The sequence below is a fragment of the Massilia sp. BKSP1R2A-1 genome, from assembly GCF_050586525.1.
Taxonomy (GTDB): Bacteria; Pseudomonadota; Gammaproteobacteria; order Burkholderiales; family Burkholderiaceae_D; genus Telluria.
Genome location: NZ_JBOBRE010000004.1, coordinates 113,758 through 339,578, shown reverse-complemented (window position 1 = coordinate 339,578; position 225,821 = coordinate 113,758). Strand labels below are relative to the sequence as shown.

At 65.0% G+C, this 225,821-nt stretch carries 210 protein-coding genes and 1 tRNA gene (2 of these 211 only partly in view); 124 read left to right on the top strand and 87 right to left on the bottom strand.

Annotated features, from left to right (window positions below; genetic code table 11):
- On the bottom strand, positions 1-239 hold the 5' end (the start) of the coding sequence (locus ACQ7JA_RS08975; RefSeq protein WP_430896731.1) for a recombinase family protein. Its footprint begins 1,294 nt before the window's first position; only the first 239 of its 1,533 coding nucleotides appear in the window; it begins with the start codon at positions 237-239; its stop codon lies beyond the left edge, outside the window.
- A 161-nt stretch (positions 240-400) separates the two neighbouring features.
- On the opposite strand from ACQ7JA_RS08975, the gene ACQ7JA_RS08970 reads away from it, so the two are divergent.
- A complete protein-coding gene (locus ACQ7JA_RS08970) occupies positions 401-739 on the top strand; it encodes an SLATT domain-containing protein (RefSeq protein WP_430896729.1) in 339 nt (112 codons plus the stop codon).
- An 813-nt stretch (positions 740-1,552) separates the two neighbouring features.
- Here ACQ7JA_RS08970 and ACQ7JA_RS08965 read toward each other — a convergent pair.
- From ACQ7JA_RS08965 to ACQ7JA_RS08945, 5 genes are all read right to left on the bottom strand, one after another.
- The gene (locus ACQ7JA_RS08965; protein WP_430896837.1) at positions 1,553-3,496 is read right to left on the bottom strand and encodes an alkaline phosphatase family protein; all 1,944 of its coding nucleotides are present in this window, start codon (positions 3,494-3,496) and stop codon (positions 1,553-1,555) included.
- A 120-nt stretch (positions 3,497-3,616) separates the two neighbouring features.
- On the bottom strand, positions 3,617-3,961 hold the full coding sequence (locus ACQ7JA_RS08960; protein WP_430896727.1) for a tetratricopeptide repeat protein: 345 nt from the start codon (positions 3,959-3,961) through the stop codon (positions 3,617-3,619).
- 20 nt (positions 3,962-3,981) lie between these two features.
- Positions 3,982-6,801 (bottom strand): M16 family metallopeptidase, encoded by a 2,820-nt coding sequence (locus ACQ7JA_RS08955; RefSeq protein WP_430896725.1) that lies wholly within the window; start codon positions 6,799-6,801, stop codon positions 3,982-3,984.
- Between the two features lie 34 nt (positions 6,802-6,835).
- On the bottom strand, positions 6,836-7,741 hold the full coding sequence (locus ACQ7JA_RS08950; RefSeq protein ID WP_430896723.1) for a metallophosphoesterase family protein: 906 nt from the start codon (positions 7,739-7,741) through the stop codon (positions 6,836-6,838).
- Between the two features lie 2 nt (positions 7,742-7,743).
- Positions 7,744-8,226 carry a CinA family protein gene (locus ACQ7JA_RS08945; protein ID WP_430896721.1) on the bottom strand — a complete coding sequence of 161 codons (483 nt, stop codon included), beginning with the start codon at positions 8,224-8,226 and terminating at the stop codon, positions 7,744-7,746.
- A 417-nt stretch (positions 8,227-8,643) separates the two neighbouring features.
- Between ACQ7JA_RS08945 and ACQ7JA_RS08940 the strand changes: the two genes are divergently transcribed.
- Together ACQ7JA_RS08940 and ACQ7JA_RS08935 are read left to right on the top strand one after the other, a co-directional pair.
- Complete coding sequence (locus tag ACQ7JA_RS08940) at positions 8,644-10,707, top strand: ATP-binding protein (RefSeq protein WP_430896719.1); 2,064 nt, start codon at positions 8,644-8,646, stop codon at positions 10,705-10,707.
- Entirely contained in the window at positions 10,704-13,322 is a 2,619-nt protein-coding gene (locus ACQ7JA_RS08935; protein ID WP_430896717.1) for an EAL domain-containing protein, read from the top strand. The genes ACQ7JA_RS08940 and ACQ7JA_RS08935 overlap by 4 nt, the downstream gene beginning before the upstream one ends.
- 8 nt (positions 13,323-13,330) lie before the next feature.
- On the opposite strand, the gene thiL is transcribed toward ACQ7JA_RS08935, so the two are convergent.
- Positions 13,331-14,293 carry a thiamine-phosphate kinase gene (gene thiL, locus ACQ7JA_RS08930; RefSeq protein WP_430896715.1) on the bottom strand — a complete coding sequence of 321 codons (963 nt, stop codon included), beginning with the start codon at positions 14,291-14,293 and terminating at the stop codon, positions 13,331-13,333.
- A 162-nt stretch (positions 14,294-14,455) separates the two neighbouring features.
- On the opposite strand from thiL, the gene ACQ7JA_RS08925 reads away from it, so the two are divergent.
- The 5 genes from ACQ7JA_RS08925 to ACQ7JA_RS08905 all read left to right on the top strand — a co-directional run bounded on the left by ACQ7JA_RS08925 (position 14,456) and on the right by ACQ7JA_RS08905 (position 21,358).
- A complete protein-coding gene (locus ACQ7JA_RS08925) occupies positions 14,456-16,768 on the top strand; it encodes an NADP-dependent malic enzyme (protein ID WP_430896713.1) in 2,313 nt (770 codons plus the stop codon).
- A gap of 286 nt (positions 16,769-17,054) precedes the next feature.
- Positions 17,055-18,098 (top strand): GDP-mannose 4,6-dehydratase, encoded by a 1,044-nt coding sequence (gmd, locus tag ACQ7JA_RS08920; protein WP_430896711.1) that lies wholly within the window; start codon positions 17,055-17,057, stop codon positions 18,096-18,098.
- Positions 18,099-18,101: 3 nt separating this feature from the next.
- Positions 18,102-19,043: a GDP-mannose 4,6-dehydratase gene (locus tag ACQ7JA_RS08915; protein ID WP_430896709.1), complete on the top strand. Its 942-nt coding sequence runs from the start codon at positions 18,102-18,104 to the stop codon at positions 19,041-19,043.
- Between the two features lie 35 nt (positions 19,044-19,078).
- Positions 19,079-20,179, top strand: coding sequence for a glycosyltransferase family 4 protein (locus tag ACQ7JA_RS08910; protein WP_430896707.1), 1,101 nt, complete (start codon positions 19,079-19,081; stop codon positions 20,177-20,179).
- A gap of 9 nt (positions 20,180-20,188) precedes the next feature.
- Positions 20,189-21,358: a glycosyltransferase family 4 protein gene (locus ACQ7JA_RS08905; protein ID WP_430896705.1), complete on the top strand. Its 1,170-nt coding sequence runs from the start codon at positions 20,189-20,191 to the stop codon at positions 21,356-21,358.
- A 31-nt stretch (positions 21,359-21,389) separates the two neighbouring features.
- Here ACQ7JA_RS08905 and ACQ7JA_RS08900 read toward each other — a convergent pair whose 3' ends face one another.
- Positions 21,390-22,382: a response regulator gene (locus ACQ7JA_RS08900; protein WP_430896703.1), complete on the bottom strand. Its 993-nt coding sequence runs from the start codon at positions 22,380-22,382 to the stop codon at positions 21,390-21,392.
- Between the two features lie 19 nt (positions 22,383-22,401).
- Entirely contained in the window at positions 22,402-25,722 is a 3,321-nt protein-coding gene (locus tag ACQ7JA_RS08895) for an MHYT domain-containing protein (RefSeq protein ID WP_430896701.1), read from the bottom strand.
- Between the two features lie 218 nt (positions 25,723-25,940).
- Here ACQ7JA_RS08895 and ACQ7JA_RS08890 point away from each other — a divergent pair, with 218 nt between their 5' ends.
- Positions 25,941-26,738, top strand: coding sequence for a substrate-binding periplasmic protein (locus tag ACQ7JA_RS08890; RefSeq protein WP_430896699.1), 798 nt, complete (start codon positions 25,941-25,943; stop codon positions 26,736-26,738).
- A 50-nt stretch (positions 26,739-26,788) separates the two neighbouring features.
- On the opposite strand, the gene ACQ7JA_RS08885 is transcribed toward ACQ7JA_RS08890, so the two are convergent.
- The 3 genes from ACQ7JA_RS08885 to ACQ7JA_RS08875 all read right to left on the bottom strand — a co-directional run bounded on the left by ACQ7JA_RS08885 (position 26,789) and on the right by ACQ7JA_RS08875 (position 30,951).
- Entirely contained in the window at positions 26,789-29,209 is a 2,421-nt protein-coding gene (locus ACQ7JA_RS08885) for a hypothetical protein (RefSeq protein WP_430896697.1), read from the bottom strand.
- Positions 29,210-29,880: 671 nt separating this feature from the next.
- Positions 29,881-30,324 carry a hypothetical protein gene (locus ACQ7JA_RS08880; protein WP_430896695.1) on the bottom strand — a complete coding sequence of 148 codons (444 nt, stop codon included), beginning with the start codon at positions 30,322-30,324 and terminating at the stop codon, positions 29,881-29,883.
- Positions 30,325-30,453: 129 nt separating this feature from the next.
- Positions 30,454-30,951: an ankyrin repeat domain-containing protein gene (locus ACQ7JA_RS08875; protein ID WP_430896693.1), complete on the bottom strand. Its 498-nt coding sequence runs from the start codon at positions 30,949-30,951 to the stop codon at positions 30,454-30,456.
- Between the two features lie 392 nt (positions 30,952-31,343).
- Between ACQ7JA_RS08875 and ACQ7JA_RS08870 the strand changes: the two genes are divergently transcribed.
- Complete coding sequence (locus tag ACQ7JA_RS08870; RefSeq protein WP_430896691.1) at positions 31,344-31,973, top strand: hypothetical protein; 630 nt, start codon at positions 31,344-31,346, stop codon at positions 31,971-31,973.
- A gap of 298 nt (positions 31,974-32,271) precedes the next feature.
- On the opposite strand, the gene ACQ7JA_RS08865 is transcribed toward ACQ7JA_RS08870, so the two are convergent.
- From ACQ7JA_RS08865 to ACQ7JA_RS08805, 13 genes are all read right to left on the bottom strand, one after another.
- Positions 32,272-32,526, bottom strand: a complete 255-nt coding sequence (locus ACQ7JA_RS08865) for a hypothetical protein (RefSeq protein ID WP_430896689.1) — start codon at positions 32,524-32,526, stop codon at positions 32,272-32,274.
- 256 nt (positions 32,527-32,782) lie between these two features.
- Entirely contained in the window at positions 32,783-33,034 is a 252-nt protein-coding gene (locus ACQ7JA_RS08860; protein WP_430896687.1) for a hypothetical protein, read from the bottom strand.
- Positions 33,031-33,285 (bottom strand): hypothetical protein, encoded by a 255-nt coding sequence (locus ACQ7JA_RS08855; RefSeq protein WP_430896685.1) that lies wholly within the window; start codon positions 33,283-33,285, stop codon positions 33,031-33,033. Before ACQ7JA_RS08855 ends, ACQ7JA_RS08860 begins: the two co-directional genes overlap by 4 nt.
- Before the next feature lie 184 nt (positions 33,286-33,469).
- Positions 33,470-35,230, bottom strand: coding sequence for a DNA cytosine methyltransferase (locus tag ACQ7JA_RS08850; protein ID WP_430896683.1), 1,761 nt, complete (start codon positions 35,228-35,230; stop codon positions 33,470-33,472).
- A gap of 3 nt (positions 35,231-35,233) precedes the next feature.
- Complete coding sequence (locus tag ACQ7JA_RS08845; protein ID WP_430896681.1) at positions 35,234-35,644, bottom strand: hypothetical protein; 411 nt, start codon at positions 35,642-35,644, stop codon at positions 35,234-35,236.
- 14 nt (positions 35,645-35,658) lie between these two features.
- A complete protein-coding gene (locus ACQ7JA_RS08840) occupies positions 35,659-36,546 on the bottom strand; it encodes a DUF2303 family protein (RefSeq protein ID WP_430896679.1) in 888 nt (295 codons plus the stop codon).
- Complete coding sequence (locus tag ACQ7JA_RS08835) at positions 36,543-36,893, bottom strand: hypothetical protein (protein ID WP_430896677.1); 351 nt, start codon at positions 36,891-36,893, stop codon at positions 36,543-36,545. The genes ACQ7JA_RS08840 and ACQ7JA_RS08835 overlap by 4 nt, the downstream gene beginning before the upstream one ends.
- Positions 36,890-37,087 carry a hypothetical protein gene (locus tag ACQ7JA_RS08830; protein ID WP_430896675.1) on the bottom strand — a complete coding sequence of 66 codons (198 nt, stop codon included), beginning with the start codon at positions 37,085-37,087 and terminating at the stop codon, positions 36,890-36,892. Before ACQ7JA_RS08830 ends, ACQ7JA_RS08835 begins: the two co-directional genes overlap by 4 nt.
- A gap of 10 nt (positions 37,088-37,097) precedes the next feature.
- Positions 37,098-37,949: a ParB/RepB/Spo0J family partition protein gene (locus ACQ7JA_RS08825; protein WP_430896673.1), complete on the bottom strand. Its 852-nt coding sequence runs from the start codon at positions 37,947-37,949 to the stop codon at positions 37,098-37,100.
- A gap of 20 nt (positions 37,950-37,969) precedes the next feature.
- Positions 37,970-38,155 carry a hypothetical protein gene (locus ACQ7JA_RS08820; RefSeq protein ID WP_430896671.1) on the bottom strand — a complete coding sequence of 62 codons (186 nt, stop codon included), beginning with the start codon at positions 38,153-38,155 and terminating at the stop codon, positions 37,970-37,972.
- A 101-nt stretch (positions 38,156-38,256) separates the two neighbouring features.
- The gene (locus ACQ7JA_RS08815; RefSeq protein WP_430896669.1) at positions 38,257-38,856 is read right to left on the bottom strand and encodes a hypothetical protein; all 600 of its coding nucleotides are present in this window, start codon (positions 38,854-38,856) and stop codon (positions 38,257-38,259) included.
- Between the two features lie 289 nt (positions 38,857-39,145).
- Positions 39,146-39,517 (bottom strand): hypothetical protein, encoded by a 372-nt coding sequence (locus ACQ7JA_RS08810; protein ID WP_430896667.1) that lies wholly within the window; start codon positions 39,515-39,517, stop codon positions 39,146-39,148.
- Positions 39,518-39,542: 25 nt separating this feature from the next.
- Entirely contained in the window at positions 39,543-40,340 is a 798-nt protein-coding gene (locus ACQ7JA_RS08805; protein WP_430896665.1) for an XRE family transcriptional regulator, read from the bottom strand.
- On the opposite strand from ACQ7JA_RS08805, the gene ACQ7JA_RS08800 reads away from it, so the two are divergent.
- The 31 genes from ACQ7JA_RS08800 to ACQ7JA_RS08650 all read left to right on the top strand — a co-directional run bounded on the left by ACQ7JA_RS08800 (position 40,339) and on the right by ACQ7JA_RS08650 (position 68,372).
- The gene (locus tag ACQ7JA_RS08800; protein ID WP_430896663.1) at positions 40,339-40,590 is read left to right on the top strand and encodes a helix-turn-helix domain-containing protein; all 252 of its coding nucleotides are present in this window, start codon (positions 40,339-40,341) and stop codon (positions 40,588-40,590) included. The two genes, ACQ7JA_RS08805 and ACQ7JA_RS08800, sit on opposite strands and share 2 nt — an antisense overlap.
- 174 nt (positions 40,591-40,764) lie before the next feature.
- The gene (locus tag ACQ7JA_RS08795) at positions 40,765-41,232 is read left to right on the top strand and encodes a YmfL family putative regulatory protein (RefSeq protein WP_430896835.1); all 468 of its coding nucleotides are present in this window, start codon (positions 40,765-40,767) and stop codon (positions 41,230-41,232) included.
- A complete protein-coding gene (locus ACQ7JA_RS08790) occupies positions 41,222-41,401 on the top strand; it encodes a hypothetical protein (RefSeq protein WP_430896661.1) in 180 nt (59 codons plus the stop codon). The genes ACQ7JA_RS08795 and ACQ7JA_RS08790 overlap by 11 nt, the downstream gene beginning before the upstream one ends.
- On the top strand, positions 41,388-43,838 hold the full coding sequence (locus ACQ7JA_RS08785; protein WP_430896659.1) for a DUF5906 domain-containing protein: 2,451 nt from the start codon (positions 41,388-41,390) through the stop codon (positions 43,836-43,838). Before ACQ7JA_RS08790 ends, ACQ7JA_RS08785 begins: the two co-directional genes overlap by 14 nt.
- A gap of 255 nt (positions 43,839-44,093) precedes the next feature.
- The gene (locus ACQ7JA_RS08780; protein WP_430896657.1) at positions 44,094-44,849 is read left to right on the top strand and encodes a hypothetical protein; all 756 of its coding nucleotides are present in this window, start codon (positions 44,094-44,096) and stop codon (positions 44,847-44,849) included.
- A gap of 125 nt (positions 44,850-44,974) precedes the next feature.
- The gene (locus ACQ7JA_RS08775; RefSeq protein WP_430896655.1) at positions 44,975-45,541 is read left to right on the top strand and encodes a hypothetical protein; all 567 of its coding nucleotides are present in this window, start codon (positions 44,975-44,977) and stop codon (positions 45,539-45,541) included.
- On the top strand, positions 45,541-47,538 hold the full coding sequence (locus ACQ7JA_RS08770; protein WP_430896653.1) for a phage terminase large subunit family protein: 1,998 nt from the start codon (positions 45,541-45,543) through the stop codon (positions 47,536-47,538). The genes ACQ7JA_RS08775 and ACQ7JA_RS08770 overlap by 1 nt, the downstream gene beginning before the upstream one ends.
- Positions 47,535-47,828: a Mor transcription activator family protein gene (locus ACQ7JA_RS08765; protein WP_430896651.1), complete on the top strand. Its 294-nt coding sequence runs from the start codon at positions 47,535-47,537 to the stop codon at positions 47,826-47,828. Before ACQ7JA_RS08770 ends, ACQ7JA_RS08765 begins: the two co-directional genes overlap by 4 nt.
- 50 nt (positions 47,829-47,878) lie before the next feature.
- Entirely contained in the window at positions 47,879-48,091 is a 213-nt protein-coding gene (locus ACQ7JA_RS08760) for a phage head-tail joining protein (RefSeq protein ID WP_430896649.1), read from the top strand.
- A complete protein-coding gene (locus ACQ7JA_RS08755) occupies positions 48,091-49,557 on the top strand; it encodes a phage portal protein (RefSeq protein ID WP_430896647.1) in 1,467 nt (488 codons plus the stop codon). The genes ACQ7JA_RS08760 and ACQ7JA_RS08755 overlap by 1 nt, the downstream gene beginning before the upstream one ends.
- A 17-nt stretch (positions 49,558-49,574) precedes the next feature.
- On the top strand, positions 49,575-51,335 hold the full coding sequence (locus ACQ7JA_RS08750) for a hypothetical protein (protein ID WP_430896645.1): 1,761 nt from the start codon (positions 49,575-49,577) through the stop codon (positions 51,333-51,335).
- The gene (locus ACQ7JA_RS08745) at positions 51,335-52,924 is read left to right on the top strand and encodes a sialate O-acetylesterase (RefSeq protein ID WP_430896643.1); all 1,590 of its coding nucleotides are present in this window, start codon (positions 51,335-51,337) and stop codon (positions 52,922-52,924) included. Before ACQ7JA_RS08750 ends, ACQ7JA_RS08745 begins: the two co-directional genes overlap by 1 nt.
- A 1-nt stretch (position 52,925) precedes the next feature.
- Positions 52,926-53,456, top strand: a complete 531-nt coding sequence (locus tag ACQ7JA_RS08740) for a hypothetical protein (protein ID WP_430896641.1) — start codon at positions 52,926-52,928, stop codon at positions 53,454-53,456.
- A 252-nt stretch (positions 53,457-53,708) separates the two neighbouring features.
- A complete protein-coding gene (locus tag ACQ7JA_RS08735; protein ID WP_430896639.1) occupies positions 53,709-55,787 on the top strand; it encodes a prohead protease/major capsid protein fusion protein in 2,079 nt (692 codons plus the stop codon).
- Positions 55,788-55,830: 43 nt separating this feature from the next.
- On the top strand, positions 55,831-56,163 hold the full coding sequence (locus ACQ7JA_RS08730; RefSeq protein WP_430896637.1) for a DUF2190 family protein: 333 nt from the start codon (positions 55,831-55,833) through the stop codon (positions 56,161-56,163).
- Positions 56,164-56,173: 10 nt separating this feature from the next.
- Positions 56,174-56,470, top strand: a complete 297-nt coding sequence (locus tag ACQ7JA_RS08725) for a head-tail joining protein (protein ID WP_430896635.1) — start codon at positions 56,174-56,176, stop codon at positions 56,468-56,470.
- Entirely contained in the window at positions 56,467-56,898 is a 432-nt protein-coding gene (gene gpU / locus ACQ7JA_RS08720) for a phage tail terminator protein (protein ID WP_430896633.1), read from the top strand. Before ACQ7JA_RS08725 ends, gpU begins: the two co-directional genes overlap by 4 nt.
- A gap of 1 nt (position 56,899) precedes the next feature.
- Entirely contained in the window at positions 56,900-57,088 is a 189-nt protein-coding gene (locus ACQ7JA_RS08715; protein ID WP_430896631.1) for a hypothetical protein, read from the top strand.
- 3 nt (positions 57,089-57,091) lie between these two features.
- Positions 57,092-58,054 (top strand): phage tail tube protein, encoded by a 963-nt coding sequence (locus ACQ7JA_RS08710; RefSeq protein ID WP_430896629.1) that lies wholly within the window; start codon positions 57,092-57,094, stop codon positions 58,052-58,054.
- Between the two features lie 34 nt (positions 58,055-58,088).
- Positions 58,089-58,421, top strand: coding sequence for a hypothetical protein (locus tag ACQ7JA_RS08705; RefSeq protein ID WP_430896627.1), 333 nt, complete (start codon positions 58,089-58,091; stop codon positions 58,419-58,421).
- Between the two features lie 17 nt (positions 58,422-58,438).
- A complete protein-coding gene (locus ACQ7JA_RS08700; RefSeq protein WP_430896833.1) occupies positions 58,439-58,783 on the top strand; it encodes a DUF1799 domain-containing protein in 345 nt (114 codons plus the stop codon).
- Positions 58,784-58,791: 8 nt separating this feature from the next.
- Positions 58,792-63,477 carry a hypothetical protein gene (locus ACQ7JA_RS08695; RefSeq protein WP_430896625.1) on the top strand — a complete coding sequence of 1,562 codons (4,686 nt, stop codon included), beginning with the start codon at positions 58,792-58,794 and terminating at the stop codon, positions 63,475-63,477.
- Complete coding sequence (locus ACQ7JA_RS08690; protein ID WP_430896623.1) at positions 63,474-64,388, top strand: hypothetical protein; 915 nt, start codon at positions 63,474-63,476, stop codon at positions 64,386-64,388. Before ACQ7JA_RS08695 ends, ACQ7JA_RS08690 begins: the two co-directional genes overlap by 4 nt.
- An 89-nt stretch (positions 64,389-64,477) precedes the next feature.
- Positions 64,478-65,797, top strand: coding sequence for a hypothetical protein (locus ACQ7JA_RS08685; protein ID WP_430896621.1), 1,320 nt, complete (start codon positions 64,478-64,480; stop codon positions 65,795-65,797).
- Entirely contained in the window at positions 65,797-66,273 is a 477-nt protein-coding gene (locus tag ACQ7JA_RS08680; RefSeq protein WP_430896619.1) for a hypothetical protein, read from the top strand. The genes ACQ7JA_RS08685 and ACQ7JA_RS08680 overlap by 1 nt, the downstream gene beginning before the upstream one ends.
- 141 nt (positions 66,274-66,414) lie before the next feature.
- The gene (locus ACQ7JA_RS08675) at positions 66,415-66,648 is read left to right on the top strand and encodes a holin (RefSeq protein WP_430896617.1); all 234 of its coding nucleotides are present in this window, start codon (positions 66,415-66,417) and stop codon (positions 66,646-66,648) included.
- Complete coding sequence (locus ACQ7JA_RS08670) at positions 66,645-67,145, top strand: hypothetical protein (protein ID WP_430896615.1); 501 nt, start codon at positions 66,645-66,647, stop codon at positions 67,143-67,145. Before ACQ7JA_RS08675 ends, ACQ7JA_RS08670 begins: the two co-directional genes overlap by 4 nt.
- Positions 67,142-67,267, top strand: a complete 126-nt coding sequence (locus ACQ7JA_RS08665; protein ID WP_430896613.1) for a hypothetical protein — start codon at positions 67,142-67,144, stop codon at positions 67,265-67,267. The genes ACQ7JA_RS08670 and ACQ7JA_RS08665 overlap by 4 nt, the downstream gene beginning before the upstream one ends.
- Entirely contained in the window at positions 67,264-67,683 is a 420-nt protein-coding gene (locus ACQ7JA_RS08660; protein WP_430896611.1) for a DUF1353 domain-containing protein, read from the top strand. Before ACQ7JA_RS08665 ends, ACQ7JA_RS08660 begins: the two co-directional genes overlap by 4 nt.
- A 2-nt stretch (positions 67,684-67,685) precedes the next feature.
- Positions 67,686-67,874, top strand: a complete 189-nt coding sequence (locus ACQ7JA_RS08655; protein ID WP_430896609.1) for a hypothetical protein — start codon at positions 67,686-67,688, stop codon at positions 67,872-67,874.
- A gap of 204 nt (positions 67,875-68,078) precedes the next feature.
- Positions 68,079-68,372, top strand: a complete 294-nt coding sequence (locus ACQ7JA_RS08650) for a hypothetical protein (protein WP_430896607.1) — start codon at positions 68,079-68,081, stop codon at positions 68,370-68,372.
- Positions 68,373-68,517: 145 nt separating this feature from the next.
- Here ACQ7JA_RS08650 and ACQ7JA_RS08645 read toward each other — a convergent pair whose 3' ends face one another.
- From ACQ7JA_RS08645 to hutC, 12 genes are all read right to left on the bottom strand, one after another.
- Positions 68,518-69,042: a hypothetical protein gene (locus tag ACQ7JA_RS08645; RefSeq protein WP_430896605.1), complete on the bottom strand. Its 525-nt coding sequence runs from the start codon at positions 69,040-69,042 to the stop codon at positions 68,518-68,520.
- Positions 69,043-69,960: an endonuclease/exonuclease/phosphatase family protein gene (locus tag ACQ7JA_RS08640; RefSeq protein ID WP_430896603.1), complete on the bottom strand. Its 918-nt coding sequence runs from the start codon at positions 69,958-69,960 to the stop codon at positions 69,043-69,045. It abuts the gene before it with no gap.
- 324 nt (positions 69,961-70,284) lie between these two features.
- Positions 70,285-71,097, bottom strand: a complete 813-nt coding sequence (locus ACQ7JA_RS08635) for a hypothetical protein (protein WP_430896601.1) — start codon at positions 71,095-71,097, stop codon at positions 70,285-70,287.
- Between the two features lie 59 nt (positions 71,098-71,156).
- Positions 71,157-72,095, bottom strand: a complete 939-nt coding sequence (locus ACQ7JA_RS08630) for a tyrosine-type recombinase/integrase (protein WP_430896599.1) — start codon at positions 72,093-72,095, stop codon at positions 71,157-71,159.
- A 252-nt stretch (positions 72,096-72,347) separates the two neighbouring features.
- A tRNA-Leu gene (locus tag ACQ7JA_RS08625) sits at positions 72,348-72,432 on the bottom strand.
- Between the two features lie 83 nt (positions 72,433-72,515).
- Positions 72,516-72,983, bottom strand: coding sequence for a hypothetical protein (locus ACQ7JA_RS08620; protein WP_430896597.1), 468 nt, complete (start codon positions 72,981-72,983; stop codon positions 72,516-72,518).
- A 245-nt stretch (positions 72,984-73,228) separates the two neighbouring features.
- Positions 73,229-74,953, bottom strand: a complete 1,725-nt coding sequence (locus ACQ7JA_RS08615; RefSeq protein ID WP_430896595.1) for an ArnT family glycosyltransferase — start codon at positions 74,951-74,953, stop codon at positions 73,229-73,231.
- 154 nt (positions 74,954-75,107) lie between these two features.
- Positions 75,108-75,377, bottom strand: a complete 270-nt coding sequence (locus tag ACQ7JA_RS08610; protein WP_036251257.1) for a type B 50S ribosomal protein L31 — start codon at positions 75,375-75,377, stop codon at positions 75,108-75,110.
- Positions 75,378-75,628: 251 nt separating this feature from the next.
- On the bottom strand, positions 75,629-76,891 hold the full coding sequence (rho, locus tag ACQ7JA_RS08605; RefSeq protein WP_231056347.1) for a transcription termination factor Rho: 1,263 nt from the start codon (positions 76,889-76,891) through the stop codon (positions 75,629-75,631).
- Between the two features lie 140 nt (positions 76,892-77,031).
- Positions 77,032-77,358, bottom strand: coding sequence for a thioredoxin TrxA (trxA, locus tag ACQ7JA_RS08600; protein WP_258826917.1), 327 nt, complete (start codon positions 77,356-77,358; stop codon positions 77,032-77,034).
- Between the two features lie 231 nt (positions 77,359-77,589).
- Positions 77,590-77,994, bottom strand: coding sequence for a response regulator (locus ACQ7JA_RS08595; protein ID WP_430896592.1), 405 nt, complete (start codon positions 77,992-77,994; stop codon positions 77,590-77,592).
- A gap of 130 nt (positions 77,995-78,124) precedes the next feature.
- A complete protein-coding gene (gene hutC / locus ACQ7JA_RS08590; protein ID WP_430896590.1) occupies positions 78,125-78,841 on the bottom strand; it encodes a histidine utilization repressor in 717 nt (238 codons plus the stop codon).
- A 151-nt stretch (positions 78,842-78,992) separates the two neighbouring features.
- Between hutC and ada the strand changes: the two genes are divergently transcribed.
- From ada to hutI, 9 genes are all read left to right on the top strand, one after another.
- The gene (gene ada, locus ACQ7JA_RS08585; RefSeq protein ID WP_430896588.1) at positions 78,993-80,057 is read left to right on the top strand and encodes a bifunctional DNA-binding transcriptional regulator/O6-methylguanine-DNA methyltransferase Ada; all 1,065 of its coding nucleotides are present in this window, start codon (positions 78,993-78,995) and stop codon (positions 80,055-80,057) included.
- On the top strand, positions 80,054-80,737 hold the full coding sequence (locus ACQ7JA_RS08580; protein ID WP_430896586.1) for a 2OG-Fe(II) oxygenase: 684 nt from the start codon (positions 80,054-80,056) through the stop codon (positions 80,735-80,737). The genes ada and ACQ7JA_RS08580 overlap by 4 nt, the downstream gene beginning before the upstream one ends.
- 101 nt (positions 80,738-80,838) lie before the next feature.
- Positions 80,839-82,509, top strand: coding sequence for an amidohydrolase (locus tag ACQ7JA_RS08575; protein ID WP_430896584.1), 1,671 nt, complete (start codon positions 80,839-80,841; stop codon positions 82,507-82,509).
- A gap of 213 nt (positions 82,510-82,722) precedes the next feature.
- On the top strand, positions 82,723-84,426 hold the full coding sequence (hutU, locus tag ACQ7JA_RS08570; protein ID WP_430896582.1) for a urocanate hydratase: 1,704 nt from the start codon (positions 82,723-82,725) through the stop codon (positions 84,424-84,426).
- An 11-nt stretch (positions 84,427-84,437) separates the two neighbouring features.
- Positions 84,438-85,985 carry a histidine ammonia-lyase gene (gene hutH, locus ACQ7JA_RS08565; RefSeq protein WP_430896580.1) on the top strand — a complete coding sequence of 516 codons (1,548 nt, stop codon included), beginning with the start codon at positions 84,438-84,440 and terminating at the stop codon, positions 85,983-85,985.
- A 29-nt stretch (positions 85,986-86,014) separates the two neighbouring features.
- Positions 86,015-86,803: an N-formylglutamate deformylase gene (gene hutG, locus ACQ7JA_RS08560; protein WP_430896578.1), complete on the top strand. Its 789-nt coding sequence runs from the start codon at positions 86,015-86,017 to the stop codon at positions 86,801-86,803.
- Entirely contained in the window at positions 86,800-88,167 is a 1,368-nt protein-coding gene (locus tag ACQ7JA_RS08555; RefSeq protein WP_430896576.1) for a formimidoylglutamate deiminase, read from the top strand. Before hutG ends, ACQ7JA_RS08555 begins: the two co-directional genes overlap by 4 nt.
- Positions 88,164-88,772, top strand: coding sequence for a HutD/Ves family protein (locus ACQ7JA_RS08550; protein WP_430896574.1), 609 nt, complete (start codon positions 88,164-88,166; stop codon positions 88,770-88,772). The genes ACQ7JA_RS08555 and ACQ7JA_RS08550 overlap by 4 nt, the downstream gene beginning before the upstream one ends.
- Positions 88,765-89,985, top strand: coding sequence for an imidazolonepropionase (gene hutI / locus ACQ7JA_RS08545; protein ID WP_430896572.1), 1,221 nt, complete (start codon positions 88,765-88,767; stop codon positions 89,983-89,985). The genes ACQ7JA_RS08550 and hutI overlap by 8 nt, the downstream gene beginning before the upstream one ends.
- Before the next feature lie 303 nt (positions 89,986-90,288).
- Here hutI and ACQ7JA_RS08540 read toward each other — a convergent pair whose 3' ends face one another.
- From ACQ7JA_RS08540 to ACQ7JA_RS08525, 4 genes are all read right to left on the bottom strand, one after another.
- Positions 90,289-90,777 (bottom strand): GNAT family N-acetyltransferase, encoded by a 489-nt coding sequence (locus tag ACQ7JA_RS08540; protein ID WP_430896570.1) that lies wholly within the window; start codon positions 90,775-90,777, stop codon positions 90,289-90,291.
- Complete coding sequence (locus ACQ7JA_RS08535; protein WP_430896568.1) at positions 90,774-91,712, bottom strand: DMT family transporter; 939 nt, start codon at positions 91,710-91,712, stop codon at positions 90,774-90,776. Before ACQ7JA_RS08535 ends, ACQ7JA_RS08540 begins: the two co-directional genes overlap by 4 nt.
- Before the next feature lie 136 nt (positions 91,713-91,848).
- Positions 91,849-92,295: a DUF962 domain-containing protein gene (locus ACQ7JA_RS08530; protein WP_430896566.1), complete on the bottom strand. Its 447-nt coding sequence runs from the start codon at positions 92,293-92,295 to the stop codon at positions 91,849-91,851.
- Between the two features lie 48 nt (positions 92,296-92,343).
- Positions 92,344-93,303, bottom strand: coding sequence for a LysR substrate-binding domain-containing protein (locus tag ACQ7JA_RS08525; protein WP_430896564.1), 960 nt, complete (start codon positions 93,301-93,303; stop codon positions 92,344-92,346).
- A gap of 131 nt (positions 93,304-93,434) precedes the next feature.
- Between ACQ7JA_RS08525 and ACQ7JA_RS08520 the strand changes: the two genes are divergently transcribed.
- The 7 genes from ACQ7JA_RS08520 (at position 93,435) to ACQ7JA_RS08490 (ending at position 102,840) form a co-directional block, all read left to right on the top strand.
- Complete coding sequence (locus ACQ7JA_RS08520) at positions 93,435-93,650, top strand: hypothetical protein (protein WP_430896562.1); 216 nt, start codon at positions 93,435-93,437, stop codon at positions 93,648-93,650.
- Positions 93,647-94,489, top strand: coding sequence for an alpha/beta hydrolase (locus ACQ7JA_RS08515; RefSeq protein WP_430896561.1), 843 nt, complete (start codon positions 93,647-93,649; stop codon positions 94,487-94,489). Before ACQ7JA_RS08520 ends, ACQ7JA_RS08515 begins: the two co-directional genes overlap by 4 nt.
- A 361-nt stretch (positions 94,490-94,850) precedes the next feature.
- The gene (locus tag ACQ7JA_RS08510) at positions 94,851-96,044 is read left to right on the top strand and encodes an efflux RND transporter periplasmic adaptor subunit (protein WP_430896559.1); all 1,194 of its coding nucleotides are present in this window, start codon (positions 94,851-94,853) and stop codon (positions 96,042-96,044) included.
- 4 nt (positions 96,045-96,048) lie between these two features.
- Positions 96,049-99,234 carry an efflux RND transporter permease subunit gene (locus tag ACQ7JA_RS08505; protein ID WP_430896557.1) on the top strand — a complete coding sequence of 1,062 codons (3,186 nt, stop codon included), beginning with the start codon at positions 96,049-96,051 and terminating at the stop codon, positions 99,232-99,234.
- A gap of 1 nt (position 99,235) precedes the next feature.
- Positions 99,236-100,723 (top strand): efflux transporter outer membrane subunit, encoded by a 1,488-nt coding sequence (locus ACQ7JA_RS08500; protein ID WP_430896555.1) that lies wholly within the window; start codon positions 99,236-99,238, stop codon positions 100,721-100,723.
- Between the two features lie 255 nt (positions 100,724-100,978).
- Positions 100,979-102,253: a glucan 1,4-alpha-maltotetraohydrolase domain-containing protein gene (locus tag ACQ7JA_RS08495; protein WP_430896553.1), complete on the top strand. Its 1,275-nt coding sequence runs from the start codon at positions 100,979-100,981 to the stop codon at positions 102,251-102,253.
- A gap of 50 nt (positions 102,254-102,303) precedes the next feature.
- Complete coding sequence (locus tag ACQ7JA_RS08490; protein WP_430896551.1) at positions 102,304-102,840, top strand: DNA-deoxyinosine glycosylase; 537 nt, start codon at positions 102,304-102,306, stop codon at positions 102,838-102,840.
- A gap of 4 nt (positions 102,841-102,844) precedes the next feature.
- Here ACQ7JA_RS08490 and ACQ7JA_RS08485 read toward each other — a convergent pair whose 3' ends face one another.
- The 3 genes from ACQ7JA_RS08485 to ACQ7JA_RS08475 all read right to left on the bottom strand — a co-directional run bounded on the left by ACQ7JA_RS08485 (position 102,845) and on the right by ACQ7JA_RS08475 (position 106,254).
- The gene (locus tag ACQ7JA_RS08485; RefSeq protein ID WP_430896549.1) at positions 102,845-104,071 is read right to left on the bottom strand and encodes an acyl-CoA desaturase; all 1,227 of its coding nucleotides are present in this window, start codon (positions 104,069-104,071) and stop codon (positions 102,845-102,847) included.
- A gap of 39 nt (positions 104,072-104,110) precedes the next feature.
- Positions 104,111-105,301 (bottom strand): tetratricopeptide repeat protein, encoded by a 1,191-nt coding sequence (locus ACQ7JA_RS08480; RefSeq protein WP_430896547.1) that lies wholly within the window; start codon positions 105,299-105,301, stop codon positions 104,111-104,113.
- Positions 105,302-105,396: 95 nt separating this feature from the next.
- Positions 105,397-106,254, bottom strand: a complete 858-nt coding sequence (locus ACQ7JA_RS08475) for an HDOD domain-containing protein (RefSeq protein ID WP_430896545.1) — start codon at positions 106,252-106,254, stop codon at positions 105,397-105,399.
- A 159-nt stretch (positions 106,255-106,413) separates the two neighbouring features.
- Here ACQ7JA_RS08475 and ACQ7JA_RS08470 point away from each other — a divergent pair, with 159 nt between their 5' ends.
- Positions 106,414-106,983, top strand: coding sequence for a DNA-3-methyladenine glycosylase (locus ACQ7JA_RS08470; RefSeq protein ID WP_430896543.1), 570 nt, complete (start codon positions 106,414-106,416; stop codon positions 106,981-106,983).
- An 8-nt stretch (positions 106,984-106,991) separates the two neighbouring features.
- Here the strand turns inward: ACQ7JA_RS08470 and ACQ7JA_RS08465 are convergent, their stop codons facing one another.
- A complete protein-coding gene (locus ACQ7JA_RS08465) occupies positions 106,992-108,686 on the bottom strand; it encodes a methyl-accepting chemotaxis protein (RefSeq protein WP_430896541.1) in 1,695 nt (564 codons plus the stop codon).
- A 40-nt stretch (positions 108,687-108,726) separates the two neighbouring features.
- Positions 108,727-109,182, bottom strand: coding sequence for a cache domain-containing protein (locus ACQ7JA_RS08460; protein ID WP_430896539.1), 456 nt, complete (start codon positions 109,180-109,182; stop codon positions 108,727-108,729).
- Positions 109,183-109,412: 230 nt separating this feature from the next.
- On the opposite strand from ACQ7JA_RS08460, the gene ACQ7JA_RS08455 reads away from it, so the two are divergent.
- The 4 genes from ACQ7JA_RS08455 to ACQ7JA_RS08440 all read left to right on the top strand — a co-directional run bounded on the left by ACQ7JA_RS08455 (position 109,413) and on the right by ACQ7JA_RS08440 (position 115,686).
- Complete coding sequence (locus ACQ7JA_RS08455) at positions 109,413-111,374, top strand: acyltransferase family protein (RefSeq protein ID WP_430896537.1); 1,962 nt, start codon at positions 109,413-109,415, stop codon at positions 111,372-111,374.
- Between the two features lie 208 nt (positions 111,375-111,582).
- Entirely contained in the window at positions 111,583-112,962 is a 1,380-nt protein-coding gene (locus ACQ7JA_RS08450; RefSeq protein WP_430896535.1) for a KamA family radical SAM protein, read from the top strand.
- A 25-nt stretch (positions 112,963-112,987) separates the two neighbouring features.
- The gene (locus ACQ7JA_RS08445) at positions 112,988-114,265 is read left to right on the top strand and encodes an MFS transporter (protein WP_430896533.1); all 1,278 of its coding nucleotides are present in this window, start codon (positions 112,988-112,990) and stop codon (positions 114,263-114,265) included.
- A 101-nt stretch (positions 114,266-114,366) separates the two neighbouring features.
- A complete protein-coding gene (locus tag ACQ7JA_RS08440; protein ID WP_430896531.1) occupies positions 114,367-115,686 on the top strand; it encodes a PQQ-dependent sugar dehydrogenase in 1,320 nt (439 codons plus the stop codon).
- A gap of 114 nt (positions 115,687-115,800) precedes the next feature.
- Here the strand turns inward: ACQ7JA_RS08440 and ACQ7JA_RS08435 are convergent, their stop codons facing one another.
- The 4 genes from ACQ7JA_RS08435 to ACQ7JA_RS08420 are packed head-to-tail and all read right to left on the bottom strand — an operon-like array spanning position 115,801 to position 119,976.
- Entirely contained in the window at positions 115,801-116,130 is a 330-nt protein-coding gene (locus ACQ7JA_RS08435; protein WP_430896529.1) for a hypothetical protein, read from the bottom strand.
- A 2-nt stretch (positions 116,131-116,132) separates the two neighbouring features.
- The gene (ctaD, locus tag ACQ7JA_RS08430; RefSeq protein WP_430896527.1) at positions 116,133-118,649 is read right to left on the bottom strand and encodes a cytochrome c oxidase subunit I; all 2,517 of its coding nucleotides are present in this window, start codon (positions 118,647-118,649) and stop codon (positions 116,133-116,135) included.
- Entirely contained in the window at positions 118,646-119,575 is a 930-nt protein-coding gene (locus ACQ7JA_RS08425; protein ID WP_430896525.1) for a cytochrome c oxidase subunit II, read from the bottom strand. Before ACQ7JA_RS08425 ends, ctaD begins: the two co-directional genes overlap by 4 nt.
- Positions 119,576-119,580: 5 nt before the next feature.
- Positions 119,581-119,976 (bottom strand): c-type cytochrome, encoded by a 396-nt coding sequence (locus ACQ7JA_RS08420; protein WP_430896523.1) that lies wholly within the window; start codon positions 119,974-119,976, stop codon positions 119,581-119,583.
- Positions 119,977-120,066: 90 nt separating this feature from the next.
- On the opposite strand from ACQ7JA_RS08420, the gene ACQ7JA_RS08415 reads away from it, so the two are divergent.
- From ACQ7JA_RS08415 to ACQ7JA_RS08405, 3 genes are read left to right on the top strand one after another with little or no spacing between them, the layout of a single operon-like run.
- Complete coding sequence (locus tag ACQ7JA_RS08415; protein WP_430896521.1) at positions 120,067-120,609, top strand: c-type cytochrome; 543 nt, start codon at positions 120,067-120,069, stop codon at positions 120,607-120,609.
- Positions 120,606-120,968 carry a c-type cytochrome gene (locus ACQ7JA_RS08410; RefSeq protein WP_430896519.1) on the top strand — a complete coding sequence of 121 codons (363 nt, stop codon included), beginning with the start codon at positions 120,606-120,608 and terminating at the stop codon, positions 120,966-120,968. Before ACQ7JA_RS08415 ends, ACQ7JA_RS08410 begins: the two co-directional genes overlap by 4 nt.
- Positions 120,969-121,012: 44 nt before the next feature.
- Positions 121,013-121,861, top strand: a complete 849-nt coding sequence (locus ACQ7JA_RS08405) for a fumarylacetoacetate hydrolase family protein (RefSeq protein ID WP_430896517.1) — start codon at positions 121,013-121,015, stop codon at positions 121,859-121,861.
- 4 nt (positions 121,862-121,865) lie between these two features.
- On the opposite strand, the gene ACQ7JA_RS08400 is transcribed toward ACQ7JA_RS08405, so the two are convergent.
- Positions 121,866-122,420, bottom strand: a complete 555-nt coding sequence (locus tag ACQ7JA_RS08400) for a carboxymuconolactone decarboxylase family protein (protein WP_430896515.1) — start codon at positions 122,418-122,420, stop codon at positions 121,866-121,868.
- Positions 122,421-122,543: 123 nt separating this feature from the next.
- Between ACQ7JA_RS08400 and ACQ7JA_RS08395 the strand changes: the two genes are divergently transcribed.
- Positions 122,544-123,869: an aspartate aminotransferase family protein gene (locus ACQ7JA_RS08395; protein WP_430896513.1), complete on the top strand. Its 1,326-nt coding sequence runs from the start codon at positions 122,544-122,546 to the stop codon at positions 123,867-123,869.
- Positions 123,870-123,892: 23 nt separating this feature from the next.
- Here the strand turns inward: ACQ7JA_RS08395 and ACQ7JA_RS08390 are convergent, their stop codons facing one another.
- The 3 genes from ACQ7JA_RS08390 to yjgA are packed head-to-tail and all read right to left on the bottom strand — an operon-like array spanning position 123,893 to position 125,789.
- The gene (locus ACQ7JA_RS08390) at positions 123,893-124,561 is read right to left on the bottom strand and encodes an alpha/beta hydrolase (protein ID WP_430896511.1); all 669 of its coding nucleotides are present in this window, start codon (positions 124,559-124,561) and stop codon (positions 123,893-123,895) included.
- A 12-nt stretch (positions 124,562-124,573) separates the two neighbouring features.
- Entirely contained in the window at positions 124,574-125,197 is a 624-nt protein-coding gene (gene mog / locus ACQ7JA_RS08385) for a molybdopterin adenylyltransferase (protein ID WP_430896509.1), read from the bottom strand.
- Positions 125,187-125,789: a ribosome biogenesis factor YjgA gene (gene yjgA / locus ACQ7JA_RS08380; protein ID WP_430896507.1), complete on the bottom strand. Its 603-nt coding sequence runs from the start codon at positions 125,787-125,789 to the stop codon at positions 125,187-125,189. The genes mog and yjgA overlap by 11 nt, the downstream gene beginning before the upstream one ends.
- A 107-nt stretch (positions 125,790-125,896) precedes the next feature.
- Between yjgA and pmbA the strand changes: the two genes are divergently transcribed.
- From pmbA to ACQ7JA_RS08365, 3 genes are read left to right on the top strand one after another with little or no spacing between them, the layout of a single operon-like run.
- The gene (pmbA, locus tag ACQ7JA_RS08375) at positions 125,897-127,261 is read left to right on the top strand and encodes a metalloprotease PmbA (RefSeq protein WP_430896505.1); all 1,365 of its coding nucleotides are present in this window, start codon (positions 125,897-125,899) and stop codon (positions 127,259-127,261) included.
- An 11-nt stretch (positions 127,262-127,272) separates the two neighbouring features.
- Complete coding sequence (locus ACQ7JA_RS08370; RefSeq protein ID WP_258826875.1) at positions 127,273-127,512, top strand: hypothetical protein; 240 nt, start codon at positions 127,273-127,275, stop codon at positions 127,510-127,512.
- A gap of 16 nt (positions 127,513-127,528) precedes the next feature.
- Positions 127,529-127,951, top strand: coding sequence for a DUF1801 domain-containing protein (locus ACQ7JA_RS08365; protein WP_430896503.1), 423 nt, complete (start codon positions 127,529-127,531; stop codon positions 127,949-127,951).
- Between the two features lie 9 nt (positions 127,952-127,960).
- Here the strand turns inward: ACQ7JA_RS08365 and ACQ7JA_RS08360 are convergent, their stop codons facing one another.
- The 5 genes from ACQ7JA_RS08360 to ACQ7JA_RS08340 form a co-directional block, all read right to left on the bottom strand.
- Entirely contained in the window at positions 127,961-130,018 is a 2,058-nt protein-coding gene (locus ACQ7JA_RS08360; protein ID WP_430896501.1) for a DUF4214 domain-containing protein, read from the bottom strand.
- Between the two features lie 72 nt (positions 130,019-130,090).
- Positions 130,091-131,872, bottom strand: coding sequence for a DUF4214 domain-containing protein (locus ACQ7JA_RS08355; protein ID WP_430896499.1), 1,782 nt, complete (start codon positions 131,870-131,872; stop codon positions 130,091-130,093).
- A 174-nt stretch (positions 131,873-132,046) separates the two neighbouring features.
- Positions 132,047-132,283: a hypothetical protein gene (locus ACQ7JA_RS08350; protein WP_430896497.1), complete on the bottom strand. Its 237-nt coding sequence runs from the start codon at positions 132,281-132,283 to the stop codon at positions 132,047-132,049.
- The gene (locus ACQ7JA_RS08345; protein WP_430896495.1) at positions 132,280-133,413 is read right to left on the bottom strand and encodes a M14 family metallopeptidase; all 1,134 of its coding nucleotides are present in this window, start codon (positions 133,411-133,413) and stop codon (positions 132,280-132,282) included. The genes ACQ7JA_RS08350 and ACQ7JA_RS08345 overlap by 4 nt, the downstream gene beginning before the upstream one ends.
- Positions 133,414-133,476: 63 nt before the next feature.
- Positions 133,477-134,331, bottom strand: a complete 855-nt coding sequence (locus tag ACQ7JA_RS08340) for a LysR family transcriptional regulator (RefSeq protein ID WP_430896493.1) — start codon at positions 134,329-134,331, stop codon at positions 133,477-133,479.
- Between the two features lie 101 nt (positions 134,332-134,432).
- On the opposite strand from ACQ7JA_RS08340, the gene ACQ7JA_RS08335 reads away from it, so the two are divergent.
- The gene (locus tag ACQ7JA_RS08335; RefSeq protein WP_430896491.1) at positions 134,433-135,092 is read left to right on the top strand and encodes an NAD(P)-dependent oxidoreductase; all 660 of its coding nucleotides are present in this window, start codon (positions 134,433-134,435) and stop codon (positions 135,090-135,092) included.
- On the opposite strand, the gene paaX is transcribed toward ACQ7JA_RS08335, so the two are convergent.
- The gene (paaX, locus tag ACQ7JA_RS08330) at positions 135,089-136,009 is read right to left on the bottom strand and encodes a phenylacetic acid degradation operon negative regulatory protein PaaX (protein WP_430896489.1); all 921 of its coding nucleotides are present in this window, start codon (positions 136,007-136,009) and stop codon (positions 135,089-135,091) included. The genes ACQ7JA_RS08335 and paaX overlap by 4 nt on opposite strands.
- Before the next feature lie 93 nt (positions 136,010-136,102).
- Here paaX and paaA point away from each other — a divergent pair, with 93 nt between their 5' ends.
- The 13 genes from paaA (at position 136,103) to ACQ7JA_RS08265 (ending at position 148,411) form a co-directional block, all read left to right on the top strand.
- A complete protein-coding gene (paaA, locus tag ACQ7JA_RS08325; protein ID WP_430896487.1) occupies positions 136,103-137,092 on the top strand; it encodes a 1,2-phenylacetyl-CoA epoxidase subunit PaaA in 990 nt (329 codons plus the stop codon).
- Positions 137,093-137,194: 102 nt separating this feature from the next.
- Positions 137,195-137,479 (top strand): 1,2-phenylacetyl-CoA epoxidase subunit PaaB, encoded by a 285-nt coding sequence (paaB, locus tag ACQ7JA_RS08320; RefSeq protein WP_430896485.1) that lies wholly within the window; start codon positions 137,195-137,197, stop codon positions 137,477-137,479.
- Positions 137,476-138,240 (top strand): 1,2-phenylacetyl-CoA epoxidase subunit PaaC, encoded by a 765-nt coding sequence (paaC, locus tag ACQ7JA_RS08315; RefSeq protein ID WP_430896483.1) that lies wholly within the window; start codon positions 137,476-137,478, stop codon positions 138,238-138,240. Before paaB ends, paaC begins: the two co-directional genes overlap by 4 nt.
- Complete coding sequence (paaD, locus tag ACQ7JA_RS08310) at positions 138,240-138,761, top strand: 1,2-phenylacetyl-CoA epoxidase subunit PaaD (protein WP_430896481.1); 522 nt, start codon at positions 138,240-138,242, stop codon at positions 138,759-138,761. The genes paaC and paaD overlap by 1 nt, the downstream gene beginning before the upstream one ends.
- 1 nt (position 138,762) lies before the next feature.
- A complete protein-coding gene (gene paaE, locus ACQ7JA_RS08305) occupies positions 138,763-139,839 on the top strand; it encodes a 1,2-phenylacetyl-CoA epoxidase subunit PaaE (RefSeq protein WP_430896479.1) in 1,077 nt (358 codons plus the stop codon).
- A 50-nt stretch (positions 139,840-139,889) separates the two neighbouring features.
- Entirely contained in the window at positions 139,890-140,681 is a 792-nt protein-coding gene (paaG, locus tag ACQ7JA_RS08300) for a 2-(1,2-epoxy-1,2-dihydrophenyl)acetyl-CoA isomerase PaaG (protein ID WP_430896477.1), read from the top strand.
- A gap of 4 nt (positions 140,682-140,685) precedes the next feature.
- Positions 140,686-142,224 (top strand): 3-hydroxyacyl-CoA dehydrogenase PaaH, encoded by a 1,539-nt coding sequence (gene paaH / locus ACQ7JA_RS08295; protein WP_430896475.1) that lies wholly within the window; start codon positions 140,686-140,688, stop codon positions 142,222-142,224.
- The gene (gene paaI, locus ACQ7JA_RS08290) at positions 142,217-142,648 is read left to right on the top strand and encodes a hydroxyphenylacetyl-CoA thioesterase PaaI (RefSeq protein WP_430896473.1); all 432 of its coding nucleotides are present in this window, start codon (positions 142,217-142,219) and stop codon (positions 142,646-142,648) included. The genes paaH and paaI overlap by 8 nt, the downstream gene beginning before the upstream one ends.
- 34 nt (positions 142,649-142,682) lie before the next feature.
- Positions 142,683-143,996 (top strand): phenylacetate--CoA ligase PaaK, encoded by a 1,314-nt coding sequence (gene paaK, locus ACQ7JA_RS08285; RefSeq protein WP_430896471.1) that lies wholly within the window; start codon positions 142,683-142,685, stop codon positions 143,994-143,996.
- Positions 143,997-144,011: 15 nt separating this feature from the next.
- Positions 144,012-145,229, top strand: a complete 1,218-nt coding sequence (gene pcaF / locus ACQ7JA_RS08280; protein WP_430896469.1) for a 3-oxoadipyl-CoA thiolase — start codon at positions 144,012-144,014, stop codon at positions 145,227-145,229.
- A gap of 2 nt (positions 145,230-145,231) precedes the next feature.
- Positions 145,232-145,831, top strand: coding sequence for a phenylacetic acid degradation protein PaaY (gene paaY, locus ACQ7JA_RS08275; protein ID WP_430896467.1), 600 nt, complete (start codon positions 145,232-145,234; stop codon positions 145,829-145,831).
- Between the two features lie 25 nt (positions 145,832-145,856).
- Positions 145,857-147,908, top strand: a complete 2,052-nt coding sequence (paaZ, locus tag ACQ7JA_RS08270; RefSeq protein ID WP_430896465.1) for a phenylacetic acid degradation bifunctional protein PaaZ — start codon at positions 145,857-145,859, stop codon at positions 147,906-147,908.
- Between the two features lie 38 nt (positions 147,909-147,946).
- A complete protein-coding gene (locus ACQ7JA_RS08265) occupies positions 147,947-148,411 on the top strand; it encodes a cupin domain-containing protein (protein WP_430896463.1) in 465 nt (154 codons plus the stop codon).
- A 3-nt stretch (positions 148,412-148,414) separates the two neighbouring features.
- On the opposite strand, the gene ACQ7JA_RS08260 is transcribed toward ACQ7JA_RS08265, so the two are convergent.
- Both ACQ7JA_RS08260 and ACQ7JA_RS08255 read right to left on the bottom strand, forming a co-directional pair.
- A complete protein-coding gene (locus tag ACQ7JA_RS08260) occupies positions 148,415-148,642 on the bottom strand; it encodes a hypothetical protein (protein ID WP_258826856.1) in 228 nt (75 codons plus the stop codon).
- Positions 148,643-148,838: 196 nt separating this feature from the next.
- Positions 148,839-149,555, bottom strand: coding sequence for an HAD-IA family hydrolase (locus ACQ7JA_RS08255; protein ID WP_430896460.1), 717 nt, complete (start codon positions 149,553-149,555; stop codon positions 148,839-148,841).
- Between the two features lie 287 nt (positions 149,556-149,842).
- Between ACQ7JA_RS08255 and rsgA the strand changes: the two genes are divergently transcribed.
- Positions 149,843-150,871 (top strand): ribosome small subunit-dependent GTPase A, encoded by a 1,029-nt coding sequence (rsgA, locus tag ACQ7JA_RS08250; RefSeq protein WP_430896458.1) that lies wholly within the window; start codon positions 149,843-149,845, stop codon positions 150,869-150,871.
- A gap of 35 nt (positions 150,872-150,906) precedes the next feature.
- Here rsgA and argH read toward each other — a convergent pair whose 3' ends face one another.
- Positions 150,907-152,304, bottom strand: a complete 1,398-nt coding sequence (gene argH, locus ACQ7JA_RS08245) for an argininosuccinate lyase (RefSeq protein ID WP_430896456.1) — start codon at positions 152,302-152,304, stop codon at positions 150,907-150,909.
- Between the two features lie 141 nt (positions 152,305-152,445).
- Here argH and ACQ7JA_RS08240 point away from each other — a divergent pair, with 141 nt between their 5' ends.
- The 5 genes from ACQ7JA_RS08240 to ACQ7JA_RS08220 all read left to right on the top strand — a co-directional run bounded on the left by ACQ7JA_RS08240 (position 152,446) and on the right by ACQ7JA_RS08220 (position 157,055).
- Complete coding sequence (locus ACQ7JA_RS08240) at positions 152,446-153,051, top strand: hypothetical protein (protein ID WP_430896454.1); 606 nt, start codon at positions 152,446-152,448, stop codon at positions 153,049-153,051.
- 112 nt (positions 153,052-153,163) lie between these two features.
- Positions 153,164-153,601 (top strand): GNAT family N-acetyltransferase, encoded by a 438-nt coding sequence (locus ACQ7JA_RS08235; protein WP_258826851.1) that lies wholly within the window; start codon positions 153,164-153,166, stop codon positions 153,599-153,601.
- 69 nt (positions 153,602-153,670) lie between these two features.
- Positions 153,671-154,945, top strand: coding sequence for a cyanophycinase (locus tag ACQ7JA_RS08230; protein ID WP_430896451.1), 1,275 nt, complete (start codon positions 153,671-153,673; stop codon positions 154,943-154,945).
- 61 nt (positions 154,946-155,006) lie between these two features.
- On the top strand, positions 155,007-156,422 hold the full coding sequence (locus ACQ7JA_RS08225) for a M64 family metallopeptidase (protein WP_430896449.1): 1,416 nt from the start codon (positions 155,007-155,009) through the stop codon (positions 156,420-156,422).
- A 144-nt stretch (positions 156,423-156,566) separates the two neighbouring features.
- Entirely contained in the window at positions 156,567-157,055 is a 489-nt protein-coding gene (locus ACQ7JA_RS08220; RefSeq protein WP_430896447.1) for a hypothetical protein, read from the top strand.
- A 160-nt stretch (positions 157,056-157,215) separates the two neighbouring features.
- Here ACQ7JA_RS08220 and parC read toward each other — a convergent pair whose 3' ends face one another.
- Positions 157,216-159,546 (bottom strand): DNA topoisomerase IV subunit A, encoded by a 2,331-nt coding sequence (gene parC, locus ACQ7JA_RS08215; protein WP_430896445.1) that lies wholly within the window; start codon positions 159,544-159,546, stop codon positions 157,216-157,218.
- Positions 159,547-159,577: 31 nt separating this feature from the next.
- Complete coding sequence (locus ACQ7JA_RS08210; RefSeq protein ID WP_430896443.1) at positions 159,578-161,575, bottom strand: DNA topoisomerase IV subunit B; 1,998 nt, start codon at positions 161,573-161,575, stop codon at positions 159,578-159,580.
- A 286-nt stretch (positions 161,576-161,861) separates the two neighbouring features.
- On the opposite strand from ACQ7JA_RS08210, the gene ACQ7JA_RS08205 reads away from it, so the two are divergent.
- The 3 genes from ACQ7JA_RS08205 to ACQ7JA_RS08195 all read left to right on the top strand — a co-directional run bounded on the left by ACQ7JA_RS08205 (position 161,862) and on the right by ACQ7JA_RS08195 (position 164,198).
- Complete coding sequence (locus ACQ7JA_RS08205) at positions 161,862-162,593, top strand: response regulator (RefSeq protein WP_430896441.1); 732 nt, start codon at positions 161,862-161,864, stop codon at positions 162,591-162,593.
- 141 nt (positions 162,594-162,734) lie between these two features.
- On the top strand, positions 162,735-163,736 hold the full coding sequence (locus tag ACQ7JA_RS08200; protein ID WP_430896439.1) for a gamma-glutamyl-gamma-aminobutyrate hydrolase family protein: 1,002 nt from the start codon (positions 162,735-162,737) through the stop codon (positions 163,734-163,736).
- Between the two features lie 120 nt (positions 163,737-163,856).
- A complete protein-coding gene (locus ACQ7JA_RS08195) occupies positions 163,857-164,198 on the top strand; it encodes a hypothetical protein (RefSeq protein WP_258826843.1) in 342 nt (113 codons plus the stop codon).
- Position 164,199: 1 nt separating this feature from the next.
- Here the strand turns inward: ACQ7JA_RS08195 and ACQ7JA_RS08190 are convergent, their stop codons facing one another.
- Positions 164,200-164,862 (bottom strand): ArsR/SmtB family transcription factor, encoded by a 663-nt coding sequence (locus tag ACQ7JA_RS08190; protein WP_430896436.1) that lies wholly within the window; start codon positions 164,860-164,862, stop codon positions 164,200-164,202.
- A 74-nt stretch (positions 164,863-164,936) separates the two neighbouring features.
- On the opposite strand from ACQ7JA_RS08190, the gene ACQ7JA_RS08185 reads away from it, so the two are divergent.
- Together ACQ7JA_RS08185 and ACQ7JA_RS08180 are read left to right on the top strand one after the other, a co-directional pair.
- Positions 164,937-165,269, top strand: a complete 333-nt coding sequence (locus ACQ7JA_RS08185) for an NIPSNAP family protein (protein WP_430896434.1) — start codon at positions 164,937-164,939, stop codon at positions 165,267-165,269.
- Positions 165,266-165,610, top strand: a complete 345-nt coding sequence (locus tag ACQ7JA_RS08180; RefSeq protein WP_430896432.1) for an antibiotic biosynthesis monooxygenase family protein — start codon at positions 165,266-165,268, stop codon at positions 165,608-165,610. The genes ACQ7JA_RS08185 and ACQ7JA_RS08180 overlap by 4 nt, the downstream gene beginning before the upstream one ends.
- A gap of 4 nt (positions 165,611-165,614) precedes the next feature.
- On the opposite strand, the gene ACQ7JA_RS08175 is transcribed toward ACQ7JA_RS08180, so the two are convergent.
- The 5 genes from ACQ7JA_RS08175 to ACQ7JA_RS08155 all read right to left on the bottom strand — a co-directional run bounded on the left by ACQ7JA_RS08175 (position 165,615) and on the right by ACQ7JA_RS08155 (position 170,758).
- Positions 165,615-166,751, bottom strand: a complete 1,137-nt coding sequence (locus ACQ7JA_RS08175; protein WP_430896430.1) for a YbdK family carboxylate-amine ligase — start codon at positions 166,749-166,751, stop codon at positions 165,615-165,617.
- Positions 166,741-167,943 carry a cation:proton antiporter gene (locus ACQ7JA_RS08170; RefSeq protein ID WP_430896428.1) on the bottom strand — a complete coding sequence of 401 codons (1,203 nt, stop codon included), beginning with the start codon at positions 167,941-167,943 and terminating at the stop codon, positions 166,741-166,743. The genes ACQ7JA_RS08175 and ACQ7JA_RS08170 overlap by 11 nt, the downstream gene beginning before the upstream one ends.
- Positions 167,944-168,129: 186 nt before the next feature.
- A complete protein-coding gene (locus ACQ7JA_RS08165) occupies positions 168,130-169,299 on the bottom strand; it encodes a vWA domain-containing protein (protein ID WP_430896426.1) in 1,170 nt (389 codons plus the stop codon).
- 5 nt (positions 169,300-169,304) lie between these two features.
- Positions 169,305-169,907, bottom strand: a complete 603-nt coding sequence (locus ACQ7JA_RS08160) for a GNAT family N-acetyltransferase (protein ID WP_430896424.1) — start codon at positions 169,905-169,907, stop codon at positions 169,305-169,307.
- Positions 169,904-170,758: an AAA family ATPase gene (locus ACQ7JA_RS08155; RefSeq protein WP_430896421.1), complete on the bottom strand. Its 855-nt coding sequence runs from the start codon at positions 170,756-170,758 to the stop codon at positions 169,904-169,906. The genes ACQ7JA_RS08160 and ACQ7JA_RS08155 overlap by 4 nt, the downstream gene beginning before the upstream one ends.
- A gap of 177 nt (positions 170,759-170,935) precedes the next feature.
- On the opposite strand from ACQ7JA_RS08155, the gene ACQ7JA_RS08150 reads away from it, so the two are divergent.
- The 5 genes from ACQ7JA_RS08150 to ACQ7JA_RS08130 all read left to right on the top strand — a co-directional run bounded on the left by ACQ7JA_RS08150 (position 170,936) and on the right by ACQ7JA_RS08130 (position 176,049).
- Entirely contained in the window at positions 170,936-171,274 is a 339-nt protein-coding gene (locus tag ACQ7JA_RS08150; protein WP_258826833.1) for a c-type cytochrome, read from the top strand.
- A gap of 9 nt (positions 171,275-171,283) precedes the next feature.
- On the top strand, positions 171,284-171,622 hold the full coding sequence (locus ACQ7JA_RS08145) for a c-type cytochrome (RefSeq protein WP_430896419.1): 339 nt from the start codon (positions 171,284-171,286) through the stop codon (positions 171,620-171,622).
- Between the two features lie 205 nt (positions 171,623-171,827).
- Positions 171,828-173,324, top strand: a complete 1,497-nt coding sequence (locus ACQ7JA_RS08140; protein WP_430896417.1) for a SulP family inorganic anion transporter — start codon at positions 171,828-171,830, stop codon at positions 173,322-173,324.
- 39 nt (positions 173,325-173,363) lie between these two features.
- On the top strand, positions 173,364-174,485 hold the full coding sequence (locus ACQ7JA_RS08135; RefSeq protein ID WP_430896415.1) for a helix-turn-helix domain-containing protein: 1,122 nt from the start codon (positions 173,364-173,366) through the stop codon (positions 174,483-174,485).
- An 88-nt stretch (positions 174,486-174,573) separates the two neighbouring features.
- Positions 174,574-176,049: an amidohydrolase family protein gene (locus ACQ7JA_RS08130; RefSeq protein ID WP_430896413.1), complete on the top strand. Its 1,476-nt coding sequence runs from the start codon at positions 174,574-174,576 to the stop codon at positions 176,047-176,049.
- 1 nt (position 176,050) lies between these two features.
- Here the strand turns inward: ACQ7JA_RS08130 and ACQ7JA_RS08125 are convergent, their stop codons facing one another.
- From ACQ7JA_RS08125 to ACQ7JA_RS08115, 3 genes are all read right to left on the bottom strand, one after another.
- On the bottom strand, positions 176,051-177,583 hold the full coding sequence (locus ACQ7JA_RS08125; protein ID WP_430896411.1) for an aspartyl protease family protein: 1,533 nt from the start codon (positions 177,581-177,583) through the stop codon (positions 176,051-176,053).
- Between the two features lie 96 nt (positions 177,584-177,679).
- A complete protein-coding gene (locus ACQ7JA_RS08120) occupies positions 177,680-178,108 on the bottom strand; it encodes a DUF1841 family protein (RefSeq protein ID WP_430896409.1) in 429 nt (142 codons plus the stop codon).
- A 135-nt stretch (positions 178,109-178,243) separates the two neighbouring features.
- Positions 178,244-178,891 (bottom strand): RNA pyrophosphohydrolase, encoded by a 648-nt coding sequence (locus ACQ7JA_RS08115; RefSeq protein ID WP_430896407.1) that lies wholly within the window; start codon positions 178,889-178,891, stop codon positions 178,244-178,246.
- A gap of 204 nt (positions 178,892-179,095) precedes the next feature.
- Here ACQ7JA_RS08115 and ACQ7JA_RS08110 point away from each other — a divergent pair, with 204 nt between their 5' ends.
- The 4 genes from ACQ7JA_RS08110 (at position 179,096) to ACQ7JA_RS08095 (ending at position 184,383) form a co-directional block, all read left to right on the top strand.
- Positions 179,096-180,814, top strand: coding sequence for a proline--tRNA ligase (locus ACQ7JA_RS08110; protein WP_430896405.1), 1,719 nt, complete (start codon positions 179,096-179,098; stop codon positions 180,812-180,814).
- The gene (locus ACQ7JA_RS08105) at positions 180,811-181,446 is read left to right on the top strand and encodes a lytic transglycosylase domain-containing protein (protein ID WP_430896403.1); all 636 of its coding nucleotides are present in this window, start codon (positions 180,811-180,813) and stop codon (positions 181,444-181,446) included. The genes ACQ7JA_RS08110 and ACQ7JA_RS08105 overlap by 4 nt, the downstream gene beginning before the upstream one ends.
- Positions 181,447-181,529: 83 nt before the next feature.
- Positions 181,530-183,002, top strand: a complete 1,473-nt coding sequence (locus ACQ7JA_RS08100; RefSeq protein ID WP_430896401.1) for an alkaline phosphatase — start codon at positions 181,530-181,532, stop codon at positions 183,000-183,002.
- A 10-nt stretch (positions 183,003-183,012) separates the two neighbouring features.
- Positions 183,013-184,383, top strand: a complete 1,371-nt coding sequence (locus tag ACQ7JA_RS08095) for an alkaline phosphatase (protein ID WP_430896399.1) — start codon at positions 183,013-183,015, stop codon at positions 184,381-184,383.
- Between the two features lie 184 nt (positions 184,384-184,567).
- On the opposite strand, the gene ACQ7JA_RS08090 is transcribed toward ACQ7JA_RS08095, so the two are convergent.
- A complete protein-coding gene (locus ACQ7JA_RS08090; RefSeq protein ID WP_430896397.1) occupies positions 184,568-184,960 on the bottom strand; it encodes an SWIB/MDM2 domain-containing protein in 393 nt (130 codons plus the stop codon).
- A gap of 232 nt (positions 184,961-185,192) precedes the next feature.
- Positions 185,193-186,560 (bottom strand): signal recognition particle protein, encoded by a 1,368-nt coding sequence (ffh, locus tag ACQ7JA_RS08085; RefSeq protein ID WP_430896395.1) that lies wholly within the window; start codon positions 186,558-186,560, stop codon positions 185,193-185,195.
- A 357-nt stretch (positions 186,561-186,917) separates the two neighbouring features.
- On the opposite strand from ffh, the gene ACQ7JA_RS08080 reads away from it, so the two are divergent.
- From ACQ7JA_RS08080 to ACQ7JA_RS08015, 14 genes are all read left to right on the top strand, one after another.
- The gene (locus ACQ7JA_RS08080; RefSeq protein WP_430896393.1) at positions 186,918-187,889 is read left to right on the top strand and encodes an ABC transporter substrate-binding protein; all 972 of its coding nucleotides are present in this window, start codon (positions 186,918-186,920) and stop codon (positions 187,887-187,889) included.
- Positions 187,890-187,971: 82 nt separating this feature from the next.
- Positions 187,972-188,760 carry an ABC transporter permease gene (locus ACQ7JA_RS08075; RefSeq protein WP_430896831.1) on the top strand — a complete coding sequence of 263 codons (789 nt, stop codon included), beginning with the start codon at positions 187,972-187,974 and terminating at the stop codon, positions 188,758-188,760.
- Position 188,761: 1 nt separating this feature from the next.
- A complete protein-coding gene (locus ACQ7JA_RS08070) occupies positions 188,762-189,589 on the top strand; it encodes an ABC transporter ATP-binding protein (protein ID WP_430896391.1) in 828 nt (275 codons plus the stop codon).
- 59 nt (positions 189,590-189,648) lie between these two features.
- The gene (locus ACQ7JA_RS08065) at positions 189,649-190,455 is read left to right on the top strand and encodes a cytochrome C assembly family protein (RefSeq protein ID WP_430896389.1); all 807 of its coding nucleotides are present in this window, start codon (positions 189,649-189,651) and stop codon (positions 190,453-190,455) included.
- Positions 190,452-190,700 carry a PP0621 family protein gene (locus tag ACQ7JA_RS08060; protein WP_430896388.1) on the top strand — a complete coding sequence of 83 codons (249 nt, stop codon included), beginning with the start codon at positions 190,452-190,454 and terminating at the stop codon, positions 190,698-190,700. The genes ACQ7JA_RS08065 and ACQ7JA_RS08060 overlap by 4 nt, the downstream gene beginning before the upstream one ends.
- An 8-nt stretch (positions 190,701-190,708) precedes the next feature.
- Positions 190,709-192,358 carry a sensor histidine kinase gene (locus tag ACQ7JA_RS08055; protein WP_430896386.1) on the top strand — a complete coding sequence of 550 codons (1,650 nt, stop codon included), beginning with the start codon at positions 190,709-190,711 and terminating at the stop codon, positions 192,356-192,358.
- A gap of 35 nt (positions 192,359-192,393) precedes the next feature.
- Positions 192,394-193,854: a sigma-54-dependent transcriptional regulator gene (locus ACQ7JA_RS08050; RefSeq protein WP_430896384.1), complete on the top strand. Its 1,461-nt coding sequence runs from the start codon at positions 192,394-192,396 to the stop codon at positions 193,852-193,854.
- A 535-nt stretch (positions 193,855-194,389) separates the two neighbouring features.
- Positions 194,390-197,305: a ribonucleoside-diphosphate reductase subunit alpha gene (locus ACQ7JA_RS08045; RefSeq protein WP_430896382.1), complete on the top strand. Its 2,916-nt coding sequence runs from the start codon at positions 194,390-194,392 to the stop codon at positions 197,303-197,305.
- 125 nt (positions 197,306-197,430) lie between these two features.
- Positions 197,431-198,540, top strand: a complete 1,110-nt coding sequence (locus tag ACQ7JA_RS08040) for a ribonucleotide-diphosphate reductase subunit beta (protein ID WP_430896380.1) — start codon at positions 197,431-197,433, stop codon at positions 198,538-198,540.
- A gap of 133 nt (positions 198,541-198,673) precedes the next feature.
- Positions 198,674-199,219, top strand: coding sequence for a DUF4256 domain-containing protein (locus ACQ7JA_RS08035; RefSeq protein WP_430896378.1), 546 nt, complete (start codon positions 198,674-198,676; stop codon positions 199,217-199,219).
- Positions 199,220-199,291: 72 nt separating this feature from the next.
- Positions 199,292-200,149: an NADP-dependent oxidoreductase gene (locus tag ACQ7JA_RS08030; protein WP_430896376.1), complete on the top strand. Its 858-nt coding sequence runs from the start codon at positions 199,292-199,294 to the stop codon at positions 200,147-200,149.
- 66 nt (positions 200,150-200,215) lie between these two features.
- Positions 200,216-201,553: a glycoside hydrolase family 5 protein gene (locus ACQ7JA_RS08025; protein ID WP_430896374.1), complete on the top strand. Its 1,338-nt coding sequence runs from the start codon at positions 200,216-200,218 to the stop codon at positions 201,551-201,553.
- Between the two features lie 57 nt (positions 201,554-201,610).
- Complete coding sequence (locus ACQ7JA_RS08020; protein WP_430896372.1) at positions 201,611-203,314, top strand: PQQ-dependent sugar dehydrogenase; 1,704 nt, start codon at positions 201,611-201,613, stop codon at positions 203,312-203,314.
- Positions 203,315-203,426: 112 nt separating this feature from the next.
- The gene (locus ACQ7JA_RS08015) at positions 203,427-204,206 is read left to right on the top strand and encodes a hypothetical protein (protein WP_430896370.1); all 780 of its coding nucleotides are present in this window, start codon (positions 203,427-203,429) and stop codon (positions 204,204-204,206) included.
- Between the two features lies 1 nt (position 204,207).
- On the opposite strand, the gene ACQ7JA_RS08010 is transcribed toward ACQ7JA_RS08015, so the two are convergent.
- A complete protein-coding gene (locus ACQ7JA_RS08010; protein WP_430896368.1) occupies positions 204,208-204,855 on the bottom strand; it encodes an outer membrane protein in 648 nt (215 codons plus the stop codon).
- 10 nt (positions 204,856-204,865) lie between these two features.
- Complete coding sequence (locus ACQ7JA_RS08005) at positions 204,866-210,334, bottom strand: beta strand repeat-containing protein (RefSeq protein ID WP_430896366.1); 5,469 nt, start codon at positions 210,332-210,334, stop codon at positions 204,866-204,868.
- A gap of 279 nt (positions 210,335-210,613) precedes the next feature.
- Between ACQ7JA_RS08005 and ACQ7JA_RS08000 the strand changes: the two genes are divergently transcribed.
- A complete protein-coding gene (locus ACQ7JA_RS08000) occupies positions 210,614-212,272 on the top strand; it encodes a glycosyltransferase family 4 protein (protein WP_430896364.1) in 1,659 nt (552 codons plus the stop codon).
- Positions 212,273-212,379: 107 nt separating this feature from the next.
- On the opposite strand, the gene ACQ7JA_RS07995 is transcribed toward ACQ7JA_RS08000, so the two are convergent.
- Positions 212,380-212,811 (bottom strand): DoxX family protein, encoded by a 432-nt coding sequence (locus ACQ7JA_RS07995; RefSeq protein ID WP_430896362.1) that lies wholly within the window; start codon positions 212,809-212,811, stop codon positions 212,380-212,382.
- A 131-nt stretch (positions 212,812-212,942) separates the two neighbouring features.
- Here ACQ7JA_RS07995 and ACQ7JA_RS07990 point away from each other — a divergent pair, with 131 nt between their 5' ends.
- From ACQ7JA_RS07990 to ACQ7JA_RS07980, 3 genes are all read left to right on the top strand, one after another.
- Positions 212,943-213,833, top strand: a complete 891-nt coding sequence (locus tag ACQ7JA_RS07990) for a LysR family transcriptional regulator (RefSeq protein ID WP_430896360.1) — start codon at positions 212,943-212,945, stop codon at positions 213,831-213,833.
- A gap of 523 nt (positions 213,834-214,356) precedes the next feature.
- Positions 214,357-215,634 carry a transcriptional regulator gene (locus tag ACQ7JA_RS07985; protein WP_430896358.1) on the top strand — a complete coding sequence of 426 codons (1,278 nt, stop codon included), beginning with the start codon at positions 214,357-214,359 and terminating at the stop codon, positions 215,632-215,634.
- Positions 215,635-215,733: 99 nt separating this feature from the next.
- Positions 215,734-216,261 carry a YggT family protein gene (locus tag ACQ7JA_RS07980; RefSeq protein ID WP_430896356.1) on the top strand — a complete coding sequence of 176 codons (528 nt, stop codon included), beginning with the start codon at positions 215,734-215,736 and terminating at the stop codon, positions 216,259-216,261.
- Positions 216,262-216,320: 59 nt separating this feature from the next.
- Here the strand turns inward: ACQ7JA_RS07980 and ACQ7JA_RS07975 are convergent, their stop codons facing one another.
- The 8 genes from ACQ7JA_RS07975 to ACQ7JA_RS07940 form a co-directional block, all read right to left on the bottom strand.
- Positions 216,321-217,262: a carbohydrate kinase family protein gene (locus ACQ7JA_RS07975; RefSeq protein WP_430896354.1), complete on the bottom strand. Its 942-nt coding sequence runs from the start codon at positions 217,260-217,262 to the stop codon at positions 216,321-216,323.
- A gap of 27 nt (positions 217,263-217,289) precedes the next feature.
- Positions 217,290-218,588 carry a DUF3426 domain-containing protein gene (locus ACQ7JA_RS07970; RefSeq protein WP_430896352.1) on the bottom strand — a complete coding sequence of 433 codons (1,299 nt, stop codon included), beginning with the start codon at positions 218,586-218,588 and terminating at the stop codon, positions 217,290-217,292.
- A 3-nt stretch (positions 218,589-218,591) separates the two neighbouring features.
- The gene (prmA, locus tag ACQ7JA_RS07965; protein WP_430896350.1) at positions 218,592-219,548 is read right to left on the bottom strand and encodes a 50S ribosomal protein L11 methyltransferase; all 957 of its coding nucleotides are present in this window, start codon (positions 219,546-219,548) and stop codon (positions 218,592-218,594) included.
- On the bottom strand, positions 219,545-220,945 hold the full coding sequence (gene accC, locus ACQ7JA_RS07960) for an acetyl-CoA carboxylase biotin carboxylase subunit (protein ID WP_430896348.1): 1,401 nt from the start codon (positions 220,943-220,945) through the stop codon (positions 219,545-219,547). The genes prmA and accC overlap by 4 nt, the downstream gene beginning before the upstream one ends.
- Before the next feature lie 106 nt (positions 220,946-221,051).
- On the bottom strand, positions 221,052-221,525 hold the full coding sequence (gene accB, locus ACQ7JA_RS07955; protein WP_430896346.1) for an acetyl-CoA carboxylase biotin carboxyl carrier protein: 474 nt from the start codon (positions 221,523-221,525) through the stop codon (positions 221,052-221,054).
- A 90-nt stretch (positions 221,526-221,615) separates the two neighbouring features.
- Positions 221,616-222,053 (bottom strand): type II 3-dehydroquinate dehydratase, encoded by a 438-nt coding sequence (gene aroQ / locus ACQ7JA_RS07950; protein ID WP_430896344.1) that lies wholly within the window; start codon positions 222,051-222,053, stop codon positions 221,616-221,618.
- A 163-nt stretch (positions 222,054-222,216) separates the two neighbouring features.
- On the bottom strand, positions 222,217-222,771 hold the full coding sequence (locus ACQ7JA_RS07945) for a redoxin family protein (RefSeq protein ID WP_430896342.1): 555 nt from the start codon (positions 222,769-222,771) through the stop codon (positions 222,217-222,219).
- Positions 222,768-223,400, bottom strand: coding sequence for a hypothetical protein (locus tag ACQ7JA_RS07940; protein ID WP_430896829.1), 633 nt, complete (start codon positions 223,398-223,400; stop codon positions 222,768-222,770). Before ACQ7JA_RS07940 ends, ACQ7JA_RS07945 begins: the two co-directional genes overlap by 4 nt.
- A gap of 88 nt (positions 223,401-223,488) precedes the next feature.
- Here ACQ7JA_RS07940 and mpl point away from each other — a divergent pair, with 88 nt between their 5' ends.
- The 3 genes in view from mpl to ACQ7JA_RS07925 are tightly spaced (each overlapping or abutting the next) and all read left to right on the top strand, a layout consistent with a single transcriptional unit that may run on beyond the window.
- Positions 223,489-224,856, top strand: coding sequence for a UDP-N-acetylmuramate:L-alanyl-gamma-D-glutamyl-meso-diaminopimelate ligase (mpl, locus tag ACQ7JA_RS07935; RefSeq protein WP_430896340.1), 1,368 nt, complete (start codon positions 223,489-223,491; stop codon positions 224,854-224,856).
- Positions 224,853-225,428 carry a YqiA/YcfP family alpha/beta fold hydrolase gene (locus ACQ7JA_RS07930; protein WP_430896338.1) on the top strand — a complete coding sequence of 192 codons (576 nt, stop codon included), beginning with the start codon at positions 224,853-224,855 and terminating at the stop codon, positions 225,426-225,428. The genes mpl and ACQ7JA_RS07930 overlap by 4 nt, the downstream gene beginning before the upstream one ends.
- Positions 225,425-225,821: the 5' portion of a chorismate--pyruvate lyase family protein gene (locus tag ACQ7JA_RS07925; RefSeq protein ID WP_430896335.1), read on the top strand. The gene runs 185 nt beyond the window's last position; 397 of the gene's 582 nt are visible here — the first part of the coding sequence; the start codon lies at positions 225,425-225,427; its stop codon lies beyond the right edge, outside the window. The genes ACQ7JA_RS07930 and ACQ7JA_RS07925 overlap by 4 nt, the downstream gene beginning before the upstream one ends.

Below are 225,821 nucleotides of genomic sequence, written 5' to 3'. Positions count from 1 at the left end.
ATATAGCTGAAATCTGGCTTTGCTGACTGAACGTCTTTCATCAGCGACGTTAGGCCGGGCCGCCGCCTGATATCCAGGCCGCTCTTGCCGTCATCGACATACTCCCGAATGAGAGTCAGATTGCATGCAGCCGCGTACTCCCGGATCTTCGCGCGTTGGTGATCAGTCGAGTAGTCCTGGCTCTCGGTAGACATCCGCACATACATCACCGCCCGGTGTGGGTTGTGCTGCTGAACCATGGACGCCTCCGTCATAGGTAACTCAGGGCCAATCTTACGGGGAAATCTATCCGTAGATTAGCATTGCTACCGCGTAGGTGATGGATGTTTGCGGACTGTAGAGACCGCTATCGATCACTGTGTGTTGGACTAACGTTCATCGGTCTGCATGAGATAGCCCTTTGAATCAACGGTCATCTTCGTTATGGTTTGGCGGTTTAATTCTTCTAAACTTGCTGGCGTTGGGGTTTGCCGCAGCAAAGATCGCTCACCCGACCGTTAACTATTGGCCGACAGATATTCTCGTGACCGCTGCGGCTTCCGTAATGGCGTGGATACAGACGAAACGCTTTCAAGAGCTAGCTGCCTCCTACACGCTTACGGCGCACGAGATCGGGTTGCTGCGGATAGCTTTGCCAAATCCCCCAACGACTGACAAGTTTTCAAAGTACGTAGGCGATGCTGAGAATGCGTTCTCGCGAGAGCACACGCAGTGGCAGGCCAGACGGGACGTTGACTAGTGATGCAAGCTGGATTCACCGTAGTGCAGATGGTGATTGGCATTTTGACTGTAAGGAGCGTTTTCGGTCGGATCCGGCCCTTCGTGACAGTCTGCCATTTTCGGACTTGGTGACCTGATATGCTGAGCTTAAGGGCCGAGTTCGGCCAGGAGGGGACCTACGTCAGCTGTGTCGACCTTACTCAACACTATGGTCAGAGTGAATCGTCATCAATACCGGCGGCAGTACCTAAACAAGAACTGAACCGCCGACAAGGCCAGAGAGTGGCGCAGTTTGCGTTAAACCTTATTGTTGCAAATAAAGATCTTCTGCCTATCGGACTAGCGTTTTTATGCTCGGTGAACTGCCGAGGGTGGGAGAAGTGGTAAGGAAACCTTGATTTCATCCAAGAGTATATTATTGGTGAGGAAGCCAAAATGCCTCTTAGAGTCATCTGTCCAAGATTTTATAGTGCTGCCCCTAGCTTGCTCTCCTCGCTAAGTCTTTGTTTTTGTTAGGGCGATATTCAAGACTTTATTCGGACGTAACACCCGCTTTCTGCGGGGTGCCTGCGCGATCCGGCGGAATTCAGGCGCAAAAATCGGCGTTCCGATGATGGCCTGGATCTGGATACTTCGTGACCCCACTTTCCGATAGGAGATGCGATGTGTGCTGCTGGTGAATGCATGTTCTGTCGCTACAGACTGACCCGTACAGCGGATGTCGAGACGGGCGGCACGGCTCAGGGAACGGGAACGGAAGAACGGGACGCACAAGGGCTGCCACCTGAGCGCAACACGGCCAGATCATGGGCCACCGAGCGTCGGCCCGAGCTCAGTTCTTGCTGACAGGCTGCTCGGAAGCCGCCGCTGGCGATGCTTCCTGCTCCGGCGCCAGGAAGCGCGTCGATGCCCGCCCGTCGGCGTTGTGCTGCACGATGCGCGTCGGCCGTCCTTGTGCGTCCAGCCACACCTGGCCGATGCCGGCGCCGTTCCACACCCGCTCGCCGTGCTGGCGCGCGTCCGGCAGGTGCGGCGTGAGGGCGAGATCGCGGCGCTGGGTGAACCAGTTCAGCGGCGAGCGCGGCGAATACAGCCAGCGGTTGAGGCGGTCGAGCCAGTCGAGCAGGCGGCGCGGGAATTCGTTCTTGATGCCGCTGCTGGTGATCTGCCAGACATGTTGCGGCCGATCCGACTCGCGCACCTCGACGTCGTAGGCGAAGGAGTAGTGTACGTCGCCCGACAGCACCACATAGTTGCCCGGGGTGCGCGAGTGGCGGAAGATATTGAGCATGCTGCTGGCCGCGCCGCGATGCGCCATCCAGTTCTCGGCGTCCACGGTCAGGGCATGGCCCGCGAAGGTGGCGACCCTTTGCACCACTTCGATCAGCTTGACCCCGAACATGGGCGTCGGCGAGACGATGACGGCGGCCGTTTCGTCCAGCAGCTCGTGCTGCAGTTCGGTCAGGGACTCCCAGTCCATCAGGCCGGAGGGATGGCCGGGCCGGCGCCGGTTGCGCCAGCGCCGGGTGCGGATATCGAGCACGATGATGGTGGGCCTGGTCCGTACGACGAACTCCCACTGGTGGAATGACAGCAGGCGCTTGACCAGCGCGTCCTGCACGGGCGCGTCCAGCCGGCCATCCTCGCCGGCGGTGGAGACGAGCAGCGCCATCTCGTCCAGCACCTCACCGAAGACCTCCGGGCGGTTGCCCCAGCCCTGGCACAGCATGTAGGCGATCAGCGCATTGCCCACGATGCGGCGCGCGAAGGGGTGCTCGTAGACCGTGGTTTCCCACATGGCCGACAGGTTCCAGTCGTCGGTGATGTCGTGGTCGTCGAAGATCATCAGGGTCTGCACGTGCGCGAGCAGCCGGCCCGCCTGCGGCAGATCTCTGCAAAAGCCCGCCAGGGCCTCCGACTCGCGCCGCCAGCGCTGTGCATGCCTGGGCTCCAGCGAAGGCGGCGGCGCATCCGCCACCAGCCGCCATGGTATGGGCGACCAGACCAGCAGGTACATGGCCATCACCTCGGCCAGCGTCACCAGGTGGTTGTGCGCATTGGCCGTGGTGAAGATCGGCTTCTCGCTGCCGCCGAAGAAGCGGTCGCGCAGCGCATCGTTGGACCTGGTCGCCGGCAGCAGCTCTTCGCGCCGGTAGTAGCTGGCCCGGTGACGGTACAGCGCCTCGCTGTCGGCGACCACCGCGCCTTCCAGGCATTCGGCGTAGAGGCCGAGGCGCCGGATCAGCGCGTGGATCGCCGCCAGCATCGGGCCGGCCACATCGTCGGCATACACCTGGTCGCCGCACATCATGAGCATGGCGGGCCGCTCCTCGGCCCGTTCGAGATGTTCGGCCAACAGGGCGTCGGCGCGCGCCAGGCCGTCAGGCGAGGGATGATGCGGCTTGCGGCAGGAACCGAACAGGATATTGTCGCTGCGGCTGCGCAGCACCAGGTTCGGCCGCGCCGCGCCCTCGTGCAGCAAATGCGGCGCCCAGTGCGCGATGCCGGCTTCGCTGCCGTCGTCTTGCGCGAGGAGCAGGTCGTACTCGATGATCGTGTCTTGCGGGAGCGGTTCGGGAAGGGCGACGTCGATCAGGTGCACGCAGGCGTGGCGGCCGACGCGCATCACACGGCAGCGGCTGGCGTCCAGGGGCAAGCGCCGGGGCGCGCCTGTCCTGGGCGCCAGCACGAGAGTCAGGTCGAGCGGCGCGCTGCCGACCAGCCATAGCACCAGGCGGCCCGGTTCGAGGCGGCGCAGGACGGGGCCGGCAAGCACGGGAGGCAGGCCATCGGGAACAGGAGGCTGGGTCAATCGGACACGGTGCTGGTTTGATGAACAAACCAGTGTAGCAGACCGGCCGAGTACGCGAACGCTCGACCGCGCGACCACCAGCGGTCAGGATGGTGTTGATCGAGCAGGCAGGTCGAGTTTCTCGATCCTGCGCAAGAAGACCTGGGCCATTTTCACCGTCTGGCTGTCTTTTCGTTCCGATGCAACCAGCACCGCCTTGGCCAGGTTTCTTTCCGCATCATCGAAGCGGCCATGCTCGTACTGGGCCCGTCCCAGCCAGAACCAGGAACTCGAATGCATCGGATCGAATACGACAGCTTGTTCGAGGTGCGCGATGGCCTGGTCGTACTGCTGCATCTCCGCATAAGCCTTGCCCAGGCCGAAGCGCAGCAGCAGGTTGTCGCTGCCTGCCTCGAGCATGTTTTCCAAGCGCTGAACCAGCGAATTCATCCTGTTTCTCCTGGCAGGCCCTAGGGCGTCCGGCGGGGTAGCTGCCCGTCGCTATCGCGCACCTCCGCCGTCCCCAGCCCGAGCGGCTGCAATTGCGGAAGGATGCGCTTCCTGTCGCCGACCGCGACCACCTTCATCTGCTGCGGATCGAGGTACTTGCGCGCCACGTCCTGCACCTGGCCGGCCGTGACAGCGCGCAGCTGTGCCGGCAGGCCTTTGTAGTAGTCGAGCGGCAGGCCGTAGACGAACAGCTCCGCCAGGCTGGCGCCGACGTCGGCATTGGTCTCGAACTGTCCCGGCAGCGACAGCAGCAGGGCGTCGCGCGCCGCCGACAGTTCGGCGGCCGGCAGCGGCGCCTCGCGCATGCCCTCGACCTCCTTGATGATCTCGCGCACCGAGGCGCCCGTATGCGCGCGCTCGACGGTGCTGTCGATGAGGAAGGGGCCGGGCGTGCGGTCGAAGCGGAAACCCGAGTAGATGCCGTAGGTGTAGCCCTTGGTCTCGCGCAGGTTGTTGTTCAGGCGGCTGGAGAACATGCCGCCCAGGGCGCCGTTCATCACCTGCAGGGCCGCGAAGTCCGGCGTCGTGCGCGCCACGCCGGGCCCGATCACGCGCAGCGCCGTCTGGCCGGCGCCCGGCTGGTCGACCACGACCAGGCGCGCGCGGCTTCCCTCCGGGCCGCCGGGTTCGCCGCTTGGTGCATCGGCAGTCTGCCAGGCGCCGAAGCGCGATTCCACCAATGTCTTCAATTCTCCGCGCGTGATCGCTCCCGACACCACTAGCGCCGCATTCGTGGGCACGTAATGGCGGCGCCAGAAGTTCACCAGGTCCTCGCGCGTCACGCTGCGGATCGCCGGCTCGGTGCCCAGCTGGCCGTAGCCCTTCGGATGGCGGCCGCCCCAGAAGGCGCCGGCGGCGGCCACCGCAGCCACGGCTTCCGGATCGTCGCGCTGCTGGATCAGGTCATTCACGCGGCTGGCGCGCTGGCGCTCGACTTCGGCGGTCGGGAAGGCCGGGTGCAGGACGACGTCGGCCAGGATGTCGAGGGCGGGCGCGAAGCTGGCGCGCAGGGCCAGCAGCGAGACCGAGGAGGCATCGACGCCGCTGCCGGTGTCGAGGAAGGCGCCGAGCTGCGCGATTTCGTCGGCGATCTGCGGCGCGCTGCGGGTGGCCGTGCCTTCTTCCAGCATCTGGGCCGTGAAGCCGGCCAGGCCCGGCAGGCTGGCCGGATTGGCGGCGTTGCCGCTTCTAACGAGCAGCTGGGCCGATACGAGGGGCAGGGCGGGATTGTGGTGGTGCAGCACCGTGAGGCCGTTGGCGAGCCTGAAGGTCTCGCCCTGCGGCAGCGTGAAGCCAGGTGCCGGTCCGGGTTTCGGGGCCTTGGCGCGCCAGGGCTCGGGGGTGTTGATGCCCTGGACCGCCTTGCCGGCGGCCTTGCTGGCCCGGGGCGCGCGTGGACGCGGCGGATCGATGACAACGGGGCTGCCCGGCAGGCCGGTGACGACCGCACGCGAGGCCTTGGCGAGATAGGCGCGCACCACGCGCTGCACGTCCTGCGGAGTCACGCGGCGTAGCTGCTCGATGTCCTTGCTCAGATAGCCCGGGTCGCCCGTGTACTGGTTGTAGTGGTTCAGCTGGTCGGCGAGGCCGTCGCCGCCCAGTTTTTCGATGGAGCTCAGGAGCGCCGTCTCGAGGCTGTTGCGGGCCCGCTCGACTTCGCGCTGGGATGGGCCGTGCTCGCGCAATTCGGCCAGCTCGGCGTCGATCGCCGCTTCCAGGGTGCGCGCATCGACGCCATTTCGCGCAATGACGTCGATCACAAACGTGGAGGTGATGCCGTAGGAGTTCTGGGCCGCGTCGACCTCCTGCGCGATCTGGCGCTCGTAGACCAGTTTTTTATACAACCGGCTCGACTTGCCGCCGCCGAGGATCTCGGCCGCCACCGCCAGCTCGATGTCGCCCGGCTGGTAGGCCGGCGGGGTGAGCCAGCCCATATAGATGCGCGGCAGCTCGACCCGGTCGTGCACCACGACCCGGCGCTCGGCCGTGATCGGCGGCGTCGTCACGCTGGGCCGCGCTACCGGCTCGCTGCGGCGCAGGCCGCCGAAATAGCGCTCCACCAGGGCGCGCGTCCTGGCCTTGTCGATGTCGCCGGCGATCACGATGCTGGCGTTATTGGGGCCGTAGTAGCGCGCGAAGAACTGACGCACGTCCTCCAGCTTCGCCGCCTGGATGTCGGCGTGCGAACCGATGATCGGGGAATAGTAGGGGTGGTCCTTGGGGAACATCGCATGGGCCAGCGCCTCCTCCACCACGCCATAGGGCTCGCCCTCGACGGTCTGGCGGCGCTCGTTGCGCACCACGTCCTGCTGGTTGGTCAGTGCCTTCTGGTCGAGCACGTCGAGCAGGTAGCCCATGCGGTCGGCATGCACCCACAGGGCGAGTTCCAGCTGGTTCGAGGGCACCGTGTCGTAGTAATTGGTGCGGTCGTAGTCGGTGCTGCCGTTGCTGTCGGTGGCGCCGGCGCCTTCCAGCAGCTGGTCGGCCAGGCCGCGCGGGATGTGGCGGGTGGCCGAGAACATCATGTGCTCGAACAGGTGGGCGAAGCCGCGCAGGCCGGGGGCCTCGTTGGCCGGGCCGACGTGGTACCAGATGTTGACCGCCACGATGGGCAGGCGCCGGTCTTCGACCAGGATCAGCTGCAGGCCGTTCGGCAGGGTGGTCTTTTCGAAAGCCACGGTGGGCAGCGGGGTCTGGGCGGGCGTATCGGCGGATGGGAAGGATGCGAGCATGAACAGGGACAGCAGGATGAATGGCTTGAGCAGCGAGAAGGTCCTCATGGCGTGCTCCGGTCGCTAGTATAACGGGCGTGGCTCAATGACAGGCCTGGCGGCCGCGGTCAAGCGTGCTGCCCGCGGGTACCCGGCCGGGATGCGCAGGCAGGAAGCGCCACTCGTAGGCGTCCGCCAGCAGGCGCAGCTCCAGCACGCCGTCGAGGTTCGCTTCGCGCACCTCGCTGTTGGGCTGGAAGAAAATGAAGGGCGTGGCGTAGGCACCACCGGTGCCGACCACGAACTGGCGCACCCCGCGCTCAAGGTCGATGCGGCCGTCGGCATCCTGGCGGGCGAAGCGTTCGTAGTCATGGTCGTGGCCCGACAGGACCAGCTCGGCGCCGGCCGCATGCAGCAGTTCGAAGGCGTCGCGCATGCGGCCCGGCGGCGGGTGGCCGCCCGAGCTGTACAGCGGGTGGTGCCAGAAGGCTAAGGTGCATGCGGCGGGATCCCTGGCCAGCTCGGTGCGCAGCCAGGCGATCTGCGCCGCGTGGGCCGCGCCCTTCAGGTTGCTGTCAAGCGAGATCACATGCCAGCTGCCGAGCCGCAGGCTGTAGTAGCCACGGCCGGCGCGCTCGCCGAAGTAGGCGAAATACGGTTTCGCACCGGGCGTGGCGTATTCGTGGTTGCCGGGCGTGGGCCAGGTGCGGTCGCGAAAGCGTCCCCAGGTCGGGGCGTAGCATTTTTCGAACTCACCGGCCGCACCGCGCGGGTAGGTGTGATCGCCCAGGCTCAGCACCGCCGACTGCGGATCGGCGCGCAGCAGCGGCTCGACCAGGGCGGCGGTGGCGGCCGCGCCGGACCAGCGCGGGTCGGGATGCTTGCAGCGCGCGATGTCGCCGGCGGCGTAGACGGTATAGGTCTCGGCCGCGGCAGCCGGCAAGGAGGCGCCTGCCGCGAACAGCAGCGCCGCCAGTACGCGCCGGCGAGGGCGCGCGATTGCCCCCATGTCTACTCGATGAAGCGCAACAGCCCCTGCAGCGCGTGCGCCACGGCCTGGTCGCGCACCGCCTGGCGGTCGCCCTGGAAGACCAGGCGCTCGGTGAAAGTCGTGTCGCCGCGCGCCCAGCCGAAGCAGACCGTACCCACCGGCTTGCCCGGCACCGCACCGGTCGGTCCGGCGATGCCGGTGGTCGAGACCGCGACGTCGGCCGTGCTATTGGCGAGCGCGCCCTCGGCCATGCGGCCGGCGACTTCCTCGCTGACCGAACCGAATTGCGCGATCAGCGCGGCCGGCACGTCCAGCAGCTCGGTCTTGGAATTGTTGGAATAGGTGACGAAGCCGCAGTCGAACCAGGCGGTGGAGCCGGCGATGTCGGTGATGGCTTGGGACACGCCGCCGCCGGTGCAGGATTCGGCGGTGGCCAGGACCAGGCGCTTGGCCTCGAGCGCCCGGCCCGCTTTGCTGGCAAGATCGAAAATATCGTTGGTCACGAGAGGCTCCTAAGGAATACAGTCCAGGCCGATGAAAGGATCGAGGATAATGCGCGAAACGGCGTCACTCCTTGATGCAACGCGGTATGCGAGCGCGCAATTCATTCTAGCGCGCTCCGCACCCATCCGGCACATCGCGACGCCATTAATTACGCACAGTGCGCCTACCCATATTGCATATCGTATTGACGCGCGCGACAGGGTAAATTGTGAAAGGTTCCGTGCGACATGACACTTTACGGTAGGCTATGCTGGAGTTGCCCGCCGTCCAACTGGCGGAGCTCCCATTTTCCGTTTTTTGCAGGGCCCAAGAATGCCGCCAGAACGATTTGCGCGTGACCGGATGGGGCTGGCGCAACCGTGCGGCACGGGGGCGCCTGGACGCCTTGCCGGCCACCGCGCCCCGCCGGAGGCCGCATGACGCCGCCGCGCTCGATCCGCAGCAAGCTGGTGTCGGTGGTGATGGCGACCACGCTCGCCGCGCTGCTGGTGTCGATCGCCGTCATCGTCGTCTACGACCTGCGCAGCTACCAGCGCACCCTGCTCAACGACCTGTCGACCCAGGCCGAGCTGGTGGGGCACATGACCTCGGCCGCGCTTACCTTCGACGACCCGCGCCTGGCCAATGAAAACCTGGCCCTGCTGCGCACCCGCCCCTCGGTGCGCGCGGCCGCCATCTACGACGCCAACGGCGAGCTGTTCGCCTCCTACCAGGCGCGGGGCGAGGCGCGCCCCATGCCCCGGCAGCTGTCCGGCACGCCCAGGTCCGACCGCGACGACCTGGTGGTCCACCAGCGCATCGTCGAGAACGGCGAGACCCTGGGCACGGTCTACCTGCGCGCCGAGAACCAGCTGCTGGCGCGCACCCTCGACTACCTCAGCATTGCCCTGGGCGTGACCCTGCTGGCGATGGGCGTGGCCTACCTCCTGATGCGGCGCCTGGGCCGGGTGGTGACGGCGCCGATCATCGCGATCACCGAGATCGCGCGCGACGTGGTCGCCACCCGCGACTACTCGCGCCGCGCGCCGCGCATCAGCGACGACGAGGCGGGCGAGCTGGTCGACTCCTTCAACGCCATGCTGACCGAGATCGAAGGCCGCACCCGCGAGCTGGAGACCTCCAGCACCCAGACCGCGCGCGAGGCGGCCGAGCGTTCGCGCGCGCAGCAGGAAGTGATGCGCCTGAACGAGCAGCTCGAGCAGCGCGTCGACGAACGCACCCTGCAGCTGGCCCTGGCCAATGCCGAACTGGCCAATGCGATCGAGGAGGCGCGCAGCGCCAACCAGGCGAAATCCGCCTTCCTGTCTTCGATGAGCCACGAGCTGCGCACCCCGCTCAACGCCATCCTCGGCTTCGCCCAGATCCTGACGAGCGATTCGCTGCCCTCGACGCTGGAGCAGAAGAAGGAATTCGCGAACCACATATTGAAGTCCGGCCGCCACCTGCTCACCCTGATCAACGAGATCCTCGACCTGGCCAAGGTCGAATCCGGCACGGTGACCCTGTCGATGGAGCCGGTGGCGCTCGCCGACACCCTGCAGGAAACCCGCACCATGGTCGAGCCGATCGCGGCCGCCCGCGGGGTGCGCGTGCTGTATCCGGACGTGCCGGGCGCGGTGGTGCTGGCCGACCGCACGCGCCTGAAGCAGGTCCTGCTGAACCTCCTGTCGAACGCGGTGAAGTACAACCGCGAGGCCGGCGCCGTGGTGCTCAGCTGCGAGCAGGTGGGGCCGACCCGGATCCGCCTGTCGGTGCAGGACACCGGCGTGGGCCTGGATGCCGAGCAGGTGGCAAGCCTGTTCCAGCCCTTCAACCGTTTGGGACAGGAAGGCGGCCAGCAGGAGGGCACCGGCATCGGCCTGGTGGTGACCAAGCGCCTGGTCGAACTGATGGGCGGCGAGATCGGCGTCACCAGCAGCCCGGGCGTGGGCAGCGTGTTCTGGATCGAGCTCGCCACCACCGCGCCGCTGGCGCCGCACGCGCCGGAAGGCGCCGACGAGCAGCCGGAAGACGTGCAGACCCTGCCGAGCGGGGGCGGGTCACTGCTGAACCCGCACCTGATCCTCTACGTCGAGGACAACCCGGCCAACCTGCGACTGGTGGAAGAGATCGTGCGCTTCCGCCGGGACCTGCGCCTGCTGTCCGCGCCCGACGGACATATGGGCCTGTCGCTGGCGCGCGCGCACCAGCCCGAGCTCATCCTGATGGACCTGAACCTGCCGGGCATGAGCGGCATCGAGGTGCTGCGCCAGCTGCGCGCCGATCCGGTTACCAGCAACATTCCCGTTATCGCCCTCACCGCCAACGCCATGCAGCGCGACATCGAGCGCGGGCAGGCGGCGGGCTTCAACCGCTACCTGACCAAGCCGATCGACATCGACAGGTTCACCGAAGCGATCAACAGTACGCTGGCCCAGCTCCGTTCCGCGCAAGCGGCGCCGAAGCAGGATACGGGGCCGGCCGATAGGGAGGCCGAATGATTTCACTGACCGACATCCGCCGCGCGCGCATCCTCGTCGTGGACGACGAACCCGTCAACGTCCAGCTGCTCGAATACCTCCTCAAGACCACGGGGTACGAGAACGTCACGAGTACCAACGATCCGCGCCAGGTGGTGTCGCTGCACCTGAAGCTCCGCTTCGACCTGATCATCCTCGACCTGCACATGCCCGGCATGGACGGCTTCGACGTGATGGAAGCCCTGAAGCCCCTGGAAAGCGATTCCTGGCTGCCGGTGCTGGTGGTGACGGCCGAGCCGGACAAGAAGCTGGCCGCGCTGGAAGCGGGCGCGCGTGACTTCATCGGCAAGCCCTTCGACACGGTCGAGGTGATGACCCGCATCCGCAACCTGCTGGAAGTGCGCCTGCTGCACCGCGAGTCGCAGGACTACGGCGTGCAGCTCGAGCGCGAGGTGCGCGAGCGCACCGCCGAGCTGGCGCGCTTCCGCGGCGCGATGGACGCCACGCCCGATGCGATCTTCCTGATCGACACGGCCAGCATGGCGATCGTCGACGTCTCGGAAGGCGGTTGCCGCATGCTGGGCTTCTCGCGCGACGCCCTGATGCGCATCGATCCGGTGGCGCTGGGCCTGGCCACGCGCGAGCTGCTCGAGCGCCACCTGGCGGCGGCTGCGCAGGCGGGGCTGGACGGCGAGGGCAGGGCCCAGTTCGACGCCCTGCCCGGCGACATCGTGGAAACCGAGCTGCTGCGCGCCGGCGGCCAGGGCGCGGTGCCGGTGGAGATCAGCTGGAAGCTGCAGGACCTGGGCAAGAGCCGCATGCTGATCGCCGTGGTGCGCGACATCAGCGAGCGCCAGCATGCGCAGGAGCGCCTGCGCCACATGGCCAGCTACGACGCGCTCACGGGTCTCTCGAACCGCACCCTGTTCTTCCAGAACCTGCGCGATGCGATCGAGCTGGCGCGCGACAAGAACTGGCGCGTGGCGGTGCTGTGCATCACGATCGACCGCTTCAAGATCATCAACGATTCGCTCGGCACCGCGCTGGGCGACGAGCTGCTGCGCCAGTTCAGCGGACGCCTGGTGAGGGTGGCGCGGGTGCGCGACTCGGTCGGACGCCTGGGCGGGGACGAGTTCGCGCTCACGCTGACCATGCAGCGCGACCAGCAGGAGGCGGTGCACGTGGCCAACGAGGTGCGCGAGATGCTGCGCGCGCCCTTCGACTTGCACGGCCAGCAGGCCGCGCTGACGGCCAGCATCGGCATCGCCATGTACCCGGACGACGCCACCGAGCCCGGCACCCTGGTGAAGTACGCCGATACCGCGATGGTGCGCGCCAAGGAGGCCGGGCGCGACGGCTACCGCTTCTTCACGGCCGGCATGAACGTGCAGGTGCTGGCGCGCCTGGACCTCGAGCTGGCGCTGCGCGGCGCGCTGGAGGACAAGCAGTTCGTGCTGTATTACCAGCCCAAGCTGGAGCTGAACACCGGCCGGGTCTCGGGGGTGGAAGCGCTGCTGCGCTGGAACCGGCCCGGCTACGGCCTGGTGTATCCGGCCGAATTCGTGCCGGTGATGGAAGAGACGGGCCTGGTGGTGCGCGTGGGCGAATGGATCGTCGACGAGGCCTGCCGCCAGATCGCGGCCTGGAATGCGGATGGGGTGCGCGACCTGCGGGTGGCGGTGAACGTGTCGAGCCGCCAGTTCGTCGAGGGCGACCTGGAAAGCGTGATCCGCGCGGCGCTGGAGAAGCACGGGGTGGAGCCGGGCCTGCTGGAGCTGGAACTCACCGAGAGCGCGCTGATGTCGAATGCCGGGCACACCATCGAGGTGCTGGAGCGCCTGAAGGAACTCGGCATCCGCATCGCGATCGACGACTTCGGCACCGGGTATTCATCGCTCGCCTACCTGAAGCGCTTCCCGATCGACAAGCTCAAGATCGACATCGCTTTCGTGCGCGACATCGTGACCAATCCGGACGACGCGGCCATCGCGCTTGCCATCATCAGCATGGCGCACAGCCTGCACATGCAGGTGATCGCGGAAGGCGTGGAGACCCGCGCCCAGATGGCCTACCTGCGGCGCCACCGCTGCGACGAGATCCAGGGCTTCCACTTCTCGCGCGCGCTGCCCGCCGAGGAAGTGGCGCGGCTGGTCCATGAAAACCGCGAACAGCCCGACCAGCCGCCCGCCCAGGACGACAAGGTGCAGACCCTGCTCATCGTCGACGACGACGTCAACGTGCTCACGGCCCTGCACCGCCTGTTCAGGCGCGACAACTACCGCGTGCTGACGGCGTCTTCGCCGGCCGAGGGTTTCGAACTGCTGGCCCTGTACCGGGTGCAGGTGATCGTCTGCGACCAGCGCATGCCGGTCATGAGCGGCACCGAATTCCTCAGCAAGGTCAAGGAGATGTATCCGGAGACGATCCGCATCATCCTGTCGGGCTATACGGGCGTGGAGACGGTGCTCGATTCGATCAACCGCGGGGCGATCTACCGCTTCTACACGAAACCCTGGCACGACCAGCAGCTGAGGGAGAACATCCGGCTGGCGTTCCGGCATTACTGGCTCACGTATGGGCCGTATGACGACCGCAAGGCGCCGCGGGACGAAGAGGATAAATCGAGCGTCGCCTGAACGCCCGTTCAACTAAAGTGGTCCCACCCGCTCAGCTTCATGTCGAGCGGCGCCCCCTGCGCATCGACGAAACGCAAGCCAGCTTGCCCCTCAATGCGCCCCACGCGGGTCACCGCCGTCCCGCTGGCCCGTCCCGCCTCCAGCACGGCCTCGCGGTTCGCCACCGGCGCCGTGAAGCACAACTCATAATCGTCCCCACCCGCCAGGGTGAACCTGCGCCGCAGCGCCTGTTCCTGCCGCGCCAGCACAGGCCCCGCCGGCAGGGCATCCACGTCCAGCGTCGCCCCGACACGCGACGCCGCCAGGATATGCCCGAGATCGCCCACCAGCCCATCGGAGATATCGAGCGCCGCCCGGGCGATCGGATGCGCCGCCAGCGCGAGGCCCAGCGCCACGCGCGGCGTCGGCATGTGCATGCGCTCGGCCGCGAGCGCGTGATCCTCCTCAGGCAGCGCCAGCTCCTTCCAGTACCCCGCCAGGGCCAGGCGCGCATCGCCCAAGGTCCCCGAAATCCAGATGTCGTCCCCGGCCCGCGCCGCGTCGCGCCGCAGCGCATGACCCGGCGCCAGCTCGCCGAACACGGTGATGCAGATAGTGAGCGGCCCCTTGGTCGTGTCGCCGCCGATCAGTTCGCAGTCGTGCGCATCGGCCAATGCAAACAGGCCGCGCGAAAAGCCGCCCAGCCAGACGGGATCGGCGGCGGGCAGGGCGAGGGCCAGCGTGAAGCCGAGCGGACGCGCGCCCATGGCGGCCAGGTCCGACAGGTTCACGGCCAGGCTTTTATGGCCCAGCATGAAGGGGTCGGCGCCCTTGAAGAAATGGCGGTCCTCGACCAGCATGTCGGAGGAGATGGCCAGCTGGCGGCCTGGTGTGGGCGTGAGCAGGGCGCAGTCGTCGCCGATGCCGAGGTCGGCGCGGCGCGGGCGCTCGCGCTTGAAGTACTGCTTGATGAGGTCGAATTCGGAAAGCATGGGGCGGATTGTACCGATTTATCAGCAATGCTTATGGATGAGCTTGACTTATTGGCAAGTCTTATGCATCAAAATGCTTCTTGTTGAAAATACGTAGTCTTTGTCAACTGCCAGTCTGATAAAATTGGAGGTTCCCCTCTAGTTTCAGGAAGGCTGCCCGGCATGGACTCGTCATCGGACAAGAAAGAAGAATTGCGTCAACAACTGCGTGCAGCGGCACTCGAATACCATCAGATTCCCCGCCCCGGCAAGATCAGCGTCACGCCCACCAAGGGCCTGCTGAACCAGCGCGACCTGGCCCTGGCCTATTCGCCGGGCGTCGCCGCGCCCTGCGAGGAAATCGTCAAGGATCCGGCCAACTCGTATAAATACACCGCGCGCGGCAACCTGGTCGCCGTGATCTCGAACGGCACCGCCGTCCTTGGCCTGGGCAATATCGGCCCGCTGGCTTCCAAGCCGGTCATGGAAGGCAAGGGCGTGCTGTTCAAGAAGTTCGCCGCGATCGACGTGTTCGACATCGAGATCAACGAAAACGACCCCGACAAGCTGGTCGACATCATCGCCTCGCTCGAGCCGACCTTCGGCGGCATCAACCTGGAAGACATCAAGGCGCCCGAGTGCTTCTACATCGAGCGTAAACTCCGCGAGCGGATGAAGATCCCGGTCTTCCACGACGACCAGCACGGCACCGCCATCATCGTTGGCGCGGCCATCCTGAACGGCCTGAAGGTTGTGGGCAAGGACATCAAGAACTGCAAGCTGGTGGTCTCCGGCGCCGGCGCGGCCGCGCTGGCCTGCCTCGACCTGATCGTCGACCTCGGCTTCCCGATCGAGAACATCTTCGTGACCGACCTGGCCGGCGTGGTCTACAAGGGCCGCACGGAACTCATGGACCCGGACAAGGAACGCTTCGCGCAAGAGACCGAGCACCGCTCGCTGCGCGAGGTGATCCCGGGCGCCGACATCTTCCTCGGCCTCTCGGCAGGCGGCGTGCTGAAGCAGGACATGGTTGCCCAGATGGCGCCGAACCCGCTGATCCTGGCCCTGGCCAATCCGAACCCGGAAATCCTGCCGGAAGACGTCAAGGCCGTGCGCAGCGACGCCATCATCGCCACCGGCCGTTCGGACTACCCGAACCAGGTCAACAACGTCCTGTGCTTCCCCTATATGTTCCGTGGCGCCCTGGACTGCGGCGCGACCACCATCACCCGCGAAATGGAAATCGCGGTGGTGCATGCGATCGCCGACCTGGCCCACGCCGAGCAGTCGGACATCGTGGCCTCGGCCTATGGCATCGCCAACCTGTCCTTCGGCCCGGAATACCTGATTCCGATGCCGTTCGATCCGCGCCTCCTGACCCACATCGCCCCGGCGGTGGCCAAGGCGGCCCAGGACGGCGGCGTCGCCACCCGTCCGATCGCCGACCTCGCGGCCTATGCCGAGAGCCTGCAGCAGTTCGTCTACCGCAGCGGCACCTTCATGAAGCCGCTGTTCTCGGTCGCCAAGCAGGCGCCGATGGAAGCCAAGCGCATCGTCTACGCCGAGGGCGAGGACGAGCGCGTGCTGCGCGCGGTGCAGGTGGTGGTCGACGAGAAGCTGGCCCGTCCGATCCTGGTCGGCCGCCCGGCCGTGCTGGAAAAACGCATCGAGAAATTCGGCCTGCGCCTGAAGCTGGGCCAGCACGTGGACGTGATCAACCCGGACTTCGACGAGCGCTACCGCGACTACTGGCAGGCCTACTACGAGCTGGGCATGCGCAAGGGCGTGACCATCGACATGGCCAAGCTCGAGATGCGCCGCCGCCACACCCTGATCGGCGCCATGATGGTCAAGAAGGGCGATGCCGACGGCCTGATCTGCGGCACCTACGGCACCACCCAGATGCACCTGCACTACATCGACCAGGTGCTGGGCAAGCGCGAGGGCAGCAATGTCTACGCGGCGATGAACTTCCTGATCACCCAGGACCGCCAGCTGGCCATCGTCGACACCCACGTCAACGAGAACCCCACGGCATGCGAACTGGCGGAAATCACCGTCATGGCGGCCGAGGAGATGGAGCGCTTCGGCATCCAGCCGCGCGCGGCCCTGCTGTCGCACTCGAACTTCGGCACCTACAACACCGCCTCGGCCCAGAAGATGCGCGCGGTCCTGCCGCTGGTGCAACAGGCCAAGCCTGGCCTGGAAATCGACGGCGAGATGCATGGCGACACCGCGATCGAAGCCAAGGTGCGCATGAAGATCATGCCGAACTCGGCCCTGACCGGCGACGCCAACCTGCTGGTGATGCCGAATATCGACGCCGCCAACATCTCCTACAACCTGGTCAAGAGCGCCGCCGGCAACGGCATCGCGATCGGCCCGGTCCTGCTCGGCTGCGCCCGTCCGGTGCACATCCTGACCCCGTCCTCGACGGTGCGCCGCATCGTCAATATGACCGCCCTCTGCGTGGTCGACGCCGTCTCGCAACGCTAATTTGTAACGGGTGGTCGATATTCGTCGGCCACCCATTGCGTTGCATCAAACGAACATGTCATCGTTTGTTCATCATTCGTCGCCATTTGTCTTCGCACAAATACAACGGTAACAAACCGTAAGCGGGCGACGTACCCCAGCCGTTTCGGGGCATAATGTCCGTATAAGTGTTGCATTAATTGCAGCTATTCCTATCGTGCAAGGGGATGCCTACTTCCTCTCTGTTACAATCCGGGCTTTGCTGTGTCTGGCGGCCTGCGAGACCATCTTCTAGAAATCCAAGAATATGCAAACATCCAAAAGAGCCTTGATCACTGGCATTACCGGCCAGGATGGCGCCTATCTCGCGCAAATCCTCCTGGAAAAGGGTTACCACGTGACCGGCACTTTCCGTCGTTCCAGCTCGGTGAATTTCTGGCGTATCGAAGAGCTCGGCATCCAGGCCCACCCGAATCTGAACCTGGTCGAATACGACCTGACCGACCTGTCCTCCAGCATCCGCCTGATCGACAGTTCCAAGCCGGACGAGGTGTACAACCTGGCGGCGCAGAGCTTCGTCGGCGTCTCCTTCGAGCAGCCGGTCACCACCGCCTCGATCACCGGCCTGGGCGCCGTCAACCTGCTGGAAGCCATCCGCATCGTCAATCCGAAGATCCGCTTCTACCAGGCGTCCACTTCGGAAATGTTCGGCAAGGTGCAGGCCATCCCCCAGGTCGAAGAGACGCCTTTCTACCCGCGCAGCCCCTATGGCGTGGCCAAGCTGTACGCGCACTGGATGACCGTCAATTACCGCGAGTCCTACGGCATCTTCGGTTCCTCGGGCATCCTGTTCAACCACGAGTCGCCGCTGCGCGGCCGCGAGTTCGTCACCCGCAAGATCACCGACTCGGTCGCCAAGATCGTGCTGAACAAGCTCGACGTGCTCGAACTGGGCAACCTCGACGCCAAGCGCGACTGGGGCTTTGCCAAGGAATACGTGGAAGGCATGTGGCGCATCCTGCAGGCCGACGAGCCCGACACCTTCGTGCTGGCCACCAACCGCACCGAGACCGTGCGCGACTTCGTCTCCATGGCCTTCAAGGGCGCCGGCATCACCGTCGAATTCACTGGTGAAGGCGAGAACGAAGTCGGCCACTGCGCCCGTACCGGCAAGGCGCTGGTGCGCGTGTCGCCGAAGTTCTACCGCCCGGCCGAAGTCGACCTGCTCATCGGCGACCCGGCCAAGGCCAAGCGCGTGCTCGGCTGGGAGCCGAAGACCACGCTGGAAGAGCTGTGCCAGATGATGGTCGACGCCGACCTGCGTCGCAACGAAATCGGGTTCTCGTTCTAAATCATGGAACGCGTCGCGACTGACGACATCCCGGCCTTCATCGGCGGGAGGGAAGGCGAGGGGCGCCGCGCGCTCATCACGGGTTTGCGCGGCTTTACCGGCCGCTATTTGGCGCAGGAGCTGACCAACGCCGGCTACCGCGTCATCGGCACCGTGATGCCGGGCGAGGAAACCGGGCCGGACATCCATCCGGTCGACCTGCTCGACCGCGATGCGGTGCAGCGCATGGTCGACGAGGTGCAGCCCGATGTCGTCGCCCACCTGGCCGGCATCGCCTTCGTGGCCCACACGAACGCCGAACTGATCTACCGCGTGAACGTGGTCGGCACGCGCAACCTGCTGGAAGCGCTGGCGGGTGGCCGGCACCGCCCCACCAGTGTGCTGCTGGCCTCGTCCGCCAATATTTACGGCAACGCCAGCGTGCCCGTCATCGACGAGAACGTGCCGGCGGCGCCCGCCAACGACTACGCCGTTTCCAAGCTGGCCATGGAATACATGGCGCGCCTGTGGATGGACAAGCTGCCGATCACCATCGCGCGCCCGTTCAACTACACCGGCATCGGCCAGGCCGAGAATTTCCTGCTGCCGAAGATCGTCTCCCACTTCCGCCGCAACGAAAAACGCATCGAGCTGGGCAATCTCGCCATCGCGCGCGATTTCTCCGACGTGCGCATGGTGGCGCGCGCCTACCGGCGCCTGCTGGCCGTGGCGCCGGGCGGCGAAGCCTTCAACGTCTGTTCGGGCAGCTCGCACTCGCTGGCCAACCTGATCGACATGATGAGCGAGATCGCCGGCTACCACATCGACGTGCAGGTGAACCCCGCTTTCGTGCGCGCCAACGACGTGCTCACGCTTTCGGGCAGCAACAGCAAGCTGACCGCCGTGATCGGCCAACTCGACCCGACGCCGCTGTCCGAGACGCTGCGCTGGATGTACCTGGCGTGAAGTCCGGCGGTCTTACCGTCGGACTCGGAACGACCATGATCGAACCGGGCCTGACCAAGGGCCGCCTCGATGGCATCGGGGTCTATACCCGTGCCCTGCTGCGCCACCTGCCGCGTGCAGGCTGCAGCGTTGCCCCTTATTCCTGGCCGCGTCCCCGCACGAACGGGGAGGGCATCAGCATCGGGAAGGCGCTGCCGCGATCCTTCGAAACCGCCTCCCTGGTCGACCTGCTGACACCGGGCGCGCATCGCGTGCACATGCCCGCGGATATTTTCCACGCCACCGACTACCGCATCGTGCGCATGGATTGCCCTGTGGTGGCGACCCTGCACGACGCCCTGCCCATCAAGTATCCCGAGTGGTGCAGCCCGCGCCTGCGCCGGACCAAGAACTGGCTCCAGCGCAAGGCCATCGCCAAGGCCGACCACGTGATCGCCGTCTCGCACTTCGCCACCACCGAACTGGTGGAATACTTTGGCGTCGATCCGCGCCGGATATCCGTGGTGCCGAACGGCGTCGACGAGGAATGGCTCGCGCCAGCCGATCCACAGGCGGTCGAAGCGGCGCTCGCGCGCTATAAACTACGTCCGGGCTATTTCCTCACCGTTGGCACCCTGCAGCCGCGCAAGAACGTCGAGCGCCTGCTCGATGCCTGGCTCAGCTTGCCCAAGGCCTTGCGCGAAGAGCGCGGCCTGGTCGTGGTCGGCGGGCCCGGCTGGCGCTGCGAGGAACTTCTTGCGCGCCTGGCCGCCGCCCGCGACGGCGGCGAGAACGTCGTGTGGCTGGACAAGGTTCTTGAGTCACAAGATCTGCGTCTTCTCTACGCCGGCGCCGGCGTCTTCGTCTTTCCTTCCCTGTACGAGGGTTTCGGCATCCCGGTGCTGGAGGCCTTTGCCGCGCGCATTCCCGTGGTGGCCTCGAACGCCAGCTCCCTGCCCGAGGTGACGGGGGGAGCCGCGCTCGAAGTCGATCCCCTCGATACCGGCGCCCTCGCCGAGGCCATGCGCACCCTGGCCGACAACGCTCAAGAGCGCAGCCGCTGCGTCGCCGCCGGCCGGGCCCGCGCCGAACAACTGACCTGGCAGGACACCGCACGGCAAACCGCCGACGTGTACCGCGCCGTCCTTTCGCAGTAAGCTTCCAACATGCGTGTCCTTCATTTCTACAAGACCTACTATCCGGACTCGGTGGGCGGCATCGAACAGGTGATCCGCCAGCTGTGCGTCGGCACGACGCGCCTGGGCGTGAGCAATACCGTGCTGTCGCTGTCGCGCCAGAAAGACCTGGCCCCGATCCAGTTCGACGGCCACACCGTGGTCCGCATGCCCCTGAATTTCGAGATCGCCTCGAACGCCTGCTCGGTCCAGGCCCTGGGCGCGCTGTCGCGCATGGCGCAAGAAGCCGACGTGGTGCACTACCACTTCCCCTGGCCCTTCATGGACCTGGCGCACTTCATGGCGCGCGTGGACAAGCCGACCGTGGTCAGCTACCACTCCGACATCGTGCGCCAGAAGCGCTGGCTGCGGCTCTACCAGCCGCTCAAGCACCGCTTCCTGGCAAGCGTCGACAGCATCGTCGCGGCCTCGCCCAACTACCTGGCATCGAGCACGGTGCTGGCGCGTTACCCCGACAAGACCCGTGTCATCACCTACGGCCTGGACAAGTCGACCTACCCGACCGTGGAACCCTGCCGCCTGACGCACTGGCGCGAGCGGGTGGGGCCGAAGTTCTTCCTTTTCGTTGGCGTGCTGCGCTACTACAAGGGCCTGCACATCCTGCTGGAGGCGGCCAAGGGCCTCGACTATCCGATCGTGATCGTCGGCACCGGGCCGGAAGAGATGGCGCTCAAGGAGCAGGCCGCGCGCCTGGGCCTGAAGCATGTGATGTTCACCGGGGCGCTGGAAGAAGCGGACAAGGCGGCCCTGCTCACCCTGGCCTACGCCATGGCCTTCCCCTCGCACCTGCGCTCGGAAGCCTTCGGCATCTCGCTGCTGGAAGCGGCGATGTACGGCAAGCCCATGATCTCCTGCGAGATCGGCACCGGCACCACCTATATCAATGTGGACGGCGAAACGGGGCTGGTGGTGCCGCCGTCCGATCCCCATGCCCTGCGCGGCGCGATGCGCACGCTGTGGGAGAACCCGGAAGTCGCGCGCGACATGGGCGCGCGCGCGGAGGCCCGGTATCACGAGATCTTCACCTCGGAGCAGATGGCGGCGGGGTATACGGCCTTGTACCAGGAGCTGGTGGCGAAGCGGGCGCCTTCGAGCGCCGCGAGCGGGATGGGACTGGTGGACGTGCCGCCGGCACGGTAGGGTGGTCGGCATAGCCGACCGCCCTACGACATCAGGCCTCGGCCCAGCGCTGCTGCACCGTCCGCACCGCCGGCATCTGCTCCAAGAACAGGTCGACCAGCGCCGGATCGAAATGCCGGCCCTTCTGCTCGCGCAGGAAGGTCAGCGCCTCTTCTTCCGTCCACGCCTTCTTGTACGGCCGCTTCGAGGTCAGCGCATCGAACACGTCGGCGATCGCCACGATGCGCCCCACCAGCGGAATCTCGTCGCCGCGCAGCCCGCGCGGGTAGCCGCTGCCGTCGTATTTCTCGTGGTGGGTGAGGGCGATCTGGCGCGCCAGTTCCAGCATGCCGCCATCGTGCTCGCCGATGATCTCGGCGCCGATGGTCACATGGCTCTGCATGATCTTCCATTCCTCCGGGTCGAGCGGTCCCGGTTTCTGCAGGATGCGGTCCGGGATGCCGATCTTGCCGACGTCGTGCATCGGCGCGGCGTGCAGCAGGTCGTCGGCTTCAAGCTCGCCCATGCCGGCGGCGATGCCGAGGATGCGCGAGAAGTGGCTCATGCGGATCACGTGCAGGCCGGTCTCGTTGTCCTTGTACTCGGCCGCCAGGCCCAGGCGCTGCACGATCTCCAGGCGGCTCGCGCGCAGCTCCTCGGTGCGCACCAGCGACAGGTGGGTGCGCACACGGGCGCGCACGATCGGCGGGCTGACCGGCTTGGTGATGTAGTCGACGGCGCCGGCCTCGAACCCTTCCAGCTCGTCGGCGGTGTCGGTCAGCGCGGTCACGAAGATCACGGGCGTGGCCGCCGTGTCCGGATTGGCTTTCAGCGCCGTGCAGACTTCGTAGCCGGACATCCCCGGCATCATCACGTCCAGCAGGACCAGGTCGGGGCGTTCCTGGCGCGCCAGTTCGAGCGCGCGTGCGCCGTCCTTGGCGAACAGCAGGCGGTAGTGATCCTGCAGGATCTGGCGCAGCAGTTGCAGGTTGCTGGCCTCGTCGTCGACCGCCAGGATCAGCGGGAGGTGGTTCGGTTGGGTCATACGCCTATCTCAATGAAGCTTATTCGCCCAGGGTAGCCATCACGCCTTCCAGCTGTTCCAGGGCGGAGTCGAATTCGAAGTCGCCGATCGCGCCCTGGATCTGGGCCACGCGCGGCGCAACCGGATGGCCGGCCAGCGCGGCGGCCAGGCCCGCCAGGGCGGCGTCGTCGAGGGCGCCGCGGCGCAGGGCCTGCAGCAGGACACCGCCGGCGCGGCGGGCGCGCGTCAGGTCGTAGGCCGCCTGGGCCTCATCGGGCGCAGTCGGCTGCTGCGGGCTGCCGGAGCGGATCGCCGCCAGGGCTTCGCCGAGCGCCGCAGTCGAGGCGTCCAGGGCCGTGGCCGCCGCCCGGTCGTCGGTCGGCACCGCGTTGGTGGCCTGTTCCAGTCTGGACAGCGCGTCCGACAGCTGTTCCAGGCCGACGTTGGCCGCCACGCCGCGCACCTTGTGCGCCAGCATGCGCAGCTCCTGGTGGGCGCCCCCGGCCGCGTGCAGCTTGAGGGTGGTCGCCAGGTCGCCGTACTGGCGGCCGAAATGCTCGAGCGCTTCCAGGTAGACGTCTTCCTTGTCGGCCCAGCGGTGCAGGCCGGCGCGCCGGTTCAGCACTTCGCGCGCCGGGCCCGGGAGCTCGAGCGCGTCCTTGTCGCACTGCTGGTCCAGGCCCAGCACGCGCGCGATCTCGTGCGAGAGCGTGAACCAGTCGACCGGCTTGCTGGCGAAACCATCCATGCCGACTTCCACGCTGGCACGGCGGTGTTCGGCCAGCACGCTGGCCGTCATCGCGATCACCGGGGTGCGGCGGCGGCCGGCCGAGGCCTCGATGGCGCGGATCGCGCGGGTGGCGTCCAGGCCGTCGAGCGTCGGCATCTGGAAGTCCATCAGCACCAGGTCGTAGTCGCCGCTGGTGGCCTGTTCGACCACGGCGGCGCCGTCGGAGACGGCGGTCAGGGCATGGCCGCGGCGGCTCATCAGGAGCTGCAGCAGTTCCAGGTTCTGCGGCACGTCGTCGGCGGCCAGCACCTTCAGGGGCGGCAGCACGGCGGCGCTGCGCACGCGCGGGGCCTGCTGGACGAAGCGCGCCAGCACCAGCGGCAGGCGCACGTGGAAGGTGGTGCCCTTGCCGAGTTCGGATTCGGCCCAGATCTTCCCGCCCATCAGCTCGACCAGCTGCTTGCTGATCGTGGTGCCCAGGCCCGTGCCGCCGAAGCGGCGCGTCATCGAGGCGTCGGCCTGGGTGAAGGGATCGAAGATCGCCTGCAGGCGCTCGGGCGCGATGCCGATGCCGGTGTCGCTGACCGCGATGCACAGCTGGTCCGCTTCCGCGCCCACGCGCAGGGTCACCGTGCCCTGCTGGGTGAACTTGATGGCGTTGTCCAGCAGGTTGGTGAGCACCTGGCGCAGGCGCAGCTCGTCGCCGCGCAGGCCGGTCGGCAGCGCGGGGTCGTAGTGGATGTCGAGGTGCAGGCCCTTGGCGCGCGCATTCGCGGCCAGGGTCGAAGAGAGCTCGTCGATCAGCGACAGCAGGTTGAAGTCGTTCTGCTCCAGCTCGACCGCGCCTTTTTCGAGCTTGGCGGTGTCGAGGATCTCGTTCAGCAGGCGCAGCAGGGCGCGGCCGGCCTTGCGGATGGTGTCGAGGTGGCGCCGCTGCTCCTTGTCCAGCTCGCCGTCGAGCAGCACGTCGGTGAAGCCGAGGATCGAGTTCATCGGGGTGCGGATCTCGTGGCTCATATTGGCCACGAACGTCGCGCGCGCGGCCGCGGCCTGCTCGGCCTTGTCCTTGGCGTCGCGCAGCGCGTCTTCCATCTCGCGGCGCTCGGTGATGTCGAGGATGACGCCGTCGAGCCATTCGATCTCGCCACGGTCGTTGCGCACGCCGCTGCCGTTCTCCCACAGCCAGCGCACGCTGCCGTCGGCGTGCAGCACGCGGTATTCGACCAGGTAGGGGCGTCCTTCCTTCAGCGCGGCGTCGACCGCCTCGTCCACGCGCACGCGGTCGGCGGCGTGGATCAGGGTGCCGAAGCGGCGGCGCGCCTGGCTGCCCAGGAAGTCGGCGGGTGGATAGCCGGTCACGCGTTCGACCGCGTCACTGATGAAGACCATCGGCCAGTCGCCCTCGAGGGTGCAGCGGAAGGAGATGCCGGGGATGTTGCCGATCAGGGAGCGGAACTGGGCCTCGCTCGCGTGCAGCGCCTGCATGATGGCGCGGCGCTCGCTGATGTCGGTGATGAAGCAGACGAACAGGTCCTGCTTGTCCAGGCGCGCATGGCCGATCGCACGGCGGATCGGCACCACGCTGCCGTCCTTGCGCTTGCCCATGAGCTCACTGCTGCCCGCCATCCTGTCGGTATAGCCGTCGCGCACCAGGCCCAGCAGGCCGTCGTGCGAAGCATCGTCGCCGTCGGCGATCAGCACGGCAGCGCTCTTGCCGATGATGTCTTCGCGGCGCCAGCCGAAGATGCGCTCGGCCGCGGTATTGAATTCGGTGATGCTGCCGTCGCGTGCAATGGTGATCACGCCGTCCACCGTGGTGGTGAGCAGGGCGCGCATCCAGGCTTCGCTGGCGCGCAGGTCGAGGAACATCTGGCGGTAGCGCAGCAGGCCGTTGGCGGCCGCCACCAGGGCGGTGAAGGCCACGGTGATGACCGAGATCGCCAGCGCCAGGAAGGAGCTGTTCGAGGAGCCCGGGCCGCCCGGCTCGACATTGCCGACGAAGCGCGCGGCGGCCATGCCGGTGTAGTGCATGCCGGCGATGGCGCAGCCCATCACGATGGCGGCCAGCAGCAGGCGGCGCGATTCGGTGAGCGACTTGAAACGCGACAGGCTGAAGCGCACACCCAGCGCCACTGTGGCCAGCACCACCGCGACCACGATCGACAGCGCGAACATGGCCGGATCGTAGCGCAGCTGCAGGCTCATCTGCATGCCCGCCATGCCCGAATAGTGCATGGCGCCGATGCCGGCGCCGACCACCACGCCGCCAATCAGGAGACCCGTCAGACCCAGACGCTGGCGCGAGATCAGGCTCAGGGCCACGGCGGATGCGCCGATGCTCGGCAGCGCCGACAGGATGGTTATCCACGGGTGGTAGCTGATCGGCGTGCACAGGTTAAAGGCCAGCATGCCGATGAAGTGCATGGCCCAGACGCCGGCGCCCAGCGCCAGGCTGCCGCTGGCCAGCACCAGGGCCCGGTGCGAGCGGCTGGCCGCCGCCTGGCCGGCGATCTGCAGGCCCATCCAGGACGAGAAGATGGCGATCAGGACCGACAGCAGGACGAAACGCGGCTCGTGGACGCCGAAGGTAAGGAGCGAGGGATCGTCCGGGATTGAGAATAATTGCAACATGGGCCAGCTTTATGCGTGAAGGGCAAAAAAATGCGCCCAGGAAAGTTCTTCGCAGTATCGCACTTTCGTTTGGGAAAGTCTTGTTTGAGGCAGGAATCATGCGGGTTTCAGCCGTTTGTGTCGCGCGAGCGCCACCGTCGGTGACATGCATTATGGAAAAGATGCACGGACTGCTATGCTATTTCCAACGTCGCGAGAAACGCTGTCACGCAGGTACCATGTTGCTCAATCGATTCGCAGTTGTCCTGTTCACGCTGGCCGGCCTGGGCTCAGCCTTGCCGGCCGCCGCCGCGCTCCCCCCGGCGGGGCCACGCCTGTACCTCACCACCGAGCTGCTGGCGCCGTCGAGCATGATGGAGGGCGGGCGCGTGGTCGGTATTGCGACCGACAAGGTACGCGAAGCCATGCGCCGCGCGGGCGTGGACTACCACATCGACGTCCTGCCCTGGAAACGCGCCTACCACGCGGCGCTCACCCGTCCCGACGCCTGCGTCTACTCGACCACCCGTACGCCGGAACGCGAGGCCCTGTTCAAATGGGTAGGCCCGACCGACATCGCCCAGTGGGTACTGCTCGGCCGCGCCGACCGCAAGCTGCAGTTGCGCAGTCTCGACGATGCGCGCAGCCTGCGCATCGGCACCTATAACGGCGATGCGCGCGAAGCCTGGCTGCGCAGCCGCGGCTTCACCATCGATTCGACCTCGAACGACTGGTCCAACCTGCCCAAGCTGATGGCCGGCCGCATCGACCTGTGGGCGGCCGCCATGCGCAGCGAGAGCAGCGTGCTGGCGCGCCTGGGTTTTGAAAAGCAGGTGGTGCCGCTGCTGGTCTTCAAGGAGATCGGCGTCTACCTGGCCTGCAATCGCGCCGTCCCGGACGAGCTCGTCACGCGCCTGAACGCGTCCTTCGAAGCCATGGTGCGTGACGGCACCGGGCGCAGGATCGAACGCAGTTATGAAGGCTGGGAGCCGCCTTTGAAAAGCGGCACCGAAAGTTTAAATGTGAAAATCAAATAGGCATACGTGATCCTCAGTCATGATTAGTTACGCCGAACTGAATAGGTATATCAACTACGTTTTCGCGTATCACGACTTTGTTGTAATCGAAGTTTATCTTCAAGTTCGCTCACGCGTTTCCGAAGTTCAGCATTTTCTTTGGCTGTTTTTGTATCTAAGGCAACAGCATCAAATGCTTCTTTAATTAGATGCACAGTCTGCTCATGGTTTTTCTCTTGTAATGCCCTTCTCTCAAGTTCGTCAGTTGACAATTTTTCACCGCGTAACTTTGCATTGTGCATAAGTTTGCCGCGCACTTCATTCATTAGAACCCCACGCTTAGCCCAAGGAACGAATACCTCTTCGCTTGCATGTAGCATACGAACGAGAGTACGTTCAAATCCTGTCGTGAACCCAGTTGGTCTTTCATCAAATAGGAATGATCTCATTGCCGTAGCGCCCAAACTAACATCAGGCACCAAAGTTAGTAATTGGACAATCGTGGATATTGACGTAACGAGTTCTGGCTCAGCGGCCTCTTTGAATTGACTTTCAGCAATTGCTAATCGACGCGCTGAGCTTACCAGCAAGCATGTGGAAGTCATATCCATGTCACGAAGGTAGCGGATATGCGAAACAATTGCCGCATACAACTGGGCATCTCTTCTTGCTTTATCGCGCGCGTTTCGAAGTGAGGCTTCGGTGATCGCTGATCCTTGTTTAGACTCGAACAGATAAGAGCGCACACGTTCTTCAAGTTCGGCGAATGCAGCACTCCTCGCGGGAAGTTTCTCAATTCCATATTCAGTACTTAGTAACCGGAATACCTTTGTCCAGTCGTAGTCGCTACTGCCTAAATACTGTCCCAAATATGCGCGCCAATGCTGAGGCTTCGCCTCATTTAACGCGAGTAAATGGGCGAACGAGCGAACATATACATTCGTAATTAACTGTTGACGTTCCTCAGTGGAGCCTGGTAACCAACGTCTGACCTGTTCATAATCGTTCTGGGCAATCGAGGCATGATAGGCCGTCTCTTCTAACACTGGTTCGCCGACTAAAACTTTTCCGCCTAACTTCCGCCATCTAGTGACAATTGCGCATACAGCATCGTGGTCAGTTTCTCCTTCGCCTAATAGTGACATCGTTACATCAGTATCGAGGACCAAAGTAGTTCTACGAAGAACTTTTGCAATTGCATGACCAGCGGAGTGCTCCATACCCAGAGTACATGCAGCAACAAAGGTCATGCAAACGCGCACTAGCCATTCTGCAGCCGGACCAGTTCGCTCTAGAAAAATATCCTTTATTGCCTGTTCGATCTCTTTTTGTTGTTGTGGAGAAGAGCTTGTTTGCGCAAGGGCGTTAGCTAAATCGTCAACAAAAGAGAATGGACGTAATTCTTGTGGTTTTCGGAGTTCGCCATCCAGACCAATAATCTCACTTACCTCAAAAACGAGCGTTTCACCTCTAGAGATGAAGTATGAAACTATTCGATCTTGAAAAATATTCCAGATTTTGTTAAAGTGATCTTCCGCTAATTTACTGCCTATCGCTTTCTCAATTGATTCTCTAATAAGGCTGCGGCCATTCAGCAGCCGAGCAGGTACATCCTGTGCTTGTCGAGCGATTTCAGCGCATCCTTCCTCGGTTGCAGAGTACAAACGTCCGTCAAAATTTATTACCCTCTCGCTTAATAGCTGCCCGAGAGGCGCGACTAGTGCCTCTTTTGCCAAAGGTCGGGACAAGTGCAACCTGTCAGAGATGCGTTTTGATAGTCCCTCAACTGTTACAGCGCCTTCGTGGGTCAGTATTTCTAAGACTACAGTGCGATATATATGTTCTCGTACAGAGCTCGAATCTTCGCCTAAAGATACTAAGGCTAGCTTTAGCCCTCGCATGTCTGCACTTTGATCCTCCCCTTCCGTTAGGATCTTCAAGCAATCATCAATTTCGGGTCCATAGAATCTGTTGAGTACTTCAACCTTTGTTGCAGCTGCCTCAGCCAACTGTCGACTGCCACATACAACAATTGAAAATTTGTGATCTACTTCATTTTCTAATTGTGTAGCAATCTTGTCTCTACGATGCTCGCTTAGATCGTGACTGGAGCAAAAATAGACCTTTTTAACTCGCTTTGTAGTCAATGCAAGACGTTGAAGATCACTTAGTGCTTTCGCGTCAACGTCATCTCGCAAACTCGCGCACACATAGATTCCCTCAGCTTTTCCGAAACCTACGCCATCTCTGCCCATGTCCCAAGAGGCCGATGTGCTTAAAATCTGTGCGTCTCCTTCAAGAATGCTTACGGCTGAGCGACAGAGGCCTTCGAATCGACCATCATTCGTCTCGATGTCTAAAATTTTTGTTGTTATTGAGACAACTAAAGGGCTATCTTGAATAAAGGGCATGTTTCCTCCAAACCATTTGGAAGAAGTATATCTACCAAAAGCATTGCGCGGTGACAATTTCTTTTGTAGTGCACGAATCATATGCCCTCCGGATAATAAAAGCGGCCTGAAAGCAACTGTCGAATCGATATTTACGAAACAGTGGTTGATTGACGGCAAGTTGCAGTGTGGCTTCCCCGTTGTAACAAGAGGTGAGTGCTTGATCTAAACTTTCCCACACTATTCTAAATTTGCAGCAGTGTATTGACGAAAGCGGAAAAAGGCGAGGAAAATGCGGCGGTGTCAGTGGGGCAAAGTGTTGACTTCACTGGAAGACGCTTACGGCCACCATGTCTCCGACCAAGCCAGGATACTTATTTGCTACTGCTCACTGTAAATCTTTCCGACAGGCGATAGCAAACCGTAGAGGATGTTTATATAAGCTTGAATGCGACTGCCGCGTTGGTCCGCACTCGAAGTGCCGGGAGCATGACGAAATTTTATTGATCCACGTAGCGACATTCTATGCGTTATGGATGTCGGAAAGGTTTACAGCAGAAGGAAGAACAGCAAGGCGGAGCGCCTTTGCCGGGGTGTTTGCTAGGGGATGGTGCCTCCGGCCGGAATCCAAAACTGAGAAAAATCAAACAGTTAGGTGGTCGGTGCGTAATTCATGCGTAGCTGTGCTTGCCTTTGTAAAAGTTTCAAAGCGGTACGCGGTTGCGTTGTGTAGGTCCGCTTTCGACCCAAAGCGGACACCACTAGGTTCCGTATTATGAGAACTGGGCTGTGATCCTTGATGAAATACGGGGCTCGTTTGCAGCAATTGCGTCTACCAGTCCAAAGAGATTCGGCACCAGCCATTCTTCCAAAAGCTGCTTGCGAGTTAGGACCTTACCCAATGCTTCACTATCTCCCCAAGGAGCTTGTTCCGGTTCTAGCACTGTGTAAATCAACTGTTCTCCATCACTTCGAGCGGACACCACCGCAAGGCCCGCAACATTTGCGCCTTGCTCATCGAGTGCACAGATGCCGAGGGTAAAACGAGATTCGTGTCCCTCTGCCCAACGGTATCCGTAGTGCGCAAGTTCCTGACCTTCAGACTGCAGAACGCCTTCGCCCTCATACACTGGCCTGCCGCAGCATGGACACTGACTTGTCTCTTCTTCTGTAATCGCTGTAGTCGAAACCGGTATGTCTTCCATCAAAAGATCCATTATGGTTGTCGTAACGTCCGCTCCTGGCCGAACCCGGCCGTTCAGCTCAGCATAGCAGGTGGCCAGGGCCGAAAAGTCGCGGACTGTCACGAAGGACCGGATCCGACCCATTGCGGACGTTCGCGTGGCTCATACTTCTTGGAGCCGAGTGCGCAAGAAGTGAACGATTTTGGTCTTTCCCATCTCTAGCGCAAAGGCTGCCGCGTTCATACTTTTCATGGATTCCCCTGTGTACGCCACCGTAGTGTCAATGCCGCGCTCAACAAGCAGGCGGACAATCTCTAAACTGCCGCTATGGATTGCACTGAACAATGGATTACGCTCTGGCTCACTTATGTCCATCTGAGCCCCGAGACGGAGAAGCAGTTGGACTGCTCCCAGCCGCGCATCAGACGCTGCTTCATTAAGCGCCGTACCCCCGAGTATGCCGCCACGAGCTTGGATGTCCGCTCCTCGTTCGAGAAGCAGATTGATCATCGTCTCATCTCCAAGCCGCGCGGCAACATGCAAGAGCGGACCAAAAGGTGTCATTGCATGCACCAGCGAAGGGTCGCTGTCCAGGAAAGCTCTTAAAGCGTCGAGGTGACCATTTTTGATGGCGTCGTAAGCAGGTTTAGATTTATGCATCTGTTGTCACTTCGTTGACCTATGTCTGCTTCTGGCCGACAGCGGACCATAGCCGAGTGTAAGTCACTGTTGCAAATACAGCAACCGAGCAGTCGCGTTAGACCGAGGGTGGGCACAGTGTTGTTCTTGAGCAGACTGCTAGGTCACATCCGGCCGGAATCCAATATACAAGAAAATCAATGATTTGGCGGTGTCGTGCGTAATTTGTGCGTAACTGAAATTACAGCAGAGTTACGCTGTTTTGACATTGTCGCGAGTAATGTTGTACTGTCAGAACGTTACTTGAATCGGTACATGATATGGCTCGACGCCGCAATCCGCCTCCCACGCCTCCCACGCCTTCAACACCATCACAGCCTCAGCCCTCCACGACGTCCTGGAGGGATCACCCTTTGGCTGTGGCAGCAATCTCTGTCAGTGCAACTCTACTGATTGGCATTGCACTAGTCAAAGACATCATCGTCCCGGCTTATACTGAGCAACTGAAAAATCAACTTGCGGAGTATCCTCAAGTCAAGGAAAAGAACGAAAAACTGCAAGCTGAAATCGAGGAACTGCAGGGCAGATTGGCAACTGCAAAGAGTGAAACAGCGTTGGCTCTGACTGCAAATGCCTTCGTAAGAGGTGATCCTTATCCTGTTGGACTAAACCTCATCCGAATTGGAGATCCTGCAACAAAGATTGAGGCAACTTTTAAGGCAGAACAAATACAGAAGCAAAAGCATGGGCTGTTTTGGTCAGTCAAGACCAATCACCCTATCTTTACGCAAGTCGCGTATTATTTCGATTTGAGCTCAGGAAAGCCAACCGTACGTGCATTATTGCTGTTTGTCGATCACGAAAAGTACAAGGCCCCATACTTAAAGAATAAGCTTCTGTCGGTTTTGGGAGAACCAAAAGGACGAAACGACGAGGAGAAGTTGTTCTGGATCACAAACGATGCTTTGGTCACGGTCGACGATCAGAACTATTCGATAGATCCAGCTTCCAGATATCGGCCAAGTAAAGTGATTAAAAAATAGGTAAAGCCACCTTTCGGTGGCTTCCATCGTTTTAGCAGCTTAGTTTTTATCTTGATATTTCATCATCCACGCCCATACGTCCTTGGCCCGGTACCTAGCGTGTCCCCGCCCGCCGCTAGCGGTTGGCAGTCGAATTGCTTTCGGGAAGTCAGGCTGTGGTGCTAGACGCTCCCGCACCTGAGCTTCGCTCAGCTTCATACACGCTGCTATGGTTGCAATATCCCATATCTCATAGTCAAACGGGATTTGGGGCCGAATGCGCTCTGCGACTGCGGCTGCTAAGCGGTTAATAAGATCGTTATCGCTGGTACTCATGTTGCTGTACCTCCATTTCGCAAATGCGCGCCTCAGCGGCTTTCAGTTTCGCTATAAGGTCGCGTGTAGTGCAGACCATCGCATCGATATGGTGTCTCTTATTGCGGATCTTGCCGTCGTATTGGGCTAACTCACGCTCCCATGCGCGGGCGTACATGTCGGCGTCGGCGTTCGCCTGCTTTACGTCCTGCTCCAGCTTTGCGACGACAGCGCGTGCATGCCGCTGCTCGAGCTTCACGGCGTCCTCAAAAATGTCCCACCCAGACTTAACAACAGAACGAGCGGCAGGGCCAAGGCAAGGAAGTGAAGGTCGTGCCAAGCCGGGACTGACCTGGCTGCAGGAGGGTAGTTCATTATTGGTCATGCTGGACTACCTTTCGCACTATCTCCAGTGGTGAATCTTTTAAATGGGCATGTCGGTAAGTGCGTGGCTCCCTCGGGTTGCTTGCAGCGCACGCATAGGGCCGGCGAGCGGGTGATGTAAGACAGGCCCATCAGCCCTCTCCTGGCTTTGCGAGCGCAGCCACCTGTGCTGCATCCTGCTGGTTCGCGTCCAGGGTGAACATCGACGCTTGCGGTTGAAAGGCCCGACTGTGGTTCGGCATATCGACCAGGTTGTCGAAATGGCTGAGCAGGGCAGCGCGGTACTGACCCATCGTCTGGAAAGTCATGGCGTAGCTGTCGTTGGCGATCAGGTTGCGCAGCGCGCGTAGCATCACGTCGCTTATAGTTTCTGTGTTGATCATGCGGGTGCTCCTGGGGTAGCAGGTTTAATCTGGACTTCGCCGCTATCAATGCCTTCCTTGGCGCCGGCCAGGTACACCGTCATCGAGACCCGCCCACCGTCCTGATAGAGCGATAGCCCGTTGATGAAGCGGTTGCGGTCTTGGTAAAGCACAGGGCGGGCGCAGTGCGCGGATCTGAGTAGCAGCATTTGATGCCGGTATGCGCCCGCATCGAGGGGCGTGTCCTGGTTGCTCGGTACTGGGCCAATCATGCTGCTTCCTCGGCTGGCTGCTTGGCCGTTCGAAAGCAGGCGTTACAACCGCCTTGCTGAACCAACTGCTTCGCTGTAACGACCTTTCCGCACGGGCCCTGCTTCCGGCGCAGACTGATCGGTGGCTTAGCAGCGGTCTGCTCGCGGTAGAGCTCCGTGCTCAGGCGGCTCGGGGTCCCCCAACTCATGCTGCCCTCGCCAACAGTTGCTCGTGCTCGATGTTTACCCGGATCAGGGCAGCGGCCGGCAGCGGCGACACGCTGTTGCCGATCATGCGCACCTGGTCGCTACCGGTCAGCCGCTTCATGACGGTCTTGCCGCGCTTGTTCGTGTAGGTGTAAAGCGGGTCGAGGATGTAGTCCCGGCGAAAGCCTTGGGCGTTCGCAAGCTCGCGCGGCACCAGCATGCGCAACCCGATGTCAACCACCTCCATCAGCTCGCCGTTGATCATCACCAGTTCTGGGTGCTCGGCGTCCTTCAGGCTCGGGCAATACTCGCGCAGGAACGCGCGAACCTGCTCGCGGCGGGTGGCGGATTGGCTTGGCGGCTCCAGCGTTGTACGCATCTCTGCATGATGCTGCCCACTGGCTGTGATCGTACCCAGCGGATCATTGACAGCGGCTGCGGTGCTCGTGCCACGCAGCTTGACTAGGTTGCTGGTTACCACCGCGTGGCGGTTCTCAGTCACGATCGTGCCTAGAGGCTTCGCCACGTCCCATGTGTCGCGGTCGCCGTTGCTCTTGTTGTCGATGCCAATCAGGTGCGCGGTTATCAGCGAGCTATGGTCCGACGTCGTCACGGTCGGTAGCGGCTGCTCGACGCCGACGCCGACCACGCCCTTGTAGTGCTTCGCCAGGTAGGCGCAGGTAACGCCGACGCGGTCCTTGGTGACGATGGTCGGCATTGGCCGTTCGACCGATACGTTTTGACCACCGCTCTTGTAGTACTGAACCAGCGACGGCACCACCACGGCGCGATGGTTCTCGGTGGTTAGCGTGCCCAACGGCTGGTCGGATGGTACTGGCTTGCCTGCGTAGTGCGGTCCGCCCTGGCCGATGATGTAGGGCTGCGGCGCATCCTTTACGTAGCGCTCGAAACCCCGGCCCACTCGGCGCAGCGTTGCATCCGCGAGCGGCTTCTTGCGATCGAAGATCGAGCGGCATGGGATCGACCAGTCGATGCAGTCGGCGGCGGTCACGAACGGCAGCAACTTGCCCGACTTCACCTCGCGCGACTTCGGGTCGCCGTGGGTGGGGGCCGGCCAACGAATGGCGATGCGGTCGCGGCGCATTACCATGAAGAGCCGCTTGCGGATGGTGCCGGCGCCGTAGTCGCATGCACGCAGCACTCGCCACTCGACCTTGTAGCCGAGACCGGCGAAGATGCGCTGCATTGGGAAGTCGTCTCCCAGGACTTGGCGGATCTCCGGCACGTCAGGATGATCCGGCGCCAGGCCGGTCGTCAGCGCGGCGATGAATGCTTTGAAGGTGCGGCCCTTATGGGCCTTGATCGGACGGCCGGCGTCGTCGAGCGGACCCCAGCCCTCGAACTCCTCGACGTTCTCGAGGAACATCAGGCGCGGCGCGAGAGTCACTCCCCACTTGCACACGACCCAGGCGAGACCGCGCGTCTTTTGGTCGAGGATGTTGAAGCCTTTGGCCTTCGAGAAGTGCGTGCACGTCGGCGAGAACCAGGCCGCGCCGAGCGGGCCGTCGCCGATTGCGCGCAAGATATCGAGCAGGAACACATCCTCGCGATAGTGGCGCGTCGTAGGGTGGTTGGCAGCATGCATGGCCAGCGCCGGTCCATCGTGATTGAGAGCCAAGTCAGGATCCCTCCCGAAGGCCATGCGGATTGCTTCGCTAGCACCGCCGCCGCCAGCGAAGTTGTCGGCGATGCGTTCGTGACCGAAGCCAAGTGGTAGGGTGAAGTCGTCGCGTGGCATGTTCTACTTGTCGTTGATGAAAGGTTCGACCAGGGTGAAGAAAGCCTCAACCTCGGCCACGGCGCGCGTCAGGCGCTGCAGAGGAACTCGATGCAGGCCGGCGTCTATGTTCGCGAGCGCCTGGCGGAGCTGCTCCGCCTCCTCGGGCTCCACGGTGATGCAGCTCGACTGCTCATAGCGATCGCAGATGGAGTTCAAGATGTTCGTGCCCGGGTCAAGCAGGCCGCCGTGCATGCCGGCACGATTCAAGGCCGCAAGCATCTTCGAGAGCATGTTGTATGCGTCGATAGAAGGCCGGGCGATCAAGGATTCGCCCGCCATGCGCAGTTCGAGGGCCAGGCGATCGCGGCTCTCCGTCGCCATTGGCACGTTGGCCTTCGGCTGGAATGCGGCGCGCTGGTGGAATCGGGGCATGGCGGGCTCGCAGCTTACGGGCGGCCGAGAAGAACGGTGAAGCCGTTCTCGCGCGCCTGGTTGATGTAGGCCTGGAATGCGTCCTCGATCGCGTTCTCAGCACGGTCCAGCTCGTACCAGAACTTGAGCTTGCCACCGCCCAGCCGGTACTTGAGACGAGCGCGGACCTTGTAACCGTCGCCGTTCTTGAACAGGCGCAGGCCGATCGTGAACTCGCGTGGGATCTCGATCGAGCCGCCGGTTGCGCGCGCGTCGATGTTTTCGCTGTAGGCGAACTGGACCTGGCCGTTGTCGAGGCGCTTGTGGCTGCTGAAGTTGACCTCGGTCTTCGCCTGGAGCGTCAGGGCGACCTGCAGCAGCGTCTCGCCCGACGGCTCGACGACATCAGCGATGTTGTCTTCGAGGTGGATGGCGAAGTCTTCCTGTTCCATCGGTTTCTTGTTCAAGCTCATCCAGGTGGTGAACTCGCGGCTCAGCTCGGCCTTGAATACGGCGCGGTAATCGCGCCAGCCCGCTTCGTCATCGTCGTGGACGTGGTCGTTGAGCACGGCGGTCAGAGTGCGCGCTTCCGGATCGGCGTAGATGTAGACCTTGCCCGGCAACCCCTGGTCGGCGACGAACACGTTGAAGCTGGCGATATCGCTCAGGTGCACAGTGCCTGCCTTGCGGTTTGGTGCCGATTGGGCTTTCTCGATCAAGGCGGTCAGGTCGATGTGCTTGTGATCGGACGGAATCACCATGTGCGGGGTACCACCGACTTCCTGGGCTGCGCAAGCAGCCAGCGACAGCGCGCCGATCTGCTCGATTGCGCTCGCATCGATGTTCAGATGCTCGCCAGCAGCTTGGCTACCGATGTGGAGATGGGCAGTCGTGCCGGCCGTTTCGTTCTTGTTGTCGTTCACTGTGCGGCTTCCTTAAAAGTGGTGGGTTGCGATGGTTTCGCGTCGCGCAACTCAAGCGACTGCTGACGCGGATGGTTGCGCGAGAGGTCGTTTTCTTCGGTGAGCCAGAAGAAGTCCTCACCGCGCTCGGGTTTCGGCAGCGTGATATTGATGCTGTCGGCGATGACGATCTTGTCGACGTCCGAACCGCGGCCTGCCGGCTTTACCTTCAGCTTGAGCGTCAACTCGCCGCCCTTGCCCGTTTCCTTGACCTTTTCGAGCAAGGCGGCCAGCTGGGTGGTCAGCTCGGTGTGGGTGCGGCCGTCACGCAACTCCTGGAGGAAGATGGCGAATGCGCGCGTGCTCATGCCGCCTCCGCGTGTGACAGTTCGTTGACCGGGACGCGCCACGGCGCGCCGTCAAGGGTGCCGGCCACGCGCACCAGGGCGACCTTGGCGCCGTTGGTGATGTCCGTCTTGATCTCGTGGACGGTTCCGGTTTGCGGGCCAGCATCGCTGTCGAACTTGACGGCGCTGCCGGGACCGATGGTGTTCTGCTGCATGCTGGTCCTTTCAGGTGGTGGTGTTATAGGAAGCTGCGTTCGAGAGCAGCGTGTGCAGGTCGTCGCTGTGGGCGACCTCCTTCGGGATTGAGATGGCGAGGCTAAGCGTGCGGTGCGTATAGCCAGCGACCGCTGGGATGTCCGCCACGCGTGCGTTCGCGACGAGCCAGGCGAGGATGAATTTGTCAGCAGGCTTGCGCGGGCCGCTGGTGCGCGCGAGCGCCTTTGGCGTGACCTTCTTCTTGCCGGCCGCCTGTGCGGCCTCCAGTCCCTCCTGGATTACCGCACCGGCCTTGCTGCCGTGCTGTTTGACCATCTTGAGCGCCGCGGTACCGGAAATCAGCCCGGCGTTCACCGCCTGGTGCACGTCGCTGTTCGCCTCGGCGAGTTGGACCATGTCCTTCACGTGCTGGACGGTCTTGCCGCGGCGGTCGGCGATTTGCTTTTCGGACCAGCCGAAGCCGATCAGCTTGCGGTACTGGACGCCCAGCTGCAGCGGCGTGAGCGCCAGGCCGGAGGCGCTATTGAGCATGTGGGCGACCCTGTCGGCGTCGTTTCCGCGGAACTGGCGGCAGTCGAGGGCCTTGATCTCGAAGCCCTTCTCGATCGCATCGAGGGCCGCGGCGTGACGGTGGTGGCCGTCCACGATCAGGATGTGGCCATCGTCGACGCGCACGTCTAGCGGCGGGAAGGTCGCGCCGTTGCGCAGGGCCAGCGACATCTCGGCCACGTGGTCGGGATTCAGCGGGCGGGCATTGAAGCCTTCTTCCACCTCCAGCGCACGCGGATCGATAGCAAACTGAGTTGTCTTCGATACGGCAGGATTGCTCTTGTCTTCGGCTGCGGCCTTCAAGGAGGCCATGTGGTTTGCGTAGGGCATAGTTATTTGTCGTTGGCCTGCAGCATCTTCACGTCGATCCGCGCGCGGCGCTGCATATGCCGGCGTGCGACGGCCTCCAAAATCAATTTGAGGGCGGGGTGTTGGAGCATGTCGTCCAGTGGTTCCGCCGTTCGCAACATCGTGTGTGCGACTTCAAGGGCGGCCCGGTCTGGAGCGACGCGCTGCATGTCAGTACCAGTACATGCTGTGCTTGTAGGCCCGGCGGAGCGACTCGAACCGGGAGAGACCGGTGAAGCGGTAGTAGCGGTAGGCGCCGAAGAAAGTCATGTCAGCCTGCCACCGCGAATTCTTTTTCAGCCGCGCAGTTTCGCTCGCCAAGTGTGCTCAGGTACTGCGACACCTCGGCCGTGTCGAACTGGGCCATAAATTCTTCCTCCCGCGCCCAGATGCCGTGTTCACGCTCATAGGCCACCGAGTGATCAGGCGCCCAGCCGTCGAGGACGATCCGCGACACCACGGAAGTGATTGCGCCGTACATGTGGTAGATCGGTGGCGGTACGTGCTTGGTGAACTCGTCAGCGACCGCTTTCGACGCCACGGCGACATTCGCCAGCTTCGGCAACCAGGCGCGCAGATCCTGCGCCATCCCCGGTTCGAGTTCGAGGGTAAAACCGGTGCGCAGCGCGGGAACGAAGCGATCGACGGCGAAGCAATCGATGCGCGTGTCGCCGACCTTGATCTCGGAAGGCGTAAAGGACGGTGTTGCGTCGTTTAGCAGCGTGCACCTCCGGTCGAAGCCGGTGATGGATGGGAGTCCCAGAATGGACACGCTGATCGTTCCCTCCGCCAGCGGATGCAGCTGGAGGGCAACCTGTTGTCCTTCGAGGTAGATGCCGTTGCAGTAGCGGCTGACGGTTGGGAAGAGCATCACTGCACCTCGCTACTGGTGACGGTGATGCCGCAAGGGACATCAGCAAAGCGCTCAGCAGCGTCTTCAGCAGCCTGGACTGCGCATGCAGCGAGGGCAGGGTAGGTGTGCAGCTGGGTGCCGGTTCGGACGGATACTTGGAAGGTACGCATGGTCACTCCATCGGGTTGATGAAGTGCATTATTACATACGTATTTTAGTTGTTCAATACGTTCGTAATATTATTTTGCGTGGTCTTGCACAGCAGCCGTAGTAGCTGCATGCTGAGACCGAGGGGGGCGGTTAGCGACTACTCAATCCACTTCTCGTGGTAAGGGGCTGGCTGCTCAGGCTTCTTAGCGTTAGGACCGCAGAAGCGATCCCACTGATTTTCATCGAATCTGTCAGGTTCCATATGCAGATCTGTCCCATCGATAGCATAGAATCGGCGAAATCCTACGTAGCCGCCAAATCCATTCTTCGCGTTCATCTCCCCGCACACGGCCTCCCACTTCACCCGCACATTGCGGAACCTTACGGACTCTGGATCTTTGAGGGTGTTTGTAATGTAAGCTTGAACAGCTGAAGCTTTTGCGGCGTCCAGCTTTTTATCAGCCTTTGAAGGCACCGCAGCAGAGGCACTGGCAAGAGTGAACAAGGACAGAAGAACAAGTGAGCGCATTCTTTCTCCAACAAGTGGTACAGAACTAAACGTGATCAGTTTCACGGCGCACAACGCGTCCAATGACTATGCAATCCGAGCCCCTACAAACCCGGCGCCCGAACTTCGGAGCTGGATTATCGGAGCACAGATACCACTGACCACCTTCTCTGATCATCCTCTTTACGACAGCCTCGCCTTCATAATTCACAGCGTAGACCTCGCCGTTTACAAGTCGTGCGTCCGCCGTGTTGACAACAATGAGATCGCCCTCATAGAGGTTGGGCTCCATGCTTTCGCCCTTAACTTCAATCGCCACAAGGTGAGATGGGTTTAATCCCTTGCGTTCTAGCCACCTAGTCGGAAGTTCCCATATACCCCCGTTGCGGTGATCTAACTCCAACTGAAATCCAGTTACGCCGGCGGAGAGCTTGAAGTCGCTCACTTTACGTATTGAGGTATGTAAACGGCTGCCGTCCTCTGTTCTTCGAACGGACATTGCGCCTGGTATTTCAGCGTTCGCATCAGTTCCAGAAGAGACAGCAGCGTAAGGATCTCCCTTCCCGTCTGCGAGCCACTCTGTACTTACGCCAAGCGCTGCGGCGATCTTAGTAAGGCTGCGGGATGTCTTAGTGCGTCCTGATTCTAAGTGCGCGATGCTGCCTTGAGTTACGCCTGCTCGAGATGCGAGATCTTGCTGCGTAAATTCTGTGCCGAGATGCTCAGCTTTTTTGGCCCTGGCCCAGATCAGCCGCTCTTGAAGTGATTTCATATCACGATTGTAATTAGGAACATCATTACAAAGGTATTGAGCATCTTCAATACGTATGTAATAATGGTTCATGGACATCCAAAAAATCACTGCAGAGCTCATCGCGACTGGGTTGACCCAAGAGGCACTTGCTTCCTTGGCGAATTGTAGTCAGCCAACCATCAGCGCCTTCCTAAAGGGCAGCCGAGGGGCGCGCCCGTCGCTTGCCATCGGCAAGCGACTGCTTGAGCTTCATCACGACCGAGTGATTGCGGTAGACGGTTCCGAGCGTTCCCGCCGTAAGGACGACAAGTCGCCGGCGTCCAGCACGGAGCAGCGGTAGTACGACGATCACTGAAGAGCTCGATCTGGACCGGCGAGAAGATTTCGGTGATTTAAGTTCGGCTAAAGAATTGCTCATAGGAAATTAGTTATTGGTGGAATTGATTCGATGCAGAAATGTTATCGCGCTGATTCCGAAAGCAGTACCCAAGGAATGGAAGGACAGACCGTGGAAATGTTGACCGCCTACCAAGACATGATCAAGGTGCACGGCTGGAACGGCACCGCTGCAACGCTCGGCATGACGAAGTCGCAGCTGGAGGCCCGCGTGTACGAGGTCAAGGGGCAGGGCATGCGCGTTGACACGGCGCTGCTCATTCAAGCCTACGCCGGCACGACGCACTTTGCTCAGGCCGTAGCTGCTGCCTCGGGCGGCGTCTTCCTTGAGCTGCCGCCGACTGAGGGCGTATCTGGCGAAGAGCTGCATGCCAAATTCCACGAGCTGTACTCCGAACTTGGGGTTCTGTCGGCCACCTACACCGACGCGGTGAAGGATAACGAAATCGACGAGCGCGAACGTGCAAGCCTGGAGGACATCGGCCAGCAAATGCACAAGATCGTTGGCGAGCTGATGTCGCTGATGTTCCAGATTTACTGCCGCCAGCCGGTGGCCGCAACAGAAGTGCCAGGTCATGGCCGCTGATTCGAACGTGACACTGGACCGCGCCGTGATCGAGCATGTTCGCCGTACCTACCGTGACCGGTTTGCAGCGCCTAACAAGGTGCCAGTCGATAAGGTGCGCGTCCTGGCACACCTACGCGCCTTGCTGGCTGAACTGCAGAAGCAGGAGGGCGCCAATGGCGACGCTTGACGTGAGCGCTATTCCGCCCGAGCTGGCCGAGCGCCCACAGTGGCTGGTCTGGAAGTTCGAACCAGGTGAAAAGAAGCCGAAGAAGATGCCGTACTACGTGTCCGGCCGCCGGCGCACTGGTACGCAGGGAAGTCTGGAGGACCGGGCCGAGTTGGTTCCTCTTGAGGTAGCGCACGCCCGCTGCACGCAAGGATATTCCGGAATTGGTTTTGCGTTCCTCCCTGGTGACGGTCTCATCGGTATCGATATCGATGGCTGTATCGATGACGACGGCGTAGTCGGTTCTCGCGCGGCAGAGATTATCTCTGCCTGCGCTTCCTATACCGAATACTCGCCTTCCCGAAAAGGCGTGCACATTATCGTCAACGGCGAGACCAAAACCTTCAAGTCGAATGACATAGGGCTTGAGGTGTTCTGCGGCGCACAGTTCTTCACGTTTACAGCTTCACCTTTCCCGGGCTCCCCCGGTCACGTTGCCGCAATCGAGCCGCGTGTGCTTAACCGCCTGCAGTTGACCGTCCAGCAGGCCAAGAGCGGCTCCGCTTTCCGTGCCTCTCTGCCGTCTCCAGCCGCTACGGACGAACGTGCCAAGCTGGAGTCAGCCCTTGCCTGCATCAGCTCGGATTGCGGCTACGCCGACTGGATTCGCGTAGGCATGGGCATCTATGCTGCGCTGGGTCCAACCGGCTTGGCCGTATGGGACTATTGGTCCTCGCGCTCCTCCAAGTACGCTGGAATCAAAGACCTCGAACCGCACTGGCGATCCTTTGGAGGCGACGGTGGTATTACGTCTGCCACCGTCTACAAGATGGCGATCGATGAAGGCTGGAGGCCACCGCGGCTGCCGGGATCCTATACCGCTCCGGTACGAGCCTCCGCGCCGAGCGCGGAGGTTCCTGCCTACCTCGACGAAGTTCCGTCACCTTCCGCACCTTTTGATGTCGTCGACACGCCCGCGGTAGCGGTGCCGACCCTTGAGGTGCTGCTGTCGCACTTCAGCCTGATCTACCCTACCACCGACGTCTGGGACAGCCTGCGGAAGCAGCGCTTGAAGAAGTCGGCTTTCGCCGCCTGGGTGGGCAAGGACCTGGCAGCAACGTGGGAGAAAGATCCCAAGCGCCGCACCATCCTGCGCGACTCCCTGCCCACCCTCATCGGAGGAAAGGCCGTCGAGGGCGGCGCTGGCGGCGGCAAGCTGGGCGAGATGCTCGACAACCTGACGCTGCTGCGTGGCACCGAGACCGTCTGGGACGCGATCGGCCAGCAGGTTATGTCGCTGGGCGCCGTGCGCGCCGACTATACCGCCGAGCTGACAGGGAAGTGGCAGGAGCATGCTCAGCGCAAGACGATCGAGGCCCGCAACCTGGTATTCGATCCGACGCAAACAGCGGACCCGGTCAGCCACGTGAACATCTTCCTCGGTTGGCCGCTGTCGCCGCGGGAGAACGGCGAGTTGATCAAGCCAATCCTCGCGCTCCTTGCTTCGCTGTGCGACGCCGAGGACCGAGTGGAGGACTGCGTCGAGTGGATCCTGCGCTGGCTGGCTTATCCCCTCCAGCACCCGGGCGCCAAGATGCAGACCGCGCTGTTGATGTTCGGCGAGAAGCAGGGCACCGGCAAGTCGCTGTTCTTCCAGGACGTGATGCTGCCGATCTATGGTGACTACGGCACGGTGGCCAGTCAACACCAGTTGGACTCGACCTTCACCGCCTGGCGCAGCCGCAAGCTGTTCGTCCTGTTCGAAGAGGTCCTGTCGCGTGATGACAAGTACAGCCACAACGGCACGCTCAAGTACATGATCACCGGCAAGACGATGAGCATCAACCAGAAGAACCTGCCAGAGCGGGACGAGCGCAACCACATGAACTCGGCCTTCCTGTCGAACGAGCCGCAGCCGATCCCGATCGAGCTGGAGGACCGGCGCTTCATGGTGATCGAAGCCAGGCGGAAGCAGGACCCACAGTTCTACGCCGAGGTGCAGCGCTCGATCGCAGCCGGCGGGATCGAGGCCTTCTACCACTTCCTGCTCAACCTGCCGCTGGACGACTTCAATGAGCACACCAAGCCGCCGATGACGCTGGCGAAAGAGCGCGTGATCGAGTTCGGTCTGGCCGGCTGGATGAGCTTCCACCGGGCGTGGAAGGACGGCTACCTGGATGCGCCGTACTGCTCCTGCCTGTCGGAGGACCTCTACATCATCTACAAGCGGTGGTGCGACAAGAGCGGGGAGAAGCCGCTCACCTTGTGCAAGTTCTCAGGCCTGATCGCCAGTCGGGAGCACAAGGCCAAGAAGAGTGTGGCGGTCGAGAGCAAGCACAAGAAGACGCGGATGGTGTTCATGGTCGAGAACCCAGACCATCCGGAAGACCTGGAGGCGCAGATCGCCAAGTTTAGGAAGCTGAGCGACGTTCGTGCGGACCGGGCATTGCAGGGTTGAGCAGGGTTGGACACAAACCCTGCAAGGCTGAAACCCGCATGAACAGTGGGTTCTAGCAGCGTAGGTAGGGTTTGCAGGGTTTTACGCACATAGGTGCGAATTGCTGTGGTTCTGATGCGGGTCTTTTTTTTGACGCCCACATCAAAAACAACCCTGCATCCCTGCATACCCTGCCAAGAGTCAGTATCCATGCGGGTTACAAACTTGCAGGGTTTAGAGATTGGGCTGCAAAGCCTGCGAAATGAGGAGAGCAGTATGCGGATGAGTGTGAAGACGACCTTCCCGGCCATGGCAGACCGGATCGCCGAGCTGGGCAGGCAAGGGCCGTTCGTGGCCGCGGTTTCGCTGACCCGCACCGCCCAGGACGTCCAGGCTGCTATCAAGGACGAGATGCGCGCCTCCTTCGATCGTCCGACCGCATATGCCGTGAACGGCACGTACCTGAAGCGTGCGACGAAGACCAACCTCGAGGCGCGTGTCTGGGTCAAGGATGATCCGTTCGGCAAGGGTGTGCCTGCCGACCGCTTCCTGTCGCCGCAGATCTTCGGCGGTGGCCGCCGCCATAAGGGGGCCGAGCGCCTGCTCCAGGCCAATGGCTTGATGCCTGCCGGCTGGTTCCTGGTGCCGGCGGCGGGCGCCCAGCTGGACGCCAACGGCAACATCCGTCGCAGCCAGATCACCCAGATCCTGTCGCAGCTGAAGGTGCAGCGCGGAGCAGGCCACGAATCCCGCGCCACGGGCAGCCAGCGTTCGAACCGCACCATCGCGCGCCAGGGCGTGACCTACTTCGCACTGCCGAACGGGAACCGTGGCCTGCCGCCTGGTGTGTACCTGAAGCGCCGATTCGGCCATGGCACAGCGATCCGCCCGGTGTTCGTCTTCGTGTCGCAGGTGCAGTACCAGACCCGCCTGCGCTTCCATGAGGTCGCCGAGGCCACGGTGGCTGCTCGCTTCCCGCTGCACTTCGAGGCCGAAACGGAGAAGGCGCTGAGGAGAGCGCGCATCCGGTAGCACCCCCTCCCCCGGGTTAGGTTCTTCCCGGGGTATGGCTGGCAAGGGTAATTCAGGCCCCGTCAGCGCATTAGCCGGACCCCAAAACATTTCCTGACAAACATCCTGACAACGCACCGAAACACATGCCGAACCTGACAACCATCGCCGAGTGGGCCAAGACCGTGGGGATTTCCCGCCAGTCCGCATACGAAGCGGTGAAGCGCTGCGAGATCCCGGTCACCGATGGCAAGGTCGACCCGGACTATGCGTCGCATCTGTACGCAAAGAATACCCGCCAGCGTGCGAACGGGCACCGTCCTGACCAACTGGCAAACGGGGCGCAGCCCGGGGCGACGGCGGGTGCGGGAGGGGCGGGAGGTCCGGAGTCTCCAGCCAAGGTGCCAGGCTACGATACGAGCCGTGCGCGCAGGGAGGCGGCGGAAGCGGAGGCGGCCGAGATCAAGCTTGCCGAGATGGCCGGGAGGTTCCTGCTCAAGGCCGACGTCGAGGCCGCTATGTTCGAAGTTGCGCGCGGGCTGCGCGATGGGCTGAGCAACTGCGCGCGCCGGATCGCAGCGGAGGTTGCTTCTCTCGACAAGCCGGAAGCATGCGAGGACGTGATCGAGCGCGAGCTGCAGGCGCTGCTCCAAAGTATGGCCCATATGCTGCAGTCCGACCTGGGCGTCAACGTCGCCGAGGCGGTCGAGTGATGCGCCTTGCTCCAGCCTTCAGCGTCGTGCGCGCTGCAATCGGCCGCGGCCTGCAGCCGGATCCGAACCTTCCGGTAGACGAATGGGCCGACCAGCACATGATCATTCCGAAAAGCGGGGGAGCCAGCGAGTACGGCAAGTACCGCACCAGCCGGACGCCCCATGCGCGCCAGGTCATGCGCGCGCTGTCGCCGCACCATCCGTGCAAGCGCGTCGTGGTGATGGGTGCGTCGCAGATGCTGAAGACCCAGGTGGGTTTAAACTGGTTCGGCTCGACCGTGGCCCAGGCGCCGTCGAACTTCCTGTGGATTCTCCCGACCGGCAAGCTGGCCAAGCGCGCAAGCAAGCGGATCGACAAGACCATCGAGGCGGTGCCGGTGCTGCGCGAGCGCGTTGCGGTGCCGCGCTCGCGCGACTCGATCAACACGATGGACACCAAGGAATACACCGGTGGTGCGCTGACCATCGTCACATCGGGAGCCGCAGCCAACCTGTCCGAGCTGTCCTGCCGCTACGTCCTGTACGACGAGGTCGACCGCGCCGATGCCAACGTGGACGGTGAGGGCGATACCGTTGCCCTGGCAGAGGCGCGCCAGACCACCTATGAGCGCAACCGCAAGTCCTACTACCCCAGCTCGCCAACCGAGAAGGATGCTTCGGCGATCGAGGCGCTGTACCAGAAGGGCACGCAACAGGAGGCGCTTGCCGACTGCGTACACTGTGGTCACCCTCAAACGCTGGTCTTCGAGCGCCTGCAGGAGGACGAGGCCGCCGGCGCGATGTACCCCTGCATCGAGTGCGGCGGCTTCATGTACGAGACCGACAAGACGAAGATGTTCGAACGCGGCGCCTGGACTGAAGGCGTGGCCGGCGACGGCGAGACGATCAGCTTCACCATCAACGGTATGTTCCTGCCCTACGGCTGGTTTTCCTGGGCTGGCCTGCTGAAGGAGTACAAGGCGGCCAAGGCCAAGCTGGACGAGGGCAGCGAAGAGAAGATGATCACGTTCTACAACACGCGCCTGGCCCGCAGCTGGGAGCGTAAGAAAGAACAGACCAAGGCGAGCGAGCTGCAGGCGCGCGCCGAAGCGTACAAGCTGGGCGCGGTGCCGAAGGGCGGCTTGATCCTGACGGCCACGGTCGACACGCAGCCGGACCGCTTCGAGATGAAGGTGATCGCGTGGGGTGAGGGCCTGGAATGCTGGATCGTGGACTACCAGGTGGTGTCCGGCTCGCCGTCCGATCAGGACACGCAGGACCGGCTCGACCAGCTGCTGCTCGGCCGCTACCAGCATGTGAGCGGACGGATGCTGTCGATCGCCGCGGCCTTCATCGACTCGGGTGGCTCGAATACCCACGACGTGTACAACTTTACCCGCACCAAGCAGCACCGCCACGTCTACGCGATCAAGGGGGAGTCACGCTACGGCAAACCGATCTTGGCCACGAAACCATCGCTGGTTGACGTGAACTGGCAGGGTAAAAGTATCCCGCACGGCGCCAAGCTGTGGCTGATCGGCACCGATACGGCAAAGGACTACCTGGCGGTGCGGTACCGCCTAGTCGATGGCCCGGGCGCAATCCACTTCCCGGCGAACCTCGCGCTCGATTATTACGAGCAGCTCACCGCCGAGTACTGCGTGAGCGTGTACAAGCGGGGCAGGAAGATACGGGTCTGGGAAAAGAAGAAGAACGACCGTAACGAGGCCGGCGACCTGATGGTCTACGGCCTGGCCTGCGCCTATTACCTGGGGCTGCACAAGAAGACGGCAGCACAGTGGAAGGTGTTGCGCGACTTCGTTGACCCGGATACGCCGGACTTGTTCGAACAGCCGCCGGCTCCCGACGAAACGTCGGGCGAATCCAAGTTAGTTGAGCAGGCAGCAGAAATCACCTCAATCCCAGAAAACACCACGAGAGCCGAACAATGGCAGCCGACCACGAAGCCGTCCTTACCACCCAGTCTGCCGCGCCGGCCCGCCGGGAGACAGTGGTGAACAGCGAGGTTTTTGACAATCCCGACCTGGTTGATGCGATCTTCGCCTTCATCGAAACTGAGTTTCCTGACATGGCGTCGCGCACAGCGGTCCTAAAGGAGGAGGTGCGGCGCGAGTTCAGCGGGATCGAGATCTACATACCGCGCCGCTCGGTGGCCGAGCGTGAGCGTATCACTGCTGAGGTGCTCCGGGTGTTCGATGGAAGGAACGCCGTGGAGGTGGCCCGGCGCCTGGGGATCGGGCGCGCTACCGTGTACCGCATCATCAAGCAAGCGGGAAGCAAGAAATAACGTCTCAGTTTTCCGAGAACTGAGACAGCATCACCGCTACCCTCGGTGGCATGGCTATCTCCCAAGCAGATCTCGACGCCCTTGATGCGGCAATCGCCTCCGGTGCCACTTCGGTGGTCTTCGACGGGCGGAGCATCACCTATCAGAACACCGCGCAGATGATCGCCGCCCGGGAGCACACCGCCAAAGTGCTCAACGGCGGCATGCAGAACCGCGGCCCACGGGTCTACGGTTTTCGTTTCACGACGAACCGGGGCGATTGATGCCGAACATCCTCGATCGTATCGTCGGCTGGGTCAGTCCGCATGCTGGCATCAGCCGCCACCTCGCCCGCCGCCAGTTGGAGCGCGCATACGAGGCGGCCAGTCCACGCGACTCCTGGCGCCCGCGCCGGGCCGGCGCAAGCGCAAATGCCGACCACCAGGCGGACGCGCGTACGCTGCGAGTCAAGGCGCGCGCTTTGGTGCAGAACGTCCCGTACATCAGTGCGGCGCTCAAGGGGCTCGCCACAGCAACTGTCGGCACGGGCATCATTCCCCGTGCTACGGGCGTAGACAAGGACATCATCAACAAGCTGTTCAAGGAATGGTCCAAGGTATGCGATGCCGATGGCCGCTTCGACTACTACGGCCTGATGAGGGCCGCATACTTCGCGATGGAGCAGGACGGCGAGGTACTGGTGCGCATGCGCACCCGGCGCCCGACAGATGGCCTGCCGGTGCCGCTGCAGCTCCAGCTGCTGGAGATCGACTGGCTCGATAGCGCTCGCAGCGGGACGCACAACGGGAACGCGATCATCAACGGCATCGAGTACGACATGCTCGGCGCCGTCGCCGCCTACTACCTGTGGGACCGCCACCCGGGCGATGTCACCGTAGCGCGCGGGCGGGCCCAGAGCCAGCGGGTGCCGGCCAAGGACATCATTCACCTCTTCAACCCGGAGCGCCCGGGGCAGGGCCGCGGCTTCACTCGCCTGGCTTCGGTCATCACCCGCGTGCGCGACCTGCAGCTTTACGAGGATGCGGAGTTGTCGCGCAAGAACCTGGAAACCCGCCTATCCGTGCTGGCCAGCGGCGACCTGACCGCCATGGACAACCCGGCCGGCATGGGCGGCGATGGAGCAGGGCAAGGCAACGGAGTGCGCGACCTGGGTGAGCTGGGTGGCGGCAACATCTTCGGCATGCCTGCCGGGATGAATTTCACCGTCGTCGAGCCGAAGGCAGCACCCGGCTACGTGGAGTACGTGAAATTCCAGCTGCACATCATCGCCACCGGCATGGACGTGCCGTACGAGATGGTGACCGGGGATATGAAAGACACGAACTTCAGTAGCGCGCGCGTTCGGCTGCTGGACTTCCGTCGCGCGGTGCAGTCAATGCAGTGGCTCGTGCTCATCCCGAAGCTGCTAGTGCCGATTCACGATGCGTTCGTGGAGCACGCGTTCCTAGCAGGGAAGATCAAGGCGCGCGACAAGTCTGTCGATTTCAGTCCGCCAAAATGGGACTACGTGAATCCGGAGCAGGACGTCAAGGCCGACCTGGCCGAGATCGGTGGCGGCCTGGCGAGCATCAGCGAGAAACTCCGGCAGCGCGGCTACGACCCTGATGTCGTGTTCAACGAGCTGAAGGGCGACATCGACAAGCTGCGAGAGCTTGGCATCCTCGAAGTGTTGCTGTTCCTTCAGCGCGGCAATCTGCCAACGCAAGGGTCCGCTGAACCGAAAACTTAGTTTGAATTAAGGATCAAATGAAATTCGCCGACCTCCTCAAGCAGAACACCAGCAGCACGAGCACGGCCACGCTCACTCTGACGTCGGCTGTCGCCGGGTTCCGCACGCTTACGCAGGCAATGGCGGACAACGAGCTGGCCGTAGGAGATCGGACCACGTTCATAGTGCGCGACACCCAGGGCAATTGGGAATTCTCCCTGTTCGAGATCGTGAGCCCAGGTACATTGACGCGCATCGAAGTGCGCCGCAGTTCCAACTTCGGTGATCCCGAAATCTTTCTGGGCGGAGCAACCGTCTCCAATACGCCAGACGGCACGTGGCTGTCAGAGTTGCTCAGCGCTGCAGATACTGTTGAGGTGACCGATCTTCAGTCACTAACCAGCATCGCGGACGCCGTGCGCTTCCTGGCGCTCGATACGGCCGGAGGCCTGCGCACCGTCACCGCGGCGGTGCAAAAGGCATACAACGGTGGCAGCTCGGCGCCTGCGGACACGACCGTGCCCAGTGCGCCTACCAACCTCGCTTCGAATACGGTCACCCAGACCTCCTTCAACGTGACCTTTACGCCTGGCACCGACAACGTCGGCGTGGCGCGCAGCGAGTGGAGCCTGAACGGCACCACCTGGACGGCCATTGGTAGCGCGACGACGTTCAGCGTGACGGGGCGCACCGCGGGGACGCTATATTCCGTCCAGATTCGCACCGTTGACACCTCGGGCAACGTGTCCGCTGTGGCCACGATCAACGTCACTACTGCGCAGCCGACGAGCACCCCGGATACGCAGTCGCCAACCTGGCTTGCTGGCAGCCTCAGCACCAGCAGCGTCAACAGCAGCGGCTACGTCATGACCTGGCCGACTGCGACGGACAACGTGGGGGTCGACCATTACGAGTCGAGCATCGACGGCGGCGTAACTTGGACCGCGCACGCAGCCAACGTTACGAGTCGCACCGTCACTGGGCGCCCGGCGAGCACGACGGATGATCTGCGCGTGCGCGCGCACGACGCCGCCGGCAATATCTCGAACGTGCTGACCGCGACCGTGACCACAAGCGCCGCTCAGCCGACCACGCCAACGCTTTCGAAAGCTGGCGCCGTTCGCGCGACCGGTGCGGCGACTGGCGTCGCCAACGTTAATACCGACGTCTCGTCCGGCGAGTTGCGTATCCTCCTGAGCGCGAACGCGAGCGAGTCCGACACCACTGTCGCAGCGTCCAGCACTGCGCAACCCGTGACTGCAGCGGGTACGCAGCGCATCAATCTGGCGGGCATTGCCGGAACGACGCTCTACATGCACGTCGTACACCGCGTCAACGGTGTCAACTCGGCAGTCGTGAGCACGCCGCTCTACCAGTACGCGCCGCGCAGCAACACCGCGCCGAAGACGACCATCCTGCCGTCGACCGGAACGGCCAGTGGCAGCGATATGTACTACAGCGGTAGCGACTACTTTACCGGCACTTATTACGACATCACGCCGACGCCTCCAAGCACTCCGCTGGGTGGCTGGGACACCACCGCAACGGGTGCGGAGACGATCATTGCCGCTGCAGAAAACAACGCTGGCGGCGGTAAGAAAAACGGCTTGGCGCCACTGACCGCTGCCACCGCGCCCGCGTGGAACATGATCCAGGTCCTCCTGTGGCAGAAGCCGGCGGGCGTACGTTCGGGGCCGCTGTTCTACAAACTGAAAATCGGAGATGCACCGGCCGTTTGCCTCATGCCGAAAGACGGTAACGGCGAGTTCATCCCAGCATATATCGAGGCAACCGGCTAATGTCGATCCTGACCAGCAAAGGCAGAGCGCTACGGCTCGGCGCCAAGCTCCTGGCGCGCGCTGTGGCGAGCACCCTGCCACCGGACCCGGAAATCCCGGGCAGCGGCACGATCACCTTGGCCGAGCCGGTGAACTTCACCGTGCACCAGCACGTCAACGGCAGCAAGATCGTGACCGCAGGCGCGACGTTCACTGGCGACGTTACGCTGCTCGAGGTCCGCGCCGTGCCCATCGCTCTGGATGGCACCCTGGACGCAAGCAAGGCAACCGCCTGGACGCCGATTGCTACCGACGTCAGCGCGAAGACCGGCAGCGGCCCAGCGCAGATTCCCGAGGGCGGCTGGTACGTGTGGCAGGCCCGCGACGCGATCAAAACCGGCATCACGGCGACTGGTGCGAACCGTTGGGGCGTGGGCGAGGTCGTCCTGTGGATCGGTCAATCCAACGCCGAGAATAGCCCGGAGACCCCCGACAAGTACCCAAGTGGCGACCCGCGCGCCGTCGAATACGTGCTGGTTGGGACCGCTAAAACTAAGGTGCTGCGGCGCCTCGGCACCTACGCCGACCAGAAGCCGCCGAACACGCTGTTTTCCGGCACCGGTGGTTACGGCAGCAACTGGAGCGGCGCCGGATCACGCGGCGACGGGTATGTGTTCTTTGCCAACCTACTGTCCCAAGGGAGGAATGTCCCCGTCCTGATCATTCAGCGCGCTGTTGGCGGCACCGCCATTGAAAGCTGGCTTGCGCCAGGCGGCCACCTGCAAACCGCCATCGCTGCGGTGAATGAGGTTGGTGGGAGTTGCGGTTTGGCTATGTGGTATCAGGGCGAAGCCAATGCGGACTCCGCAACCAGCGAAGGGGCATACTTCGGCAGTCTTGGCACGCTGCACAGCCGCCTGAAAACAGCCTTTGGGCAGGACATCAAGCTCGGCGTCGTGGCCCTGGCGGCCATTTCAGACAGCCAGTACACAGACGGCACTGAAACACAGGTTCCGGCAATCCGGCGTGCGCAAATCCGCTATGCCAACGAAACGCCTGGCGCATTCCTCGCGGCCACCGGCTGCGACCTGTACACGGGCGACGCGGTGCACCTGCACAAGTCCAGCTACAGCATCAGCGGGCGACGCCACGCGAAATCTGCGCTGGCTGCCCTGGGCATTGGCAAGACCGCCGCCGGGCCTCGGATTGCGGGCGCCGCGCGCGCCGGCCTCGATGTCGACGTGACGATCGCGCACACCGGAGGTACGGCGTTGTCCGACGGCGCGGGCGGCAACGGGTCTGCGCTGGCAGGTTTCCGATTCTTCGACAACGGGGTGCCGCTGGCCTACACCTCAAGCAGCATCATCAACGCTACCACGATCCGGCTGAGGCTTGCTTCGGCACCGACCGGCGTGCTGACGATGGACTTCGCGCAAACCAACGCGCCTTTCCATGCGGACCCTACGAATTCGCGGGTCCCGGCGGTCGAGGCATCGATCGTCTACGACAACGCGTACTACCACGGCTCCAGCATCACGGCGACGTTCGCGCTGAGCACGGTCGGCTGTCCGTTGCAGCCGTGCCCGGCTATCACCATCACAGGGAGCTGACATGCTCGGATTTGCAGCAATCGGCGAGCTTGCCCTGGGCGAATTCCCGGACGAGATCGGCACGCCGCCCAAACCTGGCGGCGGGATCGACATCGCGCTGGTGGCCGCGGAGCGCATCGTCGTGTTCGAAGCTAGCCGCAGCCGGGTAGTGATCTTTGAAAGCAGTGGACTAAGAGTGAGGTTTAACCAGATGAGCGCAAAAATTCCCTACAAAGTCGGTGATCTGTGGAAGACGGACCGCGATCCCGATGAAGAGAGCTACTACGCGGCCGACATCACCGACGAGCTGGCCGCGCGCAACACCACCCCAGTCCGGGAGCAGTTGGCGATCTTGCTCGGCGGTGTTACCCAACTGTCCGAGCCCACCATTCAGACGGCGACAGTTGCGGGTGTGCAGCGCACCTTCATTGTGGTGTTCCTCGGCGGAATCGAGGGTGATCTGCCCGCCCAATGGTTCTGGACGGCGCGGGTACGCTGTGCCAACGGCGAACGATTCGACAAGACGACCCATTTCAACAGACTGGATACGTGATGATAAACATTGCCGATAACCCAGCTGTATTGCAACAGCTGGTTGAAGCAAGCAAGGTAGCAGAGGCGTCCGGCCCTGCGAGCATCGAGCGCGATCGACCGCCGGGTGAGGCGGCCGATAGCCCTGCTTATCCGGCAAAGGTGCTTGAGCTGGTTGACGGTCGATACCGTGTCGTAGGCGTCGAAAAGTAGCTTTCAAAAACTGTCTCAGTTTTCCGAGAATTGAGACAGTGCAATGCGCAGAATGGGCTGCATGACGACGCCTACTCCTGCGACCTCCCAAGTCCGTGCCGAGACCGATCCGCGCACGATGCCCATGCTCAGCCGCTCGGCTGAGCTGGTCCCCGCCACGTTCAACGATGCCGACAACACCGTCGAGGTGGTCTGGACCACTGGCGCGCGCGTCCGGCGCTACGACTGGTGGACTGAGACCAGCTACGAGGAAGAGCTGGCTGTCACGCCCGAAGCAGTCGACATGTCGCGCTTCGCCGCTGGCACTGTCCAGGTGTTCGATAACCATCGCACTTACGGCGGCATCGGCTCCATCCTCGGTGTTGCCATCCGCGGCAGCATTGAGAACGGCGAGGGCAGGGCCACCCTGCGTCTGTCCAAGCGCGCCGATATTGCCGAGATCGTCGCCGACATCAAGGCTGGCATCATCCGCGCCATCAGCGTCGGCTACAGCGTCAGCAAGTACGAGATCACCCGCACCATCGATCGCACCGACGGCGGCACCATGCCGTTGTACCGCGCCGTCGCGTGGCAGCCATACGAAATCAGCTTTGTCACCGTTCCGGCCGATGCTGACGCGAGCACGCGCAGCCAGCCGTCGAACGGTGTCCAGTGCGAATTCATCACCCGGGCGCCCGCCCATTCCGCTCCATCCAACCAGGAAGACAACATGCCAACTGCTACCCAACCGGGCGCCCAGAACACCGCGCCTATCGACGCCGCCCGCTCGGCAACCCCTCCGGCCGCGGCTCCTGCTGCGCCGGCACCTGCTGCTGCGCCAGCACCGGACGACGCTGCGGCCCGTGCCGCCACCGAAGCCGCCGCCCGCTCGGCGGAGATCACCGAACTGTGCGTCCGCCATGGTGTGACCAACCTGGCCGCTGGTCTGATCCGCAGTGGCGGTACCGTCGACCAGGCGCGCGCTGCCGTGCTGGAAGAGCTGGCCCGCAACGACGCCGCCCGCGGTGGCCACAACAACGTCGGACGTATCGTGACCGTGAGCGACCAGCAGCAGGTGCGCATGGCCGGCATCGAGGAAGCGATGATGCACCGCATCCATGCCGGTACCAAGTTGACCGACAACGGTCGTCAGTACCGCGGCATGAGCATTCTCGAAATCGGCCGTGACTTCCTGGAATCGCAGGGTGTCAACACCCGCGGCATGGATCGTATGCGCCTCGCCCACGAGATCCTCCACTACCGCTCGAGCATGCATGGCACCAGCGACTTTGCCGCGCTGTTCCAGAACGTGGCCAGCAAACGCCTGCGCGACGCGTACGCCGAGAACGCCGGCACCTACACCCAGTGGGCACGCCGTGCGCCGAACGCGCCGGACTTCAAGAACATCAGCATCGTGCAACTGTCGGGCGCCCCGGAATTGCTGCAGACCAACGAGCACGGCGAGTTCAAGTACGGCACGATGAAGGATGCCGGCGTGAACTATGCGCTGGTGACCTACGGCCGCATGGTGTCGCTGACCCGCCAAGCCATCGTGAACGACGACCTGCGTGCCTTCGAGCGCCTGGTGTCGGCATTCGGTGCAAGCTCCAGCCGCCTCGAGAATCGCCTGGTCTACAGTCAACTGACCTCGAACCCGGCCATGGGGGACGGCACCCCACTGTTCCACTCGGACCACAAGAACCTCGGCACCGGCGCCGGCTCGGCCCTGCAGTTGTCCGCCCTGAAGGCGGGCCGCACCGCGATGCGTGTCCAGAAGGGCCTGCAGAACGAAGAGCTGAACCTGTCGCCGAACTTCCTGATCGTCCCCGCCTCCCTGGAGCAGGACGCTTACCAGCTGACCAGTTCGAACTATGTTCCGGCCAAGCAGGGCGACGTGAACGAATTCCGCAGCGGCGGCCGCACTGCGGTCGAGCCGATCGTCGAGCCGATCCTCGACGGCGTGAGCGACAAGGAGTGGTACCTCGCCAGCAATAACAGCCAGATCGACACCGTCGAGTACTGCTACCTGGATGGCGCGGAAGGCCCGGTCATCGACAGCCAGAACGGCTTCGAAGTCGACGGCGTCACCTGGAAGTGCCGCCTGGACTTCGCGGCCAAGGCGGTCGACCACCGCGGCCTGTATAAGGGCGCCGGCGCGTAAGCGCTGTCGCTTCCGTCTCCACGAACGTTAGGAACCAGAGCAAATGAAAAACTATGTCCAGAAGGGCAACACGGTCAGCGTGATCGCACCGTACCTCGTGTCCAGCGGCCAGGGCGTGCTGGTCGGTGCGCTGTTCGGCGTCGCCGCCCACAATGCGGCGCAAGGCGCGTCGGTCGAGATCGTGCGCAAGGATGTGTTCGACCTGGCGGCGGTCACGGCCGACACGGCAGCCCAGGGCGCGAAGATCTACTGGGACAACACTGCCCGCAAGCTGACCACCACTGCAACCAACAACACGCTCGTCGGTTGTGTTACCGAGGCGAAGGCCAACGGCGACACCACCGCCCGCGTCCTGCTCGACGGCGTCACCCGCTAATCGGTCCGCCGTGCTTTTCGCCAAACTCGAAGCGGTTACCAACGCCTCCGTCCTGAATCACCTGGCAAACGTTCAGGTGGCGATCGGCGGCGCGGTAGTGCCGGGGATCTTCCGGAACCCTTCGAGCGTGGCCCAGCTGGGCGGCGGAGCAGCCGATACCAGCCCGACCCTGACTGTCGCGTCCAGCGCAGTCATGGCCGAGCCAGCCGACAAGACCATCGAGATTGCCGGCATCCCTTACGTGATCGGCGCCAGTTCGCCTGACGGTACTGGCCTGACCGTCCTGACCGTGGAGCGTGCGCAATGAGCACCGCATTTTCGAAAGTGGTCAGCGCTGTCATGGCGGCCCTGTCGACGAGCCCCGCCGTATGCAGGGCTATTTACCGCGCCCGCGCCACGGCGATTCCAGACCAGGACGATGAGGCCATCAGCGTGCAGTGGGACCAAGGCTTGCCCAGGGCGGGCGTCATCACTGGCGCACCGGTCGACTGGCAGACCCGGATTAGCGTCGACTGCTATGCGCGCAGCACGCGCGAGTCTGGCGACGTGGCCGTTGACCCGCTGCTCGAGAAAGTGTACGAGCGCCTGGCTGCCGATCCAACCCTCGGCGGCATGGTTGACGACCTGGTCATCGCCGGCATCGAGGCGGAGAACACGGCAGACGGCAAGAAGACGGGGTGGGTTCGCCTGACCTATGTCGCTGAGCACCGTACCGAAAATTTACTTTTGAGCTGACATGAACGCAACGAACACCCTGAACAAGCGTGCCATTCCGCCAATGCCTGGCGGCGGCTCGTGGACTTTCGACGAAGACCAGTGGGCGTGGATCCCCAATGATCCGGCTACCGCCCAAGCCCCTGTCACGGCCGCTAAGGTCGATGCAGTCAACGAACCGGCCGCCGCCTCGGCCACCCACCAGGAGTAACTCATGGCACGCAGCATCAAGAACACCATCGTCACCGCCAAGGTGGAAGCCACCGTAGGCGTGGATGCCTTGCCGACGGGCGCCGAGAACGCGGTGCTCGTATCGGACGTGAGCATCACGCCGCTGGAAGCGCAGGCTATCGGCCGCAATCTGATCCGCGGTTACTTCGGCGGCAGCGAGCAGTTGGTCGGCCCGAGCAGTGTCAAGATCTCGTACACCGTCGAACTGGCAGGTTCCGGCACTGCCGGGACTCCACCGGCCTGGGGCCAGCTGCTGCAGGGCTGCGCTGTCGCGGAAGGCGTGCTGGCGACGCCGGCCCGTGTGGAATACATGCCGGTGTCTACCGGCCTGAAGTCGCTGACCCAGTACTACTACGACGACGGCGTCCTGCACAAGGCGCTGGCGTCGATGGGTAACTGCACGCTGTCGGCCAAGGTCGGCGATCGCCCCGTGCTGCGCTTCGAATGGACTGCCTTGGATGGCGGTGTCGCCGCCGTGCCGAATGTCACGCCGACCCTGACCGCATGGAAGAAGCCGGTGGCCATGACGAAGGCCAACGTGGTCGATGTCACCTTCGGCGCGACCTACGCCGCCGGCGCGCTGACCGGCGGCACGACCTACAACAGTACCGGCCTGGAGCTCAACTTTGGCAACACGGTCAACTTCACCCCAATGCTGGGCACCGAGACCGTTGACATCACCGACCGCGAATCGACGGCCACGCTCGAGATGGAGCTTACTGCCGAACAGGAAGTCGCGCTGATGGCGGACGTCAAGGCCAATCTCACGAAGAGCGTGGCCCTGACCATCGGCACCGTCGCTGGCAACAAGATCATCGTGTTCGCGCCGGCCGCCCAGCTGACCAACCCGCGCAAGTCCGAGCTGAACGGCAAGCGCCTGATCGGCTACGACCTGCGCCTGGTCCCGGTCAACGGCAACGACGAGTGGCGCATCGTCGTCCTGTAACCCATCCACAAACTCAATTGTAAGGAACCGCCATATGACATACGTACTGAAAAAACTGAACAAGCTCCCGGTCCGCGTCAAGGGCACGCTGCCGGGCGAAGACGGCAAGCCGGTCGAGTTCGACTTCACCCTGCATTGCAAGCGCCTGTCGCAGGAAGAGATCGAAGCTGTGCAGTCCGACAAAGACGGCTCGGTCAAAGACTTCCTGCGCACCAACACGGAAGGCTGGCAGGACGTTAAGGACGAGGGCGGCGCAGCCGTGATCTTCAGCGCCGAAGGCCTGAACGAGATGTTGAGCGCCGCTGGCATGCCCATGCTGTGCTTCACCAGCTACATGAAGCAGATCGCGGCCACCGCAAAAAACTGATCAAGGCCGTGCGCCTGATGGCGCGCGGCGAGCTTCGCTTCGGCGAAGAGGCGAACAAGGCCGAGCGGCACGTCAACGAGGCGCTTGCCGCCTTCGGACTGTACGCCGTCGATGACCGGGTGCTCGATCAGGACGAGTACTGGCTGTGGCCCGAGAACGAAGAGGCATTCCACCTGTGGGTGGGCCTGCAAACCCAGTGGAATGTCGGCATGGCCGGCGCCTTCGGCCTGAACTACCCGGGCGTCGAGACGTGCATGCGCCTGCGGGACTACAGCCGGAAGAAGCGAGTCGAGCTGTTCGCGATGGTGCAGCTGATGGAACAAGCATGCCTTGAAGAGTGGGCAGAGAAACGGAAAGGCTAGGTAGGGCGATGGCTGGAACACGTGCAACTATCACTGTCGGTGTTGATGGCGCGCCAGAGAGCCGGCGCAGCATCGACAGCGTTGCGGACGCAATGCGGCGCATGAACGCGGAGTCGCTGGAGCGTGTCTCGGGCCAGCTCGGCGCCCTGAACGACCGAATCGGAAGCATCCGGTCGACTATTGGCAGCTTCATTGTTGCCGACATCGCCCTACGAGGATTCACCTCCCTCAGCGACAAGATCGGTGCGACGCTCGACAAATTCGGCGACTTGGACGACACGGCGCAGCGGACAGGGGCTAGCATTGAAAACCTGTCCCGGCTGCAGAAGGTGGCTTCAGTGTTTGGAGCGGACTTCAGCACGGTTGGCGGCGCACTGGCAAATCTGAACAAGGGCCTGTCCGGCGCAGACGATGAGTCCAACAAAGCCCGGAAGGCGTTGGCATTCCTGGGCGTCTCGGCGCGCGATAGCGCAGGCAAACTACGCGAGCCAGGCGAACTGATGATCGAGGTCGCCAAGCGGCTCCAGAACTACGAGGATGGTGCGGGCAAAGCCGCGCTTGCCAACGACCTGTTCGGAAAGTCGGGACGCGAGCTCCTTCCGTTCATGGGCGATGTATCGGAGTCCATCGACGATTTCTCCGCGACTTCTAACGAAGCTGTCGCGCAAGCTACCGCTCTGCAGGATCAGTGGGGAAAAATGCGAGAACGCTCGGATGAGCTTTTCGCCGGCATCGTGGTGTCCGGTCTGCCCGCCATGACAGATTTGGCAGATGGCATTACGGATGTAATGAAGGCACAGCAAAACCTTGTCGCCAGTGATGCATCCAGTTGGGCAGAAGACATGGCAGTAGGCGCGGCCCGCCTTATTGATGTCGTGGTGTTGATTCCGCGCATCATGTCTGCTGTCGGCAGCAGCTTCAAAGCGGTGGGCGCGGATATCGAGTATGTAGCTACCGCTGCTGTCGAGGTGGCAAAACTCAAAAACCCAGCGAACGTTGCCTTTGAATTTGCTAAGGGGAATGATCCACTTGCAAACATTAAAAAGGCACTAGGCGACCGGAATAAAGTAGTTGAAGACGCGAACGCGCAGTACGAGCGGCTTTGGAATCAGCCGGCAAATCAGTTTGAGCAGGCAGTGCTTAAGCGGCTGTCTGACCGCAAGGGCGCAGCGGAACCGCCAATGCCTCCCGGGAATGACAGACCCCTTGCGGACTATTCCACGGGAAAGGACAGCGACGGTGAGGCTGCGGAGAAGGCAGCCGAGGCCTACCGCAACCTTGTTGAGTCGATCAAGGCCAAGATTGCCCAGTCCCGCATCGAAGCAACCGTCGGCAAAGCAGCGACAGCTGCTCAGCAGGAACAGATTCGTTTGGACGAGCAAATCGCCACCGGCAAGCTGAAGCTGGGCGACCAGCAGCGCGCGGTCGTCGACGGCCTGCTGCAGGAGCTGGCGGCTACCAATGAGGTCATCGAGTCCAACAAGCGCGCTGCCGAGGGTGCGGTCGCTATGCAGAAGATTCGTCAGGAATGGCTGGACTCGAATGCCAAGGCGCTCTCCGACGCGACCGAAGAGGCAGTGCGGAACGAAGCGCTCGCAAGCACCTTCGGCATGACCAAATCCGCCATCGAGCAGATGGAGCTCGCTCGCCTCAAGGACCAGTTCGCGCAGCGCTCGTCGCTCGGGTTGACCCTGGAGGAGATCGAACACCTTGAAAAGCTGATCGCCGCGAAAGAACGCAGTGCGACGGCCCTCGTCGCAGTCGATGCCGGCGAAGCGGCCAAGAAAGCGGGCGAGGACCTGGATAAGTTCTTGGACCCGACCAAGGCCCAGACCTTCGGTGAGGCACTCAAGGGCGCATTCGGCACCGCGGGTGATTCGCTGACCCAGCTCGTCAGCAAACTCGACGCGTACAGCATCCGCCAGGCGGAGGTCGACAAGGCCCGCAAGGATGCCGCCATGAGGTTCGCGAACGATTCGAAGGGCTACGCCATGGCGTCGGAAGCGATCTCGCGCAACGAGCTGCGCAGCCGCGTCACCGCCTATGGCGACATGGCCACTGCCGCCAAGGGATTCTTCTCCGAAGGCAGCAAGGGCTACCGCACCCTGGAGACAGCCGAGAAGGCCTTCCGCGCGTACGAGCTCGCCATGGCCGCCGAGGGACTGGCCAAGAAACTGTTTTTCAAGGAAGCGGAGGTGGCGGCGCACACGACCCTGAACGCGACCAAGCTGTCCGGCGAGGCGGCCACGACCGCAGCGTCGACGGCCCTGGCCGGCACCGAGGCGAGTGCCTGGGGCATAACCGCCGTCGTCAAGGCGATCGCCTCGCTTCCGTTCCCGCTGAACCTGGCGGCCGGCGCGGCGACCATGGCCGCCGTCGTGGCGGTCGGCGCGAAGCTGGCGGGCAGTGTCGGCGGCTCGGGCATCAGCTTGTCGCAGTCTCGCCAGGAATCCCAAGGCACGGGCAGCGTCTTCGGCGATTCCGGCGCCAAGTCGGAATCCATTGCACGCTCCCTTGAGCGTGTCGAGGAAAACACCTATCAGGGCCTGGCCATCAGCATGAGCATGCTGAGCGCCCTCACGTCGATCAAGAACAACATCGGGTCTTTCTCGGCGCTCGTCGTGCGCGACACCAACATTACCGGCAAGGCCCCTGTCTCCGGTCTGGGGCAGGGCAGCGCCGAGGAATTCTGGAGCTCGGACAAGGCCAGTTTCCTGCAGGGCGGGTTGCTCGGCGTGGCTCTCGACAAGATCACCGGCGGCTGGCTGAGCAAGACCACTGGCAAGATCATGGGCGCGATCTTCGGCGGCAAAACCACGTTGGAGGACAGTGGCTTTACAGCCGACAAGACCACGCTGGGAGCCATCGCCAGCGGAGGACTGAATGCCATGAGCTACGCCGAGATCAAGAAGGATGGTGGCTGGTTCCGCAAGGACAAAACCAGCACCCAGACGAATGGCCTAGGCGAGGACGCGAACCGCCAGATCGCCAAGGTGTTGCTTTCCCTGTCCGACAGCGTGCACGAGGCCGGCCTTGCCCTCGGCCTGCCGGCCGATACCTTTACCGACAAGCTCGACGCTTTCGTGGTCGACATCGGCAAGATCAGCTTCAAGGACATGAAGGCCGACGAGATCGAGAAAACCCTGCAGGCGGTATTCTCGAAGCTGGGCGACGACATGGCCCAGTTCGCGGTCGGTGGCCTCGAGCAGTTCCAGGAGGTTGGGGAGGGCTACATGGAAACCTTGGTGCGCATTGCGCAGGGTTACCAGTCGGTTGATGTCGTCATGCAGTCGATGGGCATGACCTTCGGCATGATCGGCACCGATTCCATCGCGGCGCGGCAGCGTCTGCTCGATCTGTCCGGCGGGCTGGAAAAGTTCGTACAGAGCAGCGAGCAGTTCTTGAAGGACTTCTTCACCGAGCAGGAACAGGCCGCGGCCTTGAAATCGCGTATCCAGCCGATCCTCGGCCAGTATGGCCTGTCCGCTTCCGGCGAAGATGCTACCAAGAACTTCCGCGACTACTTGGTAAAGGTTGATCCTTCCACCGAGGCCGGAGCCAAGGCCTTCGCCGAGCTGAGCAAAATTGCCCCGGCCCTTAAGCAGATCGCCGACGCCGAGCAGTACATCTACGACGAGCGTAAGGACCTGCAGGCCCAGCTGGACGAGCTGACGATGTCCTCAGCGCAGCTGCTGGCGAAGCAGCGTGATGCTCTGGACGAGAGCAACCGGGCGCTTTTCGACCAAGTGCAGGCGGCCACCAAGGCTGCGGCCTCTCTGGACGAGCGCAAGCAGATGCAGGAGCAACTCGACGAATTGACCATGACCTCAGCCGAGCTCCTTGGCCGGCAGCGTGACGCGTTGGACGAAAGCAACCGCGCGTTGTTCGACCAGGTCCAGGTAGCGAAGAAAGCCGCGTCGGTAGCGACCGAGCGGAAAGGGCTGCAGGAACAGCTGGACGAGCTGACCATGACGGCTTCGCAGCTGCTGGCCCGCCAACGTGATGCGCTGGACGAAAGCAATCGTGCACTCTTCGACCAGGTGCAGGCAGCCAAGGCCCACAAGGATGCGACTCAGAAGGCGTCGGACGCGATCCGTGCTGCTCAGGAAGCGGCTGCGGCATCAATGAAGTCCTTCGGCGACTCGGTTGTGGCAGCCATGGACCGCGCGACGAATTCGGCAAAGAGCATGCGGGACTTCGCAAATTCCCTCCTGCTCGGCAACCTGTCCACGCTCGACGCGGACGCGAAGTACCGGGAGGCGAAGCGCCTGTTCGAAGCAGCTGATCCTTCGGACACGAGGGCAGCGGAAGCCTTCCTCCAGGCGTCCAAAGACCGCGGCGGCGACTCGTTCTACTACGAAAGAGACTTCGCGGCAGTACAGGCCAAGCTGGCGGCGGGCGCAGCAGCACTAGACGCTTACGCGGCCAGTCTGCCGGATTTCTACCGCGGTTACGTCGCCATGCTCAATTCAGCGGCCGTGGTAACGCCGGCCGCCGCGTCGCTCCAGCAGGGCAGCATGTCGAAATCGTCGGCTCAGCAGGCTGACGTATCTCGAGTAGAAGCGAAAGTTGATGCGCTTATTGAAAAGCTTGGCGGTTCGATGGAGCAGGTGGCAAGCAGCACATCGCAGCTCGCCGAACAGTTCGACCGGGCTTCGGGCGGAGGTAGCAAGCTCAGAACGGAGGCAGCATGACCGCACCAGCGTGCTTCATCTCGCCGCTGTTGATCACGGCTGCAATGATCACCAGTACTTCCGCCGTCACGAAGCTGCCGGGCGAGTCGGACTGGGTCGCCACCGGTGACTATGCCCTTGGGCAGGTCGTCTACCGGCCGTCGCTCGGGCGGCGATTCGAGAACTTGAAGCCCGGGGTCAATTCGTCGCCACCGGAAGATGCTCTCGATCGCTGGTATGACCTCGGGACCACCAGCAAGATGTCGATGTTCGATGACAGCCCGGGTACGCAATCGATTTCGCCCAACACGCTCACGCAGGTGTTCCGACCGGGGGCATTCAATGCGATGTACCTGGCTGGACTCGACGGCCAGACTCTCTCGGTGATCGTGAAGGACCAACCTGGCGGCACCATCATCTTCGAGTACCAAGGCTCGCTGGAGAAGTCCGAGGCCTCTGACTGGTGGGAGCACTTTTTCTCCCCCCTGCGGCCCCGCACTGAATTCACCGCGACTGAGATTACGCCATACGCGTCCTGCGAGGTAACCATCACTGTGGTCAATACCGGAGGCGTGGCGCGCATTGGAATCGTCTCGATTGGAGATCTCGTTTCTCTAGTCGGCATAGCCGAGAGCGGTGCCCGTGTGAAGGCACGGACTCTTTCCCGAATCGATTCGGATTCGCGCGGCAGGCCAACAAAGCAGCAAGGTCGTAATGCACGAGATCTGACGTTCACGGTCACTGTCCCGCTTGATATGGCCGAGACGATCGCTGATGCGGTTGATGAGGTCATGAATGTGTCATGCGCAGTGATGGCAACTGATATTGACTCGCTGCGTGTGGGACGTACCTTTGGCCTGATTGGCTATGACCTCACCCTGCGCTCCAACGATGCTGTTTTCAATTTCTCAGTACAAGGGACTAACGTCTAATGCCTACTACTCCACCACCCATTACGCCGGCACCGCCAGCACCAATTCGCCACGAGAAGGCCACGTTCTCGGATCGTGTCGACGACTTTGTGACCTGGCTCGTCGCTGTGGTCGCGCAGTTCGCCGCGCTCGCCTTGAATGTCTTCAACAACGCGAAGGAGGCATTCGACAGCGCTGTGGCGGCTGCCAACTGGGCCGGGCTGGCGTCGGGCAGCGCAGCTGATTCGGCAACCTCCGCAACAAACGCATATCAGTCCGTGATCGCGGCCGCAGCCGCAGCGAACGCGTCACCATGGGCCAGCGGTACGACCTACCAGCAATTCACGTGCGCGGTCAGCAAGGTCAACTTCAAGGTGTACCGAAAGACGACCAGCTCAGCCACAAACAGCGGTGGAGCGACCGATCCGGCCAACGATCCGGCGAACTGGCAAGCGACGGGCCTGACGTCTATGCCAGGCGGGAAGCGGACGTCGAATACCATGCTGAGGGTGAATGACCTTGGCTCGTACATTGAGCTCAGCGGGACCTTTACCCAGACGTTCGATTCGCCTGCGCTGCTCGGCGATGGGTGGTGCGTCTGGCTCAGGAACACGGGAACCGGGGATATCACGATCCCGTCGTCCGACGGCAGGACGAACTGGATCATGTACCCAGGGGAGGGGCGACTCTTCCAGTGCGACGGCACGGCTATTCGATCGATGGTGATCCGCAACTTCTACAAGAAGTTCACCAGCACCCAGAACTTCATCAAGCCGCCAGGCTACTCGCGGTTTGACGGCAGGCTATGGGGCGCCGGCGCAAGCGGGTCGATTAGCACGCAGCAAGCCTACATGGGCGTCGGCGGCAGCGGTGGAGCAGCGGCTCAACCCTTCTCGATGCCGGCGGCTGTGTTGGCTGATACGGAGTTGGTAACGATTGCCGCTTCAGTGCCAGGCATTTCCGCTTCCGGAGAGTCTACTGTAAGTGGAACGGCCGGCGGACAGTCATCGTTTGCCGGGTACATCGCTCTAGGAGGACAGCCAGGCACATATAGTGCCGATGGTAATGGCGAAGGCTCGGGTGGCGTTGGCGGACTCAATACTTTCGGTCTGAGTGAGTTTGCCGGCGGAAGAGGAGGTCTTGGACGAATTCTCGGTAGTACACCGGGTCAGTCGACCCTCGTTGGCGGTGCTGGAAGCGGCGGCACTGTCGGTACAGGCGGCACAGCCGCATCAGGTACCTCGAAGGTTGGCGGTTCTGCTGGCGCTTCAGTCGGTGCCTCGAGCGCAACTCTAGTGACTGCCGGAGATGGCGTTGCCCCAGGTGGAGCTGGTGGCGCTTGCCGCGTAACTCACCCAAGCGGCGGAGTGGCCTCTGGCAAATCGGGCGCCGGTGCCCGCGGTGAAATGGAAATCTGGGGAGCAATCTGATGCGCGCACATGTGATCGAAGACGGGAAGATCATCAACACCATCGAGATCGAGCGTCTCGACCTCATCCCGGGCCTGCAGTTGGTCGACGCGGACCTTGTTGGCGGGGCCATCGGCGACGACTACGATGGCGAAGCCGGCACCGCGCAGCCGCCGGCGCCGCCCGTTCCGAGCGAGGCCGAGACCATCGTCGCGTACATGGACGCCGTCCAGCAGCATATGGACGCGACAGCCCGCGCTTTCGGCTACGACGACTTGATCTCGGTCGTCACCTATGCCGAGGAGCCGGCCGTTGCCCGCTACCAGGCCGAGGGGCAAGCCTTCCGCGCCTGGCGCTCCGCATGCTGGGCAAACTGCGAGGCGATGCTGGCCGCCGTGAAGACTGGTACCCGGCCGGCGCCGACGCACGAAGAACTGATCGCCGAGCTGCCCGAGCTGGGCATCGAGTATTCCGGGCCGTTCGCCCAGGCAGCCTGACGGCTCCGCCCTACCCTTCCAGCCCGCTTTGGCGGGCTTTTTTTTACGTCTATCGAAATAGTCTCAACTTTCCTAGAAATGAGACGAGCCCAACGGGAAACTGTGGACTTCTAGGCACTCTCGATTTCCCTGAAAGGTTCCATGTCCAAGATCAGCGCGCCCGAAGCGGGCAGCTATGCGGGCGGCATCGTCTCCGTCGGTGCGTCCCTGACGCTGACCGAAATCGGCGTGCTCGTCGGTATAGCCACAGCCCTCCTGACGTTTATCCTCAACGCCTGGTACACACGCCAGAAGAACGCGCGTGAGCAGCGCCTGGCCGACCTCGATGCTCGAGAACGCGAAGTGCGCCTCGCACAGCTGGAGGCCGCCAAATGACGCCTGCTTTCCTTTTGCGCACAGCCATTATCCCTGCCATGGGCGAGCTCGCTTTATGCGGCATCCCTGACACGCCCAATGCGCGCCGGTTCGTCCTGGCGATCGCGCTGCAGGAGTCCGGTCTTCGTCATCGGCGCCAGATCGTCGCCGGCGGCGCGGAGAATGGCCAGGCCTCCTCATTCTGGCAGTTTGAAGCCGGCGGCGGCTGCCGTGGCGTGCTTGAGCACTACCTCACCGCGTCGTGCATGCGCGGCCTGTGCAAGGACTTCAACGTCGTCGTCACGCCGCAGGGTCTATGGGAAGCGATGCGCTACCAAGACGTGCTGGCCGCGATCGCCGCGCGCCTGCTCATCTACACCCTGCCGCAGAAGCTGCCAACCACAGCCGAGGAGGGCTGGGCACAGTACGTCGCCGCCTGGCGGCCAGGTAAGCCGCACCCATCCACCTGGGCAAACGCTTGGGCCACCGCAACCGAAGCCATAAAGGAGTCTGCATGAAACGCATCCTCGCCGTCGCCCTGCTCGCCACCCTCGCTGGCTGCGCCAACCTCAAGTTCGAATGGAAGGCCAGCTACAAGACGGACAACTTGGCGCAGGACCTGAAGGAAGCTGGTAAATGAAAAGCCGCTTCCTGTCCGTGCTCGTCCTGATCCACGTAAGCGACAGCCTGAAGCGTCTGGCTTACCCACTGGAGTTTGAATCGGAGAGCCTGGGCCGCGTCATCACCGTGCCGGCCGGCTTCGAGACTGACCTAGCGAGCGTGCCGCGGCTGCCGCTGGCCTACCTGCTGTTCGGTGGGGTGGGAGACGCGGCGGCGGTTGTTCATGACTACGCCTATAGCGGGAAGGAGTCGATCAGCCGGGAGCAGGCCGACACCCTCTTCCGCGAGGCCCTCGCCGCCCTGGATGACGCCAGCACTACCGGCAAGTCGGGAATCACCAAGGCTGTTGCCAGCGGCTGGTTCTCGGTGCGCCGCGCTGCCATGTGGCTGGGGGTGCGCGTCGCGGGCGCGGGCCACTACGTCGCGGCGAGCTGACGATGGAATTCCACGCTATCACCGGCAAGGGTGTCGCGCACGTGTGCGACGTTCATCGCGGTCCGGAAGACCTTTCGCCACTGCAGATGATCAGCCAACAGGAGCTGACGCGCCTGCGAGCTGCTGAGACCGAGCTGGCGGCGTTGCGCCGGGACTTGGCCGCTTTACTCCACGCCTCGCCTCTGGGTTAAGCAGCACGCGCCGGGCCAGCTCGAGCGGCAGGCCAAGGCGGAACAGCACACTGGCGCCGGCGGCTGCGCCATGGGATGTTGCCACGTTCACAGCCAGGTCCACGAGGGTTGCCGTCAGGCGATCAGTTCGAATGTGCATCGCAGCAGGGTAGCAGCACCTCGGCCGCCCGACTTGAGCCAGATCAACGCTGCTACACTCCACCCATGTTCGGAAAAGTGAAACAGCTACGGCGCGCCGGCAAGCGCCTCTCTATGCACGATATACAGCGCGCTGACTACGTCGAGGGCGAGGTACGCGTGTACGGCCTGGCCGGCGCCATAGTGGCTAGCGTTAGCAAACCAGATTCCCAGGTCGGCGATTCTCTGCTGCCGGTGCTGTACGACGCCAAGTTGGTCAGCATGCACGGCACCGGGATGCTCTTCAAGGGCGAGGAGAGGCCCCAGGGCGACGCCGGCCCAGCCTACATCCAGGAGTGGTCAGTGATGGTGGAGCGGTAGCGATCATTCCGATTTCGCCGCTCCACAAAGTTGCTGAACGCCGCATGAATACTGATGTTTAAGCGCGCTTCCGGAAGAGTTTTGTGGAGCGGAAATCGCGCGCGAGGCCGCATGGTTGATGGTTTTTCCGTGCAACTTCCCAAGCTTACGCTTTCATCTTCTGCGTCGCTTTTTTAGCGCTTGGCTGCTTTCCAGGCGTAGAAGTGATCTTGAGGTCATCTTCAGTTTCTATAATATTTTTACCAAATTTGATGAGAATATCTCTGACAACGATCCCGAACGTTGCATCGGAGGTTATTTTCACCAGTACCTGCTCAATTGCCTCACGACTAGTGCAGGTATGTGAAACGTTTTTCCAGAATATTTTTACAGGATATCCTTCATCAGCTTGGAACCACTCTGCAAACTCGTGGACAGCAGCTCGGTCATTACTTGCAGTCCAAAGCAAGCAAAGGGCTTTGTAACGATGCGGACTCAGGATCGAGGCGGACGAAGTTTTTTTCTCTGTTTGTCGTATAAAGCTTCTTATGCCAACCCCAATCATTTGATCACTAAGTGACAACATCTGCTGATTCAGATCCTCGACAACTTCATCAATCTCGATCTGTTCATTCCGCGAAATCATCGCGGAGCTCAGCCCCTTTTTCAACGATGATAAAAAGTTGGTCATTTAGATTCTCTCCAAAACAATTTTTACTGGTAGATGATCGAATTTGGATGCTTTGTTGATCACCAGATCGGTATACGGTTGATAGTTTAGTATTTCGGTCGCTGATTCGACTAGGTGCCAATCAGAATGACCTAAAAAGGCAGCGGAAACGATAATTTGATCAAATGTGTGCCACTTGGAATAGAATCCTCCGCTATAAAAATATGAGCCACATTTTGTATCAACAGTTGAGCCGTGTGAATAGTCATCCTTTCCCCCTAATTTTCTCCAGAATGGATTGTATAGCAATGAGGGATTAGTCTTAACCAAGTGTCTGTCACGCGTTGACGCCAATCCATCTGTGAGAGAAACGTCAAAGGGCTCATCGTTAAAGTCACCCATCAATACTATTAAAGAGTTCTTATGCGCGTCCTGAGTAGATGTAAGAATTTGGTTGACTGATGATCGCAATGTCTTTCCTAGCATCAGTCGATTCGGATTATATTCATCTAAATATAAGCGGCTTGGCCAGTGGGACGCAAACACGTAGAGGGGGCGAACGTCCCCATCAATTTCAAAAATAAAAAGCTGGCCGACTTTAGTTGTTCTATTGAATTCTTCAAGAACTTCTTTTTGTTGTCCAATCAGCTTTAGCTTTTTACTGTTATAGACGATACACGTGTCGAAATTTGCTCTCCCTGCTTTGACAATTCCACTTTCCACAGAGTATCCAACCCGAGCAGCTTGCTTTGTGATTGTTGCCACATCGTTTTTCGAAAGTTCGCAAAGTCCAATGATGTCAACGTTCTGGTTCGACATCAAATCATCTAAGAGGGCATAGAAAACTTTTTTGTCTGAATCGGAGATCCGCCCATCCTTCGCTCTGGGCGGTGAGAAACTTGAGTTCAACCATACGACAGAAATTGTTAGTCCTGACATCACCTGACTTCGACAAAAACTTAGTTAAAAGCAATTTTACCCGAATTGTAAGCCAAGAACAATTGGCGTAGGTTTTTGCGTAGTTTTTTGATTTCGATCGAATGTTTCATACGGAAAAGTGCTGATGCATCATGAGAGTGTGCTGGTTTGGCCCTGTGAAGCAGGTGAGGAATGCTCCACAAAGCGATATCGACCCGCATGGATGCTAGCTTTCATGTGGTCTTAAGCGTGGATTTTGTGGGGCAGAAAAGTGCCGCTAACTGGCATGGTTAAGCTATTCTCTAGACAACTTCCCAAGCTTATGGCCTGCAACGATTAAATTGGTCAGCTATTCAAATCTTTCGGATAAAAATGTTTCCGCTGAACCCATCTAAAACCTTCATGTTTTGTGATCGCTGCAATTTCAATGGGGCCACCAACTGTTTTATTTGGGCGGTCAATGGAGTATTTGACAAATCCTATTGTTGTCTCAACCAAGAAACGAGCGAGATTAACGGCGTCTTGAATTGGCATACCTGGCAAAACGAGGTGCTTGTATAACCCGGCGCTTAGTTTATCTCTTGCTGCTCTCGCCTCATCAATCGCCATACCAAAATCACGCATAGCAACACCCATGGCATCTGTTCCGAGCCCGATAATTAGTCGATCCAGTGCTTCGAATTCGCCCTCCCAGCGTATGCCCCAATCGGTTTCACTTTGGACAATTTCAGGGGCGACATTTTGTGCACTGGAGATGCGAAGGTCCCACGTTTCACTTAGTGGTCGCATTGCCGAGTAGCCGCAGATCCTCACTAGAAGGTTGGACGGATAGGATTGCAGTGAGACTTTCTCATGAACAAGGAAATCGCGTGCTTTCGCTGCAATGTCCTGAATGGTCGTTCTCGTCGGATCTAGTTTCCAGTGTTCAAATGCAGGATCTTTACCATCGAACCGGCGTCTCAAATCCTTGAATAGCGTTTCTATAGACTCGTTTCCAATTCCGCCGTCACCTGTAACCATTGCTCCTACAGGATGACCCGACCATAGATTTACGATTTTGTTAGCGTGAGAATACGTCATCCCATTTGCGTAGGAGCTGACACTATCTGCCGCCATCACAATCCCGTCATTAATCTTGACGCATACGATTACAGTCATGGGTTCCTTGCAAGAAGAAGAAGCTACACGCTGCTTCAGATAAGATCAATAGCGACTCACTAGTCAAGACGAATAGCGATCTCTTCAGCGGTTTCATTGTAGTACACCTGTAACTGCTTGAGGTCGCGATGTCCGACCATGCGTGCCAGGTCGAGCACATGGAGCTTCTTCGCCAGCCTAGTGATTGCCAAGTGTCGTGTGTCGTGGAAGGTGGCGTTAGCGATCTCGGCCCGGGTCTTAGCCTTACGGAAGAGGGTATCAAGCGATTTGGCCGTGATCCCGAATACAGTCGCGCTTTCTGTTTGCGTAGGGAGTAGCTCGAGCAGCTCCACTGCGCGCTTCGATAGCGGCACTTTCCTCTTTGTCCCGTTCTTCGTCTCGGTCAGCGTGGCAACGCGGCCAACGATGTCTCGCGGCAGAAGACCGCAGATTTCGCCGGCCCGCATCGCGGTCTCGATCGCGAACAAAAACGCGACGGCTACTCGCTGGCTGACCGTGACGGCCGGCTGCTCATTGTCGAAGTCGAAGCCCAGCGCGAGGCAGATGCGTTCGATTTCGTCATCGGTGTACAGGCGGTCGCGCGCCTCCGATTCTTTTGGGCGCCGCACATCAGTGGTTGGACTCGACGAGATCCACTTCCATTCTTTCGTTGCCACTGTAAAAATATTCGACAGTAAATTTAGCTCGCGGTTGACCGTTGAACCGCTGACCTTATCGGTATTCAATCGATGATCCCGCCACTTCCCGAGCACTTCGGACGTCGTGTCGGCAAGCTTCATCTTGCGGAAAGGCTGTCCGTTGACCTCCCACCTGCCGATCGCAGCGAGCCGGAGCTGCTCGAAGCGTTGGCCGCGCTTCGTGGCTGACACCTCTCTCTCATAGCGGTCGAAGGCATCGCCGACCGTTCGACCGGCCTGGATGCCAGTGGCCTTGCCAGAGCGGATATCGGCCTCGCGTGCCGTAGCCCAGGCGACTGCTTCGGCCTTAGTAGAAAACATTTTTGATTCTCTGATCCCCTGGATCGCTACCTGGGCACGCCAGCCAGTTGGCCGCTTTGCATATGAAGCCACGCTCTAAACTCCTGCTGAGTAGTCTCGTGCGTAATTATTGCGTAAAACGTGCGTAATGCGTGGGGAGATAAAGCGAGAAAATGCGGGAAGGTGTGGAAAGCCTTTCGGCTTGCCGCCTGTGCTAAGTCTTTGTTTTGACTTGGAAAGCGGGATAAAGCGGAGTGTTGCGTCGGGTATTCTTGGTGCCTCCGGCCGGAATCGAACCGGCACGCCTTTCGGCGCTTGATTTTGAGTCAAGTGCGTCTACCAATTCCGCCACAGAGGCCCGATAGCAGGCGCGCATCTTAGCATACCGTTTGCACAACTGACCAGTACCGTGCGGTGCAGGCCGATACTGGCCGTCGAGGTTCAGCAGGCGATGCGCTGCTGCAGCAGGCGCAGGCTGCCCACCGGGCCCTCCACCTGCAGGGCGTGCGGCGAGACTTCCACCACGATGGAGCCGTCGCGCGCGCTCAGCCAGGGGCGCGGACGGAAGTAGCTGAGGCGGTCCGGGTCCGACACGGTGCGGCGGTAGCCCAGCGAGACCAGGGCTTCGTCGAGGGTGCCGAGCATGTGGCGGGCGTCGAAGCGGGTGTTCATCTCGAAGCGGCCCGGACCCATCATGGCGGCCGGCAGCAGGGCGCCGGCCAGCGCCGGCAGCACGATGAAGGCCAGGGGGGTCTCCGGATCGATGAAATGCAGGGCGCCGATCAGCAGCGGCAGGCCGAACAGCAGGGTGATTGCCCAGGGCAGCAGCTGGCGCCAGGTACCCTGTCGGGCCAGGAAAAATGGCCGTTCACGAATTCTGACAATTTCCGAAAAGGTAACGCTTTTCATGTGGATCTCCTCGCAGCGCTGCTCGGGCGGTTGGCGTCGCATTACAAACCATGCGACCAGTTTTATTTTGAACACCAACCCGGGGGAGAGATTGACTCCGCTCAAATGCACTGCCTTGCGGGCATAGGTTCTCACATTCGGGTCGGCGAGCTGCGCACTGCTGGAAAACATGCAGGAATCGTGCCAGAAAAGCAAAAGCCGCCGGCGGTAAGGCGGGCGGCTTTTTATTGTGGAGGAGAAGCGGTTCAGGGACGGCGGAACAGGCGGAAGCGTTCGTAGCGGTCGGAGGCGCGGCGGCCTTCCCACAGCACGGTGGCTCCTCGTACCCCGTGGCGGCGCGCCTGGCGGTCGTCGCTGCTGCTGCGGTTGCGGATATCGTCCTGCAGCAGCACGTAGCGGCAGCCCTTGGCGTCCAGGGAGGCGAAGGGCAGGCGGCCGAAGTAGGCGAAGGAAGCGCGCTGGGCCGGGCCGACATTGCTGTCGATGCAGTCGGCATCGTGCGGCAGCGTCGCCGCGATCTGCTGGGCCACGCCGGCGTAGCTCTTGCTGTAGTTCAGGTCGGGCAGGAACAGGGTCATCAGGAGCACCCACAGCAGGATCAGGCCGCTCGAGGACAGCACCACCGCGCGCCACAGCACCGGCGGACGGCGCGACAGGCGCCAGTGGACCAGCATGATCCAGCCGACGCTGGTCGCGGCGGCTACCACGAAGGCGACGATGCCGACTTCCGGCTTGAAGCCCGGCACCAGCTTGAGCGCGTTCTTGGCCAGCTGGGCCGGCCAGCCGGTCAGCTTGGCGATCCAGAACAGCCAGACCAGGGCGCCGAGGATGGTCAGGACCATCACCGAGAACCAGTCGATCGCATTGATGGCGCCGCGCTTCATGGTCGGCAGGCCGAACGCGGCCATCAGCGCCAGCGGCGCCAGCATTTTGAGGAAGTCGCCGTTTTCCAGCGCCGGGTCGCACAGCAGCAGCAAGGTCAGGGCGAGGAAGAAGAACACCGGCATGACGATGTGCAGCAGGTGCTGCTGGCGGCGCCAGGCCCAGGTCGCCCACACAGCGAAGGGCCAGGCCGGCCAGAAGAACCAGACACCGATGCGGAAGAAGCCCTTGAGCGAATCCAGGGTCGGCAGGCCGACCTGGCTGGCGTTCCAGTCCAGCCAGTCGCCGACCGGCGACAGGCCGTAGGGCTGGACCAGGGCGGCCGGCACGATCCAGACCAGGGTGATAAGAAAACCGACACCGGCGGCGATGGCCATGTGGCGCAGGGTCTCGCCGGTGGCCAGCTTCAGGTAGCGGGTGCAGGCGTACAGGGCCAGCAAGAGGACAAAAGGCGGCATGACGCCGCGGGTGAGCGCCAGCGCGCCTAGCGACAGGCCGACCAGCACCGCGTTGCGGCTCGAGGCATGCTCGACGTAGCGCACCGCGCGGTAGAGGAAATAGGCGAGCAGGGCGCCCTGCAGGGTCGCGGCCAGGGTCAGGTGGCTCTGCACCAGCAGGCCCAGGCAGCCGAGATAGATCAGGACGGCGGTGTCGCCGAGGGTGCGGCCGTAGTCGTCGGGTTCCGGCTGCCCCCCGAAGGCCAGGCGCAGCGGCTGCGCCTCGGCGCGGCGGCCCAGGTGGAAGGCCGTGTACCACAGCGACATCGCGCCGGTCACGAAGATGCCGATGGTCGAAACGCGCGCGGCCAGCACGTCGCCCAGGATCCAGCCGAACAGCTTGATACAGATGGCGCCCAGCCAGAAGGCCAGCGGGCCTTCCTCGCTGGCGGCCAGGCCGGCGATGTTCGGGTACAGCCAGTCGCTGAACGAGCCATGCGCCATCGTCCACATGATGCCGAAGGGGCCGGCGTCTTCCTTCCACGGGTCGCGGCCGATCAGGCCCGGCAGGATGTACAGCATGCCCAGCGCGAGCAGGGCCCAGCGGGGCAGCGCCAGGGTGGCGGCGGCGGGAAGGCGGACGGGTTTCATCAAGTCAGCGTGGAAAGCGGAAAGAACAGTCGCGTAGTATAGCCGCGAAAAAAAAGAAGCCGGGGTGGCGGCTTCTTTTTGGAGCCGGTGAACCGGCTTCTTTCTTGGCAACTCCGGGCGCTGCGGCCCGGGGCTTGCGTGGTGCCTGGGCGAATTAGCCGTTGGCGACCGAGGTCTTCGAACCGACCGAGCCGAACTTCTGGCGGAACTTCTCGACGCGGCCAGCGGTGTCGACGATCTTGTGCTTGCCGGTGTAGAACGGGTGCGATTCAGCCGAGACTTCGATCTTCACCAGCGGGTACTCTTTACCTTCGTAGGTAGCGGTTTCGCGGGTGTTGATGGTCGAACGGGTGATGAATTTGAAATCGCACGACACGTCGTGGAACAGGACTTCGCGGTAATCCGGATGGGTATCGGTCTTCATGATTTGGTGCTTTCGATTGAGTAGGTAGCCAAACGGCACTTCGTCGGTCGACTTGCTTCTTGACCCGATTGCCGATCACTTGCCCAGGGTTGGACTGAACCGGAGATTATAGAGGGGTTTGGGGTGGGTGGCAACAGCGGTGTGCCGGCAAGATCGGGCTCCGGCCAAGGGCGCGACCCAGTTGTCATGAGCACCGCAAAACAAAAAGGCGGCCCGCAGGCCGCCCCATTCGCGCAACACGCTGCGTCGGCTTAGCCGCCGCGGCGCATCATGTCGAAGAACTCGACATTGTTCTTGGTCGCGCGCATTTTGTCGAGGATGAACTCCATCGCCTCGATCTCGTCCATCGAGTACAGCAGCTTGCGCAGGATCCAGATCTTCTGCAGCTGGTCCGGCTTGATCAGCAGCTCTTCGCGGCGGGTACCCGACTTGTTCAGGTTGATCGCCGGGTAGACGCGCTTCTCGGCCAGGCGGCGCTCGAGGTGGACTTCCATGTTGCCGGTGCCCTTGAATTCCTCGTAGATCACGTCGTCCATGCGCGAGCCGGTTTCGATCAGGGCGGTCGCGACGATGGTCAGCGAGCCGCCTTCCTCGACGTTACGCGCGGCGCCGAAGAAGCGCTTCGGGCGCTGCAGGGCGTTGGCGTCGACACCGCCGGTCAGGACCTTGCCCGACGCCGGGATCACGGTGTTGTAGGCGCGCGCCAGGCGGGTGATCGAGTCCAGCAGGATCACGACGTCCTTCTTCATCTCGACCAGGCGCTTGGCTTTTTCCAGCACCATTTCGGCGACCTGCACGTGGCGGGTAGCCGGTTCGTCAAACGTGGACGCGACCACCTCGCCGCGCACCGAACGCTGCATCTCGGTCACTTCTTCCGGACGCTCGTCGATCAGCAGGACGATCAGGGTCACGTCCGGGTGGTTCGCGGTGATCGCGTGGGCGATGTGCTGCAGCATGACCGACTTGCCCGACTTCGGCGAAGCGACCAGCAGGCCGCGCTGGCCCTTGCCGATCGGCGAGATCAGGTCGACGATGCGGCCGGTGATGTTCTCGGCGCCGTTCATGTCGCGCTCGAGGCGCAGCGGCACCTGCGGGTGCAGCGGCGTCAGGTTTTCGAACAGGATGCGGTGCTTCGAGGCTTCCGGCGATTCGCCGTTGACCTTGTCCACCTTCACCAGTGCGAAGTAGCGCTCGCCGTCCTTCGGCGTACGCACTTCGCCTTCGATCGAGTCACCCGTATGCAAGTTGAACCGGCGGATCTGCGACGGCGAGATGTAGATGTCGTCGGTCGAGGCCATGTAGCTGGCGTCCGGCGAACGCAGGAAGCCGAAGCCGTCCGGCAGCACCTCGAGGGCGCCGTCGCCGAAGATCTGTTCGCCCTGCTTCGCGCGCTTCTTCAGGATCGCGAACATCAGTTCCTGTTTGCGCAGGCGGGCTGCGTTGTCGATGTCGAGGCCGATGGCCATCTCCAGCAGCGCGGAGACGTGCATTGCCTTCAGTTCAGATAAATGCATGTTTGTGTGGGTGTCCCGTGACGGGAAAGTAAAGGTAGGGGAGGGAACGACGGGGTTGGTAAGCTGGGAAGCACCGGAGCCGGTGAGCTTCCCGACATGACGGCAGCGCGGGCGCGCTGCCGCCGCTCATGGTAACAGTATCAGATGTTGCTGTCGATAAACTGAGTCAGCTGGCCCTTGGCCATGGCGCCGACCTTCTGCGCCGCCGCGACACCGTTCTTGAACAGGATCAGGGTCGGGATGCCGCGGATACCGAATTTGGCCGGCACGGCCTGGTTCGCGTCCACGTCGACCTTGGCGATCGTCAGCTTGCCTTCGTATTCTTTTGCGACTTCTTCCAGGATCGGCGCAATCATCTTGCACGGACCGCACCACTCGGCCCAGAAGTCGACCAGGACCGGGCGCTCGGACTTGAGCACTTCGGCATCGAAGGTTGCATCGCTGATGTGTTTAATGTTTTCGCTCATAGGTTCCTCAGATGAGGTAAGGATCAAATAACGCCTGGCGGCCTGGGCCGATCCTGCGAGGTCCCGGGCACGGCTTCCGTGCTCTGCTCATCTAATAAATGAGCTGCTACACAATGGTGGAGGCACTGTGTGCAAAAAACAATATGGAAGGACGGCAAGGGGGTGTCAGGCGGGGATGTGCCGAATAATACCCCATTTTTTCAAAAAGTGTGGGGCGGTTTGTACAAAATCTCAACATTGCACCGCACGGCGCAGCTGCTCGATCGCGAGCGGCTTGCGGAAGGCCCCCGCCACCTGCAATCCGAGGGCGCGCGCCAGCTCGCTGGCCGCATTGCGCACGCCGTCTTCCATGGCCGATACGAGGATCACCCGGCCGCGGAAACCCTGGCCGGCGGCGGCCTGCAGGAATTCGATGCCGTCCATCTCGGGCATGGCCAGGTCGCAGATCAGGAGCTCGGGGGCGTGGCGCGGCAGCGCGGCCAGGGCGCGCCGCGCGTCGATCTCGGCATGCACGTCGAAGGGGCCGGAGCCATCGAGCATGTCCAGCATGTCGCGCAGCACGTCCAGCATGAAGCGGTCGTCGTCGAGCAGCAGGACGCGCCTGGCGTGCGGTGCTGGTGAGGACGGTGGCTGCATGGGAGACCCTGGTAATTGAACCGGGGGCCATTATGGCGAACTTTTCCAGTTGCGTGGAAATAATGAACACGGGTGTTGCATGCGCCACGCATGAAGTGCGCGCCGCTTGCGCTGCATCCTGTTCCGGGGCTTATACGCTGCCGGTGAAGCGCGCCAGATGGCCCGGATGCCACATGGTCGCCACCGAGGCCACCCGTCCGCCGGAGGTGGTGCGGCGGTGCAGCACCAGGCAGGGCAGGCCGGCCTTGACGCCCAGCATGGCCGCGACCTCGCCGGGGGCCGGCTGGGCTTCGATGCCGTAGGTGGCGCCCTGCAGCGGCGCGGCCGCCATCAGGTGCTCGTTCGGGGTGATGGTGGCGAAGTCCTGCGCCAGGTAGTGTGGCGCGCATGCCGGATTGACCCAGCGGTCCTCGACCTGGATCGGCACGTCGTTTTCGAAGTGCACGATGATCGAATGGAAGAGCGGGGCGCCGCTTGCCAGCTCGAACTCGGCGGCGAGTTCCTCGGTGGACGGCTCCTCGCGCAGCAGGCGCAGCTGGCTGCGGTGGGCGCGGCCGCGTGCGCGGATCTCGTCGGCGATGTTGCGGATCTCGACCAGGGTCGCCTGGTATTTCTGCGGCGCCACATAGGTGCCCGAACCCTGGCGCCTTACCAGCGCGCCCTCGGCGGTGAGCTCGCGCACGGCGCGGTTGACGGTCATGCGCGAGACCCCGAACTGGCGCACCAGCGCCTGCTCGGAGGGCACCAGGTCGCCTTCCTTCCAGCGGCCGGACGCGATCTCGCCGACCAGGTAATCCTTGATGCGCTGGAAAATGGGGGTGCTGTCTTGCGCGATCTGTTCTTCCAAACTACTCTCCGGGGACACATGCGATAGGCGGATTGCGGCAGACGGCCGCGACCCGGATTCTAGCACCGCAATTCGAAAGCAAGAGCCGGAGTGCCCCGGCGCCGGCGCGGGCATATCGTGCAGGCATCGCGACATCACCTGGACACTCACCATGAACGCCATGAGCAACATCTACGATAGCGAAGAAGCACGCTGGGCCGCGGTCCAGCGCCGCGACCGCGACGCCGACGGCCAGTTCTATTATTCGGTGCGCAGCACCGGTGTCTACTGCCGGCCCTCCTGCCCTTCGCGCGGCGCCCTGCGCGCCAACGTCGCCTTCCACGCCAGCCCCGCGGACGCCGAAGCGGCCGGCTTTCGCGCCTGCCGGCGCTGCGAACCGAACCTGCCGCCGCTGGCCGAGCGCCAGGCCGCGGCGGTGGCGCGGGCCTGCCGCCTGATCGACGAGGCCGAAGAAACCCCCAGCCTGGACAGCCTGGCAGAGGCCGTGGGCCTGAGCCGCTTCCACTTCCACCGCCTGTTCAAGGCGCACACCGGGATCACGCCCAAGGCCTACGCGGCGGCGCGCCGCACCGCGCGCCTGCAGCAGGGACTGGCGGGGGCACCGAGCGTCACCGACGCCCTCTACGACGCCGGCTTCGGTTCGAGCGGCCGCTTTTACGAAGCCAGTGCCGGTGCCCTCGGCATGCTGCCTGCGCGCTACCGCGCGGGCGGGCGGGGCGAGACCATCCGCTTCGCCGTCGCCGGCTGCTCGCTCGGCGCCATCCTGGTGGCGTCCACCGGCCAGGGCATCTGCGCCATCCTGATCGGCGACGAGCCCGAGCCGCTGGTGCACGACCTGCAGGAGCGCTTCCCGCAGGCGGAGCTGATCGGCGCCGAGCCCGAGTACGAACGGGTGGTGGCCCAGGTGGTCGGCTTCGTGGAGGCGCCGCGGATCGGCCTGGACCTGCCGCTCGACGTGCGCGGCACCGCCTTCCAGCGCCGCGTGTGGGAAGCGCTGCGCGCGATTCCGGCGGGCGTCACGGTCAGCTATGCCGAGCTGGCGGAACGCATCGGCATGCCGACCGGGGCACGCGCTGTGGCGAGCGCCTGCGCCGCCAATCCGGTGGCCGTCGCCATTCCCTGCCACCGTGTGGTGCGCACCGGCGGTGGCCTGTCCGGCTACCGCTGGGGTATCGAGCGCAAGCGCACCCTGCTCGAACGCGAGGCCGGCTCGTGATCGATGGGGACCGGGTGGGTGAAGAGCTGGACGCTTTCGGCTGCGCCGTGATTCCCGGCCTCCTCGCTGCGAAGGACTGCGAGGCTGCCGCCGCGCTGTACGAGCGCCCGGCCCTGTTTCGCAGCCGGGTCGTGATGGAACGCCACGGTTTCGGGCGCGGCGAGTACCAGTACTTCGCCTACCCGCTGCCCGCCCCGTTGGCAAGCCTGCGCACGGAGCTGTATCCGCCGCTGGCGGCGATCGCCAACCGCTGGCAGGCAGCGCTGGGGTCGGATATCCGCTTTCCCGACGCGCATGCGGACTACCTGGCGCGCTGCCACGCGGCCGGGCAGCTGCGGCCGACGCCGCTGCTGCTGCGCTACCGCGCCGGCGACTACAACTGCCTCCACCAGGACCTCTATGGGGAGCTGGTGTTCCCCCTGCAGGTGGCGGTGCTGCTGTCCCGGCCCGGCGAGGACTTCGAGGGCGGCGAATTCGTATTGACGGAGCAGCGCCCGCGCATGCAGTCGCGTGCCGAAGTGGTGCCATTGAAGCAGGGCGACGCGGTGGTCTTCCCGGTGAATCAGCGTCCGGTGCAGGGCACGCGCGGCGTCTACCGCGTCGCGATGCGCCATGGCGTCAGCCGCCTGCGCAGCGGGACCCGGCATACATTGGGGATCATCTTCCACGACGCGACCTAGCCGACAGGGGCATGCCCTATGCCCGCCCATTGAATTTCTATACACTCCGTTGTGCTGCGCCCACGAGGCGCGGGACCTCATAAAAACGGAGAATAGAAAGCATGCGCGCGCCCAAGAATCCCCTTTCGTCCCTGATCGTCCTTGCCGCCCTCGGCGTCCTGTCCCCGGCGCATGCCGACACCGTCATTACGAACGCCAACGGCTACACCCTGAACGCCAAGGGCGAGCTGCTGCAGTTCAGCGCACTCGCGTTCGACGAAAAGGGACGCATCACGGCCGTCGGCAGCAATGCCGAGGTGACGGCCAGGGCCAAGGGCGCGCGCCAGGTCGACATGCAGGGCCGCACCGTGCTGCCGGGCCTGATCGACGCGCACGGCCACGTGTTCGGCCTCGGCCAGCAGCTGACCCAGCTCGACCTGTCGGGTTCCACCTCGCTGGCTGGCGCCATCAAGTCCATCGCCGACTACGCCAGGGCCAACGCGAACCACGCCTGGATCCGCGGCCGCGGCTGGAACCAGGAGAACTGGAAGCTGGGCCGCTTCCCGACCGCCCAGGAACTCGACGCCGTGGTCTCGGACAAGCCGGTCTGGCTGGAGCGCGTCGACGGCCACGCCGGCTGGGCCAACAGCCGCACCCTGGCGCTGGCCGGCATCACCAGGTCGACCCCGGATCCGGCCGGCGGCAAGATCATGCGCGACGCGAACGGCGATGCGACCGGTGTGCTGATCGATTCGGCCCAGGAACTGGTGACCAAGGTCATGCCCGCCCAGACCGAGGCGGAAGGCCGCGTCATGCTCGACAAATCGCTGCAGGAGATTGCGCGCGTCGGCATCACCGCCGTCCATGACGCCGGCATCGGCGTGGCGGAGGACCGCCTGTATCGCGACTACGCCGACAGGAAGAAGCTGACGGCGCGCGTCTACGCCATGATCGGCGGCACCGGCGAGGACTTCGACCAGCTGGCGAAGAAGGGCCCGCTGAAGGACTACGCCGACGGCATGTACGCGCTGCGCGCCGTGAAACTGTATTCCGACGGCGCCCTGGGCAGCCGCGGCGCAGCCCTCATCAAGCCCTACAGCGACGAGCCGCATTCGCACGGCCTGCTGTTCTTCAAGACCGCGCAAATGGACGCCATGATGACCAAGGCGATGCGCAAGGGCTACCAGGTCAATGTGCACGCGATCGGCGACGCCGGCAACAAGCAGATCCTCGACATCTACCAGAAGGAACTCGGCGTCACCAAGAGTGGCGCCCAGCGCCACCGCATCGAGCATGCCCAGGTGGTGACGGCGGCCGACATCCCGCGCTTCCAGACGCTGGGCATCATCCCTTCGATGCAGCCGACCCACGCGACCTCGGACAAGAACATGGCCGAGACCCGCGTCGGACCGGAGCGCATCAAGGGCGCCTACGCCTGGCGCAGCTTCCTGCACCAGGGCTCGCGCATCGCCTGCGGTTCGGACTTCCCGGTCGAGTCGCCGAACCCTTTCTACGGCATCCACGCCGCCGTCACTCGCATGGACCACGCCGGCCAGCCGGTGGCGGGCTGGTACCCGAACCAGGCGATGTCGCTGAAGGAAGCCTTCCGCTGCTTCACCCTGGACGCGGCCTACGCCGGCCACCAGGAAAACAGCCTGGGTTCGCTGGAGCCGGGCAAGCACGCCGACTTCATCGTGATCGACCGTGATCTGTTCCGGATGTCGAGCTATGACATCTTCAAGACCGGCGTGCTGGAGACGTGGGTAGGCGGCAAGCAGGTGTTCAAGAAGTAAACCGTAGGGTGGGCCTGGGCGGCCCCGCGAGTCTCCCGCCCACGCGTTCAACTATCATTTGAATGGCCGCACCGCGTCTTTTCATCTGCTGGTTGAACGCATGGGCAAGAAACTTGCCCACCCTACGAACGGCATTCAGCTGACCACTGAAAGTGGTTGACTTGGTTGTATAGACAACCTAGACTCATCGCAGATTCCAACCCAGGAGCCGCCATGAACTCACCGATGCCTCACGATCCCCGCTTCGACCCCTCGCGCGTCATCCGCGCCCCCCGCGGCAGCGAACTCTCCTGCAAGAGCTGGCTGACCGAAGCCGCCTACCGCATGATCCAGAACAACCTCGACGCCGAGGTGGCCGAGAACCCGCAGGCGCTGGTCGTCTACGGCGGCATCGGGCGCGCCGCCCGCAACTGGGAGTGCTACGACCAGATCCTCGCCTCGCTGCGCGAACTGGAAGACGACCAGACCCTGCTCATCCAGTCCGGCAAACCGGTCGGCGTGTTCCGCACCCATGCGGACGCCCCGCGCGTGCTGCTGGCGAACTCCAACCTGGTGCCGAAATGGGCCAACTGGGAGCACTTCAATGAGCTGGACCGCAAGGGCCTGTTCATGTACGGCCAGATGACCGCCGGCAGCTGGATCTACATCGGCACCCAGGGCATCGTGCAGGGCACCTACGAGACCTTCGCCGAAGCCGGCCGCCAGCACTTCGGCGGCGACATGGCGGGCCGCTGGATCCTGACCGCGGGCCTGGGCGGCATGGGCGGCGCCCAGCCGCTCGCCGCGACCTTCGCCGGCGCGGTGTCGCTCAACATCGAGTGCCAGCAGAGCAGCATCGACTTCCGCCTGCGCACCCGCTACCTCGACAAGCAGGCGCGCGACATCGACGAAGCCCTCGCACTCATCAAGGAACATACTGCCAAGCGCGAAGCCGTCTCCATCGGCCTGCTCGGCAATGCCGCCGACGTGCTGCCGGAACTGGTGCGCCGCGCGAAAGCGGGCGGCCTGGTGCCGGACCTCGTCACCGACCAGACCTCGGCCCACGACCTGATCAACGGCTACCTGCCGCAAGGGTGGACGGTGGAAGAGTGGAAGGCCGCCCAGCAGGACCCGGCGCAGCATGCGCGCCTCAAGAGCGCGGCTGCCGCGTCCTGCGCCGTGCACGTGCGCGCGATCCTCGACTTCAAGGCCATGGGGTCCTACGCCGTCGACTACGGCAACAATATCCGCCAGGTGGCCAAGGACGAGGGCGTCGAGAACGCCTTCGACTTCCCCGGCTTCGTGCCGGCCTACATCCGTCCCCAGTTCTGCGAAGGCCGCGGCCCGTTCCGCTGGGTGGCGCTGTCGGGCGACCCGGAAGACATCTATAAAACCGACGCCAAGATCAAGGAGCTGTTCCCGCAGCACGCGCGGGTACACCGCTGGCTCGACATGGCGCGCGAACGCATCGCCTTCCAGGGCCTGCCGGCGCGCATCTGCTGGCTCGGCCTGGGCGAGCGCCACCTGGCCGGCCTGGCCTTCAACGAAATGGTACGGACGGGCGAACTGAAAGCGCCGATCGTCATCGGCCGCGACCACCTCGACACCGGCTCGGTGGCGAGCCCGAACCGCGAGACCGAAGCGATGCGCGACGGTACCGATGCGGTGTCGGACTGGCCGCTGCTCAACGCCCTGCTCAACACCGCGGGCGGCGCCACCTGGGTCTCGCTGCACCATGGCGGCGGCGTGGGCATGGGCTATTCCCAGCACTCGGGCGTGGTCATCGTGGCCGACGGTACCGAGGCGGCCGCGCAGCGCCTGGCGCGCGTGCTGGTGAACGACAGCGGCTCGGGCGTGATGCGTCACGCCGACGCGGGCTACGACAGCGCAATCGAGACGGCCAGGAAGAACGGCCTGATTCTCCCGATGATCAAGTAAAGAGCAAGAGCATGAACGAATCGCACCACCATCTGACTTTGCAACCGGGCGAACTTCGCCTGGCCGATCTGCGCGCCGTCTGGGCCGCCCACGTTCCACTGTCGCTCGCGCCTGAAGCCTGGGCCGCGGTCGAAGCCTCCTGCGCCCTGGTCCAGAAGATCACCGCCAAGGGCGACCCGGCCTATGGCATCAACACCGGCTTCGGCATCCTGGCCAAGGCCCACATCCCGAACGACCAGCTGGCGACGCTGCAGCGCAACCTGATCCTGTCGCATGCGGTGGGCACCGGTGAACTCATCGCCGACAACATCGTCCGCCTGATCGTGCTGACCAAGATCGGCAGCCTGGCGCGCGGCTATTCCGGCGTGCGTCCGCTGATCATCGAGACCCTGATTGCCCTCTACAACGCGGGCATCATGCCGGCGATTCCGAGCCAAGGCTCGGTCGGCGCCTCGGGCGACCTGGCGCCGCTGGCCCACATGACGCTGGCCATGCTGGGCGTGGGGCCGGTACGTTATCGTGGCGAACTGATGGAAGCCTCGGCTGCCCTGCAGGCCGCCGGCATCGAACCCGTGACCCTGGCCGCGAAAGAGGGCCTGGCCCTGATCAACGGCACCCAGGTCTCGACCGCGCTGGCCCTGCACGGCCTGTTCATGGCCGAGCGCCTGCTGGAAGCGGGCATGGTGGCCGGTTCCCTGTCGGTCGACGCGGCGCGCGGCAGCGATGCGCCGTTCGACGCGCGCATCCACGCGGTGCGCGGCCAGCCGGGCCAGATCGCGGCGGCGCACATCTACCGCGAACTGGTCAAGGGCAGCGCCATCCGCGCCTCCCACCTGGTGGGCGACGAGCGCGTGCAGGACCCCTACAGCCTGCGCTGCCAGCCCCAGGTGATGGGCGCCGCCATGGACCTGATCGCCAATGCCGGCCGCACCCTGCTGATCGAGTCCAACGCCGTCACCGACAACCCGCTGCTCTTCCCCGACGATGGAGCGATCGTCTCGGGCGGCAACTTCCACGCCGAACCCGTCGCCTTCGCCGCCGACACCCTGGCCCTGGCCATCGCCGAGATCGGCGCCCTGTCCGAACGCCGCATCGCGCTGCTGATCGACGCCAACCTGTCCGGCCTGCCGGCCTTCCTGGTGAAGGAACCGGGCCTGAACTCCGGCTTCATGATTGCCCACGTCACGGCGGCCGCGCTGGCCTCGGAAAACAAGTCCCTGGCCCATCCGGCCAGCGTCGACAGCCTGCCGACCTCGGCCAACCAGGAAGACCACGTCAGCATGGCCACCTTCGCGGCGCGCCGTCTGGACCAGATGGCGCACAATACGGCGGTCATCGTGGGCATCGAATTGCTGGCGGCGGCCCAGGGCATCGAGTTCCACCGCCCACTGACGAGCTCCGACCATCTGGAGCACGTGCACGCCCAGCTGCGTTCGCGCGTGGCGCCGTATGACGCGGACCGTTTCTTCGCTCCCGACATCGAGGCTGCGCGCAAGATGGTCGTCGAAGGCGAACTGTCGGCATCAATCAAGGAATTGTTCACGGTACTGCATCCGTAATCAATCTGTTTAATCTGTTTGGAGAGGACATGGATTTCAGGTTCAAGGCAGGCAGGCTCCCCATGCTCGTGTCGATGCCCCACGCGGGCACCGACATTCCGGACGAGGTGCTGGCGACCATGACGCCCTGCGCCGCGGCGACCGCCGACACCGACTGGCACCTGCCGGAACTGTACGGCTTCCTGGAAGAGATGGGCGTGTCGACCATCTCGGCGCGCTGGTCGCGCTACCTCATCGACCTGAACCGCCCGCCCGAGAACACCAACCTGTATCCGGGCATGGACACGACTGGCCTGTGCCCGGTCGATACCTTCGGCCGCGAAAGCCTCTACCTGGAAGGCCGTACGCCAGGTGAAGCCGAGGTGCGACGGCGCCTGGAGCGCTACTGGATGCCCTACCACGAGCAGCTGCGCGCGGAACTCGACCGTCTGAAGCGTGACTTCGGCCGCGTGGTGCTGTGGGATGCGCACTCGATCGCCTCGGTCGTGCCGCGCTTCTTCGAAGGCCGCCTGCCGGACCTGAACTTCGGCACGGCGGATGGCGCCTCCTGCGATCCCGGATTGCAGGAAGCCGTGGTGGGCGTGGCGCGCGCCCAGGACCGCTTCAGCATCGCCGTGAACGGCCGCTTCAAGGGCGGCCACATCACGCGCAAGTATGGCCAGCCGGCGCAGGGCGTGCACGCGATCCAGCTCGAGATGTGCCAGTGCCTGTACATGAACGAAGCGCCGCCGTTCGAGTACCGTCCCGAGGTCGCAGGCCAGGTCCAGCCCCTGCTGAAGGACATGGTCAAGGCTGCGGCCGGCTGGGTGCGCGCATGAGGGCGCTGTTCGCGCGCCATGCATTGCTGCCTGACGGCTGGCGGCGCGACGTGCTGCTCGAATGGGATGCGCACGGCGACCTGACGCGGGTCGAGGCGCAGGCGGCGGCGCCCCTTGGCGTGCCGCGCGCCGACCATGTTTTGCCGGGCATGGTCAACCTGCATTCGCACGCCTTCCAGCGCGCACTGGGCGGCCTGACCGAGGTGGCGGGCGAGGGCCCGGACAGCTTCTGGACCTGGCGCGACCTGATGTACCGCTTCGCCGCCAGCATCACGCCCGAGCAGATCGAGGCCATCGCCGCCCAGCTGTTCTCGGAGTGCCTGCGCCACGGCTACACCGCGGTGTGCGAATTCCACTACCTGCAGCGCGCACCTGGCGGCGACGCCTATGCGCGCCCTGCGGAGACGGCCGAGCGCGTCGCCGCCGCCGCCCACGCCACCGGCATGGGCTTGACCCTGCTGCCGGTGCTGTACAGCCACGCCGGCTTCGGCGAGCAGCCCCTGAAACCCGAACAGCGGCGCTTCCACACCGGTGTCGATGACATCCTCGGCATCGTGGACGCGCTGTCGCCCATGCGCGGCGGCCAGCTCGAAGTGGGCGCGGCGCCGCATTCGCTGCGCGCGGCCACCATCGCGCAGATCCGGGAACTGTCCGCGGCCTTGCCGCAAGGGCGCCCGCTGCACATCCATATCGCCGAGCAGCAGGGCGAGGTGGAGCAGAGCCTCGCGTATTGTGGCAAGCGGCCGGTCGAATACCTGATGGACCAGGTCGCGGTCGACGAGCGCTGGTGCCTGGTGCATGCCACCCACCTGAATGACGAGGAAGTACGGGCGATCGCCCGCAGCGGCGCCGTGGCGGGCCTGTGCCCGACCACCGAGGCCAACCTCGGCGACGGCCTGTTCCCGCTGCGGCCCTTCATCGATGCGGGCGGACGCTTCGGCATCGGCAGCGACAGCCACGTGTCGCAAAGCCCGGTCGAGGAACTGCGCTGGCTGGAATATGGCCAGCGCCTGCAGCATCAGCGCCGCAACGTCGCCTTCACGCGGGAACAGCGCGACGTCGGCCGGTACTTGTGGCAAGCTGCCTTGTGTGGCGGCGCCCAGGCGGCCGGCCGCAAGGTCGGCGCGCTCGCCGTCGGCCTGCGGGCGGACCTGCTGGTGCTGGACGACAGCCACCCGAACCTGGACGGCGTCCGCGACGAAGAGGTGCTCGGCCGCTTCCTGTTCTGCGGTAACGACAACCTGGTGCGCGACGTGCTGTGCGGCGGGCGCTGGGTGGTGCAGGGCGGCCGCCACGTGGCGCAGGACGCGATCGCGCGGCGCTACCGCGATGCAGTCAATGAACTACGGGAGGTAAGCCAATGACCACTCTGATCCCCTTCGCGGCGCTCGCTCCGGTGCCGTGGAAGAACGGCGGCGGCAGCACGACCGAAATCGCCATCGGCCCGCCGGATTCCGGCTTCGAGGACTTCGACTGGCGCGTCAGCCTGGCCACCATCGAAAAGGATGGCGCCTTTTCCCTGTTCCCCGGCGTGGACCGCACCCTGGCGCTGGTCGAGGGCCACGGCATGACGCTGGACATCGACGGCGAGCCGACCCTGGTCACGGATGCCGATCCGGTGGTCGCGTTCGATGGCAGCTCGAAGGTCGAGGCCAAGCTCAATCGCGGCGGCAGCACCGACTTCAACGCCATGACGCGCAGCGAGCGCTGCTACCACACCTTCGGACGCCGCCGCCTGTCGGGCGACTCCACGTTTGTCGCGCGCGCCGACGTGACCGTGCTGTTCCTGGCCGAGGGCGACGCGCTGGAACTGCGCAATGAAGAGGAGCGTATCGGCCTGGTGCGCTACGACGCGGTTGTGCTGGAAGGCGGCTCGGTATGGAAGCTGGAGGGGCAGGGCATGGTCTACATCGTCGACGTCTGGTACCACGGCGACGAGGAGGACGAGGACGAGACATATTATGAGTGAGCTGGCGGACCTGCTGTTCACCAATGTCCGTCTCGCGACGATGGTCGGCGGCTACGGCGAAATCGAGGACGCCGCGCTCGCCGTCCGCCATGGCCGCATCGCCTGGATCGGCCCGCGCGCTGCAAAGCCGCAGGCCGCCGACGAATATGACTGCGGCGGCGCCTGGATGACCCCCGGCCTGGTCGACTGCCACACCCACATCGTCCATGCCGGCAACCGCAGCAACGAATGGGAAGCGCGCCTGAACGGCGCCACCTATGAAGACATCGCACGCCAGGGCGGCGGCATCATGTCCACGGTGCGCGCCACGCGCGAGGCCGACGTCGACACCCTGCTGGCGCAGAGCCTGCCGCGCGTGGCCCGGCTGCTGTCCGAAGGCGTCACCACGCTCGAGATCAAGTCCGGCTACGGCCTCGAAGCGGGCGCCGAGGAGCGCATGCTGCGCGCCGCGCGCCAGGTCGCCGCGCGCCTGCCGGTGCGGGTCGCGACCACCTTCCTCGGCGCCCACGCGCTGCCGCCGGAATTCGCGGGCCGCCCCGACGACTATGTGGACGCGCTGTGCAGCGGGATGCTGCCGCAGCTTGCCCGCCAGGGCCTGGTCGACGCGGTGGACGCCTTCTGCGAACGCATCGGCTTCACCCATGCGCAGACCGAACGCGTATTCGAGGCTGCGCGCAAGCTCGGCCTGCCCGTCAAGCTGCATGCCGAGCAGTTATCGAGCCAGGGTGGCGCGGCGCTCGTGGCGCGCCATGACGGCCTGTCGGCCGACCACCTCGAATACCTGGACCAGGCCGGGATCGATGCCATGGCGGCCGCCGGCACCGTGGCCGTGCTGCTGCCGGGCGCCTACTATTTCCTGCGCGAGTCCACGCCGCCGCCGGTCGCCGCGCTGCGCGCAGCCGGCGTGCCGATGGCCGTCGCTACCGACTGCAATCCTGGCACTTCGCCGATGACGTCCCTGCTGCTGGCGATGAACATGGCCTGCACCTTGTGGCGCCTGACGCCCCAGGAAGCCCTGCTCGGCGCCACCATCCACGGCGCCCGGGCACTCGGCCTGCACGGCCAGATCGGCACCCTGGAAGTCGGGAAGGTGGCCGATATGGCGCTATGGGATATTGCTCGCCCGGCCGACCTGGCGTATGCGATGGGTTCGAATCCCTGTCGCACCGTGGTAAACGGCGGCATCGTGCGCGCCGCCCACATCGGCGCTTGAGCCGAAGTGCTGCGGAAAAGCTGCGTTCCCGCATGCCGGACGCTGTCAAGAGAAGTGTTTTTGACAGGCATCAAATCGCCTGTTTCCAACTGGGGAATGATGAACTGAACGAACCGCATCACACGCTGTGCGAGAAGCAAATGGTGTCGTAACAAGGGTAACGAGTTGTAAAGCTTCATTGCCGCTTAAGAATCGACGCCTATAGTGAAGCCGTGTGATTCACCATCTCCCCTCCCCATTTGAAGAAAATGGGTTCGCCCACGGCGCCTTCTGGTCCGTGGGCTTTTTCTTGAGCGGATAGAATCAGGCGCGGCGTTCCGCCAGCGCGGCCAGGCTGTCGCCGGTGACGCGGCAGATGCGCCAGTCGGGCAGGATGTCCGCTCCCATGGCCTTGTAGAACTGGATCGCCGGCTCGTTCCAGTCCAGCACCGACCACTCGAAGCGGCCGCACTGGCGCTCGACCGCGATCTGCGCGAGGCGGGTCAGCATCTTCGTGCCGAAGCCCTTGCCGCGGTGCGACTGGCGCACGTAGAGGTCTTCCAGGTACAGGCCCTTCTTGGTCAGGAAGGTCGAGAAGTTATGGAAGAACAGGGCGAAGCAGACCACTTCGCCGTCTTCCTCGCCCATGATCGCCTCGCAGGACGGGCGTTGGCCGAACAGTCCTTCGTGCAGCAGTTCCTCGGTGGCGACCACCATATGCTCGAGTTTTTCGAACACCGCAAGCTCCCTGATCATCGACATGATGTGGGGGATGTCTTGCGTGGTCGCGGGGCGGGTGGTGAAAGTGGTCATGGTGTTTCGAGTGGGTTGTTCAGGTTGGCGGATTGCACGGGTTTCGCTGCGGGTGCGCGCAGGGCCCAGGCCACGCTGGCCAGGCACAGGACCATGCCGGCGAATTCGATGGGGCCGGGACGGTAGCCCTCCAGCTGGATCGACAGCAGCACCGACAGCACGGGCGTGATCACGCCGATGTAGACGGTCTTCTGGGCGCCGATGCGGCCGATGAGCGTGAAGTAGGCGAAGAAGGCGATCACGGAGCCGAAGATCGACAGGTAGACCAGGCCGCCCCAGTAGGTCGCGCTGGCCGGGATCACGAAGCTGTCGCCATGCGCGAGCGACCAGACGGTGACGAGCGAAGCGCCCCACAGCATCGACCAGGCCATCGTCAGGGGCAGGTTGTCGCATTCTTCCTTGACCTTGCTGACCACGATGCTGCCGGCCGAGCTGGCGATGGTCGCGGCCAGCGCCAGCACCACGCCGGCGATGAATTTCGCACTGCCCCCAGCCTGGAAGTCGGCCCAGGCGGTGCCGATCGAATGCCAGAACAGCAGGGCCACGCCGGCGATCGCGGCCACCCCGCAGCCGATGGTGCGGCGGTTGATGACGGTGCCGAAGAACAGGCTGCTGAGAAGCGGCGTCCAGAACACCATCAGCGCGAACACCACGGCCACCAGTCCCGAGACCACGTATTGCTCGGACTCGTAGGTGCACAGGTAGGAGATGCAGAAGGTCAGCACGCCCTGCAGCGCCATCCACTTGTGAACGCGCCACGGTAGCATCAGGCGGTCGCGCTTGATCACGCAGATCAGGAAGAGCGTTGCCGCGGCCAGGAAGAAGCGGTAGGCCACCGAAACGGCGGGCGGCGCCTCGCCCAGTTGCAGGGTAATGGCGAAGAAGGTCGAGCCCCAGATCAGGGAGGCGATGGTGAAGAGGGCGGAGGAGGGCATCGGGCGAGTATACCGGCTTACCCGGGGTTTCGTAGGGTGGACGGCTTCGCCGTCCGCGCGTTCAACTCACGGCTGAGAAGACGTTTCGCCTGCTCATCCTGGTTTGAACGCGCGGACGGGAGACCCGTCCACCCTACTAGTACGCAAAATTCAGGCGGCGGTACAGGAAGGACAGCACGAACAAGGGGCCGATCAGCAGGAAGCGCAAATCATCGAAGAAGGAGGGCTTCTTCCCTTCGATCTTGTGGCCGATGAACTGCCCGATCCACGCCACCACGAAGACCGCGATCGACACCGGCAGCACCGTGTACTCCGGCATGATCGCCAGGATCCCCAGCATCACCGCGCTCATCACGCCCATGCCGACGGCGAACTGGGGCGACAGCTTGATGTAGTAGAACAGCGAGGCGAGCGTCGTCGCGAGCGCCACCACCGGATGGATCGCCCACAGGATGCCCAGCAGGCTCAGAACGATCAGCGGGATGCACACGAAGTGGATGATCTCGTTGGTGTGGTTGCGGTGGCTCTCGGCGTAGCGCGCCAGCAGGATGTCGATGTTGCGGGGCTGTGAGCTGTGGTGCATGTCTGTCTCCTGGATCTGTTGTCCGATTTTTTCTGATCCTGTCCGATTCTACACGGTCTCCAGCTGCAAATCAGCCGGCACGGCGCTGGGGCGCGGCGCCTGCAGGCGCAGGTTCGGATGCGCCGCGAACAGTTCCGACACCCACTCCACGAACACCCGCACCTTGGCCGACAGGTGACGGTTCTGCGGATACACGATGTGCACCGGCAGCGGGTCGCTGCGCCACTCGGGCAGCACCTGCACCATCCGTCCCGCTGCGAGGTGACCGGTGAGCAGATAGTCCGTCATCATGATGACGCCCAGCCCGGCCAGTCCGGCCTGCACATAGGCGTTCGAATCGTTGAGCGCGATGGCGCCGGGCAGGGCGACCTCGATGCGTTCGCCGTCGCGCGCGAAATCCCAGTTGAGGATCTTGCCGTTCTTGGCCGAGAAGTAGTTGACGCAGCGGTGGCGCTCGAGGTCGCGCGGATGCTGGGGCATGCCGTTACGGGCGATATAGTCGGGCGAGGCGCAGGTCACGAAGTTGATCACGCCGATGCGCCGCGCGATCAGGTTCGGGTCGATCAGCTCGCCGCCGCGTACCGCGCAGTCGACGCCTTCTTCGACCAGGTCGACCGGACGGTCGGTGCTGCCCAGCTCCATCGTGATGTCCGGATAGCGCTCGAAGAAGGCCGGCAGCGCCGGAATCAGTATCTCGGTCGCCAGGCCCGAGGGCGTGTCGACCCGCAGACGCCCGCTGGGATTGAGCCGGTGGCGCGACAGCGACTCTTCGGCGTCGCGCACGTCCGACAGGATCTGCACGCAGCGTTCGTAGTAGGCGGCGCCGTCCGAGGTGATCATGACCTGGCGCGTCGTGCGGTGCAGCAGCTTGACCGACAAGGTCGATTCCAGCGTCTGCACCAGGGTCGAGACGGTGGCCTTGGGCAGGTTCAGCATCTCGGCCGCCTTGGTGAAGCTGCCGCAGTCGACGACCTGGATGAACACTTCCATGGCCTGGAGCTTGTTCATGGTGGGACTCCCTTTTTCCTGATTGTTCAGCCCTATGAACAATCAATTCGATATTGACATCTTTATCTGATTGTAGATGAAGTCTATAGTGTGTGCATCGCAACAAAAAGTAAACACACACGGAGCAGGTCATGAGCATTCGGGATGGAATCTTCACCACGGTAGCAGTCGCCCTGAGCGGGGTAGCGCTGGCAGGCCTGCTGGGGACCGACGCCTATTCGCAGGCTGCCGGCGCGGAAGCGCGCGGCCTGAAGGCGCTCTCGATGCAAGTGGAGCTGGGCAGCGAAGCCTGCGTCGACGAACTTGACCCCCGCTGGGCCTCCCTGCCGGAAGGAGCCGCACGATGAGCGCGGTGCTCGACGAAGTACAGGCTGCGGTCGACGTGCGCGAGCTCGAAGTCGGCGGCGCCGAAGGCCCGCTGGCGGCGCGCCTCTACCTGGGAAGCGGCGCCGGCGCGCCGGCCAAGCGCGACACCCTGGTGGTGTTCTTCCACGGCGGCGGCTTCGTCGCGGGCGACCTGCAGGAAGCGGACGAGTTCCTGCGCTACCTGGCCCAGTGCGACACGAGCCGCGCGGTACTGGCCTCGAACTACACGCTGGCCACCGTCAAGCCCTTCCCGGCGGCGGTGGAAGACGCCCACGCCGTGGTGCTGTGGGCAACGAAGCACAAGGCCAAGCTGGGCTGGTCCGGCAAGAAGCTGGTGGTGGCGGGCATCGAGGCCGGCGCCAACCTGGCGGCGGTGTGCGCCCTGATGGCGCGCGACCGCGCCGCCCCGAAGCTGGCCGGCCAGATCCTGATCATGCCGATGCTCGACCCGGGCCTGTCGACCTGCTCGATGCGCCAGATGAACGAATGCCCGGACCGCGAGAAAGTGACGAACGTCTGCGCCGAAGCCTACCGTGGTTACCTGCCGCATGCCGCGGACCGTGCCCACCCGTATGCCTCGCCGCTGCGCTCGACCCGGCTGAAGAACCTGCCGCCGGCCCTGATCCTCTCCGCCGAAGACGACCCATTGTGCGACGAGGCCGAACAATACGGCGCGAAACTGATCAACGCCGGCGTAAGAACCACCGTGCGGCGCATGCCGCCGGCGCCCCTGGCGGAACCTGGCGGACGCAACGACTGCGCCTGCAAGGTGCACGCGCTGGGGGAAATCGCCACCTTCCTGGCCGCACTGGACCGCTGAGCCGCCAGCAGTAACACGACATCCGCAGTCTCCCGAGCACCGCGCCGCTTGGCGTGGGGAGGCCCTGTTTTTCCCAAAATTCGCCGCTAATGAGCGCCGTGAGGGACTTCTTCAAGAAAGGTGAGCCATGAAGTACGCACCTCTTGCCAGCCGATCTGGCCACCCGCGCGCCATGCGCTGTTGACGCTAGCGCCCTGAGCGGCCCGCTCCGCTCCTAAGCCACTGTAACGAATCGGTCATCCACGCCTGGAGCGTGGAGAGGCCCTCTTTTTTCCTCGCATCCGGATCCGTACCGGCTGCGATAGGGATTGTTTTGTCTCCTCAATAAGAAAGGTTGATCATGAATAACCAACAACGACGGATGGGCACAGTGAAAACGCTCGTGGGCCTGCTGGCGGCCGCGGGCCTGGCCGGGGCGGTCCTGAACGGCTGCGCCGACGCCAACAGCAAGGACGAACCGGCAGCGGCCGCGGCGCAGGCCGGCCCGCCGGTGTCGGCGGCGATCGTCGTCGAAAAGCCGGTCGCCGAAACCCAGGAATTCTCGGGCCGCCTGGAAGCGGTCGAGGTGGTCGAGATCCGTCCGCGCGTGAGCGGCTACATCACGGCCGTGAACTTCAAGCCGGGCGCCGAAGTGAAGAAGGGCGACGTGCTGTTCGTGATCGACCCGCGTCCCTACCAGGCCGAAGCCGACCGCGCCGGCGCCGCAGCTGCCGCCGCGCGTGCGAAAGCCGACCTGGCGCGCCTGGAACTGCAGCGCGCCGAGCGCCTGCTGGCCGACAAGGCCATCGCCCAGCGCGAATTCGATGAACGGGCCAGCGTCCAGAAGGAACTCGACGCCGGCGCACGTGCGGCGGCAGCCCAGTCCGAGGCGGCACGCCTGAACCTCTCCTACACCCGCATCACCGCGCCGATCGACGGCCGCGTCTCGAAGGCCGAGATCACCCTCGGCAACCTGGTCGACGCCAGCGCCGTGCTCACCTCGGTGGTCTCGCTCGACCGCATCTACGCCAGCTTCGACGGCGACGAGCAGACCTACCTGCGCGTCGGTAGCCGCGCCCAGCGCAGCCAGCCGGCCACCGTGAAAGTCGGACTGACCGGCGAAGAAGGCTTCCCGCACGAAGGCAAGCTGGAATTCGTCGACAACCAGCTCGACGCCAACACCGGCAGCGTGCGCATGCGCGCCACCCTGGCCAACCCGGACCGCGCGCTGGCGCCGGGCCTGTTCGCCCGCGTGCAGATCGGCAGCGGCGTGGCCAACAAGGCGGTCCTGATCAACGACCGCGCCGTCGGCACCGACCAGAGCCGCAAGTACGTGGTGGTGGTCGGCGCCGACAGCAAGGCCGAGTACCGTCCCGTCACCCTGGGTCCGGTGGTCGACGGCCTGCGCGTGGTGCGCACCGGCCTGAAACCGGGCGAGAAGATCGTCGTCAACGGCCTGCAGCGCGTGCGCCCGGGCTCCCCGGTCACCGCGCAGATCGTGCCGATGGATGCCGCAGTGACCGCTGCCGCCGATAAGAAGACCGGCACGCAAGTCGCCCTGAATACGAAGGAGTAATCCCATGAATTTTTCCCGCTTCTTCGTCGACAAGCCGATCTTCGCGGTCGTGCTGTCGGTGATCGTCTTCGTGGGCGGCCTGATCTCGATCTTCAAGCTGCCGGTGTCCGAGTACCCGGAAGTGGTGCCGCCCTCGGTGGTGGTGCGCGCCCAGTACCCGGGCGCGAACCCCAAGGTGATCGCCGAAACCGTGGCCGCGCCGCTGGAAGAGCAGATCAACGGCATCGAGGACATGCTTTACATGTCTTCGCAAAACACCTCGGACGGCGCCCTGGCGCTGACCCTGACCTTCGCGATCGGCACCGACATCGACCGCGCCGAGAGCCAGGTGCAGAACCGGGTGCAGCGCGCGCTGCCGCGCCTGCCCGAGGAGGTGCGCCAGATCGGCGTCACCACCGTCAAGAGCTCGCCCAACCTGACCATGGTGGTGCACCTGAATTCGCCGGATGGCCGCTACGATGACCTCTACCTGCGCAACTACGCGGTGCTGAACATCAAGGACCAGCTGGCGCGCCTGAACGGCATGGGCGAAGTCCAGCTGTTCGGCTCGGGCGACTACGCCATGCGTGTCTGGCTCGATCCGCAAAAGGTCGCGGCGCGCAACCTGACCGCCGGTGATGTTGTCTCCGCCATCCGCGAGCAGAACGTGCAGGTCGCGGCCGGCGTCGTGGGCCAGGGCCCTAGCAAGGACGCCGAGTTCCAGCTGACCGTCAACACCCAGGGCCGCCTCTCGAGCGTCGAGGAATTCGGCGACATCGTGGTCAAGGCCAATGAAGACGGCGCCGTCACGCGCCTGAAGGACGTCGCCCGTCTGGAGATGGGTTCCAGCTCCTACGCGCTGCGCTCGCTGCTGAACAACAAGTCGGCGGTCGCGATCCCGATCTTCGAGGCGCCCAACGCCAATGCGCTGCAGCTGTCCTCGGACGTGCGCGCCAAGATGGAAGAGCTCTCGAAGGACTTCCCGGAAGGCGTCGAGTACAGCATCGTCTACGACCCGACCCAGTTCGTGCGCGAGTCGATCGACTCGGTGATCAAGACCCTGCTGGAAGCCGTCGTGCTGGTGGCCCTGGTCGTGATCGTGTTCCTGCAGACCTGGCGCGCCTCGATCATCCCGCTGCTGGCGGTGCCGGTGTCGGTGGTGGGAACGTTTGCCGTGATGCTGATGTTCGGCTTCTCGATCAACACCCTATCGCTGTTCGGCCTCGTGCTGGCCATCGGTATCGTGGTCGACGATGCCATCGTGGTGGTGGAGAACGTCGAGCGCAACATCACCAACGGCCTGTCGCCGCATGACGCGACCATCCAGGCCATGAAGGAAGTGTCGGGCCCGATCATCGCGATCGCCCTGGTGCTGTGCGCCGTGTTCGTGCCGATCGCCTTCGTGTCCGGCCTGACCGGCCAGTTCTACCGCCAGTTCGCCCTGACCATCGCGATCTCGACCGTGATTTCGGCCTTCGTCTCGCTGACCCTGGCCCCGGCCATGTCGGCAGCACTCTTGACGCCGCACGACGCGCCGAAGGACGCCCTGACCCGCGCCATGGACAAGGTGCTGGGCCGCTTCTTCGCCGCCTTCAACCGCTTCTTCGGCCGTGCTTCGCACCGCTACGAAGGCGGCGTGAAGACCGTCCTGCGCCGCAAGACCGCCACCCTGGGCGTCTACCTGGCGCTGGGCGTGGCCGCGGTGTTCATGTTCAAGGTGGTGCCGCCGGGCTTCGTGCCGGCCCAGGACAAGGGCTACCTGATCGGTTTCGCCCAGCTGCCGGATGCCGCCTCGCTGGACCGTACCGATGAGGTGATCCGCAAGATGTCGAGCATCGCCAAGGAGATCCCTGGCGTGGAATCCTCGATCGCCTTCCCGGGCCTGTCGATCAACGGCTTCACCAATGCGCCGAATGCCGGCATCGTGTTCACCGGCCTGAAGCCCTTCAGCGAACGCAAGGGGCATCCCGAGCAGAGCGCCGAAGCGATCGCCGCCGAAATCAACAAGCGCATGGGCGCGGTGGAAGACGCCTTCGTGATGGTGCTGCCGCCGCCTCCGGTGAACGGCCTGGGCACCACTGGCGGCTTCAAGCTGATGCTGGAAGACCGCGGCAACCTCGGCTACGACGAGCTGTATACAGCCACGCAGGCGCTGCAGGCCAAGGCCTGGGGCACCCCGCAGCTGGCCGGCGTGTTCTCGAGCTACCAGATCAACGTGCCGCAGCTGTTCGCGGACGTGGACCGCGTGAAAGCCAAGCAGCTCGGCGTGCCGCTGTCGACCATCTACCAGACCTTGCAGGTGAACCTGGGCTCGCTGTACGTGAACGACTTCAACCAGTTCGGCCGCACCTACCAGGTGCGTGTGCAGGCCGATGCGCAATTCCGTTCGCAGCCGGATCAGATCGCACAGCTGAAGGTCCGCAACGACAAGGGCGAGATGATTCCGCTGTCGTCGCTGATGCAGGTGAAGGACAGCTATGGTCCTGACCGCGTCCAGCGCTACAACAACTACGTGGCGGCCGACATCAACGGCGGCGCGGCCCCGGGCGTGTCCTCGGGCCAGGCCCAGGCCATCATGGAGCAGCTGGCCAAGGAAACCCTGCCGAAAGGGATCGCCTATGAGTGGACCGAGCTGACCTACCAGGAGATCCTGGCCGGTAACACCATGATCTACGTGTTCCCGCTGTGCGTGCTGCTGGTCTTCCTGGTGCTGGCCGCCCAGTACGAGAGCTGGACCCTGCCGCTGGCGGTGATCCTGATCGTGCCGATGTCGATCCTGTGCGCCCTCATCGGCGTCAAGCTCTCCGGCGGCGACAACAACATCTTCACCCAGATCGCCCTGTTCGTGCTGGTCGGGCTGGCGTCGAAAAACGCGATCCTGATCGTGGAATTCGCCCGCGAACTGGAAGACCATGGCCGCAGCGTGTTCGAGGCCGCCCTGGAAGCATCGCGCCTGCGCCTGCGTCCGATCCTGATGACCTCGATCGCCTTCATCATGGGTGTGGTGCCGCTGGTGTTCTCGACCGGCGCCGGCGCCGAGATGCGCCATGCCATGGGTGTCGCGGTGTTCGCCGGCATGCTGGGTGTGACTCTCTTCGGCCTGTTCCTGACGCCGCTGTTCTATGTCCTGCTGCGCACGCTGGGCAAGCGTTTCGAGAAAAAATCCCCGACCGCCGCCCACAAGGCGCCGAGCCTGGAAGGAGTGCATTGAGATGAACAACATGATCGCAAAGGGCGTGGCGCCCCTGCTGGCAGCGCTGCTGCTGACGGCCTGCGCCACTCCCGAATTCAAGCAGCCGGCGGTGGAAACGCCGACCGCCTTCCGGGAATCGCAGACGCCTGCGAAAGAGGTGGAAGGCGTCGACGGCGCGCGCTGGAAGCCGGCCCAGCCGGCCGAAGCACAGCCGCGCGGCCAGTGGTGGCTCGCCTTCAACGATCCGGCGCTCACCGCCCTGATCGATGAGGCCAGCGCCAACAATGCGAATCTGTCGGTGGCCGCCGCCCGCGTCAAGCAGGCGAGGGCGATCGCCGGCATCGCGGCAGCGGACCGCGTGCCGCAGATCGGTGTGGGCATCGGCGCCCAGCGTGCCCGCCCTTCGGCGCTGGAATCCGGCCTGCCGCAGGGCACGCCGATGCAGCCGGTGACGAGCTATAACGCCCAGCTCACCGCCAGCTACGAGGTCGACCTGTTCGGCCGGGTCGCGGCAGGCGTGTCGGCGGCGCGCAGCGATGCGGCGACCTCGGAAGCCAACTATCGCTCGGTGCTGCTGGCCCTGCAGGCCGACGTGGCGCAGACCTACTTCCGCCTGCGCGCCCTGGACGCCGAGCTGGATACCGTGGCGCGCACCGTGCAGCTGCGCGAGGAAAGCGTCAACGTCAACCAGCGCCGCTTCGACCTGGGCGACATCGGCGAGTTCGACCTGTCGCGGGCCCGCACCGAGCTGTCGACCGCCCGCGCCGAAGCCATCGGCCTGCAGCGCCAGCGCGCCACCGCGGAACACGCGCTCGCGGTCCTGCTGGGCAAGCCGGCGTCGAACTACGTGGCCGGCCGCAGCCCGCTGCTGGACGCGACCGCGTTGCCGACCATTCCGGCAGGCCTGCCGTCCTCGCTGCTGGAGCGCCGTCCGGACATCGTCGCGGCACAGCGCGCGATGGAAGCCTCGAATGCCCGCATCGGCGTGGCGCGCAGCGCGATGTTCCCGGCGCTGACCATCAGCGCGGCCGGCGGCGGCGTGGGCGGCGCCTTCTCCGACGTGTTCCGGTGGAGCAGCCGCTCCTGGGTCCTGGGCCTGCTCACCTCGATGCCCATCATCGACGGCGGCCGCAACCGCGCCAACGTCGAGCGCAGCGAGGCGGTGCTGGAAGAATCGGTCGGGACCTACCGCCAGAGCGTCCTGAGCGCCTTCGCCGAAGTCGAGGACAACCTGGCCGGCCTGCGCATCCTGTCCAGCCAGGCCGGCGAGATCGATTCCGCCCTGGTCTCGGCGCGGCGCTCGGCCGACCTGGCCCAGAAGCTCTACGACGCCGGCCGCTCCAGCTACCTCGAGCTGCTGGACGCCCAGCGCAATCTGGCGGCGGTCGAACGCACGGCAGTCCAGCTGCGCGGCAACCGCGCCGTCACCACCGTGGCGCTGATCCGCGCACTCGGCGGCGGCTGGGACGCTGGCCGTATCGACGGACAGGCGGTCGCACAGAACTAAGCTTTACCTCTCCAGGCGTTGTTTTGCCCTTTGCGGCGGGTGCGTAAGTGCCCGCCGCTTTTTTTCGTGGGTAGCAAAACTACAGAAAGAGTTCAGAATTCAATTGACACACGATCTGGCCAGGCAGAGAATTCCTCGAGTCATTTCCGTGTATGTACGTAGATTATGGTAGTTAAACTACTTGTTTTACATGGTTATTGACCGTTGTTACCGCTTTCTAAAAACACCAATCCGTAACAATTATTCGGAGGAGACATGAAGAAGAAAGTCAGCGTTACAGCCTTGCTCGCATCGGGTGTCCTGATGCTGTCGGCCCATGCCGGCGCCGCCACCCCACCAGCCCAGGCCGGCAACAGTTCCGCCGTCGTCCTCCAGGGCTTCCACTGGAATTCGGCGGGATACAGCAATCCGAACTGGTACAACACCCTGGCCGGCAACGTGGCCGACCTGAAGGCCATGGGCTTCAGCCATGTGTGGCTGCCGCCTTCGTCGGACTCGGCGGCGCGGGAAGGCTACCTGCCGCGCCAGCTGAACAACCTCAGCTCCAGCTACGGCAGCTCGGCCGAACTGACCAACGTCGTACGCGCCTTCACCAACAGCGGCATCCGGGCGATTGCCGACGTCGTCGTCAACCACCGTGTCGGCTCGACCGGCTGGTCCGATTTCACCAATCCGAACTGGACGCGCTACACGATCGCCAATAACGACGAGTGCAACTGTGGGCTGGGGAACGGCGATACCGGCTCTGGCTTCAATGCCGGCCGCGACATCGACCATACGAACGTCGGCGAGACCCAGAACGGCATCATCAACTGGCTCAACTACACCATCAAGCCGGTTGGCTTCAGCGGGCTGCGCTTCGATTACGTGAAGGGCTTCGGCGCCCAGTATGCCGGGAAGTACGCGAATGCCTTCGGCGCCCAGTTCTGCGTGGGCGAGCTGTGGACCGACCTCGACCTGAACAACATCGATGCCCACCGCCAGCAGATCATGAACTGGATCAACGGTACCGGCAACAGCTGCGGCGCCTTCGACTTCACGACGAAGGGTCTGCTCAACGACGCATTGGCCAACGGCAACTACTGGCGCCTGCGCGATTCTTCCGGCAAGCCGCAGGGCGCCCTCGGCTGGTGGCCGGCAATGGCGGTGACCTTCGTCGACAACCATGACACCGGCCCCTCGGAGAGCTGCGGCGTCGGCCAGAACCACTGGCCGGTGCCCTGCGGCGCGGTGATGCAGGGTTATGCCTACATCCTGAGCCATCCGGGTATTCCGACGGTCTACTACCCGCACATCTACAACTGGAACCTGAAGGCGGCGATCAGTGCGCTGATGCAGGCGCGCCGGACCGCAGGCGTGCATTCCACCTCACCGGTCGCGATCCAGGCCGCCACCCAGGGACTGTACGCCGCCATCATCACCGGCAGCACGCGCCAGCTGGCGATGAAGATCGGCCCGAACAGCTGGAGCCCGGGCGCCGGCTGGACGCTGCAGACCTCGGGAAGCAACTACGCTGTCTGGATGAAGTAGACAGTCCGGGAGGCGAGCGGCGCCCGCGACGGCGCCGCTACAATGGGGGCATGACGACAGCACCATCACCGACCCTGACCGGCCTTGCGCCGGTCATCGATGCCGACGTGCGCATCCTCGTACTCGGCAGCTTTCCCGGCGCGGCTTCGCTGGCGGCAGGCAAATATTATGCGCACCCGCGCAACCAGTTCTGGCCCCTGATTTCCGGAGTGGTTGGAGAAGCCCTGGCGGCCTTGCCCTATGAAGAGCGGCTCGTGCGCCTGCTGGCGCACCACGTCGGCCTGTGGGACGTGCTGGCCGGCTGCGAACGCGAAGGGAGCCTCGACTCAAGCATCCGCAAGCCGGCCGCCAACGATTTCGAGCGCTTGAAGACCCTCTGCCCGGCGCTGGAGACGGTGGGATTCAACGGCCAGGCCTCCGGCAAGTTCGCCCCGCAGTTCGCGGCCGCCGGCTACCGCACGGTGGTATTGCCGTCGAGTTCTCCGGCGCACATGGCGATGAGCTTCGAGCAGAAGCTGGCGGTGTGGCGCCGCCTGGTCGATGAATCCGACGTGAACAACGCGTCGGGGCAGACCGCGCTTTTCTAGCCCGTCAGCTGAGCCGTTCACGCAGGACCTCGGCCAGCATGGCGGCGGGCAGCAGTGCCACCGCAAGGATGAAAGAGGGGAGATTGCGGCTTCCCAAAGCGAGTATGAGCGCGGGCAGTCCGATGATAGTGATGGCGCCGTGCTGCATTTGCATCCTGGTCATGGCCGGATCGCGCGCGAGCGTAACCCCTGCGCCCAGCAAGGTGCGCAATGCGGGCTCAGGCAGGGTAGCGAACGGACCTTGCAGTGCCACGGGCGCACGGCGTGTCCGAACCTGTGCGGCCACGGCGAAGATGTCGCGCACCACGAGATTAAAGGGTCTGCGGGAGACCGATGCCACCATGCGCGCGCTGTCGAGCTGCCGTAGTTCCTCCCGTCGAGCACAGTCTTGTGGCAGACGCAGCGCCCAGACCAGGCCGCAATTGCGCAGCAGCGTCAGCACCCACCATCCGGGATCCCATTCTCCCGCGTACAGGCCGAGGCGCGCGGAGCCGGGGTAGGCATGATGATTGTTGTGCCAGGACTCTCCCATCGTCAGTAGCGAGGCCAGCTTGACGTTGCGTCCCTGGACCGCGGCACCGTCCACGACGTGGTGCATGGGGCCGTGGTTGTGTGCGAACCAGCCGATCAGCCAATGGCCGGTGACGCCCGCCGCGATGCGCGCGCAGCCGCCCCAGATCACAAAGGCCCAGCCGCCCGCCAGGTAAAGAAGGGCGATCGGCGGCAGTTGCTGCAGCATCCAGGTCCGTTCGAGCAGGCGGTAGAAGCGATTGCCTGCAACGTCCGGCCGCAAGAGGAGGAGGGGCGGATCGGCCAGCTCGAGTCGGCAGTGCAGCTGCCACCACGCGTCGGTCCAGAACGGAAGTCCGTGGCGCGGGTAGGGATGGCAGTCGGCCTGCCGCTGGGCATAGTCGCGCAGGTCGTGCTGGCGTACCAACCCAAGGGGGCCGGACAGGCCCACCTGTACGCCCGAATACACCAACAGGTACTCGAGCCATTTCGGACACTGGAAGCTATCGTGGATCAACTTGCGATGGCTGCCGAGCGAGTGACCGAACAGCAGCACGAAAGCGGTCGTGGCAAGGAACAGTGCGAATGCACTCCAGCTGAAGGTCGCGACGCCGCCAACGAGCGCGGCGCCCACCATCCCGGTCCACCATAGCGAACGCACCGGATCCCAGCGCACATTGCCCTTCGCCACGTCGCCCCCGGCGTTCTGCCATTCGATCATCGTTGTCCTTGAAAAGTGGCGGATCACGCCATGGCGACATTACTGATAGCGGCTCGGCTCCACGCTGCGCCGCGCATTCATGCTGATCTGCCTGAGATAAGCCAGCTTCGCCGAATACTGGTCCCGCACGTCGCGCCGGGTGCTGTGCTCGACGGCCAGGGCCAGCTGTGCACGCGCGTCGCCGATCTCGCCCATGCGTGCGTAGGCGATGCCCAGCCAGAAGCGGAATTCGTCGTTGAAGGGCGCGCGCCTGATCTCGCGCTCAAACAGCGACTTCGCCTTCTCGGGCTCGCCGTCCTTCAGGGCGATCATGCCCTGGTCGAAATAGTAATAGGGCGCGACCGGCTCGATGCTGTTGATGCGCTTGGCGAGCGCGATCGCTTCTTCACCCTTGCCCAGCTCGACCAGCACCGGCTGCAGGTTGCGCATGACGACCACGTTCTCCGGCTCGCGCGCCAGCGCCGAGCGATAGGTCTGTTCGGCCATGGCCAGCTTGCCGCTGCGCTCGTAGACCACGCCCAGGGTGTTGAGGACGGTGACCAGCTTCGGACGGGCCTGCACCGCGGCGCGCGCCCACCAGTAGGCATCGTTCACGCGGGCCTGCACCAGCATTTCTGCGGCGCGGTTGTTGGCGTAGAGCGCGATGATGTCCTGCTCTTCGATGGCGTGGGCGCGCAGGCGCGAGGCCGCGTCGCTCGGGATGAAGTCGACCAGCAGCTGCATCTCGGCGCTCGGGGAATGCACGTTGGGCATGCGGCGGTCGCTGAGCAGGATGTTGACGTGCGAGCTGGCCAGGAACAGGCCGGCTTCGCGGCTCCAGGTGTTCTGGGCGTCGATGTTCTGGTACTGCACCGGCATGCCCAGAGCCTTGGCGAAGGCCGCGGTCATGATGACGAGCGACAGGCAGTTGCCCGAGCGGGCGGCATAGGTTTCGGCGGCCGTGCGGGTCTTGCTGGACTCGTATTCGAGCTGCAGGTCGGACTTGCGGTACAGGGCGTCGACCAGGCCGTGGCGCTCGCCGCGGTCGCGCAGGAGGGAAGAGAACCTCGCACTGTTCAGGTAAGCCTGCATCTCGGAGCTGAGATCGAACAGGGTGTCGGTGCGGACCGGTTCGGAAGGCGGCGCGAAGGAGGCGTCGGAGAAGACGGGTGGGGGAGGCTCGACGGGCGGCGCAACCGTGGCGCAGCCGGCAAGCAGGGATATCGACAACAGGACCGCCAGGCGCTTCATGTCTTCCTCCGTATTTACTGCTTATGATGGAGGAAGTATCGGCCTGTGCGGCAGGCTTGTCAAAGCCTGCCCGATGCATACCTGGAGCGCTACTTTTATTCGGTGTGGAACGCTTCCACCAGCTCGTCCAGCAGCTCGGCGGTTTCCTCGTCGGACAGGCCCAGATAGGCACAGGCGCTGGCGCCGCCCTTGGCCCATTCGAGCGACTCGGCATGGCCCTGGTAGCGGCAGATCGCGCTTTCGGCCAGTACCGACAGGGCCACCAGCGAGCGCACCGCGCCCGAGGTGGAGGAGTCGTCGAGGACGGCGAAGTCGTGGTGGTGCAGAATGGCCCAGCCGACGTCGCCGGACAGGCCCCAGTTGCGCGCCAGCAGGCAGCCGACCGAGGCGTGGGAGGTCGAGTGGCGTTGTTCTTCCAGGGCCGTGAACGGACGGTCGCTTTCCAGCGAGGCGTCGGCATAGGTCTGGGCGTAGTCGGGGAAGCGCTCGATCAGGAGCGGCACGCCGGTGTCGCAGAACAGGCCGAAGGTGTGGGCCACGTCCGCTTCGCCGATGCGCAGGCGGCGCGAGAGGAACACCATGGCCTGGGCGCGGCGGGTCGAGATGTCCCAGAAGCTCGCCAGGCTGGCGCTGTTGGCCGGAATCGCCTGGCGCGCCAGCAGCCCGGTCATCAGGGCCGCGACCTGGTTGATGCCCAGGAAGAGGATGGCCTGCTCGACCGACTTGGCCTTGCGGCGTCCGCCGTAGATCGAGGAGTTCGCCAGCTTCAGCAGGGCGCCGGACATGCCGACGTCGCTCGCCACGATTCTACCGATCGCTTCCGGCGACGGATCTTCCGATGCCAGCTCGCGCTGCATGTCGGCCAGCAGGCTCGGACGCGGCGGGATGCGGATCGACTTGATCAGGGCGTCGACCTGGTCGAGATGCGAAAGAGGATCGGCGACGGTATTCATGGGCGCGGGAAGAAAAGGAAGGGCTGCGGGGGAAGCGAACAACCCTGCCACTATACCCCAGCCGGATTTTTCTTGCACTTGGGCAATGCTCATTTGTGTCAATTTCACCAAAGCGACAGCGCTGCGACACCGGTTTAGTAGCGCAATTACAATCTTCCCATGGCTATTTCGACAATTGCAGGAGTCGACTTCACGGCGCCCGCGGACATCGTGGCGCGCCAGCTGATCGGCGTGACGGTGCTGGTGGACGGTGTCGGTGGGCGGATCGTCGAAACCGAGGCCTATGACCGCGAAGATCCGGCATCGCACGCCTTTTCCGGCCCGACCGAGCGCAATGCGGCGATGTTCGGTTTGCCCGCCCATGCCTATGTGTACCGCTCCTACGGAATCCACTGGTGCCTGAACTTCGTCTGCCGCGAAGAGGGGCACGGCGCCGGAGTCCTGATCCGCGCGCTCGAGCCCGTGATGGGGCTGGACACCATGCGCGTGCGCCGCGACGCCGATGACGAGTGGCTGCTGTGCTCGGGACCCGGCAAGCTGTGCCAGGCCCTGGGCGTGACCCGCGCGCTGAACGGCCAGCCCTTGTCGGAGGCGCCTTTCACGCTGCTGCCGGGAGCGCCGGATCGCGAGGTGGTGACGGGCCCTCGCATCGGCATTTCGAAGGCGATGGACGTGCCCTGGCGCTTCGGGCTGGCCGGCTCGCGTTTCGTCAGCCGGCCGTTTCGGTAAGGGCTTGTTTACGCGCGGCGCCGCTGCGGCTGCGCCGCCGGCAGCGCGGGCACGGGCCGCCCGCGCATCGGACTGCCTTCGGCGCGCCGCTCCTGCAGTCCCTGGAAGCCATCCTCGTCCACCTCTTCCTCGTCGATCGCAATCGCCGGCGTGCCGTCGGCAAGCTTGAAGATCGACACCGCCTTGGCCAGGTTGACGGTCTGCTCGTGCAGGCTTTCGGCCGCGGCCGCGGCCTGCTCGACCAGGGCCGCGTTCTGCTGGGTCATGCCGTCCATCTGCCCGACCGCCTTGTTCACCTCGGCGATGCCGTCGGCCTGCTCGGTGCTGGCCACGCTGATGCGGCCGATGATGTCGTTCACCTGGCGTACCGAGGACACGATGTCGCCCATGCTGGCGCCGGCCTCGCTCACCGAGGCGCTGCCTTCCTCGATGATCTTCACGGAGTCGGCGATCAGGGCCTTGATTTCGCGCGCGGCCGCGGCCGAGCGCTGGGCCAGGGTGCGCACCTCGGCGGCGACCACGGCGAAGCCGCGTCCCTGTTCGCCGGCGCGCGCGGCTTCCACCGCGGCGTTCAATGCCAGCAGGTTGGTCTGGAAGGAGATACCGTCGATGACGCCGGTGATCTCGACGATCTTGCGCGAGCTGGCCTGGATCGATTCCATCGTCGCCACCGCGCGGCCCACGGCTGTGCCGCCATTGGAGGCCAGCTGTGCGGCTTGCGCCGCTAGGTTCGAGGCCAGGCGCGCATTGTCGGCGTTCTGCTTGACCGCCGTGGTCAGTTCTTCCATGGTGCTGGCGGTCTGTTCGAGGGAGCCGGCCTGCATCTCGGTGCGGGTCGACAGGTCGAGGTTGCCGCTGGCGATCTCTTTCGAGGCGGTGTCGATCGAGTGCACCGACTTCAGTATGCTGCGCAGCGCCCCGTCCAGGCGCGAGATCGAGTGGTCGAGGGCGCGCGCGGTGTCGGCGATCTCGTCGCGTCCGCTGCCCGCCGTGTTCGAGGTGCGCAGCTGGCCTTCGGCCAGGTCGTTCACCACCGTGGCGATGGCGTGGATGTCGGCCAGCATGGCGCGCCGCACCAGCATCGTCACCACCAGCGACAGCCCGATCGACAGCAGCACCAGGGCCGCCATCATGATGCCGAGCGAGCGGAACTCGGCCTTGGCCGCGGCATGCGCCTCCACGCTCAGCTTCTTCTCCAGCACGGCCAGGCGCTGCAGTTCGGTGTCGAGGGCGACGAACTGCTTCTCCGCCTTCTGCATCGAGTTGGTGGCGATCGACTGGTCGACCTGGGCGAGTTCGATCGTTTCCCCCACCATCTTGCGGTAGCCGGCCAGCGCCGCCAGGGAATTCTCCAGCGGCGCGCGTTCGCCCGGCGCGGCTGACTTCTGGAGGTCGCCGAGCTTGTCGCCGATCTGCGCATGCTTCTTGTGGATGTCCGCCGTGAGCGCCGCCAGCCGGCTCTGCGCGAAGCTGCCGTTGACCCAGGCCAGCAACTGGTAGATGTTGGCGTGCGCGAAGCGCGCATCGCCCGCCACGTCGGCCACCGCCTGCAGGCGCGCGGCGCGCACCTGCACCATGTGCTCGAGCGAGGCGTTCTGGCGCACCATGCCGTAGTAGGCGGCCGCCGACAGCATGGTGAGCAGCACCAGCACCAGTCCCGGGGCCAGCAGGAGTTTCGGACCGATCCGCAGTTTGTTCAGCATGCTTGACTCCGGGAGGGTGGAGGGACGTTATGTTCAGACCTTACTTCTTGTAGATGCCGGCTTCGAGGACGATGTCGTCGACCCGCTGGATATAGGTGGTCTTCGGCTCGATCTTGCCGCTGGTTGGGTTCTTGTACTGATAGTCGACCCAACCTTTACCCTTGGCGGCGGCTAGCTCAATGATCTCGCGGCGGTACTTCTTGCCGTTGGCATCGGGGACGTCGGTCAGGTCCTTGCCGACGATCGAGGGATTGATCGGGTGGGCCAGCACGATGCCGGTCTTCAGGTCGCGCATGTCGATGTACAGCTCGCCCTGCACGTAGTCGGCATCCTTGGCGTTGATCTTCTTGATCATCTCGTCCTTGCCCTTGGCCTTGACCAGGGCGGCGCCGCGTTCGACCATGGCGATGGCGTCCTTCTCGGTCGGGCCGCTGGCCAGGGCAGGGATGGCGGCCAGAGCAAAGCACAGGACGGCGGTGGTGGCGATCAGCTTCATGGTGGTCTCCTCGGGTTGGTGTTCTGGGGCCAATATTTCTGAAGTGCATTGGCAAATGTACCGGGGTGGAGAGGACGAGAATTGCGATTACGCAATCGCAGGAGGGACGCTGGCTCGGAATGTTGCGCATTGGTGTCAGCAAATGCCGACCTGCAGCGCAGTCTAAAGCCATGCTAACCCTGCTCCCCGGCTGCTCAGGTAAAATCTCCGGATTTGCCGAGCTTGTAGGAATGAAACAAGAAAAACAGATCCTGTTCCAGGATCAGCAGGCCCCGGCCGGGAGCCACCCGGCATACCGCCGTGACATCGACGGCCTGCGCGCCATCGCCGTGCTCTCTGTCGTGCTGTTTCACGCGTTTCCGACCTGGCTGCACAGCGGCTTCATCGGCGTCGACATCTTCTTCGTCATCTCGGGCTTCCTGATCACCGGCATCCTGGTGCGCGAACTGGGACAGGGCAGCTTCAGCTTTGCCCACTTCTACGCGCGCCGCATTCGCCGTATCTTCCCGGCACTGGTCCTTGTGCTGGGCGCCAGCCTGGCGTTCGGCTGGATCGCGCTGTTCCCGGACGAATACCAGCAGCTCGGCAAGCACACGGTGGGCGGGGCGGGCTTCGCGGCAAACTTCTTCTACTGGGCCCAGGTCGGCTACTTCGACACCGCCGCCGAGACCAAGCCCCTGCTGCACCTGTGGTCCCTCGGCATCGAGGAGCAGTTCTATATCCTCTGGCCGGTGCTCCTGCTGCTGGCTTGGAAGCTGCGCCTGCCTCTGCTGGCGACCGCCGTGCTGCTGGGGCTGGCCTCGTTCGGCCTGAACGTCGCCACTGTCGCGCACGATGCCTCCGCAGCCTTTTACAACCCGGCCAGCCGTGCCTGGGAACTCCTGATCGGCGCAGGGCTGGCCTGCATGCATGCGCGTGCGGCCCAGGCGCCGACGCGCGCGTCGAAGATTTCCCCGAACCTGCTGGCCTGGGCTGGCGTGATCCTGCTCGTGGCCGGCCTGGTCCTGATCACGCGCCAGCGCCACTTCCCCGGCGCCTGGCCGCTGCTGCCGACCCTGGGCGCCGCCTTCCTCATCGCAGCCGGCCCGCAAGCCTGGTTCAACCGCGTGGTACTGTCCAACCGCCTGATGGTGTGGGTGGGCTTGATCAGCTATCCGCTTTACCTGTGGCACTGGCCACTGCTGTCCTTCGCCCAGATCGTTGAATCGGGCATGCCGGCGCGCGGCATCCGCGGTGCTGCGGTGGGCGCGGCGATCGTGCTGGCCTGGCTGACCTACCTGCTTGTCGAGCGCCCGCTGCGAGATGGCGCCGCCTCGCGCTGGAAGGTGCCGGCGCTGTGCGTGCTGATGCTGGCCATGGCCGGCGCCGGCGCTTACATCTATGAAAAGGAAGGCCTGCCGGCCCGCAAGGCGGTGGAGGACAGCGTGGCCAACCAGAAGGCGCTGATCGTCGTAGAGGACAAGGCCAATGCCGCGGCCTGCATGAAGCGCTACGGCTTCGAGGGACAATACGAATACTGCCTTCAGGCCGACCCGTCCCGCGAGCCGACCGTGGTCCTGGTCGGCGACAGCCATGCCTATCACGTATCCGCTGGCCTGATGAAGTACTACAACAGCATCGGTGAGAACCTCCTGATGCTGAGCACACGCTTCCCATACTGGGGCCTGGATCCGAACGAAAGCCCTTACCAGAAAGTCACCGATCCAATGCTGGACCTGGCGCTGTCGATGCCTTCTGTAAAAACGGTAGTCTTTTCGACCTATTTGCGGTTTTATACGGAGCCTCATGTGCGCTACCATGTGGATGCAGCGCGCAATACCTTCCGCCGTTTTCAGGACGCCGGCAAGAGCATCATCTTCATGAGCGACGTACCGCGGCTCGACTTCGATCCGCGTTCGTGCATCAAGCGCGCCGGTGTCGCTTCCTCGGCGACCAAGTGGCCGTGCGCGCTCCCGCGGAGCGACTGGGACGAGCAGATCACCAAACACAACATCATTATCGGACAAATGGCGAAGGAATTTCCCCGCATCCGCTGGTTCGAGGCGGCGTCGGCGCTATGTGACGAACGCGAATGCCGCGCAATGGTTAACGGGCGGTTGATGTACCGCGATACCAATCACTTGAGTTACGAAGGGGACCTCTTGATCGGACGCAGCTTTGCTCAGTGGATGAACACTCGGGCGAACGAATAGGCGAGATCGGACAGGGCTGAACGCGCGCCCTGTCCTGTACTTGTCCCGTTTTGCTTCTTCCTTGTTTTAGCTCCCCTTGTCAGACTTCTCCGATTGATTGACGGCAATTCTTCAGTATTTCCGCAACGTAAGATGAATTCTTCCCGGCAACGCTCCAGCATGACAATGCGGCCGGCCCCCCTCATCTTTCGTTTCCTGGAGAACTCCCGTGATCACGACCGAATCGACGCCCTCCAAGTTCAAGCCCTATACCCGGCAATCGATCCATACGGCGCGCCAGTGGCAATGGCTGGCGCCGGAGCTGCAGGAAGCGGTGCAGGTGGTTTCCCACGTGCTGCCTTTTCGGGTGAACGCCTATGTGCTGGAGGAGCTGATCGACTGGGACAAGGTGCCGGACGATCCGATCTACCGCCTGACCTTTCCGCACCGCGACATGCTGCCCGCCCAGGAGTACGAGCAGCTGCGTGACCTGGTGCTGTACAAGAAGGACGAGGCGGCCACCGCGAAGCTGGTGCACGCGATCCGCATGCGCATGAACCCGCACCCGGCCGGCCAGATGACCCACAACGTGCCGCGCGTGAACGATGCGCCGCTCAAGGGCCTGCAGCACAAGTACAAGGAAACCGTGCTGTTCTTCCCCAGCTCGGGCCAGACCTGCCACGCCTACTGCACCTTCTGCTTCCGCTGGCCGCAGTTCGTCGGCATGGACGACATGAAGTTCGATGCCCGCGAGTGTGGCGAGCTGGTGTCCTATCTCGAGACCCACCCGGACGTGACCGACGTCCTGATCACGGGCGGCGACCCGATGATCATGAATACCCGCTCGCTCGCCGAATTCCTCGAGCCCCTGCTCGAACCCAACCTGGCCCACATCCAGAACATCCGCATCGGCACCAAGTCGGTCGCCTACTGGCCGCAGCGCTTCGTGTCGGACAAGGACAGCGACGACCTGATGCGCCTGTTCGAGAAGGTGGTCCGGTCAGGCAAGAATCTCGCCATCATGGGCCACTACAACCATGCGGTGGAGCTGCGCCACCCCATCGCCCAGCAGGCCGTCAAGCGCATCGTCGGCACCGGCGCCACCCTGCGCATGCAAGGCCCGCTGATCCGCCACATCAACGAAGACCCGAAGAGCTGGGCCGAGCTGTGGACCACGGGCGTGCGCCTGGGGGCCATCCCGTACTACATGTTCGTCGAGCGCGACACCGGCCCGCGCGACTACTTCGCCCTGCCGCTGGCGCGCGCCCACCAAATCTTCCAGGAAGCGTATTCGATGGTGTCGGGGCTGTCGCGCACGGTGCGCGGTCCCTCGATGAGCGCCTTCCCGGGCAAGGTGGTGATCGACGGCGTAGTGACCATCAACGGCGAGAAGCTGTTCGCGCTGCAGTTCCTGCAGGCCCGCAATCCCGAGTGGGTGCGCCGTCCATTCTTCGCCAAGTACGACCCGGACGCCACCTGGCTGGATCACCTGAAACCGGCCTTCGGGCGCGACAGGTTCTTCTTCGAGATGGAAAGCGGCGGCCCCCTGCGCGGACCCGGCGGACGGGTGATTCCCCTGGTGCCTGCCGCACAGCGCGACGCAGCCTGACATCCCGCTTCCACCGGTAGCCGCCATGCAGGACACCGCCACCGCGCCACGCCTGTCCGGCGTGGCGGTCTTCTTCTACGTCTTCCTGCCCTTCGCCCTGGGGCACTACCTGTCCTCGCTGCTGCGCAACGTGAACGCGGTGCTGGCCTCGCACCTGGTCGGCGCGCTCGCGCTCACGCCGGGCGAGCTGGGACTGCTGACCAGCGCCTTCTTCTTCGCCTTCGCGCTGGTGCAGCTGCCGGTCGGGATCGCGCTCGACCGCTTCGGGCCGCGCCGGGTGCAGCTGGTGATGATGCTGGTCGGTTCAGTCGGCGCGCTGCTGTTCGCCCACGGCGAGAGCTTCGGCCAGCTGCTGCTGGCGCGCGCCGTCATGGGCTTCGGCCTGGGCGGCTGCTTCATGGCGGCGGTGAAGGCGGTCTCCACCTGGATTGCGCCGAACAGGCTGCCCTCGGTGCACGGCTACCTGATCGCGGTCGGCGGACTCGGCGCCGCCTCGGCCACCATGCCGGTGCGCCTGGCCCTCGACTACCTGGAGTGGCGCGGCCTGTTCGTGGTGCTGGCCGGCCTGGTGGCCTGCTGCGGCCTGCTGGTCGCGCTGCTCTATCCGCGCACCGAAGGGCCAAGCCCGAACCGCGGGCCGCTCGGCGAGGCGCTGCGCCAGGTGCTGCGCGCGCCGGTATTCCGCACGACGGCCTCGCTGGTGCTCATCCCGCACGCGGTGTTCTTCGGCATCCAGGGCCTGTGGATCGGGCGCTGGCTGACCGACGCGGCGCGTTTTCCGGACCACGCCGTGGCCTACCTGCTCTACATGGGCATGGCCTCGGTGATCTTCGGCGCCATCGCGGTGGGCATGATCACCGAATGGGCGGGGCGGCACGGCGTCGCCCCGCTGGACGTGGCGGCGGCCGGCATCACGCTGTTCCTGCTGGTGCAGGCGGCCTTCGTGGCCGGCTACCAGCCGAGCTACCAGATGCTGTCGGTGCTGTTCACGCTGGTGGGAACGATCACGGGGATCGAGTACGCGATCATCGCCCAGTCGATGCCGCGCGAGCTCACCGCGCGCGCGGCCACCTGCCTGAATCTCCTGATCTTCATCGGCGCCTTCGTGATCCAGGCGGGCTTCGGCCTGCTGGTCGGCCTGTGGCCGCTTGATGCCGGAGGCCATGCACCGGCGGTCGCCTACCAGGTCGGCTTCGCGGTGCTGGTGCTGGTGCAGTTGCCGGGCCTGGTGGGCTTCGTCCTGCGACGACGGCGCCAGGCAGGTGCGCCGGCGGTGGCGGAGGCCGTGCCCGCGGTGTCCTGAGGGGCGGCTTTTCTCGGCGGTAAGGGATGGCGCTGTATTGCCGAATTGGCTAGCATGTGGCGATACGGACGCCGTCCGTACCTGACGAGAGAAGAACCGCCATGCGCGTCCACCTCCTGCCTCGCCTCACGGCATGCTCCCTGATCCTGCTGCTCGCCGCCTGCGGCGACAAATCCACCCTGCCGGTCGGCGCCGACGTCGGCCCGAACCCGATCATCAAGACGCCGGTCCGGAGCGTCATCCCGACCGTCGACATCGCGCCCGCCAAGGGCTGGCTTGACGGCGGCAAGCCCGTGGCCGCCGCCGGCCTGGCGGTGAACGCTTTTGCCTCCGGCCTGGACCACCCGCGCTGGCTGCACGTGCTGCCCAACGGCGACGTGCTGGTGGCCGAGACCAATGCGCCCGAGCGCCCCGAGGGCAAGAAGGGCATCCGGGGCTACGTCATGGGCAAGGTGATGGCAAAGGCCGGCGCCGCGGTGCCGAGCGCCAACCGCATCACCCTGCTGCGCGATGCGGACGGCGACGGCGTCGCCGAAGTGAAGCGGGTGTTCCTGAAGGGCCTGAATTCGCCCTTCGGCATGGCCCTGGTGGGCGACATGCTCTACGTGGCCAATACCGACGGCATCGTGCGCTTCCCCTACCGCGAGGGAGAGCTCGAGATCACGGCCACCGCCCAGCCGGTAGCGCCGCTGCCGGGCGGTCCCCTGAACCACCACTGGACCAAGAACATCATCGCCAGCCCTGACGGCCGCAAGCTCTACGCCACCTCGGGCTCGAACAGCAATGTGGGCGAGAACGGCATGGACAAGGAAGTCGACCGCGCCGCCATCCTCGAGGTCGACATCGCAAGCGGCAAGACCCGCCTGTTCGCCTCGGGCCTGCGCAATCCCAACGGCCTGGCCTGGAATCCGCAGACCGGCTTGCTATGGACCGTGGTGAACGAGCGCGACGAACTGGGCAGCGACCTGGTGCCCGACTACCTGACGTCGGTGAAGGACGGCGGCTTCTACGGCTGGCCCTATAGCTACTACGGCAGCCATGTCGACGAGCGCGTCCAGCCGCCGCGCCCCGAGATGGTGGCCAAGGCCCTGGCGCCGGACTACGCGCTGGGCGCCCACGTGGCGGCGCTCGGCCTGGCCTTCTATACCGGCAAGCTGCTGCCCGCGCAGTACGCGAACGGCGCCTTCATCGGCCAGCACGGCTCCTGGAACCGCAGGCCGCTGTCGGGCTACAACGTGGTGTTTGTGCCCTTCAAGGATGGGATGCCGGCCGGTAAGCCGTTGGAGGTGCTCACGGGCTTCGTGAACAGGGAGGGCGATGCGATGGGCAGGCCGGTGGGTGTCGTCATCGATAAGCCGGGCGCAGTATTGGTGGCGGACGACGTCGGCAACGTCATCTGGCGCATTACGCCGGCCAGGTAGGGTGGTCGGCTTTGCCGACCGCGCGTTCAGCTCCCGGACGCGTAGTGGCAATGCAGGCCGAAGTTGAACGCGTGGGCGGAGGACCTTGATCTGGTCCACTGGGCCAGATCACCCCTACGAACAGCCTTGGACAAGCAGGAGCGGCAGTCCGGTCCAGACAATCCCGACGAAGGCAAGTAAGGCCCCCAGCGCCGCCGCCCAATCCAATAGCGCCGCCTCCTTCGCATTCCTCAGGATGCCGCGCTCGCGCCACAGCAGCCAGGCGCACAGCGCCAGCGCCACCACCGTCACGATCCCCATCAGCACGCGGTCCGGCCCGCCCGCGCGCATGGCCGCCGGCGTGCATTGCGCCGCCGCCAGCAGGTAGCAGAAGGTGAAGTGGGCCGCCCACACCAGCAGGGGCAGGGTCCCGCGCAGCAGCTGTCGCCAGAATCCGTCTTGCATGCTCACTCCATCAGCAGCGGCAGGACGTTTACCAGCGCCATGCCGGCGATGCCCTGCAGGGTCGTGTAGTGCCAGAGCAGGCTGACGTTGTCGAGCGTCGCCCGGCTGTGCTCACCCAGGTGGCCGCGCCAGTGGCGCAGGGCCAGATAAGGACCGGCAATCGCCAGCACCACGATGTGCAGTCCCTGGTAGCCGAGCAGGCCGCCGATCGCCGCGGCCCAGGCGGTGGCGGTCGGGTCGAGGCCCGCGAACTGGTGGCCGCGCAGGTCCAGCAGGAAGGACGCCGCCGTGCAGCCCAGCGCCAGCAGCACCAGCCAGGGCAGGCGGCGCTTGCCGATCGCACGCGCCGCGAGCAAGATCAGTGCGGAGCCCAGCAGGAGCAATCCGCCGGAGGCCAGCTGCCAGGACAGCGAAGGAAGCGCAGCGCCGGGCGGCGGGCAGACCATCAGGCGCATCGAGACGTGCACATAGGCGTAGCCGAAAGAGGCGAAGATGCAGGCGTCCACCACCAGCATCACGATCGTGCCCCACCACGATTGCGAGGCCGTGGTCTTCGCGTTCACCGGCAGCACCAGGTCGTCGGCCACCCGCGCCTCTTTGATCGGCGGCTTGCGGTCCGATTCCCACAGCCAGGCCACGGTGCCCGCCACCGCCATGAAGCCGAAGACCCAGGCCAGCAGCATCGCCTTCACCGTCAGGAGCAGGAAGAAGCCGGCCGTGCCCAGCGCCGCGATCACGGGCAGCCAGCTGTCGGTGGGCAGCACCATCAGGTAGCGCGGCTCGCCCGCAACAGGGCTGGTGGCAATGGTCTCGCGCAGGCCGGTGGCGGTTTGCGGCAGGTAGTGCTGGCCGCGGTCGACTTCCTCCGACAGGGTCGGCTGGTCCCACAGCGGATTGACGGAGGTGATGCGCGGGATGCTGCGATTGCCGTAGGACTCGGAGGTGAGCCATTCGAGGGTCGCGGCATTCCAGGGATTGTCGACCTCTTTCTCGGGCCGGCGCAGGGTGCGCACGGCATCGACGATGAAGAGCACCACCCCGAAAGCGAAGACGAAGGCGCCGATGGTCGACAGCAGGTTCAGGAAGTCCCAGCCGAGCTGGGAATCGTAGGTATAGACCCGGCGCGGCATGCCCTGCAGGCCGGTGATGTGCATCGGGAAGAAGGCGAGGTTGAAGCCGCCGAACATCAGCCAGAACACCCAGCGCGCCATCTTTTCCGACAGGCGCTGCCCCTTGACCAGCGGGAGCCAGTAGTACATGGCCGCGAACACCGGGAATACCATGCCGCCGATCAGCACGTAGTGCAGGTGGGCGACGATGAAATAGGTGTCGTGCACCTGCCAGTCGAAGGGAATCACCGCCACCATCACGCCGGTGAGGCCACCCAGCACGAAGATGAACATGAAGCCCATCAGGAACAGGGCCGGAGAGTTCATCTGCACGCGGCCGTTCCACAAGGTGGCGATCCAGGCGAAGACCTGGATGCCGGTCGGGATCGCCACCGCCATGCTGGCCGCGGAGATGAAGCTCATCTCCAGCACGCCCAGGCCGGCCGTGAACATGTGGTGGGCCCACAGTCCGAAGCTGAAGAAGCCCACGCCCACCAGGGCCACGATGATGGCGCGCCGGCCCACCAGGGGCGTGGCGGCGATGGTCGGGATCATGGTCGAGACCATGCCGGCCGCCGGCAGGAAGATGATGTAGACCTCGGGATGGCCGAAGAACCAGAACAGGTGCTGCCACAGGATCGGGTCGCCGCCGCGCTCGGCGATGAAGAAGGGCCAGTCGAAGGCGCGTTCCAGCTCCAGCAGGGCGGTGCCGGCGATCACGGCGGGGAAGGCGAACACGATCATCACGGCCACCACCAGCATGGCCCAGGCGTAGACCGGCATGCGGCGCAGGCTCATGCCGGGCGCGCGCGTAAACAGGATGCCGACGATGAGCTCTACCGCCCCGGCGATGGCCGAGATTTCGATGAAGCCGATCCCCAGCAGCCAAAAGTCGGCGTTCAGGTCGGGCGAATACTGTTCCCCGGTATAGGGCGGATACATGAACCAGCCGCCGTTCGGCGCGAGGCCGACGAAGATGGTGCAGAAGAAGGCCAGGCCGCCGAAGGCATAGGCCCAGTAGGCATAGGCCGAGAGGCGCGGGAAGGGCAGGTCGCGCGCGCCCAGCATGTTCGGCAGCAGGTAGACCGCGATCGCCTCGACGATGGGGATGGCGAACAGGAACATCATCACCGTGCCGTGCATGGTGAAGACCTGGTTGTAGGTCTCGGGCGAGAGCAGGGTGTTGTCGGGCACCGCCAGCTGCACCCGCATGACGAGGGCCAGGATGCCGGCCAGGATGAAGAACAGCAGGGCGGTGCCGATGTAGAGCAGGCCGATGCTGGTGTTGTTCACCGAGGAGAAGAAGCGCCAGCCGGTCGGCGTGCGCCAGACTTCCTTCAGGCGCTCGAATTCGCCCTCGGGGCGCGGCAGGGAATTTGGCAAATTCGTGGGAAGGCGCTGCTCGTTCATTTCAGGTGCTCGAGATAGGTGGCCAGCGCCTGCAGGGTGGCGCGGTCGAGGTCTTGCGAGCCGGGCATGAAGACGCCGGGCTTGGCCGCCTGCGGGTCCGCGATCCAGCCTTGCAGGGTGTTGCGGTGCGTGCGCAGGGTGCCTGCGCCGATGTGCATGCGGCTGCCCACGTGGGTCAGGTCCGGACCCAGGCGCGCGCCTTCGGCCACGCCGCGGATGGTGTGGCAGGCCTGGCAGCGCTGCTGCAGGAAGGCTTCGCGTCCCTTTGCCAGCACGGTGCTGTCGGCGGGCGCTGCCGGCAGGGCCTGGCGCGCCAGCCAGGCCTCGAATTCCTGCGGCGTGGAGGCGACGACGTGCAGCGCCATCTTCGCGTGCTGCTCGCCGCAGTATTCCGCGCATTGTCCCCGGTAGATGCCGGGCTTCTCGGCGCGCAGGCTCAAGCCTGTCACACGGCCCGGCACCATGTCGCGCTTGCCCGCGAGCGCAGGCACCCACAGGCTGTGGATCACGTCCGCCGAGTTGAGGCCCAGGTAGACCGGCCGCCCGGTCGGGATGTGGATCTCGTTGGCGGTGACGATCTCGCGGCCGGTCGCCGGGTCGTGGTAGCGCACCTCCCACCACCACATCTTGGCCGTCACCGAGATGGTCAGCGCGTCCTTCGAAGTCTGCGGCGCCAGCTGGGCGCTGCGCCAGGTGCTCCAGCCCAGCAGGACGGTGAGCACCACGACCGGAAAGGCGATGCCCCCGCCGCCGATCCACAGCAGGGCGCGCGCGGGACGTTCCTGGCGCCGCAGGCTGAGCAGCAGCAGGGCCATCACGGCGATGAAGATCAGGGTGCCGGCGCCGAACATCACCCAGGCGAAATGGCTGATGATGGCGGCGTCCCAGCCTGCCGGGTGCAGGACGGACTGGAGGTTGTCCGGCATCGCCTTCATCGCAGCGTGTACAGGTAGGCGGCCATGTGGCGCGCCTCCTGCTCCGTGAGGCCCATCGGCGGCATCTCGGTGCCGGGTTTCACCGCGTGCGGCACGCGCAGCCAGCGCACCATATTGTCCGGGCTGTTGGGGATGCCGCCGGCGATGTAGCTCAGGCGGCCGATGTAGTCGAGCGTGGGGCCGGAATCGCCCGCCGCGCCCTGCACCCCGGGGATCACGTGGCAGGCGCCGCACTGGTACTGGGTGACCAGGCGCAGGCCCTGCTCGATGTCGCCGCCGGGGACGACGGACTTGCGCTCACCTGCGCAGCCCGCCAGCGTCGCCGCGCAGGCCAGCGCCAGGCCAGCGCGGCGTAAAGACGGGGCGAGTTGGCGTGATGGACGGGTGCGCACGTTTGGAATCCGGAATTGTGGAGTGGCTTTTATAATACACAAACAACGATGTAATTTTTTTAACGAATCCAATCGGACGCACCCCCGGACATGCTCACAAACCGCCAACGGCTGATCGTCAAGACCGCTGTCCTTACGCTGCTGGCGGCGGGCGTCACGGCCGGCGCGGCCGGCCTGGCGCTGCTCTACGGCGGCTGGTACAACATCGGCGCGACGGCCCAGCACTTCCCCTTCGTCTACTCGGTGCTGGAAGAGGGCATGAAGCATTCGGTGCGCAACCATGCCAAAGAGGTGAAGGTGCCGCGCCTGGGCGGGGCGCAGCAGCTGCAGCTCGGCGCCCGGGTTTACCGCGACAAGTGCCTGCAATGCCACGGCGGGCCGGGCGTCGCCCAGTCGACCATCGGCATGAGCATGCAGCCCATTCCCGGTCCGCTGGTCGACGCGACCCAGCGCTGGGAGCCGAACGAGTTGTATTGGGTGACGAAGCACGGCATCAAGATGAGCGGTATGCCGGCCTGGGAATACCACCTGGGCGAGGACGAGCTGTGGGCGGTGGTGGCCTTCGTGACGGTGCTGCCGTCGATGGACGCGCAGGCCTTCAAGGCTGCGACCAGGCCGGAGGAGGCGCGATGAGCATCCTGCGCACGATGGGAATCGCGGTCGCGCTGGCCGGCCTGGCGGCGTGCTCCGTGGAGCGTCCGCCCGGCGGCGTGCAGGGCGACCCGGTGCGCGGCAAGATCGCGCTGACGCAGTACGCCTGCCAGTCCTGCCACCTGATCCCGGGCGTGCCCGGCTCCAAGGTCTACGTCGGCCGGCCGCTCTCGGACATGGGGCGGCGCAAGGTGCTGGCGGGGGCGGTGCCGAACGACCAGGCTGGCCTGATGCGCTGGATCCGCGACCCGCAGTCGGTCGACCCGAATACCGCGATGCCGAACATGGGCGTGACGGAGCGCGATGCGCGCGACATGAGCGCCTATCTCCTGAGCCACTGAGTTCTTGGTATGATCGCCGGTTTTACCCATTCAGGAAGACAAGCATGAGATTGGTGCGCTATGGCCGCCCGGGCAAGGAAAAGCCGGGCCTGTTCGACGAAGAGGGCCGCCTGCGCGACCTGTCCGGCATCATCGACGACATCGACGCGTCGCAACTGGGCGACAAGGCGCTGCGCAAGCTGGCCAAGGTCGACTGGAAGACCCTGCCACGGGTAGCGGGCAACCCGCGCCTGGGCGTGCCGGTCGCGAAGGTCGGCAAGTTCATCGGCATCGGCATGAACTATGCCGACCACGCGGCCGAAACCGGCGCCGCGGTGCCGAAGGAGCCGGTGTTCTTCACCAAGGCGGTCAGCTGCCTGAATGGCCCGGACGATCCGATCCAGCTGCCGAAAGGCTCGAAGAAGACCGACTGGGAAGTCGAGCTGGGCGTGGTGATCGGCGCCCGCGCGCAGTATGTCAGCGAAGAGGATGCGCTGAAGTACGTGGCCGGCTATACCGTGGTCAACGACGTCTCCGAGCGCGCCTTCCAGTTCGAGATGGGCTCGCAGTGGGACAAGGGCAAGGGTTGCGACACCTTCGGCCCGGTCGGCCCCTTCCTGGTGACCCGCGACGAGGTCTATGACGTGCAGGACCTCGACCTCTACCTGGAACTGAACGGCAAGCGCATGCAGACCGGGAACACGGCGAGCATGATCTTCACCGTGGCCCACATCGTCAGCTACGTTTCGCGCTTCATGACCCTGGAGCCGGGCGACATCATCACCACCGGCACTCCGCCGGGCGTGGGCATGGGCCGTTCGCCGCAGCGCTTCCTCAAGAAGGGCGACAAGCTGCGCCTCGGGATCGCCGGCCTGGGCGAGCAGCAGGCCGAAGTCGTGGGCTTCCCCAAGTAAGCCTTCAGTCAGGCAGGGGCGCCGCGCTAGAGGGCGGCGCCACCGTCCTGGCCGTGTTCATCACCATGGCCAGGAAGGTGTAGTAGCCGTTCAGTCCCATCAGGTCTACCACCCCCTGTTCCCCGAACAGCGCGAGCGCATCCGCATACACCCGGTCCGACACCGATTTCCGCTCGTGCAGCTCGATGCAGAAGTCGTGCACCACCGCTTCGTCCACCAGCATGTCGTCGGGACGCTGCCGTTCGGCGATCGCATGGATGACGGAAGGCGGAATCCCCACCTGCGCCGCGATCGGCGCATGGATCGCCCACTCGACCTGCTGGTTCCACTGGCGCGCCGTCACCAGGATGGCCAGCTCCGACAGGCGCACTCCGATGGCGCTGCGGTAGCGCAGGTACTCTCCCATGCGCTGGGCGTACTCCATCAGTTCCGGGCTGCGCAGCAGCGGCACGAAGGGCCCGTAGACGGCGCCGCGGGGGCCGTCGATGATGGCCTGGGCGGCGGCGCGCTGGGCAGGCGTCCAGTCTTCCGGCGCGATCGGTCCGAGTCGGTCGGTCATGAGGGGAGGGATGGGACACTGAGCTGTTGTAATTGGTCAATAATTGCACAGCGTCCCAACAAAATCAAAAGAACCCTTGCGCGACACGCTTATTGTCAAATCCTTCTACTGAAGGGAGTCGCAATGAGCCACATCCTCCATCGCAATTTGCGCCATGTGCCGCCGACCGCGGTGGCAGCCGACGGCATCCGCATCCGCGACAAGGCCGGCCGCGTCTACATCGACGCCAGCGGCGGCGCGGCCGTGTCCTCGCTCGGTCACGGCCATCCGGACGTGATCGCCGCCATGCACCGCCAGATCGACAAGGTCGCCTACGCCCACACCGGCTTCTTCACCACCGACGCCGCCGAGGAACTGGCGGACCGGCTGGTTGCCGGCGCGCCGCAGGACATCGGCGCCGTCTACCTGGTCTCGGGCGGTTCGGAAGCGATGGAGACGGCGCTCAAGCTGGCGCGCCAGTACTGGGTGGAGGCGGGCGAGCCGCAGCGCAAGCTCTTCATGGCGCGCCGCCAGAGCTACCACGGCAATACCCTGGGCGCCCTGGCGGTGGGCGGCAACGAGTGGCGCCGCCGCGACTTCGCGCCGCTGCTGATGGACACGGTGCGCGTCTCCGCCTGCTACGAATACCGCGGCCGCGCCGCCCACCAGAGCGTCGACGACTACACCGCGGGCCTGCTCGACGAGCTGGAAACCCGCATCCTGGAGGCCGGTCCGGAGAACATCATCGCTTTTGTTGCCGAACCCGTGGTGGGCGCGACCGGCGGCGCGATCCCGCCGACCCCCGGCTACTTCCAGGGCGTGCGCGAGATCTGCGACCGCTACCGCATCCTCCTCATCGCCGACGAAGTGATGTGCGGGATGGGCCGCACCGGCACCATGTACGCGATCGAGCAGGACGGCGTGGCGCCGGACATCATCGCGGTGGCCAAGGGCCTGGCCGCCGGCTACCAGCCGATCGGCGCGGTGCTGGCGCACCAGACCATCGCCGACTGCCTGCGCAAGGGCAGCGGGGTGTTCCAGCACGGGCACACCTATATCGGTCACCCGGTGGCCGCAAGCGCGGCGCTGGCAGTGCAGAAGGTGATCGAGCGCGACGACCTGCTGGGACGGGTGCGCAGCCGCGGCGCGACCCTGCGGCGCATGCTGGGCGACGTCTTCGGGGTGCACGAGCACGTGGGCGACATCCGCGGCCGCGGGCTGCTGCTGGCGCTGGAATTCGTGCAGGACCGGGCGGCCAAGACGCCGTTCCCGCCGGCGCGCAGGCTGCATGCGGCGATCAAGGCCAAGGCGATGGAAAACGGCTTGATGGTGTATCCGATGGGCGGGACCATCGATGGGCGGCACGGGGACCACGTGCTGCTGGCGCCGCCCTTCATTGCGACGGCGGCGGATCTGTCGGAAATCGTGTCGCGGCTGTCCGATGCGGTGGAAGCAGCCTTGCATTCGTAGGGTGGTCGGCGAAGCCGAACACCCTACGACAGCACCTTGCGGATCCACTTCGAGATGTCCTGCACCTCTTCCAGGCACAGCGAGTGCTGCATCGTGTACTCGTGCCATTCCACCTGGTAACCCATAGCCTTCAAGGCTTCATGCGATGCCTGCGCGCGGGCGAACGGAACGACGCCGTCGTGGGTGCCGTGCGCCATGAAGACCGGCGTGGCCAGGCTTTCCTCGCTGCGTTCGGCGGCTGCGACGCCGGCCAGCGGCAGATAGCCCGACAGGCACAGCATGCCCGCCAGTTTTTCAGGGTGGCGCATGCCGGTCTGCAGCGTCATCGCGCAGCCCTGCGAGAAGCCGGCCAGGATGATGCGCGAGGCCGGAATGCCGCGCGCCTTCTCGCGGGCGATCAGGGCTTCCACGTCGCGCTGCGAGGCGCGCAGGCCGCCTTCGTCCTCGCGGCGGCTCAGGTCGGCGTTGCTGATGTCGTACCAGGCGCGCATCACGTAGCCGCCGTTGATCGTCACCGGCATGGTCTTCGCGTGCGGGAAGACGAAGCGGATGCCCGGCAGGCCGGACAGATCCAGCTCGTTCACCAGCGGCACGAAATCGTTGCCGTCCGCGCCCAGGCCGTGCAGCCAGATGACCGCGACTTCCGGATCCGGCGCGGTTTCGATCTCGATGTTTTCCAGCAGTTGGGTCATTCGGTATTCCTGTTATGCCGCGGGAGGACGCAGCGCCGACTTCGGGCGGAAGGTCTTGCTCACTTGCGGGTTGGTTTCGATGTACGGGCCGCCGATCAGGTCGATGCAATAGGGGACCGCGGCGAAGATGCCGCCGACCACCACATTGCCGGCCTCGTCCTTCAGGCCTTCCAGCGTTTCCTTGATCGACTTCGGCTGGCCCGGCAGGTTCATGACCAGGGCCGCGTGGTCCGGCGTTTCGCGGATCACGGCCGTCTGGCGCGACAGGATCGCGGTCGGCACGAAGCGCAGGCTGATCTGGCGCATCTGTTCGCCGAAGCCCGGCATTTCGCGGGTACCCACGGCCAGCGTCGCTTCGGGCGTGACGTCGCGCCGCGCCGGGCCGGTGCCGCCGGTGGTGAGCACCAGGTGGCAGCGGACATTGTCGACCAGGTCGGCCAGGGTGCGCTCGATCTCCGCGCGTTCATCGGGGATCAGGCGCGTCTCGAGCCGGAATGGCGTGGTGATCGCCTGCGCCAGCCAGTCGGACAGGGCGGGGATGCCCTTGTCCTCGTAGACGCCGCCGCTGGCGCGGTCCGAGACCGAGACCAGGCCGATGATCAGCTCTTGATGCGCCAGTTCCTGGTCACTCGTCATCGGACTCATCGTCAAGCGCTTCTTCCTCGTCGTCGCCTGCAGCCTGCTTCGGCTTCTTGCCCAGGTCTTTCAGGATCTGGAAGATCTCGCGGTAGGCCTTGGGCGGCTTGTTCTCCGCCTGTTCCTTGCGCGCATTGCGGATCAGGGTGCGCAGTTGCTGCACGTCGAGGTGCGGGTGCTCCTCGAGCAGCTGGGTCAAAGCCGTGTCGTCCGCCAGCAGTTTTTCGCGGCGGCGTTCGAGCGCGTGCAGGGCGGCGGTTTCGGCCTTCGAGGCGCCTTTCCAGCCCTCGATGGTGCGGCGGATGACCTCGACCTCTTCCTCGTCCAGCGTGCGCATCTTCTTGCCCACGAACTGCAGGGCGCGGCGGCGGCCCTCGTGGTTGGTGATGGTCTGGCAGGTCAGGATGGCTTCCTTGACGTCTTCGGGCATCTCGACGCGCTTGACGCGGTCGCGCGGGGCGTCGACCAGCTGTTCGCCAAGCTTCTGCAGCTCGTTCGACTGGCGTTTGGCCTCGGACTTGGAAGGACGTTCGTATTCTTGGTCGAACTCGTTGGACTGGAAGCCGACGGAGCCGCGGTTTGGATTAGGCATAATCTATGGATTGACTCGGATTGATCCGATTGGCGTGGAGCCGGTCAGTGAAATCTGTAAACGGCTGCTATGATAACTGTTTTAGGGCGAGCTACGAAAAACACGACATGAACGACTCCGCGATCACCTCTGCTTTCACCCATACGCAGGACCAGCTGAAACAGCTCGCCCGCGACGTCCTGGCGTTCGCCAAAGAGCAGGGCGCCACCGACGCGTCGGTCGAGATCAGCGAAGGCAGCGGCCTGTCGGTTTCTGTGCGTAAAGGCAAGATCGAGACCATCGAGCAGAACAAGGACAAGGGCATCGGCGTCACCGTCTACTACGGCCAGCGCCGCGGCAACGCCAACACCTCGGACTTTTCCAGCAAGTCGCTGAAGGATACCGTGGAGGCGGCCTGGAACATCGCCCGCTTCACCGCCGAGGACGACTGCGCCGGCCTGCCGGACGCGGACCTGCTGGAAACCAGTCCCCGCGACCTGCGCCTGTTCTACCCCTGGCAGATCAGTACCGAAGAAGCCGTCGAACTGGCCCAGCGCTGCGAGAACGCGGCCTTCGAGGTCGACCCGCGCATCACCAATAGCGAGGGCGCCAGCGTCTACGTGCAGCAGTCGCACTTCGTCGGCGCCAACACGCGCGGCTTCATCGGCGGCTATCCCTTCTCGCGCCACACGATTTCCGTCGCGCCGATCGCCGGCCGCGGCAACAGGATGCAGCGCGACGACTGGTACACCTCGGCGCGCGACCCGAAGAAACTCAGCAAGCCGGAGTTGGTCGGCCGCTATGCCGCCGAGCGCGCGCTGGCGCGCCTGAACGCCCGCAAGCTGGATACCCGCACCTGCCCGGTGCTGTTCGAGGCGCCGCTGGCCGCCGGCCTGCTGGGCGCCTTCGTCCAGGCCGTGTCGGGCGGCGCCCTGTATCGCAAGTCGACTTTCCTGCTGGACTCGCTCGGCAAGCAGGTCTTCCCGGACCACATCAACATCGTCGAAGATCCGCACCTGGTCGGCGCGGTCGGCTCGGCGCCTTTCGATGAAGAGGGCGTGCGCACCACGCGCCGCAAGGTCATCGACAAGGGCGTACTGCAGGGTTATTTCCTGTCCTCTTATTCGGCGCGCAAGCTGGGCATGCAGACCACCGGCAATGCCGGCGGCTCGCACAATCTCGACATCGTATCGACCCAGACTAAACGTGCCGACGATTTCGAAGGCATGCTGCGCAAGATGGGCACCGGCCTGCTCGTCACCGAACTGATGGGGCAGGGCGTGAACTACGTCACCGGCGACTATTCGCGCGGCGCCTCCGGCTACTGGGTCGAGAACGGCGTGATCCAGTACCCGGTCGAAGAAATCACCATCGCGGGCAATATGCGCGAAATGTTCCAACAGATCGTGGCCGTCGGTAATGACGTCCTGCAACGCGGCAACAAGACGACCGGCTCGATCCTGATCGAGAAAATGGTCATCGCCGGCAGCTGAAAGGAACACCCATGAGCAAATTCGTCCGCATCGACAAGGAAAACAGCCAGAAGACCGTGCTGCTCAACCTCGACCTCGTCGCCACCGTCGAGCTGTCCCAGCAGTCCGACCTGCTCAGCTCGGGCAACGACAGCCGCAAGGTCTACACCACCTTCCTGGCCCCCGACAAGACGGCCATCGCGACCCTGCATTTCGACACCGTCGAGGATGCGAATGCCTGGGTCGGTAAGCACCTGGGCGTGGAACTCTGACACTGGCGCCGCCTCCATGGCCAGCCAGAACAAGACCGTTCCCACCGACGCCAGCGTCCGGGCCTACCTGGACGCCATCGACGACCCCCTGCGCCGCCAGGATTGCGAGGCGCTCGCTGCCATGATGGAACGCCTGGCGGGCGCGCCGCCCGTGATGTGGGGCAGCAGCATCGTCGGCTTCGGCAGCTACCACTATCGCTACGACAGCGGCCGCGAAGGCGATGCGCCGCTGCTCGGCTTTTCCTCGCGCAAGGGCGATATCAGCGTGTATCTCTCCTGCGACGATCCGCCGCTGCAGGCCATGCGCGACAGGCTCGGCAGGCACAAGATGGGCAAGGCCTGCCTCTACCTGCGCCGGCTCGACGACGTCGACCAGGCTGTGCTGGAAGAGATGGTGGCCCATGCAGCCGCCGTCACGCGCGAGCGCTACGGCGGCTGAGAACCTGCCTCAGCCAAACGGCGTGTAGGCAATCCCGTTCGCGATCAGCTCGGCCACGTTGGCGGTGTTTTCCGTGCCGTTGCTGAATGCCAGCAGGACGGTCGCCAGGTCCGTTTTCTTCGTGTCCAGGATATCCAGCCAGAAGGCATAGCCGCCCGGCTCCGGCTCGCGGTGCAGGACGTTCTGGTACAGGCGGGTGACGATTTCGGCGTTGGTCGGCGAGGCGCCGTAGAGTTTGGTGAATTCCTCCGATGCGATGAAGCCGTTGGCGACGGCATGGGCCGAGACCCCGCGCTCCATCATCGCCATCCAGAAACCCTGTCCGACCAGGTCCGGCGCGCGGTCGAAGGCGGCGCGGTAGATGCGGAACGCCTGGCCCGCCACGCCATCGATGTCGAGTGCGAGGTGGCCGTCGGCGAAGGCGAGGCGCTCGATGCCCGCCAGCGTATCCGCGCCCTCGCCGGATGCGCCGCGCTTGTCCGTCAGCGTGACGCCGCCCTGCGTGCGGGTCATCGTGTAGTCGCTGCGCAGGCCGCTGTACTGGGCGCGGTCGATGCCTTCGCCGCCATCCAGGGCGTCGTTGCCGGCGCCGCCGACCAGGAGGTCGTTTCCCGCGCCGCCGACCAGCCGGTCGGCGCCCCCGAGGCCACGCAGCGTATCGCCCATCGCGGTGCCGGTCAGCACATCGGAGGAGTCGGTCCCATCCAGGACCAGGCCCTCGATCTGGCCGCTTGGATCGATCGCGCCGACAAAGTTCTCGCGCACCAGGCTGGCTGGCGCGATGCCCGCCAGGGTCAGCAGGGTGTGGTAGCCGCCGGGCGCGCCTGCGGCGCGCATCTGCAGCAGGGTGTCCGCTCCGCTGGCCGCCAGCCGCAGGAAGCCATCCGCGAAAGGATTGCTGGCATAGCTGTCTCCCAGCAAGGTCAGCAGGTCGATGCGGTCGCCGTTTGCGCCGGGGGTGAAGTCGCCGATGTGCACGACGACCGCGGCGTCGGCGGCGATGTCGTGCTCCTGGAACGCGTAAGTATCCGTGCCGCTGCCGCCCCGGACGACGAGGCGGGCGTCGGCCGGCTGTCTCCAGAAGAACTCGAACCGGTCGTTGCCCGTGCCGCCTTCGGCCGTCCCGGTAGTGGCGTCGCTGCCTTCGAGGATGATGCGGATGGTATCGTCGCCCGCGCCGCCATCGAAGCTCACCGAGCCGCGGCCGACCAGGGTGTCGTTCCCGTTGCCGCCCTCCAGCGTGCCGCTTGCACCAAGCTGGCTGGACAGGAAGTCGTTACCCTCGCCGCCGCGCATGATGTTGGCGCCCGCATCGTCGTAGAGGGAATCGTCGCCGTCGCCGCCCTCGAGCAGGTCGTCGCCCCCGCCCCCGTTCAGGTAGTCGCGGTCGGCGCCGCCGTAGAGCTTGTCATTGCCCCCTTCGCCGTACAGCTGGTCGCTGCCGCCATTGCCGTTCAGGATGTCGTTGCCGTCGCCACCGTAGAGGGCGTCGCCGTACACGCCGGGGCGCACCGGTTCGTCGCCACCGCTGAGGATGTCGTCGCCGCCATAACCATACAGGGTGTCGTTGCCGGCGCCGCCCGAGATCGTGTCCGCCAGCTCGCTGCCGTGGATCCTGTCGGCGCCGCTGGTGCCGGTCACGTTGACCGGCACGCTGCTGATGCCGGTCGAGAAAGGCACTGCAAGGCCGGAGCCCGGATTGACGGGATCGACGATTGCATTGCCGGACAGGTCGAGGATGGCGCCGGCGGAAAACGTGACGCCGTAGAAGGCTTTGCCTCCCAGGTCGCCTGGAGGATCGAAGCTGACGGTATTGCCGTCCACCGTAAGGAAATTGCCTGGCACGTCGAATTCCAGCACCTGGCCATTGCCGCTCAAGGTCACTTTACCGCTGCCGAGCTTGACCGGCTCGTTGAACGTGAAGACCAGCTTTGCGCTGGGATCGTGCCCACTCAGGGGGCCGGATACCAGCACTGGCGGCGTGGTGTCGGCGACGTTGCGCGCCGTTCCGCTCATGACGATGGCGTGGGGCGTATTGCCGTGGATGCGATTTGAGGAATGGTTCATGAGGACAGGGAAAAGTGAATATCAAGCGCGCCCCGGTGACGTGGGGCGCTTTCGTGGTGACGGCGTGGGCTTTCAGCCGAACGGCGTGTAGGCAATCCCGTTCGCGATCAGCTCGGCCACGTTGGCGGTGTTTTCCGTGCCGTTGCTGAATGCCAGCAGGACGGTGGGCAGGTCAGCCTTCTTCGTGTCGAGGATATCCAGCCAGAAGGCGTAGCCGCCCGGCTCGGGTTCGCGGTCCAGGATGTTCTGGTACAGGCGCGTGACGATCTCCGCATTGGTCGGCGTGGCGCCGTACAGCTTGGCGAACTCTTCCGATGCGACGAAGCTGGCGGCGACAGTGTGTAGCGACACCCCGCGTTCCAGCATTTCCATCCAGAAGCCTTGTCCCACCAGGTCCGGCGCGCGGTCGAAGGCGGCGCTGTAGAGCCGGTAGACGTCGCCGGCCACGCCGTCCGTGTCGAGCGCAAGGTGGCCGTCGGCGAAGGCGAGGCGCTCGACGTCCACGAGGGTATCCATGCCGTCGCCTGCGCCGCGCTTGTCCGTCACCGTCGCGCCGGTCGGGCCGCGGGTAATGGTGTAGTCGCTGCGGACGCCCGTGTACAGCGCGCGGTCGATGCCGTTGCCGCCGTTCAGGGTGTCGGCATCCGCTCCGCCAGACAAGCTGTCTTTGCCGTCGCCGCCATCCAGGCCGTCGTTGCCGGCGCCGCCTTCGAGCGTGTCGTTGCCGCTGTTGCCTGTGAGACGGTCGTCGCCGGCGTTGCCGCGCAGCGTGTCGGCGTATGGCGTCCCCGTCAGCACATCGGACGATGCCGTGCCCTCCAGCGTCCGCCCACCGGACAGGCCTGTCGGGTCGATACCATCGACGAAGTTCTCTCGCGTCAGCGCGCTTGCCGCGACGCCTGCCAGGATCAGGAGGGGAACGTAGCCGCCGGGCGCGTCCGCAACGCGTATTTCGATCAGGGAGACGGCGCCATTGTCGATCAGCCGCAGGAAGCCGTTTCCGAAGGGATTGCCGGCATATTCCGCGCCCAGCAGGGCGCGCAGGTCGATCCGGTCGCCACCGGGGCCGGTGGTGAAGTCCTGGATGGTCACGAGCGCCCGGCTGTCGGCTGCCATTTCTCCCGAGACTGTGTACGTGTCGCGGCCGCCGCCGCCCCTGACGCTGGCGCTGCCGGGTCCGGGGCGCTGGAAGCCGAAGATGATGTGGTCGTCGCCGGCTCCGCCGTCGATCGTCGAGTTGGCGGCGCCGATGCGCGACAGGCCGAGTTCGATCTGGTCATTGCCGGCGCCGCCGATGAAGTCGACGCCCAGCCAGCCTTTCAGGATGTCGTCGCCGTCACCGCCGTCCTGCGTACCTGTCGTTCCGGCCATGGTGAACAGATTGTCGCTTCCCGCGCCGCCCAGCAGCGTGTTATGTCCTTCCGCATCCCAGAGGATGTCGCCGCCGTCGCCGCCGTCGAGCAGGTCGTTGCCGGCGCCGCCGTCAAGCCTGTCGCTGTCGGCATCGCCGTACAGCTTGTCGTCGCCTTCCTCGCCCATGAGGACGTCGCTGCCCCCATTACCGTGCAGGGTGTCGTTGCCGGCTCCACCATAGATGGCTTCGCCGCCAAGATCCAGCGTGCTGGTGAAGAAGAAGGGCTCGTCTCCGCCGTCGATGACGTCGTCGCCTCCGTAGCCGTACAGGCGGTCGATGCCGCCGCTGCCGCCGGAGATCCTGTCGGCGAAGTCGCTGCCGTGGATGGTATCGTCCCCCGCGGTACCGGTCGTATTCACCGGCGTGGGAGAAACCTGGCTTGCTACGGTGAGGGCGCTGGAAGAAATCATGCTGCCCAAGGAATGGAAAGACTGTTTCATGTTTGCGGGCCGTGAGGTGACAATCAGGAAACTGTCGCCGAAACCGCAGGGTATGTCCAGAAAATAAATGTATCGAATCGCCAATTATGCTGTTGGCATTCAAAAAATTTCCGGAAGAAAAAACGCTCCGGCCACGCGGAGCGTTTTCGTGTCACTTCTTACATCGTGGCTCGTTCAGCCGGCCTGTTCGATGCGGCTGAGCCGCTGGCCGTAGACGCCCCAGGTACGGGGCTCGCCATCGACCGTGGCCCGCAGGACCCAGCCGGTGCCGATCTTCTCGACCGTCACCTCGGTCTCGAGTTCCTTCGCCACTTTCTCGGCCCAGGTCTGGGCCGCGCCGCGGCCCTTGAACAGTTCCTGGCCCTCGAACACCACGGTGGCGTCGAAGACGGGAGCGGAGAAGACGCTCATTTCAGCGCGCGGACCGCGTTGAGCACCGGCTGCAGCACCGCCGCGCCCAGGCGCGCACTGCGGGCGCCGTCCCAGCCGACCTGCGGATCCGGGTCATTCGCGTTGTCCTTGAACGGCAGTTCCAGGGTGAGCGAGAGGCAGCCGAAGGCGTGGGTGATGTGCGGCGAACCCATGGTCAGCGTTTCGTCGGTGAACGGGGTCGCGCCGTAGCCGTGCACGTCCTGGAAGTCCGGGCTGGCGATCTTGAAGTCTTCCATGAACTGCTTCTGCTGCGCGGCCTGCGCCTCGGTCCAGGTCGGGAGCGATTCGCTGCCGGCCACGAAGACGTAGGGCAGGCCCTCGTCGCCGTGCACGTCGAGGCAGAGGTCGACGCCGGTTTCGTGCATCTTCTTGAGCACCAGGAAGACTTCCGGACTGCGCTCCATGGTCGGGTTCATCCACTCGCGGTTCAGGTTGGCGCCGGCCGCGTTGGTGCGCAGGTTGCCGCGCACCGAGCCGTCCGGATTCATGTTCGGGACCACGTAGAACACCGATTCCTTCAGGAGCTGGCGGCCGAAGGGATGGGCCGGGTCGAGCAGGGCGTCGAGCATGCCTTCCACGAACCACTCGGCCATCGTCTCGCCCGGGTGCTGGCGTGCGATCACCCAGACCTTTTTCTTTTCAGGCGAGGGCTCGCCGATGACCAGCATGTTCAGGTCGCGGCCGTCGACGGTGGAGCCGAGGTCCAGCATGCGCACGTGCTCGGACATCTGGGCGCGGTCGAGCAGTTCCAGGTGGCGTTCCCACGAATACGGCTCGAAATAGGCGTAGTACACGCTGTCCATGCCGGGGGTGTGCTCGATGCTCATGACCTTGCCGTCGTAGGAGGTCGGCACGCGGAACCAGTTGATGCGGTCGTAGCTCGCCATCGCCTGGTAGCCCTCCCAGCCTGCCGGATAGGCGGCCTGGCCCGCGTTCAGGAAGCGGATGGTGCAGGCCTGGCCTTGCGCGCCCTGCAGGCGGAAGTAGAACCACTGGATGATGTCGGCGTGCGAATCCTTGCGGATGTTCAGGTCGATGGCGTTCGCGCTCGTGGCGTTCACGACCTCGATGGCGCCAGCGTCGAACTGGCTGCTGATCTTGATAGACATGGTGTGTCCCGGGAAGGGGTGTTGGGTAAAACGCCGATGATAACTCTAATCGGCGCGGCTTCGCTAGCCGGAATGGCAACCCGGGAGCGCGGCGAAATGGCGCCGCAGGGCCTCCAGCGCGACGCGCACCTTGGCCGGATCGCCGGTGCGGCCGGGCGTCAGTGCCGTTACCGGCAGCGAAGGCAGGCGCATGCCGGCAAGCACCCGCACGAGAAGCCCGCGCGCCAGCGCGGAGGCGGCGTCCGCATGGGCGAGCCGGGCCAGGCCCAGACCCTGTTCGCACATCTGCTGCAGGGTGAGCTGGTTGTTGCTGACGATGCGCGCGCCGGCATTCGGCTCGCGGGGCGACGCCAGCCAGTGGTGCGCCTGCAGTTCCTCCGGTTCCGCCGGCATGCCGTGGCTGTCGATGTAGGCGGGAGAAGCGCACAGGATGATCTCCAGTTCGAACAGCGGGCGGGCGACCCAGTCCGAATCGGGCAGCTGGCCCGCGCGGATCGCGATGTCGATGCGGGCGTCGATCAGGTCGATCATGGCGTCGTCCACCAGCAGGTGCAGGCGCAGCTGCGGCCAGGCCGCCAGCACCGGCGCCAGCGCCGCGGCGATGTGGGCGCCGAAGCCGACCGGGGCGGCGATGCGCAGTTCTCCGCTCGGTGCGTCGCGCGCCTGCAGGAGCGAATCGGATGCGGCGCGCGCCGCGTCGAGCAGGCGCTGGCAGTGCGGCAGGCAGCGCTGGCCGGCTTCGGTCAGGGTCAGCTTGCGGGTCGAGCGGTGCAGCAGGGTGACGCCGGTCTCCGCTTCGAGCGCCCGGATTGCCTGGCTGACGGCCGAGGGTGTCATGCCCAGGCGCCGCGCGGCCGCGCTCATGGAACCGGCGGAGACCGTTTCGGCAAACACCGCATAGAGCTTCAGCTCGTTCATTTGTTAGTCCAGCTTCAAGGTGCTAGCGATTCTAGCCCGCTTATCGCCGCATCGTGAAGCGGATATCGTCATGCTTTCGATAATTGAAGAAGGAGTACTTTATGAAGATCGCCCTCATCGGCGCCACCGGGTTCGTCGGCGCAGCCGTGCGCGCAGAGCTGCTGCGGCGCGGCCACCAGGTCACCGCACTGGTGCGCGACGCGGCGCGCCTGGCGCCGGAACCCGGACTCACCCCGGCCGTGGCCGACGTCTACGATGCGGACGCGGTGGCGGCCGGCGTGCGCGGGCACGATGCCGTGGTGTCGGCCTTCAATCCGGGCTGGAACGATCCGGCGCTGTACGAGAACTTCATGCGCGGCAGCGCGGCCATCGAGCGTGGCGTGGAAGCTGCCGGCGTGCGGCGTTTGCTGGTGATCGGCGGCGCCGGCAGCCTGTTCGTGGCGCCCGGCGTGCAGCTGGTCGACACGGAGGAATTCACCGGACACGTGCCGCCGAATATCGTGCCGGGGGCACGGGCGGCGCGCGACGCGCTGGATATCCTGCGCAGGAACACGATGCTGGACTGGACCTTCCTCAGCCCGCCCGCCTTCCTGGGACAGGGCGAACGCACGGGCGCCTATCGTACGGGTGGGGACGACTTGTTGATGGCGGGCGATCGTCCCGCCGGCATCGCCGTGGAAGACCTGGCGCTGGCGGTCGCGGATGAAATCGAAGCGCCGCGCCACCTGCGCGCGCGCTTCACCGTCGCCAGTCCGCTTTAATCCAGGCCGCCGAAGCGCTCGTGGAAGGCCGCGTCGGCCGGCGGCGTGGTCTCGTCTTCCTTGCGCAGCATCGCCATGACATGTTCCTCGGCGCGCGCCTGGGTGCGGCGATAGATGTGCCGCGCCAGTTCATAGGCTTCGCTGCCCGGCCACGGCGTAGGCAGCAGCTCGAGCGGCAGCATCGGGTCGTGCAGCTGCACGCGTCGGTAGGCGTGGATCAGCAGGGTGCGGATCGCGAACGCATCCTGCGACGCAAGGCTGTCGTCCAGGTTCTCCGCCACGGGCGTGAAGGTGGCGATGAACTGGCGGTAGCTCTCCACCACGCTCGACAGATCCCAGGCATCGCCCACCAGTTCCGGCAGGGGGCGTGAGCCGACACTCGGCAGCTCGGCCGCGTCACACACGAAAACCTTTCCGCCGGCGCCGGCGCGCGCGAGGATCTCGCGCAGGGTGTCCCTATCCGGCGCGGGATGCGCCATCACGCCGGTGGCGAGCATCGCGAAGCCCTCCCACTCCAGTTCCTTGCGCAGCAGCGCGCGCAGGTCGCCGTCGATGCTGCCGTTCGGGGCCAGGACAAACGTCCAGCGGCCGTCCCAGTGCAGGCCCGGCGCCGAATAGATGCGGCGGTTGGCGCGCTCGAAGCGGGGCAGGGCCCTGGGCTCCAGCGCGTAGCGGCTGCGCCGTCCTTCGCGGCTGGCCACCAGCCAGCCTTCCTGCACCAGGCGGAACACACTGGTGCGCACCAGCCGGTCCGAGACGCCGAGCGGACCCAATAACTCGATCATGCTGCCCAGCCAGAAGGCGCCGCCGTGCGGGGCGATCGTGTCCCCGCACAGGGTCATCACCAGCGATTTGTGCCGTGGCGGCTCGCTCGTGAGGAAGTGGTCGATCCAGGCGCCGCTGCTGAGTGATGTCATGTTGATGAGTCTGCAATATGATTCAAAATTTCGGTGTACATCTGATTTTTTGTATCGTATTATGGTTTGCAGAAGTTCGCAACGGAGACCGACATGTACGCACAGATGGTGGAGACCGGACTCAAGAAAGTCCGTACCGAGGAAGACATGAGCGCGGAGGAACAGGCGTTCCAGGCGCGCATCGACGCCGGCATCAAGATCGAGGCCAAGGACTGGATGCCCGAGGCCTACCGCAAGACCCTGATCCGCCAGATCTCGCAGCACGCGCACAGCGAGATCGTCGGCCAGCTCCCGGAGGGGAACTGGGTCACGCGCGCGCCGACGCTCAAGCGCAAGTCGGTCCTGCTGGCCAAGATCCAGGACGAGGCCGGCCACGGCCTCTACCTGTACAGCGCCGCCGAAACGCTCGGCGTCTCGCGCGACGAGCTGCTTGCCGCCCTGCACTCGGGCAAAGCGAAGTATTCGAGCATCTTCAACTACCCGACCCTGACCTGGGCCGACATGGGCGCGATCGGCTGGCTGGTCGACGGCTCGGCCATCATCAACCAGATCCCGCTCTGCCGCTGCTCTTACGGCCCCTACGCACGCGCCATGATCCGCGTCTGCAAGGAAGAGTCCTTCCACGCGCGCCAGGGCTACGACATCATGATGAGCCTGGCCCAGGGCACGCCGGAGCAGAAGGCGATGGCCCAGGATGCGCTGAACCGCTGGTGGTGGCCTTCGCTGATGATGTTTGGCCCGTCGGACGCCGAATCGGTCAACAGCGCCCAGTCGACCGCCTGGCGCATCAAGCTGTTCTCGAACGACGAGCTGCGCCAGCGCATGGTCGACCAGACCGTGCCCCAGGCCGAATTCCTCGGCCTGACCATTCCCGACCCGGACCTGAAATGGAACGAGGAGCGCGGCTCCTACGACTTCGGCGAGATCGACTGGAGCGAGTTCCAGAACGTCCTGAAGGGCAACGGTCCCTGCAACCGCGAGCGCCTGCGCACCCGCGTGAAAGCCTGGGAAGACGGCGAATGGTTCCGCGACGCGCTCGTCGCCCACGCCGAGAAAAAGGCAGCAGCCAAAGCTGCCGCTTGAACGTAGGGTGGGCGGGTAATTCAGGCCAGTGGCCTGAATTACGAACGCCCACGCGTCCAACCGGCCTATGCACAGCCGCACAAAAGAATCACGGAGATAAGAATGAGCAAAGAATGGCCCCTGTGGGAAGTCTTCATCCGCAGCCAGCACGGCCTCGCCCACAAGCACGTCGGCAGCCTGCACGCCCCTGACGCCGAAATGGCGATCAACAACGCCCGCGACGTCTACACCCGCCGCAATGAAGGCGTCAGCATCTGGGTCGTGCGTGCCGCCGACATCGTCGCCAGCAGCCCGAACGACAAGGAAGCCCTGTTCGAGCCGGCCAACAGCAAGGTCTATCGTCATCCCACCTTCTTCCCGATGCCGGAAGAAGTAAAGAACCTGTGAGCACCGCTGTGGACGCAAAGATCGAATACCTCCTGCGCCAGGGCGACAACGCCCTGATCCTCTCCCAGCAGCTGTGCCAGCTGTGCGGCAAGGGGCCGGCGCTGGAAGAAGACATGGCGCTGTCGAACGTCGCGCTCGACCTGCTGGGCCAGACCCGCATGTGGCTCAGCTACGCCGGCGAACTCGAAGGGAAGGGGCGCGACGAAGACCGCCTGGCCTTCCACCGCGACGCGCATCATTACCGCAACTGCCTGCTGGTCGAGCAGCCCAACGGAAGCTACGCCGACACCATGATGCGCCAGTTCCTCTTCGATACCTGGCACTACTTCCTGATGGACGGCCTGACCCGCTCGAGCGACGCCCGCATCGCCGAGATCGCGCAGAAGTCGATCAAGGAAGTCACCTACCACCTGCGCCGCTCCGGCGACCTGGTGGTGCGCCTGGGCGACGGCACCGACATCAGCCACGCCAGGATGCAGACCGCGCTCGACGAGCTGTGGATGTACAGCGGCGAGATGTTCATCTACGATGCCGTCGACAACGCAATGGTGGAGCAGGGCGTGGCGCCAGGCGCCGAGCAGCTGCGCCAGCACTTCCTCGACCACCTCGCCGACGTGCTGGGCGAAGCCACGCTCACGATGCCCTCGCCGGATGCCTGGATGCAGCGCGGCGGCAAGCAGGGCCGCCACACCGAGCGCCTCGGCTACATCCTGGCCGAGATGCAGTTCCTGCAGCGCGCCTACCCGGGAGCGCAGTGGTAATGAGCGCGGTCGGCGTCAGCCTCGAGCAGGTCTGGAGCTGGCTCGGCGAGGTCGCCGATCCGGAGATCCCGGTGATCTCGGTGGTGGACCTCGGCATCGTGCGCGACGTCGCTTTCGAGGGCGCGCATGGTGAAACTTGCGTAGTGACGATCACCCCGACCTATTCGGGCTGCCCGGCGATGCAGGTGATCTCGGACTCGGTGAAGGAAGCCCTGCTGTCGCACGGCCTGGAAGACGTGCGCATCGTCAGCCGCCTCTCTCCGGCCTGGACCACTGACTGGATGAGCGAGGCCGGCAAGGCCGCCTTGACAAGCTACGGCATCGCGCCGCCCGTGCAGCAGGCGATCGACATCAGCGGCCTGCATGCCGGCATCCGCCGCCGCGCCGCGCCCGAAGTCTCCTGCCCGAACTGCGGCTCCCCGCATACCCAATTGACCAGCGAATTCGGCTCGACCCCGTGCAAGGCGCTGTACAAGTGCCTCGACTGCCGCGAGCCCTTCGACTACTTCAAGTGTCACTAAGATGAGCAAATTCTATCCACTGACCGTCGCCAGGGTAAAGCACGAAACCCGCGACGCCATCGCCGTCACCTTCGACGTCCCGCCAGAGCTGAAACCGCAATTCGCCTACCAGCAGGGCCAGCACCTGACCCTGCGCGCGATGATCGACGGCGAGGACGTGCGCCGCTCCTACTCGATCTGCTCGGCGGTGCAGGACGAGACCCTGCGCGTGGCGATCAAGCGCGTCGGCGGCGGCCTGTTCTCGAGCTGGGCCAACGAACACCTGAAACCCGGCGCCACGCTCGACGTGATGCCGCCGATGGGCCACTTCAACGTGCCGCTCGAGCCCACAAGCGAACGCCACTACCTGGCCTTCGCCGCCGGCAGCGGCATCACGCCCATCCTGTCGATCGTGAAGACCACCCTGCTGGCCGAGCCGAAGAGCCGCTTCACCATCGTCTACGGCAACCGCGCCTCCTCGAGCGTGATCTTCCGCGACGAGCTGACCGATCTCAAGGACACTTACATGGACCGGCTCAAGCTGGTGTATGTGATGAGCCGCGAGCAGCAGGACATCGAACTCTTCAACGGTCGCATCACGGAAGAGAAGTGCGGCCACTTCCTGAAGCACTGGATCGACATCCGCGATATCGACGTCGCCTTCATCTGCGGCCCCGAAGACATGATGCACGGCGTCTCGCGCGCGCTGCAGGAAGCCGGCCTGGCCAAGGAAAAGATCCGTATCGAGCTGTTCGCCGCCAGCATCCCGAAGCACGAACACAAGCCGCGCAGAATCGAAGCGGGCGCGCAGCACCAGACCGAAGTCACCGTCATCATGGACGGCAACGCGGCCAGCTTCACGATGGACAAGGACAAGGAGTCCCTGCTCGACGCCGGCCTGCGCGCCGGCATCGACATGCGCTACTCCTGCAAGGGCGGCGTGTGTTCGACCTGCCGCTGCAAGGTGCTCGACGGCCAGGTCGAGATGGACGTGAACTACGCGCTGGAAGACTACGAAGTGGCGCGCGGCTTCGTGCTGAGCTGCCAGAGCTTCCCGATCACGGACAAGGTGGTGGTCGATTTCGACATCGCCGAGTAAGCGGTCCAAACAAGCAGTCCGACAAACAACAAGAAGACGAGGAGACAAGCATGAGCTACGAATCCATCCAGTTCAAGATCGAGAACGGCATCGCCCTCCTGATCCTGAACCGCCCCGATCGCCTGAACAGCTTCACCCAGGCCATGCACCTCGAGGTGCGCGACGCCCTGGATAAACTCCAGGCCGACAAGTCCGTGCGCGTGCTGGTCCTCACCGGCGCCGGCCGCGGTTTCTGCGCCGGCCAGGACCTGCAGGACCGCGCGGTCGCACCGGGCGCCCCGGGCGTGGACCTCGGCGAATCGGTCGAGAAGTTCTACGCGCCCCTGGTGCTGACCCTCAAGACCCTGCCGATGCCCGTCATCTGCGCCGTCAACGGCGTGGCCGCCGGCGCCGGCGCCAACCTGGCGCTGGCCTGCGACATCGTGCTGGCCGCGAAGTCGGCCAGCTTCATCGAAGCCTTCTGCAAGCTGGGCCTGATCCCGGACACCGGCGGCACCTGGCACCTGCCGCGCCTGATCGGCCAGGCGCGCGCCACGGGCCTGGCCATGCTGGGCGAGAAGCTCAGCGCCGAGAAGGCCGAGCAGTGGGGCCTGATCTGGGGCTGCGTCCCGGACGAAGCCCTGATGGACCAGGCCATGGCCATGGCCGAGCATTTCGCCAGCGCCCCAACCAAGGGCCTGGCCTTCACCAAGAAAGCCCTGCAGGCCAGCTGGACCAACACCCTGCCGGAGCAGCTCAAGCTGGAAGGCGAGATGATGCGCGAACTCGGCTACAGCCACGACTACCGCGAAGGCGTCGCCGCCTTCATCGCCAAGCGCCCGGCGCACTTCAAGGGAGAATAATCACATGCAGGCACTCCCGAAGGAAAGCGTCATTGCCGTCGTCGGCAGCGGCGCCATGGGCTCCGGCATCGCGCAGGTGGCGGCCACCGCCGGCCACCAGGTGCTGCTGTTCGACACCCGCGTCGAAGCGGCCGACAAGGCGATCGACGGCATCAAGGCCACCTACGCCAAGCTGGTCGAGAAGGGCCGCATGGGCGCCGTGGAAGCCGACCTCGCAGGCGAACGCCTCAAGCGCATCGGCAGCCTGCAGGAAGCGGCAGGCGCGGCGCTCGTCGTCGAAGCCATTGTCGAGAACCTGGACGCCAAGCGCGCCCTGTTCGCCGAACTGGAAGGCATCGTGCTTGATGACTGCATCCTTGCCACCAACACCTCCTCGATCTCCGTCACCGCGATCGCCGCGAAGTTGCGCCGCCCGGAACGCCTGGTCGGCATGCACTTCTTTAACCCGGTGCCCCTGATGGCGCTGGTCGAAGTCATCAGCGGCATCGCCACCGACAAGGCGGTGGCCGATACCACCTATGCCACCGCCGAAGCCTGGGGCAAGAACCCTGTGCACGCCAAGTCGACGCCGGGCTTCATCGTCAACCGCGTCGCCCGTCCCTACTATGCCGAGGCCCTGCGCCTGCTGCTGGAGCAGGCCGGCGACCCCGCCACCATCGACGCCGTGCTGCGCGACTGTGGCGGTTTCCGCATGGGCCCCTTCGAGCTGATGGACCTGATCGGCCACGACGTCAACTTCTCGGTGACGAATTCCGTCTACGACGCCTATTTCGGCGACCCGCGCTTCACGCCGTCGATCCTGCAGCAGGAACTGGTCGACGCCGGCTTCCTGGGCCGCAAGACCGGCCGCGGCTTCTACCGCTATGGTGAGGGCGTCGACAAGCCGGCCGTGCATACCGAAGCACCGCAGGCGAGGCCCGATTCCGTGGCGCTGATCGGCGGCGAATCGAGCCATCTCGCGCCACTGGCCGCACGCCTGGCGGCCGCGGGCTTCGAGCTGCCGCGCCACGAAGCCTTCGAAGGCACGCCCGGCTTCCTGTGCGCGGGCGCCGCCGTGTACCTCACCGATGGCCGTACGGCCACCGAACGCGCGGCCGAGACCTGGCATCCCGACACCGTGATCTACGACCTGCTGCTGGACGCCGGCAAGGCCACCCGCATCGCGCTGGCGCGCGCCGACCAGTGCAGCGACGCTGCCTACCATGCGGTCGTGGGCATGTTCCAGGCTGCCGGCTTCGCGGTCACGCGCCTGGACGACGTGCCCGGCATGGCCGTGATGCGCACCGTCGCCATGCTGGCCAACGAAGCGGCCGACGCCGTCAACCAGGGCGTGTGCAGTGCCGCCGCTGTCGATATCGCGATGCAGAAGGGCGTCAACTACCCGCGCGGCCCGCTCGCCTGGGCCGACAGCGTCGGCCTCCAGCAGGTCGTGACCGTGCTGACCAACCTCGCCGCGACCTATGGCGAAGACCGCTACCGCGTCTCGCCCCTGCTGCGCCGCAAGCTGGCGGCCGACCCACAGGGGGCGCGCTTCCATGCATAGCAATCCGCAGGCGCTGGCCGAGCTGGCCGGCAAGACCATGTACGAGCGCGACCCGGCCAGCCAGGCCCTGGGCATGACCTTGGACGAGATCCGCCCCGGCTACGCCCGCATGTCGATGCGCGTGCGCGGCGACATGCTCAACGGCCACGCGACCTGCCACGGCGGCTACATCTTCATGCTGGCCGACAGCGCCTTCGCCTTCGCCTGCAACTCGCACAACGTCAATACCGTGGGCGCCGGCTGCACCATCGATTACCTGGCGCCCGGCCGCGAGGGCGACGTGCTGGTGGCCGAGGCGGTGGAGCAGGCCTTGCAGGGCAAGACGGGTGTCTACGACATCACCGTGAGCAACCAGGAAGGGAAGAAGATCGCCCTGTTCCGCGGGAAGTCGCACCGTGTCAGCGGCATTGTGGCCGAACTCTAGCAGTACCGCTTTTGCAACACGACAGGAGGCCGGAATGGTCCAACGCACCCCTGCTCCGAATGAGCTGGAACCGATCGAACGCGCAAGCCGCGACGAGCTGCAGGCCCTGCAGCTCGAGCGCCTGAAATGGTCGCTGCACCACGCCTACGAGAACGTGCCGCACTACCGCGCCGCCTTCGACGCGGCCGGCGTTCACCCGGAAGACCTGAAGTCCCTGGGCGACCTGGCGAAGTTCCCCTTCACCGACAAGAAGACCCTGCGCGACAACTATCCCTTCGGGCTGTTCGCCGTGCCGCGCGAGCAGGTGGTGCGCATCCACGCCTCGAGCGGCACCACGGGCAAGGCCACCGTGGTCGGCTACACGCAAAGAGACATCGACACCTGGGCCGGCGTGGTGGCGCGCTCGATCCGCGCGGCGGGCGGCCGCCCGGGCGACATGGTCCACATCTCCTACGGCTACGGCCTGTTCACCGGCGGCCTGGGCGCCCACTACGGCGCCGAGAAGCTCGGCTGCACGGTGATCCCGATGTCCGGCGGCCAGACCGAGAAGCAGGTGCAGCTGATCCAGGATTTCAAGCCATCGATCATCATGGTCACGCCGTCTTACATGCTGAACATCGTCGAGGAATTCGCACGCCAGGGCCTGGATCCGGCGCAGTCTTCGCTCAAGGTCGGCATCTTCGGGGCCGAGCCGTGGACCGATGCGATGCGCAGCGAGATCGAAGCGCGCGCCGGCATCGATGCGGTCGACATCTACGGCCTGTCCGAGGTGATGGGCCCGGGCGTGGCCAGCGAGTGCATCGAAAGCAAGGATGGCCCGGTGATCTGGGAAGACCATTTCTACCCAGAGATCATCGACCCCGACACCGGCGAGGTGCTGCCGGACGGCGAGGAGGGCGAACTCGTGTTCACGTCCCTGAGCAAGGAAGCGCTGCCGATCATCCGCTACCGCACCCGCGACCTGACGCGCCTGCTGCCCCCGACCTCGCGCGCGATGCGGCGCATGGGCCGCATCACCGGTCGCTCGGACGACATGCTGATCATCCGCGGCGTGAACGTGTTCCCGAGCCAGATCGAAGAGATCATCCTGAAGATGCCGGCGCTGGCGCCGCAGTACCAGCTGGTGGTGGCGCGCGACGGCCACCTCGACACGCTGGAGGTGCTGGGCGAACTGCGCGATGCCGCGGTTTCGCCGGCCGACGTGGACGCCTTGGGCCGCGAACTCCAGCACCGCATCAAGACCCATGTGGGCGTGACCACCCGCGTGTGCTTGATGCCACCAGGCGGCATCGAACGCACGCTGACCGGCAAGGCGCGCCGCGTGGTCGACAAGCGCCCTAAAAACTAAACCAGAGGAGACACCATGCTTGAGGCATTCATCTGCGACGCCATCCGCACCCCCTTCGGCCGCTACGGCGGTTCGCTGGCCACCGTGCGCGCCGACGACCTGGGCGCGCTGCCCATCGCCGCGCTGATCGCCCGCAACAAGGACGTGGACTGGGGCGCCGTGGACGACCTGTTCTACGGTTGCGCCAACCAGGCCGGCGAGGACAACCGCAATGTCGGCCGCATGGCCGCGCTGCTGGCCGGCCTGCCGCAAGAGGTGCCGGCCAACACGATCAACCGCCTGTGCGGTTCGGGCATGGATGCCGTCGGCACCGCTGCACGTGCGATTCGCGCCGGCGAAGCGCAGCTGGTCATCGCCGGTGGCGTCGAAAGCATGACCCGCGCCCCATTCGTGATGGGCAAGGCCGACAGCGCTTTCTCGCGCGCCGCCAAGATCGAGGACACGACCCTCGGCTGGCGTTTCGTCAACCCGCTCATGAAAGCGAAATACGGCATCGACTCGATGCCCGAGACCGCCGAGAACGTGGCCCGTGAGTTCGGTATCTCGCGCGAAGACCAGGACGCCTTCGCCCTGCGTAGCCAGCAGCGCTGGGCGCGCGCGAATGCGGAAGGCGTCTTCAAGGACGAAATCATCCCGGTCACCATCCATGGCAAGCCGTCGCGCAGCGGCGGCGGCGAGTCGCGCGTCTTCGACACCGACGAGCAGCCGCGCGAGACCAGCATGGAAGCGCTGGCGAAACTGAAAGGCGTGGTCACGCCCGACGGTTCGGTCAGTGCCGGCAACGCATCGAGCCTGAACGACGGCGCCTGCGCGCTGCTGCTCGCTTCGGAGACGATGGCGGTGCGCAACGGCCTGACCCCGCGCGCCCGCGTGGTCGGCATGGCCACCGTCGGCCTGGCGCCGCGCATCATGGGCTTCGGCCCCGCGCCGGCGGTGACGAAGCTGCTGGCTCAGACCGGATTGCGCCTCGAGCAGATGGACGTGATCGAACTGAACGAGGCCTTCGCCGCCCAGGGCCTGGCCGTGACGCGCGACCTCGGCCTGCCGGACGACGCGGCGCACGTGAACCCGAACGGCGGCGCCATCGCCCTCGGCCACCCGCTGGGCGCTTCCGGCGCCCGCCTGGTGACGACTGCCGTCAACCAGCTGCATCGCACGGGTGGCCGCTACGCCCTGTGCACCATGTGCATCGGCGTCGGCCAGGGCATCGCTCTGATCGTCGAGCGGGTGTAAGCATGGTCAAGGTGTACGAGATCGACGGCGTGCGGCCGGTGGTGCACCCCACCGCCTACGTGCACCCGAGCGCGGTGCTGATCGGCGACGTCATCGTCGGCCCGCGCTGCTACATCGGCCCGCTGGCCTCGCTGCGCGGCGACTTCGGCCGCCTGATCCTGGAAGAGGGCGCCAACCTGCAGGACACCTGCGTGATGCACGGGTTCCCGGGCGAGGACACGGTGGTCGAAGTCGACGGCCACATCGGCCACGGCGCGGTGCTGCACGGCTGCCGCATCAAGCGTAACGCCATGGTGGGCATGAACGCGGTCGTGATGGACAAGGCGGTCGTGGGCGAAGAATCGATCGTCGCCGCGATGAGCTTCGTGAAGGCGGGGATGGTCATCCCGCCGCGCAGCATGGTGATGGGCACGCCCGCGAAGATCATGCGCGAACTGACAATTGATGACGTGACGTGGAAGAGCTTCGGCACCCGCCAGTACCACGAGCTGAACGTGCGCTCGCTGGAGACGATGCGCGAAGTCGAAGCGTTGACGGAAGTGGAGCCGGACCGCCAGGGCATCGCGTTCGACCCGAGCGGCATGCACAAACCAAAATCCTGAAGAGACAAGAACGGAGACGAACGACATGGGCAATATCGCCACCCTGCAAAGCCTGATCGCCGGCCGCTGGCACGGCACGGAAGCGCATACCCCGCTGCACAGCGCGCTGAACAACGAGCTGATCTATCACACCCACGCGGAGAAGATCGACTTCGACGAAGCCGTCACCTACGGCCGCAAGACCGGCATCCCGGCCCTGATGCAGCTCGACTTCCAGAAGCGCGCCCAGCTTTTGAAAGCGCTGGCGCTGTACATGATGGAGCGCAAGGAAGAGCTGTACGAGATCTCGCACCTGACCGGCGCCACCCGCCCGGACAGCTGGGTCGACGTCGAAGGCGGCATCGGCACCCTGTTCGCCTATGCCAGCATGGGCTCGCGCGAGCTGCCGTCGTCGAACGTCCTGCACGAAGGTCCGGCCATGGCGCTGGGCAAGCGCGGCGGCTTCGCCGGCACCCACATCCTGGTGCCGCGCGGCGGTCTCGCGGTGCACATCAATGCCTTCAACTTCCCGATCTGGGGCATGCTGGAAAAATTCGCGCCGAGCTTCCTGGCAGCGATGCCCTGCATCGTCAAGCCGGCCACCGCGACCAGCTACCTGACCCACGCGACCGTCAGGATGATGATGGAATCCAGCCTGCTGCCGGAAGGCGCGCTGCAGCTCGTCATCGGCAGTACCGGCGACCTGCTCGACCGCCTTGGCGGTTTCGACGCCGTCACCTTCACCGGCTCGGCCGACACCGCGGCCAAGCTGAAGGCCAACCCGAACCTGATCCGCGAAGCGGTCCCGTTCACCGCCGAAGCCGACTCGCTGAACTGCGCGATCCTGGCTCCGGACGTCACGCCCGACGATCCGGAATTCGACCTGTTCGTCAAGGAAGTCGCGCGCGAGATGACCGGCAAGGCCGGCCAGAAGTGCACGGCGATCCGGCGCGTGATCGTGCCCGAGCAGCATGCGGAGGCCGTCGGCGCGCGCCTGCGCGAGCGCCTGGCCAAGATCACCGTCGGTAACCCGAAGGTCGAGGGTGTGCGCATGGGCGCGCTGGCCTCGATGGACCAGCACCGCGACGTCTCCGAGCGCGTCGAGATGCTCGCACGCGGCAACGAAGTCCTGTTCAGCGCCCGCGACGGTTTCGCCCCCGTAGGCGACGGTTGCGCGAACGGCGCCTTCTTCGCGCCGACCCTGCTCCTGTGCCGCAACGCGATGGTCAACGACGCCGTCCATGACATCGAAGCCTTCGGTCCGGTCTCCACGATGATGACCTACCGCGACATCGACGAAGCCCTGCACCTGGCAGCACGCGGCAAGGGCAGCCTGGTCACCACGCTTGTCACCAAAGACCCGGCCATCGCCGCCCACGCCGTGCCGGTCGCCGCCGCCTCGCACGGCCGCGTCCACATCCTCGAGCGTGAATCGGCGGTGGACTCCACCGGCCACGGCTCGCCGCTGCCGCAGCTGAAGCACGGCGGTCCGGGCCGCGCCGGCGGCGGCGAAGAGCTGGGCGGCATCCGCGCCGTCAAGCACTTCCTGCAGCGCGCTGCGGTCCAGGGTTCGCCGACCATGCTGGGCGCCGTGACGGGCGAATACGTGCGCGGCGGCGCGGTCAAGGAAACCGAGGTCCATCCTTTCCGCCGCTGGTTCGAAGATCTGGAAGTCGGCCACTCGCTGCTGACCCACCGCCGCACCGTGAGCGAAGCCGATATCGTCAACTTCGGCGGCGTCTCGGGTGACTACTTCTACATGCACTTCGACGAGATCGCGGCCAAGGACACCCAGTTCGGCAAGCGCATCGCCCACGGTTACTTCGTGCTGTCGGCGGCGGCCGGGCTGTTCGTATCGCCGGCCCCGGGCCCGGTGCTGGCCAACTACGGCCTCGACAACCTGCGCTTCGTGGCGCCGGTGGCGATCGGCGACACCATCCGCGCAAGGCTCACCTGCAAGCGCAAGGTCGACCGCAACCGCACGGACGAACAGGGACGCGGGCAGGGCGTGGTCGCCTGGGACGTGCAGGTCACCAACCAGAACGACGAACTGGTGGCGAGTTACGATATCCTGACGCTGGTACAGAAGCGCGGCTGAAACGACGCTCTTGCCGCGAACCAATAGGAGATCACCGCATGTCGAGACTGGACCTGAGCAGCATTCCCGTGGTGAAGGGCACCGGCTATCCCGATCCCTTCGCCGAGCTCGTCGATGGACGCACCCGGCAGGCGCTGGGCGATGCCGGCGGCCTGAGCCAGTTCGGCGTGAACCTCGTCGAGCTCCAGCCCGGCGCCGCATCCTCGCAGCGCCACTGGCACTCGCACGAGGACGAGTTCGTGATGATGGTGTCGGGCGAGCTGGTGCTGGTCACCGACGAGGGTGAGACCATCATGCGGGCAGGGGACTGCGCGGCCTTCCCGGGTGGAAAGCCGAACGGGCACCATCTCATCAACCGCAGCTGGGGGCCGGGCGTCTTCCTCTGCGTCGGTTCGCGCATCCAGGAAGATGCGGCGGAATACCCCGACATCGATCTGAAATACGATGGCGCGACCGATTCCTATCTGCACAAGGACGGCACGCCCTATCCGAAGCGCACCTAGGCGCTAGTTCAGCTTGCGCGCATAGCGCGAGCGGATGTGCTGGCTGACGAAGGTGGACAGCCCGCGGCCTTCGCGGGCCAGCTCCTGCATCTTGGCAATGTTCTCCGGGCCCGCACTGCGCTCCGTGTAGAGGTAGCGGTCGCCCCCGGTGAACTGGATGGTGATCGAGTCCTTGTCGATATCGTAGGCGACGACGCCGGATTCGCCGCTCGTGTTGCGATAGCGGTGCATGCGCACCTCCATGAGGAGTGTCGATACGCCTCATGTGGGTGCCGATCGCCCCAGTGCAAGCCAAGTGATCAGGTTTTCGTAGGGTGGGCAGATCTCTGCCCACGCGGTCAAACCACGTATCCTGGCCCGCTCCGTGGCTCACAACCCTTCGTTGAACGCGTGGGCAAGAAACTTGCCCACACTACGACATGCCGGTTCAGTGGCCGATCTTCCTCTGCACTTTCAGCATGCCGTTGTCTAGACGAACGGCAACGAGATCCGCGTAATCGGGCACCGGCGCCGAGCGCGTCTCGACCGGATGCGTGTGCGTGGCCGTGACGACGACGCTGTCCATGCCGGCCGCCTCCGCTGCCGCCAGACCGATCGGCGTGTCCTCGAACACCAGGCAATCCTGCGGATTCACGCCCAGCTTCTGCGCGCCCAGCAGGAAGGGATCCGGCGCCGGCTTGCCGTGTTTCACGTCTTCAGCGCTCACCAGCAGCGGCGGCAGGGGGAGGCCGGCGGCGGCGATGCGCGCGGTCGCCAGCGGGCGCGAGGCCGAGGTGACGATGGCCCAGCGGTCCGTCGGCAGGCTGGCCAGGAAGCGTCCCACGCCGCGGATTTCCTCGATGTCCCCCACGTCCTCGATTTCGGCCAGGGCAATGCCCAGGGCCTCCGCCACCGGATCGACACCGGGCAGCCCCAGCTTGCGGATCGTGTCCTCGGTGCGCTTGCCGTGCACGGTCGGCACGAAGGCGACCGGATCCAGTCCGTGGCGCAGCGCCCAGGCGCTCCAGACGCGTTCGGCGGACTTGATCGAGGTAAGGATGGTGCCGTCCATGTCGAACAGGAAAGCGGCATACTCGCGGGAGGGGAGGACTGTAGGATTGCTTGGCGTCACGGAAGTCTCGATATCGGTTGATGAGCCGGTCATGGGCTGGTCGAACAGCATAGCGCAAAGTGCCGGGCGGCATCGCGCCCTTGACCTTTCTGCACGCTGCTGCCAGACTAGCCACCCCATCAACCGATCCGAGGAGACAAAGCATGAACCAGCCTGATACCGCCCTCCGGTCGGCCGCCTGATCCGCCCGCTCATCACGCCCTAATAGCGATGTGCCTGGCGCGATAGCGCGCCGACCTTCCACTTTTCGACCTTGCTGCGCCCAACGCGCAGTGCCTGCGCACGCCCGTTGCGCACATCGAACTGGAAACCACATCGTCATGATCGACATCGATTTCCCGACCCTGCACGGGATCGGATTCAAGCAGCAATTCGTCTTGCAACTGGCCGCGAGTTCGGCCCAACACCGCCTCGCCCGCGTCACCGCCGCCCAGCGCGACGCGATGACGCTCGACGACGGCAAGCACACGTTCAGCGCACGCCACCTGCGCCACATGGAGCCGGCCGTGGTCGGCGACTGGGTGCTCGTCATCGAGAGCGCCGGCGCATACTGGATCGACAGCGTCCTCGATCCGTCCACGCGCCTGACGCGCCGCACGCCCTCCGGCCGCCAGGTATTGGCCAGCAACGTCGACACGGCCCTGCTCCTGATGGGCCTCGACAACGACTTCAATCCGCGCCGCATGGAGCGCTACATCGCCGTGGTGCGTGCCTGCGGCGTCGAGCCGGTGATGGTGCTGACCAAGTCCGATATCGGCATCGACGCCAGCGAGAAGATCGCCCAGCTCCGCCTGCGCATCCCGGGCGACGTGCCGGCATTGAGCCTGCATCCCGCCGAGCAGGACGATGGGGGGATGCTGGCGCCCTGGCTGGGGAAGGGCCAGACCCTGGTGCTGCTCGGCTCCTCGGGCGTCGGCAAGTCGACGCTGACCAATGCCCTCACGGGCAGCGGCCAGGCCACCGGCGGCACCCGCCAGGGCGACGACCGCGGCCGCCACACGACCACGGCGCGCTCGCTGCACCGCTGCCCTGGCGGCGCCTGCATCATCGACACGCCCGGCCTGCGCGCCTGGCAGCCGGATGCGGACGAGGAAGAGCTGGGGCTGTCCTTCAACGACATCGCCGCGCTGGCGGAGCAATGCCAGTTCCGCGACTGCGTGCACGAGAGCGAGCCGGGATGCGCGGTACGGGACGTGGTGGATGCGGACCGGCTGCGCAACTACCGCAAGCTGCTGCGCGAGGTGCAGCGTGCGGAGCAAACGCCGCTCGATCGGATCGCCGAAAGAGGCAAGTGGAAGGTGTTGATGAAGGAGGCCCGCCAGCGGGGCCGCGACAAGCGCGGAGGGTAAGAAATGGCGGGCGGCGCGGCCGCCCGCCATGGCCATCATTCGGCCAGCTGCTTGCGCACGCGCTCGATGGCTTGACGGACCTGGTTCGGCGCGGTGCCGCCCACGTGGTCGCGCGCCGCCACCGAACCTTCCAGCGACAGCACGGCGAACACGTCCTGCTCGATCAGCGGCGAGAACTCGCGCAGCTTCTCGAGCGGCATTTCGGACAGGTCGCAGCCGGCCACGTCGCAGGCGCGCACCGCATGCGCCACGGCTTCGTGCGCGTCGCGGAAGGGCAGGCCCTTCTTGACCAGGTAGTCGGCCAGGTCGGTCGCCGTCGCGTAGCCCTGCAGCGCGGCGGAGCGCATGTTCTCGGCCTTCACCGTGATGCCGCCGGCCATGTCGGCGAAGATGCGCAGCGTGTCGGTGACGGTGTCGATGGTGTCGAACAGCGGTTCCTTGTCTTCCTGGTTGTCCTTGTTGTAGGCCAGCGGCTGGCCTTTCATCAGTACCAGCAGGCCGTTCAGGTGGCCGTAGACGCGGCCGGTCTTGCCGCGCGCGAGTTCCGGCACGTCCGGGTTTTTCTTCTGCGGCATGATCGAGGAGCCGGTGCAGAAGCGGTCGGCGATGTCGATGAAGCCGATGCGCGGGCTGATCCACATCACCAGCTCTTCCGAGAAGCGCGAGACGTGCATCATGATGAGGGAGGCAGCTGCCGTGAATTCGATGGCGAAATCGCGGTCCGAGACGGCGTCCAGCGAGTTGTGGCAGACGTCCTCGAAGCCCAGGGTTTTTGCCACGCGCAGGCGGTCGATCGGGAAGGTAGTGCCGGCCAGCGCGGCCGCACCCAGCGGCAGGCGGTTCACGCGGCGGCGCGCGTCCTGCATGCGCTCGAGATCGCGGCCGAACATCTCGACGTAGGCCAGCATGTGGTGTCCAAAGGTGATGGGTTGCGCCACCTGCAGGTGGGTGAAGCCCGGCATGATGGTGTCCGCATGGCGCTCGGCCAGGTCCGTCAATGCGCCGCGCAGGCTGTTCAGCAGGCCCACGATGTCGTCGATGGCGGCGCGCACGTACAGGCGGATGTCGGTCGCGACCTGGTCGTTGCGCGAACGGCCGGTGTGCAGGCGCTTGCCGGCGTCGCCCACCAGTTCGGTCAGGCGCTTCTCGATGTTCAGGTGCACGTCTTCCAGGTCCAGCAGCCATTCAAAAGTGCCGGCGTCGATCTCGCTCTTGATCTGGGCCATGCCGCGCTCGATCTCCGCGCGGTCCTGGGCGCTGATGATGCCCTGGGCGGCCAGCATGTCGGCGTGGGCCAGCGAACCCTGGATGTCGTAGGGCGCCAGGCGCTTGTCGAAGAACACGGACGCGGTGTAGCGCTTGACGAGGTCGGAAACGGGTTCGGTGAAGCGCGCGGACCAGGCCTCGGCTTTCTTGGAGAATTGATCGGTCATGGTGGAATCTCGGTTGGGGATCGCACGATTATAACTGGCCTGCAGTTGCAACCCTTCGCCCCCATCCATGGTGGATGACAAGCCCAGGGAAATGCGTGATGATGTGGCCAAGCTTCATTAAATGACAACAAAGGGGGAGACATGAATCGACTGACCCAACTCGGCGCGGCGGCGCTGCTGGCGGCAAGCTGCGCAACGGCAGCGGCCCAGCAGGCGACGCCGCCGGTACCCGGCGCGACGCCGACCGCGATCGCGCCTCCGCCGCCCCAGGCCGCCCCCGGCCTGCCGGCCGCCCGTCCCGCGGACGTCGCCTCGATCGACGCCATCGTCGCCGCGCTCTACGACGTGATCTCGGGCCCGGCCGGCGCGCCGCGCGACTGGGACCGCATGCGCTCGCTGTTCGCGCCCGAGGGCCGGATGGGCGCGGTCGGCATGCGCCCGGACGGCAGCTATGTGCTGCGCAGCCTGACGCCGGAAGACTACATCTCGCGCAACACCAAGGCCTTCGCCACCATGGGCTTTTTCGAAACCGAGCTGGCGCGCACCACCGAAACCTTCGGCCAGATCGCCCACGTGTTCAGTACCTACGAGGCGCGCCACGCCAAGGATGACGCCAAGCCCTTCATGCGCGGCATCAACAGCATCCAGCTGATCCACGATGGCAAGCGCTGGTACGTTCTGAACCTGATCTGGCGCGCCGAGGACAGCAAGCTGCAGCTGCCCGAGCGCTACCTGCGCAACGGTTGAGCTGCACGCGGCGGGCGTCATTGCGCGTGCCGCAAGGACGTCCAATCGCGTGTTGTATTACTGGCAAACGGCGCTAGAATTCACTTTTAAGCCAGAACCAGATACGGGTCCCATGATTACCAACGACTCCAGCTTCCAGGTCAGCACCGATCAGACGAAGCTCGATATCCCGATGATCTACCGCTTCCTGAGCGAGCAGAGCACCTGGGCGGTCGGCATCTCGCGCCCGGTGGTCGAGCGCGCGATCGAGAATTCGCTGTGCTTCGGCGGCTACCTCGACGGCCGCCAGATCGCCTTCGCGCGCGTGATCACCGATTTCGCCACCTTCGCCAACCTGGTGGACGTGTTCGTGGTGCCGGAATACCGCGGCCACGGCTACGGCAAGCAGCTGGTCGGCGTCGTGCTGCGCCACCCGAGCCTGCAGAAACTGCGCCGCTTCACGCTCGCCACGACCGACTGCCACAGCCTCTACGAACGCTTCGGCTTCACCACGCCGCAGCGTCCCGAGACGCTGATGGAACGTTACTTTCCGAACATATATTTGTCCTGAGCATACGCAACACGGCGACGTCCTTCTCGAATCAGGCTTACGATAGTCCTCATCGAGAAGGAAGCCGTCATGTTCCAGGTCGCTGCCCGGGTTCTCCGTCGCGCCTTGCTCGCCTTTCTACTGCTGGCGGGGAATAGCTGCTGGGCCGAGAAGGCGGAGCTTCCGCCCCCGCCCAAGGGCCATCTCGTGATCATCGGCGGCGCCCTGCGTGGCGACAATGTGGCCGTGTGGGAACGCATGGTCCAGCTCGCAGGCGGCAAGGGCGCCCGCATCGCCGTCTTCGCCTCCGCTTCCGCCAGCCCCGACAAGGCCGGCAAATTCCTGGTCGACCGTTTCAATGCCTACGGCGCGAAAGCCTTCTTCGTGCCGGTCGCGGTGCGCCTGGCGGGCACCGACTACCAGGCTGCCGCCGAGGACCTGGCGCTGGCCGACGCCGTGCGCTCGGCCGGCGGCGCCTTCTTCGCCGGCGGCGACCAAGGCCGCATCACGCGCGCGCTCAAGCGTCCCGACGGCGGCAATACCCGCATGCTGGACGCGCTGTGGGAGCTCTACCGGCGCGGCGGCATGCTGGCCGGCTCGAGCGCCGGCGCCGCCATCATGAGCAGCACCATGTTCGGCTATCCGAAGCCGGTGCTGGCCACCATGAGGCTGGGCCTGGACGAGGGCAGGGAGATCGCGCCGGGCCTGGGCTTCATCGGCGAAGACGTGTTCGTCGACCAGCACCTGCTGGTGCGCGGCCGTTTTGCGCGCATGGTGCCGGCCATGCTCAAGAAGGGCTACAAGATCGGCCTGGGGATCGACGAGAACACCGCCATGGTGGTCGGGCCGAACCGCGAGGTCGAGGTGATCGGCTACCGCGGCGCCCTGCTGGTCGACCTGTCGAAGGCGGTGGCGCAGGACGGGCCGCTCGACGTCAGCAATGTGCGCCTGAGCTACCTGGACAACGGCGACCGCTTCAACCTGCACACCCACGCCTTCACGCCGGGCAGCGACAAGGTCGACAACAAGCTCGATCCCGCAAAACCCTACTTCCGCGAAGCGCTGTTCTCGGCCGACATCCTCGGCAACACGACCGTGGTCGACCTGATGTCCCGGCTGATCGACAGCGACCAGCGCGAGGCCATCGGACTCTCGCTCGACAGCCCCAACGGTCCCCAGCCCGACCTCGGCTTCGAGTTCAAGCTCACGCGCACGAACGACAGCGTGGGCTATATGTCGCTGCTGACCGAAACCTACTCGGTCTACAACATGCGGCTCGATATCCGCCCGATCGTGGTGCAGCGGCCCTTGTACCAGTACCGGCAGGCCGAGGCCGCAACGGCCACCGTGTCCGCAGCCAGGTGATTGCCGGAATGGCAGGCCGGGCGCAGTAGAATGGACGGCCTTCGTCTCATGAGGATCGTCCATGTTCCGTCTCTCCCATTGCCTGCTTGCCGCAGCGCTGGCGCTGGCCGCCGGCGTCAGTCACGCCGCCCAGCCGGCCACCGTGCGGGTCGACTACGCCCATAGCGGCAACGCACTGGCGGACCACTACGCGCTCGAGCGCGTCGTGACCGAGCCGCTGCCCTGGCCGGGCAACACCGCGCGCAATCTCGACGACACCAACCGCGGACAGAACCGCGTCGAGGTGGTCGATGCGAAGACCGGCGACCTGCTGTATTCGCGCGGCTTCTCGACCGTCTTCGGCGAGTGGCGCACGACGGAAGAAGCAAACCGCATGAGCCGCGCCTTCCACGAATCGGTGCGCTTCCCGAAATTCGACCGCCCGGTACGCGTGCGCATCCTCAAGCGCGACGAGCGCATGCAGTTCTCGGTGGCCTGGAGCGTCGAGGTCGACGCCGAGGCGCAGGAGGTGGTGAAGCAGCAGCCTGCGGCGCCCGCAAAACCGATCCCGATCCATGTCGGCGGTCCTTCGCCGGACAAGGTCGACCTGCTGGTGCTGGGCGACGGCTACACCGCTGCGGAACTGAAGAAGTTCGAAAGCGATGCGCGGCGCCTGGTGAAGCACCTGTTCACGGTCTCTCCCTTCAAGGAGCGTGCCAAGGATTTCAATGTCTGGGGCCTGGCGGTACCGACGGCTGAATCGGGCATCACCCGTCCCTCCACCGGCGTGCACCATGCCTCGCAGCTCGGCACGCGCTACGACATCTTCGGCAGCGAGCGCTACGTGCTCACCCTGGACAACCGCGCGCTGCGCGACATCGCCCAGCACGCTCCTTATGAATTCATCGAGATCCTGGTGAACAACGAGACCTATGGTGGCGGCGGCATCTTTGGCCAGTTCAGCACCGCGGCGGCGGGCAACGAGTGGGCCAACTATCTCTTCGTGCACGAGTTCGGCCACCATTTCGCGGGCCTGGCCGACGAGTACTACACCTCGCCGGTGGCCTATGCCACGGGCGGCGTGCGCATGGAGCCGTGGGAACCGAACGCCACGGCGCTGCGCGATCCGGCCAATCTGAAGTGGAAGCGCCACGTGAAGGCGGGCACGCCCTTGCCCACGCCCTGGCCCAAGGCCGAATACGAGGAGGCTTCGCGCGCCTACCAGAAGAAGCGCGCCGCCCTGCGCGCGGCGAACCGTCCGGAGAGCGAGATGAGCGCGCTGTTCCGCGAAGACCTCAAGACCACCGAGGCGCTGTTCGCCGGCAGGCCCCATCGCCATGACGTGGGCGCTTTCGAAGGTGCGAACTACGAGGCCAGCGGTTACTACCGCCCGGCGATGCAGTGCCTGATGTTCGACCGCAGCGAGGCCTTCTGTCCGGTGTGCCGGGACGGTGTGAGCGAGATCGTCGACCTGTATGCGGGGCCTGCTCGGCAGTAAAGTTTGCTTACAAATGTCACCGGAAGTACGTGGGGTGGCTAACAGACCCGGGCAGTAGGGCGGCCTATTCTGGAGTCGTTGTCAGACAAAAATTATTACGCGGTTGCACAGCACTGCGTGACCACCCACCGGAAAGGAACCATCATGAACAAACTGATCGCCACCCTCATCGCCGGCCTGTTCGCCACCGCCGCCACCGCCCAGACTGCCACCACCCCGGCCGCCACCGACGCTGTGGTGAAAGCGGAAGCCAAGGCCGAGAAAGAGGTCGTGAAGGCCGAAGCCAAGGAAGTCAAGAAGGCCGCCAAGGCGGACGAGAAAGTGAACAAGGCGGTCGCCAAGGCCAACGAGAAGAAGGCCGAAGCCCACGCCGACGCCGTGAAGGCCCACGCCAACGCGGTCGAGAAAGTCGCGAAAGCCGATCCGGAAGACCGTGCCAAGGCGGCAGCCAAGGCCGAGGAAAAGATCGCCGACGCCAACCTGAAGGCCGACAAGAAGTTCATCAAGGCCGACGAGAAGCTGCTGAAGACCCAGGTCGATGCGGCAGCCGACAAGGCGCAAGCTGCGGCCAAGACCGAGCAGGTGCGCGCCGAAGCGTCGGCTGACGTGCACAAGGCTGCTGCCAAGCACTAAGCAGCTCACGCTCCAATAAAAAACGCCGGCTTTCAAGCCGGCGTTTTTTGTAGGGCGGTCCGGGGCGCGTAGCCGGCTCTGCCGACCGCGCGTTCAGCTTCCGGATGCTCAGTGGCTACGCATCATTTAGTCGAACGCGCGGACGGCGAAGCCGTCCACCTTACGAAACATCCGTGGCGCGCATCGCCAGCTCCTGCGCCTTGAGCTTCGCCGACAGCGGCTTGCCCTTGCGCGCGCGCTTGCCGAAGTGCGGCTCCAGTCCCGATGCGAACAGCTCCACCGTGCGCGGCTTGGAGCCGGCCCAGGTGCCGATGACGTTCACGCCCTTCTGGGTGATCGGCTGCGCCGCCAGCAGGGTTTCCTTCGGTTCGAGCTCCATCAGGATCACGCCGCGGCCGCCGTTGGTCAGCACCTTCATCTCGTCGATGCCGAACACCAGCACGCGGCCCTTCTCGGACAGGCAGGCCACGGCCCCGGCGGTGTCGACGACGATCCGTGGCGGCAGCGGCTCAGCGCCCTCGTCCAGGGTGATGAAGGACTTGCCGCCCTTCAGACGGCTGATCATGTCGCCGGCCTTGGCGATGAAGCCGAAGCCGTTCGAGGTGGACAGCAGCAGGCGGGTGTCCGGATTGCCCGCGAAGTAGTGCAGGATGCGCACGCCGCCCGACAGGTCGACCAGGGTCGTGATCGGCACGCCGTCGCCGCGCGCGCCCGGCAGCGCGGCCACCGGCACCGAGAAGGACTTGCCGTTGCTGCCGATGCCGATCAGCGAGTCGACGGTGCGGCATTCGAAGGCCTGCAGCAGCGAGTCGCCGGCCTTGAAGGTGAACTGGGCCGGGTCGTGGCCGATGCCGGTGCGCGCGCGCACCCAGCCCTTCTCGGACACGATCACCGTCACCGGCTCGTCGATGACCTTCTGCTCGGCCACGGCGCGCTCGGCTTCCTCGATCAGGGTGCGGCGCTCGTCGCCGTACTGCTTGGCGTCCTGCTCGATCTCGCGGATGATCAGGCGCTTCATCGAGGACGGGTTCTCGAGGATGTCTTCCAGCTTTTCCTTCTCGCTGCGCAGCTCGGCCAGCTCCTGCTGGATCTTGATCGCTTCCAGGCGCGCCAGCTGGCGCAGGCGGATCTCGAGGATGTCCTCGGCCTGGCGGTCCGACAGGCGGAAGCGCTCGATCAGCGCGGCCTTCGGCTCGTCCGAATTGCGGATGATGGCGATGACTTCGTCGATGTTCAGCAGGACGGTCTCGCGGCCCTCCAGGATGTGGATGCGGTCGTTGACCTTGCCCAGCCTGAACTCGGTCCGGCGGCGCACGGTGACGAAGCGGAAGTCGATCCACTCCTGCAGGATCTCCATCAAGCCCTTCTGGCGCGGACGGCCGTCGCCGCCGATCATCACCAGGTTCATCGGGCTCGAGGTCTCGAGCGAGGTATGGGCGAGCAGCATCAGCATGAACTCGCCCTGGTCCAGGTTCTTCGACTTCGGCTCGAACACGATGCGCACCGCGGCCTCGCGGCCCGATTCGTCGCGCACGGTGTCGAGCGCGCCCAGGATGGTCTGCTTCAGCGCCAGCTGTTCCGGCAGCAGGGTCTTCTTGCCCGCCTTGACCTTCGGGTTGGTCAGCTCCTCGATCTCTTCCAGCACGCGCTGGGCTGAGGTGCCCGGCGGCAGTTCGGTGACCACCGCCTGCCACTGGCCGCGCGCTAGTTCTTCGATCTTCCAGCGTGCGCGCACCTTCATCGAGCCGCGGCCGGTCGCGTACATGTCGGCGATGTTCGAGGCCGGGGTGATGATCTGGCCGCCGCCCGGGAAGTCCGGGCCGGTGATCAGGGTCATCAGCTCGGCGTGGGTGATCTTCGGGTTGCGGATCAGGCTGACCGCCGCCTGCGCCACTTCGCGCAGATTGTGCGAGGGGATCTCGGTGGCCATGCCGACCGCGATGCCGGAGGCGCCGTTGAGCAGCACCATCGGCAGGCGCGCCGGCAGCTGGCGCGGCTCGGTGGTGGAGCCGTCGTAGTTCGGCTGGAAATCCACCGTGCCCATGTCGAGCTCGTCGAGCAGCAGGCGCGACACCGGCGTCAGGCGCGCTTCGGTGTAGCGCATCGCCGCCGCGCCGTCGCCGTCGCGCGAGCCGAAGTTGCCCTGGCCGTCGATCAGCGGATAGCGCAGCGAGAAGTCCTGGGCCATGCGCACCAGCGCGTCGTAGACCGACTGGTCGCCGTGCGGGTGGAGTTTACCGAGCACGTCGCCGACCACGGTGGCGGACTTGCGCGGCTTGGCGGTGTGGCCCAGGCCCAGTTCGTGCATCGAGTACAGGATGCGGCGCTGGACCGGCTTCTGGCCGTCCGACACGTCCGGCAGCGCGCGGCCCTTGACCACCGAGACGGCGTAGTCGAGGTAGGCGCGCTCGGCGAAGGTGGAGAGGGTGAGCGTCTCGACGTCGTCGGACGGCTCGTGTTGTTGTTCGAAGAGGCTTGCTTGCGTCGTCATGATCTATTCGTTCTGTTCGGCAGGCGCGACGTCAGATGTCGGCTTCCGTTTCGTTCCCGTGTTCTTCCAGCCAGGCGCGACGGGCGGCCGCTTCGCCCTTACCCATCAGCATATTGAAGCGCGAAGCCGATTCCGGCAGGCTGTACTGGCCGAAGGCGACCGGCAGCAGGCGCCGGGTGTCCGGGTTCATGGTGGTTTCCCACAGCTGCTCGGCGTTCATCTCGCCCAGGCCCTTGAAGCGCGAGATGCTCCACACGCCTTCCTTCAAGCCTTCTTTTTTCAGCTTGTCCTCGATCGCCAGCAGTTCGCCGTCGTCCAGCGCGTACAGCTTCTGCAGCGGCTTCTTGCCGCGCGCCGGCACGTCGACGCGGTACAGCGGCGGCCTCGCGACGCAGATGTGGCCGCTGCGGAAGAGGGCGGGGAAGTGCTTGAAGAACAGCGTCAGCAGCAGGACCTGGATGTGCGAGCCGTCCACGTCCGCGTCCGAGAGAATGCAGATCTTCCCGTAGCGCAGGCCGGACAGGTCCGGGTTGTCGTCCACGCCGTGCGGGTCGACGCCGATCGCCACCGCGATGTCGTGGATCTCGTTGTTCGCGAACAGGCGGTCGCGCTCGGTCTCCCAGGAGTTCAGCACCTTGCCGCGCAGCGGCAGGATGGCCTGGAATTCCTTGTCGCGGCCCATCTTGGCCGAACCGCCCGCCGAGTCGCCCTCGACCAGGAACAGTTCGTTGCGGGTGATGTCGCTCGATTCGCAATCGGTGAGCTTGCCCGGCAACACGGCCACGCCCGAGGACTTCTTCTTCTCGACCTTCTGCAGCGAGCGCAGGCGCGATTGGGCCTGCTTGATGACCAGTTCGGCCAGCTTCTTGCCGTATTCGACGTGCTGGTTCAGCCACAGCTCGAGCGGCGGCTTGGTGAACGTCGACACCAGCTTGACCGCGTCGCGCGAGTTCAGTCGTTCCTTGGTCTGGCCCTGGAACTGCGGGTCCAGCACCTTGGCCGACAGCACGAAGGAAACGCGCGCGAACACGTCTTCCGGCAGCAGCTTGACGCCCTTCGGCAGCAGCGAGTGCATCTCCACGAAACCTTTCACCGCGCCGAACAGGCCGTCGCGCAGGCCGGATTCGTGGGTGCCGCCGCTGACGGTGGGGATCAGGTTGACGTAGGACTCGCGCACCACGCTGCCTTCCTCGGTCCAGGCCACCACCCAGGCCGCGCCTTCGCCTTCGGCGAAGCCTTCGTCGCCCGCGGCTGCGTACTGGGCGCCTTCGAACAGCGGGATCACGGTCTGGCCGCCCGAGGTCTGGGCCAGCGCTTCGGTGAGGTAGCCGCGCAGGCCTTCGTCGTAGCGCCAGGTCTGGACGTCGCCGGTCTTGGCATTGGTCAGCGTGACCGTCACGCCCGGCAGCAGCACGGCCTTCGAGCGCAGCAGGCGCTGCATGTCGCCCAGCGGGATGGTCGGCGAATCGAAGTATTTCGGATCGGGACGGGCGGTAACGCGGGTGCCGTTCTTCTTGCCGCCGCGCTCGGCTGGACGGGAAGTGAGGGGCTCGACCAGGTCGCCGTTCTCGAAGGCCAGGTCGTGCACGCCATTGCCGTCGTCATCCTTGCGCCAGACGGTGATTTCCAGGCGTGTCGACAGCGCGTTGGTGACCGAGACGCCGACGCCGTGCAGGCCGCCCGAGAAGGCATAGGCGCCGCCCGAGCCCTTGTCGAACTTGCCGCCCGCGTGCAGGCGGGTGAACACGATCTCGACGGTCGGCACGTTTTCTTCCGGGTGCAGTCCAACCGGGATGCCGCGGCCGTCGTCTTCGACCGTGACCGAGCCGTCCGTATTGAGCGTCACGGCGATGTTCTTGCAGTGTCCGCCCAGCGCCTCGTCGGAGGCGTTGTCGATCACTTCCTGGATGATGTGCAGCGGATTTTCGGTCCGGGTATACATGCCCGGACGCTGTTTCACGGGTTCGAGTCCCTTGAGGACGCGGATGGATGATTCGCTGTAGTCGGATGCGGGTTTCTTGGAAGCCATGCTGATGTTCTTAAATTCGATGCTTGCGCATTCTATCTTGTCACGCGGAAAAATTTGATCTTTTCCCACGATCCAAACGTGCTTGTTAGTCCGCACCATTGTGCTAGATTAAAACGATCTAACCCGGAAGTGCTTTGGAAAGGCTGGAAAAGCGATGCACGCACCCAGATATCCGTTCACCGTCCGATTGGTCGGATTCGCACCGGCTGAGTGCGCGCGCCTGGAATACCTGCTCGCGCAAGCCCCCGCCGCGGGGCCGTCGTATTTTTGCCTGCACGACGACAGTTTGCAAGAACCCGATCTGTATATCGCCGACGGCGGCAACCCCGCCGCGCTGGCCCGCCTGTCCTGCCTGCCGCCCGGCGCCCTGCAGCCGATTCTCCTGATCGGCGGCGACGGCGGCGGCGCCTGGCGCACCCTGCCACGCCCCGTCGATTGCGCCGGCCTGTGCACTGCCCTGGCCGACCTGCTCGATTCGCGGGTACAGGCCCAGGCCGTGCTGGCGGCGCGCGGCGAATGCAGCCTGCCGGAGCGCCGCCGAAGGCCGCGGCTGGGCCCGGATACCGAAGCCCCAGCCTACTACCAGCGCATGCGCCAGGGGCCGCCGGACGGCGCGGTCCTGATCATCGACAAGGGCGGCGCTTTCCGTGACCACGTCGCACGCGTCGTCGGCAATAAACTCGGCGCCGTCCCTGCGAACAACGGCCTCGCAGGCTGCGGGCGGCCAGTCGAGTGGACCGACAGCTGCCGCGCCGCCGTGCGCCTCTGCGACGAAACCCCGGTTTCCCTAGTCATGATCAACACCTGCGCGCCCGGCATCGAACCGTATAGCCTGAGCAGCGCCATCAAGTCCCAGGAAGGCGCCGGACGTACTGCCGTGCTCTTTCTTGTTGGGCAATCGTTCAAGTACGACAGCCTGCGCGCCCGCGACGCCGGCGTGCGCGGCCTGCTCGACAAACCCGTGGCGGACCGCCACCTGGTGGCTACCTTCCAGAAGCTGCTGGCCATGCCTGCCTGAAAAACTACTGTAATTGCATACAGTATCAACCGAAACGGGAATTCCCGCAAGCTGCTGTTTTCGCAACGTCCCGGGTCCCTGGGAGATAATTTGTAACAATTCTGAATCGTGCGCCATCCTGACGCGGCTATATTGAGAGTCATGGTGGACACTGAAAAAAAAACGGTCGAGGAAGCGCCTGGGCCGCCTGTCGAGAAGCGTCCCGAGACGCCGGCGCGCGTGCCTGACCGCCGCGCGACGCAAGGACAGACCATGCGCGGGTATGCGAAATACCTGCGCGATGGCGATACCCCGCTAGCCCTTGCCGGCAGGGTGCTGGGTTCGCGCTGGCGTTCCGTACGCGAGCGCTTCAGCCGCGACTTCATGAACCGCACGCTGCACATCGGCGTGTCGGCGCGCATCTTCCACCCCGAACCGGGCGCCCGCGGCCTGCTCAGCAAGAACCTCCAGTACCTCGAGGAATCGATCGCCCAGTGGGTGATGTCGCGCGACGTGCTGGTGTTCATGATCCCGACAGTGAACACCAACGGGCTGCTCCACCCCAGCAACATCACCCTGCGCCACTATGCGCGCCACCTCGACGGCCTGGTGCTGCAGGGCGGAGCGGACGTGGCGCCGCAAACCTATTCAGAAGTGCCGACCCGGCCCGAATGGAGCGGCGACCGCGCCCGCGACGTCTATGAGCTCGAGCTGCTGCACGAATTCGTCGACGCCGGCAAGCCGGTGCTGGGCGTCTGCCGCGGCTGCCAGCTGATCAATGTCGCCTTTGGCGGTACGCTCTACCAGGACGTCGCCACCAATGTGCCCGAAGCACTGGCACACGTACACGACATCTACGACGCCCACCGTCACGCGATCCGCTTCCCGGCCGGTTCCATGCTGGGCAAGATGTTCGGCAATGTCGAACGGCCGATCGTCAATTCCATCCACCACCAGGCCGTCAGGGAGTTGGGACGCGACATCCGCGTCGAAGCCTATTCCGAGCCGGACGGCATCGTCGAGGCGATCCGCTACGAACGCGCCGATTTCGTGATGGGCCTGCAATGGCACCCGGAATTCCACCGCGCCGGCGGCACCGAGCTGCTGGACTGCACGCCGGTGCTGGACGAGTTCCTGCGCGCCGCGCGCGAGACGCGGCTGTAGTTCCTGCTTCGTTTCACCTCGAACACGTTTGCGGAAAACGCTTGCTTTCGTCGGATGACCGGACAATAATTGAATGAGAATGATTCTCATTTGATTTGCGACCGTTCAGGAGACGTGTGTATGACTATTCCTTTCGCAGACCCGGCCTCGACCCCGCAGGAGCCGCGCAGCCAGGACGTGATGCTGGTGGCCTCGCTGCTGCACCTGATGTCGCATTACACCGCGCGCGGCGACGGCGAACAGCCCTGCGTGAAGCTGGCCTCGGTGATCGAGCGCCACCTGTGTGCGCTGTCGCGCCTGCCGGATATCGACCCGGTGCTGCGCGCCACCTGCGAGCAGCTGGCCGAACGCTGGGCCGGCCTGGTGGACGAAAAGCTGCCGCGTCCGCAGCCGGCGAAGCAGCCGCTGCTGGCGCGCTTCATGAAAGGGCAGTGGGGCGGCAAACCGGTCGCCGCCGGATGAATCAATCCAGCCAGTCGCGCAGCGCCGCTTCTCCCGCGGCGCTGAATGCCATGACACGGGAATCGTGCGCCCGTTTGGCCCATCCCAGCTGTTCGAAGCGCGCCAGCAGCGCCGCACCCAGCGTGCCCGCCAGGTGGTGGCGCCGCTCGCTCCAGTCCAGGCAGGTGCGGCAGAAGGGACGGCGTCCCTTGGGTTCCGCCATATCGACGCCCAGCGTCTCCATGGCCTGCCTTCCCTGTGGCGTGAGCACGACCCCATCCGCACCGAGCGCGAAGGCGCCGCGCTGCGCCAGTCTTTCGTAGACCAGCACCCCGAGCTCCCCCGCCAGGTGGTCGTAGCAGACCCGCGCCTTGCGCAGCGCCGGCTCGCGCGGACCCACACGCGGCGACCGCGCGAGGGCGGTCGCCCCCATCAGGCTTTCCAGCATCTGCGCGACGTCCTCATCGGCGATGCGGAAGTAGCGGTGCCGGCCCTGCTTCTCGACGGCGAGCATGCCGGCGTCGACCAGCTGCGCCAGGTGGGTGCTGATGGTCTGGCGCGTGACGCCCGCGGAATCCGCCAGTTCGGTGGCGGTGAGCGCGCGGCCGGCCATGAGAGCGCTCAAGACCTGGCCGCGTGCGGTGTCGCCGACGAGCGCGGCGATGGTGGAGATATTCGGTCCCATGCTTCGATCTTAGCCGAAGCATCCCGGCATGCAAACGTCCAGAATGGCCGCATCCATTCACACGAGGAGTTCGCATGATCATCACCTGCTTCATCCGCTACCGGATCGATCCCTGCCAGCGCGAGAACTTCCGGCGCTACAGCGAGAACTGGGGCCGCATCATCCCGCGTCTTGGCGGCCGCCTGCTCGGCTACTTCCTGCCGCACGAGGGGACCAATGACGAAGCCTGGGGCCTGGTCGCCTTCGACAGCCTGGCCGCCTACGAGGCCTACCGCGGCCGCCTGAAATCGGATCCGGAAGCCCGCGCCAACTTCGCGCTGGCGCAGGAACAGCGCTTCATCCTGCGCGAGTGGCGCACCTTCACGGAAGCGGTCGAGGGCACGCTGGGGCGCGAGGCGCTGTCATGATTGCCGTGATCTTCGAGGTCGAGCCGGCCGAGGGGCAGCGCCAGGCTTACCTCGACATCGCAGCCGGGCTGCGCGCCGAGCTCGCGGCGATCGACGGCTTCCTGTCGATCGAGCGTTTCGAATCGCTGTCGCGCCCGGGGCGCATCCTGTCGCTGTCGTTCTGGCGGGATGATGAGGCGGTGGCGCGCTGGCGCAATCTGGAGGCGCACCGCGCGGCGCAAGCGCAGGGAAGGAGTGGCATCTTCCGCGATTATCGGCTGCGCGTGGCACAGGTCGTGCGCGACTACGGAATGCACGAACGCGCCGCTGCGCCGCGGGATTCCCGCATCGAGCACGGGTGAAGGCTCAGCGCACGCGCATGCGCCGGTCACCCCGGAATCGCTGGATCGCCGCATTGACCATGCCCTCCACGCTGCCCTCACGCTCGAACACGTGGCGCAGCTGGGTCGCGTCGCTCCCTTCGCGCGCCGCCTCGGCCAGGTGCTGCAAGGCGTCCGCGCTGCCCAGCGCCTCCGCGTGCGGCATCATCTTCTCCAGCGTCGCCAGGATGTCTTCGCGCAGCGGCAGCGATTCGTAAGTCTTCGGATGCGTGATCGCGCCGTCCAGCCCGAAGCGGCAGGCCTGGAAGCGGTTGTAGTTGTAGACCAGGTAGTCGTCCTCGACGGGCGGTGCTTCCGCGCGCGTGAGCAGGTAGCGGCACAGGGCCTGCAGGTAGGCGGCAATGGCGGCGGCCCGTTCCACCGTCAGCGGCGTGTCGCACACGCGCAGTTCGATGGTGCCGTATTCGGGCTTGGGCCGCAGGTCCCAGTAAAAATCCTTCATGCTCTTGATGATATTGGTGCGCTCCATCTTGGCGAAGTACACGTCGGTGAACTCCTGCCAGGTGTGGACGAAGGGCGCGCGCCCGCTCATCGGGAAGGCGAACACGGAATTCAGGCGCGCCGACTGGAAGCCGGAATCCACCCCCTGCACGAAGGGCGACGAGGCGGAGAGCGCTATAAAGTGCGGCAGGTAGCGGTTCAGCGCGTGCAGCAGGTAGAGGGCGTCGTCGCCGTTGGCGCAGCCGATGTGCACGTGCTGGCCGAAGACCGTGAACTGCTTGGCGAGGTAACCGTAGAGCTGCGACAGGTATTCGTAGCGCGGCTTGCTCGAGATCTTCTGCTCCGACCAGTGCTGGAAAGGGTGGGTGCCGCCACCGGCGATGCCGACGTTGAGCTGGTCGCCGGCCGCCACCAGGGTGTCGCGGATTTCCAGCAGCTGGGCCAGCAGCGGGCCGTAGGACGAGTGCACGCTCGAGTTAATCTCGATCATGCTCTCGGTGATCTCGGGCGTCACATTGCCCGGGAAGGGCTTGCGCTTCAACAGGTGCAGCAGGTCGGGCGCGGCCGCGGTCAGGTCGAAGTCGGACAGGCTGACCAGCTGCAGTTCGAGCTCGACTCCGAAGGTGAGCGGCTGGGACGAGGTAAAGGCTTCAAGCGGCATGGTTCTGCTCCGGCGCCCCGGCGGACGATTCGCGTGCCCAGACCAGGGCGCGCTGGATGATGACGGGGCCGAACACTTCCAGCAGCATCGTGACCGCCGCCATGGCGCGCAGCTCCTCGACCACGTGCACGCCGGCGTGGCGCGCATGCTCGATCAGCAGGATGACGAACACCGACAGCGGCGCGAGGCCCAGGCCGGTGAGCGCGCCCTTGCGCCAGGAGACGCCGGACAGGTGGGCGAAGGCCATCACGCCCGCGGTCTTGGCGATCTGGCGCACCAGCACCACGATGACGGCGAGCGCGCTGCCGGTGGCGATCTGGCGCCAGTCGAGGGTCGAGGCGGCGTAGAGGAACAGCAGCACGGTGAGCAGTTCGCCCAGCGGCCCGAAGTTGCGCTGCGCCTGGCTGAAGGCAACGCGGCGGTGGCGCGCCGTCAGGCCGAAGCTGAGTGCGGCGATGTAGGGCGAGAGCGTGCCGGCGTCGCAGATCGCGACCAGCAGCACGATGGCCAGGGCGAAGGCCACGGTCGCATCCTGGCGCGGGTTGTGGATGGCGCGCAGCAGGGCCGGGACCACGACGCCGAACACGGCGCCAAGGAGGGCGGAACCGGCCAGTCCGACGAGGCTTTGCCACAGCGCTTCGCCCACCGCATCGAAGGTACGGAAAATCCAGAAGCCGATGATGGCGTTGAAGGCGAACACCGCCAGCACGCAGTTCTGGGCAGTCAGGTGCAGCACGCGCTCGGTGACCTGGCCCGAGCTGCGCTGCTCGTTGATGACGCGCACGATCGTGGCGGGCGAGGTGCCCATCGACAGCGCGGCCATCATCAGCGCGATCAGCTGCGCGCTGCCGAAGGCGAGGGCGACCAGGTAGACCGCGACGAAGGTGAGCAGGGCTTCCGCCAGGCCGGCCACGCCGACCCAGGGATTGACGCGCAGCCAGCGCAGGTTGATGCGGTAGCCGAGTTCGAAGAGGATCAGGCCGAAGGCGATGTCGGCCAGCAGGGCGACCGGCCCGGCATCGGGCGAGGGCAGCACGCCGATCTGCGAGGCGCCCAGGGCGAAGCCGACCAGGCCGTAGAAGCTGATGCGTGGCAGGCCGGTCCAGCGCTGCCCGAATTCGCCGGCCAGCCAGGCGACGGCGAGCGCGATCGGCCATGCGAGGCTGGTCAGGATGGGCAGCAGGTCGGGCATTCAGGTCCCCTCTCATGGAATTGATTTCCTAGGGTGGTCGGGTCCCCCGACCGCGCGTTCAACTCCCGGACGATCGGTAGCAGCGCATGCTTGAGCCGAACGCGCGTTCGGCGGAGCCGACCACCCTACAGTGTGTTAACAATTCTACAAGAGCGATTGTCGCGCACGATTGACGTGCGACGCGTCCTACTTGCTGAGCAGGCGCATTGCCCGCTCCAGCCCTTCCAGGGTAATCGGAAACATCCGGTTGTTCATGACTTGCAGGATCACGGCGATCGACTGCCGGTACTCCCACAAGTGCTCCGGCTCCGGATTGAGCCAGGCGAATTTGGGGAAGGTGCTGGTAAAACGCGCCAGCCAGGCCGCGCCGGCTTCCTCGTTGTTGTACTCGACCGAGCCGCCCGGCGCCAGCACCTCGTAGGGGCTCATGGTGGCGTCGCCCACAAAGAGAATACGGGTGTCGGCCGGGTACTTGCGCAGCACGTCCCAGGTCGGGAAGCGCTCGCTGTGGCGGCGCCGGTTGTTCTTCCACAGGTAGTCGTAGACGCAGTTGTGGAAGTAATAGAACTCCATGTTCTTGAATTCGTTCTTCGCCGCCGAGAACAGTTCCTCGACGCGCTCGATGTGGTCGTCCATCGAGCCGCCGACGTCGAGCAGCATCACCACCTTGATGCGGTTCTTGCGCTCGGGCTGCATGCGGATGTCGAGGTAGCCCGCATTGCTGGCGGTGGCGCGGATGGTGTCGTCCAGCGCCAGTTCTTCCGCCGCGCCGGTACGCGCGAAACGGCGCAGGCGGCGCAGCGCCACCTTGATGTTGCGGGTGCCCAGCTCGCGCTCGTCGTCGTAGTCGCGGTAGCTGCGCTGCTCCCAGACCTTCACCGCCGTGCGGTTGCGGCTTTGCCCGCCGATGCGGATGCCTTCCGGATTGGTGCCGCCATTGCCGAAGGGGGAAGTGCCGCCGGTGCCGATCCACTTGTTGCCGCCTTCGTGCCGCCCTTTTTGTTCCTTCAGCAGTTCTTCCAGGCGCTGCTGCAGCTTGTCGTAGCCGAGCTTTTCCAGCGCCGCCTTCTGTTCCGGCGTGAGCTCGCGTTCGAAGCGCTTGAGCAGCCAGTCGAGCGGAATCTCGGCCTTCTCGTCGAACACTGCATTGACGCCCTTGAAGTAGGCGCCGAAGGCACGGTCAAACTTGTCGAAGTGGGCCTCGTCCTTCACCAGCGTGAGGCGAGCGAGGTAGTAGAACTCGTCCAGCGAAGGAGCAATCACCTGGCGCTGCATGGCTTCCAGCAGGGTCAGGAACTCCTTGATCGTGACCGGGACCTTGGCGTCACGCAGGGCGTAGAAGAAATCGATCAGCATCGCGGTCAGCCTTTTACTGCGACCCTTGCATGCCGCTCCAGCCGCTCATGCAAGCCGCGTTTGATAGCCGGCCATTCTTCGCGCAGGATGCTGTACATGACAGTATCGCGCACGGTGCCGTCGCGGCGCAGGGCCTGGCGGCGGATGACGCCATCCTTCTTCGCGCCCAGCTTTTCGATGGCGGCCTGGGAGGGGAAGTTCTCGCAGTCGGTGCGCAGGCCGACCACGCCGCAGCCGAGCGTGTCGAAGGCGTGCGAGAGCAGGAGCAGCTTGCAGCTGGTGTTCACGTGGCTGCGCTGCGCGCGTTTCGCATACCAGGTGTAGCCGATCTCGACGCGGTCCACCAGCGGCAGGATGTCGTGGTAGCTGGTCGTGCCGAGCACCGCGCCGGTATAGGCATCGATCACGGCGAAGGCCACGCGGTCGCGGGTCTCGAGCGCGGTCGTGATGTACTGCAGCGCGTCGTGCGGTTCCGGCACGCTGGTCACGCGCAGCTTCCACAGTTCGCCGTCGCTTGCCGCCGCGCGCAGGCCGTCCTCGTGGTGCGGCGCCAGCGGTTCCAGGCGCAGGCCGTTGAACTCGAGCGCGACCGGTCCGGCCTTGATCATCGGTTGGTCCTCGACATATAGACCAGGCGCTCGAACAGGTGCACGTCCTGCTCGTTCTTGAGCAGGGCGCCGTGCAGCGGCGGCACGATGGCCTTGCTGTCCTGGCTGCGCAGGGCTTCGGCCGGGATGTCCTCGGCCAGCAGCAGTTTCAGCCAGTCGAGGAATTCCGAGGTCGAGGGCTTCTTCTTGATGCCGGCGACCTCGCGCAGCTCGTAGAAGCTCTGCAGGGCGTTGGACAGCAGGTCCTGCTTGAGCGTCGGGAAGTGGACCTTGACGATATCCATCATCGTCTCGCGGTCCGGGAATTTAATGTAGTGGAAGAAGCAGCGGCGCAGGAAAGCGTCCGGCAGCTCCTTCTCGTTGTTCGAGGTGATGATCACCAGCGGACGATGCCTGGCCACCACCATCTCGCGCGTCTCGTAGACGTAGAACTCCATGCGGTCCAGTTCGCGCAGCAGGTCGTTCGGGAACTCGATGTCGGCCTTGTCGATCTCGTCGATGAGCAGGACCACCGGCTCCGGCGCCGTGAAGGCCTGCCACAGCACGCCCTTGACGATGTAGTTGTGGATGTCGCGCACGCGCTCGTCGCCCAGCTGCGAGTCGCGCAGGCGCGACACCGCATCGTATTCGTACAGGCCCTGCTGGGCCTTGGTGGTCGACTTCACGTGCCACTGCAGCAGCGGCATGTTCAGGCTTGCCGCCACTTCCTCGGCCAGCATGGTCTTGCCGGTGCCCGGCTCGCCCTTGATGAGGAGCGGGCGGCCGAGGGTCAGGGCGGCGTTGACGGCCAGTTTCAGGTCGGCGGTGGCGACGTAGTTGTCGCTGCCTTCGAAGCGTGGGGAAGCGTGCATGGGCGTTCTGCAATCGAATGAAATGAAGCCGAGTATATGCCAGAACCGGGGCGTGGACAGGCCGCGTGCGTTTGTAGACTGGTGTCAACTCTTCAGATAGAATCGACAGGTTGGTAGTCCATTTGCTAACTTTTTGTGCGTTTGCGGTATTCGAATTACAACTAACGAGCCACACCCATGAAAAAATCTTTAGCACTACTGGTACTGGCCGCGTTGGCCAATACCGCCGCCGCGGCGGAAGTTGTCGGCAATCCCAAGGCAGCACCCAGCAAGATCGAAATGTGCATCGGCTGCCACGGCATCCCGGGCTACAAGGCGGCCTTCCCCGAGGTCTACCGCGTTCCGATGATCGGCGGCCAGTCCGCCAAGTACATCGAATCCGCACTGCACGCCTACAAGAAGGGCGACCGCAAGCATCCGTCGATGCGCGGCATCGCCGTGAGCCTGAGCGACCAGGACATCGCCGACGTCGCCGCGTACTACGCGCAGCAGACTCCCGCCACCGTCAAGCGCTGAGGACCCGCCATGAAGAAACTCGCTATTGCGCTGCTCGCCTGCGCCATCCCGTTCGCCGCATCGGCCGCCGACGTCTCGAAAGGCGAAGCGCTGGCCAAGAAGTACAACTGCGCATCGTGCCACGGCGCGGACTACAACAAGCCGATCGACCCGAGCTACCCGAAACTGGCCGGCCAGCACGCCGACTACCTGGCCCACGCCCTGCGCGCGTATAAACGCGGCGCGGGCGCGAACGGCCGCACCAATCCGATCATGGCGGGCCAGGTGCAGCCGCTGTCGAACCAGGACATGGCGGACATCGGCGCGTATCTTGCGACCCTCCCGTCGAATCTGGTGGTGAGCAAGTAAGCATGTAAAGACGCGGTTTCCGGCGCAGAGCTGGTAAACTAACGATCCCCCTGACCGGTATGCCGGCAGGGGGATTTTGTTTTTACAGTAGGGTGGTCGGCTTCGCCGACCGCGCGTTCAGCTCCGGCCTGCGTTGTAGCGTCTCACACGGGATCTGGACGCGCGGACGGCAGAGCCGTCCACCCTACGAGACCCTCATCTGACCATGCCGCCTTCCCACATCAAGACCAACCTCCTCAGCGGCCTGACCGTCGCCCTGGCCCTGGTTCCCGAAGCCATCGCCTTCGCCCTGGTCGCCCAGGTCTCGCCGCTCACCGGCCTGTACGCCGCCGTGCTGGTCGCCCTCATCACCTCGAGTTTCGGCGGCCGTCCCGGCATGATCTCGGCGGCGGCCGGTTCGCTGGCGGTGGTGATGACGGCGCTGGTGGTGCAGCATGGCGCGCAGTACCTGTTCGCGGCCGTGGTGCTGATGGGGGTGCTGCAGCTGCTGTTCGCGCTGCTGCGGCTCGGTAAATTCATCCGCATGGTGCCGCATCCGGTGATGCTGGGCTTCGTCAACGGCCTGGCGCTGGTGATCTTCGTCGCCCAGTTCGGCCACTTCAAGACGGGCGGCCAATGGATGGCCGGCGCCGAGCTGTGGACGATGCTGGCGGTGGTGGCCGCGACCATGGCCGTCATCTATCTCACGCCGCGCATCACCAGGGCGGTGCCGGCGACCCTGGTCGGCATCCTGCTCGCCACCGCCGGCTGCGCGCTGCTGGGCATCGACACCAAGACCGTGGGCGACCTCGGCTCGATCGCGGGCGGCCTGCCTTCCTTCGCCGTGCCCGAGGTGCCGCGGAACCTCGAGACCCTGCGCATCGTCTTCCCCTACGCGCTGGTGCTGGCCGGCGTCGGCCTGATCGAGTCGCTGCTGACGCTGACCCTGATCGACGAGATCACCGACACCCGCGGCCAGCCGAACCGCGAATGCCTGGCGCTCGGCGCCGCCAACGTCGTCACCGGATTCTTCGGCGGCATGGGCGGCTGCGCCCTGATCGGCCAGAGCATGATCAACGTGAACAGCGGCGCGACGGGGCGCCTGTCGGGCGTCATCGCCGCGCTGTTCCTGGCCTCCTTCATCCTGGTCGGCTCCAGCTGGATCGAGCAGATCCCGCTGGCGGCCCTGATCGGCGTGATGTTCGTGGTGTGCGAGAAGACCTTCGAGTGGGGCACCTTCCGCCTGTTCGGCAAGGTGCCGCGGGCGGACGCGCTGGTGATCGTGCTGGTGGCAGGCATCACCCTGGCTTTCGACCTGGCGGTGGCGGTGCTGGTGGGCGTGATCGTCTCGGCGCTGGTCTTCGCCTGGCAGCATGCAAAGCAGATCCGCGTCGCCGCCAGCATCGATGCGCAGGGCTGGAAGGTCTACGAGCTGGAGGGCACGCTGTTCTTCGCCTCGGTGAGCGGTTTCCAGGCGCTGTTCACACCAAGAGACGACCCGCAGGACGTGGTGATCGAATTCCGCCGCGCCCGCGTGGCCGACCACTCGGCGATCCAGGCCATCGACGCCCTGGCCGAGCGCTACCGCGCCGCGGGCAAGCGCCTGCACCTGCGCCACCTGAGCCCCGACTGCCGCGAGCTGCTCGAGCGCGCCCGCGACATGATCGAAGTGAACCTGCCCGAAGACCCGCGCTACCACGTCGCCGACGACAAGCTCGCCTGAATCGGGCAGAATGGCCGGATCACAGTTTGTAGCTTGCACGTGTTGACGACCATCCTGTCCGGACTCTTCCTGCTGGCCATCGGCCAGGGCCTCTTCCTCGCCGCCGCGCTGCTCCTGCTCGGGGCGCGCCGGCCGGAGGTGCGCGCGGCCAACGGCCTGCTCGCCGCCCTGATGCTCCTGTGCGTGGCCGTGGTGGGACATGCCTGGCTGGGCATCGCCGGCCTGTACCCGGCCTGGCCGCACAGCGCGCTGGCGGTCCTGCCGCTGGGCTTCGCGACCGGGCCGCTGCTGTATCTCTACCTGTCCCGCATCCTGCATGACCGGCCGCCGGGCCGGTGCGCATGGCTGCACTTCCTGCCTTTTGTGCTGGTCACGCTGGCGCTGCTGCCTTTCTATGTGCAGCCTGCGAGCGCCAAGCTGGCCTGGATGCGGGGCCTCGAAGGGCCGCCGTGGTATGCGGTCCTGGCGGCCGTCGCCAAGCTGCTAATTTTCCTCGCCTACCTGCGCGCCTGTTATCGCCTGTTGGATGGAGCGGCCGCGAACCCGCTGGCGCCGGGCCTGCGCCGCCTGCTCGGGATCTGGCTGGTCGGCGGCCTGCTCAGCATGCTGGCCCTGGCGCTCGATTTCGTGCTGCCGGTGTCCGCCGACGCGGTGGGCGCCCTGGTGCTCCTGTACTTCCTGTATGCGACCGCCTACCTGGCGATCCGCCAGCCGCTCGGTTACCGGCCGCCCATGCCGGAACCCGAACCCGAGCCGAAGCCGCGCTACGGCGACCGCCTGCTGCCGGATGCCGAGCGCGGCGCCTTCCTCGCGCGCCTGGAAGCCTGCATGAAAAACGAGCAGCCCTGGCGGAGCGGCGAGCTGAAACTGGAAGAACTGGCCGAGCGCCTGGCATTGAGCGCGCACGAGCTGTCGCAGCTGATCAACGGCGCCTGCGGCGTCAACTTCCAGGACTACCTGAACGGCTACCGGGTCGAAGCGCTCAAGGAGGCGCTGCACGATCCGGCCCGGGCCGGGCACACGATCCTCGACCTGGCCATGGACTCGGGCTTCAACAGCAAGAGCGCCCTGAACCGCGTATTCAAGGCGCATACCGGCATCACGCCCGGTGAATACCGGCGCCAGGGAAGGGGAGAGAACGGGGTGCCGGCAGGGGTTTGAAGGTCCCGAATCATGATGTGCGACGCCGGAACCACCGTCTCCGGCCACACTCCAGGCTCCGTTTCAACGAATCGACAGGAGTCGTCGCATGAAGTTCGCCGTTCTTTCCATTGCCCTGCTGGCGTCCGCACTGCAGGTTTCCGATGCCGCCGCCGAGGCGGTCTGGATCACCAACGTCAAGCTGGTCTCGCCCGAACAACTGGACCGCATCGAGCCGGGCAGTGTGCTCGTCAGGGATGGCCGCATCGCCGCCGTCCACCGAGGTCCAGAAGCGCGCATGCCGGCGGGCGCCCGCCGTGTCGACGGCAAGGGCTACTATCTCACGCCTGGCCTGATCGACTCCCACGTCCACCTGCACGCGGTGCCGGGCATGAGCATCGAACAGGCCAAGGAAGAGCCGCAGCTCGCGGAAAGCTACCAGCGCCAGCTGCCGCGCTCCTTCCTCTATTACGGCTACACCACCGTGGTCGACCTGGCGGTGGCCGACGAGAAGGTGATCGAACGCTTCCGCGCCGCGCCCCTTCATCCGGAGGTCATTCACTGCGGCCAGCCGCTGCCCATCGCCAACGGCTATCCGATGTCCTTCATCTCCAGGGCCAGTCGCTTCGCGCTGTTCCCGATCTATGTGGTCGACCCTGCCCGCCCGACACCGATCCCGCCCGGCGACCGTCCGGAAGACCATACGCCGCAGGCCGGCGTGGCGCGCGTCAAGGCGGCAGGGGCATCCTGTGTGAAGACCCACTTCGAGCGTGGCTTCGGGGCCGAGCGCAACCTGCCGGTCTGGAGCCCCGAGCTGTTCGCCGAAGTGCGCGCCGCCGCCAGCGCCAACCGGCTGGCCCTGGTCACCCATGCGAACTCCTTCGAGGGCCAGCGCTTCGCGGTGGACGGCGGGGCCGACGTGCTGGCGCACGGGATGTGGCACTGGGGCGCCCTGAAGGCCGGCGCGGAGCTGCCCGGCGAGATCCGCCAGCTGCTCGACCGCATCGTGGCGCGGAAGACCGGCTACCAGCCGACCATGCGGGTGCTGGTCGGCCTGGACGCTTATTTCGACAAGGGCTACCTGCGCCACCCCGGCGTACGCAAGGTGGTGCCGAAGGCGCTCGCCGACTGGTACGAGACCCCGGGCGGCAAGTGGTTCGGCAAGGAGCTGGCCGAAGGGGCGAGCGACGAGGAGATGCTGGAATCCGGCAAGGAGCCGCTGCGCCGCCTGCGCCAGGTGGTGGCTTATCTGGCCGCGCGCGATGCGAACATCCTGTTCGCCACCGATACGCCGTCCTCGCCAAGCTACGGCAACCTGCCGGGACTGAACGGCTACCTGGAAATGCAACACCTGGTGGAGGCCGGATTGACTCCGTCCCAGGTGCTGCGCGCCGCCACCATCAACAATGCGCGCGCCTTCGGCATCCAGGACCGGGTCGGCACCATCGAGACGGGCAAGCGCGCCAACCTGCTGCTCCTGAAGGAGTCGCCTTTGGCGAGCGTGAAGGCCTGGGACAGCATCGTCACCCTGTGGGTCGGCGGCAGGCAGGTCGACCGCGAGCAGCTCGCGGCCGGCGCGCCCTGAATCAGCCGCCCAGCTTCGTGTAGACCAGGTCGGGCGTGGTGCAGCTGGCCTTGATCTGGGCCTCCACCGCCTGTTCCTTCTCGGGCTGCGCATGCGCACGGTGGAAGTCGCCCATCGCGGACAGCGCTTCGCAGCGGCGCTCCTTGCCTTCGCCCTCGTCGGCTTCGGCCAGCAGCTTCTCGGCGGAGAGCTTGCCGAGGTAGAACTCGCCGATCGGCTTGGGCCATTCGTCGTTCTGGGTGCGCGCGAAGATCGTCTCCAGTTCCGATTTCGCCAGGTCCGCCTGGCCGGCGCGTACGCGCGCCAGGTAGAGCCAGACGGCGCCGTGCCGTTCGGACGGCAGCTTGTCGAGGGCGCTTCGCAGGCGCGTCGCGGCGCCGGCATAGTCGCGCTGCACCAGCAGCCGGCGTCCGGTGTACAGGTTGGCGTAGGGGCTGCCGCCCTTGGCGGCTTTTTCCAGCCATTCGGCGCCGCGCTCCTTGTCCTGCTCGCCATTTTCGCCGCTGTAGAGCGAGCGCGCCAGCGCATACTGGGCATCGGCATTGCCGCCTTCCGCTTCGGCCACCACCCAGGGCTCGAGCGTGCGCCGCTGGCCGAAGGGTTCGCCGCCCACATAGGAGAAGTAGAGCTTGTTCTGGCTCATGGCGAACAGCAGGCGGTGGGCGCGCACGAAGTCGGCGCCCAGCAGCACGTCGGCCATGTTCAGGCCGGAGTCTTCCACCGACATCCTGGCGTTCTGGACGGTTTCTTCGCCGATCTGGAAGGTCTTTACCGTCACGTACCAGTTCGAGGCCGTGTGGCTGCCGATTCCGATGACGCCTGTGCCGCGCTCGGCGTCCGGCCCGTCGAGCGAGATGCCGGCGCGCCGTGCGGCATCGCTGGTGATGGAGCTGGTCGTGGCGCCGGTGTCGATCATGGCTTCCAGTTCCTTGCCATTGATGCGCACGAAGAACTTGGGATTGCGGTGGTGCTCGCCGCCGTGCATCCGCATCGGCACCGATTGCACGTCCTTGCCCCAGTAGCCGAGCCAGGTGCTGCCGCATTTTTCGGGCACGAAGAAGATCAGGTGCTTGGCCGCCAGCGAGATTTCGACGTCGGTCTGGAACAGGAAGGGCGAGCCGAGGATGCCGTCGTAGGTGGGCGTGTCGCCCATGCTGCCGACCACCGGCATATTGCTGCGGCCGGCGCGCACCGGCCCGACGATGAATTCGTTGACGATCGAGGCATAGATCGGCGAGGTGCCGCCGATGCCTGACGAGCGCCGGCCGGTCGCGTAGAGCCGGATGTTGCGCCGCTCGGTGCCGGTGCGCGTCAGGTAGGTCTGGGACGCGCCGGTGTCGACCAGCAGCTCCGCCGGCAGGCCATTGATGGTCCCCTCGGTCGTGATTTCCAGGCCCGGCCCGCTATATCGCAGCGGTAGTTTGCCGATCGGCGTGTATTTGCACTGGTTTTCGGCGGCGGCCAGGGAGAGGGGCGCGAGTGCGCAGGCGGCGCCCAGGAGCAGGCGCGACAGGGAGCGTAGGGTCGGGTTCATGCATAAATACTACGAGGAAAGTTTCTTCCGTGGCAATGTCATATGCATAAATATGGTCCGCTCACATCAAGTGTTGCGAACCGGACAAACGCGAGCCTAACGACTGGCGCGCTGCCGCACGCACTCGATATACGCCTCGGTATCCGGCGGCACGCCATTGCGCTGCGAGGCCCAGATCATCTCGCCGAGGCACTCCATGATCTCGTGGTGCGCCTCATGCTCGCCGCGCCTGGCGACGAGGAGGTCGTGGGCGGCCTTGATGCCGCGCGGCTGGTCGATCGAGACCTGCTCGGCGATCGACAGGTGCATCGACAGGTGCAGGAAGGGGTTCGGCTTGCCGCCTTCGACCGAGTAGTCGCGCGCGATCGCCGCGTCCACGTCTTCGAGTTCGGCGTGGTATTCGGGATGCTGGACGATCCAGTCGGCGGCGATGGCGTCCATCGGCGTCAGGATATCTCCATTGCGCTGCTTGCGCAGGGCGTCGCAGAAAAAGCGGCGCACGTCGTGCGAGGACGGTGTGAACATGGCTGGGGAGGGTAAAAAAGGCAGGAAGCCGGCATTCTAGCGCGTCTTGCTCCAGCTTGCGCGCCGGCTCACGGCCGGTCCTCGCCGCGTACAAGGACCAAGGGGACGAAGCTGGCTTCGTCTCCTTGGTGCTGCTTACTTGTCCGGCACCAGCACCAGCGAATCCGGCGCGGCCGGTTTCGCGGAAGCGGCGGCCAGCGCAGGCCCGTTGGCAGGCGCCTGCGTCCCTTTGCCCCCGCCCTGCGAGCGGCCATGCGGCTGGCGCAGGTAGCGGGCGCTGTGGCGGCGCTCGCCGTTCTGGCCCTTGGCCTGCCAGGTGATGAAACGCGACAACTCCTGCAGGGCCCGCTGGTAGACATCGCGCTTGAACTCGATGACCACGTCCAGCGGCACCCAGTAGTCGTGCCAGCGCCAGGCATCGAACTCGGGATGGTCGGTCAGGCGCAGGTTGACGTCGTTGTCGCGCGCGACCATGCGCAGCAGGAACCAGATCTGCTTCTGGCCACGGTAGTGGCCGCGGATCTCGCGCTTGATGAAGTGGTCGGGCACCTCATAGCGCAGCCAGTCGCGGGTACGCCCCACGATCTTGACGTGCTCCTGGCGCAAGCCGATTTCTTCCTCGAGCTCGCGGTACATCGCCTGCTCCGGCGTCTCGCCGTATTTGATACCCCCTTGCGGAAACTGCCACGAGTGCTCGCGCACCCGCTTGCCCCACCACACCTCGTTGTTGGCGTTCAGCAGGATGATGCCGACGTTGGGGCGGAACCCTTCACGATCGAGCATAAGTGCACCTCGAAACTTTCTGCCGGCCGTACGATCCTTATATTTTTACCCACAAATCGGCTTGCCCGCGCCGTCGGCAAGTTACCAATGGCGCGGGTGCTGCGTGTTCCGGACCCATTTGTAGAAAGATTGGTCGCATCAGCCAGCTAATCCTTTAAAATTAGGTTGATTATAACCCTCTCTTTTTAAAAAGAATTCACGGATATGCGCGCCTCACGATTTTTTATTTCAACTCTTAAAGAAGCGCCTTCCGACGCGGAAATCGTCAGCCACCAACTGATGATGCGCGCCGGGATGATCAAGCGGCTTGGTTCGGGCATCTACACCTATATGCCGACCGGCCTGCGGATCATCCGCAAGGTCGAGAACATCATCCGCGAAGAGATGAACAAGGCGGGCGCCATCGAACTCCTGATGCCGCTGGTGCAGCCGGCCGAACTCTGGCAGGAAACCGGCCGCTGGGACAAGATGGGCCCCGAGCTGATGCGCGTCAAGGACCGCCACGGCCGCGAGTTCGCCATCCAGCCGACCTCGGAAGAAGTCGTGACCGACGTCGTGCGCAGCGAACTGAAGTCCTACCGCCAGCTGCCGATCAACTTCTATCACATCCAGACCAAGTTCCGCGACGAGCGCCGTCCGCGCTTCGGCCTGATGCGCGGCCGCGAGTTCACCATGAAGGACGCCTACTCCTTCGACCGCGACGTCGAGGGCATGCAGAAGTCCTACGCCACCATGTTCGAGGCGTACAAGCAGATCTTCACCCGCTTTGGCCTGAAGTTCCGCGCGGTGGCGGCCGACAACGGCGCCATCGGCGGCACCGGCTCGCACGAATTCCACGTGATCGCCAGCACCGGCGAGGACGCGCTGGTCTACTGCCCGGACTCGGACTACGCGGCGAACATGGAAGCGGCGGAAGCCCTGGCCATCGGCGAGCGCGCAGCAGGCACGCAGACGCTGACCAGGACCTCCACCCCGGGTAGAACGAAGTGCGAAGCGGTGGCCGAGCTGCTGAACATCCCGTTGCAGCACCACGTCAAGAGCATCGCCCTGACCGTCGAAAACGAAGGCAAGAAGACCTACTTCCTGCTGCTGCTGCGCGCCGACCATGAGCTCAACGAGATCAAGGTGAGCAAGGTGCCGGGCCTGAAGGAATTCCGCTTCTCGACCGAAGCCGAGATCCAGGAAGTGTATGGCACCGTGCCGGGCTACCTCGGCCCGATCGGGACCAGGCTGCCGGTGACCGTCGTTGCCGACCGCACGGTCGCCAACATGGCCGATTTCGTATGCGGCGCGAACGAAGCCGACTACCACTACACGGGCGCCAACTGGGGACGCGACGTCGCCGAGCCGATCGTCGCCGACCTGCGCAACGTGGTCGAGGGCGACGCTTCGCCGGACGGCAAGGGCAAGCTGGCGATCGAGCGCGGCATCGAAGTGGGCCACGTGTTCCAGCTCGGCACCGCCTATTCGGAAGCCATGGGCGCGACTTATCTGGACGAAGCCGGCAAGCCGGCCCCGCTGCAGATGGGCTGCTACGGCATCGGCGTGACCCGCATCCTGGGCGCCGCCATCGAGCAGAACTTCGACGACAAGGGCATCGTCTGGCCCGATTCGATCGCACCGTTCGAGCTGGTGCTGTGCCCGATGGGCCTGGACCGCAGCGAGATGGTCAAGGAGCAGACCGAGAAGCTGTACGCGGACCTGCAGGCGGCGGGCATCGACGTGATCGTCGACGACCGCGGCCTGCGTCCGGGCGCGATGTTCGCCGACTGGGAGCTGATCGGCGTGCCGCACCGCGTCGTGATCGGCGAGCGCGGTCTCAAGGAAGGCAATCTGGAATACCAGGGCCGCCGCGACGAAGCCGCCACCAGCGTGCCGGTCGACGGCATGGTCGCCTTCATCAAGGGCAAGCTGGGCAAGTGATCCAGGCTGCGCTGTTCCCCTTTGCCGCGGCTGCGCTGCTGGCCTTCGGACTCTTGTGCGGGGCGGCCAGCACACCAGCCTACGCCGGCAACCAGAAGGAAGAGCAGCTGGCCGACTCGGTGCGCCTGGCCCTGGCCAACGCCATCCACGACACCCGGCCACCGAAGCCCGTGCTGCGCGATGCGCAGGCGCGGGCGCGCTACCAGGCCTGGTTCGACGAGATGTCCAGCCGCCTCGCCAAGCGTATTCCGGATACGCTCTCGCGCACCGAATTCCTGGAAACCGTCTGGTACGAGTCGACCCGCGCCGGGCTGGATCCGGCCATGGTGCTCGGCCTGATCCAGGTCGAATCGGCCTACCGCAAGTACGCGATCTCGATCGCCGGCGCGCGCGGCTACATGCAGGTGATGCCTTTCTGGACCAAGGTGATCGGAGACAGCGACCGCCGCATGCTGTTCAATATGCAGACCAATCTGCGCTACGGCTGCTCGATCCTGCGCATGTACATCGACATGGAGAAGGGCAACCTCTACCTTGCCCTCGGCCGCTACAACGGCAGCCGCGGCAAGCCGCAGTACCCGAACGCGGTGCTGGCGGCGTGGAAGAAGTGGGAGTTCAAGCCGGCCGCCTGAGCCAACAATCCCGCAACATATCGAATCATCCATATGGTCCTTCTGCGGTGTATGCTCTCCGCTTTCCGTCTTTAGAGGTACCTATGCGATTGTCTCCTCTCGCCGGCGTCGCGCTCGCCATCGTGCTGGCCGGCTGCGCTTCGGCCCCGCAGGCTCCGCAGCAAACCGCGGCACAACAGAACCCGGTCGACGGGCGCGCGAAAAACGTCATCTTCTTCCTCGGCGACGGCCTCGGCGTCAACACCCTGACCGCCGCGCGCATCTTCCACGTGGGCGAGGAGGGCCAGCTGGCCATCGACCGCCTGCCGGAATCGGCCTTCGTCAAGACATACTCGAACGACGCCATGGTCACCGACAGCGCGGCCGGCATGGCCGCCTACATGACGGGTGTCAAACAGAACAACGGCGTGATCTCGATGTCCTCGGGCACGCGTTCGATCGCGCCGGGCAAGGATGCCAACGGCAACGCCCTGGTGAGCCGCTGCGATGAAGCCGGCGCCAACGGCGCGCCCGCCGCCACCCTGCTGGAGCTGGCGCGCCGCCGCGGCATGGCGCTGGGCGTCGTCACCAACACCAGCGTCACCGACGCGACGCCCGCGTCCAGTTACGGCCACGGCTGCCACCGCAAGCTCGAGACCGATTTCGCGGCCATGCTGGTGCCCGGCGGCGCCGGCTACAACAGCGCCCTGGGCAGCCGCGGCATCGACGTGATGTTCGGCGGCGGTACGCAATTCTTCACGCCCTTCGCAGGCGGCGGCAAGCGTGCCGACAACCGCGACCTGCTGGCGGAACTGGGCCGGCAGGGCTTCCGCGTGGTGTCGGATACGGCGCAGTTCAACGCATTGGGCGCCGACCCGGCGAAGCCGGCCATCGGCCTGTTCGCCCAGAACCACATGGACTACGACGCGGTGCGCAAGCCGGCGCAGCAGCCGAGCCTGACCGAGATGACGCGCAAGGCGATCGACCTGCTGGCGCCGCACGCTGCCAGCTCCGGCAAGGGCTTCTTCCTGGTGGTGGAGGGCGGCCTGATCGACCACGCCCTGCATGCGACGCTCGGCAAGCGCGCGCTGCAGGAAACCGTGTCCTTCAACGACGCCATGCAGGCCGCCATCGAGAAGATGGAGCAGCTGGACCCGGGCCTGAAGAACACCCTGATCGTGTCCACCGCCGACCATGACCACACCCTGCTGCTGAACGGCTACGCGGTCCGCACCGGCAAGACCACGCCCACCAATCCCGGCGTGCTGGGCCTGGTGCGCAACCTCGACGGCACCCCGAAGCTGGACAAGAATGGCCGTCCCTTCACCATCATCGGCTTCGGCACCGGCGAGAACCGCGTCAACGGCCCGCGCGGCAGCCAGCCCGCGCTCACCGACGAGATCGTGACGCGCGACGACTACCACCAGGAAGCCGTGGTGCGCACCCGTCCGGGCGCCGAGACCCATGGCGGCAGCGACGTCTACCTGGGCGCCACGGGCGCCGGCGCGGAGCTGTTCCGCGGAACCATCGACAACACCCGGGTCTTCAGCCTGATCAAGAACGCCGCCGGCCTGTAAGGAGAGCACCATGCACAAACGACTTTCGACCCTGGTGCTTGCCAGCCTGTTCACGACCTCCGCCTGGGCCGCGCCGCAGGCGAAAAACATCATCTTCTTCCTCGGCGACGGCATGGGCCCGACCACCATCGCCGCGGCCCGCATCTTCAGGCACGGCGAAGAAGGCCTGCTGAACTTCGAACGCCTCGAGCGCACCGCGCGCATCAAGACCTACTCGAACGACTTCCAGACCACCGACAGCGCACCGTCGATGGGCGCCTATATGACGGGCGTGAAGATCAACCAGGACGGCATCTCGATGAAGGATGCGCGCGCCATCGATCCCGAGAAGGACGCCAACGGCAACCGCACCATCGACAAGTGCGGTGCGAACAACGGCTACGTGGCGCCGACCATCCTCGAACTGGCCAAGGCGAAAGGCAAGGCAGTAGGCGCGGTGACGACCACCGAGCTGACGCACGCGACGCCCGCCTCGACCTTCTCGCACGTCTGCCACCGCGACGCGGCCTACACCATCGCACGCCAGATCGTGCCGGGCGGCGAGGGCTACAACCCGGCGCTCAAGGACGGCGTGGACGTCCTGATGGGAGGCGGGCGCCACCACTTCACGCCCTACGACAAGGCCGGCAATCCCAGGGGCCGCGCGGACGGACGCGACCTGATGGCGGAATTCGGCGCGCAAGGCTACGCCGTCGGCCGCACCCGCGCCGACATGATGTCGGCGCGCCCGGGCCGCAAGTTCGTCGGCATCTACAGCGCCGACGACCACCTCGATTATTCGCTGGCGCGCCGCGCCGAGCAGCCTACCCTGACGGACATGGCGCTCAAGGCGATCGACCTGCTCTCAAAAGATCCGGACGGCTTCTTCCTGATGGTCGAAGGTGGCAAGATCGACCACGCCCTGCACGACAACAATGCGAAGAACGCGCTGGCCGACACGGTCGCTTTCGACGAGGCGATCCAGGCCGCGATCGACAGGATGCGGCAGATCGATCCGGGCCTGGAGAACACCCTGATCGTGATCACCGCCGACCACGACCACACCATGGTCCTGAACGGCTACCCGAAGCGCGGCAGCAAGGTGCTCGACATCGTCCACGACTATGCGACAGGCCAGCCGAAGAAGGACGCCGACGGCAAGACCTTCACGGCCCTCGTCTTCGGCAACGGCAAGGTGCGCCCCGATGTGCGCGCCGATGTGGACAGCGCCACCGCGCTGCGCGACGACTACCAGCAGGAGGCAGGCGTGCATACGGTGTACGAGTCGCACGGCGGCGGAGACGTGAAACTGTATGCGGTGGGGGCGGGCTCGGCGCCGTTCAAGGGGACGATGGAGAATACGCAGGTATTCCATCTGATGAAGGCGGCGGCAGGCCTCTGATCGTAAGGTGGGCGGTCCTCCGCCCACGCGTTCAAATTACGTATGTTGAATCCGCACCGTGGTTCATTACCGTGCGTTGACCGCGTGGGCGGGAAGACCCGCCCACCCTACAAAACCCAAAAACAAAAAGCCCCGGTTCCCCGGGGCTTTTCATTTGCAAGGCTACTGGACAGCCGGCCAGTGCTTACTTCAGGTGGTCCGAAATGAGCTTGGTCATTTCGAACATCGACACCTGCGCCTTGCCGCCGAAGACGGCTTTCAGCTTGTCGTCGGCGTTGATCATGCGACGGTTCGCTGCGTCCTGCAGGTTCTGTGCCTTGATGTAGTCCCAGACCTTCTTGGTCACTTCGGTACGTGGCAGCGGCTTGTTGCCCACCACTGCTGCCAGTTTGTCCGACGGGGTCATCTCTTTCATGAAAGCGGCGTTCGGCTTGCGGGCCGCTGCAGGCTTCGCTGCTGCTTTTGCAGGAGCTGCTGCTTTCTTCGCTGCAGGCTTGGCAGCTGCGGCCGGCTTGGCGGCGGCAGCGGTCTTTTTAGCTGCTGCTGGCGCTGCGGTGGATTTTTTGGCTGTTGCCATCTTCGAGCCTCCTAAAACGATCACAGGGAAATTGCGTTATTTACGCACGGGCTTATATTGGTGGCCTTTTACTGTTCGTGCAAGTCTTTTTCGAAATTTTTTCATTCTTGTAATCCCTAAAATGCGAGCTATCGCACACTCATCGCATATTCATTGATGAAAACGACCCTTCAAACGTAAAAAAACCGCGCAAGGCCAATGCCCGCGCGGTTTTCATCGAAGCGCCCGTCGATCAGCGCAGGCCGGGCATCATGCCTTTCATCCCGCGCATCATCTTCATCAGGCCGCCGCCCTTGAGCTTCTTCATCATGGTCTGCATCTGGTCGTACTGGTTCAGCATGCGGTTCACTTCCTGCACCTGCACGCCCGCGCCTGCCGCGATGCGGCGCTTGCGGTTGGCCTTGATCAGTTCCGGCTTGGCGCGTTCGTGCGGTGTCATCGAGTCGATGATGCCGACCATGCGGCGCACCTGCTTCTCGGCCTGGTCCATATTGGCCCCGCTAGCCGCCTGCTGGAACTGCGCCGGCAGTTTATCGAGCAGGCCGGACATGCCGCCCATCTTCTTCATCTGGGTCAGCTGGGCCTTGAAGTCGTTCATGTCGAACTTGCCGCCGCCCTTGATCTTGTTGGCCAGCTCGGTCGCGGCCTCGGCGTCGACGCCCTTGCGCGCTTCTTCGACCAGGGCCAGGATGTCGCCCATGCCCAGCACGCGGTTGGCCATGCGGGTCGGATCGAAGGCTTCCAGGCCGTCCAGCTTTTCCGAGACGCCGGCGAACTTGATCGGTTTGCCGGTCACGTGGCGCACCGACAGCGCCGCCCCGCCGCGCGAATCGCCATCGAGCTTGGTCAGCACCACGCCGGTCAGGGGCAGGGCGTCGTTGAAGGCCTTGGCCGTGTTGATCGCGTCCTGGCCCAGCATGGCGTCGACCACGAACAGGGTCTCGACCGGATTCACGGCGGCGTGCACCGCGGCGATCTCCTGCATCATCGCTTCGTCGATACCGAGGCGGCCGGCGGTGTCGATGATCAGGACGTCGTGGTAGTGCTTCTTGGCCCAGTCGAGCGCATTGCGCGCGATGTCGACCGGCTTGTCGTTGGCGGTGCTGGGGAAGAAGTCGGCGCCGACCTGCTTGGTCACCGACTCCAGCTGCGCGATCGCGGCGGGGCGGTAGACGTCGGCGGAGACGGTCAGGACCTTCTTTTTCTTCTGCTCTTTCAGGTACTTGGCGAGCTTGCCGGTGGTCGTGGTTTTACCCACGCCCTGCAGGCCGGCCATCAGGATGATCGCCGGCGGCTGCTGGGCGAAGGAGAGCTGGGTGGCGTCGGGACCGAGGTCGGCGCCCATCAGGGCGGCCAGCTCGCGCTGCACCACGCCGACCAGGGCCTGGCCGGGGCTGAGCGAACCGATGACTTCTTCGCCCAGCGCTTTTTCCTTCACTTTGGCGATGAATTCGCGCACCGCCGGCAGCGCCACGTCGGCTTCCAGCAGGGCCATGCGCACTTCGCGCAACATCTCGGCGGTGTTGGCCTCGGTGAGGCGCGCCTCGCCGCGCATGGTCTTGACGACCTTGGCAAGGCGTTGGGTAAGGTTATCTAGCATGTTCTACCTGACTAATATAGACAGTTCGGGTAGGGTGGACGGGTTTCCCGTCCGCGCGTTCAACTCCCTCATGAACCGATGCGGCGCATGCTGCTCTCGCACTGTTTGAACGCGCGGACGGCGAAGCCGACTAGGCGCCCCCGTCCACCCTACGATAAACCAGCATTCTACCTTGCGGAAGCCGCCGAGTTCGACCGCAGCAGCCATATAGCGCATTTTTTCAGCACTTGTGATGCGTTCGATCACCCCGAACGCTTGCCTGATTTGACACATCTCACGTACTTATAGGCCATTTCCCGTCAGCATCGTCTTCTGTGCAGCATCGTTTGCCTGCACCGCATTCAACAGGAGAGAAGCATGACGAAGGTATTCGGCAGCATCCTTTTCGCGGCCACCCTGCTTGCAGCAGGGGGCGCCGGGGCCCAGGAGGTGATCCGGCTCGGCAACCTCAAGCTGGCCCATTTCGGCGCCGTTTCCTATATCAAGGAAATCGCACCCAAGTGCGGCATCCGCGTCGAGGAGAAGACCTTCGCGAAGGGGCTGGACGTGATGCAGGCGATCATCGCGGGCGAACTGGATGTCGGCGCCACCGCTTCCGAAGCGGCGATCTCGGGGCGCGCGGGCGGGGCGCCGATCGTCGCGGTGGCCGGTTTCGCGCGTGGCGGCGCGCGCCTGGTGGCGCGGCCGGAGCTCGGCATCCGCACCGTGGCCCAGCTCAAGGGCAGGCGGGTCGGGGTGACGCGCGGCGCGATCCAGGAAGTGCTCCTGATGGCGGTGCTGGCCAAGCACGGCTTGACGTCCGCCCCCACGCCCGGCAAGGACGTGCAGCTGGTCTACCTGTCCTATCCGGACCTGAACCAGGCCCTGCTGGGCAAGCAGATCGACGCCATGATGCAGTCCGAGCCGCAGTCCTCGCAGGCCATCAACAAGGCCTTCGGCGCCGAGGTCCTGAAACCCTACGACACCCCGATCGGCGAGCCGGTGCGCACCCTGGTCATGACGGAACAGTTCTATCGCGAGCGCCGCCCGGCGGCCGAGAAGTTCATGCGCTGCTTCGTCGAGGCGACCAGGACCTTCATCGACCAGCCGGCCGTGGCCGAGAAATACGTGCGCGAGGCGATCTTCAAGAACCAGATCTCGAGCGACGACTTCCAGGACGCGATCCGCAATTCCCCGTATTCCTATGCCCTCACGCCCGAACACATCCAGGTCACCACCGACATCATGGTGAAAACCGGCGTGGGCCGCATGGCGCGTCCGCCGCTGGCGAAGGACTGGGTGCGGACCGACCTGCTGGAGGCCGCCATGAAGAACCTGGCCGTGCGCTGAAAGGAATGCCATGAAGATTCCGGACAGGCGAAAACGGTCGCGCGAGCGCTGGCGCAATCCGTGGTACCAGCGGGCAATCGGCATGGTGGCGCCGATGCTCGCGATCGCGCTCTGGCAGTGGGTGGCCTATCAAGGCTGGGTCAATCCGCAGGTGCTGCCGGCGCCGCTCGACGTGTGGCGCAAGTGGGTGGCCTACCTGCTGCCGCAGGTGCCCTTCGAGCAATACACGGAAGGAGGGCGCTGGTCCTGGGCCTTCTCGGGCGAACTGCCGATGGACATCTGGACCAGCATGTTCCGCGTGGCGGTCGGCTTCGCCATCGGCGCCGGCCTGGCGCTGCCGCTCGGCCTTGCGATGGGCGCGAGCCGGGTCGTGTACGCGTGGATGAACCCCCTGGTGCAGATCCTGCGTCCGATCCCGCCGATCGCCTACATCCCGCTGGCCATCCTGTGGTTCGGCCTGGGCAATCCGCCGGCCGTGTTCCTGATCGCCCTGGGCGCCTTCTTCCCGGTCCTGATGAACACCATCGCCGGCGTGCGCCACGTGGACGGCATCTACCTGCGCGCGGCGCGCAACCTGGGCGCGAGCGGGACCACCATGTTCCTGCGCGTGATCCTGCCGGCCGCCGTGCCCTACATCCTGTCCGGCGTACGGATCGGCATCGGCACCGCCTTCATCGTGGTGATCGTCTCCGAGATGATCGCCGTGAACAACGGCCTGGGCTTCCGCATCCTGGAAGCGCGCGAGTACTTCTGGTCGGACAAGATCATCGCCGGGATGATCACCATCGGCCTGCTTGGCCTGGCGATCGACGTCGCCATGAACCGCCTGAACAACCATCTGCTGCGCTGGCACCGCGGCCTGGAGCACTGACATGAACGCACCGCAGGCATTCACGCAGCAAGCCGTGGCCCCGCACATCCGCATCGACGGCGTGCACAAGGCTTTCGAGACAGGCGGCCGGACCGTCACCGCACTGCAGGACATCCGCCTCGACATCCCGCGCGGGCAGTTCACCTGCCTGCTCGGCCCCTCCGGCTGCGGCAAGTCGACGCTGCTCAATGCGGTGGCGGGCTTCTCGCTGCCCAGCAGCGGCACGATCACGGTGGACGGCAGGATGGTAGAGGCGCCCGGCCCGGACCGCGGCATGGTGTTCCAGGAATACGCGCTGTTTCCCTGGATGACGGTCGAGGACAATATCGGCTTCGGCCTGCACATCAAGGGCAGACCGAAGGCCGAGATCCGCGACATCGTCGGCGGCCTCCTGTCCATGCTGTCGCTGGGCGACTTCCGCCAGCGCTTTCCCAAGGACCTGTCGGGCGGCATGCGCCAGCGCGTGGCGATCGCGCGTGTGCTGGCGCTCGACTCGCCCATCATGCTGATGGACGAACCCTTCGGCGCCCTGGACGCGCTCACCCGCCGCAACCTGCAGGACGAGCTGCTGCGCATCTGGTCGGAGCTGAAGAAGACCATCCTGTTCGTCACCCACAGCATCGAGGAAGCCGTCTACCTGGCCGACCGCATCGTGGTGATGACCTACCGGCCGGGGACGGTCAAGCGCGACCTGCTGGTGGACATGCCGCGCATGCGCGATCCGGCCGCGCCGGAATTCAACCAGCTCAAGCGCGAGCTCGGGGTGCTGGTGATGGAAGAGCAGCAGCGGCATCATACGGACGAGCTGAGGATGGCGGCGGTGGATTGAGCGTCCCTCGGGCCCGCCGCCCCCGCCACCGTCGCGATCCGATGGTGTAGACTTCCAGTATGCAGAACTCCCTCTTCCTCGCCGCGGCCCTGCTGTACGCGGTGTGCGCCCTGCTGCCGTCGCGCCGGGGCGCTCTCATATCAAGCGTCACCGCCGTGGCCTGGGTGGTGCATGGCGCCGCGCTCGGGCTCGACGTGGTCGCGCCCGGCCGCCTGCGGGTCGGCTTCGCCATCATGCTGTCGAGCGCCCTGTGGGTCTCGGTGGCCGCCTACTGGCTGGAAAACCGCAATTTCGCCCTCGACGGCATGCGCCGCCTGGTGATGCCCTTCGCCTGCGTGGCCGCCACGCTGCCGGTGATCTTCCCGGGCAGCCTGCTGGCCTTGAGTAGCCAGTCGCCCGCCTTCGGCTGGCACGTGGCCGTGGCCGTGCTGGCCTACAGCACGCTCACCATCGCCGCCTTCCACGCGGTGCTGATGGCGCTGCAGGAAGCGCGGCTGCACGCGCGCGGCGGGGCCTCCAGCGGCTGGCTGGCCGGCGCCCTCGACCAGCTGCCGGCCTTGCTCACCATGGAAAAGCTGCTGTTCCGCGTCATCTGGATCGGCTTCATCCTGCTCAGCCTCACCGTGCTGTCGGGCGTGGTGTTCTCCGAACAGCTGTTCGGCCGCGCCCTGCGCTTCGACCACAAGAGCGTGTTCGCGCTGCTGTCCTGGCTGCTGTTCGCGGCGCTGCTGGCCGGCCGCCGTTATCAAGGCTGGCGCGGCAAGACCGCGCTGCGTTTCACCCTGGCCGGCTTCGCCACCCTGGCGCTGGCCTATGTCGGCAGCCGCTTCGTGCTCGAAGTCGTCCTGCACCGGGGGGGCGCATGACACGCATCCTGTTCTGGATCGCCCTGGTCGTTCTGATCGGGATGGCCTTGCGCGCCAAGCTGAAGAAGATGTCGAACCAGCAGCCGCCGTTCCGGCAGCCGCAGCGGCCGCCGGAACCCGTGCGCGAAATCGAATCGATGACCCAGTGCGCGCACTGCGGCCTGCACTTCCCGGCTTCCGAGGCGGTGCACGCGGACGGCCACGACTACTGCTCGCCGGGCCACGTGCGCCTGCCGCCGAAGTAAGCCGGCCGATGGCTCCACGGCAGGCGATCTCGCGCGAAGCGCGCTCCACCTTGTGGCGCTCGCTCCAAACCTTCAACGTCACCCGCATCGTCATCGCGCTGGTGCTGATGCTCTACCTGGGGCTGGACATTGGCGACGACGGGGTGCATGCCACCCCGAGCACCGAGGCCTGCCTGGTCTACCTGGCGGCGGCCCTCGCTTTCGCTGCCGTGGGCACCTGGTGGAAGCGCCGCTTCGTGCTGCAGCTGGGCGTCCAGGTCGCGGTCGACCTGGCCGTGATCTCGGCGCTCTACCTGGCCGCCGGCGGCATGCGCAGCGGCCTGGCCATCCTCTACCTGTTCCCGCTGGCCGGCGCCGCCATCCTCGCGCCGCTGCTGCTGGCGCTATTCTCGGCCTCGGTCGCGACCCTGTTCCTGCTGGCCGAGAGCGTGTGGCAGGTCTTCATGCAGGAGCGCCAGCCTCCCCTGATGCAGGCGGGCCTGTACGGCGCCGCCTTCTTCGCCGGGGTGCTGCTGGTGAACCGCCTGGCCGCGCGCCTGATCAAGCAGGAAGAGCTGGCGTCCCAGCGCGGCACCGACCTGCACGTCCAGCAGCTGATCAACCAGATCGTGATCGCCGACGTCGGCGACGGCATCCTGGTGGTGGGCGACAACGGCGTGGTCTTCACCGCCAACCCGGCGGCGCGCCGCATGCTCGGCCTGGCGGGGGAAGTCGCGGGGTTCCGCCTGGGCGAAGGCCCCGGGATGGAGCCGCTGGCCCAGGCCTTCACCGCGTGGCTGCGCGCGCCGGTCGATGGCGCCGTCTTCGTGACCGTGAAACCCTACCAGGAGACCGAGGGCCTGCTGCGCGGGCGGCGCGACCAGCCGGCGCACCTCAAGCTGCGCTTCGCGCGGGTCGACACGCTGGGTGGCACGCTGGGACGCAGCGTGGTCTTCATGCAGGACGTGAGCGCCATCGAGAACCAGGCGCAGCAACTGAAACTGGCCTCGATGGGGCGCCTGACCGCCAGCATCGCCCACGAGGTGCGCAACCCGCTGTCGGCCATCGGCCACGCGACCGCGCTGCTGGCCGAAGACCTGCACGGCCCGGCCGAGGTGCGCCTGTTGAAAATCGTCGGCGACAACGTGGCGAGGGTGAACCGCATGGTCGAGGACATCCTGCAGCTCTCGCGCAAGGTGCAGCCGAACGGCGAGCCGCTGCAGCTGGCCCCTTTCCTGGCCGAGCTGAAGGCCGAATTCTGCGAGATCCACGGCCTGGCCGATGATATAGTCTATATAGGCGACGCTGCGAGGAGTTCGGTGCGCTTCGACCCGCTGCACCTGCACGAAGTGCTGCTCAACCTGCTGGGCAACGCGGTGCGCTACGCCAGCCACCAGCCGAACAGCATCCGGGTGTTCCCGGCGCGCGACGCCGCCGGCCGCATCGAGCTGCACGTGCAGGACGACGGCCCGGGCATCACGCCGGAGGTGCGCGCCCACCTGTTCGAGCCCTTCTACACGACTTCGAGCAAGGGCACGGGCCTGGGGCTGTATCTCGCGCGCGAGCTGTGCCTGAACAACGACGCGAAGCTCGACTACGAATACCGCTTCGACGCCGCGGCCATGGGGCCGCGCAAGGCGAGCGGACGCTTCGTCATCAGCTTCGCGCAGCCGGCCTGAAAACCGGCCGTACCGTATATATATTAGAGAGAACCATGGCCGCACCCCGCATCCTCGTGGTCGACGACGAAGCCGACCTGCGCGAACTGCTCGAGATCACCCTGCTCAAGATGGGGCTGGACGTCGACAGCGCCGCCACGCTGCGCCAGGCGCGGTCCCTGGTGGAGGAGCACGACTACGCCCTGATCCTGACGGACATGCGCCTGCCCGACGGCCTCGGACTGGAGCTGGTGCGCGAGGTCGCGGCATCGAACAAGGCCGCGCCGATCGCCGTCATCACGGCCTACGGCAGCGCCGAGAACGCGGTGGTGGCGCTCAAGGCCGGCGCCTTCGATTACATCTCCAAGCCGGTGGCGCTCGACGCGCTGCGCGTAATGGTGCGCTCGGCGCTGAAACTGTCCGAAGCTCCACCGCTGGCGCAGGACGGCGCTGCTGCCGGCTCGCGCATGATCGGCTCGTCGCCCGCCATGCAGTCGCTGCGCGCCCAGATCGGACGCCTGGCGCGCTCGAACGCGCCGATCTCGATCACCGGCGAATCGGGCAGCGGCAAGGAACTGGCCGCGCGCGAGATCCACGCCCAGAGTTCGCGGGCGTCGAAACCGTTTGTCGCCGTGAACTGCGGCGCGATTCCCGAAACCCTGATGGAAGCCGAGTTCTTCGGCTACCGCAAGGGCGCCTTCACCGGCGCCTCGGACGACCGCGACGGCTTCTTCCAGGCGGCCAACGGCGGCACCCTGATGCTGGACGAGGTGGCCGACCTGCCGCTGCCGATGCAGGTGAAACTGCTGCGCGCGATCCAGGAGCGGCGCGTGCGCAAGATCGGCGCCACCGTCGAGGAACCGGTCGACGTGCGCATCATCAGCGCCACCCACCAGGACCTGGCGCGCTGCGTCGAGCAGGGCAGGTTCAGGCAAGACCTGTTCTATCGCCTGAACGTGATCGAGCTCTCGCTGCCGCCGCTGCGCGAACGCATCGACGACCTGGCGCCCCTGGTCGACGCCATCCTGGCGCGCCTGGCCGGGCCGGGGCAGGCGACCCTCGGGCCGGGCGTGCTCGATGCCCTGCGCGCCTACTCCTTCCCGGGGAATATCCGCGAGCTGGAAAACGTGCTGGAGCGGGCGCTGGCCTTCGCCAACGACGGCGTGATCGAAGTCGGAGACCTGTCGCTGAAGGCGGCGCGGCCCGGTGACGCGGTGGTGCGCGAGCCGGCGCCGATGACTGCCTCCGTGACGCCCGTCGAAATCGCGGTGGAACTGGAGCCGGCGCCGGCGCCGGCGGCCGAACCGGCGCCGGTCGCGCCCGGACTCGGCCCCAACGGCCTGCCCGGCAACCTGCCGGAGTACCTGAGCCAGGTCGAGCGCGACATCATCGGCCGCGCGCTGCAGCAGACCAATTTCAACCGCACCCAGGCCGCGGCCCTGCTGGGGATCAGCGTGCGCCAGTTGCGTTACCAGATGCAGAAGCTCGAGATCGTCGCGCCGGAAGACAACGCCTGAACTCTTCCGTACCGTAGGGCGGGCGGGTCTCCCGCCCACCCTACGAAAGGCAGAGCCGCACGTGTCATCATGTTGTCTTTTCGCCAGCGCAAAATGCCCCACTTTAATGCACCGGGCATCGCTTTGATGAAGGCTTGAGCAGCGTCCGTGGACAAGGTTAGCACTCACTCACCGCATATCGCCCATCGTGAAGGACGAACTGCATTGTCAAGCCCATGCACCAAAAAAAACAGAAAAAATTGCGAAGCTATTCACTTGCCCTGACCTAGGTCAGGCACTACAATTAGTCTTAACTCAAGATCGGACACTAGATATAGTGGTAGTGGACTAGAAGTAACTAGGGTCACGTTCGACTTGAAGCTTGCTCTGCAAGCCACTGATTCAACAGCGATTTCTAACCCTGCCGCATTTTCGCCTGCGTGGTTGCCAGTGAGGCAACCCGGCTGGCGGGGTATCGCTTTGCTTAAATTTTGTCAGGTTAACAAGCCTGGCTGAAGACAAACGACGGCAGGTACCGCTGCTCACTGGAGGCTCAATGCAAACAGCACAAGACATTTCGATCAATCCGCACGTCACCCCAGGCGCGCCGGCAGGCGCCACGCCCGCAGAGATCGTCGCCCGTGGTGACTATCGCGTGATCCGCCGCAACGGCGCCGTGGTGGCCTTCGAGCCGCACAAGATCTCGGTCGCGATGACCAAGGCCTTCCTCGCCGTCGCAGGCGGGCAGGGCGCGGCATCGGCCCGCATCCGTGAACTGGTCGAGCAGCTGACCGGCAACGTGGTGGCCGCCCTGGTGCGCCGCCAGCCGAACGGCGGCACCTTCCATATCGAAGACGTGCAGGACCAGGTCGAACTGTCGCTGATGCGCTCGGGCGAGCATGACGTCGCGCGCGAATACGTGCTGTACCGCGCCAAGCGCATGGAAGAGCGCAAGGCCGCCAAGGAAGCCCTGGGTGGCACCGCCGTGGCCGCGCCGCAGATCAATGTGGTCGACGGCGGCCAGCGCCGCCCGCTGGACGTGAACGACGTCCACGCCCTCGTGAACGCCGCCTGCTCGGGCCTGGAAAAGCACGTCGACGCCGACGCCATCGTCGCCGAGACCCTGAAGAACCTGTACGACGGCGTGCCGGTCGAAGAGCTGTACAAGTCGGCCATCCTGGCCGCCCGCGCCCTGATGGAAACCGACCCGGCCTACAGCCAGGTCACCGCACGCATCCTGCTGCACACCATCCGCAAGGAAGTCTTCGGCCACGAAGTGCCGCAAGCCGGCGCCGCCGCCGAATACATCACCTACTTCCCGCAATACATCGCCAAGGGCATCCAGAACGAGCTGCTGGACGAAGAGCTGGGCAAGTACGACCTCGAGCGCCTGGCCAAGGCCATCGTCGCCGACCGTGACCTGCAGTTCGGCTACATCGGCCTGCAGACCCTGTACGACCGCTACTTCCTGCACGTGCGTGAAACCCGCATCGAAATGCCGCAGGCCTTCTACATGCGCGTCGCGATGGGCCTGGCCCTGCGCGAAGCCGACCGCGAAGCGCGCGCCATCGAGTTCTACAACCTGCTGTCGTCCTTCGACTTCATGAGCTCGACCCCGACCCTGTTCAATTCGGGCACCCGCCGCTCGCAGCTGTCGTCCTGCTACCTGACCACCGTCGGCGACGACCTGGAAGGCATCTACGATGCGATCAAGGAAAACGCACTGCTGTCGAAGTTCGCCGGCGGCCTCGGTAACGACTGGACCCCGGTCCGCGCACTGGGCTCGCGCATCAAGGGCACCAACGGCAAGTCGCAGGGCGTGGTCCCCTTCCTGAAAGTGGTCAACGACACCGCCGTGGCGGTGAACCAGGGCGGCAAGCGCAAGGGCGCGGTCTGCGCCTACCTGGAAACCTGGCACATGGACATCGAGGAGTTCCTCGACCTGCGCAAGAACACCGGCGACGACCGCCGCCGCACCCACGACATGAACACCGCGAACTGGATTCCGGACCTGTTCATGAAGCGCGTGATGGAAAAGGGCCACTGGAGCCTGTTCTCGCCGAGCGAAACCCCGGACCTGCACGACCTGGTCGGCAAGGCATTCGAAGAAGCGTACGTCGCCTACGAAGCCAAGGCCGCACGCGGCGAAATGACCGTGTACAAGAAGGTCGAAGCGCTCGACCTGTGGCGCAAGATGCTGTCGATGCTGTTCGAGACCGGCCACCCGTGGATCACCTTCAAGGACCCGTGCAACATCCGCTCGCCGCAGCAGCACATCGGCGTGGTGCACTCGTCGAACCTGTGCACCGAGATCACGCTGAACACCAGCGCCGACGAGATCGCCGTCTGCAACCTGGGCTCGGTCAACCTGCCGCAGCACATGAAGGGTGACGGCCTGGATCACGCCAAGCTTGCCAAGACCATCCGCACCGCGATGCGTATGCTGGACAACGTCATCGACATCAACTACTACGCCGTGGACAAGGCGCGCAATTCGAACATGCGCCACCGCCCGGTCGGCATGGGCATCATGGGGCACCAGGACTGCCTGCACATGATGCGCGTGCCGTTCGCCTCGGACAAGGCCGTCGAATTCGCCGACAAGTCGATGGAAGCCGTCTGCTACTACGCCTACCTGGCCTCGACCGAGCTGGCCGAAGAGCGCGGCCGCTACGAGTCGTACGAAGGTTCGCTGTGGGACCGCGGCATCCTGCCGCAGGACTCGATCAAGCTGCTGGCCGAAGAGCGCGGCGGCTACCTGGAGCAGGACACCAGCGAATCGATGGACTGGACCCCGGTGCGCGAGCGCATCAAGCAGTTCGGCATGCGTAACTCGAACTGCGTGGCGATCGCCCCGACCGCGACGATCTCGAACATCATCGGCGTGTCGGCCTGCATCGAGCCGACTTTCCAGAACCTGTACGTGAAGTCGAACCTGTCGGGCGAATTCACCGAGATCAACTCGTACCTGGTGCGCGACCTGAAGGCCCGCGACCTGTGGGACGAAGTCATGATCGCCGACCTGAAGTACTTCGACGGTTCGCTGTCCAAGATCGACCGCGTGCCGCAAGACCTGCGCGACATCTACGCGACCGCCTTCGAAGTCGAGCCGAAGTGGCTGGTGGAAGCCGCCTCGCGCCGCCAGAAGTGGATCGACCAGGCCCAGTCGCTGAACATCTACATGGCCGGCGCATCGGGCAAGAAGCTGGACGAGACCTACAAGCTGGCATGGCTGCGCGGCCTGAAGACCACCTACTACCTGCGCACCATCGCCGCGACGCACATGGAGAAGTCGACCACCCGCACCGGCGCGCTGAACGCGGTGCCGGTCTCGGGCGGCCTGTCGGCCGGCCACGCTGCTCCAGCCCCGGCAGCTGCTCCCGCGGCAGCCGCTCCGGAAGTCGTGGACGGCGCCGCCTGCTACCTGCGTCCGGGCGACGCCGGCTTCGACGAGTGCGAAGCTTGCCAATAAGCTGCCAATAATCGACCAATGAGGTGCAGGCCGGCGTGCAGCCGGCTTGCACCGCCAACTACCGAATCAACACGATAGACCGTCCGCTACGCGCGGACGCAGTCACGAAAGAAGGAAAGAACACCATGCTCTCTTGGGACGACGAACCGACCAGCGCCCCCCGCGCACCGCAAGCTGCCGCCACCGGCGACGCGCTACCGCCCGCCGCCGAAGTGGCCAAGCGCGTCAACGCCGACGACAAGCGCATCATCAACGGCCAGACCGACGTGAACCAGCTGGTCCCGTTCAAGTACAAGTGGGCATGGGACAAGTACCTGGCCGGCTGCGCGAACCACTGGATGCCGCAGGAAGTGAACATGCAGCGCGACATCGAGCTGTGGAAGAACCCGAACGGCCTGTCGGAAGACGAGCGCCGCCTGGTCAAGCGCAATCTCGGCTTCTTCGTCACCGCCGACTCGCTGGCCGCCAACAACATCGTGCTGGGCACCTATCGCCACATCACCGCCCCGGAATGCCGCCAGTACCTGCTGCGCCAGGCTTTCGAAGAGGCGATCCACACCCACGCCTACCAGTACATCGTCGAGTCGCTGGGCCTGGACGAGCGCGAGATCTTCAACGCCTACAACGAGATCGAATCGATCCACGACAAGGACCAGTTCCTGATCCCGTTCATCAACGTGCTGACCGACCCTGATTTCAAGACCGGCACGCTGGAAAACGACCAGAAGCTGCTGAAGTCGATCATCGTCTTCGCCTGCCTGATGGAAGGACTGTTCTTCTACGTCGGCTTCACCCAGATCCTGGCGCTGGGCCGCCAGAACAAGATGACCGGCGCCGCCGAGCAGTACCAGTACATCCTGCGCGACGAGTCGATGCACGTAAACTTCGGCATCGACCTGATCAACACGATCAAGATGGAAAACCCGCAGCTGTGGACCCCGGCCTTCCGCGAAGAGCTGAAAGCCCTGTTCCTGCAGGCCGTCGAACTCGAGTACCGCTACGCCGAAGACACCATGCCGCGCGGCGTGCTGGGCCTGAACGCCCCGATGTTCAAGGGCTACCTGCGCTTCATCGCCAACCGCCGTGCCGTGCAGATCGGCCTGGATCCGCTGTTCCCGAACGAAGAGAACCCGTTCCCGTGGATGAGCGAGATGATCGACCTGAAGAAGGAGCGTAACTTCTTCGAGACCCGCGTGACCGAGTATCAGACCGGTGGTGCGCTGAGCTGGGACTGATCGTCTAGCCTCAGTTCTGCCCGCAAACCGCCCGGCCGCCAGCAATGGCAGCCGGGCGGTTTTGTTTTTGGGATGGGCGGCAACTGCTGTGATAACTTGGCGTTTTTCGCCACCGACACGGAAAGGTTTGCCCATGAACGCTCCGGACTCCGACGCTCTGCTTAATACCCTGAAGACCCGTTTCGACAAGCATATGCAGCGCCACCAGGGCCTGACGTGGGGGGAGGTCCAGACAAGGCTCGCGGATCATCCGGCCGCACTGCGCTCGCTCGCCGCGATGGAAGAAACCGGCGGCGAGCCGGATGTCATCGGTCGGGACGACAGCACCGGCAGATTTGTCTTCTGCGACTGCTCTCCCGAAACTCCAGCTGGCCGCCGCAGCATCTGCTTCGACCGCGCCGCCCTGGAGGCTCGCAAGGAAAACAAGCCGCGCACCAGCGCCATGGAGATGGCCGCGGAGATGGGCGTCGAGCTCCTGACGGAAGAACAGTACCGCGCCTTGCAGGCGCTGGGCGAATTCGATCGCAAGACCTCCAGCTGGATCGCTACGCCGCCCGACGTCCGCGCCCTCGGCGGCGCGCTATTCTGCGACCGCCGCTACGGCAAGGTCTTCTTGTACCATAATGGCGCCGAGTCCTATTACGCTGCGCGCGGCTTTCGCGGCTGGCTGGCGGTATAGGGGCCTTTCGGCAAGAATCGGCGAAGCGGCGTAGCATGGTTGGTCCTTGTCGACCATACTGAAAGGACGCCCATGCCCGACCTTCAAAACCAGCAGATCCTGCTCGCCGCGCGCCCGACCGGCATGCCGGTGCCGGAGAATTTCCGCATCGTGCACACGCCCGCACCGGAACCCGCCAACGGCCAGCTGCTGCTCGAAGTCCTCTACCTGTCGCTCGACCCCTATATGCGCGGCCGGATGGACGATGCGAAGTCCTATGCCAAGCCGGTCGAGATCGGCGCCGTCATGGAAGGCGGCACCGTTGCACGCGTCGTGACGTCGAAGCACCCCGACTACGCGCCGGGCGACATCGTGCTCTCGCACTCGGGCTGGCAGCGCTACGCTCTGTCCGATGGTGAGAACCTGCGCAAGCTCGACCCAGCGCTCGCGCCCATCAGCACCGCGCTCGGCGTGCTGGGCATGCCGGGATTCACCGCCTGGGCGGGTCTGCTGCAGATCGGCCAACCGAAGCCGGGCGAGGCCGTCGTGGTGGCCGCCGCCAGCGGCGCGGTCGGCTCGGCAGTCGGGCAGATCGCCCGCATCAAGGGCGCACGCGCGGTGTTCCCGCTGCTGAACGACTTTGCCCGCGTTTCCGTCTGCGGCCTGATCTCCCAGTACAACGCGCTCCCGCAGGCCGAGCCGGGGCCGGACAAGCTGGCGCTCCTCATGCGCGACGTGCTCAAGAAAAGCCTGACCATCCGCGGCTTCATCCAGCGCGAGTTCGCAGCCCTGCGGCAGGACTTCCTGCGCGAGGCCGGGCAGTGGATCGAGGATGGCCGCCTGCGCTACCGTGAAGACATCGTCGACGGCCTTGAGCGGGCACCCGCCGCCTTCATCGACCTGCTGCAGGGGCGGAACTTCGGCAAGCTGGTGATCAAGGTGGCGGATTAAGCCATGCTATAGTCGCCTTCATAAATGGCAACGTTTCCAGCGCTGCCGCGACAAGGAGGAGACGATATGCGGACCGGGACCGGCAAGAGCATCGCGCGCGGCAGGGCAGGGGCCATCCTGATGGCAGCACTGGGAAGCCTGACGCTCACCGCAGCCCAGGCGGCAGCGCCGATCGTCGACGCCAGCCAGATGGTGCGCGCCGAGGGCCCGCGCTGGGTGACGCGCGAGGGCAAGCCTGTCGTGCTGAAAGGCGCAAACCTCGGCAACTGGCTGATCAACGAGTTCTGGATGATGGGACAGGGCAAGCATGGCATCGACGACCAGTGCAAGCTGGAGGCCGTGCTGGACCGGCGCTTCGGCTACCCGGAGCGCGAGCGCCTCATGCAGCTCTTCCGCGACAACTGGATGACCCCGAAGGACTGGGACCTGCTGGCCTCCTTCGGCGTGAACCTGGTGCGCGTGCCCTTCATCCACACGGTCGTCGAAGACGAAAAGAAGCCGGGCCGGCTGCGTGCCGATGCCTGGCACTACCTCGACGGAGCGATCCGGGAGGCCGAGAAACGCGGCATCTACGTGATCCTCGACCTGCACGGCGCGGCCGGCAGCCAGGGCTGGGAACACCACAGCGGCTGCGCCGGCCGCAACCGGTACTGGAGCGTGCCCGATTACCAGAAGCGTACCGTCTGGCTATGGCAGCAGGTGGCCAGCCGCTACCGCGACCGGCCCTCGGTGGCCGGCTACAGCTTGCTGAACGAGCCATGGGGCACGGATTCCGCCAACATGGCCGCCGTCGTCGAGACCTTGTACAAAGCCGTGCGTGAGAAAGACCCGAACCACGTCATCATCCTGCCGGGCCACGTCAAGGACGACATCAAGGCTTACGGCGACCCGAAGGCGCGCGGCATGGAGAACGTCGCCTTCGAGATGCATCCCTATCCCGGCCACTTCGGCTGGAAGACCGCCGGCCGCGAAGTGCATCGCGAGTGGCTGCGCTGCGAGCCCGATGGCAAGGGCGGCGTGTGCGACTGGGAGCGCCGCATCCGCGAACTGGACACGCCCTTCTACCTGGGCGAGATCCAGCCTTGGGCCAGCATGGGCCTGGAACTGGGCGGCCAGGTGGCGCGCGCCAGCTTCGATACCTATGCGCGGCTGGGCTGGGCCGCCACGGCCTGGTCCTATAAATACGTGAGCAACAAGGGCGGCCACGGCGAGGGCAGCTGGGGCATGGTGACCAATGCGGCCGGGGCGGAAGTGCCGGCGCTCGACTTCAATACCGCGTCCAAAGGCGAGATCGAGACGCTGTTCCGCCGCTTCGGCAAGCTGCCCTATGAGCCACATGGTCCGCTGCTGCGCTGGATGACCAGCGCCACCGCGCCCGATCCTTTCGCAATAGGCGCACGGTGAGGCCAATTTACCCTATGATGGCGAGCTATCAACGAATCCGTCCACCAGGAGACTCCCTTGCAAGCCAAGACCCTGACGCTGCATGTCGCGCATGCCGCGCTGCTCGCCAGCCTGGCAGCGATGTCCGCTGCCCACGCCGCGCCCCAGACCGCCGGCCAGACCACCTTCCAGAACAACTGCGCGAGCTGCCACAGCGTCGACAACAAGCTGTCCTCGCGCGCCGGCCCCGGCCTGTTCGCCGTCGTCGGCCGCAAGGCGGCGGCGGTCCCGGCCTACAACTACTCGGCTGCCCTGAACAAGGCCGGCGCCGCCGGCAAGACCTGGACACGCTCGGAACTGGACGCATTCCTGGCCGATCCGGCCAAGAACGTCCCCGGCACCACCATGCCGGTCGGGATCTCGGACAAGAAGGCGCGCGCCGCCCTGATCGACTATCTCGCCACCCTGCAAGGCCCGGCGGCAGTCGCGTCAGCGCCCGCCACCAAAGCCGCCGCCGATCGCCGCGGCAGCTGGGACGACAACCAGCCCGGCCGCATCTGGCACATCAAGGCCAGCGACCTGCCGCCGCCCTTCGCCACCAGCAGCGCCGGCAACGGCCCGCGCGTCGAGGCGCGTCCGAACGGCAGCATGCCGACCGTCCCGAAGGGCTTCACGGTCAGCGTGTTCGCACAGGACGCCGACAAGCCGCGCCTGCCGCTGCGCGCGCCGAACGGCGACATCTTCCTGGCCGCCACCGCCAAGGGCGAGATCAAGGTGCTGCGTTCGAAGAACGGTCAATCTGCCGACAGCGTCGAAACCTTTGCCGGCGGCTTGAATCGCCCCTACGGCATGGCCTTCTGGCCCTCCAACGACAACCCGCAATACCTGTACGTCGCCAACGTGAACTCGGTGGTGCGCATCCCTTACCGCAACGGCGACATCAAGGCGCGTGGTGAGCCCGAGGTCATCGTGCCGACCCTGTCCGACACCAGCGGCGGCCACACCACCCGCACCCTGGCCTTCTCCGCCGACGACAAGACCATGCTGCTGTCGATCGGCTCGGCCACCAACGTCGCCACCGAGATCGGCGCCAAGCCGCCGGAGCCGCTGGCGCAATGGGAAGCGAAGCACGGCGTGGGCGGCGCCTGGGGCGTGGAGACCGACCGCGCCACCGTCATGGCCTTCGATGTCGACGGCAAGAACCGCCGCACCTATGCCACCGGCCTGCGCAACTGCGTCGGCATGCTGGTCTATCCGGGCACGGGCGACCTGATGTGCAATGTGAACGAGCGCGATGCCCTGGGCGACAACCTGCCGCCGGACTACCTGACCCGCGTGAAGCAGGGCGGCTTCTACGGCTGGCCGTGGTACTACATCGGCGACAACGAAGACCCGCGCCTGAAGGGCCAGCGTCCTGACCTGAAGGGCAAGACCATCGTGCCGGACGTGCTGATCCAGTCGCACTCGGCGCCGCTGGGCATGGCCGTCTACCAGGCGCCGAAGGGCGCGGCGAACGCCTTCCCGAAGGAGTACGAAGGAGACGTGTTCGTGGCCCTGCACGGTTCCTGGAACCGCGGCGTGCGCACCGGCTACAAGGTGGTGCGCGTGTTCATGAAGAACGGCTTGCCGACCGGGCAGTACCAGGACTTCATGTCCGGCATGGTGCTGAGCGACCGCGACGTCTGGGGCCGCCCGTCCGGCGTGGCGGTGGCGCAGGATGGCGCGCTGCTGGTGGTGGACGATGCCGGCGGCGTGGTGTGGCGCGTGGCGCCGCAGCGCTGAGGTCTCACGACAACCCGCCGCAAGGCGGGTTTTTTCTTGCTTGAGGTCTATCAGCATCGCCTGGGTGCGGGTGCACTAAGGTAAGCGGATCACTGACGACGCGGGAGCTGCAATGCATGTCAAGGAAGCCGGCCACGAGGTGGCAAGGGAGTTCGAGCGGTCCACGTATGCGCAGGTGCTGGCGGACGTCCCGCCTGCGCTCTTCCCCTACTGGTCACGGACCTCGCAGCAGGAATTCCCCAGCATTCCGCGCGACGCCTCTTTCTTCGCCCAGTCGGCGGAAGGCTTGATGATGTTCTTCGACTGCGCGGCAGCGGCCCGCAAGACCTGCGGCCTGCCTTCGCGCGCCGCGGACTCGGTCTGGCATGCGTGGATGCGCCTGGACGAAGTGGGACTGCACCGTTTCTGCATCCGGCATTTCGGCAAGGTCATCCCGCACGTGGAGAAGGCGAAGATGGGCGCGGGGATGCACGAGGCGTTGGCCGTGTGCCTGGTCCAGGCCCGGCGGCGCGCCTCGCAGCCCGCCGCCGGGACCCACCTGCCAAGGTTGTTCTCGCTGGACCAGCGTCTCGGCATGCCCCATGGGTTCGCCTATTGGATCATCGGGGGCCTGGTCGCCTACTGCATGCTGGACGAATTCGGCAATCCCGACCACCACATGGTCTTTCCCGAAGCATTGCGTCCGGAAAGCCTGGCCCTGCTGGGCCTCGTCGGCACAGCCGATCATGATGAAGGCAGGGCCCAGCGGCGCGAGCGCGACCAGGGCGGCGCCGACGGCTTGGCGAGCATCATCGGCAGCGATGGCTGTGCGGACGGCGACGGCGCCGCATCCTGCGACGGAGGGGGCAGCTGTGGTGGCGGCGGCTGCGGAGGCGGCTGCGGCGGCAGCTAGATCAGAACTGCCGGCTGTATCCCAGCGTGACCGCCCCGAAGCGCTTGCGCTCGTACTGGATGCCCGGCGGGCCTTCCGCATCCGGACGCGGAAGGCTCAGCCAGGTGTACTGCAGCGCCACATTCGACACCTCAGACAAACGGTAGGACAGGCCGGCGCGCAGCTGCCAGGCGAAGCCGCTCTTGTCGGCCGGCCCGAAGCAGTTGCAAGTGGCGCCGAGACCTAGCTGCGGCAGCTTGACGCGCCCCCAGCCGATACCGCCGCCCACGAAGCTGTCCACCGACTCCGTCAGGCGGTCGGTGCGGTAGGCGTTGGCGAACAGGGCGTGGTAGCGCCCCTTGCCGCTGACCGCTTCGCTCAGCGGGGCGAGCGTGAGCCGTTCGACCTCGATGCGGCCGGTCTCGTATTCCAGTTCGTAGCGCAGGTGTTCCGACTGGCGCCCGACCATCAGCCCGCCGTGCACGCCGCGGTCGAGGTCTGCACGGCCGCCAATCGGCGTGCCGAAGCCGAAATCCACCCGCGCGTCCATGTGCTTGAGCGTGTTCACGCCCGCGTGGGCGCCCCAGTAGCGCACCGGGTCGGCCGCGCCGGCCTGCGTCGCCATCAGCGCGGCGCCCGCGGCAACGCACCACTGCATCAATTTATTCATCTTGTCCTCCTCAGCCGCCGAAACCGGTGCCGAACACCGCGTTCAGGTCCGCCGCGCTCGCGGCCGCGCCATGGGCGACGCCGACCAGCTTGATCTGCTCGAAATAATTCTGCTCGACCGCCTCGATGAAGCCGGCCGCGCTCGTCGACGTGTAGCTGCCCGCCAGCTGCCGCACCAGGGCCTGGACCGCGGCGTTTTCCTGGTTGGCGATCAGGTAGCCTTCCGCGTCGAACTTGAATGCATTATCCATACTGACGCTGAATTTGGCGCCACGGTCGCTGAAACCCTGGGCAGCCAGGCCGAGTTCGCGGGCCTGCGCCAGCGAGACCAGCTCGGTCTGTCCCAGCGCGTTCTGGAACAGGTGGATGTCCACCGCCGCCTTGCCCGCTGCCGCCGCCATGAATCCCGAGGAGCCGCTCACCAGCTCGTAGCACACGTAGGGCAGGGGGCCGCCGTCGACGGCGAAGGTGGTGTCCTTGGTGAAGGGCTGGTAATAGGCCGACACGTGCCTGGCGTCCGGCAGTCCGGCCATCGAGTCGAAGGCCACGCCCTGGAACACATTGCCGGCACCGGTGCTCTTGACCCTGGCTTCGTCGATGTTGGCCGTGTACCAGACATCGCCGGTGTTCAGGCGCACGCTGTACACCTGGTCCGGCAGGGTGGTGTCGAAGGCCAGCAGGCCCGGGTCGACGATGGTGCCGTTGGCGATGCCGTCGTCGTCGCCCCTGGCGCCGTCGGTCAGCGTGATCACGATGCGGTCGATGCGGCCGTCGTTGTTCAGGTCCACCAGGGTAGCGCCGTCGTCCGCAGTCGACAGGTCCTGGTCGTCCAGGAAGCTGTACCAGCGCTGGCTGGCCTGGTCGAACTTCATGAAGTTGTTCGACACCACGCCGTTGGCGCCCAGCTCGATCACCACGCGGGTCTGCAGGCCGGGCCGCGTCGGGTCCAGGTCCGGCAGGCCGCCCGTGGCTTCCGGCTCGGCCTCCACGGTGAAGTTGAAGACCGGCGAGGCGGCGCGGATTTCCTGCGGCAGGGCGGCCGGCAGCTCACTCAGGCTCAGGTCCCTGAGCTGGGCGCCGCTGGTCAGCGCTACCCTGCCGGTCACGTCTCCCAGGCTGCCCGCCATGATGGCGCCGAAGGCGCCAACCGGGGCGTTCTTGCCGAGGGCGAAGTCGGCCAGCGAGCGCAGGGGCATGAGGGCCACCGAGTGCTGCTGCCAGTCGAGGATACCGTCCCCGTTGTAGTCGCCGCCGAAGGCCGCCAGCTCGATCGAGGGCATGACGCCATCGAGGTCGGTGACCACGGTGACGGTCACCGGCGACGAGCCGACTACCTTGCCGCTGGCGTCCAGCACCTGTGCTGTATACGTATAGACGCCATCGTCGAGCGGGCCCGGGCCGACGTTGACCTTACCGGCGGCGACGTCCTGCTCGGTGATGACGGTGTTGCCGACCACCTCGCCCTGCGGCGACAGCAGGCGCACGCTGCCGCCCGTCGCCAGCAGGTTGCCGCCGACGCTGAACTCGGGCGTACGCACGCCGGTGACGGCGTCCTGGTCGCTAACGCCGTCGTCGGTGGCCGGATCGAGGCCGGTCGACAGGGTCGGGGCCGGCGCCGGGGTGGGCGCAGGTTCCGGCGCAGGTTCCGGCGCCGGTGCGGGGACGGGTTCCGGTGCCGGCGCCGGTGCGGGCGTCGGCGCAGGCGGAGGAGGCGGCGGCACGTAGTCGTTGTCGAGCAGGGTGCCGGTCGCATGCATGCCGTTCACCACCAGCACCGCGCTCTCCGACGATTCCACGATGGCGTCGTCGACCGTCGGCAGCGTGACCGTGAAGGTGCCCACGCCGGCCGGAACAACCACGATGCCGCTGCCCGGATCGCCGTTCTTCCAGGCGACGCCGTGGCTGAAGGCCAGCAGGCCCAGGTCCGCCGCCGCGGCGGTACCGCCCAGGGCGAGCGTGAACTCGGCCGGCGCTACCGCCACGGCATTCAGGGTGACGGTGTAGAGCAGGTCCTGGCCCTCGGTGACGACCGAGTCGAAGGGATTGCGGCCGAGGTTGGCCGCGTCCTCGGCGCGCACCGCGCTCACCGACAGGCTGTCGTTGTCGGCGATGGTGCCGGTGGCGGCCACGCCGCCCAGTGTGAGGACCACGTTCTCGGTGGCTTCCACCAGGCTGTCGTCGATGGTCGCGAGGGTGATGGTGAAGGCCGACACGCCGGCCGGCACCACCACCACGCCGCTGGCGGGGCTGCCGTGCTTCCACGTGACGCCGTGGCTGAACACCAGCGCGCCGAGATCGGCCGCGACGGCGCTGCCGCCCAGCGCGAGCGCGTGCTCGGTGGCGGTCGGGCTGATGCCGTTCAGGGTGGCGGTGAAGCGCAGCGCGCCGCCTTCGACCACGCTGCTGTCGACCGGATTCCTGCCCGGATTGCCCGCATCCTCGGCCACCAGCGAGGACACGCTCTGGCTATCGTTGTCCAGGATGCTGCCGGTGCCCGTGACGCCGTCGACGGTGAACGCCAGCGATTCGGTCAGCTCGACCTCGCTGTCGTCCGTGACGGCGACGTCGATCTTGAAGCTGCCGACGCCAGCCGGGACCACGATGATGCCGCTGGCCGGGTCGTTGTTCTTCCACGTCACGCCGTCGCTGAAGGCGATGCCGGCGACGTCGCCGGCTGCGGCAGTGCCGCCGGAGGCCAGGGTGAATTCGGTGTCGACGATGCCGGGGGTGTTCAGGATCACGGAATAGCGCAGGAAGGAACCTTCGTTCACCGCGCTGTCGGCGGGTGAGAGGCCGACGTTGCCCGCGTCTTCGGCCACGACCGCGCTCACGTGCACGCTGTCGTTGTCGGTGATGCTGCCGGTGGCGCTGACGCCGCCCACGGTGACCGTGAGCGATTCGGCCGCCTCGACCGCGCTGTCGTCAATCGTCGCGACCGTGATCCGGAAGCTGCCCACGCCGGCCGGCACCACCACGATGCCGCTGGCGGGGGCGCCGTTCTTCCACGTTACGCCGTCGCTAAAGGCGATCGCGCCGAGATCGGGCGCGCTGGCGCTGCCGCCCAGGCCGAGCAGGAATTCCTGCTGGGTGACGCCGGGCGCGCTCAACGAAACCGTATATTGCAGCGCCGCGCCTTCCTCGACCACGCTGTCGACCGGGAAGGCCCCGGCCTGCGCGGCATCCTCGGCCAGCACCGCACTGATGCTGACGGCGTCGTTGTCGGTGATGGTGCCGGTAGCGGCGATGCCGCCCACGCTCAGCACCAGGCTTTCCGCGCTTTCCACGGCGCTGTCGTCGACCGTCGGCACGGTGATGGTGAAGCCGCTCACGCCGGCCGGGACCACCACGATACCGCTTTGCGGGTCGGCATTCTTCCAGGTGACGCCGTCGCTGAACGCGAAGGCGCCCAGGTCGGCGGTAGTGGCCGTGCCCGAGACCGTCAGCGCATGCTCGGTCTGGGTCGGGCTGGCGGTGCTCAGCGTCACCGTGTAGAGCAGGGCTGCGCCTTCCTCCACGGTGCTGTCGACCGGGTTGGCGCCGGTGAAGGCGGCGTCTTCGGCCAGCACCGCGCTCACCGACTGGCTGTCGTTGTCGCTGATGGTGCCGGTGGCGGCGACGCCGCCGACCGTCAGCACCACGGTTTCCGCGCTTTCGACGAGGCTGTCGTCGGCGGTCGGCACGGTGATGGTGAAGCCGGCGACGCCCGCCGGCACCACCACGATGCCGCTCTGCGGGTCGGCATTCTTCCAGGTGACGCCGTCGCTGAACACGAAGGCGCCGACGTCGGCGCCGTCCGCGCTGCCGGACAGCGCCAGCGTATGCTCGACCGCGACCGGGCTGGCCATGCTCAGGGCCACCGTGTACAGCAGGGACGCGCCTTCCACCACGGCGGCGTCGACCGGGTTCGCGCCGGTATGCGCGGCGTCCTCGGCCAGCACGCCGGTGACGGACTGGCTGTCGTTGTCGGCGATGGTGCCGGTGGCGGCGACGCCGCCCACCGTCAGATCCACGGTCTCTGCGCTTTCGACGAGGGCGTCGTCCACGGTCGGGAGCGAGGCGTAGAAGCTGGTGACACCGGCCGGCACCACGATGATGCCGGTGGATGCGTCGCCGTTCTTCCAGGCGACGTTGTCGCTGAAGACGAGCAGGCCGCGGTCGGCGCCGGTGGCCGTACCGCCGAGCGCCAGTGCGTATTCGGTCGGGGCCGGGCTGGCGGCGCTCAGCGAGACCGTGAAGCGCAGCGTGCCGCCCTCGACCACGGTGCTGTCGATCGGGTTGGCGCCGGTGTGGGCCGCATCTTCGGCCAGCACCGCGCCGACCGACTGCACGTCGTTGTCGAGGATGGTGCCGGTGGCGGCCACGCCGCCGACCGTCAGCACGGCCGTTTCGCTGCCTTCGATGGCCGCGTCGTCGACAGTCGGCAGGGTGACCGTGAAGCCGGCCACGCCGGCCGGGACCACCACCTTGCCGCTCGCGGGCGTGCCGTCCTTCCACGTCACGCCATTGCTGAAGGCGAGGGCGCCGAGGTCGCCGGCGGATGCGCTGCCGCCCAGGGCGAGCGCGAACTCGCCGCCGGTGCTGCCGCTCAGCACCACGGTATAGAGCAGGGCGCCGCCTTCGGTCACGCTGCTCGCCGGCGGAGTCAGGCCGGTGACCGTGACGGGTGCGGGAGCGTTGTCGTTGTCGTTGATCGTCACCACGCCGGTGTTGTCGGTAATGGCGGCGAAGGTGCTGTTGCTCAGCACGACATTCAGGCCGCGGGCGCCGTCGACGGTGGCATTGTCGACGATCGGGATCTGGAACGTCTTGCTGGTCTGGTTAGGAGCAAAGGTCAGGGTCCCGCTGCCAGCGGTGTAATCCGTGCCGGCGCTGGCGCTACCGTTCTGGGTCGCGTACTTGACCGTGACGGTATCGCTGGTCGCTTTGCTGAGCGTGACGGTGACGGTGGCCATGCCGGCGCCTTCGTTGACCGTCACGTCGCCGACAGTCAGCTGGGGCTGGGCCGCCAGGTATTCGTTCAGCGAGCTGAGAAGTCCGGTGGTGGCCGCGTTGCCGGTCACCTTGCCGCCGCTGATGGCCAGCGACTGGCCGTTGAATGTCAGACCGATGAAGCTGTGGCTGTCGCCGTTGACTTCCGTGTTCGGATCGATGACCTTGGTGCCGCCACCGCTGGTGGCGAGCACGTGGTTTGTCGTACCAGTCGCATAGAACACCATGGTGCTGACCGAGCCGCTCGGCGCGCGCCAGTTGATGACTCCATTGATCGCGTGCTGGACGCCTGCGGCGTCAGTGATCAGGATCGTGCCCGACAGGTCGTTCCCCTGGCTGCCACCGAACTGGCCGTTGTTCGTCGCCTGCTGGAACTGGAAGTTCGACCAGCCGTGCGCCGTCAGGTAGGACGAATTGGACGATTCGTTGTTCTTGGTCGCATCCCCGAGGAAGCCATTGGAGAACGATACGGATACGATGGTAGTGGCCACGGAGGCTCCTCAAAGGGGTGGGTCCCGACAGTCCTGCGTCGACGGCGTAGAGTAAATTGCAATTGTCAAATTTGACGATCTCTGCAGTGTACTTACCCCTTGGGAAGAGAAGCAATGTAAGAATAGTCTTACAAAAGTTTTCGTTGTGGAAATTAAAACGTTTCGTGTCCGCTGCGCGACAGTCCTTGCTGCAGACGCACTGCAAGCCTGCGCCCCAAGCGGGATGGCGTCGCTATGATGGCTGCGAGGCCAACGTTTCCGCCTGGCCGGGGAGCCTGCATGCACGATCGCATAGAAACCAGCTTTGCCCTGCATTACGTACCCGAGGCCTTTTCCACCGCCGGCCAGAAGCTGATGGGCCGCCAGTCCGCCGGCGTCGGCCTGCTGCGCGCCATCGCGCGTCATGCGGGCGCCCTCGATGTCGGCTGCTTCGCCGCCGAGCGCAGCCACGCGGACGCCTTCGAGACCATCCTGCGCGAAGAGGGATATCAGGGCGCAAGCACCTGGGTGCCGCAGGCCGCGCCGCAGGAGCTGGCGCGCTTCGGCTGCCTCTACCACCCCGGCCCCGGCATCGAGCGCCTCGCCTGGCGCCGCCTGCAGGCCGGCGAGCATCGCTACAGCCTGTGCGGGATCACCCACGCCACCGCCTCGCACGAGATGATGAGCATGGTGACGGGCCTGCTGGTCGCGCCGGTGCGCAGCTGGGACGCCATCGTCTGCACCTCGCGCGTGGTGCGCGACAGCGTGCGCGTGCTGGTCGAGGAACAGGCCGACTACCTGCGCACCCGCCTGGCCGCGCAGCGATTCGAACTGCCGCAGCTGCCTCTCATTCCGCTCGGCGTGCATTGCGCCGACCTGCTTCCCCATCCAGGGCGCGGCCCCGAGGCGCGTGCGCGGCTCGGCATTGGCGAAGACGACGTCGCCTTTCTTTACCTGGGCCGTCTGTCCGTGCACGCCAAGTCCCATCCGCAGCAGATGTTCACCGCGCTCGAGCGCGCCGAGAAGGGCGGGCGGCGGGTGCACCTGATCCTGGCCGGCTGGTTCGCGGGCGAGGCCATCGAGCATGCCTTCCGCGAGGCGGCGGCCCTGCTGTGTCCATCGGTGCGGCTGGTGGAACTGGACGGGCGCGCGCCCGAGCACCAGCTCGATGCCTGGGCCGCGGCGGACGTGTTCACCTCGCTGTCCGACAATGTGCAGGAGACCTTCGGCCTGACGCCGGTCGAGGCGATGGCGGCCGGCCTGCCTTGCGTGGTCTCGGACTGGAACGGTTATCGCGACACGGTGCGCGACGGCATCGACGGCTACCGCATCCCGACCGTGATGCCGGGGCCCGGCGCGGGGCTCGACCTGGCCCAGCGCTACGACGACGGCGTGGACAGCTTCGACATGTACAGCGGCCACACCAGCCAGGCGGTGGCGGTGGACGGCGCACAGCTGGCCCAGGCTTACGGCCGCCTGGTGCGCGATGCCGGCCTGCGGCAGGCAATGGGAGCGCAGGCGAGGCAGCGCGCGCTGGCGGAGTTCGACTGGAGCGTGATCCTGGGGCGCTACCGCGCGCTGTGGGAAGAACTGGCGGAGCGGCGCCGCGCCGATCCGGTCCTGGCGCCGCCGCTGCCGTCGCGCGCGCCGGACCGGACCGATCCTTTCAAGCTGTTCGCCAGCTATCCGACCCGGCTCCTGAGCCCGGCGTCGCTGGTCGAGCTGACGGGAGATTCCTCGCTGGCGCTGGTGCGCCAGTACCGCGAGCTGGGCATCAACCGCTTCGCCGCCGCCTCGCTGCCCACGCTCGAGGATTTCGGCCGGCTGTTCGGGGCCATCGGCCCGCGGCCGGTGGAAGTGGAAGAGCTGATCGACACGCTGGGGCCCTGCGATCGTCCGACGCTGCTGCGCGGGCTGGCGTGGCTGTGCAAGATGGATTTGCTCAGGGTTGTGGAGTAGGGTGGGCGGCTATGCCGCCCACGCGTTCAAACTTCAGGTGAGTGGCCCGCTCGCATCTGTTCAAAGGGGAGCTGAACGCGTGGGTGGGAGACCCGCCCACCCTACGGTTATGCGGCTTGGACCACGCGCTTGCGGCTGCCTGCCGCATCCAGGCTGTAGGCGCCCGCACCGAAGGCCACCACCTGCAGCAGGCCGCCGGCCATCGCGATGTTCTTCATGAAGTGGATCAGCTGGTTCTGGTCGCCCAGCGCGTTGTGGAACACCAGCGCGGTCACCACCGAGAAGATCGCCAGGCCGAGCGCCACGATGCGCGCCTTGATGCCGAGGGCCAGCATCACGCCGCCGCCCAGTTCGATCGCGATCGCGGCGATGAGGCCCAGCGTCGCGAAGGGCAGGCCCGCCGATTCGATGTAGCCGATGGTGCCGGCTGGGGCCAGGGCCTTGCCGACGCCGCTGAAGATGAAGATGGCGGCGAGCAGCAGGCGGCCGATGGCCGGCACGGCGGACTGGGTGGAAGTGTTGGTGGTGATGGTGTTCATGACGGCTCCTTTCAATGGTGTTGTGAGGTTCAGCGCAGTGTGTGTGTCGCTGCGATGGAGCCATCTTAGGCAGGATGGTTCGATCCAGGAAGCCTATATAATTCGATAAGACCTATCGAAGGAGTAGATACATGCTGGATGGCCTCTCCATGGACCAGCTGCGCACATTCATCGCCGCAGCCGACGAAGGCAGCTTCTCCGCCGCCGGGCGCAAGCTGCGCCGCGCGCAGTCGGTGGTCAGCCATACGCTGGCCAATCTCGAGCTGCAGGTGGGCCTCGCGCTCTTCGATCGCAGCGGACGTTATCCGCAGCTGACCGAAGCGGGACAGGCGCTCCTCGAGCAGGCGCGCGAAGCCGCGAACAGCATGGATGCGTTCAAGGCGCGTGCGCGCATGCTCGCCGGAGGACTCGAGGCGGAGCTCGCCGTCGCGGTCGACGTGATGTTCCCGATCGCGACCCTCACCGATGCCGTGAAGGCCTTCCACCACCAGTTCCCGGCCACGCCGCTGCGCCTGTACGTGGAGGCGATGGGGGCGGTGGTGCAGCCGCTCCTCGATGGCCGCTGCCGCATCGCGGTGATCGGTTCTCTCCCCGACATCCCGAGCGCCTGCGCATCCGACTACCTGACGGGCGTGCCTTCCGTGATCGTCGCGGCGCCCGGCCATCCGCTCGCGAACGCGAAGCGCGCCCTGACGCGCGCGGAGATCAACAAGCACGTGCAGCTGGTGCTCACCGATCGTTCCACCCTGACCGCGGGCCGCGAGTTCGGCGTGATGTCGCAGCAGGTATGGCGCCTGGCCGACCTGGGCGCCAAGCATGCTTTCCTGCGCGCCGGCCTGGGATGGGGCAGCATGCCGCTGCATATGGTCGAGCAGGATCTCGCGGACGGCCGGCTGGTGCGCCTGTCTCTCAGGGCCCATCCTTTGCTCGGTACGGCATTTTCAATGCACGCGATCTGGTTGAAAGACCAGCCGCCGGGACCGGCGGGACGCTGGTTTGTCGATCGATTGAAAAGTGAATAACAGGTTTGGGTGCGCCACTTCACATACGAATGCGCAAGTGTGTGTGGTTGAATGCGCGAGCGCATGTTTTAGCGCGACAAAATCGATTTGATTTGCGCTGATCCGGTTGCGCGCTCACAAAGTTTTCGTGTACTTTACGTGATTGAATTTGTCAAAACGTGAAGATGTGATATTGTCGCGTCCATCCAGGCAGTAATCGATCGAATAATAGGACACTGATTCAATCAGTATGCACGCAAGCGCAGCGAAAAGAACAAGCCGCACTGCCTGACCAAATGTTCAGGCATGGCGGCTTTTTCTTTTCGCGCCCGTGAGGGTAGCGAGCTGAAAACGCGTTGAGTCGGTTGCCTGTCGACGTTGGCTGAAGCGCTGCAATTGTGAGGAGTTGCAGCAGTTCAGCCGGTGCCGGATTCATTGGCCTTAACCGCTTCGGTTTGGTCCGATGAATAATTCGCTCACCACGGTGGTCGGGCGGATTTTAACCTTGAGCGTATTTTCTCATCGCAGATGAAGGAGTAAAAAAATGGCAACCGCTAAGAAACCAGCAGCAAAAGCCGCCGCCGAGAAACCGGCAGCAAAGCGAGCTTCGACAGTGTCGAAGTCGAGCGCAGCAGCGACCAAGACCGCAGCTACCAAGACCACCGCCACCAAGGCAGCCGCCAAGCCGGCCGCCAAGGCAGCGACCAAGCCGGCAGCCAAGCCTGCTGCAAAGAAAGCCGCAGCAAGCAAGACTGCAGCGACCAAGACCACCGCCACCAAGGCAGCGGCAAAACCGGCAGCGAAGAAAGCCGCTGCTAAGCCGGCAGCAAAACCTGCTGCAAAGAAAGCAACTGCTAAACCGGCAGCAAAGCCGGCAGCAAAGAAAGCTGCAGCTAAACCGGCAGCTAAATCGGCAGCCAAGCCGGCTGCAAAGAAAGCAGCTGCTAAACCGGCAGCTAAGCCGGCAGCAAAGAAAGCCGCCGCTAAACCGGCAGCCAAGGCAGCGACCAAGTCGACCGCTAAATCCGCTACCAAGTCGGCAGCAAAGCCGGCGGCCAAGAAAGCCGCTGCAAAGCCGGCAGCAAAGAAAGCCGCCGCAAAGCCGGCAGCTAAACCTGCTGCAAAGAAAGCCGCTGCTAAACCGGCAGCGAAGTCGGCCGCTAAATCGGCAGCCAAGCCGGCAGCCAAGAAAGCCGCTGCTAAACCGGCCGCAAAAAAAGCAGCCGCTAAACCGGCAGCCAAGCCGGCAACCAAGAAAGCAGCCGCCAAGCCGGTAGCCAAGAAAGCCGCCGCTAAACCGGCAGCAAAGAAAGCGACCGCGGCCAAAACCGCAGCGACCAAATCGACTGCTAAATCGGCCGCTAAACCGGCAGCTAAGCCGGCAGCTAAAAAAGCAGCCGCTACCAAAACCGCCGCTAAACCGGCGGCAAAAGCGACCGCCGCTAAACCTGCTGCTAAGAAAGCAACTGCTCCGGCTAAAGCCGCTGCTCCGGCCAAATCGGCTGCACCGGCTAAAACCGCTGCAACCAAAACCGCTGCGACCAAATCGACCGCCACCAAGTCGGCTGCCAAGCCTGCCGCCAAGCCGGCTGCAAAAGCTGAAGCCAAGCCGGAAGTGAAAGCCGAAGCCAAGCCGGAAGTGAAGGCCGAAGCCAAGCCGGAAGTGAAAGCGGAAACCAAGGCCGAAGCCAAGCCGGAAGCCAAGTCGGATTCGAAAGCCGACGGCAAGGCGGACAGCAAGGCAGCGGCTCCTGCTCCGGCAGCGAAGACCACCCTGTCGCCGGCAGCCGCATGGCCGTTCCCGACCAGCAGCCGTCCGTGATTTTCAGCTGATCCCTGGCTCGATAGCGAGCTTTGCCTGGATCAGGCAGAATACCGCTGTGTGAATTTTCACACGGCGGTTTTTTTTTGAGGAGCCTACGTGCTGTCCATACTCCAGTTCATTGTCGATATCGTCGCCGGCCTGCTTGGCGGCCTGCTCCTGCTGCGCTTCTGGATGCAGGCGATCCGTGTGCGTCCGCCACAGCAGATCGGGCAGTTCACCTTTACGCTGACCGACTGGCTGGTGCTGCCGCTGCGGCGCATCCTGCCGGGTGTCGGCGGCTATGACTGGGCGAGCCTGATTGGCGCCTTCCTGATGGTCCTGATCGCCAGCTCGATCGTGCTGATCGTCGGGGCGGACTGGCACGCGGTGCTGGTGGGGGCGCTATACCGCTTCCTGAACTGGATCCTGTACGGCTTCATGGCCCTTCTGATCATCGATGCGGTGTTCAGCTGGGTGAACCCGCATGCGCCGCTGGCGCCGTTCGTCCATGCGATGAATACGCCGATCCTGCGGCCGATCCGCCGCGTGGTGCCGCCGATCGGGGGCATCGACCTGTCGGTGCTGGTGGCGCTGGTGCTGATCCAGATTATCCAGTTCGTGCTCAGGCAGGTGTTCTTCGGCTGAGGACGCGCTAATGACGAAGGGGCCCTCGCGAGGGCCCCTTTTTTATTCTTGCCGCGCGATCAGCCGAATTTGTAGCCGAAGGCCGCCTCGAACTTCTGCGCGATCTCTTCCGGCGTGAAGGTATGGTTCTGGCCGCCGATGCTGGCGATCTTGATGGCGCCCAGCACGCTGGCGATGCGGCCGGTGGTCGGCCAGTCGTAGCCGTTGGTGATCCCGTACAGCAGGCCGGCGCGGTAGGCGTCGCCGCAGCCGGTCGGGTCGGCGATGGTGTCGACCTTGAGCGCCGGGATGCGGTGGTGCTCGCCGCCCGCGTAGATGTCCGAACCGTCGCCGCCGCGGGTGACGATCAGCGCATCCAGGCGCGCGGCGATGTCGGCGAGCGACAGGCCGGTGCGGTCCATCACCACTTCGAATTCGTAGTCGTTGCAGGCCAGGTAGCTGGCCTGGTCGATGAAGCGGATCAGCTCTTCGCCCGAGAACATCGGCAGCTGCTGGCCCGGATCGAACATGAAGGGGATCTTGTTGGCGGCGCAGTCGGCCGCGTGCTTGATCATGCCGTCGCGGCCGTCCGGCGAGATGATCGCCACGCGCAGCGGGCCGACCTCGGCCACGCTGTTCTCGTGCGAGTGCTGCATCGCGCCCGGGTGGAAGGCGTTGATCTGGTTGTTGTCCTGGTCCGCGGTGACGAAGCACTGTGCGGTGTAGGCCTCATTGATGGTGCGGATGGCGCGGGTTTCCAGGCCCTGCTTCTTCATGCGCTTGAGGTAGTCGCCGCCATCCTGGCCGATGGTGCCCATGATCAGCGGTTCGCCGCCGAGCAGCTTGAGGTTGTAGGCGATGTTGACCGCGCAGCCGCCGTACTCGAGGCGCATGGTCGGCACCAGGAAGGACACGTTCACGCGGTGCAGCTGGTCGGCCAGCAGGGTCTCGGCGAAGCGGCCGTGGTACTGCATGATCTTGTCGAAGGCGATCGATCCGCAGATCAGGGCGGTCTTGGTCATGGGTGGACTTTCAAAGAAGGATAACAATCAAGGATAGAAGACCGCGATATGGTAACCCGACGGCGCCGGGTCCTCGACACGGAAGTGCAGCTTGACGGCCTGCTCGCTGCGCGCGGCGAAGCCGGCCGCCAGTTGCGGGCCGGCGGGGAGATAGTCGCGCGGACCGAACACGCGGCGCACCAGCGGCTTGTCGTCGGCGTCCGACAGCGTGAGCTCGAGGCTGGGCCAGGCCTGGACCTGCTCGCCCTGGTTGCGCAGCAGGGTCGTGAAGGTATAGGCGTTGCCGCCCAGCGTGGTCAGCTCGCCGGTTTCCACCACCAGCTGCTCGATCCGGGCCGGCAGTTCGACGCGGCAGCCGAGCAGGGCGCAGGCGGAGACCAGCGCCGGCTTGAGGCCCGGATAGCGCGCCGCCAGCGTATTGCGGAACGTGGACACGGCTTGCAAGGCGAGCACCAGCAGCAGCACGAGGCTGCCGACGATCATGGCGATGCGCACGGCCTTGCCCGAGCGTTCGCGCTGGCGGCCGCGGCGCACGAACTCCGGCTCGTCGCTCTCCGGCACGCGCAGCTTGGGCGGCTCGATTTTCGTCGGCGTCAGCTTGGAGCGGCGTGCGGCGCGCGCCTCCTGGGCCTTGGCGCGCGGCGTGCGCGGCGCCACGGGCGGCGCGCTCGGCGGGGCCGGCATGGTGACGGTGGCGGGGCCGGACTCGCGCAGCAGCAGCGGGGCGCCTTCGGCGGCTTTCGCCAGGGATCGGGGAGGCGCGGACACCTCCTCGCTGTCGTCGCGGACGGGCGCGGCGACCAGCTCTTCGTCCACCGGCAGCTCGGCGACAGGCTGCGGCGCGGGTTCGGGTTCCGGCACCGTCTCGGGCACCGGCTCCGGTTCGGGCTCGATGACCGGTTCGATCTCGGGCGGCGTCTCCGGCGGCGTGGGCGGTTCGGGTTCGATGACCGGCTCGGGCTCGGGTTCGGGAACGGGAATCTCCGGCTCGGGCAGGTCGACCACCAGCACCTCGTCTTCGTCACGCGCTTCGTCCTCGCTGCTCACCTGCGGAATGATGCCGAAGGGTGCGAAGGTGCGGTCGAATTCGAGGGTGAAGATCGGGTCCTCTTCCGTTGCCGCGGCGGGTGGTTCCGGCTCAGGCGCCGGTGCGGGTGGAGGAGGGGGAGGGACGGGAGCCGCGGCGGCCAGGTCGACCAGCGCGGTATTCCCGTCGAAGACGCCCTGGCAGGCGCCGCAGCGCACAATGCCCCCTCGCAGCTTGAGCTGGTCCGCGGCGACGCGGAAGGTCGTGCCGCAGTGGGGGCATTGGGTGGCGAGCGCCATGCGTCAGCCGGCAGTGGCGGAACGCGGCGCGGGTGCGGTGTCCTGGCCGAGTGTCCCGTGAAGGGCGACCCAGCCGTCCTGCTCGGCCCAGACGCCCAGCTTGATGAAAGGTGCGTAGGCGGCGGCCACTTCCTCGGCCTGGCGCGCCAGCACGCCCGACAGAATCAAGCTACCGCCGGGCGCCACGCGGCCCGACAGCATCGGCGCCATCAGCTTCAATGGGCTCGACAGGATGTTGGCCACCACGATGTCGAACTGGCCTTTCGCATGGCGCTCGTTCGGCGCTACGGCGAAATCGTCCGGCAGGTAGTAGTCGATGCTGACATTGTTACGCTCGGCATTGCTGCGCGCCGATTCGATGGCTTGCGGGTCGATGTCGACGCCGGCCACGTCCGCTGCGCCCAGCTTCTTGGCGACCATCGCCAGGATGCCCGAGCCGCAGCCGTAGTCCAGCACCGACTTGCCGGGCGCCGGATGCGCTTCCAGCCACTCCATGCACAGGCGGGTGGTCGGATGGCTGCCGGTGCCGAAGGCCAGGCCGGGATCCAGCTCGAGGATGAGCCCATTCGGGTCCGGCGCTTCGTGCCAGCTCGGCACGACCCAGATGTTCTTGCCGATGTGGATGGGCTTGAACTGCGACTGGGTCAGGCGCACCCAGTCGGCGTCCGCCACCGCGCGGGTGGTGAAGGAGGGCACGACGGGCAGCTTGATGGCGTTGGCGGCTTCCTGCACGATCGCGAACTGGTCCGCGTCGGTGTCGGTCAGCGCGACGACGCGCGAGTGGTCCCACGCGGCTTCGGTGGGTTCCATGCCCGGCTCGCCGAACAGCGGTTTTTCCGCCTCCGTGCCTTCGTCCGCGTCTTCCACCGAGACCGACAGGGCGCCCGCTTCCATCAGGGCGTCCGACAGCGCCTCGGCGTGATCGCGCGCTACTTCGATGACGACTTCCGTCCAGCTCATGCGTCGACCTTGGTGTCCGATTTCGAACCGATGCCACCTTCCTTCGGCAGGTCCGGCTTCGAGGCCAGCTTGTGCTCCAGGTAGTGGATGTTGGTGCCGCCCTCGATGAAGCGGGCGTCGACCATCAGCTCACGGTGCAGCGGGATATTGGTGAGGATACCTTCAACCACCATTTCCGAGAGCGCGATTTGCATGCGGCGGATGGCCTGCTCGCGCGTCGCACCATAGGAAATTACCTTGCCAATCATCGAGTCGTAATGAGGTGGAACATAGTATCCCGCATACGAGTGTGAATCGACACGGATGCCGGGACCGCCCGGCGGGTGCCAGCCGGTGATGCGGCCGGGCGACGGGGTGAACTTGAACGGGTCTTCCGCATTGATGCGGCACTCGATCGCGTGGCCCGACAGCATGATGTCGCGCTGCTTGAAGCGCAGCTTCTCGCCGCAGGCGATGCGGATCTGTTCCTGCACGATGTCGATCCCGGTGATCATCTCGGTGACCGGGTGTTCGACCTGCACGCGGGTGTTCATCTCGATGAAGTAGAACTCGCCGTTCTCGTACAGGAATTCGAAGGTGCCCGCGCCGCGGTAGCCGATCTTGCGGCAGGCTTCGGCGCAGCGGTCGCCGATCTTCTCGATCAGCTTGCGCGGGATGCCCGGCGCCGGCGCTTCCTCGATGACCTTCTGGTGGCGGCGCTGCATCGAGCAGTCGCGTTCGCCCAGCCAGACGGCCTGCTTGTGTTCGTCGGCGAGCACCTGGATTTCCACGTGACGCGGATTTTCCAGGAACTTCTCCATATAGACTTCCGGATTGCCGAAGGCGGTGCCGGCTTCGGTCTTGGTCATCTGCACCGCGCCCAGCAGGGCGGCTTCGGTGTGGACCACGCGCATGCCGCGGCCACCGCCGCCGCCGGCGGCCTTGATGATGACCGGGTAGCCGATGCGGCGCGCGGTCTGGATGATTTCCTTCGGATCGTCGGGCAGGGCGCCGTCCGAACCCGGCACGCAGGGCACGCCGGCCTTGATCATCGCCTGCTTGGCCGAGACCTTGTCGCCCATCAGGCGGATCGAGTCGGAACGCGGGCCGATGAAGACGAAGCCCGACTTCTCGACGCGCTCGGCGAAGTCGGCGTTCTCCGACAGGAAGCCATAGCCCGGGTGGATAGCCTCGGCGTCCGTCACTTCGGCGGCGCTGATAATCGCCGGCATGTTCAGGTAGCTGAGCGCCGACTGGGCCGGGCCGATGCAGACGGATTCGTCCGCCAGCTTCACGTACTTGGCGTCCTTGTCCGCCTCGGAGTGAACGACGACCGTCTTGATGCCCAGCTCGCGGCAAGCGCGCTGGATACGCAGCGCGATTTCACCACGGTTGGCGATGAGGATTTTTTCAAACATGGTAGGTTCGGTGTTTCAGTGAAAACCGGCGCAGCTCAAGAACAAAGCAGGCGCCGGACACGACATGAATGGGCTGGCGGCAGGACGCCGCCGGGCCGGAGGGTACTTAGCCGATGACGAACAGCGGCTGGCCGAATTCAACCGGCTGGCCGTTTTCCACGAGGATCTTGGTGACCGTGCCGGCGACGTCGGCATCGATCTCGTTCAGGAGCTTCATTGCTTCGATGATGCACAGGGTGTCGCCCGACTTGATGCTCTGGCCGACTTCGACAAAAGCAGCCGCGCCCGGAGCCGAGGAGCGGTAGAAGGTGCCGACCATCGGCGACTTCACGACGTGGCCGGTTTCGGCGGCGGCTGCGGGAGCGGCGCTTGGCGCGGCTGCAGCCGGGGCAGGGGCTTGCTGGACGGCCGGCGCGGCGTATTGCTGCACGCCTTGCTGCGGCAGCATGACCATCTGATTCTGCGGGATTGCGGAGGACTTGACGATGCGGACCTTGCTTTCGCCTTCGGTCACTTCGAGCTCGGCGATGTCCGATTCGGCGACCAGGTCGATCAAGGTCTTGAGTTTTCTGAGATCCATGTGAAACCCCTTGGAATTATTCGTTTTAGAGAGCCGGCAGCGCGCCGATGGGTAGGTGCGCTCCCCGCTGATACATGAAGTTGACGTAGATTAACGCGATTTAAGCGCAAAGTCGATGGCAAACCGGTATCCATCAGCCCCCAATCCGCAGATCACGCCTTGCGCGATCGCAGAGAGGTACGAGTGATGCCGGAAGGACTCGCGGGCATGCACATTCGAGATGTGCACTTCCACGAAAGGTATCGCCACCGCCGCGAGCGCATCGCGCAAGGCCACGCTGGTATGGGTCAGGCCGCCAGGGTTGATGACGATCGCGTCCACGCCTTCGTCGCGCGCGGCGTGGATGCGGTCGATCAGGGCTCCTTCATGGTTGCTCTGGAAGCTGGCCAATGTCGCACCTGCCGCCTGTGCCTGGGCCACCGCCGCCGTCTCGATGTCGGACAGCGTCGTCGCGCCGTACACCGCCGGCTCCCGGGTCCCCAATAAATTGAGGTTGGGGCCGTTGAGCAGCAGTAGCTTTTTCGCCATGTTGAAGAGTCTGGAACGCCCGAAAGGAAGGCATTGTGCCGCCAAGCTCGGCTGTTGGCAAGCAGTAAAATTGTGCGGCGATAGGCGCATAATCGCCGATATTCCGAATAGAACGATCGTTCGCAGGCGCCGGGTTTCAATTACGTAAAACCCGGCTTGCGCATTACAACTTCGCGAGATCAGCGCGCAATTCGTCGAATTTCAATTTGCCGAGATAGGTTTTCTTCACCTGTCCATCGGCGCCGATCAATACAGTATAGGGCAGCCCCCCTGCAGTATTACCAAACTCCCGCGACAGTTCCGTCCCGCCCATGCCCGCCACGTACAAAGGGTAGGCAATCTTCAGCTTGGCCGCGAATTCCTTCATGTTCGACGGCGAATCGATGCCGATGCCGATCACGTTAAACGTTTTGCCGCCATCCTTGCCGGCCAGTTCGGACAGTTCCGGCATCTCCTGCACGCACGGAGCGCACCAGGTTGCCCAGAAATTCACCAGCAGCGGCTTGCCCTTCCACTTGGCCAGTGCCTGCGGGGCGCCGTCGAGGTCGTTCAGCGACTGCCTGTACAGATTGTCCACCGCCGTGTGCGGCTTGCCGCCCGTCGGGGCGATCGCGGTGGTGATGGGGGGAGGATCTTTCTTGTTGATGGCGACCAGTGCGCCCATGATGCCAAACATGGCGGCAACGGCCGCGTAGGCGGCCACGTGTTTCTTGTTCATTCGTCCTGTTCCAAAGTCTCATTATTTGCCATCAGCGCGCGCAGCCCGGCTGCGTCGACCCGCTGCAGGCGGCCATCCCCACGCGGCTTCAAGGCGCCGCGTAAATCGTGAAAATCATACAACTCGGCATGAATAGTTTCCTTATGCCACATGAAGCTCACGGTTTCAACCGGATCGTGGCGGCCGCCCTTGAAATGGGGCGTTTCGGAGATCTCTATATTGACGTTCCGGTTGAGGAGATAAATCTCGACTTCCTTGGCGCTGTCGGCGAAGAGCTGCAGGTGGATGTCGTCGTGCTCGCCGGCCGTGCCGTTGAGGACGGGGCCGGTGAGGTAGGGACGGAAGTCGGCGAGCTGGTCCATCACCTGCAGGGCGGTCTCGCGCATGGCGTTCAGGCGCACGGCATGGCCGGGGCCGCCGAACAGGCTCTGGTATTTACGAACCTCGTCCTCGATCTGGAGATTGTCGGGCATCAGGTTGGGGGCCGGGCGGTCCACGCCGAGCACCTGGCGGGCGGCTTTGCGGCGGGCGGTGTCGTAGTCGGCGCCATCCTGGGCAACCATGCGCGCCGCACCTGCAGCGATTTCTGCGCGCAACTGGAGTACATCATTGTTCTGTGTCGGCATGATGGCTGAATCATACTCTTGAACGGAAAATGACAGCGGGTCGGGTAAAATCGCGTATTCGCTCTTTTCGACCTGCACTTTCTTCCACGACATGCACATTCATATTCTCGGTATCTGCGGCACCTTCATGGGTGGCCTGGCGGTCCTGGCCAAGGAAGCCGGCCACCGTGTCACTGGGTGCGACGCCAACGTCTATCCCCCGATGAGCACCCAGCTGGAAGCGCAGGGGATCGAACTGATCCAGGGCTATGGCCCGGAGCAGGTGTCGCTCAACCCCGACCTGTACGTGATCGGCAACGTCATGACGCGCGGGAATCCGCTGATCGAAGAGATCCTGAACCGCGGCCTGCCTTATGTGTCCGGCCCGCAGTGGATCGGCGAGCACATCCTGCGCGAAAAATGGGTGCTGGCCGTGGCCGGCACGCACGGCAAGACCACGACCACCTCGATGCTGGCCTGGATCCTGGAAGACGCGGGCTATGCGCCGGGCTTTCTGATCGGCGGCGTGCCGATGAACTTCGGCGTGTCGGCCCGCCTGCATGGCGACAAGCCGAGCGACTTCTTCGTGATCGAGGCGGACGAGTACGACACCGCCTTCTTCGACAAGCGCAGCAAGTTCGTCCACTACCACGCGAAAACCGCGGTGCTGAACAACCTGGAATACGACCACGCCGACATCTTCCCGGACATCGGCGCCATCGAGACCCAGTTCCACCACCTGGTGCGCACCGTGCCGGGCGTGGGCCGCCTGGTCGTCAACGGCGACGAAGCCTCGCTCGCCCGCGTCATCAAGCGCGGCTGCTGGAGCGAAAAGGAAACCTTCGGCATCTCCGACGGCGTAAACTGGACCATGGTCGAGCACCAGGGCGGCAGCTTCGACGTGCTGTTCAACGGAGATGTCCAAGGCACCGTGCACTGGGAGCTCACCGGCCACCACAACCGCTCGAACGCGCTGGCCGCGATCGCCGCCGCCCGCCACGTGGGCGTGCCGACCTCGCAGGCCATCGCCGCCCTGTCGCGCTTCCAGAGCGTGAAGCGCCGCATGGAAGTGCGCGGCAAGGTCAATGACATCACCGTCTACGACGACTTCGCCCATCACCCGACCGCGATCGCGACCACTGTCGGCGGCCTGCGCCAGAAGATCGGGACCACCGGCCGCATCCTGGCCGTGCTGGAACCGCGCTCGAACACCATGAAGCTGGGCGCCATGAAGGATGCGCTGCCGGGCAGCCTGAAGGACGCCGACCTGGTGTTCGGCTTCGGCAGCCAGCAGGCGCTGGGCTGGTCGCTGGCCGACGCCCTGAAACCGCTGGGCGGCATCGCCCACAGCTTCGACCAGCTCGACTACATGGTGCAGGCCATCGTGCAGGCGGCCCAGCCGGGCGACCACATCCTCGTGATGAGCAACGGCGGCTTCGGCGGCGTGCACCAGAAACTGCTGGACGCGCTGGCTCCATGATTTTGTACTTGCACGGCTTCCGCTCCTCGCCGAAGTCCTTCAAGGCGCGGGTGGTGCAGAAGGCATTGGAAGACGCCGGCCGCGCGCACGAGCTGATCTGCCCGCAGCTGCCGGCGTCGCCGAAAGAGGCGATGGCCCTCAGCCTGCTGCTGGCCGAGCGGTATGCGCCGGATAATCTGTCCATCGTCGGCTCCTCGCTGGGCGGCTTCTACGCCACCTGGCTGGCCGAGCGACTGGGCGTGCGCGCCGTGCTGCTCAACCCCTCCGTGAATCCGCTCAAGAACCTCGAGCACCACGTGGGCGTGACCACGGCCTGGCACTCCGATGAACCTTTCGAGTTCCGCCGCGAATACATCGACGAGCTGGCCGCGCTGCGGGTCGAAACGATCACGCGGCCGGAACGCTATTTCCTGATTGCCGCGACCGGCGACGAAGTGCTCGACTACCGCGACATGGTGGCGCACTACGCGGGCGCCAGGCAGCACGTGATCGAGGGCAGCGACCATGCGATCTCGGAATTCCCTCAGTACGTCGACGAAGTGCTGGCCTTCTGCGCAGGCTCGGTCCAGTGAGGAGCGGGTCTCTGCGACTGGCGGCCTGGCAGCCGCACGCCGGCGCCGTGCGTGCGCCGGCAACGATGCGCGACTGGCTGACCACCGAAGGCTCGCTGACGGCGCGCCTGATCGCCCACAGCGAGCGTTTCAGGGTGCGTCGCCTGCACCAGAGAAGCGCCGTCTGCCTGGCGGACGAGGCGCGCGCCATCGGCCTGCCGCGCCCCGAGCGGGTATGGGAGCGCGAGGTGCTGCTCGAATGCGACGGCAAGCCGGCGGTCTTCGGCCATACGGTGGTGCCCACAAGCTGCACGGCCAGCGACTGGCCCCTGTTTTCGGCGCTGGGCGAACGTTCGCTCGGCACCACGCTCTTCTACGACCCGCTGGTGCGGCGCGGCCAGCTGGAATTCGCGC

Coding starts and splice junctions, on each gene's coding strand:
- ACQ7JA_RS08960 (WP_430896727.1), bottom strand. CDS start 3,961: ATGAATTCGCTGGTTCAGCGCTTGGAAAACATGCTCGAGGCAGGCAGC.
- ACQ7JA_RS08955 (WP_430896725.1), bottom strand. CDS start 6,801: ATGAGGACCTTCTCGCTGCTCAAGCCATTCATCCTGCTGTCCCTGTTC.
- ACQ7JA_RS08950 (WP_430896723.1), bottom strand. CDS start 7,741: ATGGGGGCAATCGCGCGCCCTCGCCGGCGCGTACTGGCGGCGCTGCTG.
- ACQ7JA_RS08940 (WP_430896719.1), top strand. CDS start 8,644: ATGACGCCGCCGCGCTCGATCCGCAGCAAGCTGGTGTCGGTGGTGATG.
- ACQ7JA_RS08935 (WP_430896717.1), top strand. CDS start 10,704: ATGATTTCACTGACCGACATCCGCCGCGCGCGCATCCTCGTCGTGGAC.
- thiL (WP_430896715.1), bottom strand. CDS start 14,293: ATGCTTTCCGAATTCGACCTCATCAAGCAGTACTTCAAGCGCGAGCGC.
- ACQ7JA_RS08925 (WP_430896713.1), top strand. CDS start 14,456: ATGGACTCGTCATCGGACAAGAAAGAAGAATTGCGTCAACAACTGCGT.
- gmd (WP_430896711.1), top strand. CDS start 17,055: ATGCAAACATCCAAAAGAGCCTTGATCACTGGCATTACCGGCCAGGAT.
- ACQ7JA_RS08915 (WP_430896709.1), top strand. CDS start 18,102: ATGGAACGCGTCGCGACTGACGACATCCCGGCCTTCATCGGCGGGAGG.
- ACQ7JA_RS08910 (WP_430896707.1), top strand. CDS start 19,079: ATGATCGAACCGGGCCTGACCAAGGGCCGCCTCGATGGCATCGGGGTC.
- ACQ7JA_RS08905 (WP_430896705.1), top strand. CDS start 20,189: ATGCGTGTCCTTCATTTCTACAAGACCTACTATCCGGACTCGGTGGGC.
- ACQ7JA_RS08900 (WP_430896703.1), bottom strand. CDS start 22,382: ATGACCCAACCGAACCACCTCCCGCTGATCCTGGCGGTCGACGACGAG.
- ACQ7JA_RS08895 (WP_430896701.1), bottom strand. CDS start 25,722: ATGTTGCAATTATTCTCAATCCCGGACGATCCCTCGCTCCTTACCTTC.
- ACQ7JA_RS08890 (WP_430896699.1), top strand. CDS start 25,941: ATGTTGCTCAATCGATTCGCAGTTGTCCTGTTCACGCTGGCCGGCCTG.
- ACQ7JA_RS08885 (WP_430896697.1), bottom strand. CDS start 29,209: ATGATTCGTGCACTACAAAAGAAATTGTCACCGCGCAATGCTTTTGGT.
- ACQ7JA_RS08880 (WP_430896695.1), bottom strand. CDS start 30,324: ATGGATCTTTTGATGGAAGACATACCGGTTTCGACTACAGCGATTACA.
- ACQ7JA_RS08875 (WP_430896693.1), bottom strand. CDS start 30,951: ATGCATAAATCTAAACCTGCTTACGACGCCATCAAAAATGGTCACCTC.
- ACQ7JA_RS08860 (WP_430896687.1), bottom strand. CDS start 33,034: ATGATCAACACAGAAACTATAAGCGACGTGATGCTACGCGCGCTGCGC.
- ACQ7JA_RS08855 (WP_430896685.1), bottom strand. CDS start 33,285: ATGATTGGCCCAGTACCGAGCAACCAGGACACGCCCCTCGATGCGGGC.
- ACQ7JA_RS08850 (WP_430896683.1), bottom strand. CDS start 35,230: ATGCCACGCGACGACTTCACCCTACCACTTGGCTTCGGTCACGAACGC.
- ACQ7JA_RS08845 (WP_430896681.1), bottom strand. CDS start 35,644: ATGCCCCGATTCCACCAGCGCGCCGCATTCCAGCCGAAGGCCAACGTG.
- ACQ7JA_RS08835 (WP_430896677.1), bottom strand. CDS start 36,893: ATGAGCACGCGCGCATTCGCCATCTTCCTCCAGGAGTTGCGTGACGGC.
- ACQ7JA_RS08830 (WP_430896675.1), bottom strand. CDS start 37,087: ATGCAGCAGAACACCATCGGTCCCGGCAGCGCCGTCAAGTTCGACAGC.
- ACQ7JA_RS08825 (WP_430896673.1), bottom strand. CDS start 37,949: ATGGCCTCCTTGAAGGCCGCAGCCGAAGACAAGAGCAATCCTGCCGTA.
- ACQ7JA_RS08820 (WP_430896671.1), bottom strand. CDS start 38,155: ATGCAGCGCGTCGCTCCAGACCGGGCCGCCCTTGAAGTCGCACACACG.
- ACQ7JA_RS08815 (WP_430896669.1), bottom strand. CDS start 38,856: ATGCTCTTCCCAACCGTCAGCCGCTACTGCAACGGCATCTACCTCGAA.
- ACQ7JA_RS08810 (WP_430896667.1), bottom strand. CDS start 39,517: ATGCGCTCACTTGTTCTTCTGTCCTTGTTCACTCTTGCCAGTGCCTCT.
- ACQ7JA_RS08800 (WP_430896663.1), top strand. CDS start 40,339: ATGGACATCCAAAAAATCACTGCAGAGCTCATCGCGACTGGGTTGACC.
- ACQ7JA_RS08805 (WP_430896665.1), bottom strand. CDS start 40,340: ATGAACCATTATTACATACGTATTGAAGATGCTCAATACCTTTGTAAT.
- ACQ7JA_RS08795 (WP_430896835.1), top strand. CDS start 40,765: ATGTTGACCGCCTACCAAGACATGATCAAGGTGCACGGCTGGAACGGC.
- ACQ7JA_RS08790 (WP_430896661.1), top strand. CDS start 41,222: ATGGCCGCTGATTCGAACGTGACACTGGACCGCGCCGTGATCGAGCAT.
- ACQ7JA_RS08785 (WP_430896659.1), top strand. CDS start 41,388: ATGGCGACGCTTGACGTGAGCGCTATTCCGCCCGAGCTGGCCGAGCGC.
- ACQ7JA_RS08780 (WP_430896657.1), top strand. CDS start 44,094: ATGCGGATGAGTGTGAAGACGACCTTCCCGGCCATGGCAGACCGGATC.
- ACQ7JA_RS08775 (WP_430896655.1), top strand. CDS start 44,975: ATGCCGAACCTGACAACCATCGCCGAGTGGGCCAAGACCGTGGGGATT.
- ACQ7JA_RS08770 (WP_430896653.1), top strand. CDS start 45,541: ATGCGCCTTGCTCCAGCCTTCAGCGTCGTGCGCGCTGCAATCGGCCGC.
- ACQ7JA_RS08760 (WP_430896649.1), top strand. CDS start 47,879: ATGGCTATCTCCCAAGCAGATCTCGACGCCCTTGATGCGGCAATCGCC.
- ACQ7JA_RS08755 (WP_430896647.1), top strand. CDS start 48,091: ATGCCGAACATCCTCGATCGTATCGTCGGCTGGGTCAGTCCGCATGCT.
- ACQ7JA_RS08750 (WP_430896645.1), top strand. CDS start 49,575: ATGAAATTCGCCGACCTCCTCAAGCAGAACACCAGCAGCACGAGCACG.
- ACQ7JA_RS08745 (WP_430896643.1), top strand. CDS start 51,335: ATGTCGATCCTGACCAGCAAAGGCAGAGCGCTACGGCTCGGCGCCAAG.
- ACQ7JA_RS08740 (WP_430896641.1), top strand. CDS start 52,926: ATGCTCGGATTTGCAGCAATCGGCGAGCTTGCCCTGGGCGAATTCCCG.
- ACQ7JA_RS08735 (WP_430896639.1), top strand. CDS start 53,709: ATGACGACGCCTACTCCTGCGACCTCCCAAGTCCGTGCCGAGACCGAT.
- ACQ7JA_RS08730 (WP_430896637.1), top strand. CDS start 55,831: ATGAAAAACTATGTCCAGAAGGGCAACACGGTCAGCGTGATCGCACCG.
- gpU (WP_430896633.1), top strand. CDS start 56,467: ATGAGCACCGCATTTTCGAAAGTGGTCAGCGCTGTCATGGCGGCCCTG.
- ACQ7JA_RS08715 (WP_430896631.1), top strand. CDS start 56,900: ATGAACGCAACGAACACCCTGAACAAGCGTGCCATTCCGCCAATGCCT.
- ACQ7JA_RS08710 (WP_430896629.1), top strand. CDS start 57,092: ATGGCACGCAGCATCAAGAACACCATCGTCACCGCCAAGGTGGAAGCC.
- ACQ7JA_RS08705 (WP_430896627.1), top strand. CDS start 58,089: ATGACATACGTACTGAAAAAACTGAACAAGCTCCCGGTCCGCGTCAAG.
- ACQ7JA_RS08700 (WP_430896833.1), top strand. CDS start 58,439: ATGGCGCGCGGCGAGCTTCGCTTCGGCGAAGAGGCGAACAAGGCCGAG.
- ACQ7JA_RS08695 (WP_430896625.1), top strand. CDS start 58,792: ATGGCTGGAACACGTGCAACTATCACTGTCGGTGTTGATGGCGCGCCA.
- ACQ7JA_RS08690 (WP_430896623.1), top strand. CDS start 63,474: ATGACCGCACCAGCGTGCTTCATCTCGCCGCTGTTGATCACGGCTGCA.
- ACQ7JA_RS08680 (WP_430896619.1), top strand. CDS start 65,797: ATGCGCGCACATGTGATCGAAGACGGGAAGATCATCAACACCATCGAG.
- ACQ7JA_RS08675 (WP_430896617.1), top strand. CDS start 66,415: ATGTCCAAGATCAGCGCGCCCGAAGCGGGCAGCTATGCGGGCGGCATC.
- ACQ7JA_RS08670 (WP_430896615.1), top strand. CDS start 66,645: ATGACGCCTGCTTTCCTTTTGCGCACAGCCATTATCCCTGCCATGGGC.
- ACQ7JA_RS08665 (WP_430896613.1), top strand. CDS start 67,142: ATGAAACGCATCCTCGCCGTCGCCCTGCTCGCCACCCTCGCTGGCTGC.
- ACQ7JA_RS08660 (WP_430896611.1), top strand. CDS start 67,264: ATGAAAAGCCGCTTCCTGTCCGTGCTCGTCCTGATCCACGTAAGCGAC.
- ACQ7JA_RS08655 (WP_430896609.1), top strand. CDS start 67,686: ATGGAATTCCACGCTATCACCGGCAAGGGTGTCGCGCACGTGTGCGAC.
- ACQ7JA_RS08650 (WP_430896607.1), top strand. CDS start 68,079: ATGTTCGGAAAAGTGAAACAGCTACGGCGCGCCGGCAAGCGCCTCTCT.
- ACQ7JA_RS08645 (WP_430896605.1), bottom strand. CDS start 69,042: ATGACCAACTTTTTATCATCGTTGAAAAAGGGGCTGAGCTCCGCGATG.
- ACQ7JA_RS08640 (WP_430896603.1), bottom strand. CDS start 69,960: ATGTCAGGACTAACAATTTCTGTCGTATGGTTGAACTCAAGTTTCTCA.
- ACQ7JA_RS08635 (WP_430896601.1), bottom strand. CDS start 71,097: ATGACTGTAATCGTATGCGTCAAGATTAATGACGGGATTGTGATGGCG.
- ACQ7JA_RS08630 (WP_430896599.1), bottom strand. CDS start 72,095: ATGTTTTCTACTAAGGCCGAAGCAGTCGCCTGGGCTACGGCACGCGAG.
- ACQ7JA_RS08620 (WP_430896597.1), bottom strand. CDS start 72,983: ATGAAAAGCGTTACCTTTTCGGAAATTGTCAGAATTCGTGAACGGCCA.
- ACQ7JA_RS08615 (WP_430896595.1), bottom strand. CDS start 74,953: ATGAAACCCGTCCGCCTTCCCGCCGCCGCCACCCTGGCGCTGCCCCGC.
- ACQ7JA_RS08610 (WP_036251257.1), bottom strand. CDS start 75,377: ATGAAGACCGATACCCATCCGGATTACCGCGAAGTCCTGTTCCACGAC.
- rho (WP_231056347.1), bottom strand. CDS start 76,891: ATGCATTTATCTGAACTGAAGGCAATGCACGTCTCCGCGCTGCTGGAG.
- trxA (WP_258826917.1), bottom strand. CDS start 77,358: ATGAGCGAAAACATTAAACACATCAGCGATGCAACCTTCGATGCCGAA.
- ACQ7JA_RS08595 (WP_430896592.1), bottom strand. CDS start 77,994: ATGCAGCCACCGTCCTCACCAGCACCGCACGCCAGGCGCGTCCTGCTG.
- ada (WP_430896588.1), top strand. CDS start 78,993: ATGAACGCCATGAGCAACATCTACGATAGCGAAGAAGCACGCTGGGCC.
- ACQ7JA_RS08575 (WP_430896584.1), top strand. CDS start 80,839: ATGCGCGCGCCCAAGAATCCCCTTTCGTCCCTGATCGTCCTTGCCGCC.
- hutU (WP_430896582.1), top strand. CDS start 82,723: ATGAACTCACCGATGCCTCACGATCCCCGCTTCGACCCCTCGCGCGTC.
- hutH (WP_430896580.1), top strand. CDS start 84,438: ATGAACGAATCGCACCACCATCTGACTTTGCAACCGGGCGAACTTCGC.
- hutG (WP_430896578.1), top strand. CDS start 86,015: ATGGATTTCAGGTTCAAGGCAGGCAGGCTCCCCATGCTCGTGTCGATG.
- ACQ7JA_RS08555 (WP_430896576.1), top strand. CDS start 86,800: ATGAGGGCGCTGTTCGCGCGCCATGCATTGCTGCCTGACGGCTGGCGG.
- ACQ7JA_RS08550 (WP_430896574.1), top strand. CDS start 88,164: ATGACCACTCTGATCCCCTTCGCGGCGCTCGCTCCGGTGCCGTGGAAG.
- hutI (WP_430896572.1), top strand. CDS start 88,765: ATGAGTGAGCTGGCGGACCTGCTGTTCACCAATGTCCGTCTCGCGACG.
- ACQ7JA_RS08540 (WP_430896570.1), bottom strand. CDS start 90,777: ATGACCACTTTCACCACCCGCCCCGCGACCACGCAAGACATCCCCCAC.
- ACQ7JA_RS08535 (WP_430896568.1), bottom strand. CDS start 91,712: ATGCCCTCCTCCGCCCTCTTCACCATCGCCTCCCTGATCTGGGGCTCG.
- ACQ7JA_RS08530 (WP_430896566.1), bottom strand. CDS start 92,295: ATGCACCACAGCTCACAGCCCCGCAACATCGACATCCTGCTGGCGCGC.
- ACQ7JA_RS08525 (WP_430896564.1), bottom strand. CDS start 93,303: ATGAACAAGCTCCAGGCCATGGAAGTGTTCATCCAGGTCGTCGACTGC.
- ACQ7JA_RS08520 (WP_430896562.1), top strand. CDS start 93,435: ATGAGCATTCGGGATGGAATCTTCACCACGGTAGCAGTCGCCCTGAGC.
- ACQ7JA_RS08515 (WP_430896561.1), top strand. CDS start 93,647: ATGAGCGCGGTGCTCGACGAAGTACAGGCTGCGGTCGACGTGCGCGAG.
- ACQ7JA_RS08510 (WP_430896559.1), top strand. CDS start 94,851: ATGGGCACAGTGAAAACGCTCGTGGGCCTGCTGGCGGCCGCGGGCCTG.
- ACQ7JA_RS08505 (WP_430896557.1), top strand. CDS start 96,049: ATGAATTTTTCCCGCTTCTTCGTCGACAAGCCGATCTTCGCGGTCGTG.
- ACQ7JA_RS08500 (WP_430896555.1), top strand. CDS start 99,236: ATGAACAACATGATCGCAAAGGGCGTGGCGCCCCTGCTGGCAGCGCTG.
- ACQ7JA_RS08495 (WP_430896553.1), top strand. CDS start 100,979: ATGAAGAAGAAAGTCAGCGTTACAGCCTTGCTCGCATCGGGTGTCCTG.
- ACQ7JA_RS08490 (WP_430896551.1), top strand. CDS start 102,304: ATGACGACAGCACCATCACCGACCCTGACCGGCCTTGCGCCGGTCATC.
- ACQ7JA_RS08485 (WP_430896549.1), bottom strand. CDS start 104,071: ATGATCGAATGGCAGAACGCCGGGGGCGACGTGGCGAAGGGCAATGTG.
- ACQ7JA_RS08480 (WP_430896547.1), bottom strand. CDS start 105,301: ATGAAGCGCCTGGCGGTCCTGTTGTCGATATCCCTGCTTGCCGGCTGC.
- ACQ7JA_RS08475 (WP_430896545.1), bottom strand. CDS start 106,254: ATGAATACCGTCGCCGATCCTCTTTCGCATCTCGACCAGGTCGACGCC.
- ACQ7JA_RS08470 (WP_430896543.1), top strand. CDS start 106,414: ATGGCTATTTCGACAATTGCAGGAGTCGACTTCACGGCGCCCGCGGAC.
- ACQ7JA_RS08465 (WP_430896541.1), bottom strand. CDS start 108,686: ATGCTGAACAAACTGCGGATCGGTCCGAAACTCCTGCTGGCCCCGGGA.
- ACQ7JA_RS08460 (WP_430896539.1), bottom strand. CDS start 109,182: ATGAAGCTGATCGCCACCACCGCCGTCCTGTGCTTTGCTCTGGCCGCC.
- ACQ7JA_RS08455 (WP_430896537.1), top strand. CDS start 109,413: ATGAAACAAGAAAAACAGATCCTGTTCCAGGATCAGCAGGCCCCGGCC.
- ACQ7JA_RS08445 (WP_430896533.1), top strand. CDS start 112,988: ATGCAGGACACCGCCACCGCGCCACGCCTGTCCGGCGTGGCGGTCTTC.
- ACQ7JA_RS08440 (WP_430896531.1), top strand. CDS start 114,367: ATGCGCGTCCACCTCCTGCCTCGCCTCACGGCATGCTCCCTGATCCTG.
- ACQ7JA_RS08435 (WP_430896529.1), bottom strand. CDS start 116,130: ATGCAAGACGGATTCTGGCGACAGCTGCTGCGCGGGACCCTGCCCCTG.
- ctaD (WP_430896527.1), bottom strand. CDS start 118,649: ATGAACGAGCAGCGCCTTCCCACGAATTTGCCAAATTCCCTGCCGCGC.
- ACQ7JA_RS08425 (WP_430896525.1), bottom strand. CDS start 119,575: ATGCCGGACAACCTCCAGTCCGTCCTGCACCCGGCAGGCTGGGACGCC.
- ACQ7JA_RS08415 (WP_430896521.1), top strand. CDS start 120,067: ATGCTCACAAACCGCCAACGGCTGATCGTCAAGACCGCTGTCCTTACG.
- ACQ7JA_RS08410 (WP_430896519.1), top strand. CDS start 120,606: ATGAGCATCCTGCGCACGATGGGAATCGCGGTCGCGCTGGCCGGCCTG.
- ACQ7JA_RS08405 (WP_430896517.1), top strand. CDS start 121,013: ATGAGATTGGTGCGCTATGGCCGCCCGGGCAAGGAAAAGCCGGGCCTG.
- ACQ7JA_RS08400 (WP_430896515.1), bottom strand. CDS start 122,420: ATGACCGACCGACTCGGACCGATCGCGCCGGAAGACTGGACGCCTGCC.
- ACQ7JA_RS08395 (WP_430896513.1), top strand. CDS start 122,544: ATGAGCCACATCCTCCATCGCAATTTGCGCCATGTGCCGCCGACCGCG.
- ACQ7JA_RS08390 (WP_430896511.1), bottom strand. CDS start 124,561: ATGACCCAACTGCTGGAAAACATCGAGATCGAAACCGCGCCGGATCCG.
- mog (WP_430896509.1), bottom strand. CDS start 125,197: ATGACGAGTGACCAGGAACTGGCGCATCAAGAGCTGATCATCGGCCTG.
- yjgA (WP_430896507.1), bottom strand. CDS start 125,789: ATGCCTAATCCAAACCGCGGCTCCGTCGGCTTCCAGTCCAACGAGTTC.
- pmbA (WP_430896505.1), top strand. CDS start 125,897: ATGAACGACTCCGCGATCACCTCTGCTTTCACCCATACGCAGGACCAG.
- ACQ7JA_RS08370 (WP_258826875.1), top strand. CDS start 127,273: ATGAGCAAATTCGTCCGCATCGACAAGGAAAACAGCCAGAAGACCGTG.
- ACQ7JA_RS08365 (WP_430896503.1), top strand. CDS start 127,529: ATGGCCAGCCAGAACAAGACCGTTCCCACCGACGCCAGCGTCCGGGCC.
- ACQ7JA_RS08360 (WP_430896501.1), bottom strand. CDS start 130,018: ATGAACCATTCCTCAAATCGCATCCACGGCAATACGCCCCACGCCATC.
- ACQ7JA_RS08355 (WP_430896499.1), bottom strand. CDS start 131,872: ATGAAACAGTCTTTCCATTCCTTGGGCAGCATGATTTCTTCCAGCGCC.
- ACQ7JA_RS08350 (WP_430896497.1), bottom strand. CDS start 132,283: ATGAGCGTCTTCTCCGCTCCCGTCTTCGACGCCACCGTGGTGTTCGAG.
- ACQ7JA_RS08345 (WP_430896495.1), bottom strand. CDS start 133,413: ATGTCTATCAAGATCAGCAGCCAGTTCGACGCTGGCGCCATCGAGGTC.
- ACQ7JA_RS08340 (WP_430896493.1), bottom strand. CDS start 134,331: ATGAACGAGCTGAAGCTCTATGCGGTGTTTGCCGAAACGGTCTCCGCC.
- ACQ7JA_RS08335 (WP_430896491.1), top strand. CDS start 134,433: ATGAAGATCGCCCTCATCGGCGCCACCGGGTTCGTCGGCGCAGCCGTG.
- paaX (WP_430896489.1), bottom strand. CDS start 136,009: ATGACATCACTCAGCAGCGGCGCCTGGATCGACCACTTCCTCACGAGC.
- paaA (WP_430896487.1), top strand. CDS start 136,103: ATGTACGCACAGATGGTGGAGACCGGACTCAAGAAAGTCCGTACCGAG.
- paaB (WP_430896485.1), top strand. CDS start 137,195: ATGAGCAAAGAATGGCCCCTGTGGGAAGTCTTCATCCGCAGCCAGCAC.
- paaD (WP_430896481.1), top strand. CDS start 138,240: ATGAGCGCGGTCGGCGTCAGCCTCGAGCAGGTCTGGAGCTGGCTCGGC.
- paaE (WP_430896479.1), top strand. CDS start 138,763: ATGAGCAAATTCTATCCACTGACCGTCGCCAGGGTAAAGCACGAAACC.
- paaG (WP_430896477.1), top strand. CDS start 139,890: ATGAGCTACGAATCCATCCAGTTCAAGATCGAGAACGGCATCGCCCTC.
- paaH (WP_430896475.1), top strand. CDS start 140,686: ATGCAGGCACTCCCGAAGGAAAGCGTCATTGCCGTCGTCGGCAGCGGC.
- paaI (WP_430896473.1), top strand. CDS start 142,217: ATGCATAGCAATCCGCAGGCGCTGGCCGAGCTGGCCGGCAAGACCATG.
- paaK (WP_430896471.1), top strand. CDS start 142,683: ATGGTCCAACGCACCCCTGCTCCGAATGAGCTGGAACCGATCGAACGC.
- pcaF (WP_430896469.1), top strand. CDS start 144,012: ATGCTTGAGGCATTCATCTGCGACGCCATCCGCACCCCCTTCGGCCGC.
- paaY (WP_430896467.1), top strand. CDS start 145,232: ATGGTCAAGGTGTACGAGATCGACGGCGTGCGGCCGGTGGTGCACCCC.
- paaZ (WP_430896465.1), top strand. CDS start 145,857: ATGGGCAATATCGCCACCCTGCAAAGCCTGATCGCCGGCCGCTGGCAC.
- ACQ7JA_RS08265 (WP_430896463.1), top strand. CDS start 147,947: ATGTCGAGACTGGACCTGAGCAGCATTCCCGTGGTGAAGGGCACCGGC.
- ACQ7JA_RS08260 (WP_258826856.1), bottom strand. CDS start 148,642: ATGCACCGCTATCGCAACACGAGCGGCGAATCCGGCGTCGTCGCCTAC.
- ACQ7JA_RS08255 (WP_430896460.1), bottom strand. CDS start 149,555: ATGACCGGCTCATCAACCGATATCGAGACTTCCGTGACGCCAAGCAAT.
- rsgA (WP_430896458.1), top strand. CDS start 149,843: ATGATCGACATCGATTTCCCGACCCTGCACGGGATCGGATTCAAGCAG.
- argH (WP_430896456.1), bottom strand. CDS start 152,304: ATGACCGATCAATTCTCCAAGAAAGCCGAGGCCTGGTCCGCGCGCTTC.
- ACQ7JA_RS08240 (WP_430896454.1), top strand. CDS start 152,446: ATGAATCGACTGACCCAACTCGGCGCGGCGGCGCTGCTGGCGGCAAGC.
- ACQ7JA_RS08235 (WP_258826851.1), top strand. CDS start 153,164: ATGATTACCAACGACTCCAGCTTCCAGGTCAGCACCGATCAGACGAAG.
- ACQ7JA_RS08230 (WP_430896451.1), top strand. CDS start 153,671: ATGTTCCAGGTCGCTGCCCGGGTTCTCCGTCGCGCCTTGCTCGCCTTT.
- ACQ7JA_RS08225 (WP_430896449.1), top strand. CDS start 155,007: ATGTTCCGTCTCTCCCATTGCCTGCTTGCCGCAGCGCTGGCGCTGGCC.
- ACQ7JA_RS08220 (WP_430896447.1), top strand. CDS start 156,567: ATGAACAAACTGATCGCCACCCTCATCGCCGGCCTGTTCGCCACCGCC.
- parC (WP_430896445.1), bottom strand. CDS start 159,546: ATGACGACGCAAGCAAGCCTCTTCGAACAACAACACGAGCCGTCCGAC.
- ACQ7JA_RS08210 (WP_430896443.1), bottom strand. CDS start 161,575: ATGGCTTCCAAGAAACCCGCATCCGACTACAGCGAATCATCCATCCGC.
- ACQ7JA_RS08200 (WP_430896439.1), top strand. CDS start 162,735: ATGGTGGACACTGAAAAAAAAACGGTCGAGGAAGCGCCTGGGCCGCCT.
- ACQ7JA_RS08195 (WP_258826843.1), top strand. CDS start 163,857: ATGACTATTCCTTTCGCAGACCCGGCCTCGACCCCGCAGGAGCCGCGC.
- ACQ7JA_RS08190 (WP_430896436.1), bottom strand. CDS start 164,862: ATGGGACCGAATATCTCCACCATCGCCGCGCTCGTCGGCGACACCGCA.
- ACQ7JA_RS08185 (WP_430896434.1), top strand. CDS start 164,937: ATGATCATCACCTGCTTCATCCGCTACCGGATCGATCCCTGCCAGCGC.
- ACQ7JA_RS08180 (WP_430896432.1), top strand. CDS start 165,266: ATGATTGCCGTGATCTTCGAGGTCGAGCCGGCCGAGGGGCAGCGCCAG.
- ACQ7JA_RS08175 (WP_430896430.1), bottom strand. CDS start 166,751: ATGCCGCTTGAAGCCTTTACCTCGTCCCAGCCGCTCACCTTCGGAGTC.
- ACQ7JA_RS08170 (WP_430896428.1), bottom strand. CDS start 167,943: ATGCCCGACCTGCTGCCCATCCTGACCAGCCTCGCATGGCCGATCGCG.
- ACQ7JA_RS08165 (WP_430896426.1), bottom strand. CDS start 169,299: ATGCTGATCGATTTCTTCTACGCCCTGCGTGACGCCAAGGTCCCGGTC.
- ACQ7JA_RS08160 (WP_430896424.1), bottom strand. CDS start 169,907: ATGATCAAGGCCGGACCGGTCGCGCTCGAGTTCAACGGCCTGCGCCTG.
- ACQ7JA_RS08155 (WP_430896421.1), bottom strand. CDS start 170,758: ATGCACGCTTCCCCACGCTTCGAAGGCAGCGACAACTACGTCGCCACC.
- ACQ7JA_RS08150 (WP_258826833.1), top strand. CDS start 170,936: ATGAAAAAATCTTTAGCACTACTGGTACTGGCCGCGTTGGCCAATACC.
- ACQ7JA_RS08145 (WP_430896419.1), top strand. CDS start 171,284: ATGAAGAAACTCGCTATTGCGCTGCTCGCCTGCGCCATCCCGTTCGCC.
- ACQ7JA_RS08140 (WP_430896417.1), top strand. CDS start 171,828: ATGCCGCCTTCCCACATCAAGACCAACCTCCTCAGCGGCCTGACCGTC.
- ACQ7JA_RS08130 (WP_430896413.1), top strand. CDS start 174,574: ATGAAGTTCGCCGTTCTTTCCATTGCCCTGCTGGCGTCCGCACTGCAG.
- ACQ7JA_RS08125 (WP_430896411.1), bottom strand. CDS start 177,583: ATGAACCCGACCCTACGCTCCCTGTCGCGCCTGCTCCTGGGCGCCGCC.
- ACQ7JA_RS08120 (WP_430896409.1), bottom strand. CDS start 178,108: ATGTTCACACCGTCCTCGCACGACGTGCGCCGCTTTTTCTGCGACGCC.
- ACQ7JA_RS08115 (WP_430896407.1), bottom strand. CDS start 178,891: ATGCTCGATCGTGAAGGGTTCCGCCCCAACGTCGGCATCATCCTGCTG.
- ACQ7JA_RS08110 (WP_430896405.1), top strand. CDS start 179,096: ATGCGCGCCTCACGATTTTTTATTTCAACTCTTAAAGAAGCGCCTTCC.
- ACQ7JA_RS08100 (WP_430896401.1), top strand. CDS start 181,530: ATGCGATTGTCTCCTCTCGCCGGCGTCGCGCTCGCCATCGTGCTGGCC.
- ACQ7JA_RS08095 (WP_430896399.1), top strand. CDS start 183,013: ATGCACAAACGACTTTCGACCCTGGTGCTTGCCAGCCTGTTCACGACC.
- ACQ7JA_RS08090 (WP_430896397.1), bottom strand. CDS start 184,960: ATGGCAACAGCCAAAAAATCCACCGCAGCGCCAGCAGCAGCTAAAAAG.
- ffh (WP_430896395.1), bottom strand. CDS start 186,560: ATGCTAGATAACCTTACCCAACGCCTTGCCAAGGTCGTCAAGACCATG.
- ACQ7JA_RS08080 (WP_430896393.1), top strand. CDS start 186,918: ATGACGAAGGTATTCGGCAGCATCCTTTTCGCGGCCACCCTGCTTGCA.
- ACQ7JA_RS08075 (WP_430896831.1), top strand. CDS start 187,972: ATGGTGGCGCCGATGCTCGCGATCGCGCTCTGGCAGTGGGTGGCCTAT.
- ACQ7JA_RS08070 (WP_430896391.1), top strand. CDS start 188,762: ATGAACGCACCGCAGGCATTCACGCAGCAAGCCGTGGCCCCGCACATC.
- ACQ7JA_RS08065 (WP_430896389.1), top strand. CDS start 189,649: ATGCAGAACTCCCTCTTCCTCGCCGCGGCCCTGCTGTACGCGGTGTGC.
- ACQ7JA_RS08060 (WP_430896388.1), top strand. CDS start 190,452: ATGACACGCATCCTGTTCTGGATCGCCCTGGTCGTTCTGATCGGGATG.
- ACQ7JA_RS08055 (WP_430896386.1), top strand. CDS start 190,709: ATGGCTCCACGGCAGGCGATCTCGCGCGAAGCGCGCTCCACCTTGTGG.
- ACQ7JA_RS08050 (WP_430896384.1), top strand. CDS start 192,394: ATGGCCGCACCCCGCATCCTCGTGGTCGACGACGAAGCCGACCTGCGC.
- ACQ7JA_RS08045 (WP_430896382.1), top strand. CDS start 194,390: ATGCAAACAGCACAAGACATTTCGATCAATCCGCACGTCACCCCAGGC.
- ACQ7JA_RS08040 (WP_430896380.1), top strand. CDS start 197,431: ATGCTCTCTTGGGACGACGAACCGACCAGCGCCCCCCGCGCACCGCAA.
- ACQ7JA_RS08035 (WP_430896378.1), top strand. CDS start 198,674: ATGAACGCTCCGGACTCCGACGCTCTGCTTAATACCCTGAAGACCCGT.
- ACQ7JA_RS08030 (WP_430896376.1), top strand. CDS start 199,292: ATGCCCGACCTTCAAAACCAGCAGATCCTGCTCGCCGCGCGCCCGACC.
- ACQ7JA_RS08025 (WP_430896374.1), top strand. CDS start 200,216: ATGCGGACCGGGACCGGCAAGAGCATCGCGCGCGGCAGGGCAGGGGCC.
- ACQ7JA_RS08015 (WP_430896370.1), top strand. CDS start 203,427: ATGCATGTCAAGGAAGCCGGCCACGAGGTGGCAAGGGAGTTCGAGCGG.
- ACQ7JA_RS08010 (WP_430896368.1), bottom strand. CDS start 204,855: ATGAATAAATTGATGCAGTGGTGCGTTGCCGCGGGCGCCGCGCTGATG.
- ACQ7JA_RS08000 (WP_430896364.1), top strand. CDS start 210,614: ATGCACGATCGCATAGAAACCAGCTTTGCCCTGCATTACGTACCCGAG.
- ACQ7JA_RS07995 (WP_430896362.1), bottom strand. CDS start 212,811: ATGAACACCATCACCACCAACACTTCCACCCAGTCCGCCGTGCCGGCC.
- ACQ7JA_RS07990 (WP_430896360.1), top strand. CDS start 212,943: ATGCTGGATGGCCTCTCCATGGACCAGCTGCGCACATTCATCGCCGCA.
- ACQ7JA_RS07985 (WP_430896358.1), top strand. CDS start 214,357: ATGGCAACCGCTAAGAAACCAGCAGCAAAAGCCGCCGCCGAGAAACCG.
- ACQ7JA_RS07975 (WP_430896354.1), bottom strand. CDS start 217,262: ATGACCAAGACCGCCCTGATCTGCGGATCGATCGCCTTCGACAAGATC.
- ACQ7JA_RS07970 (WP_430896352.1), bottom strand. CDS start 218,588: ATGGCGCTCGCCACCCAATGCCCCCACTGCGGCACGACCTTCCGCGTC.
- prmA (WP_430896350.1), bottom strand. CDS start 219,548: ATGAGCTGGACGGAAGTCGTCATCGAAGTAGCGCGCGATCACGCCGAG.
- accC (WP_430896348.1), bottom strand. CDS start 220,945: ATGTTTGAAAAAATCCTCATCGCCAACCGTGGTGAAATCGCGCTGCGT.
- accB (WP_430896346.1), bottom strand. CDS start 221,525: ATGGATCTCAGAAAACTCAAGACCTTGATCGACCTGGTCGCCGAATCG.
- aroQ (WP_430896344.1), bottom strand. CDS start 222,053: ATGGCGAAAAAGCTACTGCTGCTCAACGGCCCCAACCTCAATTTATTG.
- ACQ7JA_RS07945 (WP_430896342.1), bottom strand. CDS start 222,771: ATGAACAAGAAACACGTGGCCGCCTACGCGGCCGTTGCCGCCATGTTT.
- mpl (WP_430896340.1), top strand. CDS start 223,489: ATGCACATTCATATTCTCGGTATCTGCGGCACCTTCATGGGTGGCCTG.
- ACQ7JA_RS07930 (WP_430896338.1), top strand. CDS start 224,853: ATGATTTTGTACTTGCACGGCTTCCGCTCCTCGCCGAAGTCCTTCAAG.